The following is a 230686-nucleotide window of genomic DNA, read 5'->3' on the forward strand; positions in this document are numbered from 1 at the left end:
AACCCCGACAGCGTGATCAGCCGCCAGATCGAGCACTGGCGGCAGGCGCTGAGCGGACTGCCCGAACGGCTCGCCCTGCCCACCGACCGTCCGCGCCCGGCCACCCTGTCCTACCGCGGCGCCGCCCTCAACGACCACCTGCCCGCCGAGCTGCACCGCGGGATCGCCGTCCTGGCACGGCAATCGGGCTCCAGCGTCTTCATCGTCATGCAGGCCGCCGTCGCCGCGCTGCTCACCGCGCTCGGCGCGGGCACCGACATCCCACTCGGCTCGCCCATCGCCGGACGCACCGACGAGAAGCTGGACGAGCTCGTCGGCTACTTCGTCAACACCCTCGTGCTGCGCACCGACACCTCCGGCGACCCGACGTTCCGGACGCTGGTCGACCGGGTCCGGAACGCGAGCCTGGACGCCTACGCGAACCAGGACGTGCCGTTCGAACACCTCGTGGACGCCCTCAAGCCCACCCGGTCGCTGTCCCACCACCCGCTGTTCCAGGTGATGCTCTCGTTCGAGAACAACGCCGAACCGGATCTCACCCTGCCCGGCGTCACCGTCAGCCCGGCCGGTACCGAACTGGCGATCGCCAAGTTCGACCTGACCGTCAACATCAGCGAGAACCGCACCACCGAGGGCGAACCCGACGGGCTGGCGCTCTACGTCGAGTACAGCACCGACCTGTTCGACGCGGCCACCATCCGGTCACTGGTCGACCGGCTGGCCCGGCTCACCGCGAGCGCCGTCGCCGAACCGGACCGCAGGATCGGCGGCATCGACCTGGTCACCCCCGCCGAGCGCGAGTACCTGCTGCGCGCCGCCGAGGGAACACAACGGACCACCGGCCCGGCAACCCTGCCGGACCTGCTCCGGGCGCAGGCCCTGCACACCCCGGACGCGCCCGCCCTCGTGCACGCGGGCGAGACGACCTCGTACCGGGAACTGGACGCCGCCGCGTCCCGGCTCGCGCACCTGCTCGTCGAACACGGCGCCGGCCCCGAACAGGTCGTCGGGATCCTGCACGAACGATCGCCCCAGGCCGTCGTCGCCGTACTCGCCGCGCTCAAGGCGGGCGCCGCCTACCTGACCGTGGAACCCGAGCACCCCGACGAGCGAATCGCCTACGTCCTCGACGACGCCCGGCCGCTGTGCGTGCTCACCGACGAGACCGGCCGCGAACGGCTGGCCGGTCTGCCGGTGAACACCATCGTCCCGGATCCCGCGGCCCTGTCCCGGTACCCGGACACCGGCCCCGCGCATCGCCTCGACCCGGCCAGCCCGGCGTACCTGATCTACACCTCCGGCTCGACCGGGCGGCCCAAGGGCACCGTCCTGCCGCACAGCGCCGTCGCGGACTACCTGCGATGGGCCGCCGACGCCTACCCGAGCACCACCGGCAGCACACTGCTGCACTCGTCGCTGTCCTTCGACCTCACCGTCACCGCCCTGCTCGTCCCGCTCGCCGTCGGCGGCACCCTGGTCATCGCCGATCTCGGTGACGAGACCGTCGACCAGCCCGCCACCTTCCTCAAGGCCACCCCCGGTCACCTCGCCATGCTCAACGCCCTGCCGGAGCGGTTCTCGCCGACCCGCGAGATCGTCATCGGCGGCGAGCAGCTCACCGCCGAACTCGTCGAGTCCTGGCGACGGCACCACCCGGACGTCACCATCGTCAACGAGTACGGACCCACCGAGGCCACCGTCGGCTGTGTGGCGCACCGGATCGCACCGGGCGACACGCTCGCGCCGGGTGCCGTTCCGATCGGCGTCCCCGTCTGGAACACCCGCGTCCACGTGCTCGACGCGGCGCTGCGGCTGGTCCCTCCCGGCGTGGTGGGAGAGCTCTACGTCGCAGGCGACGGGCTCGCCCGCGGCTACCTGAACCGGAGCGCGCTCACCGCCCACAGGTTCGTGGCCGACCCGTACGCCCGCACGGCAGGCACCCGCATGTACCGCACCGGCGACCTGGTCCGGCGGCGCACCGACGGAAATCTGGAGTACCTCGGCCGCGCGGACGCCCAGGTCAAGGTCCGCGGCTTCCGCATCGAACCCGGCGAGATCGAGGCCGTGCTCGGCGCCGACCCCTCGGTCGCCGCCGTCGTCGTGATCGTCCGCGAGGACCGTCCCGGCGACCCCCGCCTGGTCGGCTACGTCGTGCCTGCCGAGGGCGAGACCGCAGACCCGGAACGACTGCGCCGGCTCGCCGCCACGCAGCTTCCCGACTACATGGTGCCCACGGCGATCATGCCGATCACCACGTTTCCCTTGACCACCAACGGAAAACTCAATCGGGCGGCGCTGCCGGCACCCGAGGCGCCCACCGCCACCGCCGCGCGCGGCCCCGAGACACCGCAACAGGAAGTCCTCTGTGGACTGTTCGCCGAGGTGCTCGGCACGGACCGGGTCGGCATCGACGACAACTTCTTCGACCTCGGCGGCGACAGCATCGTCTCCATCCAGCTCGTCAGCCGGGCCCGTACCCGCGGCCTGGTGATCACGGCGCGGGACGTGTTCCGGCACCGCACCGTCGCCGCGCTCGCCGCCGCCGCCCGCCCCGTGGACGATGTCGCGGCACCGGTGCTGGACGGCACCGGCGACCTCCCGCTGACCCCCATCATGCGCTGGCTCCAGGACCGCGGCGGCGACACCGAGGGCTTCCACCAGAGCATACTGCTGCGGACCCCACCGGACGCCGATGCCGACCGGCTGACCGCGACCGTGCAGACACTGCTCGACCACCACGACATGCTCCGCGCCACCCTCCTCGGCGAGGGCACCCGGCTGCACGTCCCCGCCCCCGGCTCCGTGCCCGCCGACACGGTCCTGCGCCACGTGCCGGCGGCGGGCCTCGACGAGGCATCCCTGCGCGAGCTCGTCACCGGCGAGTTCACCGCCGCCATCGCCGCGCTGTCCCCGGCCGAGGGCAGCATGCTGCGAGCCGTCTGGTTCGACACCGGCGCGGGCGAGGCCGGCCGCCTGCTGCTCACCGTCCACCACCTCGCCGTCGACGGTGTCTCCTGGCGAATACTGCTCGCCGACCTGGCCACCGCCTGGACCCACGGGCCGGCCACGACGCTGGAACCGGTCACCACACCGTTCCGGCACTGGGCACACCAGCTCGCCCGGGCCGCGCACGAGGGTGACTTCCGCGACACCCTGCCCTTCTGGACCGCGACCCTGTGCGCGCCCGACCCGCTGCTCTCCACCCGTCCACTGGACCCGGACCGCGACACCACCGCCACCACCCGGTCGCTGACGACCACGCTGACCCGGCAGTGGGCCGAACCCCTGCTCGGGCGCCTACCCGCCGCGTTCCACGGTGGCGCCAACGACGTGCTGCTGACCGGTCTCGCCCTCGCGTTCGCCCGCTGGCGCCGCCGCCGCGACCTCGGCACGACGACCCCGGTACTGGTGGACGTGGAAGGACACGGCCGCGAGGAGATCACCGAAACCGCAGGGCATGTCCCGGACCTGTCCCGCACGGTCGGCTGGTTCACCAGCATCTACCCGGTCCGGCTCGACCCCGGCCCGGACGGCGACCCGGCCGTCGCGATCAAACGGGTCAAGGAACAGCTCCGCGCCCTGCGGCACAACGGCATCGACTACGGCGTGCTGCGCCACCTCGACCCCGAAGCCGGCCCGCACCTCGCCGGACTCGCCCGCCCGCAGATCGCCTTCAACTATCTCGGCCGCTTCGGTACCGGCACCCGGGAGACGCAGGACTTCGGCCCGGCCGCCGACGCGATCGACCTCGACCACGCCGGGGGAGCGCTGCCGCTCACCCACGGGCTCGAGATCAACGCCGTCACCGAGGACGGTTCCGGCGGGCCCGACCTGACCGCGACCTGGACATGGGCCGAGGGCCTCTACGACGAGCACGAGGTGGCCGAGCTCGCCGACCTGTGGTCCCACGCCCTCAGGGAACTGGTCGAGGCACCGCTCACCGGCGGGCGCACGCCGTCCGACCTCCCGCTGGCCGGACTCGTCCAGGCCGAGGTCGAACAGGTGGAGGCGGCCTGGCCGGACCTGGCCGACGTACTCCCGTTGTCACCGCTGCAGGAGGGACTGCTCTTCCACGCCCACGAGGCGGACGCGGGCGAGGACGTGTACGTGGTGCAGCTCGCCGTCGACCTCGACGGCGCACTCGACACCGAACGGCTCCGGCGCGCGGCGCAGTCCCTGCTGAACCGCCACCAGGGACTGCGGGTCGGCTTCCACCCGCTCGGCACCGGCGCCTGGGTACAGGTCGTCACCGACGCGATCAGCGCACCGTGGCGGGAACATGACCTGTCCGATGTGGACGATGACGCCCGCCCGGCGGCACTCGAGGAACTGGCCCGCCGGGAACGCGCACTACCCTTCGACCCGCGCCGGGCCCCGCTGCTGCGTTTCGCGCTGGCCCGCGGCTCCGACGACCGGTACCGGCTTATCCTCACCGCCCACCACGTCGTCCTCGACGGCTGGTCCATGTCCATCGTGCTCGGCGAGCTGATCCGGATCCTCGCCGGGGACGAACGCTCACTGCCCCCCGCCGCGTCCTACCGCGACTACCTCGCCTGGATCGCCGGGCGCGACCGGGAACAGGCCCGGACCGCGTGGCGGCACGTACTGGACGGGGTACCGGGACCCACACTCCTCGCGCCCGCCGCACAGCGGGAGGACCCGGTCACGCCCGCGGAGTTCACCGTCGAACTGCCCACCGCGCTCGGCGAGGCACTCACCGCCACCAACCGCGCACACGGATGGACCCTGAACACCGTCCTGCAGGGAGCCTGGGCGGTGCTGCTGTCCCGGCTCACCGGACGGGAGGACGTGGTCTTCGGCGGCGTCGTATCCGGACGGCCACCGGAGGTCGCGCACATCGAGACGGCGGTGGGCCTGTTCATCAACACCCTCCCGGTACGCGTCCGCCCCGACTCCGCCAAGCCGCTGCGCGAGGTGCTGGACGACCTGCAGGACCAGCAGTCCACGCTGACCGAACACCAGCATCTCGGCCTGGCCGAAATACAGGGCCTCGCCGGACACGGCGAACTCTTCGACACGCTCCTGGTGTTCGAGAACTACCCCACCGACGGCGACGGCCTGAACCTGCCGGGGCAGGACGTGCGCGTGACCGGACTCGCCGGCCACGACGCCACCCACTACCCGCTGGCGATCGCCGCCGCGCCGGGGGAGCGAATCGCACTGCGGTTCGTGTACCGGCCGGACCAGTTCACCGAGACCGGCGTACGGGACATCTGTGCCCGGCTGACCCGCGTGCTCCATCTCGCCGCCACCGACCCCGGCCTGCTCATCGGCCGGATCGACGTCCTCGACCCGGCCGAGCGCCGGACCCTGCTCGCCGAACGCAACGACACCACCCACACGGTCACCGGCGGCACCGTGCCCAAGGTGTTCGCCGGCCACGCACACGCCACCCCGGACGCCCCCGCCGTGTCCGACGGCACCCGCACGCTTACCTACCGGCAACTCGACGAGCGGTCCAACCGGCTGGCCAACCACCTGCGCGCACTCGGCGTCCGGGCCGAGACCAGGGTCGCACTGCTCCAGCAGCGCTCCGCCGACCTCGTCGTGTCGGCGCTCGCCGTACTCAAGGCGGGCGGAACCTACGTACCGCTGGACGAACGCCACCCGGACGACAGGCTGAGCTGGGTGCTGCGGGAAACCGCGACCCGGGTCCTGCTCACCGACCGGACCTCGCGCCGCCCGTTCCCGCACACCGCGCACGTCGTGTGCGTCGACGACGACATCTGGCTCACCGCCGGCCCTACGCCGCCCACCGCGGCCATCCACCCCGACTCGCTGGCCCAGATCATCCACACCTCCGGATCGTCCGGCACCCCGAAGGGCGTCGGCATCGTCCACCGCAGCATCCGGGACCTCGCCGCGGACCGGAACTGGGCAGCAGGCCCGCCACGCCAGGTGCTCATGCACTCCGCGCCCGCGTTCGACGCCTCCACCTTCGAACTGTGGATGCCCCTGCTCAACGGCGGCCACATCGTCCTCGCCCCACCCGGGCCGTCCGATGTGGACACCCTCGCGGACCTCATCCGCCACGCAGGCGTCGACTCCGCCCTGTTCACCCCCGTCCTGTTCGACCTGTTCGCCGCCGAACACCCGGACGCCCTCGGCAGGTTGCGGGACGTGTGGACCGGGGGAGAGGCCGCCTCACCCGCCGCCTTCCGGCTGGCCCTCGACGCCTGCCCGGACACCACCGTCGTCAACGCCTACGGGCCCGCGGAGAACACCGTCATCGCGGCCACCCTGCCGCTGCGCACCGGCGACCCGGTCGGCGACGGGGTGCCGATCGGCACCCCGTCGGACAACACCGCCCTCTACGTCCTCGACACCGCGCTCAACCCCGTACCGGACGGAGTGACCGGCGAGCTCTACATCGCGGGCACCGGACTCGCCCGCGGCTACCTCAACCGTCCCATGTGGACAGCGGAACGATTCGTCGCCGACCCGTTCCGGCCCGGCGCCGGGCGCATGTACCGCACCGGCGATCTCGCCCGCTGGAACACCGAGGGGACGCTGGAGTTCGCCGGCCGTGCCGACGACCAGGTCAAGATCCGCGGCTTCCGCATCGAACCGGGCGAGGTCCGGTCCGTGCTCGGCACCCACCCCGAGGTCGGCCGCTCCGCCGTCGTCGTCCGCGAGGACGCGCCGGGCGAGCGAAGGCTGGTCGCCTACGTGGTACCCGTCGCGGGCACCGCACCCGACCCCGGTTCGCTGCGCGAACACGTGCGGCGAACCTGCCCGGAACACCTCGTCCCGGCGGCGGTGGTGCTGCTCGAGGACCTGCCGACGACGATCAACGGCAAGCTCGACCACGCCGCGCTGCGTCCCCCCGAATACGCGACGGCCACGGCACGACCGGCGCGAACGCCCCGGGAGCAGGTACTGAGCGGGCTGTTCGCCGAGGTACTCGGCACCGGCCCCGTCGGTATCGACGACGGGTTCTTCGAGCTGGGCGGACACTCACTGCTGGCGAGCAGGCTCGCCGCCAGGGTCCGCGCCGAGTTCGGAATCGGACTGGCCGTGCGCGACGTCTTCGAGGCCCCGACCGTCGCGGGGCTGGCCCGCCGTCTCGACCGGACGGTCACCGTGCCCGAGTTCGACGCGGTCCTGCCGATCCGCGCCACCGGCTCCCGTCCGCCGCTGTTCTGCGTCGCCGCCGTCAGCGGGCTGGCGTGGAGCTACTTCGGTCTCGCCGCACGCCTCGATCCCGGCCTGCCGATCCACGGCCTCCAGTCGCCCGGCCTCACCGGAGACCAGGCCATCCCCACCGGCATCGCCGAACTGGCCTCCGCGCACGTCCGCCACATCCGCGAAGTCCAACCAGAGGGGCCGTTCCACCTGCTCGGCTGGTCGTTCGGCGGGATCGTCGCGCACGCCATCGCCACCGAACTCCGGGCACAGGGTGCCGAGGTCGCCATGCTCGCGATGCTCGACTCGTACCCGCCCGCCGAGCTGACGGCGCAACGGCCACCGACCGAGCACGAGGTGCTGCTCGGCCTGCTCGAACACCTCGGCTGCGACACCAGCGCCATCGGCGACACGGCACTGCGCCCGGCCGAGGCGGCCAGGATCGTCGGCGACGAGCTCGGCGCCCCGGGCCACTTCGGCGAATCCGTCATGGCCGCGCTCGTCGAAGCGAGCATCGCGAACGTGGCCGCCCTGCACTCGCACACCCCCGGCCACTTCGACGGCGATCTCCTGTTCGTCACCGCCGACCCGGACGGCACCGGCGCGGCACCCGCGGAGCACTGGCGGGCGCACATCGGCGGCGAGATCACCGACCACCGGCTCGCCTTCGACCACAACGACCTGCTGAGCCCGGGCGCGGTCACCGAGATCGCACCGCTGCTGCCCACCCACCACGACCCGAGTAACCGATCAGGAGCCGCATCATGACCACAGGCCTCTACGCGCATGCCGGCGCCGCGGGGGACACCCGCCCGGCCGGGGACGGCACGACAGCGGGATACACCATCACCGACATCCGGCAGACCCCTTCGCTCCGCTCCCGGATCGAGGGCCTCGTCGGGGACAGTTTCGCCGAGTACATGTTCTGGGAGTCGCCGGGCAACTGGCGCTGGGCCAAGCTCTACGACCTGTTCCCCGAATGGCAGCTCGCCGTACTGGACACGAACGGCGAACTCGTCGCCACGCTCGACTCCGTACCGGCGCTCTGGGACGGCACCGTGTCCGGCCTGCCCGGCGGTTTCGACGACCTCATCGTCAACGCCGTCGACGCCCCCCGCGACACCGTGTGGACGGCGAGCAGCGCACTGTCGCTGACCGTCGGCAAGGAACACCGCAAGGCCGGCCTGCCCGAACTCCTGCTGACCGAGTTGCGGCGCCGCAGCGGCAACGCGGGCCACCGCGGTGTACTCGCACCGGTACGCCCCACCGCGAAGGTGCACTACCCGCTGGTGCCGATGAGCGAGTACATGACCTGGACCGACGCCAACGGACGCCTGTTCGACCCCTGGCTGCGGACCCACCGCGAACTCGGCGCGGACGTGGTGGCCGTCGCCGAACGGTCACTGGTGATCCGCCAGCCGGTGTCCCGCTGGGAAGGCGTGTACGGGCGTCCCATGCCGGGCCCCGGCGGATACCTGATGCCCGGCTGTCTGACCCCCGTGCAGGTCGGCACCGACCGGATGGGCACCTACGCCGAACCGAACGTCTGGGCCATCCACCCCTGCCGGCCGGAGGCGGGCCGATGACCACCGCCGAGGCGAACCCGTTGCCACGCGCCCGGCTGGAGGACTGGCTGCGCGACCGCTACTTCGACACCTCCGTCGACATCAGCGGCAGCGGTGTGCAGGACTACACCCTCGGCGAGGTGCTCGACCTGGCAGGCGCACCCACCGCCGATCTACGCGAACTCGTGTTCCGCGACAGCCACTCCCTCGGCGGGCCCGAACTGCGCGAGGCGATCGCGCGGCGCTTCGCCGGGGGGCGCACCGACCTGGTGATGGCGACGCAGGGCTCCAGTGAGGGGATCTACCTCGCCGCCAGAACCCTGCTCCGGCCGGGCGACGAGATCGTCGTCCCCGGCCCCGGCTACCACTCGCCGAGTCTGCTCGCCGAGTCGATCGGCTGCCGGGTCCGCACCTGGGAACTCGGCCACCGCGACGGAGCCGTGTCCAATGTGGACGAACTGGTGGCGATGATCGGCCCCGGTACCCGGGCCGTGGCCGTCAACTTCCCGCACAACCCGACCGGCGCGACGATCACCCCCGAGGAACAGCGAGCACTCGTCGACGCCTGCGACAGCGTGGGTGCGTACCTGTTCTGGGACGGCGCTTTCACACACCTGACCTACGACCGGCCACCACTGCCGGACCCGGCCCTGGCCTACCCCAGGGCACTGTCGTTCGGCACCCTGTCCAAGGGGTACGGGCTGCCCGGCCTCCGGGTGGGCTGGTGCCTCGCGCATCCCGAGGTCCTCGCCGAGTGCGTGCGGCTGCGCGACTACGTCAGCCTCGCGCTCTCGCCGCTCACCGAACTGGTCGCCCGCCACGCGATCGAGCACGCCGACGCCCTGCTCGCGCCCCGGCTGGCACAGGCCACCCGCAATCGCGCACTGGTCGGCGACTGGGTCGCCGAGCACACGCCGCTGGTGCGCTGGGAACGCCCGGCGGGCGGTGTCGCCGCTCTGCCCGAGCTGACCGCCATCCCGGACACCGAACCCTTCGCCGAGGAACTGCTGCGCACGCACGGGGTCCTCGTCGTACCGGGCACCTGTTTCGGCCGCCCCGGCCATATCCGGCTCGGCTTCGGCGGCCCCACCAACGATCTCCGGCAGGGGTTGCAGCGACTCGCCGACCTCCTGTCCACCCGAGGAGGAAGACATGTTTGACCTGACGATCGACGACCGGGAGGCCCGCGAGGTCGGGGCCCTGCTCGACGACCTCGCCGGCACCTACAGCACCGTGGAGGACCCGGCGTTCCAGCGGCGCCTGCCCGTCCACGCGCACGAACTACCGGTGCGGGTCCGCGAGCACCTCACCACCTTCCGGCTGGGGGAGCCCGCCGGGGTCTGCGTGATCTCCGGATGCCAGGTCGACCAGGACCGTGTCGGGCCGACCCCCGCGCACTGGCGCGACCAGGGGCCGGTGTCGCCCGCGCTGCGCGAGGAGATCTTCATCCTGCTCTGCGGGTCCCTGCTCGGTGACCCGATCGGCTGGTCCACCCAGCACGATGGCCGGTTCGTCCACGACGTCCTCCCGGTGCCCGGCGACGAGAACGAGCAGATCGGCACCGGCAGCGCCCAGACGATCACCTGGCACGTCGAGGACGCTTTCCACCCGTTCCGCGGCGACTACGTCGGCCTCATGTGCCTGCGCAATCCGGACAAGGTCGCCACCACCTACGCCGACATGGCCGACCTGGAGATCGACGAGGAAACGGCCGAGGTGCTCGCCGAGCCCAGGTTCTACATCCGCCCGGACAACTCCCATCTCAACGGGGCGTCCGCGAACGGCACCGTCCCGTCACCGGGCGCGGCAAGGCTCATGGCCGCTTCGCGGGAACGGATCCTGGGAATGCACAACGATCCCGAACCGGTACCGGTGCTCTTCGGCGCGGACCACGCCCCGTACCTGCGGCTGGATCCGTACTTCATGGACTTCGACCGGATGGACCAGGAAGCGGCGGTCGCACTGAAGCGCCTGTCCGCGGAGATCGACCGCAACCTGCGTGAGGCGACCCTCGCACCCGGCGACGTCTGCTTCGTCGACAACTTCCGGGCGGTGCACGGACGCAACGAGTTCACCGCCCGCTACGACGGCACCGACCGGTGGCTCAAACGCGTCAACGTCGCACGGGACCTCCGCAAGTCCAGGGAAGCCCGCCTACACGCGGAGTCCCGGATCATCTTCTGACCGCTGCCCTGTGCGTCCGCCGGCATCTCCCCTCACGGACGGCGCAGGGCGGGCCCGGCCGCGGCACGGCCGAGGACAACGGAACCTGCACCATCGGGGAGGACCACTGGACGGCCCGGACGCTAATCCGCGTCCGGGCGGGGCTCAGGGGGCGACTCGGGCACGCCGAGGGCGGCCGCCAGCCGTGGTCGCAGCTCCATGGTGCCCGCGTCGGCGACCGTCGCCCGCAGGTCGTCCAGCAGACGACGGGAATCGGCGGCCTCCTCCGCCGCCTGCTCCGCGCGCAGCCGTGCCGCCCCGAGTTCCTCCCGGACACGTCCCAGTTCCTCGTGGTGACTGCCGTTGAGCTCGTCGAGCTGTTTCCGTGCCGCGGCCAGTCGTTCGCGGTCGGCCCGCGCGTCGGCGCCGGCCCGGCCGGTCTCCTCCCGTGCCCGTTCGGCCGCCTCGGCCGCGGCGGTCCGCGCTTGTTCGGCCGCGGCCGAACTCCGCCGCTCGGTGCGTTCCACGGCCTCGCGCGCCTCGGTCAGAGACTCCCGCAGGGCCACCGTCTCGGCGACGGTCGTCGCCATCCGCTCGCGTAGCGCCGCCAGCTCCTCCCGAACCCGTTCGGCCGTCTCCCGGTCGCCGCGAGCCCGGTTCTCCGCCTCCTCGGCACGTTCCCGTTCCGTCGCGGCGACCACCTCCTGCCGGGTGCGGCCCAGTTCCGCCTCCCGAGCCGCCGAGACCGCTTCATCTGCCTCCCGGCGCGCTTCGTCACGGTGACGGAACGCGGCCTCCGCATCGGCAACGGCGTCGACTCGTGCCGCTTCGGCGGTCTGTGCGGCCTGTTCGGCCTGTTCCCGCAACCCCCGGTCGTGCGCCGCCCCGGTCTCCGCGCCGTCCACCGCCGCGGCCGCCGCCGACAGCTCCACGTCCACCCGTTCCCGCACCTCGCGCAGGGCGGCGGCGAGGGCGGTGACCGGTTCCAGAAGCTGATCCGCCCTGGCGACGAACTCCGAGGTGGTTCCCGCTAGCGCGACCGCGTCGGTGGTGGCCCCGAGCGCATCGCGCAGCGCGTCCTCGGCGGCTGCGAGTTGCTTGCACGTCTTCCCGCCCGGCCAGGAGCGGGCCGGGCAGAACTCGAAGGGTCGCCCTCCGCGTGGACCGGGCGGGGGGAGCGGGGCCCGGCAGCGGGAGAAGCCGCAGAGCTGCGCGTCTGCGGGGGTACGTGGGGTTTCCATGGCCTCGGTCACCTCGGAATCGTACGTGTCGTAGTTATATAACCCATAACCAAGGTTGGTATTTTATATGTCATAACTTAGGTTACCTGCAAAAGTGAGCTTTTGTAGGTAAGGTCAGTCCAGTGAGGCTCACTGACATATCGCATCCAAGTAGCCACGATGAGTGACCAGATGGCCGAGCGCGGCACGCTGACGACACCACCGAAAACTGGGCACCCCCGCGCGGTACCCCAGGAAGAACCATGGCCGGGCGTGACCGATCCCGCCCGGCTGCTCGCCGAGATCGCGAGCTGGCTGCGCGGCTACGGCAACCACGGCACGCGCCGCACCTACGCCGAGGGACTCGGCCTGCCCACCGGAGCCACCGGGCTCCGCGACTGGCTGGAGGCACCGGACACCACCGGCCCCTGGGCGGCCGCCGTAGGGGAGTACGCAGCCACCCTCGGACTGGCCGGCAACGTCGCCCGGCACGGCACCGACCGGTCGACACCCCGGCCGCCGCCCGGAACGCCGGGCAGGCTGCGCGGACTCCACTGGTTCCGCTGGTGCGCCGAGCGCGGTACCGACCCGCTCACCGCCCGCTCCGACGACGTCAAACGCTGGCTCGACGCGCTCGACGACGCGGACGCCGCCATCGCCACCCGGGACCGTTTCCTCGGCACCCTCAAAGCCCTCTACGGCCACCTCGCCGACGCCGGACTGGTCGCCGCCAACCCGGCCGCACTCAACCGCCGCCGCCTCGGCCTGCGAACCTCGGGCCACACATCCAGCACGGTCACCCTCACCACCGCACAGGTGCGCGCCCTCTACGACACCGCCGCCCACCGCCGTCGCGGCGTGAGCCTGCTCGCCGCCCGCAGGACCCAGGCGATCGTCGGACTGTTCACCCTCGGCCTGCGCGTCTCGGAACTGTGCGCCCTCGACCGCGCCGATACCCACGTCACCCGCGGGCGCCGCGCCCTGCGCGTCACCGGCAAGGGAGACAAACCGCGCATCGTCTACCTCTCCGACCCCGCGGAATCCGCACTCACCGCGTACCTCCGGGAACGCGACGCCACCACCGGGTCCGCCTCCGTCGCGATCACCCCCGCGGGCCGCCGTGCCGCCGGAACCGGCCCGCTCATCGCCAACCTGCGCGGCGGCCGATCGGACCGCACCGGAGTCTGGGACACCCTGCGCCGCCTCGCCCGGGCCGCCGGAGACCCGCTGGCCGACGTCGCCGACCGCATGCATCCCCACGCGCTGCGCCACTTCTACGTCACCACCGCGGTGGAGGCAGGCGCCCAGGTGGTGCACGTACAGGCCGATGTCGGCCACACGAGCGTGGACACCACCGAGCAGGTCTACAACTCGGCCGCACGCGACCCCTCCCGAAGCGCGGTCGACCTCGTCGCCGACGCCTTCCTGCCCCCACCGTCGGCCGGCTGAGCTGCTTGCGAACACCTGCCCGGCCTGCTGTGATTCCGCTGTGACGGCAACCGAGACACACCGTGCCATCGAAGGGGTGTGGCGGATCGAGTCCGCCCGGGTCATCGCCGGGCTCGCCCGGATGGTGAACGACATCGGCCTCGCGGAGGAACTCGCCCAGGACGCGCTCGTCGCCGCCCTCGAACAGTGGCCGGAAGCGGGCGTGCCGAACAACCCCGGCGCCTGGCTCATGTCCACCGCGAAGCACCGCGCCGTGGACTCCATCCGGCGGAACCAGGCCCTGCAGCGCAAGGTCCAGCAACTCGGACAGGACCTCGGCACAGGGGGAGAGGACTTCACCGAGGAGGTTGACGCCGCCCTGGACGACGACATCGGTGACGACCTGCTGCGCCTGGTGTTCACCGCCTGTCACCCCGTGCTGAGCACCGAGGCGCGCGTCGCACTCACCCTCAGACTGCTCGGCGGACTGCGGACCGACGAGATCGCCAGGGCGTTCCTGGCACCGGAATCCACTGTCGCGCAACGGATCGTGCGCGCGAAGAAGAATCTCGCCAAAGCCGGGGTGCCGTTCGAGGTGCCCCGCGCCGGCGAGCTCGCACCCCGGCTGTCCTCGGTACTCGAAGTGATCTACCTGATCTACAACGAGGGATACTCCGCCACGGCGGGGGACGACTGGATGCGTCCGGCGCTGAGCGAGGAGGCGCTGCGACTCGGCCGGATCGTCGCGGAACTGATGCCGGGGGAGACGGAGGTCCACGGGCTCGTCGCGCTCATGGAGATCCAGTCCTCACGGGCCGCCGCCCGGATCGCCGCGGACGGAACACCGGTGCTGCTCGCCGACCAGGACCGCACCCGCTGGGACCAACTGCTGATCCGCCGCGGCCTGGCCGCGCTGGACCGGGCCGAGAACCTCGGCACCCCGATCGGCCCGTACACACTGCAGGCCGCCATCGCTGCCTGCCACGCCCGCGCCCGGACGCCGGGGGAGACCGACTGGCAGCGGATCGCCGGCCTCTACTCCCTGCTCGCCGAACTCACCCCGTCCCCGGTGATCGAACTGAACCGCGCCGTCGCGCTCTCGATGGCCGAGGGCCCGGAAACCGGACTGAAGCTCGTGGACAAGCTCAGCGGCGAACCCGCCCTCGCCGGATACCACCTGCTGCCGACCGTCCGGGGCGACCTGCTCGACCGGCTGGGACGCTACCGCGAGGCGCGGGAGGAGTTCGAACGCGCGGCCGCGCTCACCCGCAACGAACGGGAACGTGCGCTCCTGCTCGACCGGGCGGCCGCCAGCGAGATCGCGGCGGCACAGGCGTAGTACGCACGTGCCGCCGCGACCGGGCCGCGCCGAATCCCGTCAGCAGTACAGGTTCTCGCCAGGCGTGGTGCCGAGCAGGGCGGTGAAACGCTGATAGGCGTCGACCCTGGCCTGGACCTGGTCCGGATTGCCGCCGTTGCACTCGAGGCTGCCGTTGATGCTGCGGATGGTCTCGCCGAATCCGCGACCGTTGACCATCGCGTCGTGCGGCGTCATCGTGCCCGCTCCGGTCTGGGTGTTCCAGAACCACAGTCCGGTCTTCCATGCGACGGCCGCGTCGTTCTCCACCCGGAAGGGGTCGTTGAGCAGGTCGATACCCAGCGCGTCACCCGCCGCCTTGTAGTTGTAGTTCCAGCTGAGCTGAACGGGACCGCGACCGTAGTACGCGGCCTGTCCCGCGGGGCAGCCGAACGACTGACCGGGATCGCAGTAGTGCGGGTAGTTGTCGGTGTTCTGTTCCACGACGTGCACCAGGCCACCGGTCTCGTGGTTGACGTTCGCGAGCATCGCCGCGGCCTCACGCTTGCGGGTCGTCTCGTCGCCGGTGTTGGCGAAACCGGGATAGGCGCCGAGGGCGTCGGTGAGTCCCGAGTACGTGTAGAACGGGTTCCGGCTCGGGAACATCTCCTCGAACTGCGGCTGGCTGACGACGAACTCGGCGCTGGGCGCGCCGGTCGCGTCACCCGCGGATGCGGGGGACTGGGCCACGATCGTCACGGTACCGGCGGCGGCGATGGCGGCGAGTGCGGTCAGGATTCGTCTGATCGACATCGGATCACTCCTTCGTTGCGGACGAGGCGTGCGTGATCTGCTGCGGAGCGCCCGCCGTCGAACGCGATGCTGGAGAAGACCTGAGCAGGCGAGCGTCCCTCAAGGACAACCCGGGTGGTCTAGACCAGTCAAGGTTTCTGTCCGGTGCTGTCAGAGAATCACCCGACCGCCGACCGCGTTCCGGAACCTCGATCGACACCCCTCACCCTCCGTACCGCGCGAACAGCTCACGACCGATCCGGCCCAGCTCCACCCGGACCGTCTCCGGTTCCACCACCTCGACCCTGTCGCCCCAGCCCGCGAGCTGCTCCGCGATCGACGCCGCATTCGGCGCCGCGACCCGCACCCGCGACCGGCCGGCCCCGACGTCACCGAGCGGTTCACAGTGCCGTCCGAACTGCGCGCGCAGCACCGGAACCAGACCGGTATCCAGCAGGACCGTCGCCGACAGCGGCGAACGCCGGTCCTCCACCAGTTCGACCACCCCCGCCCACGCCCGCGCCAGTTCGAAGCCGGCGGGCCGGTCGGCGGGAAGCCCGGTCACCTCGACGTTCACCATCCGCTCCACCCGGAACGTCCGCCTGCCCTCGTCGGTACCGGCGAGCAGATACCAGACCTCGTCCTTGTCCACGAGCCCCCACGGCGCGACCAGCCTCCGGCTCAGTTCCCCGGCACGGTCGCGGTAGTCCAGCAGCACCTTCCGGCGGCGCACCACGGCACCCTGCAGCACGTCCACCAACTCCGGCCGTGTCCGCCCACGCTCGCCCCAGCCGACCGGATCGACGACCGTCGCCGACGCGGCCGCCTCGGCATCGGCGCGGAACGTCCCCGGCAACGCCCGGACCAGCTTCCGCAAGGCCGACCTCAACTCCGGAGTGGTCGCCGCCGGACCCGCCAGCAGGAACAGCGCCTGCGCCTCGGCCGAACTGAGGCCACTGAGGTCCGTCCGCGCACCACCCACCAGGGCCCAGCCGCCACCTCGCCCGCGCACCGGATACACCGGCACCCCCGCCGTCGACAGGGCCTCCAGGTCTCGGCGTGCCGTCGCCACCGACACCTCCAGCTCGCGGGCGAGCTCGCCGGCCGTCACCCGGCCCCGTGCCTGCATCAGCAGCAAGGTGGCCACCAGCCGGTCAGCACGCATACGGAACAGTCTGGCAAACAAAGCGATCAGAAGATGAGTACTTTCCCGATGCACGATGAGGTCCAGTCAGCCGCCGACCGGGACACCAACCCGCCAGAGGAGCACCAGATGCTACGAGGACTCGCCACCATCAGCCTGTTCGCCGACAACCTGCCCGCCGCGGTGACCTGGTACTCCGAGCTACTCGGCATCGAGCCCTACTTCGTACGCCCGGTGGAGGGGCCCACGGCGTACGCGGAGTTCCGCATCGGTGACCACCAGCACGAACTGGGCATCATCGACAGCCGGTACCGCCCGCACCCGGCGGCGTCCGGAGCGTCCGGAGCCGTCGTCTACTGGCACGTCGACGACGCGCACGCCGCGTACGCGGACCTACTGGCCAGGGGAGCGCGGGAACACGAGGCGCCGGTGGACCGCGAGGCCGGCTTCGTCACCGCCTCCGTACTGGATCCGTTCGGCAACATCCTCGGCGTCATGTACAACCCGCACTATCTCGACATGCTCGGCACGAGAAACCCGGCCCTCCGGTCGCGCGCAGACGATTAGGCTCGGCTGGTACTCCCAGTCGCCTCAGAAAGGTTCACATGACCGGCTCGGTGCCGCGTTTTGCCGTCGAGGAGATCGTCGCCCGGCTCCGGGGCGCGGGCTGCGTCTTCGCCGAGAACGAGGCGGACCTTCTCGTCCGCGCGGCGAGCGGCCCAGCCGAACTCGACGCGATGGTCGCCGAGCGCGCCGACGGCCTTCCACTGGAACAGGTGCTCGGCTGGGCGGAGTTCCACGGCCTGCGCATCGCGATGGCACCGGGGGTGTTCGTGCCACGACGGCGCACCGGGTTCCTCGTCGAGCAGGCCGTCGCGCTCGCCGGGCGGCGTGCCGTCGTGGTCGACCTGTGCTGCGGCTCGGGTGCCGTCGCCGCCGCGCTCGCGGCCGTCCTGGACGAACCCGAGGTGCACGCCGCCGACATCGACCCGGTAGCCGTGGCCTGCGCCCGCCGCAACCTTCCCGCCGGCGGCGCGGCCCACGAGGGAGACCTGTTCGACGCGCTGCCCGGCACCCTGCGCGGCCGGATCGCCATCCTGGCCGTCAACGCGCCCTACGTACCCACGGACGCGATCGCCACCATGCCTCCGGAAGCCCGCCTGCACGAACCGCGCGTGGCGCTCGACGGCGGTTCCGATGGGCTCGACGTCCAGCGGCGGGTCATCGCGGCGGCAGGGCAGTGGCTGGCACCGGGTGGCCACCTGCTGATCGAGACCGGACGGAGCCAGGCGCCGCACACCGCCGAGGCCTGCGCCCGGCACGGCCTGGTGCCGCGGGTGCGGACCTCGGAAGAACTCGACGCCACCGTCGTCATCGGTACCCGCGCGGGCCAGGGGACCCAGCCATAGGTGACCACTCGTCGTCGGAACATTGCGATCGTCGGCACAGGGGCGAACCGGACCGGCCAACCGATCGGGTTCACAGCGTCGTACTTGACATAATGTAGCTTATCGGCGTTTCGAGAAAGTAGAGAGAGCGGTGGTTTTACCTGGCCAGCGAGCCGGTGAGCGACTGACGACCCGAGCGCCCGCGGTGACATCCGGGAGCTTGCCATGAGTAGCCGATCGCGCGCCGTCGACGTTCTCCACCAGGGCCGGACTTGCCCCCGAGCCGGCCGCGAGACCTCACCGGCAAGCCTGCCGGATGCTCCCCTGGGCGCCGACCCCTGTCTACACTGAACCGTCACCGTGACGTTTTACGGTAGACAGGCTGGACATCGGATCAGCGGAGTTGCTCGAGGCTCCGGGCGGCGTCGGCGATCCCTGCCGCCAGGCCGCGGAGTTCGTCGAGGCCGGCGCCATCGTCCGCCGCCGTGACGACGTCCTCCGCGGCACACCGGAGCTGGAACAACCGGTCCTGGAGTTCGGCGATTTCACCGGCAGACAGCACGACGGCATCTTCGGGCAGGCCGGTGCGCTGGACGGCCGCACGACGTTCGTAAGCACGCTGACGACATGACTGGCCGCAGTAACGACGCCTGCGCCCCATCGCCGCGCCGTCCGGCAGCCGACGCCCGCACCAGCCACAGTGCTTCGGTGCGGACCTGCGCGACGGCGCCATTTCATCACGTGACGATTCGCTCGTACCGCCTCGCTCCGCTACCTCGCTCACCAGCCAGACGATAGCCGTCCATCTTCCGATTACGTGCGGGGCCTGCCGGGCGGGCACACTGAGCGGGTGGCCGTCGATCACCCGTACCTCGCCTCCTCACTCCCCCGTGCTTTCGCTCACCGGGGCTGGCATATCGGCGAACTCGACGGACTGGAGAACTCACTGCCGGCTTTTCGTCGCGCGGTGGCCGAGGGGTACCGCTACGTCGAGACCGACGTGCACGTCACCTCGGACGACGTGGTGGTCGTTCTCCACGATCCGACGCTGAACCGCACCACCGACGGGTCGGGGCTCATCCGCCGGCAGACCTGGGCGCGGGTGTCGAAAGTGCGCATCGACGGCCGGGAACCGTTGTCTCGCCTGGAAGACGTACTCGAGGAGTTGCCGGAGACGCTGTTCAACATCGACGTCAAATGCGATGCCGCCGCTGAACCGTTCATCCGGGTGCTCCAGCGCCTCGGCGCGGTCGAACGGGTCGCCGCGGCCGCGTTCTCCGACGCCCGGCTGCGCCGTCTTCGGCGGCTGGCCGGATCCCGGCTGATCACCTCGATGGGCCCGCGTTCCACCGCCGTGTTGTGGGGCAGCGGCTGGGTGCCGTGGGTTCGGCTCGGCCGGTTCAGTCGCGGCACCTTGGCCCAGGTTCCCGCCCGGCAGGGCGCGCTGACCGTGGTGGACCGTTCGTTCCTGCGTTCGGCGGCCCGAGTCGGCGCGGAGGTGCACGTGTGGACGGTCGACGATCCGGTGCAGATGCGGGCGCTGCTCGATCTCGGCGTGCACGGGCTCATCACCGACCGCCCGGACTTGTTGCGGGACGTGCTTGTGGAACGTGGCGAGTGGGAGGCAGCGGCTTAGCGCCTGCCTGGTCGGATCACTGTCAGCGGGGCGCCTTGCCGTCCCAGGCCGCCTTCCAGGTCTTCGGCCCGAGTCGCCCGGAGTCGTTGATTCCGTTGGCGCGCTGCAGATCCAGTACCGCCTGCTTCGTCTTGTCGTAGTAGCAACCGGTGCCGGCGAAGCCGTAGCCGAACGCGTTCATCCTGAGCTGGAACGCCTTCAGCGCGGGTGCGCAGTCACCGTAGGCGTAGACCACCTGCGGCCACGCCGGCTGACCGCCCGGTGACGGAGCGGGAGCGGGTGGCGGCTTCGGTGCGGGCGCCGGTGCTCCCCCGCCACCGATGTACGCCGACTGCTCGTAGGTAGGCTTGCGCTTGCTGCGGGCGTCGGCGTCGTTGCGCAGGCCGAGCTTGCCCGCGCACTCCCAGGGCTGCCAGCCGCGCATGCGGTACAGGTACAGCGCCCGGTAGTCCTGTTCGGCCGGTGCGGCCTGGTCTGGACGGCCTGTTCCGCCGACGCTCTGCCACGTCGGCAGGTCGAACTGGTAGGCACCGTAGTAGCCGGTACCGGTGTTGACGGCGTACCGGCCGCTCGACTCGCACATACGCAGCTTGGACCACGCGCCGGCGGACGGGTCGGCCGAGGCGGCCGTGGTGGTGATGGCCTGCGTGCCGAGCACCGCGGCCGCGACCACCAGAACCCTCGTCACCAGCCGTTTCGCCGCGCCGAGGTGCGATGTCGTCATGAATGGGACAGTATGGAGTAACCACACGAACCACAAGAGTCACAGCAAAACCACCAGTCTCACATAACCCAACCGGGCGATGTGGAGCGACACGCACGCTGTCTCAGTCTTGGGCGTAGTGGGCGTCCCGGGGAACAGCAGGCGGCGAATGGAACACGATCATCGCGGCCGGTGTCCGCCCGGACGGACCGCCGGATAGTCTCCGCTCACCGATTCCTGGGGCGCCTTCGATTCCGGCTTGTTCCGGCACTGGATCGCACCGTCCTGAACCACCTCTGCGCGGAGATCCGATGACGACTACGAGTGACGGCCCGGCTTCGGCCGCGGACCGGGACAGCCGCAGGCGAGAACAGCGCGGATGGTATTTCTACGACTGGGCCAATTCTGCGTTCTACACCTCGGTCATCACCGTGTTCGGTGCGCTCTACATGAGTTCCGTCGCGGCGACCGACGCCCGTGCCGACCTGATCACCAACGGACCCACCCCGTGCATCGGTGACGACGGCGTCGCGAACACCCTGCAGAACTGCGACATCAGCCTGTTCGGGCTTCAGTTCCCCGCCGGTTCCCTGTGGGGTTACCTGCTGTCGGCGGCGACGATCATCCAGGTCCTCGTCCTGCCGATCACCGGAGCGATCGCCGACCGGAGTCTGCGCAAGAAGCGCATTCTCGGCGGTTTCGCGTTCCTGGGCGCGACGGCGTCCGCGCTGTTGTTCTTCGTCGCCGACGACAACTGGGGCCTCGGCGTCGCGCTGTACATGGTCGCCAATATCGGTTACGGCGCCTCGATCGTCGTCTATTACTCGTTCCTGCCACAGATCTCCACGCCGGACGAGCGGGACTCGGTTTCGGCGCGGGGCTGGGCTTTCGGCTACCTCGGCGGTGGTATCGCGCTCGCTGTGCAGCTCGCGTTCTATCTGAACTACGAGGCGCTTGGCCTGACCGAGGGTCTGGCCGTGCGGATCTGTTTCCTCGCGTCCGGGGTCTGGTGGGCGGCGTTCACCATCATCCCGTTGCGGCGGCTGCGCGAACGGCAGGAACCCGACCAGCGGGCGGAGGGCGTGTCGGTACTGCGGGCCGGTTTCGCAGAATTGCGGCAGACCTTGAAATCCGCCCGAGCGTATCCGCTGACGCTGGCGTTCCTCGGGTCGTACCTGATCTACACCGACGGGATCGCCACCGTGGTCGGTGTCTCGGCGCAGTACGGCAAGGAGGAGCTGAAGTTCGCGAACGAGGTACTGATCACGACGATTCTGGTGATCCAGTTCGTCGCGTACTTCGGTGGGGTGGCTCACGGCGTGCTGGCGCGTCGTTTCGGAGCCAAGCGGACGATTCTCGGCAGCCTGGCCGTGTGGGTGCTGGTGATCGCGGCCGCGTACTTCGTGGAGGCGGGGCAGCCGCTGCAGTTCTACGCGCTCGCGGTCGGGATCGGGCTGGTGCTGGGCGGGACGAACGCGTTGTCGCGTTCGCTGTACAGCCAGATGATCCCGGCGGGCAAGGAGGCGCAGTACTACTCGCTGTACGAGATCGGTGAGCGTGGCACGTCGTGGCTCGGTCCGCTGCTGTTCGCGGCGGTGGGCCAGGCGACGGGGTCGTTCCGGTACGCGATCATCGCGTTGACGGTGTTCTTCGCGGTGGGTTTCGTGTTGATCGCGCTCGTGCCGGTGCGGCGGGCGATCGCGGCCGCGGGTAACCGGGAGCCGTCGGTGGTGTGAGGCCCGTGCGGGGCCTGAGTGCGTCTGGCGTGGCGCCAGATAGGGTTCCCCGTCGTGACTGTGCTGGGCGATAGTGAGCTGGATCCGACCGACGCGCTGTCGTCGGTACCCGCTGCCGGTTCCCGGCGTGGGACGCCGGCCGTGGGCAGGCTCAAGTTCTGTTATGGCCCGATGGATTGCGGGAAGTCGACGCTGGCGTTGCAGATCGACCACAATCACGCCCGGCAGGGCAGGCAGGGTCTGCTGCTGGTTCGGCACGACCGGTCCGGCAGTGCGCAGATCAGCAGCCGGATCGGCATCACGCGGGGAGCGGTGGAGCTGGCGGGTGACACCGACGTCCGGGGGCTCGTGCGCGAGATGTGGTCGCGTGGGCAGCACGTGGACTACCTGATCGTCGACGAGGCGCAGTTCCTCTCCCCCGCGCAGGTCGAACAGCTCGCGGAACTGGCTGACGACGTGCAGGTGGACGTCTACTGCTTCGGGATCGCGACGGACTTCCGCAGCGAGCTGTTCCCGGGAGCGCGGCGGTTGTTCGAGCTGGCGGACGAGTTGCAGCCGGTCCAGGTGGAGGTGCTCTGCTGGTGCGGTCTGCCGGGCAGGTTCAACGCGCGGGTACGGGACGGTGTGGTGCTACGGGCCGGCGACACGGTCGTCGTCGCCGACACGGTCACCTCGAGCACTCCCCTTGTTGAAGTGTCAACAGAGGCGACCGATTCGACTACGGTGCGTTACCAGGTGCTGTGCCGGCTCCATTATCGCCGCGGTGACCTGGGGCCATCGTCTCCACAGGAAGGCCAGCTACGTCTTACCTGAGATCAATCGGCAATCCCTCATGTGGGTGAGATTCGACGCGATGACCGCCGTTGGCGTCACGTCAGAGCGCCGATTCTCTCTCAGTACGAGAAGCTGACGCACCAGGCGGCCGAGGCCGCCAGGGTCATCGTGAGCGACGACATTCCCGGCCGGGAATCCTGGGCCCGGGTTGTTCGTTGCAGTGAGTGAGCATCACCGAGGCTCCCGGCGGAGCCGAACGAAAGGACTGCATCATGGCCGACCGTGTTTTGCGAGGAAGCCGGCTAGGAGCGGTCAGCTACGAGACCGACCGCAACCACGACCTGGCACCGCGGCGCACCGTGCGCTACGCCTGCCCGAAGGATCACGAGTTCGAGGTTCCCTTCTCCGACGACGCCGAGATCCCGTCGATGTGGGAGTGCCGTCTGCACGGCAGCGAGTCCGAGATCGTCGAGGGTGGCCAGCCCGAGCAGAAGAAGACCAAGCCGCCCAGGACGCACTGGGACATGCTGCTGGAGCGACGCTCCATCCCGGAGCTCGAGGATCTGCTCAACGAGCGCCTCGCCGAGCTGAAGGGCAAGCGCACGAGATCCGCCTGATTCGTCTTCGCACCGCCGAGTAACCCCCGTGGCCTTCCGCCACGGGGGTTACTCGTGTGTCCGGTCCGCGATACCGCCCGCGCGATACAGCCCGCGCGATACCGCGGACGGCGATCGCGCTAGCGGCGGATGAGACCGCGGATCTGCTCGGCGCGCCTGCGCAGCCCCCACAGGCCGACGCGCACGAACGCCTCCCACATGATCGAGCCGTTCATCTTCGACTCGCCGATTTCGCGCTCGGTGAAGGTGATGGGCACTTCGACGACCTGGAAACCGGAGCGGACGGTGCGCCAGGCGAGGTCGATCTGGAAGCAGTAGCCGCGGGAGACGATCTCGTCCAGCGGCAGTTTCTCCAGTACTTCGCGCCGGTACGCGCGGAAGCCCGCGGTGATGTCGTTGATTCCGACGCCGAGGGCGAGCTTCGAGTAGAGGTTGGCTCCGCGGGAGAGGACCTCCCGGCGTTTCGGCCAGTTGACCACGCTGCCACCGGGTACGTAACGGGATCCGATGGTGAGGTCCGAGTCGGTGAGGGCGTCGAGCAGCCGGGGCAGATCCTCCGGGGCGTGGGAGCCGTCGGCGTCCATCTCGATGATCGTCGCGTAGTCGCGGGCGAGACCCCAGCGGAAACCGGCGACGTAGGCGGCGCCAAGGCCCGCCTTCTCGGTCCGGTGCATCACGTGGACCCGTTCGTCCTCGGCGGCGAGTTCGTCCGCCAGTTCCCCCGTGCCGTCCGGGCTGCCGTCGTCGACCACCAGTGCGTGCGCGCCGGGCAGCGCGGAGTGCAACCGCTGCAGGATCCGGCCGAGGTTGTCCCGTTCCTCGTAGGTCGGGATCACCACCAGTACCGGTTCGATGTCGTCCCTGCCGGGTGTGCTCTCGGCCTGGGGCGGCTGCTCCATCCGTTCCCTCCTCTGCGACGGTACCTAGTCCGTCGCGGTCTGTGGTGCCTGTCCGGCGCGGGTGCGCCGAGTGCGCAGCCGCAGGCCGATTCCGGTCAGCAACGCCGCCAGCGCGCCCCCGACCAGCACGTACTCGGTCCACGCACCGAGTCGATCCGACAGCGTAGTCTGCTCGCGCAGCGGGACGGTGCCGACCAGCGTCGCCGCGGTGTAGAGCTGTGTGGGACGGTCCACGGTGCCGTCCGGCGCGACGAGGGCGCTGACGCCGCTGGTGGCGGGCACGACCACCGCGCGCCCGTGCTCGACGGCGCGTAGTCGTGACATGGCGAGCTGCTGGTAGCTCATCTCCCCCGGGCCGTACCAGGCGTTGTTGGTGGGGACGGTGAGCAGTCGCGCCCCGGCGGCGGTCGCCTCCCTGGAGACGTAGTCGTAGGCGGCCTCGTAGCAGATGGCGACGCCGACGGAGGTATCCGCGACGTCGAGGTTCGCCGGTCCGGTGCCCTCCTGCATGTCACCGGTGTCGTCGACGAAGGGCGTGAACAGCCGGGCGAGCGAGCGCAGCGGTACGTACTCGGCGAACGGGACCAGCTCCTGCTTGGCGTACCGCCCGTCCTGGCCGGTGCCGGGTTCCCAGGCGACGACGGTGTTCTGGGTGCGTCCGGTCGGCAGCCGGTACTTGGCGCCGATCAGGGCCGGGGTGTCGAGTTCGTCGACCAGGCGGTCGATTACGGGATCGTCGCCACGTACGTCGGTCGCGGTCTCGGGCCAGACGACGAGGTCGGGCTTCGGCACGGCGCCCGAGCGGATGTCGGCGATCAGCCGTTCGGTCTGCGCGATGTGGTTGGCGCGGATGGTGCGGGTCTGGCCGAGAAGCCCGAGGCCGGCATCGGGCGCGTTGCCCTGGACGATGGCGACGGTGCGGCTGCCCGACTCGGCGTCGGTGCCGATGGTGGGCCAGAGGGCGAGGCCCGCACCCGCCGGGAGCAGGGCGCACAGTACGGGGACGGCCAGTGCTCGCGGGCGGGGTCCGCCGTGGGCGGCGAGGCGGACGACGAGGGCGCCGAGGCCGAAGCCGGTCACCACTACGGCGAAACCGACCAGCGGGGCGCCGCCGATCGCCGCGAGTGGCAGGTAGGCGCCTTCGGGCTGGGAGAACGCGGTACGGCCCCAGGGGAAGCCGTTGATCGGGAACCGGCCGCGCACGGTCTCGTGCAGCAGGAACACCAGCGCCATCCACACGGGCGCGGCGGGCAGCGTGGCGACGAGAGTCATCAGGCCGCAGGCGAGCGCGAGGAACAGGGCCATCAGCGCGGACAGCGCCAGCCAGGGTGCGGCGCCGAAGTCGTCGCCGAGGAAGTCCTGGATCCAGCGGAGGTGGGTGAGGAAGAACGTGAGCCCGAACGCGAAGCCCACGCCGAGGCCGGACCAGAACCGCCTGCCGTGCAGGGCCACGGCCAGACCGGCGAAGGCGAACGGAGCGAGCCACCACAGGGGGCGCGGGGCGAAGCTGAGGTAGAGGACGAGGCCGGCCGCGACGGCGAGCGCTATCCGGCCGAGCCGGGCGGGCCACGGGTTCGCGCGGGGCGGCGTGCCGGAGGTGGGCGTCTCCGGCTGCGTGGCGGTGGCGGACACCCGTTCAGCCTAGGCCCTGTCGGTGACTCTCGGTCGATGGGATTCGGGATCGAGGCGGCTCTCCTGCCCGGGGACGGGAAGCCCAGCATCGGTGCCGTGCCCCGGGCTTCCGCCGGCACCACAGTGAACCTCTGCGGCGCGAACACGCCGGCCACGAATCGCCGGACAGGGTCTAGGCGTGTCCCCGCGGGGTGGAGGTGTCGCGGTCGTGGATCACGGTGCCCGAGCGCACCGTGCGGACACACACGGGCAGCGGGGCGTCCGGGGCGAGGGAGGGCAGGGGGGCGACGCCGGAGCGCGGGTCGGTGGACCAGCGGCGTACCCGCGAGTCGGTGCCCGCCGCGACGAGTTCGCCGGTCTCCCACACGGCGTAGTGGGCGGGTGCTCCGGGACGGAGGGTGCCGGTGACGCCGTCGTGCACGCCTGCGGCGCGGTGCCCGCCGCGAGTGTGGGCGGTGAAGGCGCCCCGGGCGCTCAGGCCGGAGCCTGGCGTGCGGTGGTGCACGGCCGCACGGATCGCAGCCCAGGGGTCGAGGGCGGTCACCGGGCTGTCGGACCCGAACGCGAGCGCGACGCCGGCCGAGGCGAGGGTGGCGAAGGGGTTGAGCCCGGCGGCGCGGTTCGTGCCGAGCCGGGTGGCGTACATGCCGCCGGTGCCGCCCCAGAGCGCGTCGAACAACGGTTGCATGGACGCGGTGACTCCCCAGCGGGCGAGTTCGCTCGCCTGCTCGGAGGTGACCATTTCGAGGTGTTCGAGCCGGTGCCTGCCGGCGACGAGCGCGCGGTGGCCGAGGGTCTGCTCGGCGAGGCGGAATCCGTCGACGACGGCGGTGACGGCGGCGTCGCCGATCACGTGGAATCCGGCCTGCAGTCCGTGTCCCGCACAGTCGGTGAGGTGGGCGGCGACGCCGTCGGGGTCGAGGTAGGCGGCGCCGGAGGTGTCGGGCCGGTCGTCGTAGGGGGCGTGCAGGGCGGCGGTGTGCGAGCCGAGGGAGCCGTCGGCGAACAGGTCGCCTGCCAGTCCGGGGACGCCGAGCCTGCGTGCGGTGGCCGCTCCCCCTCGTTCGCCCCAGTAGCCGACGACCTCGGGCAGTGCCGGGTCGCGGGCGAGGTCGAGCAGGTCGGCGAGGTCCTGTTCGCCGGAGATGTCGGGGCCGGCGCATTCGTGTACCGAGACGATGCCGCGTGCGGCGGCCGTACGGAGGAAGGCTTCCTGCGCGTGCCGGCGTTGCGCCGTGGGCAGGCCGTCCCGCATGGCGCCGCGGGCGAGGTGGTGGGCGGTGCGGGTGAGCGGGCCGTCGTCGGACCAGCCTTCGGCGTCCCGGATGCCGGGGGCGAGTTCGGCCAGTGCGCTGGAGATCAGGGCGGAGTGGACGTCGACGCGGCTGAGGTAGACGGGGACGCCGCCGGTGGCGGAGTCGATCTCGGCGCGGCTGGGCACGCGCGGATCGGTCCATGCCGAGGAGTCCCAGCCGTGGGCGACGAGCAGGTGACCGGGTTGTGCGGCGGTCCGCAGCGCGGCGAGTAGTTCGGTGCCGTCGCGCAGTCCGGTGAGGTCGAGTCCGGTGAGGTGCAGGCCGGTCGAGGTGGCGTGCACGTGGGCGTCGACGAAGGCGGGGGCGACGAACGCGCCGTCGAGGTCGACGGTCTCGGCAGCGGGGTGCAGGGCGCGGCCGGGGCCGTCCTGTCCGATCCAGACGATGGTGCCGTTCTCGACGGCCATCGCGGTGGCCTCGGGTGAGCCGTGGGCGTGGATGCGCCCGCCGAGCAGCAGTGTCTGGTGTGGCCTGCCGTGCGGGGTGCGGTCGGTGCTGTGGTCGGTCACGTCCGGAGAGTCTGCCCCGCCGGTACCGGGGCGCGGGCCGGGGGCGGCCGTGTGGCGTAACGCTCAGCCGAACCGACCTTCGTACCGAAAGAATTTACGTATGAACGACGATGTGACAGCATAATTTAACGAGTTCCCGACGACTAGGAGCACAAGTGACTGCGATCCAGGAACCTGTCTCGCGAGCCGCCGACGCTGATGTCGTGGTTTCCCCGGCCGAACAGCCGTACAACTACGTGCGCAACGAGCTGGTCGAGCCGGATTGGCGCCGGTTCCCCGGTTGGAAGGACGTCACCGAGGTCCAGTGGCGGGACGCGCAGTGGCAGCGCGTCAACTGCGTGCGCAACATCAAGCAGTTACGCAAGCTGATGGGTGACACGCTGGAGGACCGCTTCTACGAGGATCTCGAGGCCGACCAGCGCGACATGGCGACGATGTCGATGCTGCTGCCGCCGCAGATGCTGAACACGATGGCCACCGACAGCGGAACGGACGCGGCGGCGACGACCGAGGCGTTCTACGCCGACCCGATCCGCCGGTACATGATGCCGGTGAAGAGCGACCGGGACGCCGAATGGCCCTCGCACCCGCACTCGGAGCGCGACTCGCTGCACGAGGCGGAGATGTGGGTGGCCGAGGGCCTGACCCACCGCTACCCCACCAAGGTCCTCGCCGAGTTGCTTTCCACCTGCCCCCAGTACTGCGGCCACTGCACGCGGATGGACCTGGTGGGCAACTCGACGCCGCTGATCGACAAGCACAAGCTGACCCTCAAGCCGGTCGACCGCCAGGACGCGATGATCGACTACCTCAAGCGCACCCCCGGTGTGCGGGACGTGGTCGTCTCCGGCGGGGACGTCGCGAACGTGCCGTGGCATCAGCTCGAGTCGTTCCTGATGCGCCTGATGGACATCGAGACGGTGCGTGACATCCGGCTGGCCACCAAGGCGCTGGCCGGCCTGCCGCAGCACTGGCTGCAGCCGAAGGTCGTCGAAGGGTTGGAGCGGGTCGCCCGCACCGCGCACCGGCGGGGCGTCAACCTGGCGATCCACACGCACGTCAACCACGTGCAGTCGGTGACGCCGCTGGTCGCCGAGGCGGCGAGGACGGCGCTGGATGTCGGCGTGCGCGACGTGCGCAACCAGGGGGTGCTGATGAAGGGGGTCAACGACACCCCGGAGCAGCTCCTGGACCTGTGCTTCGCGCTGCAGGGCGAGGCGAACATCCTGCCGTACTACTTCTACATGTGCGACATGATCCCGAACTCGGAGCACTGGCGGGTCTCGGTGCACGAGGCGCAGGAGTTGCAGCACGGGATCATGGGCTACCTGCCGGGGTACGCGACGCCCCGGATCATCTGCGACGTGCCCTACGTCGGCAAGCGCTGGGTGCACCAGCTCGCGGAGTACGACCGGGAGAAGGGCATCTCGTACTGGACGAAGAACTACCGGACCGGCATCGAGCTGGAGGACCCGGAAGCGCTGCTGCGCCGTTACCCGTACTACGACCCGATCGCCACGCTGCCGGAGGCCGGTCGCGAGTGGTGGGCCGCGAACGGCAAGTAGCGAACACGTGACGACGGTGGCGCGGGGGCGGACGGCTTCCGCGCCACCGTCGTCACGCGGATCGTCGCGCGCTGCGGGATCGGGCGCATCCGGATCGGTTTCGGCGAGGACGTCTGCCGCCGCGAGGAGATCCGGCCAAGGTGATCGTGAAGGTGCGGCGCGGCTGGGCGATGCGGGTGATCCCCGGGCACCCCGGGCCACGTGAGCGTCACGTGGCCCGGCCGCGCGGGCAGGCGGCCGCCAGTCCCGCCGCGGTGCGATACTCGAAGACCTCGCGCACGGTCACCGGAAACCCGGCGCGCCGGGCCAGTGCGGCCAGGCGCAGCGCCAGCACGCTGTCCCCGCCGAGACCGAAGAAGCTCTCCTCCGCACCGACGTCCTGTCGTGCCAGCAGAGTGCCGAACAGCGCGCACAGCGTCCTCTCCTCCTCGTCGTGCGCGGGGCGCGATGACGACCGGGACGGCGGTGGAGGGGCGAGGGCAGCGAGGTCGGTCTTGCCGCTCGGCAGCAGGGGCAGTGCGTCGATGGCGGTGACCGTGTCCGGGACGTGGTGCGCGGGGAGCCGTTCGGCGAGCCAGTCCCGCAGTCCCGACGGTAACCGGGCACCGGGTGGGCCGGTCACCACGTGGGCGGCCAGCCGGGGGGCGCCGTCCGGTCCGGGGTGGTTGGTGACCGCGCAACCCCGGACGTCCGGGTGGGTGCCCAGTACCGCTTCGATCCCGCCGGGTTCGACGCGCACGCCGCGGATCTGGGTCTGACGGTCGGCGCGGCCGAGGTATTCCAGCACGCCGTCCTCGCGACGACGGGCCAGGTCGCCGGTGCGGTACATCCGGGTGCCCGGCGGGCCGTACGGGTCGGCGAGGAAGCGTTCCGCGGTGAGACCGGGCCGGTTCAGGTAACCGCGGGCCAGACCCCGCCCGCAGACGTGCAGTTCACCCGGCACCCCGGGCGGCACCGGGTGCAGCGCGGAATCCAGCAGGCGGACGCTGGTGCCCGCGATCGGCTCGCCAAGCCCGGGAGCTTGCTTCTCGCAGTGGGCGACGAGGCTGTCCCCCGCTGTTTCCGTCGTGCCGTAGAGGTTGACCAGCCGGGCACCGGGCAGTACCCGGGCGAGATGCGCGGGAAAGGCCGGTGGCATCGCTTCCCCGCTGGAGATCCACAGGGAGCAGGAGGCGAGCAGGTTCGGATCGTCGTCGAGAAGGGCGCCGAGCAGACTGGGCGTGCTGACCATCCGGCTCGGCCGGTACCGCGTGAGCAGCTCGACGAGCTGGTCGCCGCCCTCGGCTGGTACGACGGTGGCGCCGTTGAGCAGCGCGCCGAGCACCTCGTTGACGGTGTCCACGAACGCCGGGGAACCATGCGCCAGCACCGTTTCCCCGTCCCGGAACGGGAACTCCGCCGCGTACCAGGCGTGCCGTGCCAGCAGTGCGGCATGCGTGCCGACGACGGCCTTCGGGGCCGCGGTGGAACCGGAGGTGTGGACGACGCAGGCGGGGGTCTCGCCGTGCGGGTGGGCCAGCGGCACGGGCACCGGCCGGTCTCCGGGATCGTCCGGGCTCAGCACCGGGACGGCCCCGGCCACGCTGCCGTCCCGGTCGGTCAGCAGCAGCACCGGGCGTGCGTCCTCGATCTGCCGGTCGAGCCGGTCCGCCGGATGGCCCGGGTCCAGCAGCAGGTACGCCGCGCCGGATTTGAGCACCGCCAGCAGGGCCACCACCAGGTTCGCCGACCACGGCAGCAGTACCGCGACACACCGTTCCGGCGCCGCTCCCCCGGCCGCGAGGGCCGCGGCCAGCCGATCCGCCCGGACGTCCAGTTCCGCGTAGGTGAGGGAGCCGGCAGGCGTGGAGACCGCCTCCCGGTGCGGATGCCGCCGCGCCCGGTGCTCGAACCATCGCGCCACCGTGGTGGCGGGAGCCGGTGCCACAGGCCCCGCGGGACGGGGTGCCTCGCCGGGGATGGGTACGGCCAGGCTGCCGATCGGATCGCCTGGGGCGGCGAGCAGCAGGCCGAGGTGCCCGCGGAAACGTTCGAGGTGGGCGCGGGGCCCGTCCGGCCCGTAACGCGCGGCAGGCGCCTCGAACTCCAGCCGGATCGCGTCCTCGCCGGTCGTGCCGCCGTACACGCTCACCGCGAGGCCCCGCACAACGCCCTTGGTCAACTGCCGCATCGTCACCCGGCACGGGCCCAGCGTCAGTGTCCGGTCGAAGGCCAGCACGTTCACCGTCGGCCGGTCGTACCCCTCGGCGCGGCCGGCGAGGCCGAGGTCCCGGTGCAGGTCCTCGCCGCGGTACCGCTGGTGCTTGCCCATGGCACCGGTTCGCTCCGCCGTGCGCGCCACGAGTTCGGCGAACGTCGTGGCCGGCATGACCGGCAGGCGCAGCGGCAGGTGGTTCGACAGCATCGCCGGGGTGCGCAGTGCGGCGCCGGTGGCGCGGGCGGTCACCGGCATGCCCAGCACCAGGTCGTCGGTGCCGGTCACGGTCCGCAGGTATGCGGCGAGTGCGGCGAGCAGGACGGTCGGCCAGCGGGTGCCGGTGTCCCGCGCGCAGGCGAGCAGGGCGGCTCGTTGCTCCTCGGCGAGGTCGTCCTCGTACTGGCACACCTCCGTCCCCGCGGCCGCCGTGGCGACTGCGGCGGGGCCGCCCTGCGCGGGTGGTTCGGCGAACACCCCGGCCCAGTACTCGCGGTCCCGGGTGCGGCGCGGCGAAACCTGGTACGCGGCGTCCTCCGCGAGGAGGTCGGCCAGTGGCCGGGCGTTCGAGGGACGTGGTTCCCGTCCGTCCGCCAGCGCGGTGTACACCTCGGCGATGCGGCGCAGGTGCAGCGCCTGGCCGTACCCGTCGAGCACGATGTGGTGGTAGCGCAGGAACAGCAGGTGCCGTCGCGGGCTCAGCCGTAACAGCGCGTGGCTGGCGGGAGGCCCCTCCGCCAGGTCGATCGGCGCCGAGGTCGCCCGGCGCATCCAGGTGTCCGCGGCCGCGTCCGGATCGGGATCGTCGGCGAGGTCGACGACGGGCAGTTCCACCGATCCCGCCGCCAGTACGTATTGCCCGGGTCCGTCGTCGCCCTCGGCGAAGCGCACCCGGAGCGTCTCGGCGTCGGCGACGGCCCGGGTCACCGAGCGCCCGATCAGCTCGGTGTCGAGTGGCCCGTGGATGTCGAGGAAGGCGCCACAATTGTAGATCGGCGTGTCCGGCCGCAATTGCTGTGCTATCCAGACATCGCGCTGGGCGGCGGTGACGGGAAGCCGTTCCGGGAATTCGTCGGTATTCGGGGAACTCCCGTCTCGGCCGGTCGTGCATTGCGGTGGCGGGTCATTCTCCCCGTTGTTCGCGGACTCGTTTCCCACTTCCACCACCCTGGATTCAGGCACGGGGCGGCAGGTGCCCGGAGACGAACTCGGCGAACGTGTCGATGGTCGGGTGGTCCCACAACGCGGTCGGCTCGATGCTCACGCCGAACCGGTCCTCGATGTCGGTGCAGACCGTGAGCGCCGATACGGAATCCAGGCCGTACTCGCTGAGCTCCACGTCGTGCCGGATCTGCTCCGCGGGCAGCTCCACGTAGTCGGCGACACGTTCCACGAGCCAGCCGCGCAGTTCGGTCGCGGTGTTCTCCATCGATGCTCCTCAGGTCGTTTCGGAGGGTCAGGGGCCGGCTAGCCGGCCACCGGGGCGCCGGTGACACCGAAGCCGAGATTCCGGTCGTGCCGGTGGAACAGTTCGGTCAGCAGCGTGTCCTCGATGCCGGGTGGAAGGAGCAGCGGGTCGCGGACGGTCCGGGCGGACAACCTGCTCAGCACGGCAACCAGCCACGCGGGGTCGGCGAGGAAACCCTCGCCGTGTGCGCGCCGATGCCGCCACACGCCGAAGCAGGCCGCGGCGGCCAGCACCGCGACGTAGCGGTCGGTGAGCGCGTAGACGGACGGGGCGGCGGTGATGGTCAGTTCCCGCGGCCGTAGCGAGGCGCACACCTGCGTCAGATCCCGGAGTTCGCCGGCGAACCGGGCGGCGAGTTCGCGTACCTGTGGCGGATCGTCGGCGGTGCTGTCCAGTGCGGCGGGCAGCGAGGACGCGAGATGGTCCCGGCCGCCCGCGGAGACCGTCAGCAGGTCGAAACGGAGCGGAGCGAGGTGCCCGTCCAGATCGAACAGGCCCTCGGGCGCGGCTTCACCGGAGGACCAGGACCTGCGGGCGGCGGCGGGCAACTGGGGCAGGACGGTGGTCTGGCAGGTCGCCCTGGCGACGTGGGCGAAGGCGACCGGTTTGATGTCGCGCAACAGTTTCTGGAAGATCCCGTACTCGCCCGTACGCAGATACGACTGGGCACCGAGGACGGTACCGAGCCGGGACATCGCGGCGATCAGCGGCCGCGAGACGCCGTACTTCACCGCGGGGGCGTACACGCTCGCCTCGCCGGGCAGCAGGTGCAGCGCGCGTGCCGCCACTCCGGTGAACACCTCGCACATCAGCAGGTCGGCGAACGCGCCCGCGAGCACCGCGCGCACGTGCGGGATCCCGGCGACCGTGCCGCCGTAGAGGGTGCGCTGCCGGACGTGACGCAGGGTCGTGCGCAGGCCGGTGTCCAGAATGGACGTTGCCATCGCGGGTAACGCGGTGCGGGTGAGCTGGAAGGCGCGGATCGCGGTCTCCAGGCCGTGCCCCCGTTCCCCCAGCAGCGCCCCGGCGGGCACCGGGCAGTCGTCGAAGCGCATCCCGCCGAGCTGGACGCCGCGCATCCCGGTGCTGGCGAAACGCGGCAGGTAGCCGTATCTGTCCCCGGGCAGCGCCGATTTCTCCACCAGGAGCTGCGAATGCTGCCGGGGTCCGCTGCCGCTGCCGGTACGGGCGAACAGCACGAGCGCGTCCGAGCGTTCGATGTTGGTGACGACCTCCTTGCGGCCGTCGAGGCGGAAACCGTCACCGTCCGCGGAGGCGGCGAGTTCGGTACCCGCCATGTCGTTGCCGTGGGCCAGTTCGTGGTAGGCGCAGGCGACCTTTCGGTTGGCCAGCAACAGCTCCGCGACGCGGGCGCGTGGCTCTCCGTCCGGTCCCGCCCAGGCGTTGACCCCGGCGATGAAGGAGCTCGCCCCGTACCCGAGGCCGAGGCACGGATCGCGGCGATAGACCGTGCGCATCACCTCGATCAGGTCGTCCAGCCGGTGGAACCGGCCGCCGTCGGCGACCGGGACGAACTCGGCGTTGAGTCCGAAGTCGTCGAGCGCTCGCTCTCCGTCGGCGAACATCTCCTCACGTTCGTCGGCGGCGAGGACCGCGTCGAAGCCCAGTGGGTTCGCCGGCTCCCACGGCGCACCGAGGCGTGCCTCCAGCTCGGCGACGCGGGCGCGGCCCTGTTCACCCGGCATGGCCGCCCCCTCCCCATGGTCGCGGCCCGCCGATCGTGCTCGTTTCCAGTACCGCGGCGGCGATCACCTCGTAGCCGGTGCTGTCGCTGACGTCGGTGTTGTCGGCGAGGTTCACCTCGAGCGCGAGTTCCTCGGCGACGAAGCTCAGGCAGGCCCGCGCCCATTCCGGTTCGGTGGACTCGGGGTTGTGCCACCAGAGCAGAAGGCAGGCCGAGGCGGCGTAGCACAGCTCGTAGCGCTCCGCGGCGAGGAACGCGGCGGCCGGCACCTCGCGGGTGGCGCCCATTCCGGCCGCGATCTCGGTGTGCAGCTCGGCTGCCTCGTCCTCGATGGCCGTGGCCAGTGCGGCCACCGCGGCGAGGTTCCGGTCGGCGGGGTCGGCGGCGGCCCGGTCGCGGGCGTGGCGCGCGGCGTCCGGCAGTGCACGGACGATCCCGCATCCGGTGCCGGACACCAGTTTCAGTGCTTTCGGATCCAGCGGTGGCAACGGCGTGCCCAGGTTCGCGGCGGCAGCGGCTCCGTCGAGTGCGTCCGGTCGGCGGTAGGTGCGGGCCAGGCGGGGGAACTGGGCGATGAGGGCGCTGCGGTTGACCGGGGTGCTGCCGTCGAAGATGCCGACCACGCGATGGTCTCGTTCCAGTTTGGCGAACATGCCGTCCGCGTGCGCTCCGGTCAGGAAGCCGCGGGCGCCGAGGAGTTCGCCGAGCTGCTCCAGTGCCCCGTCGACGACGGTGGGGACGAACGCCTTGGTGACCGCGGAGCCGACGCTGAGCTCACCGGGCAGGGTGTGCACTCCGCGTGCGGTGACGGTCATGACCGCCTCGGCGACCAGCGTGCCCGCCGCCGCACGGCCGAGCAGATGCCGCACGTTCGGCAGCTCGGCGAGGGTCTGCCCATACACCTGCCGTTCGCGCAGGAAATCCGCGGTCAGCCGTAAGGCGTGGTCCGCGGCGCCCAGCGAGAGCGCGCCGCAGACGGTACGGGTCAGTTGCAGGGCCGTGAGCACGGTCTCCAGGCCGGTCCCCTCGGCGCCGACGAGCGCGGTCGCCGGTACCGGTGCCGCGGTGAACGAGATGCCGCTGATGTCGGCGCCCCGGATCCCGTGGGTGCGTTCCCGTGGCAGGCAGCGGAACGTGTCCTCGGGCAGCGTGCGCTTGTCGACGAGGAACAGGCTGAACCCGCGGGGGCCACCCGCCGGGTCGGTGCGCGCGAGCACGCAGATCAGGTCGGCGCGGGTGGCGTTGTTGATCAGCCACTTCTCCCCGTCGAGGCGCCATCGGCCGCCGTCGCGGGTGGCGCTGAGCGCTCCGGCGAGCAGGTCGCTGCCGTGGCCGCGTTCGGTCAGGCCCCAGGAGATCTCCGTGCCGCCGGCGAGTTGTGCGCCGAGCCAGGCGGCCTGCTCGTCGTTGCCGCCGACCCATACCGAGGCCGAGCCGAGGAAGCTTTTGCCGTGGGCGATCGCGACGGTGAGGTCATGCCCGGCCACCAGCCGCATCAGGTCGACGAGTTCGGCGGCGGCACCGAACCTGCCCCCGTGCCGGTCCGGGACGTAGTGCTCGGCCAGTCCGAACTCGCGCAGAACGGCGTGTGCGGCGGCCGGGAACCGCTCGCCGCGGTCGGCCGCTGCCAGTTCCGCGGGTGCGAAGGCGCCGCCGGGGCCGCAGGCGCCGTCGAGAACCGCGGCGAGCAGGACGACCGGATCGGCGCGGGTGGCCGTCACGAGCTCTCCCCGCCGGGCGCGGCGGCGTGGTGCAACGCGGGCAGGGTGCCCGCCAGGTAGAGCTCCCGCATCCCCGCGCGCTGGATCTTGCCGCTCGTGGTGCGCCGCACGGTGCCCTGGCGCAGCACGAACACCTCCGAGGGCCAGGCACCGAACTGACGGGTGACGGTCTTGCGCATGCCGACGGCGAGCGCCGCCAGGTCGTCCGGCGGCAGCCGGCGACGTACCTCGTGGGTGACGATCAGGCGCTCGGCCTCGGCTCCGGTGTCGCGGACGGTGAACACGGCACCCACCGAGGCCGCGAGCTCCCGGTGCGCGGTGCGCAGTTCGTGTTCCACGTCCTGCGGGTAGATGTTGCGGCCGCGGATAACCAGGGTCTCCTTGAGCCGTCCGGTGACATAGAGCTCGCCCCCGTCGACCATGCCGAAGTCCCCGGTACGCAGGAAGCCTCCTTCCCCGTCGGCGGTGCGGCGGTCGAAGGTCGTCTCGGTCGCCTCGGCGTTGCGCCAGTACCCGTGCGCGACGCTCGGGCCGCGCAGCCACACCTCGCCCACCCTCGCCTCCGGCAACACCGCCCCGGTGCCGGGATCCACGATGCGCACGTCGAGGTCGTGCACGGCCCCGCAGCTCACCAGATCGCGATAGGGCTCCCCCGCGCCTGCCGGGACGACGAGGTGCCGTTCCAGCTCGGCGGCCGACGCGCGGCGCACCACCGGCTCCCGGTCACAGGTGCCGGAGACGAACAGGGTGGCCTCGGCCATCCCGAAACACGGCGTCATCGTCTCGGGCCGGAAACCGGCCCCGGCGAACCGTTCAGCGAAGGTGCGCAGCACCGAGGCGCGTACCGGTTCGGAACCGTTCACCGCCACCCGCCAGCGCGACAGGTCGAGACCGGTGAGCTGCTCCTCGGTGACCCTGCGCGCACAGAGTTCGAATGCGAAGTTCGGCGCGGCCGAGACGGTGACGTCGAACCGGTCGATCAGGCGCAGCCAGGACACCGGACGGCGGAGGAATCCGGACGGGCTCATCAGTACGGCCGCCGTGCCGGCGAACAGCGGCGGCAGCAGATGCCCCATCAGGCCCATGTCGTGGTAGTTCGGGATCCAGCCGCCGAACCGGGTGCCCTCGGCCTCGCTGACCTTCAGCGCCTCGGCGGCGGTCGCGGCGTTGTGCAGCAGGTTCCCGTGGGTGACGACGACGCCCTTCGGGGCGGCGGTCGAACCGGAGGTGTACTGCAGGACGGCCGTCGCGGCCTGCCCGGCGGCCACGGGTGACCAGTCCCCGGGATCGCCCAGCGGGTCGCGGTCGGTGACCAGCAGCGAGGCCGCGGGTGCCGCCTCGGCCGCCCACGCCGTCACCGGCGGTGCCACCGCCGACTCGGTGAGGACGAAGGACACGTCCGCGTCCGCGGCGATGCCCTCCAGCCTGCGCCGGGAATGGCTGTACTGCTCGGGCACCGGGGCAGGCACGGCGACCATGCCGGCGTAGAGGCAACCGAAGAAGGCGCCGGTGAAGTCGAGTCCGTTGGGAAACAGCAACATGACCCTGGCGCCCGGTTCGGCTCGCTCGCGCAGCCAGACGGCGATCGCGCGGGCCCGCTCGTCGAGTTCACGGTAGGTCCACCAGACCGCGTCATCGGTGGCACCAGGATCAGCGGGGTCACCGGGGTCGCCGACCATGGCCACCGCCCGCCGGTCGCCTGCCCGTTCGACCAGGGAGCGCATCAACGCGGTCACATCGGCGGCGTCTCGCGTGTTCACCGTCATCCCCGGCCCTCTCTCCGCGTCCAGCAGACCCGTACCCGTGCGCGCCGGACCCACCCGGCCGGATCATGCGAATCGACCGGGCCGCCCCGGCGTGCGACACATTCGCGCGGAATACCGCGTTCGCATTCCCCCATGCAGCCAGGAATCGAACCTGGATATATCGGCACAATATCGGTCGAATCACGTGTATTCGCCGATCGAATTCAGAAACACAGGCTATTCACGAGTTCCGGCGGGGTCAAGTCGGAAGTTAACCGGACGGCTTTCGTGATCGCGCGGTCACGTGCGGGCGCAGTACCCTGCGTCGCGAATTGTGCACGGATCCGGCGGCAAAGGGACCCGGCTCGCGTTTCGCCCCCCATTCCACCGGAAAACCACCGTGGACGTGCGACCCGCAACGAGACGGGTCCACGATCCGGGAAACCGCTCCGCCGGATCGGACAACAAAAGTGACACATGCCACCATGGGCGACCGGGCAACCGGTAGCGTGCGCTGCCATGCGACAACTGCCGTGGCGCACGGCGCCCCGTGCTGCGCTGTCCAGCCCGCTGACGCTCGTCGTCGCCGCCGTCACCGCGCTGCTGTCCTGTTTCCTCGGCGCCGCCGCCGTCCTGCACGCGTCCGCGGCCGGAGCGGCGACCGTCGACTACCAGGCCGAGCAGGTCTGCCCGGACGCAGCGGCCCCGATGTTCAGCCAGTCCCGGATCGACCCGGCCGCCGTGGAGCCTACCCTGTGGACCATGCGCGAGCAGGCGCGAGCGCACGGCTTCGCCGAACCCCGGCTGGCCGTCTACACCGCCGAGATGCGCGGCAACGAGTTCAACGGCGACACCTACCGGACCCGCATCGGTTACACCGACGGCGGCGTCGACAACCTGGAACTGGTCAGCGGCAGCCGCGCCCCCGGCCTGTGGATCGGTGACGACCTCTCCCGCAACCAGGGCATCGGGCTCGGCACGGTCGGCAGGCAGGTCGGCGGTGGAGCGCTGCCGCCGGTCACCGGCACCTACACCGCGCTGGTGCCGCCCGCACCCCGCTGGTGGTGCTCACAGCAGGACCTCGCCGTCCAACAGCGGATCGTCGACCCGCCCAGCGGGGCGGTGCTCTTCGCGACCGACCGGTCCAGCTTCGACCAGGTCGTCGCGGCCACGGGCACGATCGTGGACCGGATGATCGTCACCTTCCCCGGACCGCCGCCGCGCACGGTGGACGACGCCACCGACGCGCTGGAGCGCTCCGAGGAGATGATCGCCGCCGTCCGCTCCGACCTGGACGGCCGCGGCCTCGGCTCGCTGCTCAACGCCGCCACCCCCGGCGAACGGTCGGTGGAGATCGCCGGGCAGGCCCAGGCCAACGTGGCGTTCTCCATCGCGCCGCTGGCCGCGATCAGCGTGCTGATCGGCTGCGCCGGGGTCGGCACCGTGGCGCTGCAGTGGTACCAGCGCCGCTACGCCCAGCTCCGGCTGCTCGCCGCCCGCGGCAGTGGTCCGCTCCCCCTCGGCGGGTTGGCGCTGGCCGAACTCGGCGCGCCGGTGCTGGCAGGCGGAATCGCGGGCACCCTGCTCGCCCGGCTGCTGCTGCCCGTCTACGGGCCGCCGGGAGCGGTCAGCACTCCGGCGCTGTTGCTCGCGACCGCCGTGGCGGCCGCGATCCTGCTGGTGTCGCTCGCCCTGCTCGGTGCGGTGGTCGCGCTGCGCGCCCACCGCGAGTTCCAGCTCGCCCGGGTCTCCGCCCGCAGGCGGGCGTGGCGGCTGCTCGGCGCGTTTCCGTGGGAACTGGTCACCGGCGCGCTCGCCGTGGTCGGCTGGATACAGCTCCGAGACTTCGGCGGCGGGAGCCGTTCGCTGAACCCGCTGCCACAGGTGAATCCGGTGGCGCTGACCTACCCGGTGTTCGTCGTGCTGACCGTGGGGCTGCTCGCAGCCCGGGCGGGATGGCTGCTGCTGCGCCTGTCGCACCGGGCCCGGTTCTGGTCACGGCCCGCCCTGCAGCTCGCGATCCGCAGGCTCGCCAGCTCGCGCGCACCGGTCGTCGGCGTCCTGGTGATCGGCGTGCTCGCCATCGGCACCCTCGCCGCGGGCAACGGCATCGCGACGGCTCAGAACGCCGCACTGGAGACCAAGTCGAGCATCTTCGTCGGAGCCGACTCCCGCGCCGACACCGAAAGCCCGGTCGGCCGGGGCGAACGGCCACTTCCCGGGCCGCTGCGCGATTCCAGCACCATCGTCGGCGAGCTGACCGGTACCGGCAGCGTCGTACTCGTCGTCGACCCGGCCACGTTCGCCCGTTCGGCGCGCCTGGGGGCGCTGCCCGCCGAGGAGGTCGAACCGCTGCTGCGGCAGATCGACCGCCCTCCCGGCGAGACCGTGCCCGCCGTCCGTGTCGGCCACCGCGAGGGGCAGTCCGCCGCGCTCCCGGGAATGCCGGACGCCGCGCCGATCGCCGACCTGCCGGTGTTCCCGATCATCGGCACCCAGCCGGGCTACGTGATCTCCCGCAACGCGCTCACCCCCGACCAACTCGGCGCCGTACCGCGCTGGTCGGTGCTGTCGCAGACCCCGCTGGGCACGCTGACCTCGGCACTGGCCGCCGCCGGCCTCGCCCAGCCCAACGCCGTCGACCGGGTCACCGCACTCGACGCGCTGCCCTTCTACCTGGTGGAGTGGACGTTCTCCTTCGTCGTGGTCCTCGGCGCGGTACTCGCCGCGGTGGCCATCCTCGCGTTGCTCGCGGCCGTGGAGGTACGGCGCAGGCAGAACGCACTCGCCGGGGCCCTCGTGCTGCGCATGGGCATGCGCCCACGCGCGTTGCTCGGCAGCCACCTGATCGAACTCGGCACGCTCGCCGGGCTGGCGGTGGCGACCGGCGTCGCCTGCGGACTGACCGTGGCCGGCATATCGGTGCCCCGCTTCGACCCGGCGAGCTGGCTGGCGCCCCGTTCCGAACTGCCCGACCTGACGCCGTTCGTGTCCGCCGTGGCCGGTACGGGCGTGCTGGTCGTACTGGCGGCGGGCTGGATCGCGATGCGCTCGGTGCGCACCGCCCGGACCGCGGAGTTGCTGCGTGCCTGATCCCACCGGCCACCCGACCTTCACCCTGCGCGACGTCGGCGTGGACTACACCACCCCGGCGGGCACCGTCACCGGCGTCGACGGCATCGAACTGACGGTGCCCGCGCACGGAGTCACCGTCCTGGCCGGGCCGTCCGGATCGGGGAAGTCGACCCTGCTGCGGGTGCTGGGCCTGTTCGAACGTCCCACCCGCGGCGCCGTCTCGTTCCGCGGCACCGACACCGGCACGCTCGGCCACCGCGCCCGCCGCGCGCTGCGCCGCGACCACCTCGGCCTGGTGTTCCAGAACCCGCCGGAGAACCTGATCGACCATCTCGGCGTCGGGAAGAACCTCCTCGCGGCCGCCCAGTCGACCGGGAACCAGGCCGATCCCGAGGCCATCCTGGACCGCCTCGGCCTCGGCGGCACCGCCGACTGGCGCGTCACCGCGCTCTCCGGCGGCCAGCAACAGCGGCTGGCCTTCGGTTGCGCGCTGGCACGGGGTTCGGCGGTGATCCTCGCCGACGAACCGACCTCCCAGCTCGACGAGGCCTCGGCCGATCTGGTCCTGGACACGCTGCGGCTACTCGCCGGTGAGGGCCACGCGATCGTCGTCGCCTCACACGACGACCGGCTGATCCGGCTCGGCGACCGGGTCGCCTGGATGCATGACGGCAGGCTCACCGCACTCGACGAACACACCGGGCCGCACACCGAGAGGGCGAAGCCGTGAACGTTCCCGCACTGCACGCCAAGGCGCTCCGGCGCCGGTTCAGCCACCCCGGCGGCGACGTGGAAGTGTTGCGGGGCTTGGAACTGCGAGTCGAGGCCGGGGAACTGGTCACCGTGTCCGGACGCTCCGGATCGGGCAAGAGCGCGCTGCTGGCACTTCTCGGGGGCTTCGACTCCCCCGACTCCGGTTGCGTGCTTCTCGACGGAGAGTCGATCGCGGGCGCACCGCCCTGGCACACCTGCGCGGTACTGCCGCAGGCGCTCGGGCTCGCGCTGGAGCTGACCGTCGGCGAGAACGTCGCGCTGCCGTTGCGGCTGCGCGCGGGCGAAGGACGGCCCGGCCCGGCCGCCATCCGGTCGCGGGTGAGCGAACTGCTCGACGGCCTCGGCGTCGGTACCCTCGCCGACCGTTACCCGCACGAACTCTCCTTCGGGCAGCAGCAACGGGTCGCGCTCGCCCGCGCCGTCAGCGGCAGGCCGAAGATCCTGCTCACCGACGAACCCACCGCCCATCTCGACGCTGGCAGCGTCCCCGCCGTGCTCGGCCTGTTGCGCCGTTGCGCCGAGGAGGGCACCGCGGTCGTCGTCGCCACGCACGACGAGGAAGTGCACCGCATCGCCGATCGCAGGGTCCGCATGGCCGACGGGCTGCTCGCCGGCATCTGATCGCCGCCGGGCCCGCCGGACTCCGTAGACTGGGCGGTGATGCGACGGTATCGGTGGTGGTTCGGCGGCCTCGCGCTCGCCGCGGTGACAGCTCTGGTCGCGGTGTTCGCCCTGTCCGGCACCGAATCCCCCGGACCCGTCGACCGGCCGGGCCCTCCCGGCGACGGACCGCTGACCATCGTCACCCTCGGCGACAGCACGCTGTCCGGGGAGGGAGCGGGCGAATACACCCCGGACACCGACGGCACGAACGGCAACTGGTGCCACCGTTCCCCGAAGGCCACCGTGCACGTCACGCAGGTACCGGGCATCACCGAACGGGTCAACCTCGCCTGCTCCGGCGCACCGGCCGCGCAGGTCGCCCTCGGCGACGTCGAGCAGTGGACCGAACCCTCGCAGGCACGGCAACTCGCGGAGCTGACCCGCACCAAGCGGGTGTCGGCCGTGGTGGTCGCGGTCGGCGCCAACGACGATCCGCACTTCTCCCGCCTGATCAGCGAATGCTTCCAGGCCTGGTTCGACAGCAAGGGCGCACCGTGCAGCGAACGGATCGCCCAGGACTGGCAGAACCGGGTGGACGCGATGGTGCCGAAGGTGAGCGACGCGCTCGCCGACGTCCGGCAGGTGCTGCAGAACGCCGGGTACTCCCGCGAGGACTACCAGCTCGTCCTGCAGTCCTACGCCGCCCCGATCGGCCCCGGCATCCCCGAGGCGCTGCGCAGCCTCGACGGCTGCCCGTTCCGCGCCGAAGACCTGCAATGGGTTGCCACACAAGGGATGCCGGTACTCACCGGCGGTCTCCGCAAGGCAGCCGGAGAGGTCGACGCCCGCTTCCTCGACCTGTCCCGTGCCGGCACCGGGCACGAGGCGTGCAGCGGCGGCGAGGACCCGGCAGACGAGTGGTTCAGCAGGCTGACCATCCGCTGGCAGGACCTCACCGACACCGAACGGGCCGGACACGCGATCCAGGAATCCTTCCACCCCAACGCGAACGGCCACGCACAGTTCGGGCGCTGCCTGACCGAGTTCCTCGGCACGGCGGACCGGGCAGCCGCGTGCCTGGCCGGCGAGGACGGTGCCCTGCGCGCCGCCACCACCGTCACCGCCCAATAGGCACCCTCGCGCGAGAAGGACGCCGGGTTCAGAGCTGCGGCGAGCGCCCCTCGAACGGCGTCGACAGCACGACCGTGGTCCTCGTGGACACCTTCGCCGACTCACGGATCCGGCGCAGCAGGTCCTCCAGGCCCAGCGGCGACACCACCCGGACCAGCAGGATGTACGACTCGTCACCGGCGACCGAGTAGCACGACTCGATCTCCGGGATGTGCTCGAGCCGCTGCGGGTAGTCGTCGGGCGCACCGGGGTCGTTCGGCGTCAGCGAGATCAACGCGGTGAGCGGCAAGCCGATCTGCTCACCGTCCAGCCGGGCGGTGTAACCACGGATGACGCCACGCTGCTCCAGCCGCCGCACCCGCTGATGCACGGCCGACACCGACAAGCCCACGCGCTCCGCGAGATCGGTGAAACTGCGCCTGCCGTCAGCCGCCAGCTCCCGGGCGATGGCGCGGTCGAGGGGCTCCATCGGCCCGGTCGCGGTCATCGGCCCTCCCCCCGCGGACAGGATCCGGGCCCGCTCATGCGTCCAGCACGGCGAGCTCGTGCGGGCGATTGTTGAACGACTCCACGCCGTCCTCGGTGACGGCCACGATGTCCTCGATCCGGGCGCCCCACCGGCCCGCGTGGTAGATGCCGGGCTCGACACTGAACGCGATGCCCGGCCGCAGCGGCAGATCGTTGCCCGCGACCACGTACGGCTCCTCGTGCACGTCGAGACCGATGCCGTGCCCGGTGCGGTGGATGAAGCGGTCTCCGTAGCCCGCGTCGGCGATGATCCGGCGCGCGGTCGCGTCGATCTCGCCCGCGGGCACACCGGGACGCACCGCCTCGACGGCTGCCCGCTGCGCCGCCAGCAGAACCGCGTACACCTCGGTCACCTCGGGGTCGCGCGGGGCGCCCACGGAGTAGGTGCGGGTGCAGTCGGAGTTGTATCCCTCCGGCACCGGTCCGCCGATGTCGACGACCACCACGTCGCCCTTCTCGATGACACGGTCCGACACGTCGTGGTGCGGGCTGGCGCCGTTCGGGCCGGAGCCGACGATGATGAAGTCGGCGTGACTGTGCCCCTCCTCGACCATGGCGGCCCGGATGTCGGCGCCAACCTCGGCCTCGGTGCGGCCCGGCCGCAGCCAGTCGCCGACCCTGGCATGCACGCGGTCGATGGCGGCACCGGCCTTGCGCAGCGCGGCGAGCTCGGTGGCGTCCTTGCGCATCCGGACCTCCCGCAGCACCGGACCGGCGAGCGTCTGCTCCGCCGTACCGCAGGCCGCGCGCAGCCCGAGCACGTGCAGGGCGAGCGTGTTGTCACCGACCGCGACCCTGCGCGGAGCGCCGAGCCGATCGGCCACGAGCCGGTACGGGTCCTCGCCGTCGACCCAGGTGAGAAGTTCGATGCCCAGTTCGTCGGTGGGGACGTCGGTGAAGCCCGGCGCCTCCAGCTTGGGCAACACCAGTGCCGGGGTGCCCTCGGCGGGCAGCACCAGGGTGGTGAGCCGCTCGAACGATCCGCCCGCCTGGCCGATCAGGTAGCGCAGGTCCGACCCGGGCGCGATGAGCAGCGCGTCCGTGCCGGCCGACGCCGCCGCCTCACGGGCACGGTCGAGGCGGGAACGCAGGGCGGCGGGGGCCGGGGCAGTGGCATGCAGGGATCGACGCGACATGCCGTCGAGCGTAGCCGGACCTAGCGCGCGCGGCGCCTCCCGCCCGCCGCCGTGCCCTCCTCGAAACGGGGCCGCCGCGACGGATCAGACCGCGACCGGAGCGTGCTCCGGGGTCGCCGGACGATGGTCGAGTTCGCGCCACACCGGGAAGATCAACGGGAACGTCGTGGCGACCAGGTAGATCACCGCGAACGTCACCAGCGCCCCGGTCAGACCCGTCCAGTCCAGCAGCACGCCGGCCAGCATCGTGCCCAGCGGCATGGCCGCGATGGCACCACCGGAGGCGAGGCTCAGCACCCGCCCGCGCAACATCGCGGGCACCCGTTCGTGCACCACCGCCAGCAGGATCGGGTTCAGCGCGCCCGATCCCAGCCCGGAGACCGCCAGCAACGGCAGCAGTACCGGCGCGGGTGGCTCCAGGGCCAGCAGCACGAACCGGGGCATTCCGAGCAGCAGGAAGCAGGCGGTGAACACGGCCCAGCGGGACAACCGGTGACCGATCCAGCCGTACAGGGCCGCCCCGCCGAGCCCGCCGATCCCCAGCGCGGTCACCATCAGCCCGACCAGGGCGCTGCTGTCGAAGACCTGCGAACCGTATGCGGGGTAGAGCACGCCGCTGAGGCCGACGTCGAGCGCGTTGGTCACCATCAGCATCGGCAGCGCGGCCCGCAACAGCCGGTCGCCGCGCAGGTAGCGGACCCCGCCGAGGAGCCTGCGCAGGTAGCTGTCGGCACGGTCCCCGGCGTCGTCCCCGTCCCGAGCGGGGGTGCGGCCGCGGACGAACACGGCGACGAGTCCGGCCGAGGCGAGCAGGGTGGCCGTGTCGACGACCAGGACGGGTACCGGGCCCAGCACGGCGACCAGCCCGCCGGCCACCGGGGCGCCCACCATCCGGCCCAGCCGCATCGCGGCGTCGACGGCGCTGCTCGCGCGTTCCAGCCGGATCCCCGCCGGTTCCGCGACCTGTGCCAGCAGGACCTGTTTCGCCGTGTCGGACGGTGCACGGGTGGCACCCGCCGTGAACGCCAGTACCGCCAGCAAGGGCACCGGCAGCCCGACCGTCAGCTCCGCCAGCGGGATCAGCGCGATGGCGGCGGCCGTGATCGCGTCCGCGGTGATGCTCAGCCGCCGCGGGCCGGCCCTGTCCACCAGCGGCCCCGCGAGCACGATCGACAGCAGCAGGCCGAGGGTCTCCGCGGCCGTCACCGCACCGGTCTGGGTTCCGCTGCCGGTGGAGTGCAGGACGTACCAGGGGATCGCGATCAGCGTCATCGCCAGGCCGAACGAGGACAGCCCCGCGGCGACGGCCAACCCGGCTAGCGGGAGACGGGTTCTCATGACCGCTCGCCGTCGTGGCGGCGGGGGAACGCGGCCCAGTGCGCCACGACCGTCTCGTCTCCGGCGCGCGGTTCCCGGCGGTAGCGGTCCACGACCCGCAGGACGTCCTCGCTCAGGGCACGCGTCTCCTCCGGTGTCAGCGACAGCCGCGCGTCGTCGAAGAGGACGGTGCGTTCCCAGCTTTCCCGCCAATGGTCGAGCTCGGCGATGAACTGAGACTCGGCGGCGTAGCGGAGTTGAACGCTCGCGTGCAGGTAGGAGTTCAGTGCTCCGGCGGAGTCCGGGTCGTCCAGGAAGTCCTCGGCGTCCATGCGGTGACCGTCGTGCACCGAGCGCCACCAGCGTTCCCGCCTGTTGCCCCGGTCGGTGTCCTCCGCCACGAAGCCGTACTCCGCGAGCTGCCGCAGGTGCCAGCTCGTCGTCCCGGAGCTCTCGCCCAGCCGCTCCCCCAGCCCCGACGCCGTCGCGGGGCCGTCCGCGCGCAGGAGTTCGAGTAGCTGGATCCGTAAGGGGTGGGCCAGGGCGCGCAGGGTGCGGCGATTCAGCCTCGCCACATGGTCGGTCATGCCCGGCACATTATCTGACAAGGGTTCTCTGCAGACGAGTGTTCGCAAAGAACACTCTGTTATTTCCGGCGTCCGCGCGCCCGGCATCGGATCGCCGCGGGTGTCGGGCGTTCGTGGCAGGCTGTCCGCGTGACCGCTCCCCTCGCGCTGCTCGACGCCGCAGGCCTGTACTTCCGCTCGTTCTACGCGCTGCCCGAATCGATGACGGCACCGGACGGCACACCGGTGAACGCCGTCCGCGGGTTCGCCGACACCGTCGCGCGCATTCTCACCGACCGGAAACCGGGCAGGCTCGTCGCCTGCCTCGACGCGGACTGGCGCCCCCAGTTCCGCGTCGACCTGCTGCCCAGCTACAAGGCGCACCGGGTCGCCGACACCGCAGAGGACGGCTCCGAGGAAGTCCCCGACACGCTCAGCCCCCAGGTGCCCATCATCATCGATCTGCTCGACGCGGTCGGTCTCGCCACCGCCGAGGCCGAGGGCTTCGAGGCCGACGACGTCATCGGCACCCTCACCGCCCGCGAGAGCACCGACCCGGTGGAGGTCGTCACCGGCGACCGTGACCTGTTCCAGCTCGTCCGCACCGAACCCACCCGGGCCTCGGTCATCTACGTCGGCAAGGGCTGGGCGAAGGCGGAGGTCCTCGGCAGGACCGAGATCGCCGCCCGCTACGGCGTCCCCGAACCGATCGCGGGACGGGCCTACGCGGAGATGTCCATGCTGCGCGGCGATCCCTCCGACGGGCTCCCCGGCGTGCCCGGGATCGGCGACAAGACCGCCGCCAAGCTGATCACCCAGTTCGGCTCGCTCGACGCGCTCATCGCCGCCGCCCGCGACGAGGACCCCGCGCTGCCGGCCAAGACCCGCACCCGCATCCTGGACTCCGCCGGATACCTCGCAGTGGCCCCCACGGTCGTCACCGTCGCCCCGGACGCGCCGGTACGGATGTCCCGGGACGACCGGGTGCCCGCCGCGCCCGCCGACCCGGACCGCGTCGCCGAACTCGCCGAGCGGTGGAACCTCGGCGCCTCCGTCCAGCGGCTCCTCGCGGCGCTGCCGGGATGACCGCGCAGGTCAGAAGAACGTGCCGCACCACGGTGGACGCGTGGTCCCGAACAGCGCGTCCGCCGCGGCAGGCGCCGCCGGGTCACCGACCTCGATACGTCCCAGCTCCGCCAGCGTGCTCGGCGCCCGGTCACCGAGATAGAGCATCGCGAGCACGTCCACCCCCAGCCGCAGCCCAGCGGTCCCGGCCGAGTCCGGCACCCGCTCCGCCCCCTCCCGGCTGATCCGGTACCGCCCGGAGTTGGCCGCCAGCAACGGATCCACCACGTCCACGAGCACCGGGGGCCCGGCGCCGTAAGCGCGTGCGGCCAGTGCCGCGGGCACATCCACCAGCCGCAGCCACAGATCGTCCTGCCGCCCGGTCACCGCGCACCGGCGTGGATCGGCCAGCATGAGCTCCACCTCGTCGTCGAGCGGCAGCGCGGGCGCGATCACCTCGGCGACCAGGTCCATCCCCAGCAGATACCGCCACAACTCCGCCGCCACCACCGGGCTCGCCGCATGCAGGTCGCGCACCCGGACCGTGGCACCTCGCTCCGGTTCGGCGTCCGTCCGCGCGTCCTCGGTCTTGTAGACCACGTAGCCGTCATCCGTGCCCGAGGCCGAGCTGTGCACGGCGACCAGGTGACCGTCCCGACCGACCAACCGGTCGTGATCGGCGGGCCACCAGTGATCGGGCCGGTCGATCATGCCGGGACGATGGGGGGCGATCGACCGGTACAGCCCCGGCACGAGTGACACCGCCTCTTCGGCGTCGAGCAGGCGCATCCGGCCGGAGGCGGGCAGGTCCGGGCGCACCGTGCCGCGGCCCGCGCGCACACGCACGGAGACGCGGCGGGTGGCCGCGCCGTAACCAGCACGGCCGTAGATGACGGTCTCGCTGGCGTGCAGAGCGGCGGCGACGTCGCCGCGTGCCGCACAGTCCTCGAGCTGGACACGCATGAGCCGGGTGAACAGCCCGCGCCGGGTGTGGTCGGCGCGCACGCCGACACCGTCGACCATTGCCGTCGGTATCCGTCCGCCGCCGGGCACGAGCATGTGCGTGCCCATCGAACTGGTGATACCAACGATCGCGTCCCCGTCGAACGCGCCGAACTTGCGGTCCGCCCGCCACGAGCGACCGACCAGTTCCCACACCTCGTCGGAGGCGGCAGTGCCGTGCAGGGTCAGGGACAGCAGGGCACGCGCGGGACGGCGTTCGGCCTCGGTGATCGGTCGCACCACGTAGGACGTCATGGCCGCCGATACTGCCCGCGACCGGCACGGCGAGCCAGTGACTTACCCCGGCTCGGCCGGGCGCCCGACCTCGTACTCGCCGTTGCCGCCGCGAACCCGGATGGGTACCTGACGCTGTTGCCCGTCCACCGTGGCAGCGCAGTCGAACTCACGGGTCTCGTCGGCGATCTGGTCGGCGGGGCAGCTCACCTCGCCGACCTCGCCGACCGTGTACACCTCGCGCAGAATGCGCTCGACGTCGGCTTCCATCCGGTCCCGGTCGAACACCGGCGGATCGGTACTCGCACCGGTCGCGGTCGTCCGCTCGGCACCGGCTCCGGACGGCGGTGCCGGTGCGGGCTCGGCGGGCGGCCTGTCACATCCGGCGAACAGCGCGACTCCGGCGAGAACGGCACCCGGAAGCAGGATGCGCACACGCACGCGGCCACCTCGACAGTCGTTCACCGGTTTGAGCGCTGGTGAACCTACCCCATGACTGCCACCGCCGACCAGCGTCGACGATCACACCCCGCCGTTGCGGCCACCGGCCTCAGAAGAAGGTGCCGCACCAGGCGGCCCGGTCGGCGCCGATGCCGAACAGCCGGTCGGCGATCGCCGGAGCCTCCGGGTCCAGCACGCCGACGCGTCCGGTACCGGCGAGCACGGACGGGCGCCACGTGCCGAGGTAGATCATCGCCAGCGCGTCCACGCCCATCCGCAACTGGGCGGGCTCGCCGGTACGGATCACCTCGTCCGGCGTGATCAGGTAACGGCCCGAGTTCGACGGCAACACCGGATCATCGACCTCGATCACCAGCCGCCCACACGCGCGCACACGGGCCGCCAGCGCGGCGGGCACGTCCACCAGCCGCAGCCAGGCCTCGTCCTCGACACCGGTCGACCGGCACACCCGCGGGTCGGTGAACAGCAGTTCGGTCGGTTCGTCCAGCGGACGCATCCAGGCCTTCACCCGGTCGACCAGGTCCACACCGAGCAGGTACCGCCACAGCCCGGCGAACGCGGCATCGGACGCCGTGTCCAGCATGTCCACCCGCATGGTCGCGGAGTCGGCCCCGGAATCGCGGTCGACGGCGTACTGGGCGATCCCGTCGACGCCGCCCGCACCATGGTGCAGGACGGTGACCGGCGGGACATCGGCCTTACGCAACCGGTTGCCCAGCCCCGCCCACCAGTACGACGGCCGCGCCATCGTCGCGGGGCGCGATGCGGCGAGACCCGAGTAGATCTCCGGCAGCCGCGCCATCGCGGCGTCCACGTCGAGCAGTTCAACCTCACCACCGCGGGGCGCCTCCGGCCGGAACACCGCCCGCCGCCGGTCCACCGTGTACGACAGTCCCCTGGTGCCGACGCCGTAACCGAACCGGCCGTAGATCGGGCCCTCGGTGGCGTACAACAGCGCCGCCACCGTGCCCCGGGCGCTGAGGTCCTCGAACTGGGCGCGCATCAGTTCCCGCAGCACGCCCCGGCGCGTCCGGTCCGGCCGGACGCCGACGCCGGTCACCGCGGCGAGCGGTACCGCCGCACCGCCCGGGACGACCACCGTGGAGTCGAACGAACGGGCCGTACCGATCAGCTCGCGGTCGAACACGCCGAGGGTACGGTCCGGCTGGAACGCGAACCGGGTCCGCTCCCACTCCTCGTCCGACGGCGGCGCCGCGTGCAGCGTGCTGCGGAACAAGCTGCTCGCCGCACGCTGCTCGTCATCGCGGAGAGTCCGGGTGGTGTGATCGCTCATGGCATCAGTGGATCACGCCGCACCGTCACTTCGGCTGACTGACCTCGTAGTTGCCGCTGTCGCTCTTGACGGTGAGGGTGACCTTCTGCTGCTTGCCGCCGACCGTGACGTCACAGTCGAAGGAGCTGTCGACGGTGACTTCCTGGCCCGCAGGGCAGCTCACACTCTCGACGCCCTCGATCTTGTACTTGTCCACGAGCACGCCCTGCACGTCACGGCTCACGGCCGCCTCGTCGAACGTCTTGGTGACCAGGAACCCCGGCGCCAGGAAACCGGTGACCGCGAACGCCGCCACCAGGACCACGGCCACGGCGACCCCGATCCAGATCGGGGTCTTCGACTTCTTGGCGCCGGCGGGAGCCGCGCCCCCGGGGAATCCGCCCGGCTGCTGGCCGTACTGGGGTTGCTGCCCATAGCCGGGCTGCTGCCCGTAACCCTGACCCGGCTGCGGCTGACCCGGCTGCCCGTACTGCGGCTGCTGCCCGTAACCCGGCTGCTGCCCGTACTGGGGCTGACCTTGCGGCTGCTGCCCGTACTGGGGTTGCTGCCCGTAGCCGGGCTGCTGCCCGTAACCCTGACCCGGCTGCGGCTGACCCGGCTGCCCGTACTGCGGCTGCTGGCCATAACCCGGCTGCTGCCCGTAGGCGCCCTGTCCCTGGTCGGGGATACCGCCCGAGGGGGTGCCCGGAAGCTGTCCCGCACCGTAGGGTTGCTGCCCCCACTGCTGCGGATCGTTGCCTCCGTACGGCGTGCTCATCCGTGTCGCCTCCGCCAGGTCGAGAATGTCGCTGCGACCGGTGGTTCCGGCCCCGTCGTGGGGCCGATCAAACCACAGAGCCACCACGCACACACCCGACGGGCATCACGTCGAGCCGGCCGCCACCACACCGCGGCGGAGGGCTCGTACGGCGTCGGAGGCCGCGGCACCCACCGGGTCGGCCTTGCCGAGTACGTCCCGGATCTGGTCGAGCAGGTCGATGACCTGCCGTGACCAGCGCACGAAGTCGCCGGCGGACAGTTCCTGGCCGTTCGCCTCGGCCGCGGTGAGCACCTTCTCCAGCGACTCGCCCCGTGCCCACCGGTACACCGGCCAGGCGAACCCGGCGTCCGGCTCACGGGTGCGGTCCAGCCGGTGCCTGCGCTCGTCCTCGGCCAGCTCGCTCCACAGTCGCGCCGTCTCCTGCCACGCCTTCGGTACCGCGCCCTGTGGCAACCGCGGCTCACCCGGTGAGTCGCGGCGCGCCTCGAACACCAGCACCGACACCACGGCCGCCAGTTCCGGCGGAGTCAGTCCCTCCCACACGCCGTGCCGGATGCACTCGGCGGCGAGCAGATCGGACTCGCTGTAGAGCCGGGCCAGTCGCCTGCCGTGCTCGGTGGCCCGTTCCTCGTCGTTCTCGGCGAGGTAGCCCCGCTCGGTCAGCAGCGCACGGATCCGGTCGAACGCGCGCGCCAGGGAGTGCGTGGTCGCGGCGACCTTCCGTTCGAGCTGCTCGGTCTCCGCCGTCAGCCGGTGGTGGCGCTCGACCCAGCGCAGGTTCGCGTCCCGTTCGGCGAGACCATGGCTCGGGTGCGAGCGCAGGGCACGCCGCAGCGACAGCAGTTCCGGGTCGTCGTTCGCACCGGACCGCCGCTTCTGCCGCGAGGGCAGCGCGATGCCCGTGTTCCGCAGCGTCGAGGCGATGTCCCGCCGGGTCCGCGGCGAGCGCAGTTCGACGTGCTTGGGCAACCGGATATGACCCAGCGCCTCGACCGGGCTCGGGAAGTCCGACACCGACAGCGGTCCCGACCAGCGGTCCTCGGTGACGACCACCGGGCGCGGCTCGCGGATCGGGTCCAGTCCCGGATCGACGACCACGGCCAGCCCCGCGCGCCGCCCGGCGGGCACGGCGATCACATCGCCCTTGCGCAGTGTCTCCAGCGACGCGGCCGTGTCCGCTCTGCGCGAGGCCGTGTTCTGCTTGGACAGCGCCTTCTCCCGCGCGGAGATCTTCTGCCGGATGTCCACATAGGACTGCATATCGCCGAAGTCGCCGGTGATCGCCTCGGCGTACCCCTGGAGGGCCTCGCGGTTGCGTTCGATCCTGCGGGCGGTGCCCACCACCGAACGGTCCGCCTGGAACTGGGCGAACGACTGCTCGAGCAGATCCCGGGCCGCGTCGGCACCGAGCTGTGCGACCAGGTTGATGGCCATGTTGTATCCAGGCCGGAACGAGGACCGCAGCGGGTAGGTGCGCGTCGAGGCCAGGCCGGCGACCTGTTTCGGATCGACACCCGGCTGCCACACCACGACGGCGTGCCCCTCGATGTCGATGCCGCGCCTGCCCGCACGGCCGGTGAGCTGCGTGTACTCCCCCGGTGTCAGGTCGACGTGCGCCTCGCCGTTGTACTTGACCAGCCGCTCCAGCACGACGGTGCGAGCGGGCATGTTGATGCCCAGCGCCAGCGTCTCCGTCGCGAACACGGCCTTCACCAGGCCGCGGACGAACAGCTCCTCCACCGTCTCCTTGAACGCGGGCAGCAGCCCCGCGTGGTGACCGGCGACCCCCCGTTCCAGCGCCTCACGCCACTCCCAGTAACCGAGGACACCGAGATCACCCTCGGGCAGGTCCTTGGTCCGCTCGTCGACGATGCGACGGACCGCCTCGACCTCTTCCGGGCCGTTGAGCCGCAGGTCGGCTCGCACGCACTGGTCCACCGCCGCCTGGCAGCCCGCCCGGGAGAAGATGAACACGATCGCCGGGAGCAACGCGGCCGCGTCGAGGCGTTCGAGCACGTCCACCCGGGACGGTGGCCGGAAACGGGGACCACGCGGCGGCGGCCCCCTGCGTCTGCCCCGCGGACCACGCGCGGCGGCGGGGGCGTGCATGCGCCCGACCTCCTCGGCGCGGCGCAGCAACTGCGGGTTGATCGTGTTCTCGTCGCTGTCCGCACGGTCCCCGGCGAACAGGTCCAGCAGCCGGTTGCCGACGATCATGTGCTGCCACAACGGAACCGGGCGGTGTTCGTCCACCACGACCGTCGTGTCGCCGCGGACCTCCACCAGCCACTCACCGAACTCCTCGGCGTTGCTCACCGTCGCCGACAGGCCCACCACGCGCACGTGCTCGGGCAGGTGCAGGATCACTTCCTCCCACACCGCCCCGCGGAACCGGTCGGCCAGGTAGTGCACCTCGTCCATCACGACGTACGCCAGTTCGTCCACAGTGGACGAACCCGCGTAGAGCATGTTGCGCAGCACCTCGGTGGTCATCACGACGATCTGCGCGTTGCCGTTGACCGAGGTGTCGCCGGTGAGCAGCCCGACCGCGCCGGAACCGTAGCGCTCGGTCAGGTCCGCGAACTTCTGGTTGGACAGTGCCTTGATCGGCGTGGTGTAGAAGCACTTGCGGCCTTCGGCGAGGGCGAGGTGGACGGCGAACTCGCCGACCACGGTCTTGCCCGCGCCGGTCGGGGCGCACAGCAGCACCCCGTGCCCGTCCTCCAGCGCCTCGCAGCCGCGGCGCTGGAAGTCGTCGAACTCGAACAGCACCTCGGCGGCGAAGCGGGTGAGCTGCGGGTACGCCGCGCGCCTGCGGGAGGCCGCGTAGGCCTCGGCCGGGGTCCGGGAATCGGTGGAGGCCACGAGGTCAGGGTTTCACACGCGACGGGTGGTTCGCAGGCGGCGGGCCGTGACCGAGGTGGTCGGCTACGGTCGGAGCGTGGCAATCGGCGGCGCCCACGCGTCCGGAACGGAACCGGTGCTCCCGGCGAGCCCCCACCCGCTGCGAGCCGTGCTGTTCAGCCAGCGATGGCTCGACCTGACGTTCGTGCACTGGCCGCTGCCGCCGGACGTGGTGGCGCCCCTGCTGCCCGCCGGGACCGAGCCGGACTGCCTGGACGGGCTGACCTATGTCGGCCTGGTGCCCTTCCGGATGGCGGACACCAGCGTGCTCGGCTCCCCGCCGGTCCCCTACGCCGGGAACTTCCTGGAAACCAACGTGCGGCTCTATTCGGTGGACCGGCAGGGACGACGCGGAGTCGTGTTCCGCTCCCTCGAGGCCTCCAGGCTGCTCGCCGTGCTCACCGCCCGCGGCGGCCTTGGCCTGCCGTACATGTGGGCGAGAATGCGCTGCGTCCGCGACGGAGACGAGCTCACCTACACCAGCGATCGACGGTGGCCCCGCGTTCCGGCATCCGCCACGATGGGCGTCCGGCTCGGCGAGGACGTGGCGACGACCACCGAACTGGAGCGGTTCCTCACCAACCGGTGGGCCCTGCACACCCGGTTCGCCGGACGGACCTGGCTACTGCCCAACGCGCACGGCCCGTGGACGTTCCGGCGGGCCACCATCACACATCTCGCGGAGAACCTCGTGCGGACGGCCGGACTGCCCGCGCCCGCCGGGCCGCCCGTCAGCGTGCTCCACTCGCCCGGGGTGAAGGTCCACTTCGGGCTGCCGAGACCTGTCTGACCCAACGACACGACCCGGCTCACCGCCGCCGTGCCGCCGGGTGTCAGCCGACGAACGAGAGTGCCCCGGGAACGCAGCGCACGCTCGCGGGCAAGCGCCCGAGCGGTTCACCGTCCGCGTACACCGGGTCGCCGTCACCGGCGATGTGCAGTTCCGCCGCGCGGAACGTCCGCACCGCGGGATGATCCACGTGCGCGCCGGTCCGCAGGGTCGGCAGCATCCGCAGCAGCTCGTGCCGCGGCAGCCTGCCCACCACCGTCACGTCGAACATCCCGTCGTCCGGCTCGGCCCCCGGGCAGACCGGGATTCCACCGCCGTACCAGGCGGTGTTGCCGACGGCGAGCAGCGTCGCGTCGATGTCGACACTGTCGTCGTCCGCGCGCACGGCGAACCGGCGGGGCCGGAGCGCGGCCAGTTCGGCCAGGATCGCCAGGTCGTACCTGCGCGGCCCGGACGGCCACCGCATCCGGTTCACCCGCTCGCTCACCGAGGCGTCGAAACCGGTGCAGAGCACCGTGCCGAACCAGGTGCCGTCGGCGGTGCCCAGGTCCAGCGATCGGCTGCGTCCGGCCTCGACCGCCGCGACGAGCGCGTCCACCGCGTCGAGCGGGTCGGCCGGAACGTTCAGGGCCCGTGCGAGGTCGTTGCCCGTGCCGGAGGGGACCAGCCCGAGCGCGACACCGGTGCTCGCACAGAACTGCACGCCCTGGTGTGCGGCGCCGTCGCCGCCGAGCACGACCAGCAGGTCCAGACCCTCGCCGTGCGAGCCGCGCATGAGCTCCCGCGACTGCTCGACGGTGTCGGCCACGAGCAGATCCAGCCGGTCCACCGCCTCCCGTAACCGGGCGGCGACACTACCGGCGATACGCGCGGCGGTGCCGTGCCCGGATGCGGGATGAACGGCCAGCGCCGCGTGCAGCCCCATCGCGGATCAGGTGATGTCGTCGGTGTTCTTCGACCCGCCGAATCGCGAGGGCTGTGCCGGCTCGGGCTCGTCGGCACTGCTCGGCGTGTACTCGAACGGTGCCGCCTCGTCGTCGTCGAGGCCCTCGAGTCCCTCGGCCTTGCGCTGCTTGGCGAGCTTGCGATCGTGGAAGCGGGCGAGCTGGATGGCGAGTTCGAACAGCACCACCAGCGCACCGGCCAACGCCAGCATCGAGAACGGGTCGTTGCCGGGAGTGGCGAAGGCCGCGAAGACGAACAGCCCGAAGATCATGCCGCGCCGCCAGCGCTTGAGCTGGTCGTAACTGACCACGCCGACCCGGTTGAGCATCACCACGAGCAGTGGCAGTTCGAAACTGACACCGAAGATCAACAACAGCGACAGCACGAACGACACGTACTTCTCACCGGCGAGCGCGGTGACGAACTGGTCCGCGCCGAAGCTCACCAGCAGCGCCAGAGCACCCGGCACCAGCACGTAGGCAAGCACAGCGCCCGCGGCAAACAGGATGCTGGCGAAGCCGACGAAGCTGAGCGCGTACTTGCGTTCCTTCGAGTACAGGCCCGGGGCGATGAAAGCCCAGAGCTGGTACAACCACAGCGGCCCGACCACGACCATGCCGGCGGCGATCCCGACCTTCAACTGGATCAGGAACGCCTCGAACGGCACGGTCTGCAGGAGCTGGCACTTCCCGCCGTTGCGGGCGGTCAGCAGATCGGCCTGCGGCAGATCGCAGTACGGCCCCGTCAGCAGGTCGCCGAGAGACGGGATCGGGCCCAGCTTCGTCTGGAACCAGATGAAGCCGAAGACGCCACCGAGCAGAATCGCCAGCAGCGCGTAGCCGAGCCTGCGCCGGAATTCGTAGATGTGCTCGATGAGCGACATCGTCCCGTCGGGATTGTGCCTGCGCCTACGGCGCTTCTTGGCACCCCGTCGTTCAGTTTTCTCCGCAGCAGGGTCGGCCACTGGACGTCGTTTCCGTTCCGGCTCAGCTGACGTTCTTCTGCGCGGGATCGGCCGCCTGCTGCTTCTTCAGCTCGTCGAGCTGGCGCTGCAACTCGTCGACCTGCTTGTCCGATCCGGTCGGCGTGGCACCGGCCTGGGCCTGCGGCAGGGCCTTCGTCTCGACGTCGGTGCTGTCGGCACCGTCGGTGGCGGAGTCCTCGGACTTGTCCTTCATGTCCTTGGTCTCGGCCTTGAAGATCTTCATGGACTTGCCGATGGAGCGGGCGGCGTCCGGCAGCCTCTTGGCGCCGAACAGCAGCACGACCACCAGAACCAGGATGATCAAGTGCCACGGCTGGAGTGCGTTCACCGTGTGGCCTCCTTACTCGTTCACGTCCGAATCCTACGTTGCCTGACGACGGCGCCGCCCGTCCAGGGCGACGCGCAGCGCGGCCGACCGTGCGCGCAACAACCCCGCGCGGTCGCCCGTGTCCCTGGTGACCATGCTCGCGGTCCGGGAGAAACGGCGCAAGAGCCGTACGATCCGGACGACAAGGATGATCAGGACGACGAGTCCGACGACGGCGAGCACAACACTCGGCAGGTAGAGCACCTACGCACAGTACTGCGTCTAGACGGCCGGGACATGACGCGCCCTCGCCAGCGCCTCGGCGGCACGCCGCCGCACGGCATCCGCCAGCGCCGCCGGGCGCTCCACCCGGACCTCGCCGCCGAGGCCCAGCACCAGCCGCACCATCCACGACTCGTCGCCGTAACGCATCCGCACCCGCAACCGGCCGCCCGGCAGCTCCGCCAGTTCCTCACACGGGTAGTACTCCGCCACCCAGCGCCCGTCCGGCTCCAGCACCAGCTCCGCCTCCGCCTGGTCCGGGCGCACCGAGAACACCCCGTCCGACAGGTCCGTCGGCCGCGCCTCCGCCGGCGGCCGGGCCGGCTCGTCCAGCACGCTCAGCTCGTCGATCCGGTCCAGCCGGAACAACCGCACTCCCTCGGCGCTGCGGCACCACGCCTCCAGGTACCCGATCGCCTCGACGATCAGCAGCCGCATCGGATCCACCGTGCGCTCACTGATCCGATCCTTGGACGCCGTGTAGTACCGGATCCGCAGCGCCTTCCCGGCCTGCATCGCACCCCGCACCGTCTCCCGGGTACGCGCCGTCGTCTCCGCCTCCCGCACGCCCATGCCGACCACCACGCCGGAGGGCTGCGCCTCCCCCGCGGCGGTCTCGATCTTCGCGATGGCCCGGTGCACGGCCTCGGTGTCCAGCACCCCCGGGGTCTCCGCCAGCGCCCGCAACGCCACCAGCAGCGCCGTCGCCTCCCCGCCGGTCAGCCGCAACGGGCGCTGCAGCCCGGCGTCGTAGGTGACCGTCACGGTGTCCCCGTCGAAGGAAAGGTCGATCAGGTCACCGGGCCCGTACCCCGGCAACCCGCACATCCACAGCAACTCGAGATCCTTGCGCAACTGCTTCGGCGTGACCCCGAAATCGCGCGCCGCCTCGTCGATCCGGATACCCGGACGCGCCAGCAGGTACGGCACCAGCGCGAGCAGTCTCGGCATCCGCTCCGTCGACCCGCTCATGCCCGCGCCGCCAGTTCCAGCCGCTCCCGCACGGCCTTCGCCAGCACATCCGGTTCGAGCACGACGACATCCGCACCATGGCCGGCGATCCAGTCCGCCGCGCCCTCGGGGAAGTACAGGTCGATCTCCGCCAGATCGCCGGGCTCCCCGCCGAGTTCCATGCTGCCGGTGATCGTCGCCCGTCTGCGCACCCCGGCGGCCCGGCCCCGCGCCACCCACAGCCGTGCCCGTGCGACCGGCGAGGTGTCCCGGGGCCCGGTGACCGAGACGAACTCCAGCAGGTTCACCCCCTCCGGACGCCGCACCACCCCGCGCTCACCGACCACCCGCACCGCACCGGTGATCCGGGACAGCCGGAAGCACCGCGGCGCGTTCCGGTCCCGGTCGTGCCCCACGACGTACCACCGGGCCCGCCAGGACACCACGCCCCACGGCTCCAGCACCCGCGCCAGCCGCTCCGGCGAACCCGACCTGCGGTACTCGAAACGCACCGCCTGCCGCGCCTGCACCGCCGCCAGCAGGGGCGCGAACGCCGGCTCGGCCCGCACCCTCGGCTCGACGATCGTCTGCGCGTTCTGGTCCACCTCGACGCCGGCCGCGCGCAGTTTCACCAGCGCGCCCTGCGCCTGACCGGTCAGTTCCGGTGAATCCCACAGTCGCACCGCCAGGCCCACGGCCGTCGCCTCGTCCGGCGCCAGTTCGATCTCGCCGAGTTCGTAGTCGCGGCGCGCGATGCGGTAGCCCTCGATGGAGTCGAAGGCCGAGTTCCGCCCCGTCTCCAACGGGATCCCCAGTTCCCGCAACTCGTTCTTGTCGCGCTCGAACATGCGGGAGAACGCCTCGTCGGACGCCGCGTCGGCGTAACCGGAGACAATGCCGCGGATTCGTTCCGCGGTGAGATACTGCCGAGTCGAGAGAAGGGCCAGCACCAGGTTGACCAGCCGTTCGGCGCGTGCGGTGGACACCGCCACACAGTAACCGCCCGCCGCGCGCCCGTTCATCAGGTCGCCCGTGCGCGTCGCGGCGGGACGCCAACGGCGCGGGTACGGTCGGCGGACATGACCGACCGTGTCCTGCTCATCACCGGCGCGTCCCGCGGTATCGGCGCCGCCACCGCCCGGCTCGCCGCCCGGGACGGCTACCGGCTGGCGCTGCTGTCCCGCCACCGCGACTCCCTCGCCCCGCTCGTCGACGAAATCGGCCAGGACCGGGCGCTGGCGCTGGCCGCCGACGTCACCGACTGGGACGGGCTCAGCGCCGCGATCGCGACCGCCGAGAACCACTACGGACGCCTCGACGCCGTGTTCGGCAACGCCGGTGTCATGCACCCCTCGACGTTCCTCGGCGGCGACAGCGACGACGACTCCGGTGACGGCGACTCGGGCGGCGGCGTCCCGGAGAAGTGGCGGGACATGGTGCTCACCAACGTCTACGGCGCCGCCATCACCGCCAGAGCGGCGCTGCCCGCGCTCACCCGCACCGAGGGCCACCTGCTGCTCACCGGCTCCGTCGCCGGACGGGGCATCCGCCCGGGAAACCTCTACTCCGCCACCAAATGGGCCGTCACCGGGCTCGCCGGGGCCATCCGCGCCGAGGCCGTCGGCACCGGCGTGCGCGTCACGCTCATCCAGCCCGGACTGGTGGACACCGAACTCATCACCGCCGAGCAACGGGCCAAGCCCACCCTCGAACCCGAGGACATCGGCAACGCCGTGCTCTACGCGCTCGCCCAGCCCGCCCGCGTCGACGTCAACGAAATCGTCGTCCGCCCCACCGGCCAGGACCCCGAACGCTGACCGGTGACCTCACGGCGCGACGGCATCGCAGGGCAGCTCCCGAGGCGCGGAACCCAGGTTGAACAGGATCGGCCGTGGGTCGTCGAAGTGGCGGTTGAGGTGGCGGTCGAGACCGCCGAGGGCGGGAACGAACCGCCCGGCGAGAGAGTGTGCGTCCGGTCCGGTCGGGTAGCGGAGGCCCGTCCCCTTCAGCAGGGCCGCCCGCCGCCCGGTGACGGCCGGATCGGCGGTCAGTTCGGCCATCAGGGCCCGAAGAGCGGTGACCCCGGCGCCAGCGACAGCGTCTGGGCATGGGTGTGCGTCGCGACGCGTTCGGCGGCGGGCCGCCGCTCGGGCTCGTAGTCGTCGAGCAGGGCCGGTGCCCCGTGCACCGCTCCGGCGAGTCGCCAGGCGAGACAGGCCGCGTCCTGCAGTCCGACATTGAGCCCCGGGGCCCCGACCGCGTTGTGCACATGCGCGGCGTCACCCGCCAGCAGCACCCGGCCACGCCGATAGGTCTGCGCGATCCGGGTGTTGCGGCCCGACCAGCGTCGAAACTGGTGCGGCCCCGGCCCGGGCGGTGCGGTCATCGAGACGGCCGCACCGACAACCCGCTCGAACGCCGCGGCCATCCCGGATATCGACACCGGGGGCGCCTCCGAATCGGCCGAGTCCTCCGGTTCGTCCCATTCCATGGCGCTGACCAGAACCGCGCCGGACGACCGCGGCAGCATCGCCCAGGCACCACGTGGGGGCGGTTCCACCCGTAGAGCCCGAGCGATCCGAGGCCCGGAACGTCGACCTCTGCCGTCGAGGGGCGCACCACGCTGCCCGGAAGGCCGACCTCCGCCGAACGACAGACAACGGTGCTGCCGGTGACCCCGGGGAATCCGATGCCGGCGAACTCGCGAACCCGGCTGTGGGCACCATCGCAACCGACGACGTACTCCGCGCTCAGATCGCGCTCATCGCGACCGTGACGCACCCGAAGGCAGACCCCGTCCTCGGTCGCGGTCAGGCCGACCACCTCGTGCGAGCGGCGTACCTCGACACCCAGGTCGCCGAGACGTCCGGCGAGGGCACGTTCGAGTTCCTGTTGCGAGGTACCCACCCCGTGCAGCGGGCTCGCGGGGACGGCGGTGAGATCGAGCCCGACGCCGCCGAAACTGGAACGCCGGGGTCGCGGGCGACCCCTCGGGGTGCCCCAGCCGGGCAAGCACACCACGATGGTGGAGCAGCCGTACAACCTGCCCGACGACGCCGTTCGCCTTCGGTTCCCTGCTCGGCACGGCAAGGCGGTCGAGCACCGTCACCGCGACACCGGCCCGGGCGAGATCACCGGCGAGCAACAGCCCCGTCGGTCCGGAGCCGACGACGACCAACTCGGAGGAATCCATCAGCCCATGCTGGCCGCTCCCCAAGCACTTCCGGACACGAGGGCGTACCAGGCACCATCCAGCCCGGCGGTGAAATCACCGCTGCAGGCCCCGCGGACGCAGTCAGCGCCACTCGGTGGAACACCGGCGGATCACCCGGCAAGCAGAGCGAGTTGCCTGGCCTGAGCCACCAGGATCCCGGTGGAGTCCCAGACCTCGAAGTCCTCCTCGTGGTAGCCGTCGATCACGTGCCGCGTGGACACCCGGCAGGCCAGCCATCCCGGGGCCGGCCGGGCGCGCAGATGCACCGTCAGCTCGACCGTCAGCGAACCCGCCGCCCCCAGCTCCATCACCGCCGGGGCCGCGGCGTCCACCAGCATCGTCAGCCCCGGAAGGTCCGCGTCCCGGCCGTCCCGGAACCGCATCCAGAACTCCGCGGACGGTTCCCCGCTGGGCACGCCACGCCACCAGCCGGTCACCTCCGGCACCCGATATTCGACCCGGTGCGCCACCGACCCCTCCGGCAGTCCCATGCCCGCCACCGGATCCACACACACCTCCGGCACCGGTAGCGCGGGCGGCGCGTTGCGGAGCACCGTCGGCCCGCGTGCGGCGTCGAAGTCGGTGAAGGTCGCCACCGCCCGCAGGACCTCCCGGCCGTCCTGGCGCAGACCGCCCTGCACGGTCGCCAGCCGCCGTCCCGCCCGCACCAGCTCGGTGCCGATCCGCGCCGGGCCCGCGACCCCCGCGCGCAGGAAGAACGCCGACACGACCAGCGGATCCGGCAGCGGACTGACCCGGCACAACGCCCGGACGGTCACGCCCAGCAGATAACCGCCGTTCGCCGTCCCGCCGATCGCCTGCCAGCGATCCGCGACCGTCGCGGTGAAACCACCACCGCCGGCAGGCCGCACGCCGGTGTCGGTGTCGAACTCGAAGCCGCCTCGCGCGGTCGTCTCACTGGTCATGCGATCAGCTTCCGCCGCGCATCCCGCGACGTCGACTACCTCGGGGGTAAGGCCGCTACAGCGAACCGATCAGGCGCTCCACCCGCTCGTCCACCGCGCGGAACGGGTCCTTGCACAACACCGTCCGCTGCGCCTGGTCGTTCAGCTTCAGGTGCACCCAGTCGACGGTGAAGTCCCGGCCCGCCTGCTGCGCCGCCGCGATGAAGTCGCCGCGCAGCTTCGCCCGCGTCGTCTGCGGCGGGGTGTCCTTGGCGAGCTCGATCTCCCCGTCGTCGGTCACCCGCTTGATCAATCCCTTGCGCTGCAACAGATCGAAGATGCCACGGCCGCGGCGGATGTCGTGGTAGGCGAGATCGAGCTGAGCGATCCGCGGGCTGGACAGGTCCAGGTCGTGCTTCGTCCGGTACCGCTCCACCAGACGGTGCTTGATCGCCCAGTCGATCTCGGTGTCGATCTTGCTGAAGTCCTGCTGCTCCACCGCGTCCAGCGCCCGGCCCCACAACTCCACGACCCGCTCCGCCGTCGGCCCGGAACCGTTCTCCGCCACGTGCGCCACGGCCTTCGCGTGGTACTCACGCTGGATGTCCAGCGCCGAGGCCTCCCTGCCCCCCGCCAGCCGCACCTGCCGCTTACCGGTCAGGTCGTGGCTGATCTCCCGAATCGCCCGGATCGGGTTGTCCAGCGTGAAATCCCGGAACTGCACACCGTGCTCGATCATCTCCAGCACAAGGTGCGCCGCGCCGACCTTCAGCAGCGTCGTCGGCTCGGCCATGTTCGAATCGCCGACGATCACGTGCAGCCGCCGGTAACGCTCCGCGTCCGCGTGCGGCTCGTCGCGGGTGTTGATGATCGGCCTCGACCGCGTTGTGGCGCTCGACACACCTTCCCAGATGTGTTCCGCCCGCTGGGAAAGGCAGTACACCGCGCCCCTGGGCGTCTGCAGCACCTTGCCCGCACCGCACACGAGCTGGCGCGTCACCAGGAACGGCAGCAGCACGTCCGCGATCCGGGAGAACTCCCCCGCCCGCGTCACCAGATAGTTCTCGTGACAGCCGTACGAGTTGCCCGCCGAGTCGGTGTTGTTCTTGAACAGGAAGATGTCACCACCGATGCCCTCGTCCGCCAGCCGCCGCTCCGCGTCGACCAGCAGGTCCTCCAGGATCCGCTCACCCGCCTTGTCGTGCGTCACGAGCTGGGTCAGATCGTCACACTCCGCCGTCGCGTACTCGGGATGCGAACCCACGTCCAAGTAGAGACGCGAGCCGTTGGACAGGAAGACGTTCGAGGACCGGCCCCACGACACCACTCGCCGGAACAGGTACCTGGCCACCTCGTCAGGCGAGAGCCGTCGCTGTCCGTGGAACGTGCAGGTGACCCCGAACTCGGTTTCGATGCCAAAGATCCGCCGCTGCATCTCACAAGAGTAGGCGCTACCCCCACCCGGCCGGTGCGCCGTTCGGGCGGCGACACGCCGTGGGCTACGTTGCGCAGTGTGTTGACCCACTTGAAGCGCCCCCTGCGTCAGGTCGGCCGCACGGACCGTGACCTGGTCCGTCGCAGCGCCGCACTGCCCCGCACCCGGGCCGACGATGTGCTGACCGCGCTCTCCCGCTCGGCCAACAAGTCGCGCCTCTGGTGGGGTGTCGCCGCCGTCCTCGCCGTGCGCAAGGGAACCCCCCGCCGCGCCGCCCTCCGCGGCGTCGCCGCCATCGCCGGTGCCAGTGCCGTCGCCAACCTCGCCGGCAAACCGCTGTTCCCCCGCCGCAGGCCCGCCGCCGAGGAAGTACCCGAGCACCGCAGGCTGGTCCGCAGGCCCACCTCCTCGTCCTTCCCCTCCGGCCACTCCGCCTCCGCCGCCGCGTTCACCACCGCCGTCGCGATGGAGTTCCCGGCCGCCGGGCTGGCCATCGCCCCGCTGGCCGCCGCGGTCGCCTACTCCCGTGTGCACACCGGCGTCCACTGGCCAAGCGACGTCGGCGCCGGAGCACTCATCGGTATCGGTATCGCCGGCGCCACCCGCCACTGGTGGCCGCTGCAGACCGGTCAGCCCGCCGAGACCGCCCACCGGGCCGAGGCGCCACTGATGCACGACGGCGAGGACATGCTCGCACTGGTCAACCCCAAATCCGGCGTCGACGGCCAGGACCCCACCGAGGACGTCCGCTACGCCTGGCCCAAGGCCACGATCGTCTACCCGGACCCGAGCACCGACATCCGCACCCAGCTCGCCGACGAGATCCGTGTGCGGCAGGGCAGTGTGCGGGCACTGGGCGTCGCGGGGGGCGACGGCACCGTCGCCGCCGTCGCCTCCGTCGCCGCCGAACACGAACTCCCGCTCGCCCTGATCCCCGCCGGCACGCTCAACCACTTCGCCCGCGACGTCGGGGTGCGCTCCGTGGAGGACGCCGACGAAGCCACCGAGGACGGCAAGGCCGTCGGCATCGACCTCGGCGAGGTCGAGGTCAGCGGCGGAGCGGGCGACGCCCGTCGTTGGTTCGTCAACACGGCCAGTCTCGGCGGCTACCCGGAGATGGTGCGTATCCGGGAGAGGCTCCAGCAGCGGCACCCGAAGTGGCCGTCGGCGGCGCTCGCGATGGCCCGCTCCCTGCGCCATGCCCGTCCGCTGCCGGTGCGCCTCAACGGCAGTGAGACTTCCGTCTGGCTCATCTTCGTCGGCAACGGCACGTACTCCCCCAAGGGTTTCGCGCCGTCCAGCAGGCCCGCGCTGGACACCGGCATGCTCGACGTCCGATACCTGCGCGCCGACCTGCCGTACTCACGCGCCCGGTTCATCCTCGCGGTCGTCACCAACTCTCTGCACGCCAGCCACGTGTACCGCCAGTACGACCTGCCGGAGCTGGACGTGGAACTGCTCGACGGCAACCGCCGTGTCGCCACCGACGGTGAGGTCGGCCCGCTGGGCAACCGGTTCGTGTTCCGCTCCCGTCCCAGCGCGCTGGCGATCTACCGGCGCTGAGCGGGCGGCGGCTCAGGCCCGGTCCGCCGCCCCTTCGGCGGTGCTCTCGCCGGGCCGCAGCGTGCCGAAGCTCCATTCGTAGCCCTCCGGATCGAGTACTCGGCAGCGGTACACCCCCACTCGGTCGCCTCCGGCTTCCACACGACCGTCGCGCCGGCGTCCACCGCGGCCTCGTGGATCGCGTGCACCTCGGTCTCGGTCGCCACGCTCAGGTACACGCCGTGGCCGACCGTCTCGCCCCGGCGGGTGCAGCGCTCGTAGTCGTTGTCGTCGCTGAACACGATGGTCCCGGCACCCTCGCGCCGCAGCTCCGCGTGCACGACGCCGCCGTGCTCGTCGGCGAACTCGACGGTGGTGGTGAAGCCGAAGACCCGCTCCAGCCAGCGCAGCGCAGCGGGTGCGTCCCGGTTGAAGTAGGCGTGCAGCGTGAGGCGGCGGTTGGCGGTCTCAGTCATGCCGGGCGGATCTGACGATGGGGATCACGACACCGCAATTGTCATCGTGAAGTCACGGCCGAGTAGCCCGGAGAGTCGCTCGACTTCGTCGTCGAGCTCCTCGCGGGACGGGCGTTCCACTTCGGCGAACCAGGACACGGCCACTACTCCTCGGTCGATGTTCCATGTGGCCGAGACTTGTCCGGCTTGCAATGCCACGTTCGCACCTCGGGTCACGGCCGGACGGCGCGCGGCGGGGACGATGCGGTGGTCAGCGGTGCCCGCTCCGAGCATCCACTGATCGTATCCTGGTAGCAGGATTACTCCTTCCGGCTTCGGGGCGGCCGCGGTCAGGGAGGCGAGGTGCTCGCGCAGGTGCAGCATGGGGCTGCCGTCGACCTGAATCTCGGCAATATGGTCCTGGATGAGATCACCGATCCAACCGTCCAGCCGTCGGCGGCCGGCACTGAGACCTGCGACCAGCCAATAGCGCAAGTTGTCCCGTGTCGCCGGCCCGTAAGCGGCCAGGTAGGCCAGGATTGCTCGCCTTCCGGCCTCGTGGAGGTCGGGAATGCCTGTCCATCGGGGACTTGCTGCCGGCGACTGGAAGGTGATTTGTCCGTCCTGGACTGGGCCGAAGCACAGGTCCCCTTGCCATGCCAGCGGCTTGAGCAGAGTGTGACTGGGATCAGCGAGTGCGGCCCGCAGATGCCGGAATCGAGGGTAGTTCGCAACCCTCTCGATCAGTTCGGCGTGGCGAACAGGCCTGTGCGCGACAACGTCGCGCACCACCTCTCGGAGGGCTGGCCAGTCCCGCGGACTCAGCTTGTAGTGGGCCTGCCAGCTCGGCAGTTCCCATTGGCGATTCGCACAGCGAACCGCCAGATAAACGCCGGCGTCATCGGCGGCGAGCAGATGCGTGGCGCCGCGGAAGGCGTAGGTCCGGATCAGGTCGCCGTCACTCAACGCGCCCGCGAGCGCGTCGGACGAGGGCCGGGCCGACCGCCGCCCTGTGGCCAGGCCGGGGTCGCCCGACCACGCAGGAACGGCCCCGAGCCGGCGAACCACCTCAGTGACCGACCTCGCCCCCGCGACGAGAAAGTGCCGTTCCAGACGCCAGGCCAGCGCTTGCGCCAGTGACACGTCCATGCAACAAGACTAGTACTCCCAGCCATAGCTCATGATCTTGCGGCGTGACGGCCACTACCGGCGACAAAGCAGCGCCAACGAAGAGATACAACGATCTACGACTGAAGTACTAGGCCGGTCGTTTCCGCGTTTCGACGAGGAAACGCTTCGTGTAGGCCTGAAACGATCCCCCCTCCCGGATCCGCTCGTGCATCGCGCGCAGCCGATCGCGGTACCGGTCCACCTCGAACCCGGGGACCGTCCAGACCACCTTGCGCAGGAAATAGACGACGGCGCCGACGTCGTGGAACTCGGCGAGCAGCGACTCCGAGCGCAGGTCGACCACGTCCATCCCGGCCCGCTCCGCTGCCGCCACCGCCCGGCCGGTGCTTCGCGAGTCATCCACGGGCTGCGGTCCGAGGAAGAACTCGGTCAGTTCCGCCATGGTCGCCTGCCCGACCTGCTGGGAAAGGAAGGTCCCACCGGGGCGCAACACCCGGCCGATCTCGTCCCACCACGTCGTCACCGGGTGCCGGGCCGACACCAGATCGACAGTGCCCGCACGCAAGGGCAGGCGCGGCACGTCACCGGCCGCGACAACGTGCACTCCCAGCGGACGCAGGTTCACCGAGGCACGCGCCAGGTTCGGCGGCCACGACTCGACGGCGACCGTCAACGGGGCCCGTCGTCCCACACCGGCAAGCACCTCGCCCCCGCCGGTCTGCACGTCGAGCGCCACCCCGGCCTCGGCCATCCGGGCGGCCAGCAACCGCGCGTAACCCCAGGACGGTCGTTCCTCGGTAGCCCGGCCGTCCAGCCAGGCGAAGTCCCAGCCGTCCACCGGGACGGCGGCGGCCTCGGCGACCAGGTCCTCGAACTCGCGATCCATCCGGCAACCGTGCCATGTGGACGAATGGGCGGCCACCGGATTCCCGGCGACCGCCCACTCCTGCCTGCGATGTCCTATGTGGACTGCCCGGAGCCGGACTCTCCCTCGTCACCGGAATCCTTGTCTCCCTTGGCATCCGGGTCGGCCTTCTCCGGTTCGGCAGGCAGCAGCGCCTCCAGCGCGGCACCCTCGATCCGGCGGAACTTGCGCAACGGACGCTCCCGGTCGAGCACGGCGACCTCGAGCTTCACCGGATCCGTCTCGTTGGTTCCGTTGTTCGTCGATCCCGGTGTGTTCGCCCGCGGAGCCCGCAGCGCACCCACCGCGATACCGACCGCGCCCTGCAGGTCCAGCCCTGCCTCGAAGGTGTCCTTCAACGTCCCGCTGATCGCGTCGGCCTGTCCGCCCATCACCACGAAACGCGGCTCGTCCCCGATCGACCCGTCGTAGGTGAGCCGGTAAAGCTGGTCGTCCTCCGAGGACGCGCCCACCTCCGCCACGCAGATCTCGACCTCGAACGGCTTGAGCTGCTCGGTGAAGATCGAACCCAGTGTCTGGGCGTAGACGTTCGCGAGCTGCCGCGCGGACACGTCCCGCCGGTCGTAGGCGTACCCCCACAGATCGACGTGCTTGATCCCGGCACGGCGGAGACTCTCGAACTCGCTGTACCGGCCGACCGCGGCGAAGCCGATCCGGTCGTAGATCTCGGAAACCTTGTGCAGGGTCGTCGACGGGTTCTCCGCGACGAACAGCACCCCACCGGCGTACTTCAGCACGACGACGCTCCGGCCCCGCGCAATTCCCTTGCGCGCGAGCTCGGACCGCTCTCGCATCAGTTGTTCCGGCGAGGCGTACAGCGGCATCGTCACGGCATTTGCTCCGCTCTGTTCATGGCTATCTCAAACACTGGCTTCAGGAAGAAAGGACCCGGTTCCGGGCGGAGACGTCAGCCCGCCGCCGCCGAACGGTCACGCACCACGGCCTCGGCCACCGCCGCGGTCCGCTCCGCCGAAACCGCCACGGCACCCTCGGCGGCGGTGATCGTCACGACGTTCGGGAAAATCCGGCGCACCAGATCCGGACCACCGGTCGCGGTGTCGTCGTCCGCGGCGTCGTAGAGGGCCTCGACGGCCGCGCGCACGGCCGCGTCGGCATCCGCCCGCGGATCGTGCAACTTCTTCAGCGCGGACTTCGCGAACAGCGAGCCCGAACCGATCGCGTGGTAACCGGCGTTCTCCTCGTACCGCCCACCGGTGACGTCGTAGGAGACGATCCGCCCGGCACGATCCGGGTCGCCGGCCTCGGTGTCGTAGCCGACGAACAGCGGCAGCACGGCGAGGCCCGCCATCGCGATGTCCAGGTTCCCCTTCACCATCGTCGACAGCTTGTTCGTCTTGCCGTCCAGCGAGAGCCGCACGCCCTCGATCTTCTCGTAGTGGGCGAGCTCGACCGCGTACAGCCGGACGAGCTCCAGCGCGATCCCGGCGGTACCGGCGATCCCGACCGCCGAGTAGTCGTCGGTGACGTACACCTTCTCAAGGTCCCGCGAGGCGATCAGGTTCCCCGAGGTGGCGCGCCGGTCACCCGCGATCAGCACACCGCCCCGGAACGTCGCCGCGACGATCGTGGTGCCGTGCGGGGCGTCCAGGCCCCCACCTCCGGCCTGCACCGACCGGGCGCCCGGCAGCAGCTCGGGTGCCTGCGCCCGCAGGAAGTCGGTGAACGAGGAGGACGTGGCCGCCAGGTAGGCGGGCGGAAGCGCTCCGCCGGAGAGGGCGGACGAGGTGTTTTCCATGCGTGCTCGTGATTCCCATCGAACTGAGGTCGGGCGTGTCTGTGGTGCCGGAGCGAACCGGTAGCCGTCGGCCGGCTACTACTCGCCGCCCTTCTGCACGTAAGCGCGGACGAAGTCCTCGGCGTTCTCCTCGAGAACGTCGTCGATCTCGTCGAGGATCGTGTCCACGTCCTCGCCGAGCTTCTCCCGGCGTTCCTGGCCTGCGGCACCGCCGTCCTCGATCTCCTCGTCGGAGTCGCCGCCGCCATGACGCTCGATCTTTTCCTGAGCCATCTCGCCTCCCGGTGTGGCCGTTGCCCCTAAGCGTACCCAGCCGGGGCGTCGGATTGTGGATCCGCGGGCCCCGGCCCGCTAGTCCGTTACGGTCCGTCCGGTTAGTCCGATCCAGTGAGCGCCTCGACCAGTTCCTCCGCCGTGGCCGAGTCGTCCAGCAGCTTGCCCACGTGCGCCTTGGTACCCCGCAAGGGCTCCAGCGTAGGAATACGCACCAGTGACTCGCGCCCCACGTCGAAGATCACCGAATCCCAGGAGGCCGCCGCGATCGACGCCGCGTACTTCTCCAGCGTCCGGCCGCGGAAGTAGGCCCGGGTGTCCGAGGGTGGCGTGGTGATGGCCGCCTGCACCTCCTCCTCGGTGACCAGGCGCTTCATCGAGCCGCGGGTCACCAGGCGGTTGTACAGGCCCTTGTCCAGCCGGACGTCCGAGTACTGCAGGTCGACCAGGTGCAGCCGAGGAGCGCCCCAGCCGAGCTGGTCCCGCTGCCGGTACCCCTCGAGCAGACGCAGCTTCGCGGGCCAGTCCAACCGGTCCGCGCACTCGGCCGGGTCCCTGGCCAGCGCGTCCAGCGTCTCGCCCCAGATCCGCAGGACCTCGAGTGCGTCGTCCTCGGCACCGGTGCGCCGCAGATGCGCGGCGGCCAGCTCGTGGTAGGCGAACTGCAGGTCGAGGCCGGTGTACTTGCGCCCGTTCGCCAGCTCGACCTTCGCCCTCAACGTCGGATCGTGGCTGATCTGGTGAACCGCCCGCACCGGCTCGTTGAGCTTCAGTTCGTCGAAGCGCACACCCGCCTCGATCATGTCCAGCACCAGAGCCGACGTACCCAGCTTCAGGTAGGTGGAGTACTCGGCGAGGTTCGCGTCACCGACGATGACGTGCAGTCTGCGGTACTTGTCCGCGTCCGCGTGCGGCTCGTCGCGGGTGTTGATGATGCCGCGCTTCAGCGTCGTCTCCAGGCCGACCTCGACCTCGATGTAGTCGGCGCGCTGGGAGAGCTGGAAGCCCGCCTCCTCACCCTGCTGGCCGATGCCCACCCGGCCGGAGCCCGTCATCACCTGCCGGGACGCGAAGAACGGCGTCAGCCCGCCGATCACCGCGGTGAACGGCGTCGACCGCGCCATCAGGTAGTTCTCGTGCGTGCCGTAGCTCGCGCCCTTGCCGTCGACGTTGTTCTTGTACAACTGCAGGGGCGGCTGACCGGGCACCGTCGCGGCCTTCATGGCCGCCAGTTCCATCACCCGCTCACCCGCCTTGTCCCAGATGACCCCGTCCCGCGGGTTCGTCACCTCCGGCGCGGAGTACTCGGGGTGCGCGTGGTCGACGTAGAGCCGCGCCCCGTTGGTCAGGATGACGTTCGCCGCGCCCAGGTCCTCGACGTCCGGGTCGGGTGCCGGGCCACTGGGACCGCTGAGGTCGAAGCCCCGCGCATCCCGCAGCGGGGATTCCACCTCGTAGTCCCACCGCGCCCTGCGCGCCCGCGGAATGTCCGCGGCCGCCGCGTACGCCAGCACGACCTGTGTCGAGGTCAGTACCGGGTTCGCGGTGGCGTCTCCCGGCACCGCGATGCCGTACTCCACCTCGGTTCCCATGATCCGCCGCATGCGCCCACCCTACGGGGGATGCGAGGATGACGCGGTGTCGGTCGGTGACGAATCAGTGGCCCGTTACGACGAGGCGGGCAGGGTGATCGGCAGTGCCCGGCGGGCGGACGTGCGCGCTCACGGCCTGTGGCACGCGTCCGGCGTGGTGCTGGTCCGTTCGGTGGACGGCGGCAGCGTCTACCTTCACCGGCGGTCACCGGACAAGGATGTGTTCCCCGGCACCTACGACTGCTGGGCGGGAGGCGTCGTCGCGGCCGGTGAGGATCCCGCCGACTGCGCCCGCCGCGAACTCGGTGAGGAACTCGGGATCCACGGCGTCACACCGGTCTTCCTGTACACACTGACCTTCGACGAACCGCCGGTCCGCTGCCACAACCACGCGTACGAGGTGCGCTGGGACGGGCCGATCGCGCACCAGCCGGAGGAGATCGTCGACGGGCGCTGGATTCCGCTCGGCGAACTGCGTTCCATGGCGGAGGACCCGGCCAGCCCGTTCATCCCCGACGGCCGCGCCGGGATTCTCGAGTGGTTCCGCCGCTACTGCTGACGCTGCAGTGCCTTCGCGGTCACCGGTGCGAGCCGCTGCGCGGCCTCGGCGGCACGCTCCGGGGTACTGGCCACCACGTGCAGGGCGGAGAGCAGCGGCCCACGGGCGAGCACGACCGTGCACTCGGTGTCGGCACACCAGCCGCGCGCCGAGTCCGCGCCGACCGGCACGTCCACGGTCAGCTCCTCACCCGGGCAGCCGAGTTCGGTGAGCACCTGGGAAGCAGGCCTGTCCGTGTAGGCGTTGACCTCCTGGCTCAGCCGCGACCCGCTCGGGTACTGCCAGGTCATGCTGCCCGGAGGCGTCGCGCCGGAGGGAATGGCGTCGATACACGCCGATGCGGGCGGCGTGGGCAGGGCCGGCGTGACACCTTCCTCGGCGACGTCGGCGTCGGTCAGTTGCGCCGCGGTCACCTGCCCCGCCGGGTCGGCGTCCCCACGGGGAGCGCTCGGCGACGGTGGCGCGGCGCTCGGTGCGGTACTCGCCCGATCCGCCTCCTGCGCCGCGGCGCCGTAGTAGGTGTCCAGGTCGTTCGCCCGGTCGGCGCAGCCCGACAGGCAGGCGACCACGCCTGCCGCCGCGGCGAGCACTAGCGCTTGACGCACCGTCTTGTCCCCTTCGATCCCCGTCACGTCCGTGCACTCACCCCGTCACGGTGAGCGGTCGCACGACAGTAATGCACCGCCTTCTCAGACCCACCGCAGGGCGGAACGCCGGTTCCAGTACTCCTCCGGGGGCTCGGCCAGCTCGGCCACCCTCGCCAGATCCTCGTCCCCGATGTCCACTGTGGACGCCAGGAGATTCGAGGAGAGCTGTCCCGCGCCGGAGGGCCCGAGGAGGACCCCGTCCGCCCACGGCTGCGCCAGTGCGACGGCCACGGCGATCGCGTCGGGTGTCACGCCGCGATCCCCGGCGAGCTCGACGAGCAGCTCCGGGGCGTCGACAGCCAGTCTTCCGTTGGCGAGGGTTTCCTTCAGCAGCACCAGGTTCCCGGCCGCACGCGCCTGGTCCAGCGCCGCTCCCGCGGAGGGCTCCAGTGCGTTCCACGTCGACTGCACGGCGGTGAACACCCGCTGCCCGGACACTTCCAGTGCCAGGCCGCGCTCGATGGCCTCGTGCTGCCGCGGGCCGGAGGTGGAGAAGCCGGTGCGCACCCCGCTCGCCGCCAGCTCGGCCAGCGCGGCGAGCAGCGCGTGGTCGGCGAACAACGGGCTGTCCGAAGTCAGCGAATGCACCTGGTACAACGACACCCCACTGCCGAGCAAGCCCTGAGTTTCGCTCCATTGGGTGGAAAATCTCGCCAGCGAGTGCTCCTTCGCCTCGTGCTGATCGGCATCCAGCCGCCAGTCCCCGACATAGGCGTAACCCCACTTGCTCGACACCGTGACGTCGGCGTGCCCGCGATCGCGGAGCCATCCCGCGAGGAATTCCTCCGCGAGTCCGTACGAACGAGCCGTGTCGACCCACCGGATCCCGGCCGCGTACGCGGCATCGAGCACGTCGTGGGTGAACGTCCGCATGGCCTCGACGCCGCGGCCCTCCGGCAGTGCGCCGACCCGGCCGAGATTGATGTAGGCCGGCCTGCCCAGTGCGGCGAGACCCAGTCCGATTCTTCCGCCGATGGTCATGTCCGGCACGGTATCGACCCTCCGCGCGTCGTTGCTGATTTTGGTTCGCGGGTCCAAGTTTTTGGACAAAGCGTCAGTGTATATATCGTTATACACCTATTTGGAACGCAGGATCGCCAGCCACTGATCCGAGGTGAGCGCCTGGCGATGCAGCTTCTCCAGCCGGGCGGCGGGCGCCCGCACGTACCCCTTGCCGAAGACCGGGGCGATCTGCCGCAGGCTCGCCCCCTCCTCCCTGGCCGCCAGCAACACCCAGTCGGACGCGTCCGCACAGGCGGCGGACGCCGCACGCAGCTCCCCCAGCACCTCGATCAGTTCCGTGGCGTGCACCTCCCCCGCACGGACCCGGTCGGAGGTCTCCCCGATCCAGGCGAGGACATCCGCGGCCGTGATCGGCGCGCGCGGACGTGGGCGTTCCGGCTCATCCATGCGGCGAAGTATAGAACGTTATACGGAACAACGGGGCCGGACACTCCGGACGCGACTGTGCCGCCGGCGAAGGTTTCGCCGGCGGCACAGTCGCGTGCGAACCGCTACAGGTACTGGCCCGTATTGGTCGCGGTGTCGATCGCCCGGCCGGAATCCTGGTTCTTACCGGTGACGAGGGTGCGGATGTAGACGATCCGCTCCCCCTTCTTGCCGGAGATCCGGGCCCAGTCGTCGGGATTGGTGGTGTTCGGCAGATCCTCGTTCTCGGCGAACTCGTCGACGATGGCGTCGAGCAGGTGCTGCACGCGCAGACCTGGCTGCTTCGTCTCCAGAACCGACTTGATGGCCGCCTTCTTGGACCGGTCGACGATGTTCTGGATCATCGCACCCGAGTTGAAGTCCCGGAAGTACAGGACTTCCTTGTCTCCGTTGGCATAGGTGACCTCGAGGAAGCGGTTCTCGTCGCTCTCCTCGTACATCCGCTCGACGGTGTGCTGGATCATCGCGTCGAACGTCGCCTTGTGGTCGCCGCCGAACTCGGCCAGATCGTCCGCGTGCACCGGGAGACCGCCCGCGAGGTACTTGGAGAAGATGTCCTTCGCGCCCTCGGCGTCCGGCCGCTCGATCTTGATCTTCACGTCGAGCCTGCCGGGTCGCAGGATCGCCGGGTCGATCATGTCCTCGCGGTTGGAGGCACCGATGACGATGACGTTCTCCAGGCCCTCGACACCGTCGATCTCCGAGAGGAGCTGCGGGACGATCGTCGTCTCGACATCGGAGGACACACCACTGCCGCGGGTGCGGAAGATCGAGTCCATCTCATCGAAGAACACGATCACCGGAGTACCCTCGGAAGCCTTCTCCCTGGCCCGCTGGAAGATCAGCCGGATGTGCCGCTCCGTCTCACCGACGAACTTGTTCAGCAGCTCCGGGCCCTTGATGTTGAGGAAGTACGACTTCGCCTCGGACCCGTCGCCCGGATCGTCGCCCCGTGCCAGCGCCACCTTCTTCGCCAGCGAATTGGCCACGGCCTTGGCGATCAGCGTCTTGCCGCAGCCGGGCGGGCCGTAGAGCAACACACCCTTCGGCGGCCGGAGCTGGTACTCCAGGTACAGGTCCGAGTGCAGGAAGGGCAGCTCCACCGCGTCGCGGATCTGCTCGATCTGCCTGCCGAGACCACCGATGTCCTCGTAGCTGACGTCGGGCACCTCCTCCAGCACGAGGTCCTCGACCTCCGCCTTCGGCACCCGCTCGTAAGCGTAGCCCGCCTTCGAGTCCACCAGCAGCGAATCACCCGGCTTCAGCGCGTGTTCCGCGAGCGGGTCGGACAGGAACACCACGCGCTCCTCGTCGGCATGGCCGACGACCAGCGCGCGCGAGCTGCCACCTTCCGTCTCGGGCAGCAGGACCTCGCGCAGAGCGCACACCTCGCCGGTGCGCTCGAAGTCACCACCCTCGACGACCGTGAGCGCCTCGTTCAGCCGCAGTGCCTGGCCGCGCTGGAGAGAGTCGATCTCGACCGCGGGTGACACCGACACCCGCATCTTCCGGCCGGAGGTGTAGACGTCGACCGTGCTGTCCTCGTACGCCGCCACGAACACGCCGTAACCGCTGGGTGGCTGTGCGAGCCGGTCGACCTCCTCCCGCAGCGCCAGGAGCTGACCTCTCGCCTCACGCAGCGTCTCGATCAGCTTGTTGTTCCGCTCGGTGAGCTGCTCCACCCGCTCAGTGGCTTCCGTGAGGCGCTGTTCGAGCACCTTGTTCTGCCGGGGGGAATCGGTGAGCTTGCGCCGCAGCAGCACCACTTCCTCTTCGAGGAAGCGAATCTGCCTTGCCTGTTCGGGTGTTGCCGTACCGGACTCCGACGTATCTGAAGGGTCGGCCTCCTCGTGCCGACCTCCGGGAAGGTCATCGTGCATTTCGGCACCTCCTCGGAATGCATTTCCTTACACGGTACCGGCGAACACCGACATTCGAAGAACAATCCACATCACAGGATCGGCGCGTCGCGGCCGGAACACGAACCGTCGGGCCGCACAAGGTCCAACTCGGTGGCAAAGCACGCCCCCGCCTGGCTACCGTGCGTTCACTCGCCGTCCACGCCTCGTCGTGATCACGCACGGTGAGCGAGATCGAGCCGGTCGGACGAGAGTGATCCACGTCGCATTCGGCCCCTCGAATTTCGCACGCCACCACCCCGGCAGACACCGAACCTCCGGTAAGCGACGAATCGGACGCGGGCCGGTCTGACCCACCCGTTCCACCTCGGCCCGTCCCGATCACCGACCCGCCGGAAAGACGCCGGGACCCCGCCTGGAACGATCGCGGGCACAGGCGGACGCCGGCGGAGGACCTGCCGGCTGTCGAGCACGGGAAGGCCGCTACACCGCCTGGCATCCAGCCGGGCCACACAGCGAGGCCGCGGGGAGAACGGACCCGGCGGCACCGATCGGGCCGACCGCACGTCCTACGCCTGTCCCGTCATGCGTCACCGTCCGGAGGCGCCGACAATTCGGGGGAGCCGGACCTACTTGGAGAGAACGCGATGACTTATCCGCCGCAGCAGCCCGGCCCGCAGGGACAACCGGATCCCTACGGGCAGCAGGGGCCGTACGGCCAGCAGCCACCCGGCGGTTACTACCCGCCCAGCGGCCCGCAACCGCAACAGCCCCAGCAGGGCGGATATCCCACTCAGCAATTCGGCAACCAGGACCCGTACGGCCAGGCCGATCCGTACGGACAGCAGCCCCAGGCGCCGTACGGCCAGCAGGATCCCTACGGACAGGCGCAGCCGACCCAGCAGTTCGGCACACCGCAGTACGGCCAGCCCGCCCCCTACGGTCAGCAGCCCCAGGATCCGTACGGCCAGCAGGGCGTCTACCCGGCCGGCCCCGGCGGGCCCGGCGGGCCGCCGCCGAAAAAGAAGAAGACCGGCCTCATCGTCGCGATCGCGATCGCCGCGGTCCTGCTCATCGGCGGCGGGGTCACCGCCTTCCTCCTGCTGAACAAGGACGAGGAGGCACCCCAGGCGCAGCCGCCGGCCTCCTCGGAGCAGAGCAGCGCCCCGCAGGAGCCGTCGCCGAGCGAGGACAGCGGATCGGCGGAGCCCTCGGAATCGGAGTCGGAGTCGACCGAGAGCCCGGCCCCGGACAGCGGCGAACCCAACCCGAACGGCAAGGCCACCGCCAAGGAGGCCGCCGACGCCGTCGCGGCCGCCTACACAACCGGCGACAAGCAGGCCGTGCAGGAACTGGTCTGCGCCAGCAAGGGCGACCAGGTGCCGGAGCTGCCGCCCGGCCTGAAGGTCGAGATCACCGGGGAACCCGTGGAGAACGGGGACACCGCGGAGGTGCCGACGAAGGCGACCGGCCCCGGCGGGGAGAACGAGTTCCAGCTCATCGTCAAGAACGAGGGCGGGAGCTGGTGCTACTTCGGTGACCGCACCTGAGGCGCCGATGCCGAGCGGACATGGCCCGGCTCCCGGAGAGATCCGGGAGCCGGGCCATTTCCTTCTGTGACGGCATTTCCGGGGACGGGCGCGGCGTACCGCTCAGCCCTTGCTGGGCCTGCGACGGGGACGCGGCGGCACGACACCGTCGGCGAGCCTGCGGGCGATGATCAGGAACGCGGTGTGCGCGACCATCCGGTGCTCCGGCCGGACGGCCAGTCCCACCGAATGCCACGGCCGCATCAGGGTCTCGAACGACTCCGGCTCCGTCCAGCACTGCTGCTCACGCAACGCCTCGGTGACCGCGGAGAGTTGTGTGACGGTGGCGACGTAGACGACCAGCACCCCGCCGGGCACCAGGTTGCCCGCCACGGTCGGCAGCATCTCCCACGGCGAGAGCATGTCCAGCACCACCCGGTCCACCTCGCCCTCGTGGGTCGCGAGATCGGCCTGGTGCAGGGTCCAGTTCGGCGGGCGCTCACCGAAGAACCGCTCCACGTTGCGCACCGCGTACTCGGCGTGGTCCTCCCGTACCTCGTAGGAGGTGACGGTGCCCTCCGGCCCGGCGGCACGCAGCAGAGAGCAGGTCAGTGCCCCCGACCCGGCGCCGGCCTCCAGCACCCTCGCGCCGGGGAACACGTCGCCCCACATCACGATCTGCGCCGCGTCCTTCGGGTAGATCACCTGCGCGCCGCGCGGCATGGACAGCACGTAGTCCGGCAGCAGCGGGCGCAGCGCCAGGTAACCGGTGCCCGCGGCGGAACTGACCACGGAGCCCTCCGGCTCGCCGATCACGTCGTCGTGCGAGAGCACCCCCCGGTGGGTGTGGTACTGACCGCCGTCCTCCAGGACGATCGTGTAATGCCGTCCCTTGGGATCAGTCAACTGGACACGGTCACCAGCACGGAACGGCCCCCCTGCGGACACCCGGACCTCCACTCTCGTCTGCGGAAAAGAAGCGACTGATCCTCGCAGACGAGCGGCCGAACGGATCAGGCGGGACGACGGCCGGACATCGCGGCGCGCAGATCCTCCCGCCGCAGCACGCCCGCCGGCCTGCCCTCCTCGTCCACGACGAGGAACTGCCAGGCCGCGGCCTCCCGCACACGGTCGGCGATCTCCTCCCCGGGATCGGAGGACAGCAGCACCGTCTCCGCGCGGATCGGTTCCGCCGCCAGCTCCGCGGGCGAGTGCGGCGACCGCGCGGCCAGTTGCTCCGCGGCGGCCCGGTCGAGCAGGCCGGCCGCCACTCCGTCGGCGCGGACCAGCACCACTCCCCTGCCCGCCGAGGCGGCCAGGGCGTCCGAGACCGGACTCTCCGCGGGAAGCTGCAGCACGGGCCGAACCAGATCGGCGACGTTCAGCCCGTCCGGCCAGCTCCGCCTGCCCTCCGCGGCCAGTTCCCCGCTCGCACCCATCGCCACGAACCAGGCGGTCACCACACACACGCCGAGCCGCAGCCAGCGATCGTCGCTGCCGGAGGCCAGTCCCCACAGCGCCCAGACCAGCAGGCCGACGGCCACCAGCCCGCCCCCGAACACGGCGGCCCTGGTTCCCGTCGTGCGGGTCCCGGTCAGCGACCACACCCCCGCCCGCAACAGTCTGCCGCCGTCCAGGGGCAGGCCGGGCAGCAGGTTGAACAGGCCGACCGCGAAGTTGGCGACCGCGCACTGGGCGACCAGTAGCCAGGTGGCACCGTCCGGCGGCACGGCCAGGAGCAACAGCCAGCACAAGCCGCCGAGCAGCAGCGACACGACCGGGCCCGCGACCGCGATCATGCCCTCCTGCCCGGGCTTGCGGGGCGCGCGTGCGACCTCGGACAGCCCGCCCAGCAGGAACAGCCGCAGTCGCCGGACCGGGATGCCCAGACGCAGCGCCACCACACAGTGCCCCAGTTCGTGCGCCAGCACGGACAATCCGAGCAGCACCGCGAACGCCGCGGCAAGCGCCCAGGAGGTGCCGGCTCCCGCACCAGGCAGCAGCCTGGCGACCAGTGGGGCGTAGAGCACCACTACCGCGAGGGACCCGATCCACCACGATGGCGCGAGCACCACCGGCACGCCACCGACCCGGAACAGCAGCAGGCCACCGTCGACCACCGATTCCCGGCGGCCGATCCCGCGGGGCCGGCCCTGGGGCCGCTCACTGGTCGCCGACATGCGGTGAAGCCTAGAGCCCGCCGTGTGGGACCGCAGTGACCCGAACGCCGGGACCGCACGCCGGCACCGCCTCCTTCTCCTCCCGCCAAGCACCGCCGTACCGTGCCTGCCGCGCGAGACGCCCCGGGCGGCGTCGGGCGGCGTGTCGGTGGGCTGGCCTAGGGTGCCTGCCATGTCAGTGAACGCGACCGAGGAGTCCCCGCCGGAGAACCGGCCGGGCCCGCGCCGGCCCGCGTTGTCGCCCTCGCGCGCCAGCGACTTCAAGCAGTGCCCGCTGCTCTACCGTTTCCGCGCGGTGGACCGGATCCAGGAGGCGCCCTCGAAGGCCCAGCTCCGCGGCACCCTGGTGCACTCGGTGCTGGAGAAGCTGTTCGCGCTGCCGCGGGAGGAACGTGTCACCGAGCGGGCACACGAGCTGCTGCGGCCCGCGTGGACGGAGCTGTCCACCGACCGTCCGGAGTGGACGGAACTGTTCCCGGACGACGACCCGGCGGCGGTGGACGCCTGGGTCGGCTCCGCCGGTGAGCTGCTGGACAACTACTTCGGCATGGAGGACCCGGCCCGGCTGGACCCGGAGGCGTGTGAGCTGCACGTCGAGACCGAGCTCGGCTCGGGCGTCCGGCTGCGCGGGTACGTCGACCGGGTCGACGTGGCACCCACCGGTGAGATCCGGGTGGTCGACTACAAGACCGGTGCCGCCCCGCGTGAGATCGGCGAGGCGAAGGCGATGTTCCAGATGAAGTTCTACGCGGTCGTCCTGTGGCGACTGCGCGGCATCGTCCCCCACCAGCTCAAACTGATGTACCTGACCGACGGTCAGTCGCTCGCCTACACCCCGGACGAACCGGAGCTCCGGCGCTTCGAGCGCACCCTGGAAGCCATCTGGCAGGCCATTCTCCGCGCCGGGCGCACCGGGGACTTCCGGCCGAACCGCAGCAAGCTGTGCGGCTGGTGCGACCATCAGTCCCGGTGCCCGGAGTTCGGCGGTACCCCGCCGGAGTACCCGGGGTGGCCGGAACCCGACCCGGGCGAGGAGACTGCCCTCGATCGCGCCGACTGACGGCGGCACCGCGGACCACCTCCAGCACCACATCCGGCGAAACATCCCAGCGAGCACGGGAGTTGCTTTGACCGAGGCGTTCTTCGTCCCCGCCGGGGACGGCCGGTTCACCGCCACCCCGCACGCGGCGGGCCCCTGGACGCCGGAGGCGCAGCACTTCGGGCCGCCGTCGGCCCTGCTGGTGCGCGCTCTGGAACAACAGCCCGCCGACCGGCCGACGCTGCTCGCCAGGGTGACCATCGAGATCCTCGGTCCCGCTCCGGTGGGCACCGAACTGACCGTGCGCTCCGCGCTCGACCGGCCCGGCCGCTCGGTCGAGCTGCTCTCCGCCGAACTCGCGGCGGCCGGGCGCACCATCGCGCGTGCCTCGGCCTGGCGGTTCACCACCTCCGACTCCGGCGAGGTCGCCGTGGGAGGCGCCGCGCCGCTGCCCCCGGTCGCCGACGCCGAGCCGACCGGCTGGCCGGAGGGGTGGGGCGGCGGCTACCTGGAGGCGATGGAGTGGCTCGCCGTGCGTGGCGCCCCGGACCAGCCCGGGCCGGCGAGCGCCTGGGTCCGCCAGCGGGTCGCGCTCGTCGACGGAGAGGACCCGACTCCCCTGCAGCGCCTGTTCACCGTCGCCGACTCCGGCAACGGGGTGTCGAACCGGCTCGACCCGCGCGCGTGGTGGTTCATCAACTCCGAGCTGACAGTGCACATCCAGCGTCCGCCGGAGGGCGAGTGGATCGGCCTCGACGCGGCGACCGTGGTCGGGCCGCACGGGGTGGGGACCGCGCACAGCGTCCTGCACGACACCGCCGGACAGGTCGGATTCGGGGCACAGACACTTCTGGTACGGCCGCGCTGAGCCACTTCTGCGCGCGAACGTGACATGATCGTCCACCCCTGCCCGCAACGACGAGCCCATGGAGCCCGGTGGCATGCAGATCACCTCGGTGGTCAACCAGAAAGGCGGGGTCGGCAAGACCTCGCTCAGTGTCGGCGTCTCGGCGGCACTGGCCGAACGCGGCCGCCGTGTCCTGTTGATCGACCTCGATCCGCAGGGCCACGCGACCACGGAGATGCTCGGCCTGCCCGAACCGCCTCCCGAGGCGCCCAGCCTGGCGAAGGCCCTGACGAAGATGTGGCGGGGCCCGGTCGAGGAACTGATCGTCGCGCACCCGCGCAGCAACGTCGGACGGGGCGGGGCGTTCGACGTCATTCCCACCTCCCCCGGCATGTTCGACCTGGTGCGCAGGCTGGACCAGTTCCGGGTGCCCGGCTGGCAGCTCGCCAGGGTCCTGCAGTTCGCCAACTACGACCACGTCGTGATCGACTGCCCGCCCGCGCTGGACCTGTTGACCAACAACGCGCTCGCGGCGACACACGGGGTGCTGGTCCCGGTGCAGCCGGACCGGACGAGTATCCGGGCCCTGCGGTTGCTCAAGGAGCAGATCGACTACGTGGAGACGATGATCAAGCGGCCCCCGGTGGCCTACTTCGGGATCGTCCCGGGGCTCTACCGCAGGCCGATCTCGTCCTACGCGGTGGCGGCGATGAACGAGCTGCACGCCTTCGGAATCCCGGTACTGCCGCACGTCCCGCTGGGCGTGGTGATGAACGAGGCGGCGGCACGCGGGATGCCGGTGACCACGTTCGCGCCGGAGACCGTGCAGGCCGTGGCATTCCGGCAGATCGCCGAGGCGATCGATCACCCGGGCACACACCATCCGCCGCCGGAGATCACGCCCGATCAGGACTTCGTGTTCGAGGACTTCATCAGTGAGGTCTCCAGCACCCGGGACGCCAAGGACAACGGCTCCCGCCGCAAGCTCTACGACCTGATGCCCAAGCGCAACCGCCCGCCGCGCTGACCGTGCCGGGACCCGGCGCCCCCGTCACAGGGTGGCGCCGGTGGACGTTCCGGTGGATGTCACAGCCGGCAGGAGCGGATGTCCGAGGCGAGCACGGCCTTGGCGCCGACCTCGGCGAGCGCGTCCATCACGCGGTTGACCTCCCTGCGCGCCACCATTGCCCGCACCGCCACCCAGGACTCGACGGCCAGCGGGGCCACCGTCGGCGACTCGAGCCCGGGGGTGATCGCGATCGCCGCGTCGAGCAGCTCACGGGGGCAGTCGTAGTCGAGCATCATGTACTGCTGGGCGAACACGACGCCCTGCAGCCGGGCGGCGAGCTGTGCCTTGGCCCGTGATTCCGCACTGTCCGAGCGGTGGACCAGGACGGCTTCGGAGGTACAGATCGGGTCGCCGAAGGCCACCAGGCTGTGCTGGCGCAGGGTCCGGCCGGAGCCGACGACGTCCGCGACCGCGTCGGCCACACCGAGCTGGATCGAGATCTCCACGGCACCGTCGAGCCGGATCACCTCGGCCTCGACGCCCTGTCGTGCCAGATCGTCGCGCACCAGTCTCGGGTAGGAGGTGGCCAGGCGCTTGCCCTGCAGGTCGGCGACGGTCCAGTCGTGGCCCGCCGGGGCGGCGTAGCGGAAGGTGGAGCCACCGAAGCCGAGGGCGAGCGTCTCGGTGACCGGCGCTCCGGAGTCGAGCGCCAGATCGCGTCCGGTGATGCCCAGGTCCAGTTCGCCGGAGCCGACGTAGATCGGAATGTCCTTGGGGCGCAGGAAGAAGAACTCGACCTCGTTGGCCGGGTCGAGCACCGTCAGGTCCCGCTGCTCGTGCCGCTGGCGGTAGCCGGCCTCACCGAGCATCTCGGACGCGGCCGAGGCCAGCGCTCCCTTGTTGGGCACGGCGACACGCAGCACGTCGGATCTCCCTCGTGATCGGTACCGGGCCGCTCCGGCCCGGGGTCCGCTACAGGTAGCGGTAGACGTCCTCAGTGGACAGTCCGCGGCCGAGCATCATCACCTGGACCCGGTACAGGAGCTGGGATATCTCCTCGGCCAGCTTCTCGTCCGACTCGTACTCGGCGGCGATCCACACCTCGCCGGCCTCCTCGAGCACCTTCTTGCCCTGCGCGTGCACGCCCGCGTCCAGTGCCGTCACGGTGCCCGAGCCCTCGGGCCTGGTCCTCGCCCGGTCGGCCAGCTCGGCGAACAGCTCATCGAAGGTCTTCACGGCACGGATCTTCGCATCCGCGGCGGCCGTCTGGCCTGCCGACCCGCCCTGGCGTGACCCCCGCCTCCCCGGGCGTGGCGGGTGAATCAGCCGATCGGGAGCGCAGCCGGTGGCGGAGGCCGGACGAAGCGTTCCCGCCCGCGCGCCCCGGCGACACGGCGGTCGCGATACCCCGGGTGATCTGCTCGGCCGGAGTGGCCACCGGTGGTGTGACGTGACCGGTCCGAACGGCCAGGTCACGTTGACGAATCGACGGAACTGCAGTGTGATCGAGTAAAGGATCGATTCGGCCACACCTACAGAGAGATTGGTAATGGAGAGTCAGGAATCGTTTTCCGATGCCGCCCGCAGCGTCCGCCTGGACGTCCGCCTGCCCCGGCACAACGGGGATTTCGATCAGGATCGAGAGTTCTGCTCCGTTCTCGTCGACGGCACCTGGCGCGATATCCGGTTCCACGACTATGCCGGTATCTACCGAATTCCCGGCCTGTACGAGAAATTGTTCCACGACATTCTGGACTGCCGTTCGCCCGATGTCGTCGGAAAGCTGCTGAAGGAACAGATCCAGCGGGACGGGGTGGCGCCGTCGAGCCTGCGGGTCCTCGACCTCGGCGCGGGCAACGGCCTGGTCGGCGAGCAGATGCGGACGGTCGGCGCCGATCACCTGGTCGGCGTGGACATCACGCCGGAAGCCGGGACCGCGGTCGAACGCGACCGGCCGGGGACCTACGACGCCTACTACGTGACGGACGTGACCGACCCACCGCGGGAGGTGGCGGACGCGCTGGCGGGCGCCCGGCTGAACACCATGTCCTGCGTCGCGGCGCTGGGCTACGACGACATCCCGCCCTCGGCGTTCCGGGCCGCCTTCAACCTCATCGGCGACGGCGGCTGGATCGCTTTCACCATCAAGGACCGGTTCCTCTCCGCGGACGACACCTCCGGGTTCGCGGCCCTGATCAGCGCCTGCGAACGGGAGCATGTGCTGACCGTCCGCTCGTCGGAGCACTACCGGCACCGGCTCGACGTCGCGGGCAACCCGCTGCACTACGTCGCGATCGTCGGCACCAAGGAACGGGACATCCCGATCGATCTGCTGCCCTGAGTCGCGGGGGTCGCCTGGGACCCGGGACGTGCCGGACGGGTCCCTCGCCCGGCACGTCCCGCCCGGCGGGCGGTCAGGACCGGTCCAGGGCCCGTTCGATCGCGCGGCGGGCCCGGCCCTGGGCCACCCGGTCGTGCTGGAGCTGCATGGCCGCGTTCAGGCACTACGAGGCCGAACAGCCGGGCAAGATCGCGGGCTACGTCGAGGGCGCCGACCCGGAGAGGGAGTTCCGCGCGTCGCGGGGCGACGGTCACACGTGCCGGCCCTCGGGGAATGGCTGGACCCGGCCACCTGACCGGAAACCCCGATCGCCGGTCACCGGCTCGTCGAGTCGTCTCCGCGTGATCTTTCCCGTCCTCCGCAGCGGACCGGGTCACGTCAGCAGCGCCGCCAGCGTCTCCGCGCCGACACCGCTGAGCGTGGTCCGGAAGACCCTGCGCTCCCCCGCCTCCACCTCCACGTCGTTGGGCACGACGAGCACCGTGCAGCCCGCGGCCTCCGCCGAGGCCGCACCCGGCGGCGAGTCCTCGACCGCGACGCAGCGGCCGGGGTCGACCGCCAGCAGTTCCGCGGCGCGCAGGTAGGGGCGGGGGTGTGGCTTGTTGTGCCCGCTCACCTCGTCCCCGCACACGCTGAGTTCGAAGAACTCCCGGCCGATGGTGTCCAGCGCGAGTTCGGTCAGCGCGCGGTCGGTGGAGGTCACCAGCGCGGAGCGGACGCCGGCGTCGCGGACCGACGCCAGCGCATCCCGTGCACCGGGCCGCCACGGCAGCTCGTCGGTGAACAGTTCCGCCGTCCGGCCGCTGATCCACCTGCCCACCTCGGCGATCGCCGCGGCCTCGGGTTCCCGTCCGGCGACCTCGAGCAGATAGCGGGATGTGTTGTCCATATTGGACCCGACCAGGGTCGCCCGCTGGGTCTCGGTGAGCGTGCCACCGAGCCGGGACACCGCCTCGTAGAGGGCGACATCCCACAGTTTCTCGGAATCCACCAGCGTGCCGTCCATGTCCCACAGGACAGCGGCCAGTCCGTCCACATCGGACGGTGCAGTCACGGTGCGCTCCTCAGGTGTTGAAGTACTTGGCTTCGGGGTGGTGGCAGACGATCGCGTCGGTCGACTGCTCGGGGTGGAGCTGGAACTCCTCGGAGAGCTTGACCCCGATCCGCCCGGTCTCCAGCAGGTCGACGATCTTCGCGCGGTCCTCCAGCTCGGGACAGGCCCCGTAACCGAGGGAGAACCGGGCACCGCGGTAACCGAGCTTGAAGTACTCCTCGACCTCGGCCGGATCCTCGTCGGCCAGTGCCGCCCCGGAGGAGAAGTGCAGTTCCTCGCGCACCCGGCGGTGCCAGTACTCGGCCAGTGCCTCGGTGAGCTGAACGCCGAGACCGTGCACCTCCAGGTAGTCCCGGTAGGCGTTCGCGGCGAACAGCTCGTTGGCGTAGTCGGCGATCGGCTGGCCCATCGTGACGAGCGTGAACGGGACGACGTCCACCTCGCCCGCGGCGAGCGCCGCCTCGCGGGGACGGTAGAAGTCCGCCAGGCACAACCGCCGGTCCCGTTTCTGCCGGGGGAAGGTGAAACGGGTGCGCTCCGGCGCGTCCGGCCGGGGTTCGGTGAGCACCACCAGCGAATCGCCCTCGGCGACGCAGGGGAAGTAGCCGTAGACGACGGCCGAGTGCGCCAGGACCCCGTCGGCGGTGAGCCGGTCCAGCCAGTACCGCAGCCGCGGCCTGCCCTCACTCTCGACCAGCTCCTCGTAGGTCGGCCCGTTGCCGCCCTTGACCCCGCGCAGTCCCCACTGCCCCATGAACGTGGCCCGCTCGTCGAGCATCGAGGCGTAGTCCGCCAGCGCGATGCCCTTGATCACCCGGTTTCCCCAGAACGGCGGGGTGGGCAGGGCGATGTCGGCGGCGACGTCCGAGCGACCGCCGACCAGCGGCTCCGGCTCGGGCTCAGCGGCCTTGCGCTGTTCGGCGATACGGAGGGACCGTTCCCGCCGGGCCTTGCGCTCGGCCCGCTTCGCCTCGGCATCGGGATCGACCATCGGCGACTCGCCACGTTTGGCGCCCATGATCGCGTCCATCAGCCGCAGTCCCTCGAAGGCGTCCCGCGCGTAGCGGACCTCGCCCAGGTAGGTCTCGGTGAGGTCGTTCTCCACGTACGAGCGGGTCAGCGCGGCGCCGCCGAGCAGCACCGGCCAGCGGGCGGAGACCCCGCGGGAGTTCATCTCCTCCAGGTTCTCCTTCATGATCACCGTGGACTTCACCAGCAGCCCGGACATCCCGATGGCGTCCGCGGAGTTCTCCTCGGCGGCGTCCAGGATCGTGGTGATGGGCTGTTTGATGCCGAGGTTGACGACCTCGTAGCCGTTGTTGGACAGGATGATGTCGACGAGGTTCTTGCCGATGTCGTGGACGTCGCCCTTCACCGTGGCCAGCACGATCCGGCCCTTGCCGCCGGAGTCGTCCTTCTCCATGTACGGCTCCAGGTGCGCCACGGCCGTCTTCATCACCTCGGCCGACTGGAGCACGAACGGCAACTGCATCTGCCCGGACCCGAACAGCTCACCGACCACCTTCATGCCGGCCAGCAGCGTGTCGTTGATGATCTGCAGGGCGGGCCGCTCGGTCAGCGCCTCGTCGAGGTCCTCGCCGAGGCCGTTGCGCTCGCCGTCCACGATGCGCCGTTCCAGGCGCTCGAACAGCGGCAGCCGCGCCAGTTCCTCCGCCCGGGACTCCTTCGACGAGGAGGCGGTGACCCCCTCGAACAGGGCCATGAACTCCTGCAGCGGGTCGTAGCCCTCACGCCGGCGGTCATAGATCAGATCGAGCGCGACGCTGCGCCGGTCGTCCGGGATGCGGGCCATCGGCAGGATCTTCGAGGCGTGCACGATCGCCGTGTCCAGGCCGGCCTGGGTGCACTCGTGCAGGAACACGCTGTTGAGCACCTGGCGGGCCGCGGCGTTGAGACCGAAGGAGACGTTCGACAGGCCGAGGGTCGTCTGCACCTGGGGGCGGCGCTGCTTGAGCAGCTTGATGGCCTCGATGGTCTCCACCGCGTCCCGACGGGATTCCTCCTGCCCGGTGGCAATGGTGAAGGTGAGGGTGTCCACGATGATGTCCGAGGTGGCCAGCCCGTAGGTGCCGGTGATGTCGTCGATCAGCCGCTCGGCGATGGCGACCTTGGCCTCGGCGGTCCGGGCCTGCCCCTCCTCGTCGATGGTCAGCGCCACCACGGCGGCACCGAACTCGGCCACCATCTCCATCACCTTGACGAAGCGGGACTCGGGGCCGTCGCCGTCCTCGTAGTTCACCGAGTTGACCGCGCAGCGGCCGCCCAGGTGTTCCAGGCCGGTGCGGATCACGTCGATCTCGGTCGAGTCGAGCATGATCGGCAGGGTCGAGGCGGTGGCGAACCGGGACGCCACCTCCGCCATGTCGCGGGCGCCGTCGCGCCCGACGTAGTCCACGCACACGTCGAGCATGTGGGCACCGTCGCGGGTCTGGTCCCTGGCGATCGCGACGCAGTCCTCCCAGCGCTGCTCCAGCATCGCCTCGCGGAACGCCTTCGAACCGTTGGCATTGGTGCGCTCGCCGATCATCAGCACGGAGGCGTCCTGGGCGAAGGGCACCGACTGGTACAGCGAGGACACGCCGGGCTCGGGTCGTGGCCTGCGGGGTTCGGCCCGCACCTCGGCGACGGCGGCGGCGAGCTGCCGGATGTGCTCGTCGGTGGTGCCGCAGCAGCCGCCGACGAGGCCGACACCGAACTCCCGTACGAAGCCCACCAGTGCCTCGGCGAGCGCCTCCGGCCCCAGCGGGTACACGGCGCCGTTCGGGCCGAGTTCGGGCAGGCCCGCGTTCGGCATGACCGACAACGGGATGCGCGCGTGCTTGGACAGCACCCGCAGGTGCTCGCTCATCTCGGCGGGCCCGGTCGCGCAGTTCAGTCCGATGACGTCGACGCCGAGCGGCTCCAGCGCCTGCAGCGCGGCGCCCACCTCGGTACCGAGCAGCATGGTGCCGGTGGTCTCGACGGTGATCGAGGCGATGATCGGCACCACCCTGCCCTCGGCGCTCATCGCGCGATGGGCACCGATGATCGAGGCCTTCGTCTGCAGGATGTCCTGGGTCGTCTCCACCAGCACCGCGTCGGCCCCGCCGACGAGCAGCCCGCGCACCTCCTCGGCGTAGGCATCACGCAGACGGGCGAACGGTGCGTGGCCAAGCGTCGGCAGCTTCGTCCCCGGGCCGACGGAACCGAGTACGAACCTCGGCCTGCCGGGTTCGGCGAACTCGTCCGCCACCTCGCGCGCCAACCGGGCTCCCACCTCGGACAACTCGAAGATGCGGTCCTCGATGTCGTACTCGGCGAGGTTCGCGAAGTTGCACCCGAAGGTGTTGGTCTCGACGGCGTCGGCACCTGCCGCGAAGTACCCGCGATGGATACCGCGTACGACATCCGGACGAGTGACGTTGAGGATCTCGTTGCATCCCTCGAGCCCATCGAAGTCGTCGAGGCTCAGGTCATGCCCCTGCAGGGCAGTACCCATGGCTCCGTCGGCGACCACGACGCGGGCCGAGAGTGCGTCCAGCAGCGGGGACCGTGAGGGTTCAGACATGCCCATCAGCCTACGGTCTCCGGGTCCCGGACCCGGGTCGTAGGCTGATGCGCGTGAGCGAGGCCCCCGAAGAAGATGACGAGTCCATGCCGCGCGCCGACACCGGGGCGCGGTCCGACGACGGCGATCCGGTCATGGTCGTCGCGTTCGAAGGCTGGAACGACGCAGGTGACGCGGCCAGCACGGCCCTCGAGCACCTCCAGCTCAACTGGGACAGCACGCCCCTGGCCGAACTCGACTCGGACACCTACTACGACTACCAGGTGAGCCGCCCGACCGTCCGCATGGTGGACGGGGTGACCCGCAGGGTCGAGTGGCCGACCACCAGGCTGGTGGTGTGCCACCCGCAGGGCTTCGACCGTGACGTTGTGCTGGTGCAGGGACCGGAGCCGAACATGCGCTGGCGGTCGTTCTGCGACGAGTTGCTGAGCCACATCCAGCAGCTCCGGGTGTCCACGGTGGTCACTCTCGGCGCACTGCTGGCCGACACTCCGCACACGCGGCCGGTCCCGGTGACCGGCACGGCGTACGACGCCGAGGCCGCGAACCGGTACGGACTGGAGCGCAGCCGGTACGAGGGGCCGACCGGCATCGTCGGCATCCTGCAGGACGCCTGTGTGCAGGCCGGCATCCCGGCCGTGTCGATCTGGGCGGCCGTGCCGCACTACGTCTCCCACGCGCCCTCGCCGAAGGCCACCCTGGCGCTGCTGCAGAAGCTGGAGGACGTGCTGGACGTGGAGATCCCGCTGGGTGCGCTGCCGGAACAGTCCGACGAGTGGCAGCGCAACGTCAGCGAGATGGCCGACGAGGACGAGGAGATCAGCGACTACGTGCGCTCGCTGGAGGAACGGGGCGACGCCGACGCGGAGATCAGCGTCGACGAGGCCAGTGGCGACAAGATCGCCGCCGAGTTCGAGCGCTATCTGCGCAGGCGCCGCCCCGGCGGGCAGGACGGCCCCGGCTAGGCACTCGGTCAGCGGTGGCGGCGGGCCTGGTCCGTCGCCACCGCGACCGTCACAGCAGCTTGCGCAGCGGCACGGCGCCGCGGGCGCGTTTGCGCCACTCCCGCGGGTAGCCCAGGGAGACCTCCTCGAAGCGGACGCCGTCACGGTAGGTGGTGCGCGGAATGTGCAGATGCCCGTACACAGCGATCTCGGCGCGGTAGCGCAGGTGCCAGTCCTCGGTTCGCTCGGTACCGCACCACATGGCGAACTCCGGGTACCAGAGCGGTTCGGTCGGGTGCCGGTGCAGCGGCCAGTGCGACATCAGGATGGTCCCGTGCGTCTCCGGGATCGCGTCGAGTCTCGCCGTACTGGCCGCCAGGCGTTCCCGGCACCAGGCGATCCGGCTGGGGTACGGGTCTGGGTGCAGGAAGTACTCGTCGGTGCAGACGACGCCCGCCTCCCGTGCCTGCTCCATCGCGACCTCCAGCGTCGCGCCCTCCGCCGAGGGGGTGCGCCAGCTGTAGTCGTAGAGCAGGAACAGCGGCGCGATCGTCAGCGGCCGGGGCCCGTGCTCCCAGACCGGGAACTCGTCCTCCGGGGTCAGTACGCCGATGTCGCGGCAGCGGCGGACCAATTCCTCGTAACGTGCCTGCCCACGCGCCTGCGCGGGATCCTTCGCTGTGGTCCACAGTTCGTGGTTGCCGGGCACCCAGACGACGGTCGCGAACCGGCTCCGCAGCACCTCCAGGGTCTCGACGGTCGCGGACACGCGCTCGGCCACGTCACCCGCGACCAGCAGCCAGTCCTCCGGGCTCTCGGGTACGACCTCGTCCACGATCGGGCCGTTACCGTCATGGGTGACGTGCAGATCGCTGGTGGCAAACAGGTTGGGCACAGAGTCACCGTAACCACCCGACGGGGCGACTGCCCGCCCGACCGTCAACCCGTTCCGGTGAGCGGAGCGCGCAACCGCACGCTGACCCGCAGCACCAGCCCGAACAGCGCCAGCAGCCCCGCGAGCACGTACAGCAGGGCCTGCGCGGTGAGCAGTACGGGCAGGCCGGCGCGGTCGGCGAGGGCACCCGCCGCCAGCATCCCGGTCGCCGTGCCCGCCGCGACTCCGGCGAACGCCGTGCCGAGCACCCGGCCGGTCATCCGCGGCTCGGTGGCGTTCTGCAGCACACCGGTCAGCCCGGCCATGCTCAGCACGGCCGGCGCCCCGACCAGTGCGAACAGCACCACGTACACGCTGGTCGCGCTGGTGAAAGCGGGTGTGTGCCAGATGAGCAGCGAGACGAGCCCGACGAGCACCGTACCGGTACCGAGCAGGACGGGTGGGGCGGTCCGGCGGGCGACCGTGGCGAGCGCGACGCCCGCGGCGATCCCGCCGATCGCCTGCACTCCCCGCAGCAGGCCGACATCGGCCTCGTCCCCGCCGATGCCGCGCAGCACGAACAGGACGAACAGCACCAGGAACATGCCCTGTGCCACTGACATGACCAGCAGGACAGCGCCGGCCACCCGCAGGGTGCGGTCGCGGCGGAACTCGGCCAGGCCGTCCAGCCACTGCCGCCAGGCCGATCCGGCGGGCGCCGGTTGCGCCACCACCGGGGCCCGCGCGAAGCGGGGCGCCAGCAGCGCGACGCTCAGGGCGAGCGCGCCGCCGTACCCGGCGAGTACCGCCGGGAGACCGCCGGCGGCCAGCAGGACGCCGCCGGCCCAGGCACCGGTCAGTCTGGCGACGCTCGCGCCGACGCCGATCAGCCCGTTGCCGGGGACGACCCGGTCCGGCCCGAGCAAGTCGGGCACGAGTGCGTTACGGGCCGGCTCGAACACCGCCGCGCTCGCCGCCTGCCCGGCCATCACCGCATAGACGATCGGCAGGTTCCCGGCGGCGGCGAGCAGCGGCAACGCGACCAGCAGTTGCGCCACCGCGGTGCCGCAGAGCAGCAGGCGCCGGTCCCAGCGATCGGCGAGCACCCCGGCCAACGGGCTCAGCAGTACGGCCGGCAGCAGTCCCAGCACCATTCCGGCAGCGGTCAGCGAGGCCGAGCCGGTGGCCTGGAAGACGAGGACCGGCAGCGCGACCTGGAGCATCCATTCGGCGCTCTCGGAGAGGAACGAGGCCAGGCACAGGCGGGCGAAGGCCGGTTCCCGCAGCAGCCGGACGCCGCTCACCGGGCAGGATTCCCGTCGGCCTCGATCCGTGGGAATCCGCGCACGCTCGCGTGGACGGGCCTGGCCGCGGCGGGCGCGTCGATGCGGATTCCCACCACGTAGGGCCGGATCAACGTGTCCACCGCCTCGCGCAGTGCCGCCAGTTCGTCCGGGGTGACGCGCAGTGCGTAGGAGGTGAGTGCCGCCGCGTCCCGCCAGGCCGGGTCGAGGCGATCGGCGGTGTCCAGGAATCGTTGCGTCAGCAAGCGGTCCTCGGCGAGCTGGGCGCCCGCGACGCCGATCTGGGCGCCGTGCAGGGCACCGTCGCCGCTGCCCAGCGTGCCGAGGTCCAGGCCGACCTGCGCGGCCTGCCACGGGCGTTCCCGTCCGTCCCCCGTCTCGCTGCGCTCGACGAGCCCGTACTGCGCGAGCTGCCGCAGATGCCAGCTGCAGTTCGACGGGGAGGAGTCGACGGCGGCGGCGCACTCGCTGGCCGTGTGCGCACCAGTGGCCATCAGGTAGCCGAGCAGCGCGAAGCGGGTCGGGTGCGACAGGGCGCGCATCAGTTCGACGTCACGGACGCGCTTGCGCGGTGGCAGCTTGGCCATATCGCTCCTCGTGAGGTCTGAAAGATTCATTTCGGAATACTTCTTTCAGATTTGCACGAGCGAGTTCGCTCGTCAAACGAAAACGCGGTTGACAGACGCGACAGCCGTCGCATTAGACTGGCGCCATCATGAGGAACTGAGCACCGATCCACCCGCGTCCGAGGCCGTTCCGGTCGAGCACACTCCCGGAACACGCTCCCAGAGCGATCATGCCCGGCGGGTTCCTCCCAGCTCCGGGACCGGTGATGCTCATGTCGTCCACGCTGACCCTCCGCGCCGACGATCTCGCCTTCAGCTACGGCGACCGTGTGGTGTTCGACGGGCTCGACCTCGTCGCGAGTGCCGGTCGCAGGCTCGGCCTCGTCGGCGAGAACGGCGTCGGAAAGACCACCCTGCTCAGGCTGCTGGCGGGAACCGAGACCCCGGTGGCGGGCACGGTGTCCGGCGGCGGCGACATCGGCCTGCTGTCGCAGGAGCTGCCGTTCCCGTCGAGCGCCCGCGTCGGCGACGTCGTCGAGGACGCGCTCGCCGAAAGCCGGGCCGCCACCACGAGACTGGACCGGCTGGCCTGGCGGCTCGCCGCCACGCCGGGCGACGAGTCACTGCTGGCCGACTACGGTCGCGCGCTGGAATGGGCCCAGGCGCACGAGGTCTGGGACGCCGACCGGCGGGCCGGCCTCGTCCGCGACGGGCTCGGGCTGGCCGGCATCGACCCGGGCCGCGAGCTCGGCACGCTCTCCGGTGGTCAGCGGTCCCGGCTCGGCCTGGCCGCGCTGCTCGTCCGGCAGCCGCAGACCCTGCTCCTGGACGAGCCGACCAACCACCTCGACGACGCGGCCATGGAGTTCCTCGAACAGCATCTCGCGGCGCTGCCGGGAATCGTCGTGCTGTCCTCGCACGACCGGGTGTTCCTGGACGCGGTGTGCACCGACATCGTCGACCTGGACCCGGCGCTCGGCGGCCCGGTCCGTTACGGCGGCGGCTACACGGACTACCTGGGGCACAAGCGTGCCGAACGCGCTCGCTGGGAGCAGCGGCACGGCGCGGAGCAGGAGGAGCTGGACCGGCTGCGGGAGTCCGTCGCGGTGACCTCGCGCGACATCAACCACAACCGGGGCCCCCGGGACAACGCGAAGATGGCCTACGACTTCAAGGCGGGCCGGGTCCAGCGGCAGATCTCCCGGCGGGTGCGCAACGCCCGGCTCCGGCTGGCGGAACTGGAACGGGACCAGGTGCGCAAACCCCGCCCGCCACTGCGCTTCGCCGCGGCACTGACCGGGGACACCGGCAGCGCCGACCCGGCGATCGCCGTGCGGGACCTGGACGTGCCGGGACGAGTCCACATCGGACGGCTGGAGATCGCGGCGGGCGCGCGACTACTCCTCACCGGAGGCAACGGGGCCGGGAAGTCCTCACTGCTGCTCGCGCTCGCCGGACGGCTCCCGGGCACCGGGCACACTGTCCACATCGGACCGGATGTCCGGGTGGGCATGCTGGAACAGGACGTGGCGTTCGCCGATCCTGCGCTCACCCCGCACGCCGTGTACGCGGCGGCGGCGGGCGAGGACGCACCCGGGCTGTCCGCACTGGGACTGCTCCCGCGCCGTGACCTCGGCCGCCCGGTCGGCGCGCTGTCGGTGGGCCAGCGGCGCAGGCTGGCGCTGGCCACCCTGCTCGCGAACCCGCCGCAGGTGCTCCTGCTCGACGAGCCCACCAACCACATCTCGCTGACGCTCGCCGAAGAGCTCACGCAGGCGCTCGACCGCGCACCGGGAGCCGTGGTGATCGCCACCCACGACCGGTGGCTGCGCCGCCGGTGGACCGGGGAGCACCTGCGGCTGCACGAAGGCAGCCCGGTGACCGCACCGTGATCACCGAGCAGGCCCGCGGGTGCGGCGCTCGATTCGCTACAGCCCCACACCGAGCAGCGAGTCGACCGCCGCGCGGACCAGCGCCGGCGCGGTCTCGTCCCGGCCGCCCCGCTCCAGTGCGGCGCCGGCCCAGGCGTCCACCGCGGCGAGCGCGTTCGGTGTGTCCAGATCGTCGGCGAGGTGGTCGCGCAGGCGGGCGACCGTCTCCTCGGCGGGCGGGCCCGCCGGTAGCGCGACGGCCTCGCGCCAGCGGGCGAGCCTGGCCCCGGCCTCGTCGAGCAGTGTGTCCGTCCACGCGCGGTCACCGCGGTAGTGGCCGGCGAACAGCGCGAGCCGCACCCCCGCCGAGTCCACGCCGTCGGCCCGCAGCCGCGAGACGAACACCAGGTTGCCCTTGGACTTCGACATCTTCTCGCCGTCCAGGCCGATCATCCCGGCATGCACGTAGTGGCGGGCGAACCTCTCCGCACCCGCCAGCGCCTCCGCGTGCGCCGCGCTGTACTCGTGGTGCGGGAAGATGAGGTCGGAACCGCCGCCCTGGACGTCGAAACCGATGCTGAGGCGGTTCACCGCGATGGCACTGCACTCGATGTGCCAGCCAGGCCTGCCGCGTCCCAGCTCGGAGTCCCAGGCCGGTTCGCCCGGACGCTCGGCCCGCCACAGCAGCGCGTCCAGCGGATCGCGCTTGCCCGGCCGCTCGGGGTCGCCGCCGCGCTCGGCGAAGAACCGCGCCATCGTCGCGGCGTCGTAGTTCGACTCGTAGCCGAAGCGCCCGGTCGCGTCCCGGTCGAAGTACACGTCCGGGTACACGGCATCGTCCACCCGGTAGGCGGCGCCCCCGGCGAGCAGCTTGGCGATCACCTCGACGATCTCCGGAACACTCTCCACCGCCCCGACGAACTCCCGCGGCGGCAGCACCCGCAGCGCCTCCATGTCCTCGCGGAACAGCGCCGTCTCCCGCAGGCCCAGCACCACCCAGTCGTCCTGGTCGCGCTGGGCCCGCTCCAGCAGGGGCTCGTCGATGTCGGTCACGTTCTGCACGTAGTGCACCTCGTGGCCCGCGTCCAGCCACAGCCGGTGCACCAGGTCGAATGCCAGATAGGTGGCGGCGTGCCCGAGGTGGGTGGCGTCGTACGGGGTGATCCCGCAGACGTACATACGCGCCACACGGCCCGGCGAGGTCGGCCGGATCCGGCCGGTCGAGGTGTCGTGCAGGCGCAGGGGGCGTGGCGTGCCGGGCACGCGCGGGACGGCGACCGTGGACCAAGTCTGCATCCCCCCAGCCTATTGGTGCCCGCCCACGGATTCCCGCCCTCCGGGATGTGATCCGGAACGGGCCAGGTCAGGATCGGCGGGTACGCAGGTAGTCGGAGACGACGGCCGCGCCGAGGCCGTCGGTGTCCGGGGCGAGCACCCGCCCGCCCGCGCGGCGCGCCAGCAGGTCCACGAACGCGGTGAGCCGCGGCTCGTCACCGAGCCGGAAGACGGTCAGCGCGGCACCCATCCGAGCCATCGCGTCGACCTCGGCCAGCGTCTTGCCGAGGGTGCGCGGGCTCGGCGGGTAGTCGAACTCCGCGTGGCCGTCCGGTTCCAGGTGCGCGGTGGGCTCGCCGTCGGTGACCATCAGGACGACCGGCTGGGCCCCGGGATGCCTGCGCAGGTGCCGTCCGGCCAGCAACAGCGCGTGGTGGGCGTTGGTGCCCTGCTCCCAGGTGCCGTCGAGGCCGATCAGCTCACCGATCTCGACGGTCGCCGCGTGCCTGCCGAACGTGATGAGCTGCAGCGCGTCGTTGCGGTACCGGGTGGAGATGAGCTGGTGCAGAGCCAGTGCGGTGCGCTTCATCGGCAGCCAGCGGCCCTCGGCCACCATGGACCAGGAGGTGTCGACGCACAGCGCCACCGCGGCCCGGGATCGGTGCTCGGTCTCGGCGATCTCCACGTCGGCGACGTCGAGTCGTACCGCGCCGCCGCCGTGCGAGGCGGTGCGCAGCACAGCGTTGCGCACGGTCCGGGACACCGCCCAGGGCTGGGTGTCACCGAACTCCCACGGCCTGCTGGACCCGCTCGGCTCCCCCGCCGTCCCGGCCGCCGTGGTGTCCCGCTCGCCGGTCCGCCCGCGCAGCGAGTGCACGGCGTCGGCGAGCGCCGCCTCGCCCAGCCTGCGCACGGCCTTGGGCGAGAGCCGCAGCGATCCGTCCGGGGCACGTTCGAACAGGCCCTGCGCGCGCAGTTCGCGCTCCAGTTCGGCGAGCCTGCGCGCGTCGACCCCGGCGTCGGCGCCCAGTTCCCGTTCCAGTGCTTCGAGGTCGATGTCCTCCAGCCGCGCCCCCGGGTACGACTGGCCGAGCTGTTCGGCGACCGCGTCCAGCTCTGCCAGCCGGGTCATCGCCGCGGCGCCCTCGCCGAGCCCGAGCGGGTCCTGGCCGCGGAACCGGCCCGCCGACGTCCAGTCCTCCCCCGGCCGCATCGACCGGAGCCGCGAGTCCAGAGTGGACAACTGGTCGGCCAGCCGGGGGTCGCCGAACGCCTGCTGGGACAGCTCGGCGAGTTCGCCGCGCTGCTCCGGCGTCATCGAGTTCAGCATCCGCTGGGCGGCGGCGGAGCGGGCGGCCAGAGCGTCGACGAGTTCCTCGACGCTGGACGGGTTCTCCGGGAAGAAGTCGCCGTGCCTGCGCATGAACTCGGCGAAGCGCTCGTCGACGTCGCCGAACCCCTGGGCATGGGCGGCCAGCAGCGCGTTGAGGTCGGTGAGCATCTGGTTGACGCGCTCGACATCCTGCGGCGTGGTGTCGCGCAGGGCGTCCTTCATACCCTCGAATCGCGACTCGAGAAGTTCCCGCCCGAGCAGGTCTCGGATGCGCTCGTAGTTCCTCCCTGCCTCCTCGGACACCCACTCGTAGCCCGCCAGTTCACGCACCGCCGCGGCGGTGCCCGGGGGCAGCGCATCGAGCTGCGCCTCGCGAAAACGGGCGTCGTCGTCCGGGTCCGGGAAGAGGGCCCGGCGTTCCTCCGCCAGCGCCTCGTCGAGCAGCCCCCTGACCTCGTTCAGGGTGCCGTCGAGGTTGTGCCTGCGCTGGAGTGCCGCGCGTTCCTGCCAGACCCGGCGGGTCAGCTCGTCGAGCCCGGCGGTGCCCCGGGTGCCGCGGCGCAGGATCTCCTCCAAAGCCGAGCGCGGCGAGGCACCGTCCAGCACCTCGCGGCCGATCTCGTCCATGGCCTCACGCAGATCGGCCGGTGGCGCGAGCGGGTCGGGCCCGTCGTGCCACGGCCCGTAGGAGTATCCCTCGGGAATCCCGGTCACACCGCTCTCCTCGCCGCCGTTGGTCTCGTGGCCGTGCCCGTCCGGTCAGGGGCCGTAGACCGTGGTGGTGCCGTCCGCGTCCTTCGCGAGTTTCCGCGCCAGGTACAGCGATTCGAGTGCGAGTTCGACGGCGGCGGCGATCCGGCCGGGCGAGTCGTCCTCGGCGGCACCGGCCCGGTGGGCGACCTCGTGCAGCACCGGCAGTTCCGGCAGCGACTCCAGCAGTTCGCGCCCCCGCACACGCTCGCCGGTTGCCACCAGGTGCCCGTCGGCGACGGCGTTGGCCAGCGGCGCCAGGTCCACCCCGGCGAACCGGTCGCGTGCGGTCTCGGCGACGGCGCGGCGCAGGAGGTGCACCAGGTGCTCGGTCTCCCTGCCATCCTCCCCCGGTTCGAACTCGATCTTCCCGCGCAGTACCGCCGGCACGGCGTCGAGGTCCACCGGGCGGGCGACGGCCGGCTCCTCACCGGTGATCGCCGACCGGCGCAGCGCCGCGGCCGCGACGGTTTCCGCCGCCGCCACCGCGAACCGGGCGGAGACGCCGGAGCGCTGGTCCACCACCTGCGACTCGCGCAGGTTGCGCACGAACCGGGCCAGCACCTCCAGCAGCGGCTCCCCCACCTCGGCCACGAGATCGGCCTCCTGGCGGACGACGTCGACCTCCGCGGCCACATCGAGCGGGTAGTGGGTGCGGATCTCCGCCCCGAACCGGTCCTTGAGCGGGGTGATGATGCGGCCGCGGTTGGTGTAGTCCTCCGGGTTCGCGGTGGCGACCAGCAGCACGTCCAGCGGCAGCCGAAGGGTGTAGCCGCGCACCTGGATGTCGCGCTCCTCCATCACGTTGAGCAGGGCCACCTGGATCCGCTCGGCCAGGTCGGGCAGCTCGTTGACCGCCACGATGCCGCGGTGCGCCCGCGGGACCAGTCCGAAATGGATGGTCTCCGGGTCGCCGAGACTGCGCCCCTCGGCGACCTTCACCGGGTCGACGTCGCCGATCAGATCGCCGACGGAGGTGTCCGGGGTGGCGAGTTTCTCGGTGTAGCGCTGATCCCGGTGCAGCCAGGCGACCGGCAGGTCGTCGCCGAGTTCGGCGGCCCGGCGGATCGACGCGGGCGTGATCGGCTCCAGTGGATGCTCGGCCAGCTCGGCGCCCTCGATCACCGGTGCCCACTCGTCGAGCAGTCCGGCAAGGGTGCGCAGCAACCGGGTCTTGCCCTGCCCGCGCTCGCCGAGCAGGACGACGTCGTGCCCGGCCAGCAGCGCACGTTCGAGCTGGGGCAGGACGGTGCGGGAGAACCCGACGATGCCCGGCCAGGGATCACGGCCCGACCGCAGGGCGGCGAGGAGGTTCTCGTGCAGTTCGGTCTTCACGCCACGCGGTGTGTGGCCTGCCTCGCGCAACGCGCCGGCGGTGCGGGGCAGGTGTGCTGGTGCGGAGTTCACCTCACCGACGCTACTGACCGATCCGGGAAGCGTCGACGTGGAGTGGCTCCAGCACCGGGTAATGTGGATCGCCGTGTGCTGTCCCAGTGCGACTTTCGCCGTCTGGTCCTCCGCGTGGCTGCATGGTGCCGCGGCCTCCGACGACGCCCTCGACGCCCTGCTCCCCTGGGGCGAGGCGCACGACGTCGTGGCCGGCGACCCCGCCACCGCCGAGGCGACCGGCCTGCCGGCCGACGGCACGGGCGTGGTGCCGGTCGCCGAACTGCTGGCGGTGCTGCGCGGGCTGGGCGCGAGCGGCGGCCACCTGGTGCTGCCCGTCCCCGGCGACGTGCGCGGGCTCGGCACCGGACCGTTCGCCACGCAGGCGCTCGGCGCGGGTGAGGCCGTGCTGTTCACCGGCACCGTGTTCGCCGCCGTGCCCAGCCCGGTCGCCGAGGGGCTGGTGCGCTGGACGGTGCATTCGCGGGCCGGGTCCGCGCTGACCGCACCGCAGCCGGAGTACGTCGGACTCGGTGAGGCCGAGCACGGTCTCACCGCGGCGGTACGGGAGAGCGCGGGCGCCCTGCAGGCCATGGACGTCGCGCGGGAGCGGTCCGGGGTACGGGAGGAACTGTCGGCGCGACTGCGGTCCGCCCCGGAACCGGCGTGGCCGCCACAGATGCCTGCCAGGGCGCTGCGGGTCCTGGCTCGCGCGCACGAGGTCGGCGCGATCCTCGCCATGGCACAGGCCGACGATCCGGGCGGTGCCGTGTCGGCCACGTCCGCCCAGCAGCGCTCCGCGGCACTGCGCCCGCTGGCCGACGCCGTGCGCGCGGCCCGGCGAGCTGCCGTCAACGAGGCGGTACGGACCTTCGCGGATCGCGCCGACCGGCACTGACCGCGGCGCGTACCGGGACTGCAGGTCAGCCGCGCGGGCGGGTCGCCGGTGCGCAGCAGCCGACCGCGCAGGGTGCGCCGTTGACGGTGCAGCCCGCCGAGGGGAACGCTGAGCACTTGCGGGCCGGGGAGCCCTCGGTGTGTTCGCGCACCAGTTCGACGACGAGCCGCGCGAACCGCGGGTCGGCGTTGGGGGTGGCGGCGCGGGCGAAGCCCATTCCCAGTTCCTCCGCTCGCTCGCGCGCCTCGTTGTCCAGGTCCCAGAGCACCTCGAGGTGGTCGGAGACGAAACCGACCGGGCACACCACCACGGCGGGCACGCCCTTGCCGTGCAGGGCGTCGATGTGGTCGACGATGTCCGGTTCCAGCCAGGGCACCGACGGCGGGCCGGAGCGGGACTGCCACACCACGTCGTACTCGGCCACGCCCGCCTCGGTCGCGACCAGCCGGGCCGCCTCGGCGATCTGCCGGGAGTAGCGGTGCCCGCCCTCCTCGGGCGGTCCCGCCGCCGCGTCGGCGCTCGCCGGCACCGAGTGCGCGACGAACACCACCCGCGCGCCCGCCGGGTCGTCCAGTTCGGCGAGCGCGGCACGGACGGCATCGGCAAAGGCGGCGACGAACAGCGGGTGGTCGAAGAACTGGCGCAGCTTCGTCAGTTCCGGCGCGCCGTCGCCGACGGACGTGCGGGCGCGGGCGATGTCCTCGTCGTACTGACGGCAAGCGGAGTAGCCGCCGTAGGCGCTCGTCGGGAAGACCAGCGCCCGCCGCACGCCGTCGGCGGTCATCCGTGCCAGTGTCACCTCGACCATCGGGTCCCAGTTGCGGTTGCCGAAGTACACGGGGAGGTCGATGTCCACGGCGGCGAGTTCCGCCTCGACGGCGGCGATGGCCTCGCGGTTGAGCCGGTTGATGGGCGAGACGCCGCCGAAGTGCCGGTAGTGCACGGCCACCTCTTCGAGGCGTTCGCGCGGCACACCGCGGCCTCGGGTGACGTTCTCCAGGAACGGCATGACCTCGTCCGGTCCCTCGGGACCGCCGAAGGACAACCAGAGCAGCGCGTCGTAACCCACGGCGACCATCCTGCCGCTGTGCCCGGCAGCACGCTGATCGGGGGTGCGCGAGGAGGCGGCGGGCGTCGCCCCGGCGGCGCGGTGGCGGACAGGGAGATCACGCCCGCCGCGCCCGATGTCCCGGTGCCCGCGGTGTCGAGGTGTCCACAGTGTCCACAGTGGACGCAGTGGACGCAGTGGACGCGGTGGACGCGGTGGACGCGGTGGACGCGGTGGACGCGGTGGACGCGGCGCATCTGTTGGACCCGGTGGAGACCGTGGTGGGCGTGGGTCCAGTGGCGCGGGTCAGGCCTCGTCCTCCAGCATGTCGGCGGTGACGGCCGACTCGGTGTCCGGGATGCCCTGGTCCTTGGCCCGCTTGTCGGCCATCGCCAGCAACCGCCGGATCCGTCCGGCGACCGCGTCCTTCGTCATCGCCGGATCGGAGAGCTGACCCAGCTCCTCCAGTGACGCCTGCCGGTTGGACAGGCGCAGCTTCCCGGCGGTGAGCAGGTGGTCCGGCGCGGAGTCGCTGAGGATCTCCATCGCCCGCTCGACCCGCGCCGCGGCGGCGACAGCGGCGCGGGCGGAGCGGCGCAGGTTTGCGTCGTCGAAGTTGGCGAGGCGGTTCGCGGTCGCCCGTACCTCGCGGCGCATCCGGCGCTCCTCCCACGCCAGCACGCTTTTGTGCGCGCCGAGCCGGGTGAGCAGCGCGCCGATCGCGTCCCCGTCGCGCACCACGACCCGGTCGGCTCCGCGCACCTCGCGCGACTTCGCCTGGATGCCCATCCGCCGGGCCGCGCCGACCAGCGCGAGCGCCGCCTCGGGTCCGGGGCAGGTCACCTCCAGTGAGGAGGACCGGCCCGGTTCGGTCAGCGAGCCGTGCGCAAGGAAGGCGCCGCGCCAGGCCGCCTCGGCATCGGCGACGCCGCCGGAGACGACGGCGGCGGGCAGCCCGCGCACCGGACGGCCCCGCTGGTCGATCAGCCCGGTCTGCCGGGCGAGACCGTCGCCGTCCTTGACCACCCGCACCACGTACCGCGTCCCCTTGCGCAGCCCGCTCGACGAGATGACGTGCACGTCCGACTGGTGACCGTAGAGGTCGTGGATCTCCTTGCGCAGCCTGCGCGCGACCGAGCCGGTGTCCAGTTCGGCTTCCACCACGACCCGGCCACCCACGATGTGCAGTCCCCCCGCGAACCGCAGCATCGACGCGACCTCGGCGCGCCGTGGCGCGGTCTTGGTGATCTCCAGGCGGCTCAGTTCGTCCTTCACCGCGGCGGTCATCGCCATGTCCCCTCCTCTCCGCTCTCGGACCCGAGAGCCTCTCGCACACAGCCCGCCAGGGCGTCGGGATCATGCCGACCCGCCACGTCCGGATCGGCGATGTCCGCCAGATACGCCCTGCCGCCCAGCTCCGCCGCGGCGCGGCGCAGCCCCGCCGGGGTGGGCACCGAGTCCCGGTCGGCGATCACCGCGTCGACCCGGAGCCGAGGAGCGTGCTCGAAGAGTACGTCCAGGTGCCGTTCGGGTGAGAAGCCCGCCGTCTCGCCGGGCTGCGGAACGAGATTCAGGATGACCACGCGGGTGGCGCTGGTGCGGATCAGCGCGTCGTGCAGTTCCGGAACCAGCAGGTGCGGCAGGACGCTGGTGAACCAGGATCCCGGCCCGAGTACGACGACGTCCGCGTCGAGTACCGCCTGCACGGCCTCCTCGCACGCTCTGGGCCCGGCGCCCGGGTGCCCGGGATTGCGCAGGGTGATGCGCAGGACCTGACCCGGGGTGCTGGCGACGGCGACCTGGCCGCGGATCCGGCTCAGTTCACCGTTCTCCAGCCCGGTCACCTCGGCCTCGATGTCCAGCGGTTCCGGGGACATCGGCAGCACCCGCCCGCGCGCGCCGACCAGGCCGCACGCCTCGTCGAGTGCCCGCACCGGATCGCCGAGCACCTCGAACAGCCCGGCCAGCAACAGGTTTCCGACGGCGTGCCCGGCAAGCGCGCCGCTGCCGCCGAAGCGGTGCTGGAAGACGTCCGCCCAGAGCGAGCCGTCGTCGCCGTCCGCGGCGAGCGCGGCGAGCGCCTGCCGGAGGTCTCCCGGTGGCAGCAGGCCGAGTTCACGGCGCAGGCGGCCCGAGGAGCCGCCGTCGTCGGCGACGGTGACCACGGCGGTCAGTTCGTCGGTGAGCCTGCGCAGGGCGGTCAGGGTCGCGTGCAGACCGTGGCCGCCGCCCAGCGCGACGGCACGCAGCGGGCTCACTCGCGGCCCAGGTCCCGATGCACCACCTTGACCGCCATTCCGTCCTCTGTGGACAGTCGCCGGGCCAGCTCCTCCGAGATCGCGACGCTGCGGTGCTTTCCACCGGTGCAGCCGACCGCCAGGGTCAGGTAGCGCTTGCCCTCCCGCTTGTACCCGGCGCCGATCAGGCCCAGAAGCTGGTGGTAGCGCTCCAGGAACTCGTCCGCGCCCTCCTGGGTGAGCACGTAGTTGCGGACGTCGCCGTCGAGGCCGGTGTGGTCGCGCAGTTCCGGGATCCAGAAGGGATTCGGCAGGAAGCGCACGTCCATCACCAGATCGGCGTCCATCGGCAGGCCGTACTTGTAGCCGAAGGAGAGCACCGTGACCCTGGTGCGGGTGCTGGCCTCGGAGCCGAACGCGTCCTCGATCTTGGCGCGCAGGTCGTGCACCGACAGCGAGGACGTGTCGACGACCAGGTCAGCCTCCTCACGCAGCGGCGAGAGCAGGGCGCGCTCGGCGGTGATGCCGTCGGAGAGCCTGCCGTCGGCCTGCATCGGGTGGCCGCGGCGGACCTGTTCGAACCGGCGGACCAGCACCGCGTCGGTGGCCTCCAGGAACAGGACCCTGGGCTTGTAGCCGCGCGCGTCGAGATCCTTGATGACGGAGGCGAGGTCGTCGGTGAACGCGCGGGAGCGGACGTCCATCACCACGGCGACCTTGGTGATCGCGCCGCTGGCCTGGGCGCCGAGTTCGACCATCGTCGAGATCAGTTCCGGCGGCAGGTTGTCCACCACGAACCAGCCCAGGTCCTCCAGACATTTCGCGGCGGTGCTCCGGCCCGCGCCGGACAGCCCGCTCACGACGGCCACCTCCATGCCCGAACCCCGCGTGTCGGCCGGTGCCGTCTCTGCGCTCGTCACGAACTCTTCTCCCCTTCCGGACCCGCGCTGCCCGGGTCTGCTGTGCCGCCTGTGCCGTTGTCCTGCCCGCCCGCGAGCGCCGCGTGCACGGCTTCCGCCGTGCGCCTGCCCACTCCCGGGACGCCCGCGATCTCGTCCACACCCGCCTGTCGCAGCTTCTTCACCGAGCCGAAGTGCTTGATCAACGCGGTTCGCCGTGCCTGCCCGAGTCCGGGCACGCTGTCCAGCGCGGACACCTGGATCCGCTTGGACCGCTTCTCCCGGTGGTAGCGGATCGCGAAGCGGTGCGCCTCGTCGCGGACGCGTTGCAGAAGGTACAGCGCATCCGAGGTTCTCGGCAGGATGACCGGGTCAGGGTCGGCGGGCAGCCACACCTCCTCCAGGCGTTTGGCCAGCCCCACCACGGCGACGTCGGTGATGCCGAGTTCGGCCAGGACGTCCGCGGCGGCCGTGGCCTGAGGGCCCGCGCCGTCGACGACGAGCAGGTTCGGCGGGTAGGCGAACTTGCGCGGACGCCCGGTGTCCGGGTCGATCCCGGGCCGTTCCCCCTCGGCGGTGTCCCCGACGGTCTCCTTGAGATAGCGGGAGAAACGGCGGCGCACGACCTCGGCTATCGATGCCACGTCGCCCTCCTCCGCGGCCTCGCGCAGCGCGAAGCGGCGGTACTCGGACTTGCGCGCCACCCCGTCCTCGAAGACGACCAGCGAGGCCACCACGTCGCTGCCCGCGATGTGGCTGATGTCGACGCACTCGATGCGCAGGGGTGCGGTGTCCAGCCCCAGATTGTCCTGGAGTTCGGCGAGCGCGGCCGAGCGCGCGGTGAGGTCCCCGGCACGGCGGAGCTTGTGCTGGGCGAAGGCCTCCGCGGCGTTGCGCCGCACCGTCTCGGCGAGCGCGCGCTTGTCGCCTCGCTGCGGCACGCGCAGCCGTACCCGCGCGCCGCGCAGTCCGCTCAGCCATTCGGTGACGGCCTCGGCGTCGGCGGGCAGTTCGGGAACCAGCACCTCGCGGGGTACCGGGGAGCCCGCCCCGGGTGTCTCGTCGGCGAGTTCGGCCTGCTCGCCGTAGAACTGCGCGACGAACTGCCCGACGAGCGCGGGAACGTCCATCTCCTCGGCCTTGTCCACGACCCAGCCGCGCTGACCGCGAACCCGGCCGCCCCGGACGTGGAAGACCTGCACGGCGGCCTCCAGGTCGTCGTGCGCGAAGTTCACCACATCGGCGTCGGTGCCGTCGCCGAGCACGACGGCCTGCTTCTCCATCGCGCGCCGCAGGGCCCCCAGGTCGTCGCGCAGCCGCGCGGCGCGCTCGAACTCCAGGCCCTCCGAGGCCTCGGCCATGTCCTTCTCCAGCCTGCGCACCATGGAGTCGGTGCGGCCGGCGAGAAAGTCGCAGAAGTCCTCGACGATCCGGCGGTGCTGCTCGGCGGAGACCTTGCCGACGCAGGGCGCCGAGCACTTGTCGATGTAGCCGAGCAGGCAGGGGCGGCCGATCTGGCCGTGCCTGCGGAACACACCGGCCGAGCAGGTGCGCATCGGGAAGACGCGCAGCAGCAGGTCCAGCGTCTCGCGGATGGCCCAGGCGTGGGCGTACGGGCCGAAGTAGCGCACGCCCTTCTTGCGCGGGCCCCGGTAGACGTGGGCGCGCGGGAACTCCTCGCCCAGGGTCACCGCCAGCACCGGGTAGGTCTTGTCGTCGCGGTAGCGGACGTTGAACCGCGGGTCGAATTCCTTGATCCAGTTGTACTCGAGCTGCAGCGCCTCGACCTCGGTGCCGACCACCGTCCACTCCACGCCCGCGGCCGTGGTCACCATCTGCCGGGTACGCGGATGCAGTCCGGACAGGTCGGCGAAGTAGGAGTTCAGCCGGGAGCGCAGGCTTTTCGCCTTGCCCACGTAGATGACACGTCCGGTCGTGTCGCGGAACTTGTACACGCCGGGTGCGTCCGGGATGCTCCCCGGCGAGGGACGGTAGGTGGACGGGTCAGCCACACCTCCAGCCTATGGCTCCCCTCCGACGACATCCCGCGCACCCGTCGGCCCGCGGGACCCGGTCACCGCGATACGCCGGCGGATCGCGGTCCGTGACCCGGCATTTTCTGGCGGGGCGGCGCACGGTTCCGGGAGGCGTCGGGTGTTCTCCGGCGCTGTCGGTGCCGTGTGCCATTCTCGGAACCGATCCCGCCACCGTACGAAGGGCACCGAGGACACCGATGCGCATCGCCACCTGGAACGTCAACTCCGTCGGCGCCCGGCTGCCGCGGTTGCTCGGCTGGCTGGAGACCACCCGCCCGGACGTGCTGTGCCTGCAGGAACTCAAGTGCGCCACGGACGCCTTCCCCGCGGCGGAGGTGGCCGAGCTCGGTTACCGGACCGCGGCGCACGGCCTCGGCCGGTGGAACGGGGTCGCGGTGCTGTCCCGGGTCGGCATCGAGGACGTCACCCGGGATCTGACCGGGCAGCCCGCCTACGAGAGCGAGACGAAGGCGCGCGCGATCGGCGCGACCTGCGGCGGCGTCCGCGTGTGGTCGGTGTACGTGCCCAACGGCCGCGAGCCCGCGCACGCCCACTACGACTACAAGCTGAACTGGCTCGGCGCGCTGAACGACACGGTCGGCGCGGAACTGACGGGTGACCGGCCGTTCGCGGTGCTGGGCGACTTCAACATCGCTCCGGCGGACGAGGACGTCTGGGACATCTCGCTGTTCGCCGAGTCAACGCACGTCACCGATCCGGAGCGCAAGGCGCTGGCGGTGCTGCGGGACACCGGGCTCACCGATGTGGTTCCCCGGCCGCTGAAGTACGACCACCCCTACACCTACTGGGACTACCGGCAGCTCGCGTTCCCGAAGAACCGCGGCATGCGGATCGACCTGGTGTACGGCGACGCGCGGTTCGCCGCCGCCGTCACGGACGCCTACGTGGACCGCGAGGAGCGCAAGGGCAAGGGCGGTTCCGACCACGCCCCGGTGGTGGTGGACCTCGACATCTGACCGCCGCGGGCTCATGGCCCGGCTCCGTGGCCTGCGGGCCGGGCAGGGCCGGGCCGGGCAAGCGGGCCGGTGACGCCGGGGCAGCGGCGGTCGGCAGGAGTCAGGTCGGCAGGAGTCAGGTCGGCAGGAGTCAGGTCGGCAGGAGTCAGGTCGGCAGGGCCGGACTCCGGCGGGCCGGGGTCAGCGGGGCCGGTGCACGGAGACGGCGTAGGGGCCGCCGTCGAAGGGTTCGCGGTCCCAGGTAGCGAAGCGCTCGGCGAGAACGAGGCCGGCCTCGGCGGCGTGGGCGTCGTAGTCGGCGGCGGTGTAACCGCGATCGAGGCTGAAGCCGGCGATCAGCACGCCGTCCGGGCGCACGTGCCGGGCCACGCCCGCGAGGAGCGCGCCCTCGGTGCCCGCCGTGGTGAACAGCGGGACATTGCCGGCCATCAGGACGACGTCGAAGGTCCGGCCCAGATCGAGCGCGGCGAGATCGGACTCGATCCAGGTGACGGCGGGTGCCCGGCGGCGTGCCGTGTCGAGCATCGAGGCGTCCAGGTCGGCGCCGGTCACCTCGATGCCGTGCCGGGCGAGTTCGATGCCCACCCTGCCGGTGCCGCAACCCGCGTCGAGCACGGTCGCGGGCGTGTAGGCCCGCACGAACGCCGCCTCACCGTGGACGTCCTGTCCCGTCGCGGCGAGCGCGTCGAAGCGCCGCTGGTAGTCGTCGCCGTCCCAGGAGATCGCTCCCCGCCCCGCCGGTTCACCCATCCCCCGATCCTGCCCCAGCAGGCCGTGTCGTGCGCCCCAGCACGCCGTGTCGTGCGCCCCAGCACGCCGTGTCGTGCGCCCCAGCACGCCGTGTCGTGCGCCCCAGCACGCCGTGTCGTGCGCCCCAGCACGCCGTGTCGTGCGCCCCAGCACGCCGTGTCGTGCGCCCCAGCACGCCGTGTCGTGCGCCCCAGCACGCCGTGTCGTGCGCCCCAGCACGCCGTGTCGTGCGCCCCAGCACGCCGTGTCGTGCGCCCCAGCACGCCGTGTCGTGCGTCTTCGACGCCGACACGGTGGGTCGGGGTCAGCCGGTGATCTCGCGGAGCAAGGCGGCGAAGGCAGCGCCGGGCAGGGTGAGCGCGCCGCCGCCGGGGTCCTTGGAGTCGCGGACCGCCCGGCCCGCCGGGACCGCCGCGATCTCCACGCAGTCGCCGTTGTCGGTGGAGTGGCTGGACCTGTGCCAGCCGGGCGCCAGCGCGGCCACCTCCACGCACTCGCCGTTGTCCTGCGAGTGGCTGGACCTGCGCCAGCCGGGCGGCAGCGTGGCCACTTCCACACAGCTACCGTTGTCGGTGGAGTGGCTGGACTTGCGCCAGGTGAGAGCGGCCTGGCTGGTGCCGGTCATGACGACCTCCGGTCAAGGACTAGTACTCCTCGACCAGTGACGTGATCAAGGAGCGGGACTCCTCCGGCCCCAGGGCCAGAGCGCGAAGGCTCGCGGCGGCCAGTCTATAAGACCGGACCTGCAGGTCGTGCTGCACGTAGACCGCCCCTTCGTGCAGCTCGACGTAGACGATGTCCTGGAACTCGGCGAAGTCCAGCAACGTGAACTGCCCCGTCGCACCCACATGAACACCGACCGAGGTCGAAATCACCTGCAGCTCCACATTGTCCAAAGAGGACAGTTCCAGCAGATGGTCGAGTTGCGCCCGCATGGTCTTGTCGCCACCAACCGGCCGGTGCAGCGTGGACTCCTCGACCACGGCACTGAAGCGCAGCGGAGCGGCCGAGTCGGTCAGCCTGCGCTGGCGTTCCAGCCGGAACTCCGCGACCCGCTCGGCATGGTCCGGCCGCACACGCGGGGAGGCCGAGGTCAGCGCGGCGGCGTACGCCTCGGTCTGCAGCATCGCGTGCAATGCGACCGGCTCGTAGGTGAACTCCGCCTCCGCCAGCCCTTCCAGGCCGACGAAGGTCTTCAGCCAGTCCGGAACGAGGTCGCTCCACGGCGCCCACCACGTCTCCTGGTCGCTCTGCCCGGCCAGCGAGACGACGCGATCGATGTCGGAGGGCTCGACGCCGTAGAACTCCAGCAGCCGCGCCACCTCGGTGGCGTCCTGCCGGTACTTGCCGGTCTCCATGGTGTGCACCTTCGGCCCGGTGCGCTTGAGCCGCTTGCCCGCGGCGTCGAGGCTCGTGCGCGATCGCTCGCGGTGCCTGCGCAGTTCGTTGCCGATCAGCCAGCGCAATGCCGTGGGGTCGTGCCGCGAGGTCATCGGGACCACCTTTCGAAGTCGTAAGCGACGCTGTTGCCAGCAGCCTCCCAGAAGCGGAACGCGAACCACAATCACCCGATAGAGACAGTGCTTAAACTTAAGCTCTGCTCTAGCGTAGCGATGCGCCCGAAGCCGTGAGGTGAGGCGCAGCCGGCCGGGTGGTGGTCGTCGGCACCGTGCGACGTGATCCCCGCACGGCACACGGTGGCGTTCCCAGGCGACGACACGAGACGAGCGGGTGACGCCGTCACGTCTCCCACCCGGCCGGCCCGGCACCGACGCGCACCCGGAGGAGGAGACCGTGCGCCCCCAGTTCCTGCCCCCGGACGTCACCGCCCGCGCCGTCACCGGCCGCGACGGCGGCACGCACACGATCTACACCGCGCCGATCCGCAGCGAGGCCCCCGTGCGCATCACCGGGCGGGACGGCAGAGCCGACGCGCTCGCCTGCATGTACGACCACTTCGTCTTCCACTGGCGCAGGCACAGCCGCCACGTGACGGTCAGCCACGGCACGCTCGCCGGCCCGCGAATGGCGTTGTGGGACGACATCGCCATCGAACACGAGTGGTCCCCGGAGAACCTGGCCACGTTCGCGCGGACGTGGACCCGTGAGCACACCGGGCGATTCCGCCGCCCCTGACCCGCGCGCCGGCACCGCACGGTGGCACGCTGGCGTCATGGGACTGTTCACGCTGCCCGAAGCCGACGCCGAACTCGCCCGGCTGCTGCCGATCCTGGACGAACTGGTGGCCGTCCGGGCCGACGCGACCGAACTGTCGGCGACCCTGAAGCGGCACGAGGACCCGGGCTCGCTCGGCGGGCTGCCCGAACTGAAAGGCATGCAGGCACGCCTCGACGAACTGATGAGCGAGGTCCAGGAGACCGGCGCCGAGCTGATGGGCTTCGCGCCGCTGCTGATCGACTTCCCGGCCGAACTCGACGGCGTCGACATCCGGCTGTGCTGGCTGGAAGGCGACCGAGAGCTCGCCTGGTACCACCGCGGCGACCTCGGATTCCCCGCCCGCAGGCCACTGGACCGCGCGGCCATCGCGGACGCCTGACCCGGTCCGCGTCACGCAACCGGTGCACGCGAGCCGGATAACGCGACCCGGATCACGCGCTGCGGGTCAGGCGCGCCGGGATCAGCCCTCGTGGGCGGCGCGGTGCAGCCTGCGCAGCTCGCGCACGGCCACGACGGCACGCTCCCGGTCCACCGACTGCACGGCGAGCACCGAGAAGTACTCGTCGTACGGCAGTTCGAGCCGGGCGAAAGAAGCGCCGTCCGGGAAACTCACCGACAACACCTCCGTCCACGCGAAACGCTTGCGCGTCAGCACATTGCGCACGGTCAGGCCCTCGGCGTCGGCGGCCACGCGGGGCAGCGCGAACAACATGGTGCCCGCTCCGAGTAGCAGGCCGATGCCGATCATCGCCACCTGGTCGGCCACCTGGAAGATCACGCCGGTGTCCGACCCGCGCAGCAGCACCGCCACCGTGGTGAACACCCCGACGAGCAACAACGCCAGCGCACCCGACATCCACTGCGCCCGGTAGGGCCGGATCCGCACCTGCTCCGCGCTCGTGCCGGACCCCGCAGGGCCCGCCGTCGCCGGACTGGTCTCGCCACCGTTGGTCACCACACCGCTCATCCTCAGGAAAATCCTCGTTCGGTCCACGGCTGGCGCAGGCCGCGCAGCGCGCGGGCGGCGTCCAGCGCCGCGACCGTCGCCTCGAAACCCTTGTCCTCCACCGATCCCGGCGCGCCGGAACGGTCCACCGCCTGCTGTTCGGTCTCACACGTCAGCACGCCGTTGCCGACCGGTGTGCTCTCGTCCAGCGCGACACGGGTCAGCCCGGAGGTGACCGCGTCGCAGACGTACTCGAAGTGCGGGGTACCGCCGCGGATCACCACGCCCAGCGCCACCACCGCGTCGTGGTTGCGCGCCAATTCCTGCGCCACCACCGGCAGCTCCACCGCGCCCGCCACGCGTACCACCGTCGGCTCGTCCTCCAGGCCCGCCGTGCGGGCGGCGTGCAGCGCCCGCTCCAGCAGCGAGCCCGTGATGCCTGCGTGCCAGCGGGTGACCACAACGCCCAGGCTGAGATTCGCGCAGCCGGACAGGTCCGGCTCCGCCTCCGGCCGTCCCTCACCGCTCACGTGCGCCCCCGTTCCTCAGGTCGCCGAGCTCGGCACCGACCTCGTCGTAGTGTTCGAGCTGCGACAGGTCGTGGCCCATCCGGTCCCGCTTCGTGCGCAGGTAGCGCAGGTTCTCCGGGTTCGGCGAGATCGGCAGCGCCTGACGGCCGGTCACGGTCAGCCCGTACCCCTCAAGGCCCACGCGCTTGGCCGGGTTGTTGGTCAGCAGCCGCATCGAGCGGACACCGAGATCGCAGAGGATCTGTGCGCCCGTGCCGTAGTCGCGGGCGTCGGCCGGGACGCCGAGCGCCAGGTTCGCGTCCACCGTGTCGGCACCGGCGTCCTGGAGCTGATACGCCTGCAGCTTGTGCAGCAGGCCGATCCCGCGGCCCTCGTGCCCGCGCACGTAGAGCACCACACCCCGGCCCTCCGCGGCGACCGCGGCCAGCGCGGCGTCGAGCTGCGGCCCGCAGTCGCAGCGCAGCGAGCCGAAGACGTCGCCGGTGAGGCATTCCGAGTGCACCCGCACCAGAATGTCCTCGCCGTCGCCGACGTCGCCGTAGACGAACGCCACGTGCTCGATCCCGTCCAGCAGGCTGTCGTAGCCGACCGCGCGGAACGTGCCCGCGGCCAGCGGGATGCGCGCCTCGGCGACCCGTTCCACCTGCTTCTCGGTGCGGCGCCGGTAGGCGATCAGGTCGGCGATGGTGATGATCCGCAGATCGTGGTCGGCGGCGAAGACCTCCAGCTCGTCGCGGCGGGCCATGTCGCCCTCGTCCTTCTGCGAGACGATCTCGCAGAGCACGCCCACCGGGGCGAGACCGGCCAGCCGGGCGAGGTCGACACCCGCCTCGGTGTGGCCGGGACGGCGCAGCACGCCGCCCGCCTTGGCGCGCAGCGGCACCACGTGGCCGGGACGGCGGAAGTGCTGCGGCGTGGAGGACGGCTCGGCCAGCAGGCGGATCGTGCGGCAGCGATCGGCGGCCGAGATGCCGGTGGAGATGCCCTCCGCCGCGTCGACCGTGACCGTGTACGCGGTACCGCGCTGATCCTGGTTGGTGTGGTACATCGGCGGCAGGTTCAGCCGCTCGCAGTCCTGTTCGGTCAGCGAGACGCAGACGTATCCCGAGGTGTAGCGGACCATGAAGGCCAGCAGCTCCGGCGTCGCCTTCTCCGCCGCGAAGATCAGGTCACCCTCGTTCTCCCGGTCCTCGTCGTCCACCACGACGACCGGCCTGCCCGCCGCGATGTCGGCGATGGCCCGCTCGATCCCGGCCGGATCGCCCCCGGGACGCGGCGCGGCCGTACCCGCTTCGGCCGTACCCGTTCGCGCTGTACCCAACTCGCTCGCCGGCTCGCTCACGACGCCTCCTCGCACTCGCCACGCGACGCGGCCGTGTCCATCGGTGCGTTCACGTGTCCTCCTCTGCCGGCCCGGCGGCCCCGCCGGGTCCATTCTCCCCCGCGCCGCGGTGCAAGTGCGGAGAGGCCAGTCTCTCCACATACTTGGCCAGCACGTCGACCTCCAGATTGACCGGATCACCGGGTTGCCGCGCGCCGAGCGTGGTCAGCTCCAGTGTGGTCGGGATCAGCGCGACGCCGAACTGCTCGGCGGTCACCGCCGCGACGGTCAGCGACACGCCGTCCACCGCGATGGACCCCTTCTCCACGACGTAGCGCGCCAGCTCCGGCGGCAGCGCGAACCGGGTCATGCCTCGCTCGTCGCGCGCCAGGTAGGTGCCCGTGCCGTCGACGTGACCCTGCATGATGTGCCCGCCCAGCCTGCCGCCCGCGGGGGTGGCCCGCTCCAGGTTGACCCGGTCACCCTCGCGCACCTTCGCCAGGCTCGACCGGCTCAGCGTCTCGTGCACGACGTCCACGGTGAACTCGCCGCCCGCTACGTCGACCACGGTGAGGCAGACGCCGCTGACCGCGATCGAGTCACCGTGCGCGGCGTCGGTGGTCACCAGCGGACCGCGCACGGTCAGCCGCGCCGCGTCCGGGACCTGGTCGATCGCGACGACGTCACCGATCTCCTCGACAATGCCCGTGAACACTGGTTCTCCTCCTGTCTCAGGCACCCGTCGCGGCCGGCACGGCCGCGATGCGCACGTCGTCTCCACTCATGGTGACCTCTTCGACCGTCCAGCGGTGCGCCCCGGTGATGGTCGACACGCCCGCGGCGCCCAGCGCGACCGGCCCCGCGCCGAGCAGCATCGGCGCGAGGTAGGCGAGGATCCGGTCGATCCGGCCCGCCGCGGCGAACGCCCCCGCCACCGTGGGCCCGCCCTCCAGCAGCACGTCCACCACGCCACGGCCGCCGAGCACGTCGAGGACCTCGCCGGGATCCCGGGTGCGCAGGTGGATGGTCTCCGCGCTGTCATCCAACACCCGGGCGCCGGGAGGAAGATCACCGGTGCCCACCACCACCCGCAGCGGTTGCCGCCCGGCGAGACCGCCGTCCGGGTCGCGGGCGGTCAGCCACGGGTCGTCGACGCGAACCGTGCCGGTGCCCGCGACGATCGCGTCGGCCGTCCGGCGCAGAGCATGCACCTCGGCGCGGGACCGTTCGCCGGAGATCCACCGGCTCGTCCCGTCCGCCGCGGCCACCCGGCCGTCCAGAGTGGACGCGTACTTCCAGGTGACGTGCGGGCGGCCGGTACGGGTGCGGTGCAACCAGGCGCGCAGTACGCCGCTCCGGACCTCCTCGGCCAGCAGGCCGCCGCGCACCTCGATCCCGTTGGCGCGCAACACCTCCGCGCCACCCGCGGCGAGCGGGTTCGGGTCGGCGACCGCGTAGTGCACGGCCGCGACACCGGCGTCGGCCAGCGCCGCCGTGCAGGGCGGTGTACGGCCCTGGTGGGCACAGGGTTCGAGGGTGACGAACGCGGTCCCCCCGCGCGCCCGCTCCCCCGCCGCGCGCAGGGCGAGCACTTCGGCGTGCGAACCGCCCGGCGGGGCGGTGGCACCGGTGCCGGCGACGCGGCCGTCCGGTGCGGTGATCACCGCACCGACCGGCGGGTTCGGGCTGGTGCGGCCGTGCGCGCCGGATGCGGCCGCGATCGCGGCCCGCATCGCCCGCTCCGCCGCCTGCCCGTCCATGTCCTAGCGGCCGGCGCCCGCGCGCGCTGCCTGTTCCCGCAGCGCGGCGAGGGCACGTCCCGGGTCGGCGGCCCCGTAGACGGCCGAGCCCGCGACGAAGCAGTCCACCCCGGCCTCGGCTGCCTGCTCGATGGTGTCCGCGTTGATCCCGCCGTCGATCTCCACGACCACGTTCAGGTGCCCGGTGTCCACCAGCCGCCGCGCCGTGCGGACCTTCGCCAGCACGTCGGCGATGAACGACTGGCCGCCGAAACCCGGTTCCACCGACATCACCAGCAGCGTGTCGTAGTGCTTGAGCACCTCGGCGTAGTCCTCGAACGGCGTGCCCGGCTTGAGCGAAAGGCCCGCCTTCGCCCCGGCGGCCCGCAGGTTCTTCGCCAGCATCACCGGATCGGCGGCGGCCTCGGCGTGCACGGTGACGTTGTAGGCACCGGCCTCGGCGTAACCGGGCGCCCAGCGATCCGGGTCCTCGATCATCAGATGGCAGTCGATCGGCACCTCGGACACCTTCAACAGCGACTGCACCACCGGCAGGCCCAGCGTCAGATTCGGCACGAAGTGGGCATCCATCACGTCGACGTGCACCCAGTCCGCGCGGGTGTCCCCGGAACCGGCGACGGCGGCGATCTCCTCGCCGAGACGGGCGAAGTCGGCGGACAGGATGCTCGGGGCGATGAGGGGTCGGTTCGGCACGGGCGCAGTGTAGAAGGTGCGCCCGGACCCACGAGCGGGGTACGCCCGCGGAGGGTGACTCAGCCGACGAGCCGCACCACCTCGCGGGCACAGCCCCAGGACAGGCTCACCCCGCTGCCGCCGTGGCCGTAACAGTGCACGATCCGGCCACTCGCGTACGTCTCCACGTCCAGGCGCACGGCCGGGCGCGCGGGGCGCAACCCGACCTGGTGGGCCAGCACCTCGGCCCCGGCCAGCCTCGGCTCCGCCCTGGCGCAGCGGTCGAGGATTCCTCGTGCCACCACCGGATCGGGCTCCGGGTTCCGGTCGCCCAGATGTGAGGTGCCAGCCAGGACGAGGCGGTCACCGTGCGGGAAGAAGCCGGTCCAGTCCGCGTCCGCCACCGCCTCGATGTAGAAGTGCCCGATACCCGGGTTGCGCACCACCACGTGCTGTCCGCGCACGGGCACCACGTCCGGGTCGCCCGCCAGTCCGCCCGCGGCGAGGCCCGCGCAGTGCACCACCACCTCGGCCTCGGCGACCGCGGCGCGGAGATCGCGCACCACCGCACGTTCGATCTCCGTCCCGGCCGTGGCCAGTCGCCGGGTCAGATACCGCAGGTAAGGAGGCAGGTCGATCATCGGCGCCCGCGTCCACAGGCCCGTCCGCATGCCCGGCGGCAACTCGGCGGCCGTCAGCAGGCGGTACTCGGGCAGATCGGCCGCCCACTCCAGCGGCCCGTCGGTCAGGTCGGAGACCTCCAGGCCCGCCTCGACGTGCACACCCGTCCCCGCCACGCCGTCGAGCCGCATCAATTCGTCGTAGGTCACGCGGCTCCACGCCAGTTCGCGGACGTCCGCGCCCGGAGTCCACAGGCCGCTCGCCACGGCGGAGGTCGTCTCCTCCGGCAGAAGCTCCGCGCGCACCCGGACGTCGTGTCCCGCCTCCGCAAGGCACACGGCCGCCGTCAGGCCGATCACCCCGGCCCCCACCACCAGCACGTCGCTCATCCACACACGCTAACGGCCGCACCCGGCCTGTCGCGGGGTTTCCGCGGCCACCCATCCGAGCGAACGCCCCGACCTGGCGAAGGGAATCTCGCCGACGAGGTTCCCGGGTGCCGGGCCGCTCGCGCGATGATCAGGGGTCCGGGTGCCCCGAACGAGGGGCTCGACCATCGGCGGTCCGGCCGGTTGCTCGGTGGCATGACGCGAACGGGGTCAGTCGTCGGTGAGCCAGTCCTCGGCGAGCAGGTCGAGGACGCCGGTCCAGGGTTGGTCGAGACGCAGCCGCCGGAGCAGCACGCCCGCCGAGGTCAGCGCGTCCAGGTGCCCCTGCCACGCCGGGTGGGCGGACCGGCTGTCCCGCACCTGGTACCCGGCGACGATGCGTACCCCGGGCTCCCCCAGCGCGTCCCCGAGCACGGTGAGCGCCTGGTTGTCCGCGAGCCCCAGTGCGAACTTCGCGATCGAACCGGCCGAGGCGGGCGCGAACAGGAACACCTCGGGGGCCGGGTGCGGCCGCGGCTCGCCGGGGAGCCGGGAGGTGCTGCGCACTTCGAGGTCGGTCAGCGCCCGCAACCTGTCCAGCTCGCCGTTGGTGGCGAGCCAGCGGGCCGCGGTCGGAGTGAGCGTCACGGCCAGCCGCCAGCCGCGGCGCGCCGCGGGTGCGGCGAGCTCGGCACACAACCGGGTCTCGACGCCCCCGCAGGAACTGACGACGAGACCGAGGACCCGGCCGCGGCCGGTGCTCACTCGGGCTTGCGCAGCACTGCGCAGAACATCGCGTCCGTGCCGTGCCGGTGCGGCCAGAGCTGGACGAACCGGCCGTCACCGAGGTCCGGGACGCCGGGGAACAACTCCCTCGCGTCCAGCACCTCCGCCTTCGCCCGGCGGACCGCCTCGCCGACGACCCCCTCGGTCTCGGCCAGATGCGGCGAGCAGACGACGTAGGTGACGACTCCGCCCGGCCGCACCAGCTCGAACGCGGCCGTCAGCAACTGCCCCTGCAGCTTGGTCAGGTCGGCGACGTCGGAAGGCTGGCGGCGCCAGCGTGCCTCCGGCCTGCGCCGCAGTGAGCCGAGACCACTGCACGGCGCGTCGACGAGAACCCGGTCGTATCCGCCGGGCAGTTCGCTCTCCCGGCCGTCCACGACGTGCACGGTGACCGGCAACCCGGCGGTGGCCTTCTCGACCAGGCGCGCCCGGTGCGGGGCCTTCTCCACGGCGTCCACCCGGGCACCCGAGGTCGCGGCCAGCGCGCCGAGGAGCGCCGCCTTGCCACCGGGGCCGGCGCAGAGATCGAGCCAGCGTTCGTCGGTGCCCTCGACCGGGGCGGCCACGGCCGCGATCGCGCAGAGCTGGCTGCCCTCGTCCTGCACCGCGGCCAGCCGCTCGCGGATCGGTTCCGAATCGCCCGGGTCGCCGGAGCCCGCCGGCAGGTGCACGCCGTACGGCGAGTAGGGGGCCGGGTCACCACCGGTGATAGCGGCCAGTTCGTCGGCGCTGATCTCGCCCGGCTTGGCGACCAGGTGCACCTCGGGACGCGCGTCATCGGCGGCCAGCGCCGCGGCCAGCTCGGTTCCCTTGTCCCCCAGCGCTTCCGCGAACGAGCGCGCCACCCAGCGAGGGTGCGAGGTGCGGATCGCGAGGTTGCCGATCGGGTCCTTGTCCGGATCCGGGGCGAGCTGGTCCACCCAGGCCGCCTCGTCCTTCTCCGACACCGTCCGCAGTACGGCGTTGACGAACCCGGCGACGTGCGAGCCCGCGTCCTCCCGCACCAGGTCCACTGTGGACGTCACCGCGGCGTGCTGCGGGATCCTGGTGCGCAGCAACTGGTACGCACCGAGGCGGAGACCGTCCAGCACAACAGGGTCCACTTTGGACAATGGCCGGTCGAGGCAGGCGGTGATGATCTCGTCCAGCAGGCCCTGCGCGCGACACGACCCATAGGTGAGTTCGGTGGCCAGTGCGGCGTCGCGGCCGGTGATACGGCGCTCACGCAACATCTCGGGCAGCACCAGGTTGGCGTAGGCGTCCCGCTCACGGACGGCGTGCAGCACGTCCAGCGCCGTCCGGCGGGCCGGGTCCTCCGGCGGCGGACGGCGGGGTCCGTCCTTGCGCGGCGCCGGACGGCCCCTGCCCGGCCTCGAAGGCCTGCGTTCGCGGTCCGCGCTCATGTCAGCCGTTCTCCCTGTTCGATCCGTGTGCCGCGCGCCCAGTCGGTGGCCGCCATCCGTTTCCTGCCCTGCGCCTGTACCTCGTCGAGCCGCACCGGCACCGTCGCCGTGCCCACCAGTACCCGCTTGCGCTCCAGCACGATCTCGCCGGGCGCGGGCGAGGGCGTGCCGTCCCCGGACACCGGGACGACCGGCCCCAGCTTCAACCGCTCGCCGCGGAACTCCGCCCAGGCACCGGGCTCCGGGGTCACCGCGCGAGCCAGCCGGTCCACCGCCGCGGCAGGTGCGCCGAAATCCAGCCGCGCGTCGGCGACGGCGATCTTGGGCGCGTAAGCGAGACCGTCCGCCGACTGCTCGACAGCGCGCAGGGAACCGTCCTCGATACCGTCCATTGTGGACGAGAGGAGCCCGGCGCCGGAGACGGCCAGCCTGCCCAGCAGTTCGCCCGCCGTGTCCCGCGCGCCGATCCGCTCGGTCACCACGCCGAACACCGGCCCGGCGTCCAGCTCCTCGACGATGCGGAAGGTGGAGGCCCCGGTGTACTCCTCACCCGCCCGGACGGCCGCCTGCACCGGAGCCGCCCCGCGCCATGCGGGCAGCAGCGAGAAGTGCAGGTTGACCCAGCCGTGCCGGGGAATGTCCAGCGCGGCCCGCGGCAGCAGCGCCCCGTAGGCGACCACCGGGCAGGCGTCCGGCGCGATCTCGGAGAGCCGGGCCAGGAAGTCCGGGTCCTTCGCACGCGCGGGCGTGAGCACCTCGATGCCGTGCTCGTCGGCCAGCGCGCCGACCGGCGAGCGGACGAGCCTGCGTCCCCGTCCCGACTGGGCGTCCGGGCGGGTCACGACGGCGACCACCTCGTGCCGCGGCGAGTCGAGCAGGGCCCGCAGGGACGGGACGGCGGGTTCCGGGGTTCCGGCGAACACGAGACGCATCAACGGACCTCGTCCTGCTGCCGGGGTGACTGGGCGATCATCGCCGCTCAGTCTAGAGCCGGGCCGTCACCGTCCCGCGCGCCACGGTCCCCGCGGCTGCGCCGTGCCTGTGTCCCTGTCCGCCACCAGGCCCCCGGTTCGTGTCCCTGTCAATGCCCGTGCCCGTGCCCGGGCTCCGGCGAGGGCCGGACGACCCGCGCCGAGCCGCCACCGCGACGGTCCGGCTCGGCCGCCGCCAGCCAGCGTCCGTCCGGCAGCCGCTCCACCCCGGTCGCCGAGCCGATCGGCGCGGCATCCTCGGCGAGGCCCTGGCCCAGTTCCCGCAACCGCTGCGCCTCCGGCAGGTCGAGGAACTCCTGTTCCACCTGCGCGGTCGCGGCGTTGCGCTGCGAGGCGCGCGGCCGTTCGATCGCCTCGACCAGACTCAGGTCGCGATCCACCCTGCCCAGCAGCACCTGCAGGACCGTGGTGATGATCGAGGCGCCGCCCGGCGATCCCGTGGCCAGCAGCGGCTTCCCGTCCTGCAGGACGATCGTCGGCGCCATGGACGAGCGCGGCCGCTTGCCGGGGCCGGGCAGGTTCGGATCCGGCACGCCGGGGGTCACCGGGGTGAACGAGAAGTCCGTCAGCTCGTTGTTGAGCAGGAAGCCCCGGCCCGGCACCACCATGCCGCTGCCGCCCTCCTGCTCGATGGTCAGCGTGTACGAGACGACGTTGCCCCACCGGTCCGCGGTGGTGAGATGCGTCGTCGTCTCACCCTCGTACGGCGTCGGCGCGGCGGGCCCCGCGGTGCCACACGGAGCCGGATCGCGCGGGTCGCCCGGTGCCACCGGGCTCGGCAAGGTGCTCGCCGGATCGATCAGGCAGGCCCTGCTGTCGGCGTAGGACTGGCTCAGCAGCTCCCGCGCGGGCACGTCGGTGAACGCCGGGTCGCCGATCCAGCGGTTCCGGTCGGCGAAGCCGATCCGGCTCGCCTCCAGGAAGCGGTGCAGATAGTCCACCTCGCCGAGAGCGGCGACGTCGGTGCCCTCCAGCATGTTCAACGCCTGCGACACCGTCAGGCCGCCGGAGGACGGTGCGGGCATGCCGTAGATGTCCAGCCCTCGGTACCCGGAGTGGGTCGGTTCCCGCTCGACGGCGCGGTACGCGGCGAGGTCCCCGGCCGTCATGCCGCCCGGGCGGACGTTCGCCCCGGCCTCCGGATCCACCGGCGGCGCCTGCACGGTGCCGACGATGTCGGTGCCGATCGCTCCGCCGTAAAACGCCTCCGTACCCGACTTCGCGACCGCGGCGTAGGTCTCGGCCAGGTCCGGGTTGCGGAAGGTGCTGCCCACCTCCGGCGGCGCCCCGCCGGGCAGGTACAGGTCCCGGGTGGCGGGGAAGGTGCCGAACCGCTCGGCGTTGCCCGCGATCTGCTCGTGGAAGGTCTCGTCCACGACGAAGCCCGAGCGGGCCAGCTTCTCCGCGGGCCGCAGCAGGGAACGCAACGGCTGGGTGCCCCAGCGGGCGGCCGCGTCCTCCCAGGTGCGCGGCGTGCCGGGAACACCGACCGACAGTCCGCTGGTGACAGCCTCGTCGAAGGGCAGTGGCTCGCCGTTCTTGACGAACAGGTCCTCACCCGCGGCCGCCGGGGCCGTCTCCCGGCCGTCCAGGGTGTGCACCTGTCCCGTCGCCGCCTCGTAGTGCACCAGGAACCCGCCACCGCCGATCCCGGCGGAGAACGGATCGGTGACGCCGAGAGCCGCCGCCGTGGCGACGGCGGCGTCCACCGCGTTGCCGCCTCGGCGCAGGACCTCGATGCCCGCCGCGCTCGCGTCGGCGTCGACGCTGGACACCGCTCCCCCGTGGCCGATCGCCTCGGGGACCTTGTCCGCGGACGGCGCCGGGTGCTCCGGAGTGCCCGCCGAGGCCGTCGCGCCGCCGGCGAGAAGCGTGGCCGTCACGGCGAGGACACCGGTGCGGGACAGAGCGTGTCTGATCTGCGGTGCTGGCATCGACGCAGTCTGCACGGCCGCACCCCGGTCAACAAGCGCGGAACGGACCTCCGGGGTGAATCGGTGCCCTGCGGATCAGATGAGTGCGAGCGGATCGAGCTGCATCCGGATCGGCTCGGTGGCCTTGCGCGCGTCCCGGCGGACGGCCGCGGCCCGCATCGCCACGGCCAGCGCCTGCCCGTCCCCGCGTGCGACACGGACCAGCGCCCGTTCACGTTCGGCACGGCCCTCGTCGTCGATCTCACCCAGCGGAACGGGGCCCAGCACCTCTCCCGACCCCGGCAGGCGGAGGTCGTCGAGCACCCCCGTGACCGCCTCGGGAGTGCCCTCGACGCTGGCCATCCGCACGGCCGGCGGGAAACCCAACTCGGTCCGTTCGGCCAGTTCCAGTTCGGCGTGCCAGCCGGGATCCCAGCGGACGAGGGCCTGCACGGCGCTCAGCGAGGCGTCCGCACCGACGATCACCCGGCCACCGTCCGACCCCGGGCGTACCAGCGCGGCCGCGGCCATCCAGCGGCGCAGGGTCTCCTCGGCCGCCCGCAGATCCTGACGGCCCAGCAACGCCCAGCCGTCGAGCAGCAGGGCCGCGCCGTAGCCGCCCCGCGCGACCGGCTCCGCCCCGGGAGTCGTCACCACCAGCGCGGGCGTGTCGGGCACCGCGTCCAGCACCTCGTTCGCCCCCGAGGTGCGCACCGGCACCCCGGCGAACGCCCTGCCCAGTTCCTCCGCGGTCCGCTTGGCGCCGACGACCAGCGCCCGCAATCGAGCGGAACCGCAAGCCTGGCAACGAAAGTTGGCGTCCGCGACACCGCACCAGCGACAGGAGGGAGGTCGTGGGACACCGCCCTCGGCGCCGCCCGGCAACAGCAGAGGGCCCGCGCAGCGGCGGCAGCGCGCAGGCGTCCGGCAGTGTCCGCAAGCCAGCCCCGGCACGTAACCGCGGCGCGGCACCTGCACCAGAACCGGCGCGCCCGCCGCCAAACCTGCCCTGGCCGCCTCGAAGGCGACGGCGGGCAACCGGGCCGCGCGGGCGGCCTCGTCCCGGGCGACGTCGAAGTCCTCGCCGACCGGTGTCACCCTCGGCGCGCGGGCCCGCAACTCCGTCCGGCCGGCGAGGACCGGATGCGCCCAGCCCGACTCCAGCAGCAACTGCGCCTCCGCGGTACGGGCGAACCCGGCGACGACCATCGGCACCTGCGCCGCGTGCGCCCGCTGGATGAGCACGTCCCGGACGTGTGGATAGGGGGCGTGCGGATCGAGGTGCAGATCGTCGCCGTCGTCCCAGACCACGAACAGGCCCGGGTCGGCCACCGGGGCGAACATGGCCGCCCTGGTGCCCACCACGACCCGGACCGCGCCCCGGGACACGGCCAGCCAGCGCCGGTACCGCTCCGCGGGGCCGAGGCCGGCGGTCAGCGACACCACCCCGTCCGCACCCACGACCGTCGCGCAGGCCGCGTGCAGCCGGTCGAGATCACGGTGGTCCGGGACGACCAGCACGGCCCCCCGTCCCGTCGAGGCAACGGTGGCGGCGAGTTCCGCGAGCCGCACCGGCCAGTCCTCCCCCGGCAGTGCCTGCCACACGGCGTTGGCCTGCCGTCCGGCCGCGACCGCACCGAGGAACGACTCGCCGCGCGGATAGCGCGTCCAGCCCGCGGCGTCCGGGCGCTCGGGTACCGGCGCCGGCCGACGGGGTTCCTCCGCCTCAGCCTTCGCGTGCCGGGGCGGGATGGCCAGCCGGAGCACGTCGATCAGCGTCCCGCCGTAACGGTCGGCGACGGTCCGGCAGAGCGTGGCCAGCGCGGGCCCCATGACCGGCTCGGGCGAGGTGACCCGGTCCAGGAACGCCAGCGTGCCCTTGTGCTCGGTGGTCGCGGCGCGCTCGGCCACGAAGCCGTCGACGAGCTGGCCGGCGAAGCGCACCCGGACACGCGCACCCGGCACGGCGCGCTCGGCCATCGTGGCCGGGACCCGGTAGTCGAAGGTCCGGTCCAGGTGGGCAAGGGGGACGTCGACGACGACCCGCGCGACCGGGTCGTGCTCGGCGGGCTCCGGCTTGCCCTTCGCGGCGGCCGCCCTGCCCTTGCCCGCGCCGCCCTTTCCGGTGGCCCTTCCTCTGCCGGTGGACGTGCCCTTGCCCGCGTCCTTCCCCCGGCCCGCTCGGGCGGGGGAAACGGGCTTCACCGGTTCCGGTTCGGGAAGCTCCCACAGCGGGGTCGGTTCGGGCTGCTGCACGCCGTGATCTCTACCAGACGCGCGGACGGCGGCCGGTTCCGGTGACCGGTGCGGTCCAGCTCGCCCGGACGCGGCCGGACCCCGGCGGACACGATGGCCCGCCGGGGTCCGATGACGCGTGCACTGCCCGGGTGCCGCCTCAGGCCCCGGCGGCCGACTTCAGGTCCGCGGCACGTTCGGTCCGCTCCCACGGCAGGTCCAGGTCCGGACGGCCGAAGTGACCGTAGGCGGAGGTGGGCGCGTAGATCGGGCGGAGCAGGTCGAGGTCGCGGATGATCGCGGCGGGACGCAGGTCGAACACCTCGTTGATGGCCGACTGGATCTTCGTCGGATCCACCGTCTCGGTGCCGAAGGTCTCCACGAACAGGCCGACCGGCGAGGCCTTGCCGATCGCGTAGGCGACCTGCACCTCGACCCGGGAGGCGAGCCCGGCGGCGACCACGTTCTTCGCGACCCAGCGCATCGCGTACGCCGCCGAGCGGTCCACCTTCGACGGGTCCTTGCCGGAGAAGGCGCCACCGCCGTGCCTGGCCATGCCGCCGTAGGTGTCGACGATGATCTTCCGGCCGGTGAGCCCGGCGTCGCCCATCGGCCCGCCGATGACGAACCGGCCGGTCGGGTTCACCAGGAGCCGCACGTCGCCCGCGCCCTCGAGCCCCAGGTCCTCCAGCTCGGGAGCCACGACGTGGTCACGCACGTCGACGCCCAGCATCTTCTCCAGGTCGATACCGTCGGCGTGCTGGCTGGAGACGACCACGGTGTCCAGCCGGACGGCCTGCTCGCCCGCGTACTCGATGGTGACCTGTGTCTTGCCGTCCGGGCGCAGGTACGGCAGCACGCCCTCCTTGCGGACGCGGGTGAGGCGCTGGGAGAGCCGGTGCGCCAGCGCGATCGGCAGCGGCATCAGCTCGGGGGTGTCCGAGCAGGCGTACCCGAACATCAGGCCCTGGTCGCCCGCACCCTGCTTGTCGATGTCGTCGAGGGCGTTCTCCAGCCGCGACTCGTAGGCGGTGTCCACGCCCTGCGCGATGTCCGGGGACTGGGAACCGATCGCCACGTTCACGCCGCACGAGTTGCCGTCGAAGCTCTTCGCCGAGGAGTCGTACCCGATGTCGAGGATGACCTCCCGGACGATCGTCGGGATGTCGGCGTAGGCCTCGGTGGTCACCTCGCCCGCCACGTGCACCTGGCCCGTGGTGATCATGGTCTCCACCGCGACCCGGCTGCGCGGGTCCTTGCTCAGCAGGGCGTCCAGAATGGAGTCGCTGATCGCATCGCAGATCTTGTCCGGATGCCCCTCCGTCACCGACTCAGAGGTGAACAGCCTGCGGTTCGACGCGGTCACTGGTCTCGTCACATCCCTTGCTTCGGCGACGGTGTGTCACTGGGAGCCGGCCTCCGTCATGGCGGACGTCATGGCGGACGTCATGGCGGAGTCGGCGCGTTGGTGCGGATCACCTTACTGAGTAGCGAGGGGTAGCGGTCAGCGCGCGCGCAATTCGGCGACCGCGTCCCACACAGCGATCGCGAGCTGCGACTTCGAGCCCAACGGGATAGGCCGTTCGGCTCCGTCCGCACGGAGCAACCAGCCCGCGTTGTCCTCGGTCTCGAAGGCCCTGCCCTCGCCGACGGCGTTCACCACGAGCAGATCGCAGCCCTTGCGGCGCAGCTTGGCTCGGGCGTGATCGAGCACGCTGCCCGAGGCATCGCCGGTCTCGGCGGCGAAACCGACGACCACCTGCCCGGGCCGCCGGTCGCGCACGAGCCCGGCGAGGATGTCGGGGTTACGGTCCAGCGTGATGGTGGGGTCCGGGGTGTCGTCGGACTTCTTGATCTTCGCCTCGGCGGTGGTGGCCGGGCGGAAGTCGGCCACGGCGGCGGCCATCACGACCACGTCCGCCCCGGCAGCGGCGGAGCGCACCGCCTCGCCGAGCTGGCGGGCGGTGGACACGTGCACCTCGTGCACTCCCGCGGGCGGGGGCAGCGCGACCGTGTGCGCGGCGACCATGGTGACCTCGGCACCCCGCTGGGCGGCGATCCGCGCCAGCGCGTAGCCCTGCTTGCCCGAGGAACGGTTGCCCAGGTAGCGGACGGGGTCCAGCGGTTCCCGGGTTCCGCCCGCCGAGACGACCACCCGGACACCCTCCAGGTCGCGCGGCGGCACCGTACCGGTGGCGAGCAGCACCCTGGCCAGGTCGACGATCTCCCGCGGGTCGGCCAGTCTGCCCTTGCCGGTGTCGGCGCCGGTCAGCCTGCCCGAGGCGGGTTCGGCCACGAAGATCCCGCGCGAGCGCAGCAGCGCGACGTTGTCCCGGGTGGCCGGGTGCTCCCACATCTCGGTGTGCATCGCGGGGAAGAAGGCGATCGGACACCGGGCGGTGAGCAGGGTGTTGGTGAGCAGATCGTCGGCGAGACCGTGCGCGGCCCTGGCCAGCAGGTCGGCGGTGGCCGGAGCGACCACGACGAGGTCGGCCTCCTTGCCCACCCGCACGTGCTGGACCTCGGGAACCGCGGTGAACACGCCCGTGTGCACGGGCTGCCCGGACAGCGCCTCGAAGGTCGCGGCGCCGACGAAGCTCAGTGCCGAGGCGGTCGGTACGACCCGGACCTCGTGGCCGGACTCGGTCAGCCCGCGCAGCACCTCGCAGGCCTTGTAGGCGGCAATCCCGCCGCCTACCCCGAGGACGACCCTCGGACGGCCGGATGGAACGGCGCCGCTCATGCGGCACCTCCGCGCCCGGACCACGCCGGGCGGGAACCTGCCCCGGCTCCGCGGATGGAGCCGGGGTGGGTCACTCGCCCTCGGTGTGCTCGAGCAGCCCGCCGTGGATCTCGCGCAGCGCGATCGACAGCGGCTTCTCGCGCGGGCCCGGCTCGACGAGCGGGCCGACGTACTCCAGCAGGCCCTCGCCGAGCTGCGCGTAGTAGTCGTTGATCTGGCGGGCACGCTTGGCCGAGTAGACGACCAGCGCGTACTTGGAGCTGACCTTCTCGAGCAGGTCGTCGATCGGCGGGTTGGTGATGCCTTCGAGGGCTTCACCGTGGGAACTCAGCGTGATGGTCACTCGCACTGCTCCAGAATCGTCGCGTCGGTACTCGTTCCCGGGAGATCGAGTCTTCGGAAAAATCGGGGGTCGGCGGGCCTGCTCAGCCCCCTCCGACCACCAAGGTTAGCAACTCGGCCGCGGCGGTCCGCACATCGGCGTTCACCACGCGCGCGTCGAACTCCCCGGCCGCGGCCAGTTCACGCTCCGCTTCGGCCAGCCGGGCCCGGACGGCCGCCTCCTGTTCGGTGCCGCGTCCGGTCAGCCTGCCGACCAGTTCGTCCCAGGACGGCGGCATCAGCATCACCAGCCTGGCCTCCGGCATGGCGGTGCGCACCTGGCGTGCGCCCTGGAGTTCGATCTCCAGGACCGCGGGCCGTCCGGCGGCGAGGGCCTGCTCGACCGGGCCGCGCGGAGTGCCGTAGCAGTTGCCCGCGAACTCGGCGTGCTCCAGCAGGTCACCGTGGGCGACCATCTCGTCGAACGCCTGCCGGTCGACGAAGTGGTAGTGCGTCCCGTCCACCTCGCCGGGGCGCGGGGCCCGGGTGGTCACCGAGACGCTGAAGTAGACATCGGGGCGCAGCGTGCGCAGCTCCCCGACGACACTGGACTTGCCGACACCGGACGGGCCCGAAACGACGGTGAGCCGGTGCCGGACTGCCGGCACCGGCTCACCATTCGCCTGCAGGCCGGTCAGCTCACCGGCCGTCGCAGCACCGTCGTCGTTGCTGCTGCTCACTCGCCACTGAACTCGGCGAGCAGCGCCTTGCGCTGCCGGTCGCCGAGGCCACGGAGCCTGCGGCTCGCGGCGATCTCGAGCTTCTCCATCGTCTGCTGGGCGCGGACCTTGCCGACGCCGGGAAGGGCTTCCAGCAGAGCCGAGACCTTCATCTTGCCGAGGACCTCGTCCTCATCCGCCTGCTTCAGCACCTCGGTCAGGGTGGTGCCGCCGCGCTTGAGCCGCTCCTTGAGCTCCGCGCGAGCGCGGCGAGCGGCAGCGGCCTTCTCCAGCGCTGCAGCACGCTGTTCCTCGGTGAGCTGGGGAAGTGCCACGTTTTCCTCCGGTAGTACTCAAAATCTGGGTGGGTGGGGCGACCGTACCGACCCACGATGCCGCCCACAATGCGGGGGTGTCCCTCCGAACGCGGATGGTGACGGTGGTACCCGCGGTGGGCGACCGTCATTCCATCAGCGAATCCTGTGCCCGGGCAACGGCTTCGGCCAGTGCGGCGATGTCCGGGCCGTACCGCAGGATGTCCCGGGAGGAGGCCGGCAGGACCCCGGGAAGACCCTCGCCGAAGACCCGACGAAGGTCGTGCGCCGTGGCCCCCTGGGCACCGAAACCCGGCGCGAGAACGGGGCCGTTGAGCGCCGTCAGGTCCAGTTCGCCCGCCGGAACGGTGGCGCCGACGACCACGCCCACGTCGCCCCCCGGCGCCATCCCGGCGTTGCGCCCGGCCGCATCATCCACAATGGACTGAGCCACCGTCCTGCCGTCCGCGAGGCGGGCGTTCTGCAGCGCGGCCGCCTCCGGGTTCGAGGTACGCGCCAGCACGAACACGCCACGCCCTTCGGCCCGAGCGGTGTCCAGTGCCTCGCCGAGAGAACCGAAGCCGAGGTACGGCGAGAGCGTCACCGCGTCGGCCGCGAGCGGACCGGTGCCTGCCAGGTAGGCCGAGGTGTAGGCGGCCATCGTCGAACCGATGTCGCCACGCTTGACGTCCAGCAGCACCAGGGCGCCCGCCTGCCTGCCCAGCTCGACCACCCGGCGCAGCACCTCCACCCCGGCCGGGCCGTGTGCCTCGAAGAACGCCGACTGCGGTTTGAGCACCGACACGCGGGGCGCGAGCGCCTCCGTCGCGGTGAGCGCGAAGCGCTCCAGCCCGGCGGCGTCGACGGACAGGCCCCAGGAACGCAGCAGCGCCGGATGCGGGTCGACGCCCGCGCACAGCGGGCCCCGGGCCGCCACCGCCGCCGCCAGGCGGGCCCCGAAGCCCGCCGCCGTCACGAGCTCGCCCGCAGCGCCGCCTGCAGCTCCTGCAGGGACCGCACCCCGATGTCGCCGCGGATCAGTGCCTCGATACCGTGCACCGCCGCCGCGGCGCCCTGGATCGTGGTGACGCAGGGGATGTCCCGCGCGACCGCGGCGGTGCGGATCTCGTACCCGTCGATCCGCGGACCGCTGTTGCCGTAAGGAGTGTTGATCACCATCTGGACATCGCCGGCGAGAATCATGTCGACGATGTTCGGCTCGCCCTCACCCGCACCGTCCGGCGGGCTCGGCGCGGTGTACTTGCGTACCACCGAACAGCCGATCCCGTTGCGCCGCAACACTTCTGCCGTACCGGAGGTGGCCAGTACCTCGAAGCCGAGATCGGCAAGCCGCTTCACCGGGAACACCAGCGAGCGCTTGTCCCTGTTCGCCACCGACACGAACACCCGGCCCGCCGTGGGCAGCGAGCCGTAGGCGGCGCTCTGCGACTTCGCGAACGCCTTGCCGAAGGACATGTCCACGCCCATGACCTCGCCGGTGGACTTCATCTCCGGCCCCAGCAGCGAGTCGACGCCGAGCCCCTCGGGGGTGCGGAACCGGTGGAACGGCAGCACGGCCTCCTTGACGGCCACCGGGGAGTCCTCAGGCAACCGGCCGCCGTCACCGTGCGCGGGCAGCACGCCGGAGACGCGCAGTTCGGCGATCGACGAGCCGGTCATGATCAGCGAGGCGGCCTTCGCCAGCGGCACGGCCGTCGCCTTGGACACGAAGGGCACGGTGCGCGAGGCACGCGGATTGGCCTCCAGCACGTACAACACGTCGTCCTTGAGGGCGTACTGCACGTTGAGCAGCCCGCGCACCCCCACTCCCCTGGCAATGGACTCGGTGGACCGGCGCACGGTCTCCAGATCGGTCTGGCCCAGCGTGATCGGCGGCAGCGCGCAGGACGAGTCACCGGAGTGGATCCCGGCCTCCTCGATGTGCTCCATCACCCCGCCGAGGAACAGCTCCTCGCCGTCGAACAGGGCGTCGACGTCGATCTCGATGGCGTCGTCGAGGAAGCGGTCGACCAGCACCGGGTGCTCCGGGGTGACCTCGGTGGCCCTGGCGATGTAGCCGGCCAGCGTCGCCTCGTCGTAGACGATCTCCATGCCGCGCCCGCCGAGCACGTAGGAAGGGCGCACCAGCACCGGGTAGCCGATCTCGTCGGCGATGCGCTTCGCCCCGTCGAACGAGGTGGCCGTGCCGTAGCGCGGCGCGGGCAGCCCGGCGTCGCGCAGGACGTCACCGAACGCGCCCCGGTCCTCGGCGAGGTTGATCGCCTCCGGCGGGGTTCCGACCACCGGCACGCCCGCGTCGGCGAGCCGCTGCGCCAGGCCCAGCGGCGTCTGCCCGCCGAGCTGGACGATCACGCCGGCGACCGTGCCGGACGCCCGCTCGGCGTGCACCACCTCCAACACGTCCTCGAACGCCAGCGGCTCGAAGTACAGCCGGTCCGAGGTGTCGTAGTCGGTGGACACCGTCTCCGGGTTGCAGTTCACCATCACCGCCTCGAACCCGGCACCGCGCAACGCGATCGCCGCGTGCACGCAGGAGTAGTCGAACTCGATGCCCTGGCCGATGCGGTTCGGCCCGGAACCCAGGATCAGCACCTTCGGCCGGTCCCGCTGGGCGGTCACCTCGGACTCGGCCGCGGGATCGGACTCGTAGGCGGAGTAGTGGTACGGCGTCCGCGCGGCGAACTCGGCCGCGCAGGTGTCCACGGTCTTGAAGACCGGCCGCACGCCCAGCCGGTGCCGCAGCGCGCGCACTCCGTTCTCCCCGGCCAGTTCGGGACGCAGCGCGGCCACCTGCCGGTCGGAGAGGCCGGTGCGCTTGGCCCTGCGCAGCAGCTCGCCGTCGAGCACCGGGGCGTCCCTGACCTCGGCGCCGACCTCGCCGATCAGTGCGATCTGGTCGACGAACCACGGGTCGATCCCGCTCGCCTCGTGCACCTGTGCCACGGTCGCTCCCAGGCGCAGCGCGCGTTCCACCGCGTACAGCCTGCCGTCGTGCGGGGTCCGCAGGTCGTCCAAAGTGGACTCCAGCGTCGTGTCCACCGGGTCCGGCGTGGTCCAGAACCCGGTCGCCTTCGTCTCGATCGAGCGCATCGCCTTGCCCAGTGCCTCAGGGAAACTGCGGCCGATCGACATGGCCTCGCCGACGCTCTTCATCGTCGTGGTCAGCATCGGATCCGCGCCGGGGAACTTCTCGAAGGCGAACCGCGGCACCTTGACCACCACGTAGTCCAGCGTCGGCTCGAACGAGGCCGGGGTCTCGCCGGTGATGTCGTTGCGGATCTCGTCGAGCGTGTAGCCGATCGCCAGCCGCGCGGCGATCTTGGCGATCGGGAACCCGGTCGCCTTCGACGCCAGCGCCGAGGACCGGGACACCCGCGGGTTCATCTCGATCACGATCATCCGGCCGTCGGCGGGGTTGATCGCGAACTGGATGTTGCAGCCGCCGGTGTCCACGCCGACCTCGCGCAGCACCGCGATCCCGACGTCGCGCATGTGCTGGTACTCGCGGTCGGTCAGCGTCATCGCCGGCGCCACCGTCACCGAGTCGCCGGTGTGCACGCCCATCGCGTCCACGTTCTCGATCGAGCAGATCACCACCACGTTGTCGTGGCGGTCGCGCATCAGCTCGAGCTCGTACTCCTTCCAGCCGAGCACGCTCTCCTCGATCAGCACCTCGGTCACCGGGCTCTCGTCGAGCCCCAGCGAGGCCAGCCGCTCCAGCTCCTCGGAGGTGTGCGCCATCCCGGAGCCGAGCCCGCCCATCGTGAACGACGGCCGGATCACCACCGGCAGGCCCAGTTCCGCCACCGTCTCCCGGACCTCGTCCATCGAGTGGCAGACCGCGCTGCGCGGTACGTCGCCGCCGACCGTGCGGACGATGTCCTTGAACTTCTGCCGGTCCTCGCCGCGCTGGATGGCGTCGATGTCGGCGCCGATCAGCTCGCAGCCGTACTTCTCCAGCACGCCGCGCTCGTGCAGGGCCACCGCACAGTTCAGTGCCGTCTGGCCGCCCAGCGTCGCCAGCACCGAGTCGACCGGCCGGCCGGCCGCCTGTTCGTGGGCGATCACCTTCTCCACGAAGTCCGCCGTCACCGGCTCGATGTAGGTGGCGTCGGCGAACTCGGGGTCGGTCATGATCGTCGCCGGGTTCGAGTTGACCAGGCTGACGCGCAGACCCTCCTCACGCAGCACGCGGCACGCCTGGGTGCCGGAATAGTCGAACTCCGCGGCCTGACCGATCACGATCGGGCCGGAACCGATGACGAGCACGTGCTCGATGTCAGTGCGTTTGGGCATTACAGGGACGTCTCCAGAGTCGTGACGGGCATCCGTGCCGCCGGGTCTGCCGGGGCAGCGGGAGAAGTGGCCGCAACTGCGGGGGCGGAAGTCATCCGGCCTTCCTCATCAGCTCGGCGAACTCGTCGAACAGGGGGGCCGCGTCGTGCGGCCCGGCCGCGGCCTCCGGGTGGTACTGCACCGAGAAGGCCGGGACGTCCGCGCAGCGGACGCCCTCGACCGTGTCGTCGTTCGGGCAGTAGTGGCTCACCCTGGCGGCACCGAACGGCGAGTCGAAACGCTGTCCCGGTTCGCCCTCCAGCGCGAAGCCGTGGTTCTGCGCGGTGATCGCGACCCGGCCCGTCTCCACGTCGATCACCGGGATGTTGATGCCGCGGTGGCCGTAGCGCATCTTGTAGGTGCCGAGCCCGAGTGCGCGGCCGAGGATCTGGTTGCCGAAGCAGATCCCGAACAGCGGGATCTCCCGCCGCAGCACCGAGGTCGTCAGCTCCACGGCGTGCGCCGCGGTGGCCGGGTCGCCAGGGCCGTTGGACAGGAAGACCCCGTCCGGCTCCACCGCGAGCAGGTCGTCCGCGGTGGAGGACACCGGCAGCACGTGCACCTCTACGCCCCGGGCGGCCAGCATCCGGGGCGTGTTCGACTTGATGCCCAGATCCAGCGCGGCCACGCGGAAACGGCGCTCCCCCACAGCGGGCACGACATAGGACTTCGCCGTGCTCACCTCGCCCGCCAGGTCGGCACCGGCCATCCGCGGGGCCGCCAGTACCTCGTCGACGAGCTCGGCCTCTGCCCGCACCGCGCCGGTCGGCGTGACGAGCGCGTCACCGGAGAAGACCCCGGCGCGCATCGCGCCCCGCTCCCGCAGGTGCCGGGTGAGCGTGCGGGTGTCCACCTCGGAGATGCCGACCACGCCCTGCTCGGCCAGCTCGCCGTCGAGCGAGCGCAGCGAGCGCCAGTTCGACGGCGCCCTGGCGGGATCGCGCACCACATAACCCGACACCCAGATGCGCGCGGACTCGTCGTCCTCGTCGTTCCAGCCGGTGTTGCCGATCTGCGGCGCGGTCTGCACCACGATCTGCCGGTGGTAGGACGGGTCGGTGAGCGTCTCCTGGTACCCGGTCATCCCGGTGCAGAAGACCACTTCCCCGAGGGTGCGCCCCCGGGCTCCGTAGGCCGCACCGGGGAAGACGCGGCCGTCTTCCAGCACCAGTGCCGCCGGCGTCCGCCTGCCTGTCATCGCTGACCCTCTCCGCTGTTCTCGTCTCCACTGCTGCCGGTGCCCTCGCCCGCCTCGCCGGTGCCGCCCGCCTCGCGGGTGTGTGCGGCCACCGGGCCCGGCACGGGCACCGCGTCGATCCATGCCCGGTAGCGGCCGATGTCGTCGGCCCGGAAACCGGTGTCCACCTCGACCGGTCCCGCCGTTCCCTCGCCCGGACGCCAGGTGATCACCAGCAGCGCGTCCGTGCCCATGACCTTGCCCGCCATACCCCGGCCGGTGGCCACCGCGACCACCGCCGACCGCGGGATCCAGAAGCCCGGAGCGCCGATCCGCTCGACCTCGATGCCATCCGGGTGCAGCCGCAGGGTGCCGCTGGTCCGGAGTCCGGCCCCGCGGGTCACGATGCGCTCCTGCCAGTGCCCCGCGCGGGTGGACGCCACGTACAGACCCGGCAGCTCCAGCGAGACCGGGCCGGGCTCGGTGGGCACCTCCGGGAACGGCGGGAACTCGACGCTCTGCGCGCGGGCCTGGCGACGCCAGCCGCGCCACATGCCGAACACGCACAACGCGAAGAAGGCCAGCACGGCCAGCGAGAGCAGGAACCTGTCCATCAGCCGATCCTCCCCGCCGCCGCCGTGACCCGCCCGCGCAACAGTGTCGCCGTGACGACGCCGGGCAGCCGCATTCCCTCGTACGGGGTGTTCCCGGCGATGCTCGCCAGTTCCCCACCACGCACGGTCCACTCCGCGTCCGGGTCCACCAGGACCAGGTTCGCCGGCTCGCCCACCGCGATCGGCCTGCCGTGGTCCGGCAGGCCGCCGATCTCGGCGGGCCGCTCGCTCATCACCCTGGCCACCCCGCGCCAGTCCAGCAGGCCCGTGCGCACCATCGTGGCGACCACAATGGACAGAGCGGTCTGCAGGCCGAGCATCCCGGGCTTCGCCGCCGCCCACTCGCAGTCCTTGTCCTGCACCGCGTGCGGCGCGTGGTCCGTCGCGACGCAGTCGATCACGCCCTCGGCAAGCGCGGTACGCAGCGCCTCGGCGTCCGGCGCCGTGCGCAACGGCGGGTTGACCTTGTTCACCGGGTCGTAGCTGCCCAGTCGTTCGTCGGTGAGCAGCAGGTGATGCGGCGTCACCTCCGCGGAAACCCGGGTGCCCCGCCCCTTCGCCCAGGCGAGCACCTCGGCCGTGCCCGCGGTCGAGACGTGACAGACGTGCAGCCTGGCACCCGCGTGCGCGGCCAGGATGCAGTCCCTGGCGACGATCGACTCCTCGGCCGAGGCGGGCCAGCCGGGGTATCCCAGCCGTGCCGCCTGCTCACCCTCGTGCGCCTGCGCACCGACCGTCAGGCGCGGTTCCTCGGCGTGCTGGGCGATCACCACGTCCAGCGAGGTCGAGTACTCCAGCGCACGGCGCATGATCAGCGGATCGTGCACGCACTTTCCGTCGTCGGAGAACACCCGCACGTTCGCCGCCGAGGCCGCCATCGTGCCCAGCTCGGCGAGGCGCTCCCCGCCGAGGCCAACCGTGACCGCGCCGACCGGGTGCACGTCCACCAGTCCGGCCTCGCGGCCCCGGCGCCACACGTGCTCCACCACGAGAGCGTTGTCGGCGACCGGATCGGTGTTGGCCATGGCGAACACCGCCGTGTAGCCACCACGGGCCGCGGCACGGGAACCCGAGGCGATCGTCTCGGTGTCCTCCCGGCCGGGCTCCCGCAGATGCGTGTGCAGATCGACGAGACCCGGCAGCAGGACGAGGCCCGCCGCGTCGATCACCTCGGCACCGCCGGGCAGGTCGCCGTCGGGGAGCTCGCCGCCGGCGAGGACGCGGGCGATCACCCCGTCCGACACCAGCACGTCGCACGGCTCCCCCTCGCCGTAGGGGCGCGCGCCCCGGATCAGGACATCGGTCATCGGCTTTCCTTCGTCGGTCGCGGGACGTCCGGGGCCTTCCGGCCGGACGCGGGTACGGGGCGGGCAGGAACTCGAGGAACGGGAACGGGGCGCGCCGCCGAGGCGCGGTGCGTTCGCTCAGGCACCGTCGCCCCCGTCGCCCGCCAACAGGTGGTACAGCACCGCCATCCGGACGTGCACACCGTTGCGGACCTGCGCGGTGATCGCCGACGCCGGAGAGTCCGCCACCGCCGAGGCGATCTCCATGCCACGCAGCATCGGGCCGGGGTGCAGCACCACCGCGTGCGCGGGCAGCAGCCGCTGTCGCGCCTCGCTCAGCCCGTACCGGATCGAGTACTCCCGAGAGGAGGGGAAGAAGCCGCCGTGCATCCGTTCCGCCTGGACCCGCAGCATCATCACCGCGTCCACGGCCGGAAGCTCGGCGTCCAGATCGTGCGAGACCGTGACCGGCAGGCCCCCCACCCCGGCGGGCAGCAGCGTCGGCGGCGCCACGAGCACCACCTCGGCGCCCAGGGTGGACAGCAGGTGGATGTTCGAGCGGGCCACCCGGCTGTGCACCACGTCGCCGACGATCGCGATCCGCCTGCCGGCCAGCGATCCCAACCGTTCGCGCAGGGTGGCGGCGTCCAGCAGGGCCTGGGTCGGGTGCTCGTGCGTGCCGTCGCCCGCGTTCACCACGGCGGTGCCCGCCTCGGCCAGCCAGCGGGACAGGCGGTGCGCCGCGCCGGAGGCCGGGTGCCGGACGATCACACAGTCCGCGCCTGCGGCGGCGAGCGTCAGCGCGGTGTCGCGCAGGGACTCGCCCTTGTTCACCGAGGAGCTGCTCGCCGACACGTTGATCACGTCGGCGCTCATCCACTTGCCCGCGATCTCGAAGGACACCCGGGTGCGGGTGGAGTTCTCGTAGAACATCGAGACCACCGTGCGGCCGCGCAGGGTCGGCAGCTTCTTCACCTGACGGCCCAGCAGGGTGCGCTTGAGTTCGTCCGCCGTGTCCAGGATCGCGGTCGCCTCGTCGGCGGCCAGGCCGTCCGTCGCCAGCAGGTGCCTCACTCGCGTTCCCCCGCGTCCCCGCCGCGCAGCAGCACGGCGTCCCGGTCGTCGGTCTCCGACAGCAGTACCGCGACGTCCTCGGAGCGCGAGGTGGGCACGTTCTTCCCCACGTAGTCGGCCCGGATCGGCAGCTCCCGGTGCCCGCGGTCGACCAGTACGGCGAGCTGGACAGCACTCGGCCTGCCGTGGTCGCGCAGGGCGTCGAGGGCCGCGCGGATGGTCCGGCCGGAGAACAGCACGTCGTCGACGAGGACGACGACGCGGCCGTCGATCCCGGACTCGGGCAGCGCGGTCTGCTCCAGTGGACGCGGCGGACGGCTGCGGAGGTCGTCCCGGTAGAGGGTGACGTCGAGCGCACCCGTGGGCACCCGCACGTCGGCGAACTCGGCGATGCGCTCGGCCAGCCGGATCGCCAGTGGTGTCCCCCTGGTGGGGATACCCAGCAACACGGGTGGGGCGACGGAACTCGCACCCAGCGCGGTCTTCTCGATGACCTGATGGGCCATCCGGGCGATGGTTCGCGCGACATCACCGGCGGACAGGAGCTCGCGCTCCCCCGCCGGTTCCGCCGCGCCACGTGGGCGTGACGCCACGGCGGACCTCCTTCCCCGCCTCACTGGACGGGTCCTTAAAGGACGTCGATTTCCCCTGGTGGAATGGAAATCTGCGGCGACAGTAGCAGCAGCGACGGCCCGCGGGCGCATCCGGTGCGGGTGGCTTCCGCCACGCCCACCAACCGTGATCCGCTTGACCTGGTGACGACAACGCGTAACCATTACTCTGAGTGTTCGACTCAGGAGTTCCCCGTCGGTCGTGCGACCGAACGGGACGAGGAAACGGAGAACAACCAGATGGGCGATTACGCCAAGGCGCTCGGGGCCAAGCTCCGCGGTATCCGCCAGCAGCAGGGCCTGTCCCTGCACGGAGTCGAGCAGAAGTCCGGCGGACGGTGGAAGGCGGTCGTCGTCGGCTCCTACGAGCGCGGTGACCGTGCCGTGACCGTGCAGAAGCTCGCCGAGCTGGCCGACTTCTACGGCGTTCCGGTGGTCGAACTGCTCCCCGAAGGCCGGGTTCCCTCCGGCGCGGAGCCCGCGACGAAGATCGTGATAAATCTGGAACGCTTGCAGCAACTGCCCGCCGAGAAGGTCGGCCCGCTCGCGCGCTACGCGGCGACCATTCAGAGCCAGCGCGGCGACTACAACGGCAAGGTGCTCTCGATTCGCACCGAGGACCTGCGTTCCCTGGCGATCATCTACGACATGACGCCCGGCGAGCTGACCGAGCAGCTCATCGACTGGGGAGTGCTGCCTCCCGAGGCTCGCCCGTCCAAAGAGGACTGACGACCGGCGTGGACAGCGGGACTCCCGCCCCCTGTCCGCGCACCGTTTCCTCGCCGCTGTGGGCCCGCGCGCGGGCCCACAGCGGGACCGGTGTCAGAGGACGGCGCGAAGCCGGTCGGCGATGTTGCCGATCCGGCCCAGCACGCCGTTGACGAACCGCGGGGAGTCGTCCGTCGACAGTTCCCTGGCCAGGCCGACGGCCTCGTCGATGGCGACCGGATCGGGCACGTCGGCCGACCACAGCAGCTCGTAGACGCCGGTGCGCAGCACCGCGAGGTCCACCGGGGGCATCCGGTCGAGGGTCCAGCCCTGCGCGTGCTCGGCGAGCAGCTCGTCGATCCGCTCCCGCTGCGTCGTCACGCCCTCGACCAGGCTGATCGTGTAGTCGGCGATCAGGTCGACCTCGACCGCGCCGACCCGGTCGGCGATCAGCGTGATCGCGTCCGTCTTGCGCTGCGCCGCCTCGTACAGGATCTCGACGGCGCGGCGGCGGGCCGCCCGGCGACCGATCGGGCCGCCGCGTTTCGGTGAGTGTCCGGAGGTCACCAGGCGCTCAGCCGGACACACGGCCGAGGTACCGGCCATCGCGGGTGTCGACCTTGACCTTCTCGCCGGTGCTCAGGAACAGCGGCACCTGGATCTCGGCGCCGGTCTCCAGCGTCGCCGGCTTGGTGCCACCGGTGGACCGGTCACCCTGCAGGCCGGGGTCGGTGTGCTGGACGACCAGCTCGACCGAGGTGGGCAGCTCCACGTACAGCGGGACGCCCTCGTGCACCGCGACCTGGACCTCGGTGTTCTCCAGCATGAAACCCGCCTGCTCGCCGATCGTCTCCGGCGGGACGGTGATCTGGTCGAAGGTGTCGCCGTCCATGAAGACGAAGTCGGAACCGTCGTTGTACAGGTAGGTCATGTTCCGGCGGTCCACGGTCGCGGTGTCGACCTTCGTGCCCGCGTTGAACGTCTTGTCCACGACCTTGCCCGTGAGGACGTGCTTGAGCGTGGTCCGGACGAACGCGCCGCCCTTGCCCGGCTTCACGTGCTGGAAGTTCACGACGTTCCAGAGCTGGCCGTCCAGGTTCAGGACCAGGCCGTTCTTCAGGTCGTTGGTGGTGGCCACGAGTTCGGTGTCTCCTGTTGTCTCAGTCCGGTTGTCTTGGTCCGGGCGTGGCCTACAGGGCCACGAGTTCCTTGCTGGTCAGGGTGAGGAGTTCGGGAGTACCGTCCCGCACGATCAGCGTGTCCTCGATGCGCACCCCGCCACGGCCGGCGAGATACACGCCAGGCTCGACGGTGACCGCCATGCCGGCGGCCAGTGTACCGAGGCCGGTCTTGGCGAGGCTGGGTGCCTCGTGGACCTGCAGGCCGATGCCGTGGCCGAGACCGTGCGCGAAGTGCTCGGCGTGCCCGGCCCCGGCGATCACCGCCCGCGCGGTGCCGTCCACCCCGGCCACTTCGGCACCGGGGCGGACCGCCTCGGTGCCCGCCCGCTGCGCCCGGGCCACCAGTTCGTACAGCTCGCGCTGCCAGTGCGCGGGCTCGCCGAGCACGAAGGTGCGCGTCATGTCCGAGTGGTAGCCGTCCACCGTGGCACCGAAGTCCAGTTTCACCAGGTCTCCCGCCGCGAGCACCGTGGAGGTCGGCCGGTGGTGCGGGATCGCCGAATGCGCGCCCGCAGCGACGATGGAGGTGAAGGCGGCGCCGGTGGAACCGTGGTCGAGCATCCTGTTCTCCAGGTCCCTGGCCACCTCCAGCTCGGTGCGGCCGGGCCGGATGCCGCCCGCACCGATCAGATCGGCGAGGGCCCGGTCGGCCGCGGCGCAGGCCGTCCGGATGGCCTCGACCTCGGAGGCGTCCTTCACCAGGCGGAGCCGTTCGACGATCCCCGGGGCCCGGCGCAGCTCGACCCCCGCCGCCGCGGCGCCGAGCGAGTCGTGCTGCTCGACGCTGACGTGCTGGCTCTCGAACCCGGTCGTCCGGTAGCGCTCCGCCGCGGCACCGGCACGCCGGGCCAGGTCCGGCGCGCTCGCCCGTTCCACCACCAGTTCCAGGTCCGGCACCTGGGTGCCCGCCTGGGCGGTGTAGCGGCCGTCGGTGCAGAAGAGGGTTCCCTCGTCGCCACCGGCGTGCACGAGCAGCGCGGCGTTGGATCCGGTGAACCCGGTGAGGTAGCGGATATTGAGCAGGTCGGTCACGAGGTGCGCGTCGAGGCCGGCTTCCTGGAGCTCGTGGCGCAGGGCGGAGCGACGCGTGGCATGGATGTCGGGCACGGGGACCAGCTTAGAGGTCGGCCTTCCGGGACCGTCGCCTACAGTGAGCCGATGCCATCGTGGTTGCTCCGCGGATTCGGACTGGCCGTGCTGCACGCCGCGGCCGAGGTCGCACTCGCCAAGATCGCCGTGCAGGCGCCGTCGGACGCCGACGTGATCACCGCTCTCGTCATCGCCCTGCTGGTCGGCGCGGCGGCTCTGTGGAGCGCGCTGGACGGCTGGCTGCGCCGCGGCGACCGCGGCCGGACCTGGTTCGTCGCGGCGCTGCTCGCCGGGCCGGTCGCCGGCATCCTCGGCGTCATCGGCAGGTCGCTGCTGGTCGATCAGACCGGACTCCGGGAGCTGTTGCCCGCGCTGACCGGCGGGGCCGCGTTCACGGCGCTGCTGGTGCTGGTGCCCGCCGGACTCGGGCTCTTTGTCGGCGGCAGGCTCCGCGCCCCCGCCGGTCGCCGGGACGAGGACGAACCTGAGCCGGAGGACGACCGGCCCACGCCGGCGCCGGCGGCCGTGCCCGGTGGGTTCGCCGGTCCGGCGGCGGACCGTGCCGGACATGGCTCCGGGCGGCGCCGCCCCCGGCCGCGGGCCGAGTGAGCATCGCAGGGCGCGCGGGCAGCCACCGGCCGGTCCCCGGCAGCCGACGCCCCGGGTAGCCGCGCGCCCCGGTTAGCGGAGCGGCCCGGGTAGCCGCGCGGCCGATTGTGCGCGGGCGGGAACGGCGGTCAGGGTCCGAGGACGGGACCGACCGGGTAGGCGTTCCACCGCTGGTCGTCGACCGCCTCGAGCGCCGAGTCGTTCAGTTCGGCGATCTCGTCCGAAGCGATCGGCCAGAGCGCGCCGTCGTCGAGCAGCAGGCCGGTCCCGGAGCCCGGCGCCCGTAGCGCCGGCGCCCCGGCCCGCAGGCGGGTCGCGACCGGGAAGGTGTCGAGCACGGGCAGCCGGCGATCCAGCACGCGGCCGGCGAGCGCCTCCGCCACCGAACGACGGTCCACCCGCACGACCTTCCCCTCGACGACCACGTCCATGGTGCGCACCGGGGAGGGCATCGCGACACCGTCGAGTACGCGCAGGGTGCGCGCCGGATCCGTGCAGGCACCGACGCCCTGCAGGTCGATGCCGTAGTGCCGGAGATCCGTCGGCGCCCCTGCCGCGCCGGTGACGGTCGCACGGACCACGTCGACCGGCACCCGGTCACAGGGGTCCCTGGTGGAGATCCTGGCGTGCCCCTCCGGTTCCCGGAGCAGGCCGGGACCCTCCCGCCACGGGCCCGGGATGATCACCGGTTCGAAGGGGTTCGCGGTGAACTCCCGGTCCCAGAAGGTCAGGGTGGTGCCGTCCCGGGTCTCGTGCGCGATGGCGAAGGCGTCGAGAGCGTCCACCCACATCAGGTCGGCGCTGAACGCGTCGACCAGTGAGTCCGTGCGCGGCGCACCCGTCCCCGGCGCGGGACGGAAACCGTCCGCCTTCAGCGCCTGCACCTCGGTCGTGAACGCGGGATCCTTGGCGCGCACGACGAACTGTCCTGCGCCGTTCCAGCCGGCCTCGCGGCCGGTGGTGTCGGTGAACATCAGGTAGAACCAGCCGTCCAGGTGGACGGCGGCGGGCTGGCCCGCTCCGTAGGTGTTGTCCCGGTGTGTGTCGTGCGCCGGGTCGACGACGGGCTCACCGCCGTTGGCACGCGCCCACGAGATGCCGTCGGTGCTCGTGGCCAGGCCGATCGAGTTGCCGAGCGCGTGGTCACCCGCGGCGCCGGTGTAGTACATGTAGTACGTGCCGTTCACGCGGATCACCGACGGATCGCAGGTGTGCACCCCGTCGAAACCACCGGGATTGCCGGACAGCACCGGCACCGGCACCGGTGCGGCACCGTCGGGTCCGGTGAACGGCTCCTCGATGTCCGCGGCCTCCGCGTGCAGGATGTCGTCACCCGCCGGCGGAGCGGCGCCGTACTGACTGCACCACCACATCCGGGTGCGCCCCTCGTCCCGCATCACCGCGGGCGCGTAGTTGTACGGCGCGTCGGCCCCGCCCGCGGCGATCACCGCGTCGCTCTCCCGGGAACTGTCGGTGGCCAGTGCGACGGCCGGCCGGTCCGGTGGCGGATTCTGCCCCTCCGTGGTCCCGCCCACCGTCCGCTCGCCAGGGCGGGGTTGCGCGTCGCTGGGCGAGCAGCCCGCGACGACCACGGCCGCGAGGACGAGCGCGACGGGCAGGACGGCAGGCCGCCGTCTCCGGTGCGAAGCACGCATGCCGAAGCCCTACCTCCATCCCTCGCACCCGCGAGCCGATCCGTCCGAGACGGGACCGACCCGGCCCGCGTATGCGGCCAGTCTACGGAGCCATCACCCGTTCGGGCGCCAGGGCGTCGACGGATCCGGCGAGGGCGAGCCGGCGGGCATGGTGACGGGCGTCGTGGCGACCAGCTCCACCTCGAATCCGTCCTCGTTCTCCAGGTACGCGGCGTAGTGCTCGGGCCCGCCGGCATGCGGGTGGCGATCGGCGAACATGAGCGACCAACCGTGTCCGGCGGACGCGGCGGTGAGGGCCCGGACCCGGGCGCGGGTCCCGGCGTGCAGCGCGAGGTGGTTGAGTCCCGGACGCAGGCGTTCGTGCCTCCCGTCCGACATCGCGGGCGACTGCTCGACGACCAGGTACGTCGGGCCGAGCTGCCAACTCACGCCCGCGGACCAGCGCTGGAACTCCCGCCACCCCAGTTCGCCGAGCAGCCAGCCCAGGCTGGCCTCGGCGCGCCGCAGGTCCGGCACCCAGAGCTCGATGTGGTGCGGCCTGCCCTCCGGGACCGGCAGCGCGACGCACACCCGATGCGCGGCACCGCGGTGGAATCCGCCGCCGACGTCGAGGAAACCCAGTCGCCGGGCCAGGTTCCGGCCCACGGTGTCCGACTCGTGCAGCAGCGTCCACACCGCGGGGAGGGCGAGGGTGCGCAGTCCGTGGTCCACCAGTTCGCGGACCGCCTCGATGGCCGGCCCCCGGTCGGCGAGGACCGGATCGAGGAACCAGCGGAGCTCGGTCACCCCGCCCGGGAGTTCTCCGGACGGTCGCAGCGACGCCAGGCCGACGACCTGGCCGTCGAGATCCAGCAGCCAGTCACCGAGCCCCTCCTGGCCGGCCTGGGCGGCCCGCTCCAGCACACCGCGCCGGACCGCTTCCCGGCCGCCCACCTCTTCCGCGGGCTGCCGGGCGCCGCCGGTGGTTGCGAGCAGGCGCACGGCGGCGTCGACATCGTCCGGGGCGGAGGTGAGGCCGCGCAGCACCAGGCGCCCGGCGCGCAGTTCCGGAACCTCGTCGGCCATGCCCACCGGGTTCCGGTCAGCCTGGCCGCGTGGCCAGCCAGCGCAGGGCCAGCGGATAACCGTCCACGCCGAGTCCGGCGACCACGCCCGTCGCGATGTCGGAAAGCACGCTGTGGTGCCGGAAACCCTCCCGCTTGTGCACGTTGGATATGTGCAGCTCGATCAGCGGCGCGGTGAGCTGAGCGGCGGCGTCGCGCACGGCGATCGAGTAGTGCGTCCAGGCTCCCGCGTTGAGTACCACCGGATACCCGCCGTCGGCGGCCTCGTGCAACCAGCCCACCAGCTCGCCCTCGTGATCGGTCTGCCGGACCTCGACCTCGACACCGAGCTCCCGCCCGGCGCTCACGCAGAGCGTGACCAGGTCGGCGTAGGTGGTGGCGCCGTAGACCCCTGGCTCCCGGGTGCCGAGCCGTCCGAGGTTGGGGCCGTTGAGTACCAGCGCTTTCACAGCAGCATTCCCCCGGTCCCGGTGTTCTCCGCCGCGATCGCGGAGTACGCGCCCGCGATCAGCGCGGGATCGGGTCCCTCCAGCCGTCCAGGTCTGCCGAGACCGTCCAGCACCACGAACCGCAGCACACCGGAGCGCGTCTTCTTGTCGCCGCGCATGCCCTCCATGAGCTGCGGCAGAGCGTCGGCGTCGTAGGTGACCGGCAGCCCCAGCGAGCGCAGCACGGTGGCATGCCGGTCGGCGGTGGCGTCGTCCAGCCTGCCCGCGAGCCGGGCCAGTTCGGCGGCGAAGACGAGGCCCACGCTCACAGCGGCGCCGTGCCGCCAGCGGTACCGTTCGCGGCGCTCGATGGCGTGCCCCAGCGTGTGCCCGTAGTTCAGGATCTCGCGCAGCCCGGACTCACGCAGGTCGCTGGCGACGACGTCCGCCTTGACCTGGATCGATCGCCGGACCAGTTCGCCCAGCGCCTCCCCCCGGCTGTCGACCGCGGCGGCGGAGTCCCGTTCGATCAGCTCGAGGATCGCCGGGTCGGCGATGAACCCGGCCTTGACGATCTCGGCCATCCCGGCCACGAGTTCGTTGGGGGGCAGGGTTTCCAGCGTCGCCAGGTCGACCAGGACCGCGCTCGGCTCGTGGAAGGCGCCGACCAGGTTCTTGCCCGCGTCGGTGTTGATGCCCGTCTTGCCGCCCACCGCCGCGTCGACCATCCCGAGCAGCGTCGTCGGCACGTTGACCAGGCGGACGCCGCGCATCCAGGTGGCCGCGACGAACCCCGCGAGGTCGGTGACCGCACCGCCACCGAGTCCGACGACGACGCCCTGGCGGTCGAGGCCGATCCGGCCGAGCACCTCCCAGCAGAATCCGGCGACCGACAGCGCCTTGCCGTCCTCGGCGTCCGGGATCTCCACCCGGTGCGCGTCCAGGCCCGCGGTGGCGAGTTCCTCGCGGATCGCCTCGGCGGTGGTGGTCAGTGTGGGCGGGTGGATCAGGGCCACCTTCGACGCCTCGCGCAGCACCTCCGTCAGCTCGGCCAGCAGGCCGCGGCCCACCACGACCTCGTACGGCCTCGCGGTGGAGACCTCGATGCGGACCGGATCGGTCATCCCGCACTCCGTTTCGGTTGGTCGGCTTGCCGTGCACCGGGCGGTCACGGCGGCGGATCGGGCCGGGAGCACCGTCACGGACCCGGTTCCGGTGCGGCGGCGTCGTCGGCGAGGTCGGCCAGCCTGCGCGCGATCTCGGCGGCGACCGCGGGCGGGTCCGAACCGTCCGTGTCCACCTCCAGCGTCGCGACCTCCCGGTAGATCGGCAACCGGGCGTCGAGCAGTGCCTTGTAGGTGGCGCGCGGATTGAACCCGGCCAGCAGTGGCCGGGCGCTGGACATGCCGGTGCGCCGGACTCCCTCCGCCATGCCCACCGCGAGGAACACCACCGGATGCCCGGCGAGTAGGGCACGGGTCGTCTCGGAGAGGACCGCGCCGCCGCCGAGCGCCAGTACACCCTCGTGTTCGGCCAGGGCGACGGCGACCGATTCCTCTTCCATGGCACGAAAAGCCGCCTCGCCGTGGGCGGAAAAGATGTCCGATACCGAGGTCCCGGCCCTGGTCTCGACGTCCGCGTCGGTGTCCCGGAACCCGACGGAGAGCGCCTCGGCCAGCAATCTCCCCACTGTCGTCTTGCCCGAGCCGGGGGGTCCGACGATCACCGCGCGCGGGGCCACCACTGCTCCAGTTCTCGAAGGTAGGACTCGGCGTTGCGCCTGCTCTCGACGAGCGAGTCGCCGCCGAACTTCTCCAGCGCGGCGTCGGCGAGGACGAGCGCCACCACCGACTCCAGCACCACGCCGGCCCTGGGCACGGCGCACACGTCGGAACGCTGGTGGATCGCCACGGCGGGCTCACCGGTGGCGACGTCCACAGTGGACAGTGCGCGGGGAACGGTGGAGATCGGCTTCATCGCCACCCGCACCCGCAGGGGTTCGCCGTTGGTGATGCCGCCCTCGAGCCCACCGGCCCGGTTGGACCGCCGGGTCACCCCGGCCGGGCCCTCACCTCCGGCGTCGATCTCGTCGTGCGCGGCGCTGCCCCAGCGGCGCGCGGTGGTGAAACCGTCGCCGACCTCCACGCCCTTCATCGCCTGTACGCCCATCAGCACACCCGCGAGGCGCGCGTCGAGCCTGCGGTCCCAGTGCACGTGTGAGCCGAGACCGGGTGGCAGGCCGTAGACGATCACCTCGATCACGCCGCCGACCGTGTCTCCGGCTTTCCGCACGGCATCGACCTCGGCGACCATGGCATCGGTGGCCTCGGCGCCGAACGCGCGCACCGGACTCTCGTCGATGGCCGTCAGATCCGCCGCCAGTGGCAGTGGCCCCTCCGGCGCCTGGGCCTCGCCGATCGACACGACGTGACTGATCACCTCCGCACCCAGAAGCTGCCGCAGGTACGCACGCGCGACGGTGCCGAGCGCGGTACGCGAGGCTGTCTCCCGCGCGCTGGCCCGTTCCAGCACCGGCCGGGCGTCGTCGAAACCGTACTTCTGCATGCCGGGCAGGTCGGCGTGCCCGGGACGGGGCCGGGTGAGCTTCTCGTTGCGGGCAAGGCCATCGAGTTCGGCGGCGTCCACCGGGTCGGCGGACATCACCTTCTCCCACTTCGGCCACTCGGCGTTCTCGATCTGGACGGCGACCGGCCCGCCCTGCGTGCGTCCGTGCCGGACTCCGCCGACGAACTCGATCCGGTCGGTCTCGAACCCCATCCGCGGGCTCCGGCCGAAGCCGAGCCGCCTGCGGGCGAGTTGCCGGGTCACATCGTCGGAGGTGACCTCTACCCCGGCGACCATTCCCTCGAGGATGGCGGCCAGAGCGGGCCCATGCGATTCACCTGCGGTAATCCAGCGCAACACGTCACGATCCTTCCACGTCGTCCGCATGCGGCACGCACAACCCCGTGCTGGGGTCCCGCGGCCCACGATCAGGTCTGTCCGGCCCGCTCACCCGGCGGGACGCACCGCCTGGAACACCGTCAGCAGCCAGGCCGCGGCCAGCATCCCGGGCCCGTGCGGGACACCCGAACGCCACGAGTCCGACCGCCGTAGCGCACCCGCCGCGGCGAACAGCACCGTCACGATCGCCGCCAGCACCGCGGCGAGGACGAGCGCGGTCCAGCCGAGGGCACCGAGCACCGCTCCCAGGGCGAACGCCAGCTTGACGTCGCCGGCGCCCAGCGAACCGGGCGACACCGCGCGCACCGCCGCGTGCACGCCTCCGAACAACAGCGCCCCGGTGAGGGCGCGCACGGCGAGGGGGCTGCCCGGGCCGCACCACGCGGCGATCGCCAGCCCCATGGTGAATAACGGCCATGCGCCCAGCGTCAGCACATCGGGCAGCCTGCGGTGGCGCAGGTCCGCCGCCACGAGCGGCACCGCCATGAACGCGACGCCCAGCGCCGTGGGCAGCCACCAGCCCGGCAGCGCACCCGCCTGCCAGCGCAGACCGGTGACCGCCCACAGAAACGCGGTGACACAGGCGCACGGCCAGGCGGGCACCACGGCGGGATGCACGCCGGTACGCAACAACCGGGCGCCCAGCAGCCCGGCGGTGGCTCCGGCCACGAGGAGAACGATGATCGACACGGTCACGGCGACCACTGTCGGCCTGCCGCCGCGAGCGGGCAAGCTCGTTCGGCCACGACTGGACCGCTCGTTCGGAAATCCGGCGAACCTCACCCGGACGAGGGCACCCGGCCCGCCGAGCTCCGGCACCGAGGCCACCCCGGTCACGATCACGACGCGCCCGATTCGGTGCATTTCGCCCGTCGAGCGAACCTGATCACGCGCTGACTCGTATCCGGTGTATGGCAATCCATCACGGGCACACCCGCCGCACCGTCCTGACCACCGGAGCCGCCGCCGCGCTCGGCGTGACCGCGCTGACCGCCTGCGGGCCCGAGGAGCCCGCCGCTCCGGCCGCCGCCGCACCGGGCAGCCCGCTCGCGGCGCTCGCCGACATCCCGGTGGGCGAGGCGAAGCTGGTCGCCGGCCCGGACGAGGAGGAGATCGTGCTGGCGCGGCCCACCGAGACGACGGCGGCCGCGTTCAGCGCGAGCTGCACCCACCAGGGCTGCAAGGTCAAGGCTGAGGGCAAGGACCTGACCTGCCCGTGTCACGGTTCGGTGTTCGACGCGCTGACCGGGGCCGTGCGCACCGGGCCGGCGACCGAACCGCTGCCGCCGATCGCGGTGTCGGTACGGGAGGGCCAGATCGTCTCCGGCGCCTGAGTCGTCAGGCGCGCCAGGTGAACAGCGGGTCTCCCGGCCGTACCGGGAGGCCCTCCGGGTCGTTCCCGGCCGGGCCGTTCCCGGCCGGGCCGTCCGGGCGCAGGCCGTCGAGCGCCCCGGTGACGGCGTCCAGCGCGATCACCGGAACGTGCAAGTCGTAGCCGTCGGCGCGCAGCGCTTCGGGTTCCCAGGTAAGCATCGGCTGTCCCGCACGCACCGCCTCCCCGCGCACGACGTGCGGGACGAAACCGGCGCCGCGCCGCCGCACCGTGCCCAGACCGAGATGGACGAGCACGGCACGCCCGTCGTCGGTCACCACCACGAAGGCGTGCGGGTGCAGGGTCGCGACAGTGCCGTCGACGGGGGCCACCACGGTGATCGCGGCGCCCGGCCCGCCGTCTTCCCGGGCCGTGATCGCCGGATCGACCGCCACGCCGGGGCCGACGGAGCCGCCGGCGAACACCGGATCCGGCAGGGCCGCCAGTGGGACCACCCGCCCCGCCACCGGACTGCCGACCGCGAGGTCCGTCGTGCTCACGCCGTCCGCCCTCCGTCCTCCGTCACGGCCCGTTCCACCTTCCCCGGGTGCCGGCATCGACACCGGGATCCGCCAGTCTGCCGCCCGTGCCGCCCGAACGCACAACGGCGATCGCGGGCCGCGCGAGGAGGTCACCGTGGCCGTCTCCCCCGGGGCTCACCCGCGTCGTGGTCACCTACCCTGAGCGCCATGGAAAGCCTGCAGTCGATCCGGCAGTGGCCGGTGGACAACGCCGCCGCCTCCGTGATCAGCGCCGACGGCACCGTCCTCGCCACCGCCGGGGACGCCGGGCACCGGTACGCGCTCGCCTCGGTCACCAAGCTGCTGACCGCCTACACGGCGTTGATCGCGATCGAGGAGGGCGTGGTCGAACTGGACAGCCCCGCCGGGCCGGAGGGCGCGACCGTGCGGCACCTGCTGGCACACACCGCCGGGCTCGGCTTCGACTCCCGCGCGGTGATGGCCGCGCCCGGTGACCGGAGGCTGTACTCGAACGCCGGTTTCGAGGTGCTCGCCGAGACCCTGGAGGCACACTCCGGGATCGCGTTCGCCGACTACCAGGCGGAGGCTCTGTTCTCCCCGCTCGGCATGCGCCACACCGTGTTGGACGGCTCGCCCGCGGCGGGCGCGGTGTCCACGGCGGCCGATCTCGGCCTGTTCGCGGCCGAACTGCAGAGCCCGTCCCTGCTGAACGAGCGGACGGTCACCGAGGCGACCGCGGTCGCGTTTCCCGGCCGCACCGGCGTCCTGCCCGGGTACGGCCACCAGAAGCCGAACGACTGGGGTCTGGGCTTCGAGATCCGCGACCACAAAAGTCCACATTGGACAGGCTCGGCGAGTTCTCCGCGCACGTTCGGCCATTTCGGCCAGGCCGGCACGTTTCTCTGGGTCGATCCGGATGCCGGGCTGGCCTGCGTGAGCCTGGCGGACCGGGCGTTCGGGCCGTGGGCGGTGCGGGCGTGGCCGATGTTCACCGACGCGGTGCTCGCCGAGCTCGCCTGAACAGCCCCGGCGTCCGACCTCGTCACTCTTCCAGCAGGCGCACCGGTTTCCCTGCGCTGAACGCGGCGATCTCGGCCACGGCGTCGGTGAAGAAGACCTCGTACACCTCTTCGGTGACATAGCCGATGTGCGGACTGAGCACCGTGTTGGGCTGTCCCCGCAGCGGATGGTCGACGGGCAGCGGCTCGGTGTCGTAGACGTCGAGCGCCGCGCCCGCGATCGTGCGCCCGCGCAGTGCCCGCAGCAGCGCGTCCTCGTCGACGATCGGCCCGCGCGAGGTGTTCACCAGCCACGCGGTCGGCTTCATCAACGCCAGTTCCGCGGCGCCGATCAGCCCGCGACTGCGGTCACCGAGGACAAGGTGCACCGAGAGCACGTCCGACCGGCGCAGCAGATCGTCCTTCGACACCGCCGTCACGCCGTGCTCGGCGGCCCGCTCGGAGGTCAGGTTCGGGCTCCACGCGATCGTCTCCATGCCGAAGGCCTGCCCCACCCTGGCCACCGCCGAGCCGAGCTTGCCCAGCCCGAGCAGGCCCAGGGTGCGGCCGTGCAGCCCGATGCCGACACCGATCTGCCAGCCGCCGTCACGCACGGAGCGCTCCTCCGCGGGCAGCCCGCGCGCGGCGGCCAGGATGAGCGCCCAGGTGTGCTCGGCGGTCGGGTGCGGGATGTATCCGGTGGCCGCGACCACGATGCCCTGTTCCCGGGCGGCGGCCACGTCGATCGCGGCGTTGCGGTATCCGGTGCTGACGAGCAGCCGCAGATCGGTCAGCCGCCGCAGCAGTTCCGCCGGGAAGCGGGTGCGTTCGCGCATGGCGACCACGACCTCGTGCCCGGCCAGCCGGCGCACCAGCTCGTCCTGGTCGCCGATGTGCTCGGTGAACACGCTGATCTCGGCGCCGAGGGCGTCCCAGTCCGCGAAGCGCAGTGCGACGTCCTGGTAGTCGTCGAGGATGGCGATCTTCATGCCGCCATGCTAAGCGATGCCCCACACCCTGTATCGGTGACTTTTCCGCGTGGTCCGCCTTCGGGCCCGGTACCGCTGCGACGGGAACAGGAGAAACCCGAGCGGCACATTCCCCGGTGGATACCCCGAGACCTGGCCGACAGCGTCCGTCGGCGGGAACCACGCTCCTCGGGAGCGGCGGGGACAGGAATTCTCACTTCTCGCCGACGGTGATTCATACGCCGCTTCGGCACCGAAGATGGATTGCCTCGTGATTTCATTTATTCTCGACCACAATTTCATGGTTACTCCACCGCTTTTCCATCTTCTTTTTCCAACCGTTGTTCACGGTCACGAAATTGCCACGCGGTGGGCGCGGGTCCTGATAATCTCGGCCATGCAACACCTTTCCAAGGGCCAAGCCCTACTCATAACCCCGAACAAGGCATGGCGGCATTTCCGGCATGCCAATAGAAAGGGAAGTGACTCCGATGATCGAAGAGACCACCGTGTACGAGCCGCCGACTCTGGTCGAACTCGGCGACTTCGCCGACGTCACCCACGCGGCCGTACTGGGCATCTGGATCGACACGCCCTCCATCAATGGCCAGTGGACCCCGTAGGTCGGCCGATCGCGGTTTCTGACGGCCCGGCCGGCGTGGCTGTCACACCGTCCGGCTGATTCACGAACGCGCGGGGTCGCCGCGGACGCCGTTCCGCCGTGGCGACCCCGCGTGCCGTCCACCGGGGCCGAGGACGGATGACCCCCGGACCGGACGAGACACGAAACGGGAGCAGAGATGGACTTCGTGATCCTCGCCGATCACCCGGCGAGCGAGACGATCGCGCGCAGGCTCCCCGCGGACGGGGCCGTGCGGACGCTTCGTCACCATTCCGGACGGCCGTGGCTGATCGGGCGGTGGAACGAGGACGAGGTCGTTTCCGTGGCCGTGGGGCCGAACAGGATCGTGTTGTTCGGGCCGACGACGACCACTCCCGAGTCCCTGACCTCGACAGCCCGCGGCCTGCGCGACGCCCGCGACCTGGACCGGCTCGCAGGCAGCCTGAGCGGCTGCGTACATCTGCTGTCCTCGATCGACGGCGAGGTGCGCGCCCAGGGCAGCCTCTCGGGGGCCCGGCAGGTGTTCTACACGTCGACCGACGGCGTCACCGTTGGCAGTGACCGGCCCGCGGTGCTGGCCCGGCTGGCCGGCGTCTCGATCGACGAGGAACTCCTGCCGCTGCACCTGCTCGCGCCCTACGGCCCGCCGTGGCCGCTGAACACGCACACCCTCTGGCGCGAGGTCTCTTCCCTGCCGATGGGGCACTACCTGCACCTGGATACGCGCGGCGGCGGACGGACGACGCGATGGTGGACACCGCCGGAACCCGAGGTCCCGCTGAGCACCGGAGCCTCGGTACTGGGCGCGGCGATCCGGGAGGCGGTCGAGGCACGGACCTCGCGGGGCGGCACCGTGACCGCGGATCTCTCCGGCGGCCTCGACTCGTCGAACCTGTGCTTTGTCGCCGCCACGGGGAAAGCGCGGCTGGTGACCACGCACTACGCCTCTCCGGACGCCGCGAACGACGATCTGGCATGGGCGGAGCGGTTGAGCGGAATACTCTCCCCCGCGCGGCACGTCGTGTTTCCCGGTGAGCAGGCGCCCGGTCTCTACGACGAACCCTCCACCGGGTCGTCCGAACTCGAAGGACCGCAGTCGCTCCTGCACGTGCCGAGGATCGAGCACCAGGCGGAACTGATCGCCGGTCTCGGATCCAGCACACACCTTCGCGGTGACGGCGGTGACGAACTGTTCCAGCCCAACGAGATGGCCCTGCACGCACTCGCCCGCACGGACCCGCTCCGAGCCGTGCCGCACATCCGAGCCCTCCGGGTCCGGCGCCGGTGGAGTTGGGCGACGATGGTGCGCAACCTCGCGGACGTCGGACCGTACTCCCGGTGGCTGTCGGACTGCGCGGCCGGTCTCGGCGCCCCCCGCGTGCCCGGCGAGAACGTGATGGGCTGGGACATCGTCCCGATGATGCCGCCGTGGGTGAGCGCCGAGGCACTGGCGATCGCCCGCGACCAGGTGGCCGGCGCCGCCGCGGACGAGCCGGCGCCGCTGGCACCGAGCCCCGTCGCGCACCAGATGGCCCGGCAGGTTCACCTCAACGGGGTGATCAACCGGCAGATGGCGGAGATCGGTGCCCGCTACGGCGTCAGGTTCGAAGCCCCGTACCTGGACGACCGGGTGGTCGAGGCCGCGATGTCCGTCCGGCTCGCCGACCGGGTGTCGGCGGACCGGGCAAAGCCGGTGCTGTCCGCCGCGCTGGACGGGGTGACCCCCGCCGAACTCGCCCAGCGGACGACCAAGGGGCACGCCACCGCCGAGGTGTACGAGGGACTGCGTCGCGGCAGGCGGGCGCTGCTCGGGCTGTGCGAGGACTCCCGGCTCGCGCGCCTCGGCCTGGTCGACACCGAGGCGCTTCGCGATGTCCTGATCCGGACACACGCCGACATCAGGCAGTTGATCGGCCTCAATCCGACCTTGGCCGCCGAACGCTGGCTGCGGAGCCAGGCGGCGGACCCACGGCCCGCGGTGCACCCGGCTGATCCCGTCCACAGTGGAGGAACGTCATGAGCTATCACCTTGCCCCGGACGTGACCGTGACCGAGACCGGTAGTGGCCTGGTCCTGCTCAACGAGCGCGACGGTGGCTACTGGCAGATGAACGAGACCGGGGCGACCGTCCTGCGGGCGGTGCTCGCCGGTGAGACCGCCGAGTCCGCCGCCGCGACGCTACGCGCGGCGCATCCCGGCGCGGCCGAACGGATCACCACCGACGTCGAGGCCACTCTCGACGCGCTGATCGCGGCGAAGCTGGTGACCGCATGAGCGCGCCGATCACGGTGGAAGCGGCCACCCGGGCGCCCGCGCATCTGCGTCTCGGTGCCCTTGTCGCGGTGGGAATCGCCCGTGTCCTCGCCCGGCAGTCGCCTCGGCGGCTGCGTCGTGCGCTGGAACGGGCGTCCCGTGGTGGCAGACCGGCGACCGCCGACGAGGCACTGCGCGCCCGCAACGCGGTGGTCAGCGTCAGCATGCGCTGCCGGGGGCACTGGTGTCTGCAGCGATCGATCGCCACAGCGCTGCTGTGCCGGTCCGGAGGTTCCTGGCCGCAGTGGTGCAGCGGGGTACGGGTCCAGCCGTTCCTGGCGCACGCCTGGGTCGCGGTCGACGGCGTGCCGGTCGGCGAGCGGCACGTCGACCTGCAGGACTTCCACCTCACCCTCGCCGTCCCCCGGCGGCAAGCCCGGCCGCGGGCCGGTGATCGCGACCTGTGAACCCCGGCCCGGTGGCCGCCACCGGCGGCGGCCACCGGGCACCCCGGTGTGACCGGGCCGTCGCGCGCGTCCCGCCACGGCGGCGAGTGGGTGCGAAGTCCTTCGCTGCGGCGGCGCGCCCGCATGGTTGCCCGGGTGGCAGGGCCCCGGGCAACCATGCCTGGCAGCCGCTCAGCCCTGCTCGGCCTGGCCGGCCGGCGCGCCGCCGATCGGCTGCGCGGGCACATGCGGTGTCCCCGGCGGCAACGGCCGGGTGGGCTGGCAACCGATCGGCTCGGCCGGCACCTCGGGCGTACCGGGCTCGGCATGGCCGGCCGGCGCGCCGTCGATCGGCTGCGCGGGCACATGCGGTGTCCCCGGCGGCAACGGCCGGGCCGGCTCGCAACCGATCGGCGTGACGGGACCGTCCCCTCCTGCCCGCTCGTCCATGGAATCGGCGAGGGCTGCGCCGCCGGTGCCGACCATGATTGCCAGGCCGGTGACGACGGTGGCGATCTTCCGGGAGAACAAGGGCATGGGTACTTCCCTTCGTGGATGTTCACTTCAGGACGGTGGATTCGCCCTGGGCCGCGGCGGCGTGCCGTGGCTCGCCCCATGTAGCCAGGCCACGGTTATCGCCGGGGTCTGGTGAACTCCATACGGTGACCATATGTGGTTGCGCGAACCATGTTTCCGGACCGGGTGAACGAATGCGAGAAGCCGAAGGGCGAGGGTATGCGGGTGCTGGTGGTGGAGGACGAGGCGTTTCTCGCCGAGGCTCTGGAGTCCGGGCTACGCAGCGAGGGCATGGCGGTCGACATCGCGGGTGACGGGGCGACCGCGCTGGAGAGCCTGGCGGTCAACGACTACGACGCGGTGGTGCTGGATCGCGACCTGCCCGGGGTGCACGGCGACGACGTGTGCAGGCACCTGGTCGCCACCCGGCCGGAATGTCGCATCCTGATGCTGACCGCGGCGGGACGACTGGCCGACAAGGTCGACGGACTGCGACTCGGTTCGGACGACTACCTCGTCAAACCGTTCGACTTCCCCGAATTGGTCGCCCGGCTGCGTGCGCTGTCGCGCCGCGCCGGTGCGGCGCATCCACCCGCGCTGGCCTGCGCGGGCCTCTGGCTGGATCCAGCCCGCCGTGACGCCCGCCGCGGCGACCACGGTCTGCGGCTCACCCGCAAGGAGTTCGCCGTCCTGGAGTTGCTGATGCGTGCCGACGGCGCGGTGCTGAGTGCGGAACACCTGCTGGAGAAGGGATGGGACGCACACGCCGACCCCTTCACCAACGCGGTGCGCATCACCGTATCCACGCTGCGCCGCAAGCTCGGCGACCCGCCGGTCCTGCACACCGCCATCGGAGTCGGCTACTACCTGGCCACCGCCCCGTGAGCGTCCACGCCACGCTCCGGGGCAGGCGGCTGTCCATCCGCCTGCGGCTCACGTTGCTCTACGGCGCAATGGTGCTGGCCTGCGGCATCGTCCTGCTGGTCACCGTGTACCTCCTGATGCGCTACATCCCGACCTACGACCTGCCGCCTCCGGTGGGCCGGCGTGTGGTGGTTCCGGCCATCCCGATCGACGCCGCGGACTCCACGATGGTGACGATCGCCAGCAAGGACGACATTCTGGCGGTCCTGCTGGAACTGTCCGGTGTGGCGCTGCTCGGACTGGTTCTGGTCGCGTTCCTGGCCGGCTGGGTCATCGCCGGTCGCATCCTGGCCCCCGTCCACCGCATCACGCGGACCGCTCGCACGGTCGCGGGCGACACCCTGGACGAACGCATCCACCTCGACGGCGCCCGCGACGAGTTCACCGAGCTGGCCGACACCATCGACACGATGCTGGACCGTCTGCACGCGAGTTTCGAGGCCCAGCAACGCTTCGCCGCCAACGCCTCGCACGAGTTGCGCACTCCGCTGGCGACCATGCGCACGATGCTGCAGGTCGCCTCGGCCCGTCCAGGCGACCACGACCTGGCCACTCTGGCACCGAAACTCCTGGCCACCAACGATCGCAGCATCGCGACCGTGGAGTCGTTGCTCGCGCTGTCGCGGGCCGAACACGGCAGCATCGACGCCGAGTCCGCAGACCTCGCCTCGATCGCGGCGCGCACCCTGGACCAGGTACGGGAGGAAGCGGCCGCCCGTGGGATCGATGTGCACGGCGAGCTGCGGCCGGCCCGCGTGCACGGAGACACGGATCTGCTGCACCATCTGTTGATCAACCTGCTGCACAACGCGATCCGGCACAATCACGCCGGCGGGTCCGCACGGCTGATGACCACCGTCCGGGACGGCGAGGCGGTGGTCACGGTGGCCAACACCGGCGACACCGTGAGCCCGGACGAGGCCGCCCGGCTCTTCGAGTTGTTCCAGCGCGGGAACAGCCGGGCCCGCGCCGAGGGACACGGCATCGGCCTGGCGCTGGTCCGCGCGATCGCCCACAGCCACCACGGCACCGTCACCGCCACCGCCAATCCCGGTGGCGGGCTGATCGTCGTGGTCCTGCTGCGCGCCGCGCCCGCGAGTGCGGCCGGGCTCGCGCCGGTGGGTCAGCGGCGCTCCCCGTCCCGGGGTTCTGATCCTCGCGGCGATGGACTCACCCGCGTCCTGTAGACCAGGACGGGAACTCAGGGTGGGCGCGGGGTTCAGTCGATCGGCAAGGTGCGGATGCCACCGGTCGCCGTCCGCAGCGCGTCGCGCATCGCCGCCCGCGGCGCGGCCCGTCCGGTGAATTGCGCCACCTGCCCGAAAGCCTGGTGCAGCAACATGTCCAGTCCTGTCGCCAGTGCGCCGCCGCGGGCCGCCACGACCTCGGCCAGCGGAGTGGGCCAGGGGTGATAGATCACGTCGAGCAGGGCCCGGACCGTCGCCAGCGTGTCCAGGTGCGGCTGCACCGCCGCGGGGGGCACGGTACTCACCAGCACGGCGGAATCCCGTGCCAGTGCGTGGAAGTCCACCTCGGACCAGCGCAGCACCTCGACGCCGAGGCCGGCCCGGTCCGCCGCCCGCACGGTCTCCGCTGCCCGTGCCGGTTCCCGCACGACCAGCCGGACGCCGTCGAGGCCGAGTGCGGCGTACGCGGCCACCGCCGCCGCCGCGGTACCCCCCGCGCCCAGCACCACTCCGACGTCACCGGGGGCCGGGACGTAACCACCCGCGTGCCGCAGGGCGCCGAGGACGCCGTCGACGTCGGTGCAGTCGGCGTGCCAGCCACCGTCGTCCTGCCGCACCAGCGTGTTCGCCGCCCCGACCGCGAGAGCTCTGGGCGTGGCCGTACCGGCGAACTCCAGGGCCGCCCGCTTGCCGGGCATCGTCACCGACAGACCCGCCCATTCCGGGCCGAGCCCGGCGACGAGCGAGGGCAGGGCGTCCGCCCCGACCTCGACCCTGTCGTAGGTCCAGTGGGCGAGGCCGAGCGCCGTGTAGGCGGCACCGTGCAGAACCGGGGAGAGCGAGTGTCCCACCGGGGAGCCGAGAATCGCCGCACGCCGTGGCGCGGGCCGGTCAGTAGGCACCGCGGGCCTGCGCGTCGCGACGGTTCTGGTTGTGCTCCTCGTTCGTCGCGGCGAAGCAGGACAACCCGTTCTTCTCGCACTTCACGAAGAACAGCCACTCCCCCTGGGCCGGTTTCTCGGCGGCCGTGATGGCCTCCTTGCTCGGCGCCGAGATCGGTGTCGGGGGCAGCCCGCCGGTGGCGTAGGTGTTGTACGGCCCGGCCCGTTCCCGGTCCTCCGGGTTGGTCCGCACCACGGGACGATCGAGCGCGTAGTTGACCGTGGAGTCCAGTTCGAGCTTCATATCCTGGGCGATGCGGTTGTAGATCACCCGGGACACCTTGTCGAAGTCCTGCTTCACGGCCTCGCGTTCGATCAGCGAGGCGATCACCAGCACCTGGTACGGAGTCTGGCCGGTCGCGCCCGCCTCGTCGGGCAGGCCCGCGGTCTGCAGGCGCAACGCCGAGGCGCCGAGCACGTCACCGAGGATGGTCTTCGCGTCCGAGCCCGGTTTGACGTCGTACACACCGGGTGCGACCAGTCCCTCGATCCGCCGTGCCGGATCGGCCCTGCCCGCGGCCTCCACCGCCCACTGCGGGGCCCCGAGCGCGGCCAGGTCGGCCTCAGCGATCGCCGAGCGCAGGTCCTCGGGTGAGACACAGGTGCTCTGGCCGTTGAGCTCGGCGCAGGAGGCCTTCGACAGCAGGGCGATCACACCGGGCGTCACGGTGCCGTCCGGCTGGGTGATGTCGTCGAGCTGGGTGCCGCCGCGGACCTGCATCTGACCGACCCGGGCGGTCGGATCGACGAGGCGGTTGACCGCACCGGTGCCGGACATCTTCGTCTTGAGGACGTAGTAGCCGGGCTGCACGCTGCGTACCTTCTGGTCGTCCTCGCTGGCCTCGACGAAGGCCTTGGCGCTGGCGACGACGTCGGCCTCGTCGAGCTTCGCGGCGATGGCGTTGGTGGAGTCGCCGTCGGTCACCTGGACGAGAATGTCGGACTCCCCGGCTCCCTCGTAGTCCTCGAATCCGAAGCCGAGGAGTTCGCGGGCACCGAACCAGGCACCTCCGGCGAGCAGCACGATCACCGCCACGGCGGCGAACCAGCCGAGGGCGCGTTTGCCGCGCTTTCCCCGGCGCGGCGGCCCTTCCCGTTTCTCCGGCCGTTCGTCCTCGAAGTACTCGGGCTCCGCCTTCTCCTCGTCGTCGTACTCCTCGTCGTAGAACTCGTCCTCGTAGAAGTCGTCCTCGTAGTACCCGTCGTCTTCGTACCCGTCGTCCTGGTAACGGTCGTCCTGGTAACGGCCGGCCGGGCCTTCGTCGTGGAAGCCGTCGTCGTGCTGCGGACCGGCCTGGGGGCCGCGATCGTCGAGCGCGTCGCCGATGGACCGGCCGTGCTCGACGAACAGCACCTCGGTGGGCGTCTCGTCCGGTGGCGGTCCCGGCTCCCGTCCGTGGGCGGGCGGACGCCGTCCCAGGATGCCGAGGCCGTCCTCCCCCGGTTCGGCCGGCGAGGGTGGCCTGTGGTGCCGGTTGGGACGCGCACCGGGTGGCGGTCCCTGGGGCATGCCCTGTGGCGGTGTCGGTGCGTTCGGAGGGATGGCGGTCGGAGGGATGGCGTTCGGAGGCGGGACGGGGGGCGGCCCGTGCGGGGTCGGTGACTCGAACATCCCCCGCGACCGCGATGCCGGAGGCGGTGGTGGCGGCGGTGGTGCCTGGCCGGGACGACCAGGCGGCGGGGGTGGCGGTCCGGGCTGCACCGGCGGCGGCGGCGGTGGCGGCTGTGCGGGGCGCTCACCGCGCCGCGGGTGCTCCGGCGGGCGTCGCCGGTCGCGGCCACCCCGTCCGTCGACGGGCTCGCTCACGAATCCTTCCCTTCCCTGCGCGCGGCGGCGAGGCCGGACGCACGTCCGTCCAGCCACGCCTGCAGGATCTCGACGGCGGCGGCCTGGTCGACGACCGCCCGCTGCTTCCGTCCCTTCACTCCGCGCTGCGAGAGCATCCGGGCGGCGGTGACCGTGGTCAGCCGCTCGTCGGCGAGCCGCACGGGCACCGGCGCGATCCGGTGCTCCAGCCGCTGCGCGTAGTCGATCGCGATCTCGGCCGCGCTGCCCTGGCGGTCCGCCAGCGTTCTCGGCAGACCCACGATCACCTCGACCACCCCGTGTTCGGAGACCAGGTGATCGAGCTGAGTGAGGTCGCTGTCGTCGTCGGCATCACGGGACAGCGTAACCAGCGGACTGGCGAGGAACGGGGAGGGATCCGAGAGCGCCACGCCGACCCGGACGGATCCGACATCGACGCCGAGCCGCCGGCCGGCCCCGGGATCCTCCTCCCCGGGCCGGTCGGGGCGACGTGCTCTCACGCCCCGGCGACCGCGTCGCGCAGTGCGGCGATCGCCTGGTCGACACCCGAGGGGTCGCTGCCGCCGCCCTGCGCCATGTCGGGCTTGCCGCCGCCGCGCGCACCGATGGCCCCGGCGAAGGCGGGTACCAGCGCACCGGCGGCAAGTCCCGCCTCGCGTGCGGCCGCCGTGGTGGCCACGACGAAACTCACCTTGTCCGCGCCGGGCGCGAACAGCGCCACCACGCCGGGACGGCTTCCGAGGCGGTTGCGGATCTCGCCCGCGAGGGCGCGGACACCACCCGCGTCGACACCCTCCGGGAGCCGTTCGGCGACCACGGCGACCCCGCCCGCGTCGACCGCGCGGTCGGCCAGCGAGCCCGCCGAGCCGAGGACCTGCTGGGTCTTGAGCTGTTCGATCTCCTTCTCGGCGTTGCGCAGCCGGGTCAGGACGTCGGAGATCCGCGAGGGCAGCTCCTCGGTCGGCACCTTCAACGTGCCGGCGAGCTGGGAGACCAGAAGCTGCTCCTTGCGGACGTGGCGCAGGGCGTCCGTGCCGACGAGTGCCTCCACCCGGTGCACCCCGGAGCCGATGGAGGAGTCGGCGACCAGCTTCACCAGGCCGAGTTCGCCGATCCGGCCGACGTGGGTACCGCCGCACAGCTCACGGGAGTAGTCGCCCATGTCGACGACGCGGACGTCGTTGCCGTACTTCTCACCGAACAGCGCGACGGCACCGAGTTCCAGCGCCTTGTCCTTGGTCGTGGTGTAGCTGCGCACCTCGACGTCGGTCTGGAGGTAGTCATTGACCTCCTCCTCGACCTCGGTCAGTACATCGGCCGAGACGGCGCCACCGGTGGTGAAGTCGAAACGCATCCGGCCGGGCGAGTTCAGCGAACCGGCCTGCGCGGCGCGCGAGCCGTAGGCGCCACGTACGGCGGCGTGCACGAGGTGGGTCGCCGAGTGCGAACGCTCGATCGCGGACCTGCGGGTGGCGTCCACCGAGGCGGTGAGTTCGGTGTCGATCCCGACCTCGCCGGCGAGCACCTCGACGCGGTGCACGAACAGCCCGGGTACGAGCTTCTGCACGTCCCCGACCGTCAGCTCGACGCCGGGACCGACCAGTACGCCGGTGTCGGCGACCTGGCCACCGCTCTCCGCGTAGAACGGGGTGCTGTCCAGGATCAGTTCGGCTTTCGTCCCCGCCGCGGCACTGGCCACCGGCGCACCGTCGACGAGCAGGCCGATCACCCGAGCGGTCGCCTGCAGGTCGGTGTAGCCGAGGAAGCGGGTCTCGCCGTGCCGCTCCAGCACCTGCCGGTACACCGAGAGGTCGCCGTGGCCGCTCTTGCGGGAGGCCGCGTCCGCCTTCGCCCGGTCGCGCTGCTCCTGCATGAGCGTGCGGAAGCCGTCCTCGTCAACCCGCAGGCCCTGCTCGGAGGCCATCTCCAGGGTCAGGTCGATCGGGAAGCCGTAGGTGTCGTGGAGCTGGAAGGCCTTGTCCCCGGCCAGAATCGCCCCGCCACCGGCCTTGGTCTGCTCGGCGGCCAGGTCGAAGATGCGCGATCCGGACGTGAGCGTGGTCAGGAACGCTTCCTCCTCGGCCCGCATGATGTCGGCGATACGGTCGAAACCAGTGACCAGTTCGGGATACGACGGTCCCATCGCGTCCCGGACCACGGCGGCAAACTCCGGCAGCACCGGCTCGTGCACGCCGAGCAGCCGCATCGAGCGGACGATGCGGCGCAGCAGCCTGCGCAGCACATAACCGCGTCCGTCGTTGCCGGGGGTCACGCCGTCGCCGATGAGCATGACCCCGGAGCGGGCGTGGTCGGCGATGACGCGGAAGCGGACGTCGTCGGTGTGGTCGGCGCCGTAGCGGTGTCCGGAGAACTCCTCGGCCCTGCCGATGACCGGGCGGACCAGGTCCGTCTCGTAGACGTTCTCCACGCCCTGCAGCAGGTAGGCGACGCGCTCGATGCCCATGCCCGTGTCGATGTTCTTCGTCGGCAGCTCGCCGAGGACCGGCCCGCCCTTCTTCGGGCTCACCTCGCCCCGGATCTCCTGCATGAAGACCAGGTTCCAGATCTCGAGGTAGCGGTCCTCGTCGACGACCGGTCCGCCCTCACGGCCGTATTCCGGGCCGCGGTCGTAGTAGATCTCCGAGCACGGGCCGCCGGGTCCCGGGACGCCCATGTCCCAGTAGTTGTCGTCGGCGCCGCGGTACTGGACGCGCTCGGCCGGGATGCCGGTGATCTTGTGCCACAGCGCGGCGGACTCCGCGTCGTGCTCGTAGACGGTGGCCCACAACCTTGCCGGGTCCAGACCGAAGCCACCGCCGGACACCGGCGCGGTGATCAGCTCCCAGGCGTGCTCGATGGCACCTTCCTTGAAGTAGTCGCCGAAGGAGAAGTTCCCGGCCATCTGAAAGAACGTGTTGTGCCGGGTGGTCTTGCCGACCTCGTCGATGTCGCCGGTGCGCACGCACTTCTGGATGCTGGTCGCGCGCGGGTAGGGCGGCGGCACGTCCCCGAGGAAGTACGGCTTGAACTGGACCATGCCGGCGTTGACGAAGAGCAGGTTCGGATCGTCGAAGATCAGCGACGCGCTCGGCACCTGAGTGTGTCCGCGTTCGGTGAAATGGTCCAGGAACCGCTTGTTGATCTCGTGTGTTTCCACTTGTCGTTCCTCGGTGCAGGCGGAGCGGCGGCACGTGGAGGTGCGCCGCGCCGGGTCGGATGACGGCTACGGCGGCGGAGGGTCGCGAATCGGCACTCGGGAGGCGGGTGCGCGGGGGTTGGCGTCAGCCCTCCGCCCGGCGCGCTCGCCGGGAGGCCGCGTGCCTGCCGTCGACCGCGGGCACGTCGGCGCGTGCCGGTGCGGCGGACCGCTCGTGCACGATGTCGTTCAACTCCTGCTCCCGCTCGCTCATCCCGGCGCGCACGTCCGCGCCGAACGATCCGACGGCACCCGCCAGTTCGCGGAAGGCGTCGCCCACGTTCGAGGCTATCCCCGCCGGGGACGCCTGGCGAGCGGTTTCGGTGGCTTTGCGTGACATGGCCACGCCGGCGGCGGCGCCGAGTGAGAACCAGAAGATCCGCTTCACTTGTTCTTCCTGCCCCTCGAACGCCGCGAGCGCCTGACGTCGTCGATCGCCTTGCTCTTGCGGCGTCCGCGCACCGCCTTGCTGACGCCGTAGGACAGCGCGGCCGTCTTCACCAGCGGCCCGCCCAGCGTCGCGGTGAACACCGAGGACAGGGCGGACACGTTGCTGGTGACCGTCTGCGCGCCCGCGGTGATGCCGTCCACGCGCTCGAGCTGGGCATTCACGTGGGTCAGGGTGTCGTTCGCCCCGTGCAGCAGGGGATCGGTGTTCTCGTGTGCCTTGCGGATCGCGATCGTCGCCTCGTCGAGCGTGCGCCCGAGCTTCATCAGCGGAATCGCCAGCAGCAACACCAGCAGCACGAATGCACCCGCGGCGATCAGCGCTGCGATCTGTCCTGCCGACACATGCCCTCCTCGGAAATCTCGCGGCGACGGAATTGCGGGTCAGGTTACCGCGCGCCACGGCACCCGGCCGGATTGGGCCGTACGGGGAGGCACACGGGGTGTCGCGGCCGGGCCGGTCAGCGCTCGCGAATGGTCCGGCGCAGCTTCGGCACCCGCTCGGCGAGCGTGCGCTCGGCTCCCCGCTGGGTGGGGTGGTAGTAGTCGGTGCCGACCAGCTCATCCGGTGGGTACTGCTGCGCCAGCACTCCCTCCGGCACGCCGTGCGGATAGGCGTACCCCTGTGCGTTGCCGAGCTTCGCCGCGCCCGCGTAGTGGCCGTCGCGCAGATGCGGCGGGACGGTGCCGATCTTGCCCGCGCGAATGTCGGCGAGCGCCGCGTCGATCCCGGCTATCACGGCGTTCGACTTCGGCGCGGTCGCCAGATGCACGGTCGCCTGTGCCAGTGCCAGCCTGCCCTCGGGCATACCGATGAACTGGACGGCGTGCGCCGCGGCGACCGCGGACTGCAGCGCCGTCGGGTCCGCCATGCCGATGTCCTCGCTGGCGTGCACGACGAGCCTGCGGGCGAGGAAACGGGGATCCTCACCCGCCTCGATCATCCGCGCCAGGTAATGCAGTGCCGCGTCGACGTCCGAACCGCGGATCGACTTGATGAAGGCGCTGATGACGTCGTAGTGCTGATCACCGTCCCGATCGTAACGGACGGCCGCTTTGTCCACTGTGGACTCGACGGTGGCCAGCCCGATCTCCCCGTTCTCGGTCGCCCCCGCGGCGTCCGCGGCGGCCTCCAGCGCGGTGAGCGCGCGGCGCGCGTCCCCGGAGGCCAACCGGACGAGGTGGTCCTCCGCCTCGTCGGTGAGTGTCAGCTCGCCGCCGAGTCCGCGTTCGTCGGCGAGGGCGCGGCGCAGCAGCCCGCGCACGTCCTCGTCGGTCAGCGGGCGCAGTTGCAGCACCAGCGAACGGGACAGCAGCGGTGACACCACGGAGAACGAGGGGTTCTCGGTGGTCGCGGCGACCAGCAGCACGGTCCGGTCTTCGACGGCACCGAGCAGAGCGTCCTGCTGGGTCTTGGAGAACCGGTGGACCTCGTCGATGAACAGGACGGTGTTCTCGGCGTTGTAGTTGCGGCGGCGGCGGGCCTCCTCGATCACACCGCGCACCTCCTTCACCCCGGCCGAGAGTGCCGACAGTGCCACGAAACGGCGGCCGGTCGCGGTGGACACCAGGTTGGCGAGGGTGGTCTTGCCGGTACCGGGCGGGCCGTAGAGCAGGACCGACGCGGGGGCCGCGCCCTCCACCAGCCTGCGCAGCGGCGCCCCCTCCCCCAGCAGGTGCTGCTGCCCGACGACCTCGTCGAGCGTGGCCGGCCGCATCCGCACGGCCAGCGGGGACCCGGCCGGCACGCTCACCGGCGGCGCGACCGTGCCCGGGCCGGCGGGTTCGGGTGGATCCGCGGCATCGGGGTTCACCGTGAAGAGTTCGTCCTGCACGCCACGACGGTAGCCCGCCGGACGCCCGATGGTTGCGCTGGCCGTGAACACCCTGGCCCGGCTCGGGTGCGAGGGGCCACCCTGGGCGGATGACCGGGACCGTGGCCGTACTCGCCGACATCCACGGCGTGCTGCCCGCGCTGCCTGCCGTGCCGGGCGAACCCGAGGTGGCCGCCGCCGGGCGGGTGGTGCTCGCCAGTGATGTCGCGGCGGGGCTCGCCGGTGATGTCGCGGCGGGCCCGCAACCCGCCGAAACCATGGACCTGCTGGAGTCGCTCGGCGACCGGGCGGTATGGGTGCGCGTCAGCGCCGACCGGGAACTGGCTTCGCCGGCTCGCGGTGACGGTGGCGGTCCCCATCCCATCGCCGCCCGGGCGGCGGGCAGGCTCGATCCGGGCCGGCTCGCCCGACTCGCTGCGCTGCCGCTGACGGCACGCCGGGAGATCGACGGGCTGGGTTCCGTGCTGCTCTGTCACACGACCCGGCGCGACCACGACGAGGAGTCACGCTCGTGGACAGCTCCCCCGCCCGTTGGGCGGACGTGCCGGTCGGCGTGCCGTCCGAAGTGGACACCGTGGTGTGCGGGCACACGCACATGCCGTTCGCCCGGCCGGCCGCAGGCTGGTGGTCAACCCGGGCGGCGTCGGCTTGGGCGTACGGATCAGCCGGGGCACACCGGGCCCTGCTCGGCGGCAGCACCGGTGCGGCGGTGCACCCGCGCCGCACGCTGTTCGACACCGAGACCACCGCACAGTCCATTGTGGATCCCAACGGATATCCGGGGGTCGTCCGCTGGGTGGACGACTCCGTCCGCGGCACCGTCTCCGACGTCGAGGCGCACGTGGTGTTCGCACCCCGCGACGGCCGCCGCCAGGCGTAACGGCACGGCCCGGACCGTCACTAACGGAACGCCGGGTACAGCGCGAGCCGAAGTCCCGGGCCGAACCGTTCGTCCACGGCGGCACCGACCTCCGCCGCGTGTCCGGCGAGGACGTCCGCACCGGCCCGCTCGGCCTGGCGAGCGAGTTCCTGCCAATAGGTGACCAGTGCCGCGGCCCGGCCCGACGCGCCTGCGGGCGCGCCCGGGCGCAGCCTGCGCAGGAGCTCCCAGGTGGTGATCCACACCCAGAGAAGCTGACCGTCCAGCAGGTACCGGGAGAGTTCGTCCTCCTCGGCCAGCACCGGCCAGATCGGCGTGACCTCCGACCGCCAGGCCGCGATCATCGCCTCGCTCATGCCCGCGGGCAGGGCCAGCGCATGCGGGCTGGAGGCGAACGGGACCCGCAGGTACGCCGCGTCCACCAGCGCGTTGCGCACCCGCCCGCGCTCGAAGTCCAGGAACCGGACGCCGTCGCCGGTCACCAGGTTGTTGTCCGGCCAGAGATCCACCGGGCTGAACGCACGGAAGGACATGGAGCGGGCGTCCTCGGCCGCCCGCTCGGCGCGACGGCCGACCTCCTCGGGAACGACGAGTCCCAGGGTGTCCTCGATCAGCGCCGGAAGCTGGGCACAGGCCAGCACCGGGGTGGTGTCCTCGCCGTGCACAGGGCCGCCAAGCCTGCGCAGCAGCGCGTTGAAATCGGCCTCGCGGCTGGCGGTTCCGGCGTGCAGCCTGCCGAGGGACCGGGCCCAGGACAGCAGGGCGCGCTCGGCGCCACGGGCGTCGCTACCGGCGAGCTTGTCCTGCAGGGTGGGCGCGCGGCCCAGGTCCTCGACCACCAGGACGCGGTGCTCGCCGTCGTGGGCGAGGAGTTCCGGGCACATCCGGTCCTCTTTCGCCAGCGCGGTGAAGAGCTGGTAACTGACCGCCTCCTGGGCGAACGGATCCGGGACGTCACCGCCGGGCGCCGCCGGGTAGTGCTTGATCACCAGCGTGCGGGGAAGAGCGAACGGCGAGGAGGCGATCCGGGCGCGGACCACGGTGGCCGGGCCACTTCCGGCGAGGTCCTCGGGTTCGATCAGCGGGATGGCGCTGCCGAAGCGATGCGCCAGAACGGCCTCGCCGGCAGCGACCGCGGCCTCGATCGCGAGGTACTCCGCACCACCTCCGACTGTCGTCGAGTCGTCGGCGGGCGAGGTATCCACTGTCATTGACTCCGACCCTACTAGTCCGTATGCGTCCACAACCCACCATGCCCGCATTCGCCTGCCCCGTCACCCCCGCGGGAACGGCCGCGGTGACCGGGCAGGCTCCGCATCCGCGGCGAGGGACACGGGCAGGCGGCTGCCGCACCTCGGCCCCTCGACGCCCGGAAGGGGTGCCGGGCCCGGGCGCGGAGGGTGACCGTCCGGCTACTTCGCGGGCGCGGGCTTCGCGTCGACGCCCGCCTCCTTACGCTGTTCGGCGGTGATCGGCGCCGGCGCGGCGGTCAGCGGGTCGTAGCCGCCGCCGGTCTTCGGGAAGGCGATCACGTCGCGCAGCGAGTCGGCACCGGCCAGCAGCATGACGATGCGGTCCCAGCCGAACGCGACGCCGCCGTGCGGGGGCGGGCCGAACTGGAACGCGTCGAGCAGGAAGCCGAACTTCTCCTGCGCCTCCTCCTCGCCGATACCCATCAGCTCGAACACGCGCTTCTGCACGTCCCCACGGTGGATACGGATCGACCCGCCGCCGATCTCGTTGCCGTTGCAGACGATGTCGTAGGCGTAGGCGAGCGCGTTGCCGGGGTCCTTCTCGAAGGAGTCGATCCACTCCGGCGTCGGGGAGGTGAAGGCGTGATGCAGCGCGGTCCACGAGCCGCTGCCCACGGCCACGTCGTCGGCATCCGCCGTGGCCTGGAACAGCGGGAAGTCCACCACCCAGACGAACGACCAGGCGTTCTCGTCGATCAGACCCAGACGGTGGCCGATCTCGACGCGGGCGGCACCGAGCAGCGCGCGGGCGTCGTTCGGCTTGCCCGCGGCGAAGAACACGCAGTCGCCGGGCTCGGCGCCCGCGGCGGCGGCCAGGCCCTCGCGCTCCGTCTCCGACAGGTTCTTGGCGACCGGGCCGCCGAGGGTGCCATCCTCGCCGACGAGGACGTAGGCCAGACCCTTGGCTCCACGCTGCTTTGCCCAGTCCTGCCAGGCGTCCAGGGTGCGGCGCGGCTGGTCGGCGCCGCCCTTCATCACCACGGAACCGACGTAGGGCGCCTGGAACACGCGGAACGGCGTGTCGGCGAAGTACTCGGTGTGCTCGGTGATCTCCAGGTCCAGGCGCAGGTCCGGCTTGTCCGAGCCGTAGCGGGCCATGGCCTCGGCGTAGGTGATGCGCCGGAACGGCTTCGGGATGTCGGCGCCGACGAGCTTCCACAGCGCCACCACGATGTCCTCGCCGAGGGCGATCACGTCGTCCTGCTCGACGAAGCTCATCTCGATGTCGAGCTGGGTGAACTCGGGCTGACGGTCGGCGCGGAAGTCCTCGTCCCGGTAGCAGCGGGCGATCTGGTAGTACCGCTCCAGTCCGCCGACCATCAGCAACTGCTTGAAAAGCTGCGGCGACTGCGGCAGGGCGTACCAGGAGCCGGGACGCAGGCGCGCCGGGATGACGAAGTCGCGGGCACCCTCGGGGGTGGAACGGGTCATGGTGGGCGTCTCGACCTCGACGAAGTCCTGCGCGTGCAGCACCTCGCGGGCGGCGCGGTTGACCTCGCTGCGCAGGCGCATCGCCTTGGCCGGGCCGCTGCGGCGCAAGTCGAGGTAGCGGTGCTTGAGGCGGACCTCCTCACCCACGTCGACCCGCTCGTCGATCGGGAACGGCAGTACGGCGGCCTCGGACAGCACCTCGAGCTCGGTCACGTACACCTCGACCGCACCGGTGTCGATCTCGGTGTTCTCGTTGCCCTCCGGGCGAGCCGAGACCTCACCGGTGACGCGCAGGCAGTACTCGGAGCGGAGCTGGTGGGCGCGCTCGGCCATCTCGCCCTCGCGGAAGACGATCTGGGCGACCCCGCTGGCGTCGCGCAGGTCGATGAAGATGACCCCGCCGTGATCACGGCGCCGCGCAACCCAGCCGGTGAGAGTGACGGTCTGTCCGGCGTGGTCGGCACGCAAGGTGCCGACGTTGTGGCTGCGAAGCACTGCTGCTGTTCTCCTCGGGAAGTGTGCGGGCTCGGCGGACGGTGAGACGTGGCGGCGCCGTCCGCTGGTACGCGGCATACGAACGCGTATCCGGACGCACACGCTGCCGACCACACACGTTAGCCAACGGCCCCGGGCAGGGCGCCACCAGGTTTCGCCGCGGACGGCCGGGCGGTGCGGCCCGCCCCGGCGGTCAGCCGCCGTTCACAGCAGGGACAGTTGCTCGGGCCGGGCGGGTTCGCTGTCCCCGCGTGCCCGCCGTGCGGCCGGCAGGACGCCCGCGGGCCATTGCCCGCCGCCGTCGCCGGGAACGCCGCGTTCCGCGGCGCCGGTGCGCGGTTCGAGACCGTGCCTGCGCACCAGCCGCGCGATCCGCTCGGACAGGAAACGGCGGTAGGGGGCGCAGGCATAGGTGCCGTCGCCGTAGATATCCCGGTACCGGCCGATCAGGCCCGGGTACTCGGCGGCCAGCCAGGACGCGAACCACTCGCGCGCGCCGGGTCGCAGGTGCAGCGGGAGCGCGGTCACGCCGGTCGCCCCCGCCTCGGCGACGGCGGCCAGCAGCGCGTCCAGCGCCTCCTCGGAGTCGGTGAGGCCCGGCAGGACCGGTGCGACGAAGACGCCGCAGGAGAGTCCGGCGTCGCGTGCCCGGCGGACGAGATCGAGACGGGCCCTGGGGCTGGGCGTGCCGGGCTCGAGCCTGCGCTGCAGGTCCCGGTCGAGCAGCGCGATCGAGACGCCGACCCCGATGCCCACCTCGGCGGCGGCGGAACGCAGCAGCGGCAGGTCGCGGGTCAGCACCGTGCCCTTCGTCAGGATCGAGAACCCCGTACCCGAACGGGCCAGCGCGCGGATGATCCCCGGCATCAGCCGGTACCTGCCCTCGGCTCGCTGGTACGGGTCGGTGTTGGTGCCCATCGCGACGTGCTCCCGCGCCCAGCCCGGTTTCGCCAGTTCGGTCGCGAGCACCTCGGCCACGTTGGTCTTCACCACCACCTGCGTGTCGAAGTCGCGGCCGGAGTCGAAGTCGAGATAGGTGTGGGTCCGCCGGGCGAAACAGTAGGTACACGCGTGTGAACAACCGCGGTACGGGTTCACCGTCCACCGGAAGGGCATCGCCGACCCGCCGACCTTGTTGAGCGCGGAACGGGCGCGGATCTCGTGGAAGGTGACGCCGTCGAACTCCGGCGAGGTCACCGACCGCACGAGCCCCGTCAGCCCGAGCAGCGCCTGCTCACCGGAGCGGTCGAGCCGCTGGCCGTCCCATCGCATCGCCCGAGTCGAACATACGTTCGATGCGAATTCAACCTCTGATCTCGCCCGGATCGGACGGATGTTCACCGTCCGCGTGGTCCCGGGCGACGTCCCGGACGGACAACAGGAAGCGCCGGACGGTGGCGATCCCGACGTCGTCGAGTTCGCCCGCGGCCGCGATGACGCCGTCGATCAGTGAGCCGAAGAACGCCTCCCCGAGCGCGATCGCGTTCTCGTCGACAGTCAACAGCACCCGCCTGCGATCGCCGGGATCCCGTTCCCGCCGGATGTGCCCGAGGCCTTCGAGTCGGTCCAGCAGCGCCGTCGTGGACGCCGAGCGAAGTCCGAGCTCGCGTCCGAGCCTGCCCGGCGTGGCGGGAACACCTGCGCGGCCCGCGTCCAGCAGCGCGATCAGGGCACGCAGGTCCGTGGCATGCAGCCCGTTGCGCGCAGCAAACCTCCCCGCGGCGAGGTCGAAGTCGACGGTCACCGCCCGCAGCAGGTGCACGAGTTCGAGTTGCCGCTCCCGCGCCATCAGTTGCCCTCCTCGCTGTATTATCTCGTTTATCGAGATTATCGATGAACGAGGTACTGTGTGAACAGGAGAGCCAGAATGCCTGCCACCCCATCCGCGGGCTTCGCCTCGCCCGACCGGGAGTCCGCGTTTCGGGCGGCCTACGAACGTGTGCTGTCCCGGTGGGGGGTGACGGTGGAACGAGCCGATCTGCGCTCGGAGTTCGGCACCACCCGAGTCAACACCTGCGGACCTGCCGACGCCCCTCCCCTGCTGCTCCTGCACGGCGGAGGCGCGACCTCCACCGTGTGGCACGCCAACGCCGCGGCACTCGCCGCCCGGCACCGGGTCTACGCCGTGGACCAGCTCGGGGACGCCGGACTCGGCAAGGCCGACGGCCGTCCGATCGCGCACCGCGCGGACCTGGCGCATTGGCTCGAATCCGTGCTCGACGGCCTCGGCGTGGCGTCCGCCGCGTTCGCCGGGCACTCACACGGAGCGTGGACCGCCCTGATGTACGCACTCGCCGAACCGAATCGCGTCGACCGGCTGGTCCTGCTCGACCCGACGCGCTGTTTCGCCGGATTCGCCGCCCGCTACCTCCTGCACGCCGTTCCGGTGCTCGCCCGGCCGACGCCGGCGCGGTTCGCCGCGTTCCTCCGCTGGGAGACCCGTGGTGCCGCATTGCCCGCCGACTGGGTACACCTCGCGACCCTCGCCGCCACGGAGTTCCGGCGCGGCCCGGTGGTGGCTGCCAAACGTCCTGGCGTGGCCGCGCTGCGCGGGCTGGCCATGCCGACCACGGTGGTCGTCGCCGGGCACAGCCGGTGCCACGATGCCGACCGGGTCGCCGCGGTCGCGGCCGGGCTGTCATCCGTGCGCGTCGAGACCGTCGCCGGCGTGTCCCATCACGAACTCCCGGCCGGTCACGCCACCGAGGTGAACCGCCTGATCCTGGACGCGCTCGCCTGATCCCGGCGTTCAGTCGAGCGCGGGGAGAAGGTCCGCGAACTCGGCGAGGAAGCGGTCGACCATCCGCACCTCCTCCGCGTCGAGCCGATGGCACGGTTCGCGGCAGCAGGCGCTGGCGAACAGTCCCCGCCGCACGGACACCAGCTTCTCGGCGGCGACGATCAGTTCGGTGTCGAGCATCCAGTACGAGATGAAGGGCAGCAGCCTGCGGTGCAGTTCCTCGCCACCTTCGTCGTCACCGGCGGCGAACCGGCGCCACAGCTCGACGTAGATCTCGGTGAACGAGCACCCGGGCTGGGTACCGACGGCACCCCGGCGCACCGCGTCCGGGAGCTGCACCCCGGCGTACCCCTCGACCGCGGGCAGCGGCGGCTCGGCCGCGGCCAGCTCGGCGATCAACGCCCCCGGCGGGCTCGACTCCACCTTGATCAGCGCGAGGTTCGGATGCTCGGCCGCGATCACCCTGATCGTGGCCCCGTCGAGGCTGGTGCCCGTCTCCGCCGGGGCGTACTGGAGTACCACCGGCGTCGGGGCGATCGCCGCGAGGACGGCGCGCACGTGCGCAACCACCGCCCGCCGGGTCGGTGCGAGGAAATGCGGGGGGAGCAGGTTGATCATGTCCGCACCGGCCGCGACCGCCGCCCGGGCACGGCTCACCGCCAGCCGGGTGGCGTGATCCTGGACGGCGACGATGGCCGCCACGTCCTCGCGCGGCCCCGTCTCGGCGAGCAGCACCCCGGTGAGTTCGGTGCGCTCCCGCTCGTCCAGCTTGTGGAACTCCGAAGCGAAACCGGGGAACATCACGCTGGTGACGCCGGTGGCGAGCACGTACCGGACCACACGGCGGAATCCGGCCACATCCACGGCACCGTCCTCGGTGAACGGGACCTCGAGCACCGGGGACACCCCGCGCACGGCGGGCACGGGAGGCCCGCCCGGACGAGCGGTGGCCAACGTTCTGACGGCGGTCATACGATCACCCTTTCGCTGCCGGAGGACACGCTGGCTCGGACGGCCAGGTGCGGGAGAACGTGCCCGGGCGACCGCCCGGCGCGAGCGGATCAGGGCGGAGCGGCCCTCAGCAGGCCCAGTACGGTTCCGCCGAGTACCGCGGCGCGTGGCCCGTCGCCGATCGGCCAGTCGAGCACTCTGCGCAACTCCGCCGCCGGCACCGTGTACGGCGCGTCGGTGCTGAAGAAGACCCGGCCCGTGCCGATCTCCGGGTCCCTTGCGAACTCCGCCAGCACGGTGTCCCAGGGCGCGTAGCAGGTGTCGGCGTAGAGGTTGCGCGCGTACCGCAGCGCCGGAGCGGCGTCGATCCAGAAGTCGGTGGCGCCGCTGCGACCCATCAGGAAGGCGATGTCCGGCCAGCGCCGGGCCAGCGAGGCGAGCGGCAGCGGCAGTGCGGACGGCGGGGTGCCGGTGCGCACGTACACCGGCCAGCCGTGCGCGGACGCGAAGCGCAGCAACGGATCCACCAGGCCGTCGAGCAGATCGAAACCCTGCAGCACCGGGTCGACGGCGAGCGCGACCGCCCCGTCGGCACGCGCCCGTTCCAGCGAGGCCAGCGCGTCCGCACCGCGCCACGGGCTGGCCACCGCGTACGGGAGCAGCCTGCCGTCCGAACCGGACGCGGCCGCGGCGGTGCGGGCATTGCCCTCGTCGTTGGCGTAGGCGGTGCAACGCTCGTCCGGGGCGACCAGCGCCCTGTCTATCCCCAGTTCGTCCATTGTGGACATCAGGGTCGCGGTGCCCAGTGCGGTCTCCCGCCCGGTGCCCAGCCGGACGTGCGCGTCCACCACCTGGCCGGTCATGCGGGCACCGGAAGGCTCAGCCCGAGAGCGCCCAGCGCGTCGGCGTGAATGATGCGCTCGATGTCCTCGCCGGGCACTCTCGGCAGTTTGGTGCCCTCCAGCATGTCGTTCACCGAACGCAGTCCGGCGATCGCCTCGCCGGTGTTGGCGATCGGGAAATCGCTGCCCAGCAGCAACTTGTGCGTGCATCCCCATTCCACCGCGGCCAGCAGCGACTGGTAGCAGACCCAGGGGCGCAGGTAGATCGAGGACACGTCCGCGTAGACGTGCGGGTGCTTGCGAATGGTCACCACCGTCTCGGTCCCCCACGGATGCCCCATGTGCGCCATCACGATCCGCAGTTCCGGGAAGCGCAACGCCACCTCGTCGGTCACCAGCGGGTAGGTGTAGCGCAGCGGTGCGTGCCGCATCGGCGAAGCACCCTGGTGGAACAGGATCGGCAACCCCTCGCGTTCGCAGTAGGCGTAGAAGTCCAGCGCCCGCGCGCACAACGGATCGAAGTCCTGGTAGTTCGGTCCCAGCTTGACGCCGACGAGCCCGAGGTCCCGGCATCGCTCGGTTTCCGCCATGACGTCGTCCCAGAGCGGGTTCACCGACAGGAAACCGATCCGCCGGGAGGGCGCCGCCGCCACGAACTCGGCCGTCGCGTCGTTGGTGCGCTCCGGCAGGTAGGGCAGGCCGGTCATCGGTTCCGGGTCGTCCACGGCGATGTTGAACGCGATCGTCACGTCGGCGTCCCGCATGGCCTCGTCGAAGTCCGCCCACGAGTTCGCCGTCGCCACCGGCCGGTCGGTACGCCAGTTCTGGTAGACCCGCCGCTCGGATTCGGGCACCGCGGCGACATGGGTCGGGGTGTGCGCGTGCACGTCGACGATCACCGGAACCGCCTCCTCAGGTCGTCTCTCGGCCGTACCCCCAGGCCCGGTCCGGCATCCAGCCGGGCCCGGACACCGTTGCTGTCCAAGGGTTTCTCCAGCACGTCCTCCAGGTAGTAGTGGGCGCCGATGATGTCCGAGGGCAGTACCTCGCTCAGTCCGGGAATCGCGCAGGCGGCGTGCACCTGGGCGGCGGCGCCGAGCCCGAGTTCGCCGTTCGAGCCGAGCAGCACGTCCAGACCGAACGCCTGTGCCAGCGCCGCCATCTCCACCACCCGGCCGGGTCCGCCCGCCTTCCCGACGTACAGACTCACCACGTCGGCGGCCTCGGCGCGGATCACCCGCACCAGGTCGGCGACACCGAACACGGACTCGTCGGCGACGACCGGCAGCCCCGCAGAGCGCAACTCCCGCATCCCGTCCAGATCCCCCGGTGCCAGCGGCTGCTCGACGAAGGACACCGTGCCGTCCAGTTCCCGCACCGCCTCCCGGGCGGCCGGGCGTGCCCATCCCCCGTTGGCGTCCATCCCGAGAAACGCCGCGGGACCGGCCAGTGAACGCGCGTGCCGCACCCGTCCCAGATCGGCGGCCACCCCGTCCGGCAGGCCGACCTTGACCTTGAACGCGCCGAACCCGGCGGCCACCGCGGCCGCGTACGCCCGCTCCAGCCGGTCCCCGTCCCCGGACAGTGACAGCTTGATCGGCACCTCCTCGCGGTACGGGCCACCCAGTGCCACCGTCAGTGGCACCCCCAGCGTCCGCGCGTGCGCGTCCCACAGGGCCGTCGACACACCCGCCTTGGTGAACGGGTTCCCGGCCAGCGCCAGGTCCATCGCCGACTCCAGCGCGCCCACCGGTGCCAGTGGCCTGCCCAGCAGCACCGGTGCCAGCACCCGGGACACGAAATGCCGGGCGCTGACCGCGTCCTCACCGCTCCACAACGGTGTCGCGCTGACCTCGCCGAAGCCCTCGGCGCCGTCGGTCGTGGTGATCCGGACCAGCAGGAAGTCGGACCGGTCGTGCGGTCCCTTCGCGCCGTGGACCACCAGGTCCGGCCGCGCGGGAAGGCTCACCGCCAGGGTGTGCACGGCGGCCACCTGCGCGATCACCGCAACCACCCCCCGAGCAGCCGGCGCGGCGCGGTCTCCAGCAGCGCCTCGCGCCGGACGGCGGACACGCCCCAGCCGTCGACCTCGGCGACCCGCGCGACCGCGTAGTCCTGGCTCGCGCGGTCGGAGAGGCCGGCGTCGGTGCCGAACAGCACCTTGTCCTCGGGCGCCTGTTCGAGGATGTACCGGGCTGCGTACGGCGGCGTCCCGCACAGGCACAGATACAGATTGTCCGTCTCCAGCGTCACAGCCAGCGCCTCACGCCAGCAGTCGTGCAGCCCACCGTGGCCGAGCACCACCGGCAGCCGCGGGTGCCGCCGGGCGAGCGCGGCGATCTGCGCGGGCGTCGAGTACGGCGGCGTCCCGTCGTGGCAAAGAAGGATCCCGCCCGCCGCGACGACCTCCTCACAGATCGGGTCCAGTGACCGTTCGTGCAGGCTGAAACCCTGGAGCCACGGGTGCAGCTTCAGCCCGCCGAGGCCCAGTTCGGTCATGCAGCGCCGCACCTCCCCGGCCGCGCCGGCGTGCCGGGGATTCACCGTGCAGTAGCCGATCATCCGGCCCGGTGCCGCGGCGACGAACTCTGCCAGCTCGTCGTTCGCCCTCGGCTCTGCGTGGAACAGCCCGTCGTGGGACAGGACGACGGCTGCCTCGATGCCCGCGCCGTCCATGAACTCCAGGAACTCGGCCGGGCCGAACTCGGCACCGCCGAGCCAGGTTCCGGTGCGCCAGGCGGGGGTGTGCGTGTGAAAGTCGATCACGGCAGCCTCGCCAGCCGGACCAGCCGGTCGGCGAGTGCGTGCACGCACTCCTCCAGCCAGCGTGCTCCCCGCTCCGCCGTCGCGGCCGCCGGTTCGTCGGTGTATCCGTCGATCCGCAGCCATGCCTTCGGGTCGTGCATGTCGCAACCCTCCACTGTGGACTCTTCGGGCAGTGGTGGCCGCGGGGACCGATCCGCGACCAGCTCCGGCGCCGTCGCCAGCATCATCGCCGTCTCGAACTCGCCCGCGTGCCCGGGAACCGGTGCCCCCGCGGGAGCGAGCAGTTCCCAGTAGTGCACGACGGTCACGGTCAGACCGTGCCGGGACGACACCGCCGACGCCGCCGCGTGGCACACACCCCGGTTGCCCCCGTGCCCGTTGACCAGAACCAGCCTGCGTCCCGCCGACTCGACCACCGAGCGGGCCAGATCCGACACCACGGCCAGCGCGGTGGGCACCGAGAGCGAAAGCGTCCCGCCGAACGGAAGATGGTGGTCCGAAGCGCCGAACGGCAGCACCGGTGCCAGCACCAGGTCGCGGTCGGCCCGGTCCGCCGCCCGTCCGGCGGCCCGCTCGGCGACCGTGCCCGCGAGCACCGTGTCGGTCCCGGTGCCGAGGTGCGGGCCGTGCTGCTCGATCGCGCCCATCGGCAGGATCACCAGCCCGTCCGGCAGCACCTCGCGCAACCGGGCCCTGGTGCTGTCCTGCCATCGCAGCATCGTCACGGCGTCCTCCCGCGGGCTCCCGGACGGCCTGCGCCCGTGTACTTCCGCGCGGGCGACACGGTGCCCTCTCCCCGGGCCCCCTCCTCGGCGATACCGGCGACCCGCTCGCTCAGCTCCAGCGCGCCGAGCCCGTCGTCCAGATCGGGCTCCGGAGCCTCGCGTACCCCGGTGACCAACTCGACGAACCGGGTGAGCTGCCGGTCGAAACAGCGTGTCGCCCGGTCCGGTTCGAAGTCCACCCGCTCGACACCGTCCGCCGTGTGCAACTCCATCGCGAAGGTCCTCCCGTCCAGCAGCACGTGCCCCCGGTCGCCGAGGAAGCTCAGCTCACACCGCGGCAGCGCACCGGTGAGCCAGCCGAACTCCACCAGCGCCACCGCACCCCGCGGGTAGCGCAGTCGGGCGCCGCACTGGTTCGGCGCCGCCAGGTCTCGCCGGGTCCGCAGGGACCACCCGTCCTCCACCGACAGCGGCGGGCCACCGAGCAGGAACGCGAGCCAGTCGAAGACGTGCGCGCCCTCGTGCAGCACCGGCATCCCGTGCGCCAGGGTGGTTTCGATCCGGCGGGTGTGCTCCGGCAGCGCCGCGTCCCGCCGTTCGTCGTGGATGTGCGCGCGGACCAGCAGCGGCTCCCCCAGCACGCCGTCGGCTATCCACTCGCGCAGCAGTTCCAGTGCCGGATCGTGCCGGTAGGTGAGGCCGACCTGCACGCGGCGCCGGTGCGCCGGGGGCAGGTCGCGCAACACCGAGGCGGCCCGGGTCGAAGTGGCGACCGGCTTCTCGGCGAGCACGAAACGCCCGGTGCCGGTCACCGTCGCGATGAGCTCCGAGGTGACCCACGGCGGCGTCGCCAGCACCACTCCGTGCACGGTGCGGTCGTCCAGCAGCGCCGCGAGGTCCGCGTACGCCGGTCCGTTCGCCGCGGCCAGCGCCCGGCGATCCGGATCGGGGTCGACCAGCCCGGCCACCCGTACCGCCGGATTGCGCAACAACGCGGGCAGGTGGGCGTGCAGGCCGATGTCGCCCAGCCCGGCCAGCGCCAGCGCAGCCGTCATGACGCCGGCTTCCCGCGACCGGGTGCCGCCGGGATGTCCAGGGACGGGATCGCCGCGATCAGCGAGCGCGTGTACTCGTGCTCCGGCGCGTCGAAGATCCGCTCCCGCGAACCCATCTCGACGATGCGCCCCCCGTGCATCACCGCCAGGCGTGGTGCCATGTACCGGACCACCGCCAGATCGTGCGAGACGAACAGGTAGGTGAGCCCCAGCCGCGCCTGCAACTCCGCCAGCAGGTCCAGGATCTGCGCCTGGATCACCACGTCGACCGCCGAGACCGCCTCGTCCAGCACCAGGAACGAGGGCCGCAGCACGATGGCCCTGGCGATGTTCACCCGCTGGCACTGTCCGCCGGACAGCTCACGCGGATACCGGCCCGCCAGCCCCGCGGGCAGGCCGACCTGATCCAGCGCCTCGGCCACCCGTGCCCGCCGGGCGGCCCTGCCGAGCCGCTCGTGCACCACCAGCGGAACGCCGACGATCTGCTCCACGGTCTTGCGGCGGTTGAGCGAGCCGATCGGATCCTGCAGCACCACCTGCATGTCCCGGCGGGACCGCCGTAGTTCCCTGGCGCCGAGACCGGCGAGCTCGGTGCCGCCGTAGCGCACCGAACCCGAGGTCGGGGTGTCCAGCCCGAGCAGAAGCTGACTCAGCGTGGACTTTCCCGAACCGGACTCCCCCACCAGGCCGACCGTCTCGCCCCGGTGGATCCGCAGGGACACACCGTCGACGGCACGGACGTCGCCGTCGAAGCAGCGAACCAGATCGGCCGCCTCGACCAGCACCGGCCGGTCCGGCACGTCCCGCGCGGGTTGTCCCGCCGGTTCCGCGTCCAGCGTCACCACCGCGTCGAGGAGCTGCCGGGTGTAGTCGTCGCCCGGTACGGACAGCACCTCCCGCAACGGCCCGGCCTCCACCACCCGGCCCTCCCGCATCACGTGGATCCGGGTGCAGAAGGCGGCGGCGACCGCGAGATCGTGGGTGATGAACAGGACCGCCATGCCGCGCTCCTCGGCGAGCCGGTCCAGCAGTGCCAGGATGCGCGCCTGTGTCGTGACGTCCAGCGCGGTCGTCGGCTCGTCGGCGATCAGCACCTCGGGCTCACAGGAGATCGCCATCGCGATCATCACCCGCTGCCGCATGCCGCCGGAGAACTCGTGCGGGTAGGCCCGGAATCGTCGGTCCGCGGCCGGAACGCCCACCTCCTCCAGCAGACCGATCGCGTGTGCCCGCGCCTCGGCGAACGACAGGTCCCGGTGCGCCCGGATCGCCTCGACGAGCTGGTTGCCGATCGTGCGCACCGGATTGAGGCAGGACAACGGATCCTGGTAGATCATCGCCACCCGGTCGCCGCGCACGCGTTCCAGTTCCGGCTCCGCCGCGGAGGTCAGATCGGTGCCGCCGAGTTCCACGCGACCACCGCTGATCACCGTCGCCGGCGGATTGAGCCGCAGCACAGACAGCGCCACCATCGTCTTGCCGCTGCCCGATTCGCCCACCAGGGCCGCCCGTTCCCCCCGGCCCAGGGTCAGGCTGACGCCGTGCACCAGCGAGGTCCCGGACCGCAGGGCGACCCGCAGATCGGTCAGCCGCAACACCGCCTCCCCGGTCATCCGCCACTCCGGTGCAAAACGCGCTGCAACTGATCGCCGACGGTGTTCAGCGCGCCGATGGCGGCCACGATCACCAGTACCGGCATCAGCGGGTACCAGAGGGACTCGAACAGGCGGTCGTAGCCGACTTTGAGCAGGGTGCCCCACGAGGCGTCCGGTGGTTGCACGCCCAGGCCCACGAAGCTCAGCGTGGCCTCCAGCATCAGCGAGGTGGCGACGTTCAGCGAGGCCTGCGCCAGCAGCGCGGGCAGCGCGTTGGGCAGCACCTCGGAGAACAACACCCGGATCCGTGGCATCCCGACGGCACGGAGTCCGTGCACGTACTCGGACTTCAGTTCGGCCAGCACGGCCGAGCGCGCGATACGCGCCGTCAGCGGCGACATCAGCAGCCCGGCCACCACGGTCATCGCCACCAGGTCGGAACCGAAGGCCGCGACGAACACGAGCGCGAACAGGATGATCGGGATCGCCAGTGCCGCCTCGGCGATCCGCATCAACACCTCGTCCAGCCAGCCTGGCGAGGCGGCGGCGATCATGCCCCAGGCCGTACCGAGCACCATCGCGATCACCGTCGCGCCGGCCGCGAAACCCAGCGAGAGCTGCCCCGCGTGCGCCACCCGGGAGAACAGGTCGCGGCCCAGCTCGTCGGTACCGAACAAGTGCCCGAACGACGGGTCCGCGAACTTGTTCCCCGCGTGGATCTCCGTCGGGGACGGCAGCACGAACGGGGCGAGGACCGCGAGAAGCACCAGCAGACCCACGATCGCCAATGCGGCCACGGCGGCCGGGCGGCGGAGGAATCGCCGCGATAGTCCCGGTCCGTCCTGCCCGTCCGCCCGCGGTGCGCCGGGTTCCGGGGGGTCACCGAGCGGCGAGACCGCGCCGGGGTCGACGGCGGTCATTCCGGCACCCGGGCCGGTTCGGCGCGGCCGCCGACCCGCAGGCGCGGGTCGAGCACCCCGTACAGCAGGTCGACGAACAGGTTCACCAGCACGAAAACGGCGGCCAGTAGCAACACGGTGCTCTGGATGACGGCGTAGTCACGTTTGTAGACCGAGTCGACGATCAGCGAGCCGAGTCCCGGCCAGCGGAACACGTACTCGACCACCACGGCCCCGGACAGCACGGCACCGACCGTGATCCCCAGCGAGGTAAGCGCGGGCAGCATCGCGTTCGGCAGGACGTGCCGGACGACCACCAGCCTGCGCCGGATGCCCTTCCCGGTGGCGGTGCGGACATGCTGCGACTGCTCCACCTCGGCCAGCGAGGCACGCAGGTAACGGATCAGCGGCGCGGACAGGCAGATGCCGAGCGTCAGCGCCGGCATGAGCAACGTTCGCAGGTTCGCCGCCAGGTCCTCCGAGGGCGCCACGTAACCCTCGTTCGGCAGGAGGTCGAGCTGCACGGTGAAGATCGCGATCAGGACGATGCCGAAGACGAACGGCGGGGAGGCCATCCCCAGCGTCGTGTAGCCGCCCACGATCCGGCCGAGCCACCGGCCGCGAATCACCGTCGGCAGCACGGCCAGCACGACGGCGAACAGCACCGCGAGCAGCAGGCCCGCCACCGACAACTCCAGGGTCGGCACCAGCCGCTGCCCGATCAGGACCTCGACGTCGAACTGGCTGAAGTACGAGCGACCGAGATCGCCGCCGAAGATGCCGGTGACCCACGCCCAGTACTGGACGGGAATCGGATCGTCGAGGCCGAGTTCCCGCCGGAGCGCGGCCAGCGCACTCGGGTCGATGTTCTGCGCGGCGCCGACCCGCGCGATCGTCGGGTCGCCGGGCAGCAGCCGCAGCACCACGAAGATGAGCACGGACACCAGCACCAGCATCAGGACACTGGCGCCCAGCCTGCGAAGCACGTACCTACCCACGAACACCCCCGATCCACCTCGCCGCCCGGTCATCGCACCACCGTCCGCGCAGGCCTCGATCAGGCCGCGAAACCCGCCTCCTCGAGGTGCAGGGTGCCCTCGGACTGCACCCACAGCCCGCGGATGTCCGGCTGCGCCACCGAGAGGAACGCCGCGCTGCCGACCACGACGATCGGGTTCTCCCGGTTCAGCACCTCCTGGGCGGTCGCGAAGGCCTCGTCGCGGACCGGGCCGGGCCCGGTCGACTCGATCGTCGCGATCGCCTCGTCGTACTCCGGCGGAGCCGCCCAGTTGCATTCGCAGGTGCCCTTGTCCGCGGCGAACCAGGACAGCGCATAGCTGTCCGGCAACGGAGTGAACGACACGTAGTTCGCGACGATCATGTTGCCGAACTGCTTGCCCTTCGGATAGAAGCGCGTCGACCAGGTGCTCACCTCGTTGCCCTGGATGTCGAGGTTGATCCCGATCTTCTTCAGGTCCTCCTGCAGGATCTGCCCGGCCGTCGTCCACTCCGGGTAGTTGCCCGCCACGGTCCAGAAGGTGAGCGTGCTGCCCTCGGTCACCCCGGCCTCGGCGAAGAGCTGCTTCGCCTTGTCCAGGTTGTACTCCTGCGCGGGCAGCGTGGTGTTGTAGTGCGGGTTCCCCGGATTGACCGCGACGTTGCCCGGCGTCGCCTGCCCGTAGCCCGCATAGGCGGCGTCCATGATGGACTGCCGGTTCGCCGCGTACGACAAGGCTTCGCGCGCCTTCGGGTTGTCGAACGGCGCGCTCGTGGTGTCCAGTTCCCACACGACGTAACTCGCCGGTTCCGCCGCCGTCAGGAGCTGCCTACCGTCTGCGGCGAGGTTGCCCACGGAGTCCGGCGCGACGCTCCACAGCACGTCCACGTCACCGGAGCGCATCGCCGTCTGCGCGGCGGTCGCGTCCGCGTACCGGACGATCTTCAGCCCGTCCAGTTTCGGCCGTTCGCCCCAGTAGGCGTCGTTGCGGGCCAGCTCGACCGTCTGGTCGGGGACGAACGAGGTCAGCCGGTAGGGCCCGGTGCCGTTGCCGTTCGCGTCCACCGAGGCGATGTCGTCGACATCGCTCATCTTGACGTCGATGATCGAGCTGGGTAGCTGGGGATTCGGTGTGTCCAGATCGAAGACCAGCGTCCGCTCGTCCGGGGCGGTGACCTCACGGACCATGTCGATCTTGGTGGCCACCTGAGCCGGGACGTTCGGGTCGCGGACCCGGTCGAAGTTCTTCTTCGCCTCGGCGGCGGTGAACGGTTTTCCGTTGTGGTACTTGACTCCCGCGCGCAGCGTGAACGTCCATTGCCGGAAGTCCGGTGAGTTCGCCCAGTTCTCGGCCAGGTCGGGCTGCGCGGTGTTGTCCGGCGCCCATTTGGTGAGCCCGTTCCACAACAACGTCTGCAACTGGGTCTGTGCGCCACTGGCGATGGTGTTCGGATCGAGCTGGGAGACGCCCGCGGTCTGCCCGTAGACGAGCGTTCCGCCCTCCTTGACCGGGCCGTCACCGCTGGAGGCCGAGGCCTCCACCTCAGGGCCCGCGCTGTCCTCGCCGTCTCCCCCGCACGCGGCGGTGACCGTGATCAGTGCGATCGCGATGCTCAGGGCCCCCAGGCCACGTCGCCGTGCTCCCACGTCTACCTCCTCCGGGCCGTGCGCGGACGACCACGGGCGGACCCGGGCCCACGCCAACGGCAGGTGACGCGATCGATTCACACCTCATCGATCGTTATTTCGAAAATAACTTCTTCAAACCGAAGAAGCTAGACCTGTCACCTCGGTGGCGCAAGGATGTGACCGGGCGTGATCGATCCGCTAGAAGCCGAGCTTCGCGGAGATCTCCTTTGCTTGCCGCACAACCAGTTCCGTCGCCGACACCAGCTTCCGGCCGCCGAGTTCCCTGGCGAATCCGGTCACGCCGATCGAGCCCGCGACGGCACCCTCGGAGTCGAAGAACGCCGCGGCGACGCACGCGATCTCGGCCGTCTCCTCCTCGTCCTCCACCGCGTACCCGAGCTGGCGGACCTTGGCGAGCTGGGTGCGCACGCCGCGTGCGGTCGCCTTGCGCGCCTTGGGCCCGGTGCCCTGCACCAGGTGGTCCAGCAGCGGTTCGAGTTCGGCGTCCGGGAGATACGCGGCGATCGCCTTGCCCAGCGCGGTGAGGTTGAACGGCGACACCTTGCCCGGGTAGGTGTCGAACTGGATGAACCCTGGAGTGGCGGCCTTCGCCACGTAGACCACCGAGGCACCGTCGAGCACCCCGACGTGCGCGGGCATCCGCAGCGCGTCCGCCAGCTCTCGCAACTGCGGCTGTGCCACCTCGGACAGGTCCTCGCGGCGGATCAGCGGAGCCGCCAGATCGTACAGCCGCAGCGTGGGACGCCAGAAATGACTGCGCCCCACCACCCTGCGAGTCGCGTAGCCGCGCTGTTCCAGCGTGTAGACGATCGAGGCGCAGGTCGCCAGCGGGATGGAGGTCGCCTTGGCGAGCGCGGTGAGAGTGAGCCCCTCCTCGGCCCCGACCAGGGTCTCCAGCACCGTGAGAGCGCGGTCCACCGAGGGTGAGGCCGGCTTCTCCGGCTCGGGCACGGCGGTTTTCGGCGCGGGTCGCTGTGCGGCCGTTCGAGCGGTCATCGTGCGTCACCTCAGTGGTCCGGCCGGATCGCTCCCGGCCTGACGGGTTATCCCACGCGGCACCCGGTCACGGCAAGGCCGCCGCCCGATCGGCGGTGACGGACGGGCCCGGTCCGACGCAGGGCAGAGCAGGGTGACGGCGGTGTCACCGCTTCGGGCCTATCCCGTGAGCGACCGTCGAGGGGATCATTTGATTCTTCAGGTACTCGTACTCATCTTCGATATACGGAGAATACTATGCGAGGTCGCTACTGGAGAGCTTCGGTCACCACGTTCATCACATCCTGTGTCCTCGCCGCACTCACGGCGGGCGCACCGATCGCAGCCGCGCAACCCGAACCACCCCCACCGGCGCCCGCACGGGCGAAAGACGCGCCGGCACAGGAGATCCAGGACGCCGTATCACCCCAGGACGGGATCAAGGCGGCGATGACCGGCGGCAACACCGTCTACGCCGACGTCCGTGAGAACGAACCCCGTGCGGACGGCTACCGGCACATCGACACCCCCGCGCTGGTGGGAAAACTGAAGGCGCTGGGCCTGAACACCTACGTCTACGGCATCTGGGACTCCCCCACCGACTGGGACGACCTGCGTACCGAGTTCGCACCGGCCGCGGCCGCGGCGGGCATCCGGATCTGGGTGTACGTGGTTCCGCCGTCGGAGTGCCTGGACAGCCCGATACCGCACGAAAGCGGACGCTGTTCCCGGCCGTACAAGCTCGACTTCGTCACCTGGGCACGGGAGATCGCCGCGCTGTCCCTGCAGTACCCCAACATCGTCGCCTGGGCGATCGACGACTTCATCATCGGCGCCAACGGCGACCTGTTCACCCAGGACTACATGCAGCAGATCGTCGACAGTCAGGACGCGGTGAACCGCAGGCTCGGGTTCTACACGACCGCCTACTTCCCTGAGGCCACCAATCCCGAGTTCTACGAACGGTTCGCGCCCTACATCGACGGGATCGTTTATCCGTACCTCGGCCGCAGCGGCAACACCCAGGACCCGGACGCGGTCCGGGCCAATGTGGAGGAGATCCTGCGGCACACCGAACCACGCGGTCTCGGGGTGCTGCTGCTGCTCTACACCGGCCGCTTCCTCGATGCCTCGCTGCCACCGACGGAAACCTATGTGGCGCAGACGATCCACAACGCACTGCCCTACGTGCGGAACAAACGGATCCTGGGAATCGACGCCTACGGGCTGCCGATGGCCGACCGGCCGAGCATCACCGCGGACAACCGGGCCGCCCATGGCATCGGCCGGTTCAACGTCTCGCTGTCACCGTTCGTCACCACCGAACCCGGTCAGTATGCCCAGGCGGAGCAACGGGTGGCCGTCGATCCCCGCGCTCGCAAGCACGTACTGTCGTTCGCTGATTTCGACTGGTACTACGGCAATCTCGGCAACTCCGGTACCCACGTCAAGCAGGTTCTGGTGAACGGGGAGGTGGCCTGGGAGTCGGACGTGGCCGACGCCGGCGGGCACAGTTATGCGCAACGGTCGGTGGATCTGACCGACGCGCTGCGCGGCACGCACTCGGCCACCATCGCCCTGCGTGTGCTGGAGCGCCAGGGGGCCACCGACTTCCCGCTGGACATCGGGTTCGACGACGTCCGTGCCGAGGGTTTCTCGATCCGCAACGGTGGCTTCGAACACGAGACGGACTGGCGGATCACCGCGAACAACGATCGTCTGCTGCCCTCGATCGACCTCTACGCACCGGACCGGCCCGCCCGCATCCGCGAGGCGGTGGCGGTGTCGATGCGCGGCCTGCCGTACATCGGCGGACCGATGCCACCCGAGCCGCCGACGGACGGGTACCGCACGGACAACCGGGCGATGTACGGCGACGGACGGCTGAGCATCTCGGTCCCCGAGCGCACCGCGGTCGACGCCGGACGGTGCGCCTCGGCGACGCAGACCGTCCGGGCCGATCCGGCCGCACCGCGGTACGAACTGTCCTTCTGGGACTACGACCAGTACGCGAAATCCGAGGCGGCGTCCGGAAAACTCGTCAAACGGGTCCTCGTCGACGGGTTCGAGGCGTACCGCCACGATGTGGGCGACCTCTGGGAGTACACCTGGATGAACGGCGAGTCCGGGCAGGGGCCCATCGACGTGAGCCGGTTCCTGGACGGCAAGACCTCCGCGACGCTGACGTTCCAGCTCTGCACCACGGCGCCGATCACCGACCTCGCGGTCGACGTCGGCTTCGACACGGTGGAGACGATCGGGTTCACCGTCGAGGAACCCGGGTTCGAGGCACCGGGGCCGTGGACCACCTCGTCCACCGATCCGGCGCTGAGCGCCGCGGTCCGAACGGCAGGGTGACTCCACCCCGGGCGGAGCCTGCGCCCGGGGCACCGCCGACGCGGGCACACCGCCGCCACGATGTGCCCGCGCCCGGCCTGCCCGGGACCCACAGCATGCTAGGTTTTTCCTTGTGAACAGGGGAAAGCGCGCATGATCGGGGAACTGCTTCCGGCCACGGTGGCGGCGGTGGAGACCACCGTGGATCCGGCAGGGGCGACGCTGTTCCCGGAAGAGAGCGCCCTGCTGACCAGGGCCGTCGACAAGCGCAAGCGGGAGTTCACCACGGTGCGGCACTGCGCGCGCCAGGCGATGGCCGCACTCGGCGTCCCCGCGGCCCCGATCCTGCCCGGTGAGCGGCGGGCACCGATCTGGCCGGACGGCATCGCGGGCAGCATGACCCACACCGCCGGTTACCGAGCCGCGGCGCTCGCCCGCACCTCCGACATCGTCAGCCTCGGAATCGACGCGGAACCACACGGCCCACTGCCCGAGGGCGTGCTCGACACCGTCTCGCTCCCGGCCGAGCGCGCCTGGATCGCGGCCAGCCGGGCCGAGTCGCCGGACGTGCACTGGGACCGGCTGCTGTTCTGTGCGAAGGAAGCCGTCTACAAGACCTGGTTCCCGCTGACGCTCCGGTGGCTCGGCTTCGAGGACGCCGAGATCGGCGTCGATGTCGACGCCGGTGCCGGGGCGGGGGGCGCGAGTGGCGCGAGTGGCGCGAGTGGCGCGTTCCACGCCCGCATCCTGGTCGAACCCGGCGTGTCCGGCGACCGCGTGTTCCACGCCTTCGACGGTCGCTGGCTGGTACGCGACGGTTTCGTTCTGGCGGCGATCGCGGTGCCCGCCTCCCATCCGCCGCGCTGACCCGCGCGCTACCGGCGTCCCCGGTCGGCACAACGAACGCACCTGTCCGCGGTCGGCAGCGCCTCCAGCCTCCCGGCTGACAATGTGCGGCCGCAGAGCGAACAGCTGCCGTAGGTGCCCGCCTCCAGCCGCGCGTACGCCCGGTCCAGACTGACCAGGTCCTCACGGGCGGCCGCGAGCAGAGACTGCGCCTGCGCGCGCTCGAAGGCGATGGTGGCTCCCTCGGGGTCGTGCTCGTCGTCGCCGGATTCCCAGACCGCGCCCTCGACGATGTCCGCCACCCGCGCCGTCATCGCGTCGATCCGGCGCAGCGTTTCCACGCGGGCCTGGTCGAGCAGTCCGCGGGCGGTCGCCGGATCGGGATCGGTCATCGCCAGGCACAACACCGTCACCCGCGCGGTCATTCCGGGGTGTTCACGTCCTTGGCGGTTCCGGTGTGGCCGCCGAGGGCCGAATGGGGGCGCCGCCACCGCGCTGAGCCGCTGAACAGAGCCAAAGCGTATATGTCGTTATACGCGATGTGGACGATTAACCGTACGCACATGCGTCCGGTATGATTCCCACTTCGGAAGCGCCTGACCTGGGGTCCGGGCCGGTAGTACCTACTGGCGGGCTGCCGATTCCGGCGAGATGAGATTGTGTAACTCGCTCGTCTCAGTGAACGTGGACCGCGCCCTGGAGGAACGCCCGATGGCCAAGCCCACCTCGGACTCGGCCGTCGGCCGCTTCGCCGCCACCGGCCCGGTGAACACCCCGGAGCCGCGCAAGTACCGGCCGGAACTTCAGGGACTGCGGGCGCTCGCCGCTCTGCTCGTGGTCGCCTACCACGTCTGGCTCGGCCGCATCTCCGGCGGAGTCGACGTGTTCTTCCTCGTCTCCGGGTTCCTGATCACCGGCCAGCTCGTCAGGGCGAGCGCCCGCGGCGGGATCCGGTTCCGCCCGATGTGGGGCCGGATGATCAAGCGCCTGTTCCCCGCGGCGCTCACGGTCCTGCTGGTGACGGCCGCGGCGAGCACGCTGCTGCTCCCGGAGAACCGCTGGTTCCAGACGATCAAGGAGATCGTCGCCTCGGCGCTGTACGTGGAGAACTGGCGCCTCGCCGCCGACTCCGTGGACTACTTCACCCAGCACGACTCCGCCAGCGTCGTTCAGCACTTCTGGTCACTGTCCATCCAGGGCCAGTTCTACATCGTGTGGCCACTGCTGATCGCGGCCGTGGCGCTGGTGGCCCACCGGTTCCGCCGCGACCTGCGCCGCGGTGTGGCCGTGGTGCTCGGCGCCGCGTTCGCCGGCTCACTGGCGTACTCGATCGTGCTCACCATCATCGACCAGCCCTTCGCCTACTTCCACTCGCTGACCCGCGTCTGGGAGTTCGCCCTCGGCGGCCTGGTCGCGCTCGCCGTCGACACCCTCGTGCTGCCCAGGACGGCACGGATCGTGCTGGGCTGGCTCGGTGTCGTCGGGCTCGTCTCCTGCGGCCTGGTGCTCCAGGTGGGCACCATGTTTCCCGGCTACCTCGCGTTGTGGCCCACCCTGTCCGCGGTGTTCGTGATCATGGCGGGGGCGACCGGGAGCCGTTTCGGCGCCGACCGGCTGCTCAGTTCGGCGCCACTGGAGTATCTCGGCAACCTCAGCTACGCCCTGTACCTGTGGCACTGGCCGGTCCTGGTGTTCTACCTCGTCGCACGGGAGCGCAGCGAGGTCGGGCTGCTCGGCGGCCTGTTCATCGTGGGCCTGTCCGGGGTGCTCGCCGCGATCACGTACCACCTGATCGAGCAGCCGGTGCGCGACTCCAGGATCGGTGTCGCCAACCGCTGGGGCTCCTACCGGTTCGCCGCACTGGCCATGGCTCCGGTGCTGCTGCTGGCCGGGGGATGGCAGGCGGTCAGCCTCGCGCGCTCCGACTCGTCCGCGGCGGCCGTCGGCAACGACGACCACCCCGGTGCCCTCGCCCGCTCCCCCGGCTTCGAGTACCGCGGTTCCGCACAGGCCGACCTCGTCCCCTCGTTCCTGTCGGTGACCGACGACTACGCGACCATCGACGAGGAGGACTGCTTCACGGCCGAGCGCAGCGAGGAACTCGTCATCTGCGCCACCCAATACGCCGAACAGCCGACCCGTCGCATCGTGGTCGCCGGTGACTCGCACGCACAGCAGCTCATCGGTGCCCTCAAACCGATCGCGGAGAGCCGCAACTGGCAGATCATCTCGATGCTGCGCGGCGGCTGCCCCTTCTCCACCGAGTCGGAGACCGTGCCGGGAGACCAGCCGTGCATGGACTGGAACGCCTCGGTGGTGGACGAGATCGTCGACCTGCGGCCGGACGCGGTGCTCTCGATCGCCACCAGGGACGCGAAACCGGGTGTCACCGAGTACACCCCACCCGGGTACGTGAACCAGTGGCGCAAGGTCGACGAGGCCGGGATCCCCATCGTCGCCGTGCGGGACAATCCGCGCTACGACTTCGCACCCTCGATCTGCGTGGAACTCAACGGGGCGGCGGCCCCGGAGTGCGCGACGCCGAGGTCCGAGGTGCTGGAACCCGAGCCGCCGTACCTGTTCGCCGCGGACGTGCCGCAGAACGTGTCGTTCCTGGACTTCAGCGACTACTACTGCGAGGTCGATCTCTGCCCGCCGACCATCGGCAACGTCCTGGTGTACCTGGACGACAACCACATCAACGCGACCTACATGACGACGATGTCGCCGATCGTGGAGCAGAGCCTCGACGGCGCGCTGGGCTGGAATCCCGCGGACATCCCGTCCTGACCGCACACCGGTTCAGGGTGCACCAGCGGACCCGTCCGGCCCCTCCCCCGCGTCCGGGCGATACGGCCGGGCAGCGCCGCCTGCCGGCTCCTCGGCCGGATCCCCGGGGCCGAGGTGTACCTGCTCGGTGCGCAGCCGGTGCGGCAGCCAGAACCACAGGACGCCGAACAGCACGGCGGGCAGCAGCGCGGTGGCGATCATGGCGACCGGTCCGAAGACGACTTTGCCGATCAGCGCGACCGTGGTGGTGACCGCGGCGGCCAGGCACACCACGCCGGCCAGCACGGAGGTGTTGCCCGCGCGCAGGATGTCGTCCCGCCTCCCGGTACGGAAGAGGATGCGGTGCCACACCACCGGCGCGGTCAGCAGCGCGGTCGCCGCCACCGTGAGCAGGACGGCGACCAGGTGCAGCGACTTCTCGAACGCCGAGGCGTCCCGGAAGGTGTCGGTGAAGGCGACGGACAACAGGAAGCCGAACAGGATCTGCACGGCCGCCTGCGCCACTCGCAGCTCGGCCAGCAGCTCGCTGACGTTGCGGGTGAGACGCTGGCTGTGGTTCTCCATCGCCCTGAGGCTGGTGTTCACGCCTCACCGGGTACCCGCTCACGCGCTCCGGTAACCCCGTCGAGTGACCGACGAGGTGCGTCGGTCGCGTCGTCGCGGCGCCCGGTCACCTCGCGCGTCCGGCCCACCGCGCGGCGTGCCGGCGGATGTCCGCGCGCAGGCTCTCCACCGCCGCGCCGAATCCGGTTGGCGCGGACCGGCGGCCCCGGCACGATGGGACGATGGACGTGTTCCTGACGACCCTCAGGCTGCTGCTCCGCCGGTTCACCGAGTCCGATGTGGACGATCTGGTCGCGCTGGACGGCGATCCCACCGTGATGCGGTACCTGACCGGCGGTGCGCCGACCCCACGTGAGGTGGTCGAACAGCGGATCCTGCCCGCGATCCTGCGCGGGTACGAGACCGGCTCGCGGTTCGGCACCTGGGCCGCGCTGGAACGGACGACCGGCGCCGCGCTCGGCTGGTTCGCCCTGCACCCGCCCGGCGGCGGCCGCGCGGAGGAACCCGAACTCGGCTACCGGCTGCGAAGTACGGCCTGGGGGGCGGGGTTTCGCCACGGAGGGCGCCAGGGCGCTGATCGACTACGGATTCGCCGACCCCGCCGTACGCCGGATCTTCGGGACCACGATGGCCGTCAATCTGGCCTCCCGCCGGGTGATGGAGAAGGCGGGGATGCGGCACGCCCGTACCTTCCACGTGGAGTTCGACGACCCCATCGCGGGCACCGAGTTCGGCGAGGTGGAGTACGCGCTGACCCGAACGGAGTGGCTCGGCGCGGCGAACGGCGTCACCACGCGGACGGAACCAGACCTTCGGCCGTAGCAAGGGGTTCGGGCCGGGCCGATACTCGTGGACAGACGATCCGCACGCCGCTTCCGCCGGCAGCGCGCGGTTCCTCCCCGAAACCGGGCCGTCGATCCGTTGTGCTGTCACGGATCGGCGGCCCCGTCCACTCGCACGGCCGAGTCCGCCCGTGCGTGTCCGCCGGTACTCAGCCCGCGAGGGTGGACGCCGGGACGAGGTCGGCGACATCGTCCGGATAACTTCCGCCGAACGCGGCGAGTACCTGCGCGGTCGCGGCCGGGTCCGCGGCCAGGGCACGCAACCGGTCCAGATCCTCGGGCACCTCGAGGGACGCGAGGTGCAGGGTCGTCGGGAAGTTCCGCTCGGCCAGCGCGTCCCGGGCGGCCGCGTACCCGTCCAGCGCCGCGTCCAGGCCGTCCTCGTCGGACACGTCACGGCCCACGCATCCGGCCAGGATCCGGGCCTGATGGAAGGCGTCGGTGATGCCCTGTGCGGTGATCGAGTCCTTGTGGTGACCAGCATCGCCGACCAGCGCCCACCCCGGGCCCGCGGCCCGCCGAAGGTAGTTGGGCTGCCATCCGGTGCCGTAGAGGCGGTCCCGCTGCCTGCCCGCGCACATGCGCCGGAACAGGTCCGGCGCCGTGGCGCGCACGTTCGCGAGGTACGCCTCCATGGGGTCCTCCCGCACCCTCGCGAACGCCTCGTGCGGGAAATAGGTGACGACCAGCGTCTGGTCCGCGTGGGTCGGGAAGCAGCCGACCGCCCGGCCCGGCCCGCTGTAGGTCTCGAACTGCGCCGGAACACCGCTCCAGTACGTGTAGTAAGCGCAGGTCAGAACCGGGTGCTCGACCTGGGTTCTGGCACCGGTGGCCCGCGCCACCCTGGACCGCACCCCGTCCGCGCCGACGACCAGCCGCGCCCGTACGTCCCGGTCACCGTCCGGCGTCCGGCAGCGCACGCCGGTGACGCGATCACCGTCGCGGAGCACGTCACGCACCGCCCAGCCCGGCCGGAACTCCGCACCCGCGCCGACGGCCGCACCGGCCAGCGCCTGGTCCAGGATCCGCCGTCGCGGGGCGTAGGCCGTCTCGGCCGCGCCGGCCAGCGTGACCTCGCCGATGCCGAACGTACGGTGGGTGATCGGCGGGCAACCCGTGGCGGCGAGTTCACCGAGCAGGCCCCACTGATCCAGCAGGCGGACGCCCGCCGGCTGGATGTACAGCGTGGACAAGGTGTCGCCGAGAGCACGCGAACGGTCCAGCAGGAGCACCCGGTGACCGGCTCGGGCCAGCAGCATGGCGGCCGGGGCACCGCCACAGCGGGCCCCCACGACCACTACGTCGAACATGTCGCCCCCGTTCGCCCCCGGCGGGCAGTACGCCGCCCGCCGACTTCCCCGCCGACGCGAAAAAGCCGCCGGGGCGCTCTCCTCGAGCGCTCCGGCGGCTTTTCAGCACATCAGTTCATCGTGTTCGTCAGCGATTCTCGGTGTTCGAACCACCTGTCGGAACAGCGCAGGTCGAAGGACTGGTGACCGTGGTACCGGCCAGCATCCGAGCGGGTTCTTCGATGTCGATGACCTCGAAAGCCTCCGCTTCCAATGCCCCCAGCTCGTCGGATAGCATGCACAATCTCCAATCGATTTAAGGTCGATCTGTTTCATAACGGTATCGTGACCCGGTAACAGTGTCAATGTCCCGCAACAACGGTGAAGCCCGCGCGAACGTTCCTTCCCGCTGCCAATAGCGACATGGCCTGCGATTCGTCACAGCGTGTTTCACCTGAATGCGTTTCGTCACCGGATCATCATTACCATGTGTCGTCGCCGCGCCCCGACTACCAGTATTTTCCTTATAGGACAAGACGTCCGAGGAGATTCTTCAGGTCGGCGAGTGCTGCCACATGCCCTTCGCTCAGGCACACGCCAGTCGAATTCAGCACGATTTCATCAACTCCCGCTTCGGTGAATTCCGTTAACCGGTCGATTACTTCCGTGCTGTCCCCGCTCAGAAACGCCCCGCCATCCATAAGCGCGGACGCCGCCCGTCGCGGATCGTCGAGGTCCGGGTCGATTCCCGCCTCCCGCAACATACCCGCGTAGTGCGGAAGTCCGAGATGCACGCGGCTGGACGCCAGCGCGAGGTCGAGCGGATCGCGCGATTCCGCCGTCAGGGCGACCGGCACCATCGCCACGACCCGGGGGGCCGGGCGGTCCGCAGCGGCGGCGCCCGCACGCAACTCCGGCAGCAGTACCTCGCCGATGTACGAGGCGGGGGCGAGCCAGGTGATGGCCACGTCCGCCACCTCCCCCGCCAGCCGTGCCATCCGCGGCCGGAGAACACCGAGTCCGAGTTCGACCGGTGGGCGCACGACCGAGGGAAGCACCGCACGGCAGTGGAAGTACTCGCCGTCGAACTCGCACTCCCCCGTCTCGGTCAACCGCCGCACGATCGTCAGGTACTCGCGTACCGCCGTCAGCGGGCTCCGATACGCGGCCCCGAGAACGGCGCGCTGAACATCGGCGGGCCCCGGGCCGAAACCCGCCACCACGGGGTGCCCGAGCAGGACGGCGGCCGACTGCGCCTGCAGGGCGGCGTCGTAGGGATGCCGGTAGGGCATCACCGAGACGCCGGTGCCCACCGGCGTGCGGAAACCGCTGGCGGAGGCGAACACGAACGCCTGGTACGGATCGCCGACCGGGGTCTGTCCCAGCCAGAGCCGCCCACCGGTCCGCTCAGCGAGCGCCGCGTAGGGCAGCACCTGGTTCGGCCGAAGCGGCCACTGCGGTACCAGGACCGAGTAGGGGCTCACGTCAGGAAGCAATCCGTGATCGCCCGCCGCAGCACGAAGCTGAGGTAGTTCTCGGCCGACACCGAGATGCCCAGCCGGTTGTTCGTCATGTGCAGGTGGCTCCGGGCGAGGTACGACAGCGCACGCTCCCAGCTCGCACCGGAGGAACCCGGCACCGGGTCTCCGGTCTCCGGGCTGTCCAGCAGCCCCCGATCGGCCGCGTCGGCCAGATCCTTCCGCAGGTCCGCACACCGCGACGCCCACCCGGGAACGAACGCGGGGCCCGCACCGGCGCCACCCTCGGCGACCGCACCGTGGATCGTCCGCACCCTGGCCCGCAGGCTCTCGGCCATCTGCTGGTAGGCACGCTCGTACCGCTCGTACTCGGTGCCGAACATGCCCTCCCAGGACGCCAGGTACTCCCCGAAGAAACCGGCGGTGCGCTGGTGGTCGCCCATGAACGCGTAGGCCGTGGCCAGCATGACCTGGCTGCCGAGCCCGAGCAGCACACTGCGGACGTGCACGTTCTCCGCCGCCAGCACGTCGAAGGCGAGGTCGCTGGAGTGCTCGGCGTGCCGCTCCGCGAGCTCAAGGCCTCTGGCCCCGCCGTAACGCCCCACCTCGGGCGCGTACTCGAAGTAGCCGAGCGTGTTGTACTCGTGCTGCGGCATCCGGCCGTCCTCGCCGTAACGCCGTGCCCACTGCTCGGCCGAGAACTCCAGCAGGAACCGTTCCCGGTACTGCTCCTGGCTCAGGTCGCGGCCGGGGTCGTAGACCGAGGGCTCCCGGTCGAGGAAGCCGGTCACCTCCGCTTCCAGGAGCTGCCGTACCTCGCCGGCCCGCCCGTCCTCGGGACGCAGCCGCAGTCGCAGGTGCGAACCCTCCAGCCAGTGCCGGACGAAGAAGTGACCGGAGATCAGTTCCTCCTCGCGCAGCCGGGCGATCAGCGGACCGACGCACCGGGTGAGCAACGGCGTGCGGTCGTAGGCGTAGTAGATGTGCGCGGAGAGCCAGTCGCCGGGCAGCAATGCGCCGGGGTCGACGCGATCGCCGCTCAGCGGAGTCGTGGGCGTCATGGTCTTCCCTTTCGCACGCCGGTGATCTCGATACACAGTTCGCTGGTGTGGCCCTCCCCGTTGCGGCCGGGCCACGCCTCGTCCGGGCCGGGGACCATCTCGGTCAGCCGGATCGGCCCGGTCGCGGAACGCGCGTCGTGCTCGAAGGCGAGCATGGACATCGCGCTGTCCGGGCTGACGTAGCGGGGTTTCCCGGCGACCCGTGGCCGCGTGCCACCCGCCCGGCCCGGCACGGTGCAGAACAGGTGTGCGGGCAACCGGCGGTCGCGCCACCAGCGTCGCCAGCCGAGCAGCCAACCGGCCGACTCCCGGGCGTGCTCCACGCGGGGCAGGGACTCCGGGGTCACCGACCACTGCCGCCGCCGCAGGACCAGGTCGCGATAGCGGATACGGGGGTGCTCCTCCACGCCGTCGATCCGGCGGCCCGCCACCCACTCGCCGAAGTTCAGGTTCGGCATCACCGTGCAGGACAGCGCCAGCAGCGTGCGCTGTATCTCGGGCAGCGCCACGGGCATCAGCGAGCCGAGGTACACCGGGATGACGCGCACGCCGAGGCGGACCGAGCGCAGCGTCAGCTCGCCGGAGTCCGGGTCGTGCGCCAGGACCAGGTCGTCCACCGGCAGTCGTTCCTGCGGCGGGCGGAAACAGATCTCCGCTGGACCGACGATCTCGTACGGCGTGAGCGGTGCGTGCCAGCCCAGGTTCGACGCGTCGTAGCCGCCGGTGAGCTCCGCGTAGACCGCCGAATCCGGCCGGGTGCGGCCCGCGTGGTCCCGCAGGGTGGCCGCGACCGGCAGTCCGGTCGCGTGCTCGAGCGGATAGCCGAACCTGCCGATCGGCATACCCAGCCCGGTGTAGGCGAAGTTGAGCGCGGCGACGGGGTCGCGGTCCCGCCGGGCGAGCTGCAGGAAGAACGCCGCGGGCAGCACCTCCGGGGTCACCTCGGCCAGCGGGGCACGCACCCGTTCGAGCAGTTCGTCGTCCAGGCACAGCTCGGCGGCCCCCTCGGGCAGATCCCGGCCGCGCGCACCCAGTTCCTCCGCCAGCACGTCCCGGGCGCGGCGCAGAGCGGCCAGCTCAGCGCCGACCGGCGAGCCGGCGGCCCGGTCACCGGTGTCGCCGGCCTCGCGCCGGTCGTAGGCCGTCAGCCTGCCCGAGCTCCGTCGCTGGAACTCGTGGGCGAACCCGGCGATGTCGGCGCACCGCCCGCCGTGGCCCTGCCGTTCGAGGAAGTACTCCTTGGCCAGGACGCGGTCCACGACCAGCGGGTCGAACGCGGGCAGCACGGCGGCGAGGCGTTCGAGCTGTGGCAGCAGAGCGGATTCCCACTGTCCGCGGTGCACGGTGGCGACCCGTTCGGAGACGCTGTCCTCGTAGAACACCGTGCGCGGGCCGTCCGCCTCCGGCCTGCCCAGCTCGCGCTGCGCCTCGATCACCTGTGCACCGGCCTCGGCCGCGAGCTCCGCCCGGCGCGCAGGTCCCGCCGAGGCGTACCGCTCGGCGCAGGCGGCCATGCGCCCGACCCGTCCGGCGGCGGCGACGGCCGGCGCCGAGGGCAATTCCGCGAGGCGACGGCCGAAGTCCGCCGCCGGATCGGCGGCGCGCGGGTCCATCCTCAGGTACGGCGAGACGAGCAGGCCGAGGTCGAGCAGCTTGCCGACGTAGGCGTGCAGGCGATCCCGGGGCCGCCCGTCCGGGTCCCGCTCGTGCAGTCTGGTCACCAGCTCCTCGACGCGCAGATCAGGGCCGTCGCCGAGGAGGCCGACGATCTCGTCGACGACCTGGCCTCGTGGCACCGAGAAGTCGACCTCCTCGAGCAGGCCGGCGGTCGGTGCCGTGGGGTCGGGGTTGTAGCCGTACTGCCTCCGGACGTACCGGATCCGGTCGTCCTCGTGCCGGCGGCCGGAAGTCAGCCGCACCGGGAGCACCCGGCGGACGTCCTCCGACAGCGCCAGCGCGTCGACCACCGGCCCGAGAGCCGCGAAGTTGACCCTCACGTTGTTCCGGAACGCGCCGGCGTCGGAGTTCAGGTCGAGCAGGGGGCCGTCCTCGGCCACGCGGCCGAGACAGACTCCGGTGAAGCTGCTGAACGGGCTGGTCTTGAACGCCGAGCGGAACGCGTAGTTGACCAGCGAGCGCTCCACACCCCGCAACCGTTTCGGCAGCGGCCCGGACCCGGGCGCGTCGAGATATCGGGGAAGTTCACTGTCGAGCAGCGGAGCACCGAGCTGGATGCCTTGGCGCAGACGGGAATCCCGGCCGAGTTCGCGCAGCCGCAGCCGCGCGCCACGCAGCTCCTCCCGCACGGTGGTGGCCGCCTCCTCCAGACCATCCCGGTAGGCGCGGTACACCGAGAGCCAGGCGTGCAGCAGGTCCCCGGCACCGGCGGGTGCGACGTCCGCGGCGTTCTCCGCGAGCGGGCGCAGGTTGTGCACGTCGCGGCGCAGGGCCAGCAGCCGCCGTCGCGCAGCCGGGTCGCCGGTGGCCGCGACCGCGGCACCGAGGGCGACCGTCACCTCCGCCGCGTCCGTCCGCAGTCGTTCCTCCAAGTCGAGCAGCCGGTCCAGGGTCGCGGCCGACCGGGGCGCGTGCAGCCCTGCCACGTCCTGAACGGACAGTCCCGCCACCCGGACCAGGAAGTACGGCGAGGGCGTGAACAGGTGGGACGGCGCGTTGTCCGGCATCAGTCCTCCACCGCCGCAGCGGGCTCCACAATGGACAGTGCACTGGCCAGGTCGGCCTCGCCCTCGCGTTCCCCGCCCACCATGAGCAGCAGCATCGGCCACTGGTCCGTTCCGGACAGTCCGAGCCGCGGTGCCAGCGCCGCGTTGTCGAATCCGAGCACGGCACCGCAGCCGACACCGAGCGCCGCCGCGGTCAGATAGAGGTTCTGCGCGATCGCGCCGACCTCGGCGTTGAGCAGCCGGTACCCGCGGGCTCCCGCCACGCCGAGGAACCGGTGCGGGCGGGCCACGATCGCCACCAGCGCGGCGGCCTGTTCGAGGTTGTAGTTGGAGAGGGCGTAGTACTGCTGCAATCCGGACACGTCCTCGCACCCGGCCACGGCTCGCAGCCCGTGCTCCTCCGGGGCGTAGTCGTACACGCCCCGCGGCACCGCGTCCACGTGCTGGACGAGGGCGACCACCCTGGTCGTGCGGACCCCCGGGGACCGCAGCTCCGGGTGCACGATGGGATGCCTGGCGGTCGCCGCGAGCAGGGTGGCGAGATCGACGGCGGGCAGCGGCGGGTTCGCGCTGAACCTGCCGAAGCTGGACTTCCTGTTCCGCAGTACCTCGGCCGGGGCGGCACCGAGGCGGCCGTGTTCGGCCGCGGGCAGGGCACGGACGCCGTCGCCCGCGCCGTCCGGTAGAGCTGCCGGGTCGAGGGCCCGCGCCCGCGGCGCACGCTCCTCGACGAACGCGGCGTGGTGCACCCGTTCCACCCTCGGCCAGCGGGTCACCCGTGCGGAACGTTCCACTTCGGACACTCGTACCGGCGGTGCGGCCGCGGCGGGCGGCGGCTCGTGCGGGGCGGGCGGGGCGCCAGGCAGCGGAACAACCGCGAACACGCTCTCCGCCAACGGATCCACGTTCAGCAGGCGGTCGAGCGCCGCCTCCGCGAACCACATCCGCGGTGCCAGCGAGACACCGCCGGACCGCGCGATCGCGTGCCAGGTGGCCAGCAGGCAGCCGACATCCATCGTGACACAGTGGTAGGCGAAGTCCGCGTACTTGAACGAGTTCTTCCACAGCTTGACGGTCACGAGCAGGTAGCCGCCGCCCGCGTCCTCTCCGGACGGGGCCGCGGGGCCGGTGATGTCCCCGAGGGCCTCCCGCACCCGGGTCGCGGCCTCGCCCAGCGCGATCCGGTTCATCGCGTGGTGGGGCGCCGAGTAGTGGTAGATCCCCGGTAACCCCCGATCGCCGGCACCGGGCACCCAGTAGATCTCGCAGGGGTACAGCCCGCCGCCCGCGGCACTGCCCCGGGCCCACACCGCGCCCGGGTACGGAATCTGTCCCTCCTGCTGGGGATTTCCGGTGATGCGCGTGCGCCGCCCGATCAGGCCGTACGAGTACAGCAGCAGGCTCGACATGAGCCCGGCACTCCACTGCCCATGGCCGGCGGGCGCGTCACCGAACAGCACACCGTCCAGTGACCCGGCCCCAGCCGCGGGAGGAGGCAGGGCGAGCCGGTCGGCGTGCTCGTACACCTTGTACTGCCACGGGTGGTCCGCCCAGTCCGGCTCGTACCCCTCCGGCGACATCGGCGCCCGGCGCAGCACGTCGTCCAGGTACCGGGCGACCTCGTCCACGACGTCCTCCTCGCTCTCGCGCATCACGTCCGGCTCGTTCCTCTACATGAAGGGGTGCGGCACACGGTGCAACTCCCCCGGCGTCAGGTCGGTCCCGCGCCACCCGGCCCTGCGGAAGGCCGAGAACATCCGCGGCATCCGGAGCGCGCGCTGCTTCGACCAGCCGAAGTCGATGGGGATCATGCCGGGCGCGAGCACGCGCACGGTGTGGATGCCGAGCGCTCGACCCTCCGGGGTGGTCTGGTCGACGATCACCACGTCGAAGCCCGCCCCGGCCAGATGGTCACGGCAGAACCGGAGGTCGCCGGTGAGGTCCGGGCCGGACGGACGGACGGCCTGCCAGGCCGCGTACACCTCGTCGAACGGACATGGCGGCGCATCGTCGGGACGGACCCCGGCGTGCCGGGACATCTCCGGCAGGCCGAAGAGCGCGGCGTGGTCGGCCAGGCCGTTGACCTCGGAGTAGTCCCGTGCCATCGCGCGGATCCGCTCCTGCTCGGCTTCGGTCCGTTCGGTGAGATCTGCGACGGACGAGGCCACCTCGCGCAGGGCCGAGGCGAGCGCACGCCCCGGATCCAGGTGGGCGGCGGCGGACACGCTCAGCGCACCCAGCCGTTCCGGATCGCGGTGCAGCGCCATGACCACGACCACCGGAATGTCCAGATCGATCCGCGCGTCCAGCACCCGGACCCGGTAGCCGCGGCGGCGAACCCGCTCCAGCAGCCGCCGGGTGGACACGTCCGGGCAGGTGTCCGCGTCGATCTCCGGCAACCGCGCCGCCCCGTACCAGGCGAGCAGGAAGGCGTCCCGCTCGACGAGCTCGAACAGTCCGTGCAGCACCGCCTCCTCGACGCAACTCCCGCTCGCGCACCCGTTCGACGACTCCTTCACGAAGACCGCGTCCGTGGCCTCGGTTCGGTAGTAGGCGAGTTGTCTCGGAACCAGCACCGGCCGCTCGCGCACCGCCGAATACCCCCACACCCAGTGGATCTCCAGGTCAGGATGGTAGGGGGCGAACACCTCGCCGGTCGGGTGCCGCACGCCGTCCTCGTACAACCCGCACAGCTCCGGGTCGACCGCGCGCTCCGCCAGTTCGGCGTAACGGCCGTGCACCGCCGTCGGCACCCGCGCACAGGCCAGTCCCGCGTAGCGCTCCATCGCCTCGCACAGTGCGAACGCGGCGCTGTCCGCGTAGCTGTCGGCGTGCCCGCTCCAGTGCACCGGGAACAGGTCCCGCGTGTCCCGGACCAGGAAGTGCCCGGTGGCGGGCGCGGTGGTGGTGTGCGCGAGTTCGTGCCGCACGGCGCCGCCGAGCATCCCGCACGCCGGGTTGGCCAGCACGTCCTCGCGGGGCAGCAGGTCCGTGGCGGACCGCAGCCGGTCGACGCCGGCCGCGGGTCTGGGCCGTGGCCGCAGGGTGATCACAGGCGGTTCGGACGGCGCCGCGGGCGAACACCGGGTGCATGCCGGGTCGGCCAGCAGCCAGTGCCGCCGGACCAGCAGCGTGCGCGCCTCTACACGGTAGACCTCGGACATTCCGGCTCCCGGCCGGTGGGCCCGCTCCCGGTGGGCGGCCCCTGCGCTCAGCGCGGCGACCGTGTCCACCAAAAACGGTGTCAGGTAAGGGATCGGGCCGGCGGCGTGGACGTCGGCCCCAGCGTCGAGCACGTCCCGCTGCTCCGCGCCGCGGCGCTTGTGCCAGCGGAGAGCGAAGCAGTGGACGCAGGGCCCGCCGTCACCGTCCGGGCTGTGCGGCGGGCCCACGAACACCTCGGCCGGTGCCAGCGACACCGGTAACCCCGCCTCGGATCCGGGCTCGGACGTGTCCGGGGGCCGGGCGTAGCCGAGCAGGCCGACACGGGGACGGAACTCCGCCGGTACACCGGGCAGCGCGTCGAGCAGTGCCGCCTCCAGCCAGTCCCGGTCCCGCTCGGGCGCGGTCAGCATCCGGCCTCGTTTTCGCGCAGCAGCACCCGGACCGTCACCAGACCGGCGGACCGCAGGTCCCCCGGAGTCGTGTCCACGACCAGGGCATCCTGTCCGCGCCCGCGCAGCGCCGCCACGATCTCGCGGTGGCAGGCAGGACCGCGGTCGGCCGCCGCGCCGTCCCCGACGGGCAGTACACGCGGATCGAGGCCGGGCAGGACCGGGTCGCCGAGATCGGCGGGTTCGCCGGCCCCGGCCAGCCCGAGCGTGCCGACCAGGTCGCGCAGTCCCGCGACGAGGGCCTGCTCACGCGTGTGGCCGGTGCCGAGTGTCCACATCGGATGGTCGGTCTCGTCGTCGATCGTGACGACGCAGGCGAAGCCGGGCTCCGCGCCGGGCAGATCCAGCAGCCGGAGCGTGCCCGGGAATCCGTTCGCGGCGCGCAGCAGGAAGTCCAGGTCCCCGGTCGCGCCGGCCGCGTCGAGGTTGCGCGCAGGCAGCTCGCCGCGCAGGGCGGCACGCAGACCGGTGAAACCCAGTGCGGACAACAGGCCCGCTGACACCGCCGCCTCGATGGAATCCCCGCAGGCCGCTCCCGCGCAGGTCCGCTCCATCGTCATCCCGTGGTTGTCCTCGCCCCCCGGGTATGCCGCCACGGCGGGGACCCGCCACCACCGGTCGTCGACGATCGAATACGCGGGCACCCACGCCCCGGCGACCTCCGACGGCAGTCCCTCCGACGACAGTCCACTGTGGATGGACAGGGACTCGGGCGGCACCGGATCGCCGTCATCGCCGTGCGCTCGGCGCGCCGAGGTGGCCGTTCCGCGGCCGGCGACGTCCTCCGCGTAACAGACGGCGGCGGCCCGCACGGCTCTTCCGCGCGCGTTCTTTAGTGTGTCCAGGTCGAAGGCGGCGATCTCCCGGCTCGCCGTGCCGGGCCCGTCCACCGGATACAGCAGGACGCGTCCCGCCCGGAGCGGGGACTGCGTGAGCGTCAGGTCCCGGTAGCCGCCCAGCACGCCGCCGTTCTTCCCGAACAGCACGGCCTCGCCCGCCGGGGCACCCGCCCCCTCGTGCCGCACGCACGGTTCGCAGAGCGGGTGCGGCAGCAGGGTCTCGCGTCCGGATTCGGCCGTGTCGAGGTCCTGGGTGACGATGGCGCCCTCGGTCTCCGGTGCCAGTACGCCGGTGCGCAGGCGGAACGCCTCGAACGCCAGCAGGGTGCCGAGCATGCGGGCGAGGTGTGGCGGGCAGGAGTCGGCGGCGCACCGGCCGCCGAGGGCCGCCGCCCGCCACAGTCGCACGCCGTCCGCCGCCGAACGCGCTCCCGCCTGCCGCAGCACCGCGCACTGCCAGCAGGGTCCCGCGGCGGGCCGGACCATCGGGCCGATCACGGCCCGGCCGCCCAGCACCAGCGAGGGCAGCAGAGCGGGGCCATCGCCGGAGCGGGCGAGCGCGTTCCATCGCAGCAGTTCGGCGACATCGCCTCCGGCGCCGATGACCAGGTCGTACTCCGCGAGCGCGGCGCCGTGCGGCCCCGCCTCCGTCTCGTGCACGGTGCACGGTGCGCCTTCGGCCCGCAACCGGCCGGCCTCCGCGGTGAGCGCCTCCGGCGCCGGGCCGGTGACGGTCACCTCGGCCGCGCCGTTGCGCAGCAGTCCGGTCGCCGTCGCGGCGACCAGTTCCGGTGCGCCGAGCAGGAGGAAACGCGACTCCCGGAACGCCATGAACCGGGCCTCGCCCGGATGCGCGAAGTGCGCCACGTAGCCGATCTGGCGACCGAACACGGCGCGCACCCCGGCCGGGATCCGCGCGGGCTCGGCGTCCCGCTCGTCGTGCAGGTAACCCCGCTCGGCGAGCAGGCCGATCAGGTTCACCAGGGTTCGCCGATGCTCCTCGGGAAGGCCGGAGGACAACTGCTCGACCGTGTGCTCACCGTTCATCCGCGGCGCGAGGAGCGTGATCCAGCGGTAGGTCGACCGGCCCTTGAGCACGAACTGATCACCCGGACGTTGCAGGTAGACCCCGTCGTCGGACTCGGCGAAGATGACGTCCTGGCGCAGCCTCGGCCGGTATCCGGCCGCCGCGCCTCCGGAACGCTCCGCGCCGCCTGCGGGCTCCGTGGTATCGGTGCCCGATGTCGATGTCTCCTCCACGCCGACGAACCCCCAGTTGATCTTGACACCGCTCGGCGAAGTCTAACGTCGGGCCCGACCGGCACGCCACACTCGACGAGTCCACCGCGCCCCGCCGGATGCCGTGGTCGCCGGGGCGCCCCGGTGGCGGTGTGCGGGCCGGCCGAGGTGCCCGGCGAAGTGCTCCGGACCGTCCCGGCATGGCCGCGACGGTGCACGCCGCATACGCTGACCGGCGATGAGACGCAAGCTGCGGTCCCCGTTGCCGCAACGGCACGGCCTCGACGCGGCGCGGCTGAAGATGCCGGCCGAGGGGCACTGGGAGACCATGCGCGACCATCTCGTTGAGCGACTTTCGATGGTCGCCCCGGAGCGCATCGACGCGATGTTCGCCGAGGACCGGTTCGTCGGCATGGAGGGACCGGTCCGCCGGGACGCACCGTTCGCCCCCGACTCGTTCGTCTGGTTCCATCGCGACCTTCCGGTGGAGCATCCGGTGCCGTTCGACATCGACGTGGTGCATCGGGACGAGCACCTGCTGGTCGTGCACAAACCGCATTTCCTCTCCACCATCCCGCGGGGCAAGCACATCCTGGAGACGGCGCTGGTACGACTGCGCCGCGAACTGGACCTGCCGGCCCTGGTCCCGGCCCACCGCCTCGACCGGGTGACGGCCGGGTTGCTGATGTTCGTGATCACCCCCGAGCGGCGCGGCGCCTACCAGACGTTGTTCCGGGATCGCTTGGTGCACAAGGAGTACGAGGCGATCGCCCGGCACGATCCGCACCTGGACCTGCCCCGGACGGTGCGCAGCAGGATCGTCAAGGAGCGGGGGGTGATCACGGCGTACGAGGTGCCGGGAGAACCGAACGCCGAGACCCGGATCGAACTGGCCGAACGGCGCGCGGGACTGGGCCGGTACCGGCTGCTGCCCGCGACCGGGCGCACGCACCAGCTCCGGCTGCACATGAGCGGCCTCGGCCTGCCGATCCTGGGTGACGACTTCTACCCGGCGCTGACCGAGACCCCGCTGCACGACTTCAGCAGGCCCCTGCAGCTGCTCGCCCGGGTGCTGGAGTTCACCGATCCCTGCACCGGCCTGCGGCGCCGGTTCGAGAGCGCGGCGACGCTGCTGGCCTGGGAGTCCTACGAAGACTGGGACACCGGGTGGACAGGGTGAGCACCCCGGCGGAGCGGCTGGCAGAGCTGGCGGAGGGCACTCGGGTCGTGGTGCGGCACCGGATCGAGGGCGGGTTCACCGACGCGCTCGGCTACCTGCGGGAGCACGACGCCACCGGATGCACCGTGCAGACGCGGCGTGGCCTGGTCCGGGTCGCGCTCGCCGACGTGGTGGCCGCCAAACCGGTGCCCGAGCCGCCTGCGCGCCGCAGAGCCTGACGGTCGCCGGGCGGCCGCGGATCGGGCTACGGTGAACCGATGAGCCCGGCGGAGCGCGGAACCGGTTCCGCGCTCGTGACCGACATTCTCGCCCGGCACCTCCCGGGCACCGCGATCGGCGAGGTCGTGCCGCTCGGGGAGGGTATGGAGAACGTGGCGTTCCTGGTCGACGGCGAGCTGGTCGTCCGCCTGCGGAAGGAGCCGGATCCGGAGCGGCGGGCCGTGCTGGTCGGCACCGAGGCACACGTGCTGGCCACGGTGGCGGCGGTGTCGCCGCTGCCGGTACCGGTGCCGGTGTTCAGCGCCCCGGAACTGGGCTGTCTGGCCTACCGAGCCGTGCCGGGCACCCCGCTGCTCGCGCTCCCCCGTCCGCGCTGGGAACCGCACACGTCCAGGATCGCCGAGCTGCTCGGCGGGCTGCACGCGGCCGTGCACGGCATCCCGGTGGACCGGATGGCGGACACGGTGCCCTGTGACGTCGAGCCGCTGCCGGGTTGGCTGGAAGACGCCGCCGGGGACTTCGCGTGCGTCTCCACGACGGTGCCGCGCCTGTTCCACCGTTCGGTCGAGGCGTTCCTCGGCGCGTCACCGCCCGCGGAGCCGGACCACCTGGTGTTCGCGCACAACGATCTCGGCATCGAGCACGTGCTGGCCGCAGCGGACGGCTACCCGGTCACCGGGGTGATCGACTGGGGTGACGCCGCGATCACCGATCCCGCCTACGACCTGGGCCTGCTGTACCGCGACCTCGGACCCGCCGCGCTGGACTCGGCACTGGGCGAGTACCACACCGGCCCGCCCGATCCCGCGCTGATCGAACGAGCGGTGTTCTACGCGCGCTGCGGCGTGTTCGAGGACCTCGCGCACGGCCTGCGCACCGGCACGCCCGGGTACGTGGACAAGTCCCTGACGGCCCTGCCGTGGTTATTCCCCGCGACATGACCACCCGGAAACGTAAGAGGCGCCGTTCTCGACCAGCCTGGGGGTCACTGGGAGAACGGCGCCTCCTTCAGGCTACCGCACAGTAATGCCGAACGGGGAGTCCCCGGCGAAATCGCAGTTCAGAAGGGCGTGGCGAGCACTCCCACCCTCGCGCCGGACGCGGCGCCCGCATTCGCCGAAGCGGACGGATCCGATGGTGTACACGAGCGTTCCCTGCGTACGTTCGCCTGGCGTAAGGTGAGCGTCGACAACGGTTCCCGCGATACGAACCGCCTCAGCGGACAGCCGGCCGGCCCGGGGCGGCGGGCGCGCCGACCCGTCGAGCGTGAGGAAGCCGAGATGGACCCGGACCGCGGCGAGCGGGATTCCGCCGAGTTTCCGCTCGGGGCGAAGATCAACCACCTCATCGGCACCCTGTATCCCGACCGGGCAACCCGGCCGGGGTACGCACGCCTCGCCGCGGAGATCCGCGAGCAGACCGGCGAGCCGATGTCGAGCACGTATCTGTGGGAGCTCGCCACCGGCCGCAAGAGCAACCTGACCCAGGGCACACTGGCGACGCTCGCCCGGTTCTTCGGGGTGCCGGCCGAGTACTTCCTCGACGACGACGTCACCACGCGGGTGAACGCCCAGCTCGACCTCGCCCTGGCGCTGCGCAACGAGAAGGTCCGTTCGATCGCGTTGCGCGCCGAAGGCCTCTCCGACGACACCCTCAGCGCGATCCTGGCCATGCTCGCCGAGGCACGCAAGATCGAACGGCTGGCCCCGCTCGAGGAAGGGGCGGCGGACGAGCCCGGCGCGGGGCCGGTACCGGGCTCCCGCTGATTCCCGGGCTCGCCGGGCCTCCCATTGTGGAGTGTCCTCGTGCCAGGGCCGGTCAGCCGGCGGCCGGCCACCGTCGGTGCATGTCGTCGATGACGTACGTGTGCCGGTGCCGCCACGCACCCGGTGCGACCTCCACGGCGTCCAGCAGATGACCGGGATCCCCGACGGGGGCGCGGTGCACGTGCTCGATCGCCTCCGGATCGGGCCGTGGCCAGGCCCGGGCGGCGACCAGAAGCCCCCCGGCCGCCAGGAGGGTGAGAACGCTCCAGGCCACGGTGAAGCCCGCCGCGCTGCCCAGAAAACCCGCGATCGCGTAGGCCGGCACCCAGCAGGCGTGCGACAGCGAGAACTGCGCGGCGAAGATCGCCGGCCGGTCGGCGGCACCGGTGGACCGGCGCAGCACCCGTCCCACCGGGGTGAGCACCAGCCCCGCCCCCACACCGAGCAGCGACCACACCACCATCGCTGCCGGCATACGACCGCTACCCGAGTCCACTGTAGACAGAACAACGGCGCACACGGCGCCTCCGGTGAGCACGGCGCCTCCGGCGAGCATCACCGGCCGCTCCGACAGTCGCGCGAGCAATGCGGGCAGGGCGGCCGCGGCCAGTGCGGTACCGACGCCATTGGCCGCCAGCAGCAAAGCGACGTCCACGGGTGAGCGGCCGAGGGTGTCGCGCACATAGTTGACGGTGCTCACCACGACCATCGCCCCGGCGGAGGCGACCGCGAGATTGAGTCCGAGCAACCCGCGCAGACGCGGGGTCGCACCGTGGATCCACAGGCCGGCGGTCAGCCGCTCCCGGACACCGGCGCGACCCACCGGAGCGGCCGCCGGGATCGACGCCGTCACCACGAGCAGTGCCGACCCGGCGAAACAGACCGAAGTCGCGGTGAACAACCATGGGAAACTCACCACCGTCAGCGCGGCGGCGGCCGCAGCGGGCGAGAGCAGGCTCTCCATGGTCGATGCGAACTGGGCGGCGGACAGCGCCCGGGTGTACTCCCGTTCGGTGGGCAGGATGTCCGGCAGGACGGCCTGAAACGCCGGGGTGAACGCGGCCGACGCCGCCTGGAGCACCACGATCAGTACGTACACCTGCCACACAGCGCTGACGAAGGGCAGCGCGAGCACCACCAGCGCACGAATGAGATCGAGTGCGACCAAGGTGGCACGCCTCGGCAGTCGATCCGCGTAGGCACCCGCGACCGGCGCGATGACCACGTAGGTGACCATCTTCAGCACCAACGCCGATCCGAGGACCATGCCCGCGTTCCCGCCCGCCAGCCGATAGGCGAGCAGGCCGAGCGCGACAGTGGCGAGGCCGGTTCCGAGCAGCGCGATGACCTGGGCGGCGAACAGGTGGCGGTAGTCGCGCAACGCGAACAACGACACGCAGGCCTCGATTCCAGTTCTGGGCGGCGGTTCCCGCGAAGACCGCCTGACCATGGCAGCATAAGTGCACATGTACGCACATGAAAACACTGGTGGCGGGCGATCCGACTCCGGAGTACGGGCACTACCACCTGCCGAACAGGTGGAGGCAGCCGCGACAGCGTTGCGAATGCTGGCCGATCCCACGCGGATGCGCATGCTGTGGCTTCTCTGCGCGGACGAATACGATGTGGCCTCTCTGTCGGCCGCCGTCGGTGTCGCCCGGCCCGCCGTGTCCCAGCACCTCGCGAAGCTACGGCTGGCCGGGCTCGTCAGTCTGCGCCGCGACGGCAGGCACACGCGCTACTCGGCGCGGGGCGGCCACGTCCGCAGACTTCTCGCGGAGGCACTCAGCGCCGCGGAGCACCACCTCCACGGCCTCCCCGATCATGACTGAGATCGTTCCGCCCGGATCGCCCCGCCTACTTTAAGTCCCTTGTGGACGGTCGGCCGGCGACGGCCTTCGCGTTCCGGCCGGAGCGGGGACGAGGCCACGGTCAGCGGGTGTCGTCGCGCTCCCTGGACGAACGGGCAGGCAGGGACCGAGCAGGGCCCCGGCATTCGTGTGACCCTCGCCCGCCCGCGCCATCGCCCGTTTACCGGACCGTCCCCGTGGGTACTTCGCAACCAAGACGCCCGGACGCGCACACGGAAGATCGCGATCGGGCCCACATCAGCGGGTGTTCGCCCCGGCGACCCCGGCTCCCAGATCCCCACTGGAGGAATCGTGTCGAAGAAGGACAAGAAGAAGGACAAGCTGAAGAAGCTGCAGTCCAAGGGCCGCGGCTACGCGGAGCGTGCGGAGGCCGCAGCCGAACGCGCGGAGCGCGCCGCCGCGCAGGCGCTGGCCGCGGCGACGGCGAGCGGTGCTCAGGTTCCGGCAGAGCCCGACCCCGACCACCATTCCCCGGCCTACACCAGTCCGCGGGGTCGCGACGCGACCCCGGCGGCCGCAGCCGTGCAGCACTCCTGACCCACGGGTCTTCGCGGCCCCGTCGCGATCGCACTCGTGACGGCCGACCGCGCGGCCCGCGAACACGACCGACCTGGCCCGGCCACGCGATCCGACCTGTGTGGACGGCCGGCTAGTTCAGCACGACCGGCAGGGCGTCGACACCGTAGACGATCGAGGTACCGCGGAACGACAGCCCGGCGGGGTCGATGGCCAGCCTCATCTCCGGGAACCGCCGCATCAGCGCCGGGTAGGCGGCGCGCAGCTCCATCCTGGCCAGTTCGGCGCCGATGCAGCGGTGGATCCCGTGGCCGAACGCGAGGTGCGGCGCGGGAGCCCGGGACGGATCGAAACGCTCCATGTGCGGACCGAGGGTCTCGTCCCGGTTCGCCCCACTGAGTGAGCACACCACGATGTCGCCACGGGCGATGGACACCCCGGCGATCTCCATGTCCTCGGTGGCGAAGCGCGGAAACGCCACCTGCACCACGGTCAGGTACCGCAACAGCTCCTCGACGAAGCGGTGGACGCCGTCCTGCTCCCCCAGCACCTGCTCGGCCGAATCGGGGTTCTCCAGCAGCACGAGCGCGCCGAGGGCGAGCATGCTCGCCGTGGTCTCCAGGCCGCCGGTGAGGACGCCGTCGGCCAGTCCGGCCAGTTCACGGTCGTCGATCTCGTCGCCGTGCTCCTTGATCAACATGCCGAGCAGTCCGTCGCCAGGGTCCCGGCGCTGTTTCTCCACGATGCCCAGCAAGTAGGTGAGCGACTCGGAGATCGCCCCGAGCGACGCGCTCGCCCCGGCGAACAGGTCGAACCGGGCGGTGCTCAGGCGCTGGAACTCGGCCCGGTCCTCGTACGGGACGCCGAGCAGTTCGCAGATCGTCAACGACGGGATGGGCAGGGCGAACTCCTGCCAGAGGTCGACCGGTCCGGTCGACTTCTCCATGGTGTCGAGCTGCTCAGTGATGATGGCGTCGATCCGCGGCGCGAGCCTGCCGATGCGCCGCATGGTGAACTCGGGGGTCAGCAGCCGCCGGAGCCGGGTGTGCACGGGCGGGTCGGCGAATCCGAGCCCGCCGGGGTTCTGCTCCACCGCGGCCTTTCCGTCCCGCATCAGGTTGGTGAAGTCGCTGCTGAAGCCCGAGACCTTGCTCAGCACGGCCTTCGCCTCGTCATGACCGGTGACCAGCCAGGCGGTCACCCCCAGTGGCAACGGCAGCGTGCTGATCGGCTGGTCGGCGCGCACCCTGGCGAGTTCCGGTACCGGATCGAGTCCGTCCCGCTTCAGCGCCATCAGCGCCTCGTCCGGGATCAGTGAGATCTTGGACAGGTCGAGACCGTGCTTCTGCGTGCGAGCGAAGTATCTGCGTCCCAGCCACGCGATGACGCGTGCGCGTGCTCGGCCGAAATCGGGAATCACCATGATCTATCGCTACCCTCGTGCCCCTCGTTGGTTCCACTCACCGGAACGGCACCATTGCCACCGATACCGCCGGAACGGCGCTCGGCCTGTTCCGCTTCGCCGATCACCGCCACCGGCCAGGACCGCGGTGGCGGGCCACTACCCGCCCCCGAGGGACGGCCGGACGATCAGGCCCGGCCACCCGCGTCGCGTTCGCGGGTGTCCCCGGACCGGGGTTCTGCCTGCTCCCGTACGTCCAGGGTAGCGGCTCCGCCGGGCTGATCCCGGTGGACGTCACCCCGGCGGCCCGATCGGGCGCCGACCACGGGATCGGACGAACCGGACGCGCGATGTCCCCGGCCGGGCCGGGCGGGGGCTCACGCCGCACGGTGTCGTCCGGCCGGACGGGGGAACGGCCCGCGTCCGCGCGGGCGTCCCTCGGACGTGGGCGGGTGGTCCGGCACACCGGCCCCCGTTCCGGCGTCCCCGCCACCGGCCCGCGCCCTCGCCGGCCCTGGCCGGTGCAGTTCGCGATGACCGCGGTGCACGACGTAGAGCAGGATCAGCCCGGCCAGCACCACGCCGTGGGACAGCACGCGGTCGGCACCGACGCGGTCGCCGATCAGGTCGCCCGCCGAGACGAACGCGAGGACCAGCACGAAGCCGCCGATGACCGGGAGCTGACCGGCCGCGGCGGTCGTGCGCAGTGCCGCCCACAGCAGTCCGACACCGATCGCGAGGTTCCAGGCGGCGCTCTCGTTGCCCAGGTGACCGGCCGTCAGCGCCCCGTGTGCCCCGTGCGCGAGGTCAGGGACACCGAGGAGCTGGGCGAAGGCCAGCCCGCACTGCGCCAGCGCCACCACGGCGAGCGCGACCCGCGGTCCCCACCGATCCCGGCGCGGCGGCGGCGCGTTCTCCAGGATGGCGGCGGTGAGGTCCGGCACCGGCGGTGCGGCGCGGACGACCATCGACCGCCGCAGCCGCGTGCCCTCCGCGTACCAGGACCGGCAGGCGGCACACTCGTCGACGTGCGCGTCCACCTCGGCGTCCGGCAGCGGCCCGGTCTCACCATCCAGCCTCGCCGACAGTGCCTCTCGGAACGTCTCGCAACTCACCCGCAGATAGTCGCCCGAACGGCCCGGCCGGTTCCCACCGGCCGTGCATTACGGTGATACGGGTGACCAGGGACCCCGCCGACGACGAGCGGACCACCGAGCTCGCGCTCGCCGCGGGCCGCGGCGACCAAGCGGCACTGGAGGCGTGGGTCCGGGCCACGCAGGCCGACGTGTGGCGGTTCGTCGCCCATCTCACCGGTGTCGCGGTGGCCGACGATCTGACGCAGGAGACCTACCTGCGTGCGTTCGGCTCGCTCCCCCGGTTCGCTGGCCGGTCCTCCTCGCGCACCTGGCTGCTCTCCATCGCACGCCGGGTGACGATCGATCAGATCCGCTCGGCGTCGGTACGCCCCCGGGTGGCCGGGAACGTCGACTGGGAGCCCGCCGCCGAACAGAACGACGCCCGCCGCCACCGCTCCGGCGCCGGCTTCGAGGACACCGTGGAACTCGGTGTGCTGCTCGACGGGCTGGACGCCCAGCGCCGGGAGGCTCTGGTGCTGACGCAGCTTCTCGGGATGTCCTACGCCGAGGCCGCCGAGGTGTGCGGGTGCCCGGTCGGCACCGTGCGCTCGCGGGTGGCCCGCGCTCGTGAGGACCTGCTGTCGGCACGCGACGAACGGGACAACGCGGTCTGACGGCCACGCGTCCGGGCAACGGACGGGGCCCAAGATCGCGGCAGTCCCTTCCGGGACGCCATCGAGCGGATTCACGTCAATCCATTGTGGACAGAGGCGGCCGGCCCGGGAGCCGGCGAGGACGCCGGACCGCGGTGAGCGGTCCGCGGACGATGTCGGTGTCGGTGTCCGTCCGCGGACCGGCCCACGGCATGCGTCGGCAACCGCACCGTCCACACCGGACGGCACCGGCCCTACCGGTCGCGCATGCCCGCCTCGATCACATCGATGATGCGGGGACGCAGTTCGGCGGCCCGCACGATCGCGTCGACCGAACCCACCCGCACGGCGCGCTCGATGCTGTGCACCCGGTCGAACTCGGCGGCGACCTCGCCGAGCTTCTCGGCACGGACGGACGCCCGCGTCTCGGCGAGCTCGGCGGCCACCGCGCCGCGTTCGGCCGCGTCGGCCTCGCCGACCCGCTTCTCCAGCTCACGTACCCGGGAGTCCTTGACGGTCCGGCCGTTCACCTCGCCCGCGAAGACGACCGCCGCGGCCGGGGCTCCGCCGAGCACCGAGGCGAACGACCCCTCGACGGCGAGCACCGTCATGTTCGGGTTCAGCGCCTTGGAGAACACGACGAAGGCCCCACCGTGGTAGCGGGAGATCACGCAGAACACGATCGGGCCCTCGAAGTTCACGATCGCCCTGCCGATCTCGGCACCGTACTCGAGCTGCAGCTTGCGCATCGACTCCGGCGAGCCGTCGAAACCGGACAGGTTCGCCAGCACCACCAGCGGCCGGTTGCCGCTGGCCCCGTTGATCGCCCTGGCCGCCTTCTTCGAGGAACGCGGGAACAGAGTGCCCGCGGTGTAGGTGTCCGGGCCGTCGGTGGGCGGGAAACCACGGCGGGGCACCGACCGCGACTCGACGCCGAGCAGGCAGACCGGCCACCCGCCCAAGTGCACGTCCTGCACGGCGACGGTGTCGGCGTCGGCCATGCCCGCCCAGCGCTCCAGCACCGGGTGGTCCTGGTCCGAGACCGCCCGCATCACCGTGCGGATGTCGAAGGCCTTCTTGCGGTCCGGGTTCGACCCGGCGGAGAAGATCTCCCCCACCGTGGTGAAGTCGCTGCCGACCACCGCGTGCGGGTAGCCGGAGATGTCCCGGTCGTGCGGGTCGCCGGTCGGCGCGCGGCGCGGCGTGGTCTCCCCGGACGCGACGTAGGTGTGGTCGTAGTGCGACATCAGCACTTCGCGCGCCGCACCGAGGTCACGCGCCCAGTACTGCGCCTGACCGTTCGGGCCCATCACCCGGTCGTAACCGCCGATGCCGTAGTTGTCCTCGGCGGAGACACCACCCGAGAAGTCGAGGGACTGCTTGCCGGTCAGCACCATCGCCGAATCCGGGGTCATCACCAGGATTCCCTTGGTGTGCATGAGCATCGTCGCCTCGGCGTTCCAGTACGGCTGGGCGCCGACGTTGATCCCGGCGACGACCACGTTGATCTCGCCGCCGTCCTGGGTGAAGTGCACGATCCGCTTCAGCGCGGCGGCGATCCAGTCCATGTTCTCCGTGCCGGACTCCATCGAGATCCGCGCACCCGCCGAGAGCGCGAACCACTCCAGCGGCACACCCTTCGACTCGGCCAGGTCCAACGCGGCGATGATCCGAGCGCATTCCGGCTCGGACAGCGCGCCGAGTGCCTTCGTCGGATCGCCGAGCAGCGCGACGCGGGTGACCCCGCCGGGGTGCCGCTCAGTCGGCGTGGTGACCACGCCCGCGACGATCGCGGCCGAGTTACACCCCTTCGGACGGTCTACCGGGACCAGCGCACCCGACTCGTCGAGGTCGTACTCGACGAACTCGCCCCGGGGCCCGGCGAGCATCCCGGTCAGTTCGTACGGGTAGACGGTGCCGCGACGGCTGGCGCTCAGCACCTTCTGCCGGTAGCCGTCCAGCGGTTCGATGACCGCCTGCGAGGGCACCTCGATGGCCAGCCGGATGCCGGACCCGCCGTCGTACCCTGCTCGCAGGGCCACGTCGTGCAACTCCCCGGTGGCCGGATCGCGCCTGCGGGCGAGGAACAGCACCTCTTCGAGTCCCGTGTCGGCCGTGGTGGGCAGGACCCGGCGAGCCACCGAGTTCAGCTCGCCCATGCCGAGTTCGGTCGGCGGCCACACATAGATGAGGATTCTGTTGGTGTCGAAGCGCTTCCGCGCCGGGCGCTGTGCCTGCTCCTTGCGGATCGCGTCCAGGCAGCTCGCGAGCGTGTCCTCCACGGCGGGCAGCGCGATCAGCTTGCCGTTGTTGTCGCGCAGCGGAGTCATGTCGCGGACCTGAGCGAGAACCACCAGCCGCTCGTCCGAGGCGTTCTCCGGGGCCACGCACCTGAACAGGTAGATGTCCTCGTCGGTCGAGGGCATCCTGGTCAGGTCGAACTTGCGCAGCCGTTCGAGCTGCATCCGCTGGGCGATGAGCGGGTGCAGACCGCGGATGAGACGCCGCTCGGTGAAGTTCCCGCCGTCGGACGGCCGGAAGGTGAAGTGGTGGTGCATCACCGCGCCGCTCGCTCCGGCGACGGTCGTGGTGATCCGCCGTACCCGCTCCGGCGGACTCTGCGCGGCGAGCACCTCGTGCAGACTGGCCGCCATGGCATCGATCTCCTCGGGCTGGTCGGCCCAGCCGAGGTAGACGTCGGCGACCACCGCGACCTCGTCGCCCTCGGGGACGAGGTCACCGATCGCGCGGATGGCGGCGGGCAGCGCGGGAAAGTCGACCGCGGTGGTGACCACCCGGGTGCGCGCGGTGCCGTCGTCGTACTCGGCGACGACGAAGGGGCAGCCCGCGACGTGGACGGCGCGCACCTCGGACAGGGCCCGGTTGCCGTAGTAGCGGCGGCTGAGCACTTCCAGCAGCGGGACCGGGTCCGCACCGCTGCGGCCGATGCGCTGGCCGAGGAGCCGGACCAGCGGCTGCTCGTTGGCGACCATCGCGGAGATCCGCTCGCCGCGGTCCGGGGCGTCCGGGTGCGCGTCCAGGTGCCGCAGGTGCTTGCGGACGCCGGCGTACGCCTCGGCCCTGCTGCGTCGCAGCAGGGGCTGGGCGAACCAGCGGAAGACCACCCCCCGGGCCAGGTCCGCGACGGCCGGGAAGCGGAGCTGGGTGGCGGCCACCAGGTGCTTGAGCACCCGGCCCGCGGTGTTGCGCAGCGCCTCGCCCGGCGGCCCTTCGGTGAGCCACTGGCGCAGCAGCGTGGTCACCACCGCCACGTCGGCGGAGGCACGCTGCTGCGCGAGGAAGATCCGGAAGACGGCCTCCTCCAGTTCACCGGTGCGCTCCAGGTCGTCGATGCCGTAGTGGGCGAGTACGCGCGCGAGTCCCTGCTGGAAGGTGTCGGACACGCCTGCCCGGTCCACGTCGAGACTCTGCAGGTAGGCGTGGAAGTACTCCCGCGGGCTGTGCACGTGTCCCTCGGCGGCGATCTCCTCGCCGACCGGCCGGTTCCGGCTCAGGTCGGACAGATCCGCGAACACGCCCAGCAGCGCGAACTCGTCGTCGAGCGGACGCCTGCCGGTCTTCGCGAGTTCCGCCCGCGCCGCGAAGTAGGCGGTCAGCACCCGTTGCTCGTCGTACGGGTCCGCGTCGTACCCGAGCAGCAGGCTGCGCAGGTCCTCCAGGCCGCGGGCGACCCGGCTGGCGGCGGTGGTTCCGTCCCGTTCACCGGGCAGTTCGAGTTCGACGTCGCCGCCGGGCTCCTCGGCGGCCTCCGCCGGGTCCTCGTCGCCGAGGGGCTCCAGTCGCAGCAGCGGTGCGCCGGTCTCGACCTGGCTGCCGACGGTGACCATGCATTCACGGAGGCGGGCTCGGAACGGCGCTCGCAGCACCGTCTCCATCTTCATGCTCTCCAGCACGAGCACCGGAGCGTCAGCCTCGACCTCCGTGCCGACCCCGACCGGGGTGGCCACCACGAGCGCCGGGGCGGGCGAACGCACCACGCCGCCCTCGTCCCGGCTGACCCGGTGGGTGACACCGTCCACCTCGATCAGGTGCACCGGGCCGTGGGTCCCGGTGACCAGCCGGAACCGCCTGCCGTTGACGATGATCTGGCCGCTGTGCCGGTCGAAGCGCTCGATCTCGACGTCGGCGGCGTGTGCCTCGGCGCCGTTGGCCGTGCCGAGACCGACCCGGAAGCGGCCGTGGCCGACGCGGGCCACCCGCACCCGGTATCCGGCGCCGCGCAGTTTGAGGTCCAGCGGCCTGCCGCTCTCGAGCTGCACCTGCGGGCGGCCACCGTGCGCGGTCGACAGGAGCTGCTGCAGCGCGACACGCTCGGACTCCTCGTAGGCCTCGATCGCCGCGGCGGCCAGTGCGACAGCGGAGTGCCGGTGCGAGACGAGCCTGCCCTCACCGCGGACCCGGTCGATCCAGCCGGTGTCCGCACTGGCGTCGATCACCTCGGCCTGGGCCAGCAGGTCGAGCACGAAGCTCTTGTTGGTCGCGCCGCCCTCGATGATCACGGTGGTCTGGGCCATCGCGCGGCGGAGCCTGCCCAGCGCCTCCTCGCGATCGCGGCCGTAGGCGATGATCTTGGCGATCATAGAGTCGAAGTCGGCGGGGATGGTGTCGCCCTCGCTGACGCCGGTGTCGACCCGGATTCCCGGGCCCGCGGGCAGGCTGAGCCGGGCGATCCGGCCGGGCGAGGGTGCGAAGTCACGGTCCGGGTCCTCCGCGTTGAGCCGCGCCTCGATAGCGTGGCCGGTTTCGGCCGGCGGCTCTCCTTCGAGCCTGCCCCCGCTCGCGACGTGCAACTGGGCCTTCACCAGGTCCATTCCGGTGGTGGCCTCGGTGATCGGGTGCTCGACCTGGAGGCGGGTGTTCACCTCGAGGAAGGCGAACAGCCGGTCACCCGGGTGGTACAGGAACTCGACGGTGCCGGCGCCGCGGTAGGCCACCGCGAGGGCCAGCCGCTCGGCGGCCGCCTTCAGCTCGCGTGTCTGCCCGGGGTCGAGGACCGGGGAGGCCGACTCCTCGATGACCTTCTGGTTGCGCCGCTGCACGGAGCAGTCCCGCACCCCCAGCGCCCAGGCGGTGCCCTGGCCGTCGGCGATGACCTGCACCTCGACGTGCCGCGCGCCGGTGACCAGCCGCTCCAGGAACACCACGCCGCTGCCGAACGCGCGCTCGGCCTCCAGCCGGGTGCGCTCGTAGGCGTCGGCGAGTTCGGCCTCGCCGGTGATCACCCGGATCCCGCGGCCGCCACCACCCGCGGTGGCCTTCAGCATCAGGGGATACCCGATCTCGCCGGCGGCGCGCACCGCGTCGTCGAGCGTGTCGACGGCACCCCGGCTCCACGGGGCCACCGGGACCCCGACCTCCTCGGCGATCAGCTTCGAGCCGATCTTGTCCCCCAGCTTGCGCATCGCGTCCGCGCTCGGCCCGACGAACGCGATGCCAAGCTTCTCGCAAAGCTCGGCGAACGCGGGGTCCTCGGCGACGAAGCCCCAGCCGACCCAGGCCGCGTCGGCGCCGGTCTCGGTCAGCGCCCGCTCCAGCACCCCGAGGTCGAGATACGGCCGGGCGGACGCCGGGCCGAGGTAGTGGGCGTGGTCGGCCTCACGGACGAAGGTGGCCGTGCGATCGGCGTCGGTGTAAAGGGCGACGGTCTCTATCCGCGTCCCGGTCTCCGCGGAGATCTCCCGGACGGCGTGGATGAGCCGCATCGCGGCCTCTCCACGGTTGACGATGGCGACACGACTGAACACCGAGCGAGCCCTCCCGCTTGAGGATTATGCGAGGCGGCTTCGCCCCACGACTGTGTACACACTCTCGTCTACCGCCGAGTATGGAAAGGACGAGACCCGGCGGCCCCCGGCGCGGACGGTGCGGAGCGACCACTCCGTCCCCGGTTCGGGCCGGACCAGGATATTCGCTGCCGATGACGGCGGCGCGCCACGGTCCCGGCGGCCGCGTGTCCGGTCTCGTGTACACCGGATCTCAGCTCAGGAACCCGCGCAGCAGGGCGGCCGTTCCCTCGAGGTGTTCGGCGGTGGCGCGCCGCGCGGCCGCGGGGTCGCCGGCGAGGATGGCGTCGACGATCGCCTCGTGCTGGGCGTTCGAGTGCTCGATGTTGCGCTCCAGCAAGGGGATCTCGTCGAGCAGGAGGTTCACCCGCATCCGGGCGCCGGCCAGCGCCGTGGTCAGCGAGCCGGAACCGGAGACCTCGGCGACGGCGAGATGCAGCCGGGAGTCCCTGCGCCGGTAGTCGGCCAGGTCGGCGGCCGCGGCCTCGGCAAGCACGCCGGTCAGGTGGCGCCGTTCGGCCGGGGTCAGCGACCGGGCGGCGGCGAGTTCGGCGGCACCGGTCTCCAGCACGTGGCGCAGGGCGAGCGCATCGTGGACGGCCGCGGCGTCCAGTCCCGTCCCGGCGGTACCGCCGCGGGCCGCGGGCAGGGTCGGCGTGACGAACGTGCCGCCGTACCGGCCCCGCCTCGATCGCACGTACCCGGCGTCGGCGAGCGCGCGGATCGCCTCCCGCAAGGTCACCCGGCTGACGCCGAGCCGCTCCGCCAGTTCGCGTTCCGCGGGCAGCCTGGCTCCCGCCGCGACGACACCGAGCCGGATCGCCTGCAGGAGCCGTTCCACGGTCTCCTCGAAGGCGTTACCGGTGCGGACCGGCCGGAACAGCGCGTCGTCCGCGCTGACCCCGGTGGACGCGGGTTCCGTCCCGCGCCCGGACCGCTCGTCCACGTCCTGCTCCCGGGTGCGGGACCGCCGCACCTGCTCGGTCATCGACGGCTCAGATCGGCGTGACGTAGGCGCCGGAGATCCCGCCGTCGACGAGGAACTGCGAGGCCGTGACGAAGGACGCGTCGTCACTGGCGAGGAAGGCGACCGCGGCCGCCAGTTCGTCCGGTTCGGCGAACCTGCCGACCGGAACGTGCACGAGGCGCCGTGCCGCCCGTTCGGGGTCCTTGGCGAACAGTTCCTTCAGCAGCGGGGTGTTCACCGGCCCCGGGCACAGGGCGTTCACCCGGATGCCCTCCCGGGCGAACTGCACGCCCAGTTCGCGGCTCATCGACAGCACCCCGCCTTTCGAAGCGGTGTAGGAGATCTGCGAGGTGGCCGCGCCCATCACGGCGACGAAGGAGGCGGTGTTGATGATCGAGCCGCGCCCTTGCCGCCGCATGTGCGGGATCGCGTGCCTGCAGCACAGGTAGACCGACGTGAGGTTGACCTGCTGGACGCGCTGCCACGCGTCGAGTCCGGTGGTCAGGATGGAGTCGTCGTCCGGCGGGGAGATGCCCGCGTTGTTGAACGCGACGTCGACGGAGCCGAACCGTTCGGCCGTGCTGCGGAACAGGTTCTCCACGTCCGGCTCACTGGTGACGTCGGTGCGCACGAACGCCCCGCCCACCTGCTCGGCCGCCGCCGTGCCCGCCTCGGTGTCCACGTCGGCGATCACCACGGTCGCTCCCTCGTCCGCGAGCCGTCGCGCGGAGGCCAGGCCGATACCGCTGCCGCCTCCAGTGATGACGGCGACGCGCCCCTCGAAACGCCGGCAGTTGCTCGACGATGCCATGCTCGCTCCTCTCCCGGGCCCGCGTCGCCCGGTCAGGCTTCGGTGCCGATGAAGACGTTCTTGGTCTCGGTGAACGCGTCGAGCGCGTCCGGGCCGAGTTCCCGGCCGAGGCCGGACTGCTTGAAGCCGCCGAACGGCGTGGAGTACCGCACGGAGGAATGCGAGTTGACCGAGAGGTTCCCGGCCTCCACGCCACGGGACACGCGCAGCGCCCTGCCCACGTCGCGGGTCCAGATCGAACCGGAGAGGCCATACTCGGTGTCGTTGGCCATCGCCACCGCCTCGGCCTCGTCGTGGAACCGCACGACCGCGACGACCGGGCCGAACACCTCGTCGGTGAGCAGCACGTCCGAACGGGAGGCCGGGGTGACGACCGTGGGCGGGAACCAGAATCCGGGGCCATCCGGGGCGTGGCCGCGAAAGGCGACCGGGCTGTCGCCGAGCAGGCCGGTGACCCGTTCCCGGTGCGCGGCCGAGATCAGCGGGCCCATCTCGGTGGACTCGGCCGCCGGATCGCCGACGACCACGCCGCGCACGGCCGGTTCGAACAGTTCCATGAAGCGGTCGTAGACCTCGGCCTGGACCAGGATGCGTGAGCGGGCGCAGCAGTCCTGACCGGCGTTGTCGAACACCCCGTAGGGCGCGGCCGCGGCGGCTCGTTCCAGGTCGGCGTCGGCGAAGACGATGTTCGCGTTCTTGCCGCCCAGTTCCAGGGTCAGCCGCTTCACCTGGTCGGCGCAGCCCGCCATGATCTGCTTGCCTACTTCGGTGGAGCCGGTGAACACCACCTTGCGGACGGCCGGGTGCGTGACGAAACGTTGCCCCACAACGGATCCCTTGCCGGCGATCACCTGGAACACGCCGTCCGGCAGGCCCGCCTCGCCGGCCAGCTCGGCCAGCCGCAAGGCGGTGAGCGGGGTCAGCTCGGCGGGCTTGAGCACGACGGTGTTCCCCGCGGCGAGGGCGGGTGCGAACGCCCACGCGGCGATCGGCATCGGGAAGTTCCACGGCACGATCACGCCGACGACGCCGAGTGGTTCGGCGAAGGTGATGTTCACCCCGCCCGCCACCGGGATCTGCTTGCCGGTGAGCCGTTCCGGCCCGGCCGAGTAGTAGTCGAGCAGGTCCCGGACGTTGCCCGCTTCCCAGCGCGCGTTGCCGATCGTGTGCCCGGAGTTGGCGACCTCGAGGCGTGCCAGGTTCTCCACGTCGGCGTCCACCGCCGCGGCGAACCGCCGCAGCAGCCTGGCCCGGTCGGCGGGGGCCACCGCGCGCCAGGCGGGCAGGGCCGCCTGGGCGCGGGCGATCGCGGCGTCGGTCTCGTTCGCGGAAGCGAGCGCGACGGTGCGTACCACCTCCTCCGTCGCCGGGTTGATGACCTCGATCGTTGTGCTCATGTCCGTACACCCCTGCTCGCGTCGACGAGTGCGGCGAACAGCCGCACGTCCTCCGGTTCCTGCTCGGGATGCCACTGCACCCCGAGCACGAACGTCTCGCCCCCCAGTTCCACGGCCTCGACGGTGCCGTCCGCGGCCCAGCCGGACGCCCGCAGGCCGGTGCCGAGCCGATCGACGGCCTGGTGGTGGTAGCACCGGCAGGCCGTTTCCGGGCCGAGGACGGCCGCGGCCAGGCTGCCCTCGGCGAGGGTGACGGTGCCGCTGCCGTACACGGCGACCTCCGGCTGGTGCGCCGTTCCGACCAGATCCGGCAGGTGCTGCACGAGAGTTCCGCCCAGCGCCACGTTGAGCACCTCCATCCCGCGGCAGACGCCCAGCACCGGAACTCCGCGGGCCAGCGCCAGGCCGAGCAGCGCGAACTCGAACTCGTCCCGGTCCGGGCGGGTCACCGTGCGCGGGTGCGGGGCGGCCCCGTACCTGGCCGGTTCCACGTCCGCGCCGCCGACCAGGACCAGAGCGTCCACAGTGGACAGCAGTTCCGCGTGCCCGGTGCCGATCGGCGGCAGCAGCACCGGCACCCCGCCCGCGCGGACGACGGCGTCGAGGTAGGGCCGGTGCAGCACGGCGGCCTCGGTCTGCCAGACGCCGAAGCGGGTGGATTCCAGGTAGGTGGTCAGTCCGATCCGCGGCCGCGGGGCCGGATCAGAGACGTTCGAAGCCACGTACCCGCTCCCAGTCGGTGACCGCGGCGCCGAACGCGGCGAGCTCGACCCTGGCCGCGTTGAGGTAGTGCTTCACCACGTCCTCGCCGAACGCCTCCCTGGCCCGCTCGCTGCCCTTCAGCAGCGCCGCGGCCTCGTGCAGTGTCGTCGGCACGGTGGGCTTGCCGGAGGTGTAGGCGTTCCCGGTGAACTCGGGCTCCAGCGTCAGCTCGTGCTCGATGCCGTGCAGACCGGAGGCGATGAGCGCGGCCACCGCCAGGTACGGATTGACATCGCCGCCGGGTACCCGGTTCTCCATCCGCAACGACTCGCCGTGGCCGACGACGCGCAGGGCGCAGGTGCGGTTGTCGATCCCCCACGCCGCGGCGGTCGGGGCGAAGCTGCCCGGGACGAAACGCTTGTACGAGTTGACGTTCGGGGCCAGGAAGTAGGTGAACTCGCGCAGGCAGGCGAGCTGCCCGGCGAGGAAATGCTCCATCAACGGGGAGAAGCCACCGGGCCCGTCGCCCGCCAGTACCGCCTCGCCGCCGACCGAGCGCACGCTCAGGTGGATGTGACAGGAGTTGCCCTCGCGTTCGTCGTACTTCGCCATGAAGGTGAGGCTCCTGCCCTCCTGCGCGGCGATCTCCTTGGCGCCGGACTTGTAGACGCTGTGGTTGTCGCAGGTGGTCATCGCATCGGCGTAGCGGAACGCGATCTCCTGCTGCCCGGGATTGCACTCGCCCTTCGCGGACTCGACGTACATGCCGGCGCCGGTCATCTCGTTGCGGATGCGGCGCAGCAAAGGTTCCAGTCGCGCGGTCCCGAGCATCGAATAGTCCACGTTGTACTGGTTCGCCGGGGTCAGCCCACGGTAACCGCGATTCCAGGCCTGCTCGTAGGTGTCGTCGAAGACGATGAACTCGAGCTCGGTCCCGGCGAACGCGGTGAGACCGTGCGCGGCGAGCCGGTCGAGCTGACGGCGCAGGATCTGCCGCGGCGACACCGGCACCTCACCACCGCCGACCCACTCGACGTCGGCGAGCACCAGCGCGGTGCCCTCCTGCCACGGGATCCGGCGCAGCGTCGCGAAGTCCGGGCGTAGCACGAAGTCGCCGTAGCCGCGGTCCCAGGAGGACACCTCGTAGCCACCGACGGTGTTCATCTCCACGTCGACGGCCAGCAGGTAATTGCAGGCCTCGGTGGCGTGCGGGACGACCTCGTTCAGGAAGTACTCGGCCGCGCAGCGTTTGCCCTGGAGCCTGCCCTGCATGTCGGTGATGGCCACCAGGACGGTGTCCACCTCCCCTGCGGCGACGAGCTCGCGCAGTCCGTCGAGGGTGAGCATGCCTCTCCTGGTTGCCATCGGTGGCAGTCCCTTCCCGCGACGCCGGACACCACCGCACGCCTCGACCCGGTAAAAGGATCAAATATGACCCATTGACTGAGTTGTACCGATCCGCCGCGATAGCTGTCAACCGCACACCAGCCCGCCCGATCCGCGATCTCCCGGCGGATTTCCTCGCTACCCGACCACGGAACAACGCCCATACGGACCTTGACAAAGACCTGGTGACAGCCGACTCTCGGTGGGCCCCAAAGGACTGTTGGCGCACCCATTGGAGTACCTGTGGCTGAGCGCAAGGCCGAACGCGGCGTGGAGTACACCGAGGTCGGGGACGACTACCTCGCGAAGCGGCAGCTCCGCCGCGGCGCGGCCGGATGGCTGCTGCTGGCCGGGCTCGGCGTCTCGTACGTGATCTCCGGCGATTTCGCGGGCTGGAACTTCGGCCTGGAGAAGGGCGGCTGGGGCGGACTGCTGATCGCCACCGTGCTGATGGCCGTGATGTACGGCTGCATGGTGTTCGGCCTGGCCGAGATGTCCTCGGCACTGCCGGTCGCCGGGGCGGGCTACGGATTCGCCCGCCGCGCCCTCGGACCACTGGGCGGATTCGCCACCGGTTTCGCCATCCTGATCGAGTACTCCATAGCGCCCGCGGCGATCTCGGTCTTCATCGGCGCGTACGTCGAGACGCTCGGGTTGTTCGGGCTCACCAACAGCTGGCCGGTCTACCTGGGCTGCTACCTGATCTTCATCGGCATCCACCTGCGCGGCGTCGGCGAGGCGCTGCGGGCCATGTTCGCGATCACCGCCGTGGCCGTGGTGGCACTGATCGCGTTCGTCGTGGGGATGATCCCCAAGTTCTCCGTCGACAAGCTCTTCGACATCGCCCCGACCGACGCCGCGGGGGCCAGTTCGTTCCTGCCCTTCGGCATCGCGGGCGCGGTGGCGGCACTGGTGTACGGCATCTGGTTCTTCCTCGCCGTCGAGGGCGTGCCACTGGCCGCGGAGGAAGCGCGCGACCCGCGAAGGGACATGCCCCGCGGGATCATCGCGGCGATCGCCGTGCTCGTCGTGTTCGCCGCCCTCATCCTGGTTCTCGCCCCGGGCGGCGCGGGAGCGCAGGCGATCGCCGGATCCGACAATCCACTGCCCGAAGCGGTACGGGCCGCCTACGGCGGGGACAACCTGCTCGCCCAGATCGTCAACTACGTCGGTCTCGCCGGGCTGGTCGCCAGCTTCTTCTCGATCATCTACGCCTATTCGCGTCAGCTCTTCGCGCTGTCCCGCGCCGGTTACCTACCCAAGTGGATGTCGCGCACCGGCAAGCGGAAGACGCCGTACCTGGCACTCATCGTCCCGGGCACGATCGGCTTCCTGCTCGCGACCATCACCAGGGACGGCGCGCTGCTGATCGACATCGCGGTCTTCGGTGCCACCGTCTCGTACGTCCTGCTGAACCTCTCGCACATCGTGCTACGGGTGCGCGAGCCGGGGCTGGAGCGGCCGTACCGCACGCCGGGCGGGGTCGTCACCACCGGCATCGCACTGGTGCTCGCCGTGGCCGCGGTGGTCGCCACCTTCCTCGTCGACATCGTCGCGGCCATGATCATGGCGTGCATCTTCGTCGCCGGGCTGGCGTACTTCTGGTTCTACAGCAGGCATCGGCTGGTCGCCTCGGCGCCGGAGGAGGAGTTCGCCGCCATCCACCGGGCCGAGGCCGAACTCACCGAGGGCTGAGCGGCACCGGCCGCCCGGCCCGCCGTCGCCCGCCCGAGCCGGGACCGGCGGTCAGTCCGCGCGCACCGCCAGCTCGGCCATCTCGCCCCAGCCCGTTCCCGGCGTCTCCACGTTGACGATCTTCGGTGTCTCGGCGATGACGTCCGGCATCCAGCTCATCGCAGTGGTGAAGTGCTCGGACTTCACGTGCCGCTCCCCCGCCTCGGGAGACTCGAACGCCTCGACGAGGACGAACTCGTTCGGATTCTCCACGCTCTTGGACCACTCGAAGAACACGTTGCCCGGTTCCCCACGGGTGGCCGTGGTGAACTCGTCGACGAGCGTCAGCCACTCGTCGGTCCGCTCGGGACGGACGGTGAACTTGACGACGATCAGGATCATGGGTGCTTCCTCCATCTGCGCGGCCCGCCCGGCGGTCGGCCACGGCGGCGATCGGAACGGCTCCAGTCTGCCCGAGTGGCCGGCCGCCCGCCCGGTCCGGAAAGCGTCCGGCTCAGTGCCCCGGGCGGGCGGGAACGGCGGCGCCCGCCGGAACGTGCGGCCTGCCCCCCGCCAGGACGAGGCGCAGGGCCCGCAGAGCCGCCAGGTCCGCCTCCGGGTCGCCGTCCGCGACGAGCAGGTCGGCCCGGTATCCCGGCGCCACCGTTCCCGTCTCCCCGGCGAGGCCGAGCGCCGCCGCCGCGTCCGTGGTCGCCATCGTGAGCACCCGCGCCGGCGGCAGCCCGAGGTGCTCGAAGAACTCCAGGCTGCCGGGGAAGTCGTCGAAGACCGCGCGCGGCACACCGGCGTCGGTGCCGGCGATCAGCCGGACGCCCTGATCGGCCATCCAGCGGACGCGGCCGAACATCTGCGCGGCGCGTTCCTCGCCGAAGACCGCGGGCAGCGCCCGCCAGCCGGGGCTCGCCCCCGGGCACACGAACACGCCGTTCGCGACGATCTCGGCCACGACGTCCTCGCGTACCTCGAACCCGCCCTCGGTCATCCAGGTGCAGTGCTCGATCGTGTCCACGCCCGCGGCGACCGCGGCGGCGATCCCCTCCGCGCCGTGCGCGTGGGCCGCGGTGCGCAGCCCCGCCCGCCGTGCTTCCTCGGTGACGATCCGCAGCGCGGCACCGTCGAACTGCGACTCCCAGGCGGCGGGACCACCGGGGGTGAGACCGCCGCCGGTGGCCATCACCTTCACCAGGTCGGCACCCGCGGCCACGTTGCGCCGCACCATGTCCCGGATTGATTCCTCGCTGCCGTCGACCTCACCGCCGAGGAACCAGCAGTGCCCGCCGGTGATCGTGATCGGCGCGCCCGCGGCCAGGATCCGGGGGCCGGGAACACCGCCGGAGGCGATCGCGTCACGCAGCCGTGCGGCGAGCCCGCCGCGGTCGCCGAGGTCGCGGACGGTCGTCACCCCGGTGTCCAGGAGTGCGCGCGCCCGCCCCGTCATGCCGAGCATCAGGCACGCGTCATCGGACTCGCGCACGGTGGCCGCCACCTCGGTGCCCGCGTCGAAGGCGAGGTGCACGTGGGCGTCGATGAGCCCGGGCAGGATGGTGGCGTCCGGGTAGTCCGCACGCGGCACACTCGCCTCGACCGCGGCGTCCACCTCGTCCCGCGTACCCACGGCGGCCACCACACCGTCCCGGACGTGCACCGCACCGCCGGGAATCCGTTCGGCGCCCGGGGCCGTCAGTACGCTTCCCGCCGAGATCACCAGCTCCACGCGAGCCCACTCCCCTTTCTCGTGTCGGCCGCGCCGGTCACGCGACCCTGGCCCGCAGCGCGTCGGAGAGCGCGACGAGCTGCCGCACGTCAGCGTCCAGCCCCTCCCCCTCCGGAGTCGCCACGAACACGGCCTTGGTCGCCACCGGTTCGCTGGCCCGGCTCGACCGCAGCGCGGCGGTCAGCGCGTCGGCCAGCGCGGGCGAGTCGGCCAGGTCGGCGCCCTCGTGCCCGGCGGCGAGATAGGGACTCACCCGCACCAGCCCGTCCCGGCACTCGATCACCCGCCGGTAGTAGAGACGGGTGACGCCGCGCAGGCGGACGGCGTCACGCCACCCGCCCGCGGGCACGCGATTCAGCGCGTCCTGCGGGAAGGCGTCGTGCAGCACAGTCCACAATGGACCGAGTCGGTGGTACATCCGGCGGTGGTGCGACCACACGCGCACCGCGGCGAAGCGGGTGGTCAGGCCCGGGTAGGTCAGGCCGATCACGAACAGCGGGATGGACAGGGCCAGCAGCAGCGACAGCGCCGACACCAGCCCGGGGATCGTCGCGGCGCCCGTCGCACGCACCACCACCAGGACGGCACGGATGCCGGAACCGACCACCATCCCCGCCAGCCCGGCCGCCACGATCCACAGCCCGGTCGACAGAGGCGGCTCGGAGACCCGGGCGTAGCGCCAGGTCCAGACGAGCGCGACGCAGAGAACGTAGGCGAGGTAGACACCGCCGCCGAGATAGAAGATCGCCAGCCCGGGCACGGTCATGTCGGCATCGGCGTAGGACGTGCCGCGCAGGCCCTCCGGGGTGAGCACGGTGGCCACCGTCATCAGCACCGCGGTCGCGACCAGCGGCACCAGCTCCCAGCGGGCACGCCTGCGGCCACCGCCCGCGTCGGCCGCGGAGAACAGGTAGAAGCACATGATCCAGTACACGGTGACCAGCAGGAAGACGTTCTGCACCAGCTTCGCCGTACCCGCGCCGACCGCGCCGTCCACGGCCTCGGCCACCGCCTGCAGGCCGAACGGGTACGCCACCGCCGCCGACACCAGGCAGAGCACGACGGCCCGCAGCGGGCGGTCGTGCGGCGCCTTGCCGAGCTGGTACAGCTTCCAGCCGACGGCCAGCAGGAGCAGCAGCCCGAACCCGCCGTTGAGTGCGCTCACTGCCACCCCTGGCGATCGCCCAGCGCCGTCTGGACCCGCTGCACGTGCGCGTCCCGGGCGACCCGGGGAGCGACCCGGTCGAGCACCGAGGCCCACTCCAGGATGATGGTCGCGACGAGTTCGGCCTCGCGTTCCCGTTCGTCGTCGTAGCTGGTGCGGCGCAGAGCCCGGCGCACGGCGTTGCGCATGATGTCGGGGGTGAGCAGCGGCGCGATGTCGTCGTCGGCGCCGTCGCTCTGGTGGTCGGCGAGGATGTGGCCGACCTCGTGCAGGATGATGTGGTCCTGATGGGTCTTGCTGGTCTCCTGCTGGTACAGCACGTAGTCCGTGGTGTCGGTGGCGATCCACAACCCGAACGGGCCGGGCACCGGCAGCGGGTACGGCACCAGGCGGATCGGGCGGCCACGTCGTTCACCGAGGCGGCCGCAGAGCACGTCCACACGCAGCGGCGGCTCGATGTCCAGCGCCTGGAGTTCACGCCTGCAGCGCCGCCGCAGCTCTCGTTCCTTCCGTGACTCCTTCACCGGTCACATTCTAAGCACGCGCCGTCACTCGTTCTCGTGACGCTCGGCACGCTCGAGCCGGTAGACCACATCGAGCAGGTCCATCACCTGCTTGCGGCGGTCCGGCGACAGCTCACCGGCCCGCATCGCCATCAGCCTGGCCTCGCTGCCCGCCTCGGCCTCCCGCGCCCTGGCCCGTTCGCCGGCGAGCCGTTCGATCTGCTCGTCGATCCGGCCCGCGACACCGTCGTCGAAGAAGTACGCGGGCGGGACGCCGAAGAACTCCCCCAGCGCCTGGAGGTGCTTCAGCGTCGGATTGCTCTTGCGGCCCTTGCGGAGCTGCCAGATGTAGCTCTGCGAGATCGTCACCCCCTGCTCGGCCGCCGCCTGCGCCACCTGCTCGTTGCTGTACTCCCGGCCGTCCGGCCGCCGTACCGCGGTGAACAGATGGTTCAGCCG

General features: G+C 71.6%; 204 protein-coding genes and 3 pseudogenes (2 of these 207 only partly in view). 58 read left to right on the forward strand and 149 right to left on the reverse strand.

Annotation, left to right across the window (positions count from 1 at the left end; translation table 11 throughout):
* The 4 genes in view from CFN78_RS11700 to gntD are tightly spaced (each overlapping or abutting the next) and all read left to right on the forward strand, a layout consistent with a single transcriptional unit that may run on beyond the window.
* Positions 1-7914, forward strand: the 3' end of a protein-coding gene (locus CFN78_RS11700) for a non-ribosomal peptide synthase/polyketide synthase (RefSeq protein ID WP_094862777.1). It extends 14535 nt beyond the left edge of the window; only the last 7914 of its 22449 coding nucleotides appear in the window; its start codon lies beyond the left edge, outside the window; it ends in the stop codon at positions 7912-7914.
* Positions 7911-8732 (forward strand): hypothetical protein, encoded by an 822-nt coding sequence (locus tag CFN78_RS11705; protein ID WP_205660494.1) that lies wholly within the window; start codon positions 7911-7913, stop codon positions 8730-8732. Before CFN78_RS11700 ends, CFN78_RS11705 begins: the two co-directional genes overlap by 4 nt.
* Positions 8729-9871 carry a capreomycidine synthase gene (vioD, locus tag CFN78_RS11710; RefSeq protein WP_094862778.1) on the forward strand — a complete coding sequence of 381 codons (1143 nt, stop codon included), beginning with the start codon at positions 8729-8731 and terminating at the stop codon, positions 9869-9871. The genes CFN78_RS11705 and vioD overlap by 4 nt, the downstream gene beginning before the upstream one ends.
* The gene (gntD, locus tag CFN78_RS11715) at positions 9864-10895 is read left to right on the forward strand and encodes a guanitoxin biosynthesis L-enduracididine beta-hydroxylase GntD (RefSeq protein ID WP_094862779.1); all 1032 of its coding nucleotides are present in this window, start codon (positions 9864-9866) and stop codon (positions 10893-10895) included. The genes vioD and gntD overlap by 8 nt, the downstream gene beginning before the upstream one ends.
* A 122-nt stretch (positions 10896-11017) precedes the next feature.
* Here the strand turns inward: gntD and CFN78_RS11720 are convergent, their stop codons facing one another.
* The gene (locus tag CFN78_RS11720) at positions 11018-12127 is read right to left on the reverse strand and encodes a coiled-coil domain-containing protein (RefSeq protein WP_094862780.1); all 1110 of its coding nucleotides are present in this window, start codon (positions 12125-12127) and stop codon (positions 11018-11020) included.
* A 147-nt stretch (positions 12128-12274) separates the two neighbouring features.
* On the opposite strand from CFN78_RS11720, the gene CFN78_RS11725 reads away from it, so the two are divergent.
* Positions 12275-13543: a tyrosine-type recombinase/integrase gene (locus tag CFN78_RS11725; protein ID WP_240519407.1), complete on the forward strand. Its 1269-nt coding sequence runs from the start codon at positions 12275-12277 to the stop codon at positions 13541-13543.
* 40 nt (positions 13544-13583) lie between these two features.
* The gene (locus CFN78_RS11730) at positions 13584-14861 is read left to right on the forward strand and encodes an RNA polymerase sigma factor (RefSeq protein WP_165777526.1); all 1278 of its coding nucleotides are present in this window, start codon (positions 13584-13586) and stop codon (positions 14859-14861) included.
* Positions 14862-14900: 39 nt separating this feature from the next.
* Here the strand turns inward: CFN78_RS11730 and CFN78_RS11735 are convergent, their stop codons facing one another.
* On the reverse strand, positions 14901-15632 hold the full coding sequence (locus tag CFN78_RS11735; protein WP_094862783.1) for a chitinase: 732 nt from the start codon (positions 15630-15632) through the stop codon (positions 14901-14903).
* 202 nt (positions 15633-15834) lie between these two features.
* On the reverse strand, positions 15835-16776 hold the full coding sequence (locus tag CFN78_RS11740; RefSeq protein ID WP_094862784.1) for a helix-turn-helix transcriptional regulator: 942 nt from the start codon (positions 16774-16776) through the stop codon (positions 15835-15837).
* A gap of 108 nt (positions 16777-16884) precedes the next feature.
* Between CFN78_RS11740 and CFN78_RS11745 the strand changes: the two genes are divergently transcribed.
* Together CFN78_RS11745 and CFN78_RS11750 are read left to right on the forward strand one after the other, a co-directional pair.
* Positions 16885-17322, forward strand: coding sequence for a VOC family protein (locus CFN78_RS11745; RefSeq protein ID WP_094862963.1), 438 nt, complete (start codon positions 16885-16887; stop codon positions 17320-17322).
* A 38-nt stretch (positions 17323-17360) separates the two neighbouring features.
* Complete coding sequence (locus CFN78_RS11750; RefSeq protein WP_094862785.1) at positions 17361-18164, forward strand: putative protein N(5)-glutamine methyltransferase; 804 nt, start codon at positions 17361-17363, stop codon at positions 18162-18164.
* A 373-nt stretch (positions 18165-18537) separates the two neighbouring features.
* Here CFN78_RS11750 and CFN78_RS29760 read toward each other — a convergent pair whose 3' ends face one another.
* Positions 18538-18876 carry a hypothetical protein gene (locus CFN78_RS29760; protein ID WP_094862786.1) on the reverse strand — a complete coding sequence of 113 codons (339 nt, stop codon included), beginning with the start codon at positions 18874-18876 and terminating at the stop codon, positions 18538-18540.
* 117 nt (positions 18877-18993) lie between these two features.
* Here CFN78_RS29760 and CFN78_RS11760 point away from each other — a divergent pair, with 117 nt between their 5' ends.
* Positions 18994-19779 (forward strand): glycerophosphodiester phosphodiesterase family protein, encoded by a 786-nt coding sequence (locus tag CFN78_RS11760; RefSeq protein ID WP_094862964.1) that lies wholly within the window; start codon positions 18994-18996, stop codon positions 19777-19779.
* A gap of 22 nt (positions 19780-19801) precedes the next feature.
* Here CFN78_RS11760 and CFN78_RS11765 read toward each other — a convergent pair whose 3' ends face one another.
* Positions 19802-20503, reverse strand: a complete 702-nt coding sequence (locus tag CFN78_RS11765) for a transglycosylase family protein (protein ID WP_094862787.1) — start codon at positions 20501-20503, stop codon at positions 19802-19804.
* A gap of 290 nt (positions 20504-20793) precedes the next feature.
* On the opposite strand from CFN78_RS11765, the gene CFN78_RS11770 reads away from it, so the two are divergent.
* The 3 genes from CFN78_RS11770 (at position 20794) to CFN78_RS11780 (ending at position 23609) form a co-directional block, all read left to right on the forward strand.
* On the forward strand, positions 20794-22218 hold the full coding sequence (locus CFN78_RS11770) for an MFS transporter (RefSeq protein ID WP_094862788.1): 1425 nt from the start codon (positions 20794-20796) through the stop codon (positions 22216-22218).
* A 54-nt stretch (positions 22219-22272) separates the two neighbouring features.
* Positions 22273-23031 carry a thymidine kinase gene (locus CFN78_RS11775; RefSeq protein ID WP_094862789.1) on the forward strand — a complete coding sequence of 253 codons (759 nt, stop codon included), beginning with the start codon at positions 22273-22275 and terminating at the stop codon, positions 23029-23031.
* A 233-nt stretch (positions 23032-23264) separates the two neighbouring features.
* Positions 23265-23609 (forward strand): RNA polymerase-binding protein RbpA, encoded by a 345-nt coding sequence (locus CFN78_RS11780; protein WP_094862965.1) that lies wholly within the window; start codon positions 23265-23267, stop codon positions 23607-23609.
* A 119-nt stretch (positions 23610-23728) separates the two neighbouring features.
* Here CFN78_RS11780 and CFN78_RS11785 read toward each other — a convergent pair whose 3' ends face one another.
* The 3 genes from CFN78_RS11785 to CFN78_RS11795 form a co-directional block, all read right to left on the reverse strand.
* Positions 23729-24508: a polyprenol monophosphomannose synthase gene (locus CFN78_RS11785; protein WP_094862790.1), complete on the reverse strand. Its 780-nt coding sequence runs from the start codon at positions 24506-24508 to the stop codon at positions 23729-23731.
* A gap of 24 nt (positions 24509-24532) precedes the next feature.
* Complete coding sequence (gene lnt / locus CFN78_RS11790) at positions 24533-26140, reverse strand: apolipoprotein N-acyltransferase (RefSeq protein ID WP_094862791.1); 1608 nt, start codon at positions 26138-26140, stop codon at positions 24533-24535.
* A gap of 172 nt (positions 26141-26312) precedes the next feature.
* Complete coding sequence (locus tag CFN78_RS11795) at positions 26313-27965, reverse strand: amidohydrolase (protein WP_240519408.1); 1653 nt, start codon at positions 27963-27965, stop codon at positions 26313-26315.
* A gap of 155 nt (positions 27966-28120) precedes the next feature.
* On the opposite strand from CFN78_RS11795, the gene CFN78_RS11800 reads away from it, so the two are divergent.
* Entirely contained in the window at positions 28121-29530 is a 1410-nt protein-coding gene (locus CFN78_RS11800; RefSeq protein ID WP_420807876.1) for a KamA family radical SAM protein, read from the forward strand.
* 208 nt (positions 29531-29738) lie between these two features.
* On the opposite strand, the gene CFN78_RS11805 is transcribed toward CFN78_RS11800, so the two are convergent.
* The 5 genes from CFN78_RS11805 to CFN78_RS11825 are packed head-to-tail and all read right to left on the reverse strand — an operon-like array spanning position 29739 to position 38378.
* Positions 29739-32906 carry a non-ribosomal peptide synthetase gene (locus tag CFN78_RS11805; protein ID WP_094862793.1) on the reverse strand — a complete coding sequence of 1056 codons (3168 nt, stop codon included), beginning with the start codon at positions 32904-32906 and terminating at the stop codon, positions 29739-29741.
* The gene (locus CFN78_RS11810) at positions 32899-33153 is read right to left on the reverse strand and encodes an acyl carrier protein (RefSeq protein WP_094862794.1); all 255 of its coding nucleotides are present in this window, start codon (positions 33151-33153) and stop codon (positions 32899-32901) included. Before CFN78_RS11810 ends, CFN78_RS11805 begins: the two co-directional genes overlap by 8 nt.
* A gap of 38 nt (positions 33154-33191) precedes the next feature.
* A complete protein-coding gene (locus tag CFN78_RS11815) occupies positions 33192-34898 on the reverse strand; it encodes an acyl-CoA dehydrogenase family protein (RefSeq protein WP_094862795.1) in 1707 nt (568 codons plus the stop codon).
* On the reverse strand, positions 34888-36618 hold the full coding sequence (locus CFN78_RS11820) for an acyl-CoA dehydrogenase family protein (RefSeq protein ID WP_205660496.1): 1731 nt from the start codon (positions 36616-36618) through the stop codon (positions 34888-34890). The genes CFN78_RS11815 and CFN78_RS11820 overlap by 11 nt, the downstream gene beginning before the upstream one ends.
* Positions 36615-38378, reverse strand: coding sequence for a fatty acyl-AMP ligase (locus CFN78_RS11825; protein ID WP_205660497.1), 1764 nt, complete (start codon positions 38376-38378; stop codon positions 36615-36617). The genes CFN78_RS11820 and CFN78_RS11825 overlap by 4 nt, the downstream gene beginning before the upstream one ends.
* A 504-nt stretch (positions 38379-38882) precedes the next feature.
* Between CFN78_RS11825 and CFN78_RS11830 the strand changes: the two genes are divergently transcribed.
* The 4 genes from CFN78_RS11830 to CFN78_RS11845 are packed head-to-tail and all read left to right on the forward strand — an operon-like array spanning position 38883 to position 43946.
* A complete protein-coding gene (locus CFN78_RS11830; protein WP_094862797.1) occupies positions 38883-41456 on the forward strand; it encodes a permease in 2574 nt (857 codons plus the stop codon).
* Positions 41449-42168 carry an ABC transporter ATP-binding protein gene (locus tag CFN78_RS11835; RefSeq protein ID WP_240519410.1) on the forward strand — a complete coding sequence of 240 codons (720 nt, stop codon included), beginning with the start codon at positions 41449-41451 and terminating at the stop codon, positions 42166-42168. The genes CFN78_RS11830 and CFN78_RS11835 overlap by 8 nt, the downstream gene beginning before the upstream one ends.
* Complete coding sequence (locus CFN78_RS11840) at positions 42165-42833, forward strand: ABC transporter ATP-binding protein (RefSeq protein WP_094862798.1); 669 nt, start codon at positions 42165-42167, stop codon at positions 42831-42833. Before CFN78_RS11835 ends, CFN78_RS11840 begins: the two co-directional genes overlap by 4 nt.
* 39 nt (positions 42834-42872) lie before the next feature.
* Complete coding sequence (locus CFN78_RS11845; RefSeq protein WP_094862799.1) at positions 42873-43946, forward strand: GDSL-type esterase/lipase family protein; 1074 nt, start codon at positions 42873-42875, stop codon at positions 43944-43946.
* A 28-nt stretch (positions 43947-43974) separates the two neighbouring features.
* Here CFN78_RS11845 and CFN78_RS11850 read toward each other — a convergent pair whose 3' ends face one another.
* The 4 genes from CFN78_RS11850 to CFN78_RS11865 form a co-directional block, all read right to left on the reverse strand.
* Entirely contained in the window at positions 43975-44433 is a 459-nt protein-coding gene (locus CFN78_RS11850) for an Lrp/AsnC family transcriptional regulator (RefSeq protein WP_094862800.1), read from the reverse strand.
* Positions 44434-44467: 34 nt separating this feature from the next.
* A complete protein-coding gene (locus CFN78_RS11855) occupies positions 44468-45610 on the reverse strand; it encodes a M24 family metallopeptidase (protein ID WP_094862801.1) in 1143 nt (380 codons plus the stop codon).
* Positions 45611-45694: 84 nt separating this feature from the next.
* A complete protein-coding gene (locus CFN78_RS11860) occupies positions 45695-46948 on the reverse strand; it encodes an MFS transporter (RefSeq protein WP_094862802.1) in 1254 nt (417 codons plus the stop codon).
* Positions 46945-47514, reverse strand: a complete 570-nt coding sequence (locus CFN78_RS11865) for a winged helix-turn-helix domain-containing protein (RefSeq protein ID WP_094862969.1) — start codon at positions 47512-47514, stop codon at positions 46945-46947. Before CFN78_RS11865 ends, CFN78_RS11860 begins: the two co-directional genes overlap by 4 nt.
* 129 nt (positions 47515-47643) lie before the next feature.
* Between CFN78_RS11865 and CFN78_RS11870 the strand changes: the two genes are divergently transcribed.
* On the forward strand, positions 47644-48579 hold the full coding sequence (locus CFN78_RS11870; RefSeq protein ID WP_094862803.1) for a 5'-3' exonuclease: 936 nt from the start codon (positions 47644-47646) through the stop codon (positions 48577-48579).
* Positions 48580-48588: 9 nt separating this feature from the next.
* On the opposite strand, the gene CFN78_RS11875 is transcribed toward CFN78_RS11870, so the two are convergent.
* The 5 genes from CFN78_RS11875 to CFN78_RS11895 form a co-directional block, all read right to left on the reverse strand.
* The gene (locus CFN78_RS11875; protein ID WP_094862804.1) at positions 48589-49815 is read right to left on the reverse strand and encodes a GNAT family N-acetyltransferase; all 1227 of its coding nucleotides are present in this window, start codon (positions 49813-49815) and stop codon (positions 48589-48591) included.
* A gap of 42 nt (positions 49816-49857) precedes the next feature.
* Positions 49858-50235, reverse strand: a complete 378-nt coding sequence (locus tag CFN78_RS11880; protein WP_094862805.1) for a DUF4333 domain-containing protein — start codon at positions 50233-50235, stop codon at positions 49858-49860.
* A gap of 109 nt (positions 50236-50344) precedes the next feature.
* Entirely contained in the window at positions 50345-51550 is a 1206-nt protein-coding gene (locus CFN78_RS11885; RefSeq protein WP_094862806.1) for a GNAT family N-acetyltransferase, read from the reverse strand.
* Between the two features lie 25 nt (positions 51551-51575).
* Positions 51576-52307 (reverse strand): DUF4333 domain-containing protein, encoded by a 732-nt coding sequence (locus CFN78_RS11890; protein ID WP_094862970.1) that lies wholly within the window; start codon positions 52305-52307, stop codon positions 51576-51578.
* A gap of 105 nt (positions 52308-52412) precedes the next feature.
* A complete protein-coding gene (locus CFN78_RS11895; RefSeq protein WP_094862807.1) occupies positions 52413-55175 on the reverse strand; it encodes a DEAD/DEAH box helicase in 2763 nt (920 codons plus the stop codon).
* Between the two features lie 76 nt (positions 55176-55251).
* Between CFN78_RS11895 and CFN78_RS11900 the strand changes: the two genes are divergently transcribed.
* Positions 55252-56004, forward strand: coding sequence for a YqjF family protein (locus tag CFN78_RS11900; protein ID WP_205660498.1), 753 nt, complete (start codon positions 55252-55254; stop codon positions 56002-56004).
* Positions 56005-56047: 43 nt separating this feature from the next.
* On the opposite strand, the gene CFN78_RS11905 is transcribed toward CFN78_RS11900, so the two are convergent.
* From CFN78_RS11905 to CFN78_RS11930, 6 genes are read right to left on the reverse strand one after another with little or no spacing between them, the layout of a single operon-like run.
* Positions 56048-56929: a diacylglycerol/lipid kinase family protein gene (locus tag CFN78_RS11905; RefSeq protein WP_094862808.1), complete on the reverse strand. Its 882-nt coding sequence runs from the start codon at positions 56927-56929 to the stop codon at positions 56048-56050.
* 6 nt (positions 56930-56935) lie between these two features.
* Entirely contained in the window at positions 56936-57913 is a 978-nt protein-coding gene (tatC, locus tag CFN78_RS11910; RefSeq protein ID WP_094862809.1) for a twin-arginine translocase subunit TatC, read from the reverse strand.
* A gap of 22 nt (positions 57914-57935) precedes the next feature.
* A complete protein-coding gene (tatA, locus tag CFN78_RS11915) occupies positions 57936-58262 on the reverse strand; it encodes a Sec-independent protein translocase subunit TatA (protein ID WP_094862810.1) in 327 nt (108 codons plus the stop codon).
* A 33-nt stretch (positions 58263-58295) separates the two neighbouring features.
* Entirely contained in the window at positions 58296-58505 is a 210-nt protein-coding gene (locus tag CFN78_RS11920) for a bacteriophage holin (RefSeq protein ID WP_094862811.1), read from the reverse strand.
* A gap of 18 nt (positions 58506-58523) precedes the next feature.
* A complete protein-coding gene (locus CFN78_RS11925; RefSeq protein ID WP_094862812.1) occupies positions 58524-59495 on the reverse strand; it encodes a helix-turn-helix transcriptional regulator in 972 nt (323 codons plus the stop codon).
* A complete protein-coding gene (locus tag CFN78_RS11930) occupies positions 59492-60460 on the reverse strand; it encodes a helix-turn-helix transcriptional regulator (RefSeq protein WP_094862972.1) in 969 nt (322 codons plus the stop codon). Before CFN78_RS11930 ends, CFN78_RS11925 begins: the two co-directional genes overlap by 4 nt.
* Positions 60461-60553: 93 nt before the next feature.
* On the opposite strand from CFN78_RS11930, the gene CFN78_RS11935 reads away from it, so the two are divergent.
* Positions 60554-61291, forward strand: a complete 738-nt coding sequence (locus tag CFN78_RS11935) for an SDR family oxidoreductase (protein ID WP_094862813.1) — start codon at positions 60554-60556, stop codon at positions 61289-61291.
* Between the two features lie 9 nt (positions 61292-61300).
* Here the strand turns inward: CFN78_RS11935 and CFN78_RS11940 are convergent, their stop codons facing one another.
* The 6 genes and pseudogenes from CFN78_RS11940 to pafA form a co-directional block, all read right to left on the reverse strand.
* A complete protein-coding gene (locus tag CFN78_RS11940) occupies positions 61301-61534 on the reverse strand; it encodes a hypothetical protein (RefSeq protein ID WP_094862814.1) in 234 nt (77 codons plus the stop codon).
* Complete coding sequence (locus CFN78_RS11945) at positions 61534-62004, reverse strand: FAD-dependent monooxygenase (protein WP_094862815.1); 471 nt, start codon at positions 62002-62004, stop codon at positions 61534-61536. The genes CFN78_RS11940 and CFN78_RS11945 overlap by 1 nt, the downstream gene beginning before the upstream one ends.
* 146 nt (positions 62005-62150) lie before the next feature.
* Positions 62151-62495 (reverse strand): annotated as a pseudogene (locus tag CFN78_RS30305) (FAD-dependent oxidoreductase); the annotation flags it as partial.
* Positions 62476-62667 (reverse strand): annotated as a pseudogene (locus CFN78_RS30310) (FAD-dependent monooxygenase); the annotation flags it as partial. The pseudogenes CFN78_RS30305 and CFN78_RS30310, both read right to left, overlap by 20 nt.
* Positions 62668-62798: 131 nt before the next feature.
* Entirely contained in the window at positions 62799-63614 is an 816-nt protein-coding gene (locus tag CFN78_RS11955; RefSeq protein ID WP_094862817.1) for a thioesterase family protein, read from the reverse strand.
* Positions 63615-63669: 55 nt separating this feature from the next.
* Entirely contained in the window at positions 63670-65028 is a 1359-nt protein-coding gene (gene pafA / locus CFN78_RS11960; protein WP_094862818.1) for a Pup--protein ligase, read from the reverse strand.
* Between the two features lie 78 nt (positions 65029-65106).
* Between pafA and CFN78_RS11965 the strand changes: the two genes are divergently transcribed.
* A complete protein-coding gene (locus CFN78_RS11965; RefSeq protein WP_165777532.1) occupies positions 65107-66591 on the forward strand; it encodes a bifunctional phosphatase PAP2/diacylglycerol kinase family protein in 1485 nt (494 codons plus the stop codon).
* Here the strand turns inward: CFN78_RS11965 and CFN78_RS11970 are convergent.
* From CFN78_RS11970 to dop, 7 genes are all read right to left on the reverse strand, one after another.
* Positions 66579-67046 (reverse strand): VOC family protein, encoded by a 468-nt coding sequence (locus CFN78_RS11970; RefSeq protein ID WP_240519411.1) that lies wholly within the window; start codon positions 67044-67046, stop codon positions 66579-66581. The two genes, CFN78_RS11965 and CFN78_RS11970, sit on opposite strands and share 13 nt — an antisense overlap.
* Before the next feature lie 24 nt (positions 67047-67070).
* The gene (locus CFN78_RS11975) at positions 67071-68174 is read right to left on the reverse strand and encodes a DNA glycosylase AlkZ-like family protein (protein WP_094862819.1); all 1104 of its coding nucleotides are present in this window, start codon (positions 68172-68174) and stop codon (positions 67071-67073) included.
* A gap of 109 nt (positions 68175-68283) precedes the next feature.
* Complete coding sequence (locus CFN78_RS11980) at positions 68284-69042, reverse strand: class I SAM-dependent methyltransferase (protein ID WP_094862820.1); 759 nt, start codon at positions 69040-69042, stop codon at positions 68284-68286.
* 74 nt (positions 69043-69116) lie between these two features.
* Positions 69117-69911: a proteasome subunit alpha gene (gene prcA, locus CFN78_RS11985; protein ID WP_094862821.1), complete on the reverse strand. Its 795-nt coding sequence runs from the start codon at positions 69909-69911 to the stop codon at positions 69117-69119.
* Positions 69912-69988: 77 nt separating this feature from the next.
* Complete coding sequence (gene prcB / locus CFN78_RS11990; RefSeq protein ID WP_094862822.1) at positions 69989-70837, reverse strand: proteasome subunit beta; 849 nt, start codon at positions 70835-70837, stop codon at positions 69989-69991.
* Between the two features lie 78 nt (positions 70838-70915).
* Positions 70916-71110 (reverse strand): ubiquitin-like protein Pup, encoded by a 195-nt coding sequence (locus CFN78_RS11995; RefSeq protein ID WP_094862823.1) that lies wholly within the window; start codon positions 71108-71110, stop codon positions 70916-70918.
* Positions 71111-71211: 101 nt separating this feature from the next.
* Positions 71212-72714: a depupylase/deamidase Dop gene (dop, locus tag CFN78_RS12000; protein WP_094862824.1), complete on the reverse strand. Its 1503-nt coding sequence runs from the start codon at positions 72712-72714 to the stop codon at positions 71212-71214.
* 34 nt (positions 72715-72748) lie between these two features.
* Here dop and CFN78_RS12005 point away from each other — a divergent pair, with 34 nt between their 5' ends.
* Positions 72749-73261 carry an NUDIX domain-containing protein gene (locus CFN78_RS12005; RefSeq protein WP_094862825.1) on the forward strand — a complete coding sequence of 171 codons (513 nt, stop codon included), beginning with the start codon at positions 72749-72751 and terminating at the stop codon, positions 73259-73261.
* On the opposite strand, the gene CFN78_RS12010 is transcribed toward CFN78_RS12005, so the two are convergent.
* From CFN78_RS12010 to arc, 4 genes are all read right to left on the reverse strand, one after another.
* Positions 73252-73893 (reverse strand): hypothetical protein, encoded by a 642-nt coding sequence (locus CFN78_RS12010; RefSeq protein ID WP_240519412.1) that lies wholly within the window; start codon positions 73891-73893, stop codon positions 73252-73254. The two genes, CFN78_RS12005 and CFN78_RS12010, sit on opposite strands and share 10 nt — an antisense overlap.
* Before the next feature lie 57 nt (positions 73894-73950).
* Positions 73951-74889 (reverse strand): aldo/keto reductase, encoded by a 939-nt coding sequence (locus CFN78_RS12015; protein WP_094862974.1) that lies wholly within the window; start codon positions 74887-74889, stop codon positions 73951-73953.
* Positions 74890-74985: 96 nt separating this feature from the next.
* The gene (locus CFN78_RS12020; RefSeq protein WP_094862827.1) at positions 74986-75318 is read right to left on the reverse strand and encodes a hypothetical protein; all 333 of its coding nucleotides are present in this window, start codon (positions 75316-75318) and stop codon (positions 74986-74988) included.
* 104 nt (positions 75319-75422) lie between these two features.
* Positions 75423-77237, reverse strand: a complete 1815-nt coding sequence (gene arc / locus CFN78_RS12025) for a proteasome ATPase (protein WP_094862828.1) — start codon at positions 77235-77237, stop codon at positions 75423-75425.
* Between the two features lie 626 nt (positions 77238-77863).
* On the opposite strand from arc, the gene CFN78_RS12030 reads away from it, so the two are divergent.
* Positions 77864-78766, forward strand: a complete 903-nt coding sequence (locus CFN78_RS12030; protein ID WP_094862829.1) for a flagellar basal body-associated FliL family protein — start codon at positions 77864-77866, stop codon at positions 78764-78766.
* Between the two features lie 102 nt (positions 78767-78868).
* Here the strand turns inward: CFN78_RS12030 and CFN78_RS12035 are convergent, their stop codons facing one another.
* Together CFN78_RS12035 and CFN78_RS12040 are read right to left on the reverse strand one after the other, a co-directional pair.
* Positions 78869-79693 (reverse strand): tRNA (adenine-N1)-methyltransferase, encoded by an 825-nt coding sequence (locus CFN78_RS12035; protein ID WP_094862975.1) that lies wholly within the window; start codon positions 79691-79693, stop codon positions 78869-78871.
* Between the two features lie 65 nt (positions 79694-79758).
* Positions 79759-80925 carry a M50 family metallopeptidase gene (locus tag CFN78_RS12040; RefSeq protein WP_094862830.1) on the reverse strand — a complete coding sequence of 389 codons (1167 nt, stop codon included), beginning with the start codon at positions 80923-80925 and terminating at the stop codon, positions 79759-79761.
* A gap of 172 nt (positions 80926-81097) precedes the next feature.
* Between CFN78_RS12040 and CFN78_RS12045 the strand changes: the two genes are divergently transcribed.
* The 3 genes from CFN78_RS12045 (at position 81098) to CFN78_RS12055 (ending at position 83838) form a co-directional block, all read left to right on the forward strand.
* Positions 81098-81985, forward strand: coding sequence for a RecB family exonuclease (locus CFN78_RS12045; RefSeq protein ID WP_094862831.1), 888 nt, complete (start codon positions 81098-81100; stop codon positions 81983-81985).
* Positions 81986-82052: 67 nt separating this feature from the next.
* A complete protein-coding gene (locus tag CFN78_RS12050) occupies positions 82053-82832 on the forward strand; it encodes a thioesterase family protein (RefSeq protein WP_094862832.1) in 780 nt (259 codons plus the stop codon).
* Positions 82833-82905: 73 nt separating this feature from the next.
* Positions 82906-83838, forward strand: a complete 933-nt coding sequence (locus tag CFN78_RS12055; protein ID WP_094862976.1) for a ParA family protein — start codon at positions 82906-82908, stop codon at positions 83836-83838.
* 59 nt (positions 83839-83897) lie between these two features.
* Here CFN78_RS12055 and hisG read toward each other — a convergent pair whose 3' ends face one another.
* Both hisG and CFN78_RS12065 read right to left on the reverse strand, forming a co-directional pair.
* Complete coding sequence (gene hisG, locus CFN78_RS12060; RefSeq protein WP_094862833.1) at positions 83898-84743, reverse strand: ATP phosphoribosyltransferase; 846 nt, start codon at positions 84741-84743, stop codon at positions 83898-83900.
* 49 nt (positions 84744-84792) lie between these two features.
* Positions 84793-85056 carry a phosphoribosyl-ATP diphosphatase gene (locus tag CFN78_RS12065; RefSeq protein WP_094862834.1) on the reverse strand — a complete coding sequence of 88 codons (264 nt, stop codon included), beginning with the start codon at positions 85054-85056 and terminating at the stop codon, positions 84793-84795.
* A gap of 313 nt (positions 85057-85369) precedes the next feature.
* Here CFN78_RS12065 and CFN78_RS12070 point away from each other — a divergent pair, with 313 nt between their 5' ends.
* A complete protein-coding gene (locus CFN78_RS12070; RefSeq protein WP_094862835.1) occupies positions 85370-86161 on the forward strand; it encodes a class I SAM-dependent DNA methyltransferase in 792 nt (263 codons plus the stop codon).
* Positions 86162-86534: 373 nt separating this feature from the next.
* Here CFN78_RS12070 and CFN78_RS12080 read toward each other — a convergent pair whose 3' ends face one another.
* A complete protein-coding gene (locus CFN78_RS12080; RefSeq protein ID WP_276307330.1) occupies positions 86535-87215 on the reverse strand; it encodes an HAD family hydrolase in 681 nt (226 codons plus the stop codon).
* A 10-nt stretch (positions 87216-87225) separates the two neighbouring features.
* The gene (gene metH, locus CFN78_RS12085) at positions 87226-90783 is read right to left on the reverse strand and encodes a methionine synthase (RefSeq protein WP_094862978.1); all 3558 of its coding nucleotides are present in this window, start codon (positions 90781-90783) and stop codon (positions 87226-87228) included.
* A gap of 86 nt (positions 90784-90869) precedes the next feature.
* On the opposite strand from metH, the gene CFN78_RS12090 reads away from it, so the two are divergent.
* Positions 90870-91748, forward strand: coding sequence for a PAC2 family protein (locus CFN78_RS12090; protein WP_094862979.1), 879 nt, complete (start codon positions 90870-90872; stop codon positions 91746-91748).
* Positions 91749-91797: 49 nt separating this feature from the next.
* Here CFN78_RS12090 and CFN78_RS12095 read toward each other — a convergent pair whose 3' ends face one another.
* Genes CFN78_RS12095 through CFN78_RS12105 form a run of 3 tightly spaced genes read right to left on the reverse strand, consistent with a single transcriptional unit; the run spans position 91798 to position 94492 of the window.
* Positions 91798-92622 (reverse strand): metallophosphoesterase family protein, encoded by an 825-nt coding sequence (locus tag CFN78_RS12095; RefSeq protein WP_094862836.1) that lies wholly within the window; start codon positions 92620-92622, stop codon positions 91798-91800.
* A 44-nt stretch (positions 92623-92666) separates the two neighbouring features.
* A complete protein-coding gene (locus CFN78_RS12100; protein ID WP_094862837.1) occupies positions 92667-93905 on the reverse strand; it encodes an MFS transporter in 1239 nt (412 codons plus the stop codon).
* Positions 93902-94492 (reverse strand): ArsR/SmtB family transcription factor, encoded by a 591-nt coding sequence (locus CFN78_RS12105; RefSeq protein ID WP_094862838.1) that lies wholly within the window; start codon positions 94490-94492, stop codon positions 93902-93904. The genes CFN78_RS12100 and CFN78_RS12105 overlap by 4 nt, the downstream gene beginning before the upstream one ends.
* Before the next feature lie 251 nt (positions 94493-94743).
* Here CFN78_RS12105 and CFN78_RS12110 point away from each other — a divergent pair, with 251 nt between their 5' ends.
* Positions 94744-96363 carry an ABC-F family ATP-binding cassette domain-containing protein gene (locus CFN78_RS12110; RefSeq protein ID WP_094862839.1) on the forward strand — a complete coding sequence of 540 codons (1620 nt, stop codon included), beginning with the start codon at positions 94744-94746 and terminating at the stop codon, positions 96361-96363.
* A gap of 36 nt (positions 96364-96399) precedes the next feature.
* On the opposite strand, the gene mshC is transcribed toward CFN78_RS12110, so the two are convergent.
* The 3 genes from mshC to CFN78_RS12125 form a co-directional block, all read right to left on the reverse strand.
* Positions 96400-97638, reverse strand: coding sequence for a cysteine--1-D-myo-inosityl 2-amino-2-deoxy-alpha-D-glucopyranoside ligase (mshC, locus tag CFN78_RS12115; protein WP_094862840.1), 1239 nt, complete (start codon positions 97636-97638; stop codon positions 96400-96402).
* 67 nt (positions 97639-97705) lie between these two features.
* Positions 97706-99664, reverse strand: coding sequence for a vWA domain-containing protein (locus CFN78_RS12120; RefSeq protein ID WP_094862841.1), 1959 nt, complete (start codon positions 99662-99664; stop codon positions 97706-97708).
* Positions 99665-99709: 45 nt separating this feature from the next.
* A complete protein-coding gene (locus CFN78_RS12125) occupies positions 99710-101107 on the reverse strand; it encodes an ATP-binding protein (RefSeq protein WP_094862842.1) in 1398 nt (465 codons plus the stop codon).
* Between the two features lie 73 nt (positions 101108-101180).
* Between CFN78_RS12125 and CFN78_RS12130 the strand changes: the two genes are divergently transcribed.
* A complete protein-coding gene (locus CFN78_RS12130; protein ID WP_094862980.1) occupies positions 101181-101984 on the forward strand; it encodes a hypothetical protein in 804 nt (267 codons plus the stop codon).
* 25 nt (positions 101985-102009) lie between these two features.
* On the opposite strand, the gene CFN78_RS12135 is transcribed toward CFN78_RS12130, so the two are convergent.
* The 5 genes from CFN78_RS12135 to uvrC all read right to left on the reverse strand — a co-directional run bounded on the left by CFN78_RS12135 (position 102010) and on the right by uvrC (position 108180).
* Positions 102010-103053: a ferrochelatase gene (locus CFN78_RS12135; protein ID WP_094862981.1), complete on the reverse strand. Its 1044-nt coding sequence runs from the start codon at positions 103051-103053 to the stop codon at positions 102010-102012.
* Positions 103054-103338: 285 nt separating this feature from the next.
* Entirely contained in the window at positions 103339-104325 is a 987-nt protein-coding gene (gene whiA, locus CFN78_RS12140) for a DNA-binding protein WhiA (protein WP_094862843.1), read from the reverse strand.
* Positions 104316-105281, reverse strand: coding sequence for a gluconeogenesis factor YvcK family protein (locus CFN78_RS12145; protein ID WP_094862983.1), 966 nt, complete (start codon positions 105279-105281; stop codon positions 104316-104318). Before CFN78_RS12145 ends, whiA begins: the two co-directional genes overlap by 10 nt.
* A gap of 5 nt (positions 105282-105286) precedes the next feature.
* Positions 105287-106144: an RNase adapter RapZ gene (gene rapZ / locus CFN78_RS12150; RefSeq protein ID WP_094862982.1), complete on the reverse strand. Its 858-nt coding sequence runs from the start codon at positions 106142-106144 to the stop codon at positions 105287-105289.
* A gap of 41 nt (positions 106145-106185) precedes the next feature.
* Positions 106186-108180, reverse strand: coding sequence for an excinuclease ABC subunit UvrC (gene uvrC, locus CFN78_RS12155; RefSeq protein ID WP_094862844.1), 1995 nt, complete (start codon positions 108178-108180; stop codon positions 106186-106188).
* 221 nt (positions 108181-108401) lie between these two features.
* Here uvrC and CFN78_RS12160 point away from each other — a divergent pair, with 221 nt between their 5' ends.
* Positions 108402-109181, forward strand: a complete 780-nt coding sequence (locus CFN78_RS12160; RefSeq protein WP_094862845.1) for an exodeoxyribonuclease III — start codon at positions 108402-108404, stop codon at positions 109179-109181.
* A gap of 180 nt (positions 109182-109361) precedes the next feature.
* Here the strand turns inward: CFN78_RS12160 and CFN78_RS12165 are convergent, their stop codons facing one another.
* From CFN78_RS12165 to CFN78_RS12175, 3 genes are all read right to left on the reverse strand, one after another.
* Complete coding sequence (locus CFN78_RS12165) at positions 109362-109931, reverse strand: class I SAM-dependent DNA methyltransferase (protein ID WP_205660500.1); 570 nt, start codon at positions 109929-109931, stop codon at positions 109362-109364.
* 304 nt (positions 109932-110235) lie between these two features.
* Positions 110236-110556 carry a DUF397 domain-containing protein gene (locus tag CFN78_RS12170; protein WP_094862846.1) on the reverse strand — a complete coding sequence of 107 codons (321 nt, stop codon included), beginning with the start codon at positions 110554-110556 and terminating at the stop codon, positions 110236-110238.
* 19 nt (positions 110557-110575) lie between these two features.
* Positions 110576-111424: a helix-turn-helix domain-containing protein gene (locus CFN78_RS12175; RefSeq protein WP_094862847.1), complete on the reverse strand. Its 849-nt coding sequence runs from the start codon at positions 111422-111424 to the stop codon at positions 110576-110578.
* Between the two features lie 238 nt (positions 111425-111662).
* On the opposite strand from CFN78_RS12175, the gene CFN78_RS29765 reads away from it, so the two are divergent.
* The gene (locus CFN78_RS29765) at positions 111663-112067 is read left to right on the forward strand and encodes a hypothetical protein (RefSeq protein ID WP_240519413.1); all 405 of its coding nucleotides are present in this window, start codon (positions 111663-111665) and stop codon (positions 112065-112067) included.
* Positions 112068-112104: 37 nt separating this feature from the next.
* Complete coding sequence (locus CFN78_RS12185; protein ID WP_094862848.1) at positions 112105-112488, forward strand: DUF2203 domain-containing protein; 384 nt, start codon at positions 112105-112107, stop codon at positions 112486-112488.
* 81 nt (positions 112489-112569) lie between these two features.
* Here CFN78_RS12185 and CFN78_RS12190 read toward each other — a convergent pair whose 3' ends face one another.
* From CFN78_RS12190 to pyrR, 24 genes are all read right to left on the reverse strand, one after another.
* Positions 112570-112965, reverse strand: a complete 396-nt coding sequence (locus CFN78_RS12190) for a PH domain-containing protein (RefSeq protein WP_240519425.1) — start codon at positions 112963-112965, stop codon at positions 112570-112572.
* Between the two features lie 113 nt (positions 112966-113078).
* A complete protein-coding gene (ribH, locus tag CFN78_RS12195) occupies positions 113079-113585 on the reverse strand; it encodes a 6,7-dimethyl-8-ribityllumazine synthase (RefSeq protein ID WP_094862850.1) in 507 nt (168 codons plus the stop codon).
* Positions 113575-114834, reverse strand: coding sequence for a bifunctional 3,4-dihydroxy-2-butanone-4-phosphate synthase/GTP cyclohydrolase II (locus CFN78_RS12200; RefSeq protein ID WP_094862986.1), 1260 nt, complete (start codon positions 114832-114834; stop codon positions 113575-113577). The genes ribH and CFN78_RS12200 overlap by 11 nt, the downstream gene beginning before the upstream one ends.
* Before the next feature lie 142 nt (positions 114835-114976).
* Positions 114977-115621, reverse strand: coding sequence for a riboflavin synthase (locus tag CFN78_RS12205; protein ID WP_094862851.1), 645 nt, complete (start codon positions 115619-115621; stop codon positions 114977-114979).
* Positions 115622-115637: 16 nt separating this feature from the next.
* Positions 115638-116666 carry a bifunctional diaminohydroxyphosphoribosylaminopyrimidine deaminase/5-amino-6-(5-phosphoribosylamino)uracil reductase RibD gene (ribD, locus tag CFN78_RS12210; protein WP_094862852.1) on the reverse strand — a complete coding sequence of 343 codons (1029 nt, stop codon included), beginning with the start codon at positions 116664-116666 and terminating at the stop codon, positions 115638-115640.
* A gap of 3 nt (positions 116667-116669) precedes the next feature.
* Positions 116670-117359 carry a ribulose-phosphate 3-epimerase gene (gene rpe / locus CFN78_RS12215; protein ID WP_094862853.1) on the reverse strand — a complete coding sequence of 230 codons (690 nt, stop codon included), beginning with the start codon at positions 117357-117359 and terminating at the stop codon, positions 116670-116672.
* Between the two features lie 59 nt (positions 117360-117418).
* Positions 117419-118348, reverse strand: a complete 930-nt coding sequence (locus CFN78_RS12220; protein ID WP_240519414.1) for an FAD-dependent oxidoreductase — start codon at positions 118346-118348, stop codon at positions 117419-117421.
* Between the two features lie 210 nt (positions 118349-118558).
* Entirely contained in the window at positions 118559-119092 is a 534-nt protein-coding gene (locus CFN78_RS12225) for a flavoprotein (RefSeq protein WP_094862854.1), read from the reverse strand.
* Positions 119089-120516, reverse strand: coding sequence for an RsmB/NOP family class I SAM-dependent RNA methyltransferase (locus CFN78_RS12230; protein ID WP_094862855.1), 1428 nt, complete (start codon positions 120514-120516; stop codon positions 119089-119091). Before CFN78_RS12230 ends, CFN78_RS12225 begins: the two co-directional genes overlap by 4 nt.
* On the reverse strand, positions 120513-121448 hold the full coding sequence (gene fmt / locus CFN78_RS12235) for a methionyl-tRNA formyltransferase (RefSeq protein WP_094862856.1): 936 nt from the start codon (positions 121446-121448) through the stop codon (positions 120513-120515). The genes CFN78_RS12230 and fmt overlap by 4 nt, the downstream gene beginning before the upstream one ends.
* A gap of 149 nt (positions 121449-121597) precedes the next feature.
* Positions 121598-123442, reverse strand: a complete 1845-nt coding sequence (gene ggt / locus CFN78_RS12240) for a gamma-glutamyltransferase (protein ID WP_094862988.1) — start codon at positions 123440-123442, stop codon at positions 121598-121600.
* A 75-nt stretch (positions 123443-123517) separates the two neighbouring features.
* On the reverse strand, positions 123518-125677 hold the full coding sequence (locus tag CFN78_RS12245; protein WP_094862857.1) for a primosomal protein N': 2160 nt from the start codon (positions 125675-125677) through the stop codon (positions 123518-123520).
* A gap of 139 nt (positions 125678-125816) precedes the next feature.
* Positions 125817-127022, reverse strand: a complete 1206-nt coding sequence (metK, locus tag CFN78_RS12250) for a methionine adenosyltransferase (RefSeq protein ID WP_165777533.1) — start codon at positions 127020-127022, stop codon at positions 125817-125819.
* 138 nt (positions 127023-127160) lie between these two features.
* The gene (coaBC, locus tag CFN78_RS12255; protein WP_094862858.1) at positions 127161-128399 is read right to left on the reverse strand and encodes a bifunctional phosphopantothenoylcysteine decarboxylase/phosphopantothenate--cysteine ligase CoaBC; all 1239 of its coding nucleotides are present in this window, start codon (positions 128397-128399) and stop codon (positions 127161-127163) included.
* A 70-nt stretch (positions 128400-128469) separates the two neighbouring features.
* Positions 128470-128742 (reverse strand): DNA-directed RNA polymerase subunit omega, encoded by a 273-nt coding sequence (gene rpoZ / locus CFN78_RS12260; RefSeq protein ID WP_094862859.1) that lies wholly within the window; start codon positions 128740-128742, stop codon positions 128470-128472.
* Positions 128743-128824: 82 nt separating this feature from the next.
* Positions 128825-129418: a guanylate kinase gene (gmk, locus tag CFN78_RS12265; RefSeq protein ID WP_094862990.1), complete on the reverse strand. Its 594-nt coding sequence runs from the start codon at positions 129416-129418 to the stop codon at positions 128825-128827.
* A gap of 38 nt (positions 129419-129456) precedes the next feature.
* On the reverse strand, positions 129457-129774 hold the full coding sequence (gene mihF, locus CFN78_RS12270; RefSeq protein WP_094862860.1) for an integration host factor, actinobacterial type: 318 nt from the start codon (positions 129772-129774) through the stop codon (positions 129457-129459).
* A gap of 127 nt (positions 129775-129901) precedes the next feature.
* Entirely contained in the window at positions 129902-130729 is an 828-nt protein-coding gene (gene pyrF, locus CFN78_RS12275) for an orotidine-5'-phosphate decarboxylase (protein WP_094862861.1), read from the reverse strand.
* Positions 130726-134070 (reverse strand): carbamoyl-phosphate synthase large subunit, encoded by a 3345-nt coding sequence (gene carB, locus CFN78_RS12280; protein ID WP_094862862.1) that lies wholly within the window; start codon positions 134068-134070, stop codon positions 130726-130728. Before carB ends, pyrF begins: the two co-directional genes overlap by 4 nt.
* 91 nt (positions 134071-134161) lie before the next feature.
* Positions 134162-135307 carry a glutamine-hydrolyzing carbamoyl-phosphate synthase small subunit gene (carA, locus tag CFN78_RS12285; protein WP_094862863.1) on the reverse strand — a complete coding sequence of 382 codons (1146 nt, stop codon included), beginning with the start codon at positions 135305-135307 and terminating at the stop codon, positions 134162-134164.
* Positions 135304-135900, reverse strand: coding sequence for a PH-like domain-containing protein (locus CFN78_RS12290; RefSeq protein WP_240519415.1), 597 nt, complete (start codon positions 135898-135900; stop codon positions 135304-135306). The genes carA and CFN78_RS12290 overlap by 4 nt, the downstream gene beginning before the upstream one ends.
* On the reverse strand, positions 135900-137207 hold the full coding sequence (locus CFN78_RS12295; RefSeq protein WP_094862864.1) for a dihydroorotase: 1308 nt from the start codon (positions 137205-137207) through the stop codon (positions 135900-135902). The genes CFN78_RS12290 and CFN78_RS12295 overlap by 1 nt, the downstream gene beginning before the upstream one ends.
* A gap of 117 nt (positions 137208-137324) precedes the next feature.
* Positions 137325-138260 (reverse strand): aspartate carbamoyltransferase catalytic subunit, encoded by a 936-nt coding sequence (locus tag CFN78_RS12300; RefSeq protein ID WP_094862865.1) that lies wholly within the window; start codon positions 138258-138260, stop codon positions 137325-137327.
* Positions 138257-138853, reverse strand: a complete 597-nt coding sequence (pyrR, locus tag CFN78_RS12305) for a bifunctional pyr operon transcriptional regulator/uracil phosphoribosyltransferase PyrR (RefSeq protein WP_094862866.1) — start codon at positions 138851-138853, stop codon at positions 138257-138259. Before pyrR ends, CFN78_RS12300 begins: the two co-directional genes overlap by 4 nt.
* A 258-nt stretch (positions 138854-139111) precedes the next feature.
* Here pyrR and bldD point away from each other — a divergent pair, with 258 nt between their 5' ends.
* Positions 139112-139600: a transcriptional regulator BldD gene (gene bldD / locus CFN78_RS12310; protein WP_003096372.1), complete on the forward strand. Its 489-nt coding sequence runs from the start codon at positions 139112-139114 to the stop codon at positions 139598-139600.
* Between the two features lie 93 nt (positions 139601-139693).
* On the opposite strand, the gene nusB is transcribed toward bldD, so the two are convergent.
* The 3 genes from nusB to CFN78_RS12325 are packed head-to-tail and all read right to left on the reverse strand — an operon-like array spanning position 139694 to position 141867.
* Complete coding sequence (gene nusB / locus CFN78_RS12315; RefSeq protein WP_094862867.1) at positions 139694-140185, reverse strand: transcription antitermination factor NusB; 492 nt, start codon at positions 140183-140185, stop codon at positions 139694-139696.
* On the reverse strand, positions 140154-140717 hold the full coding sequence (gene efp / locus CFN78_RS12320; protein WP_094862868.1) for an elongation factor P: 564 nt from the start codon (positions 140715-140717) through the stop codon (positions 140154-140156). The genes nusB and efp overlap by 32 nt, the downstream gene beginning before the upstream one ends.
* A 52-nt stretch (positions 140718-140769) precedes the next feature.
* Entirely contained in the window at positions 140770-141867 is a 1098-nt protein-coding gene (locus CFN78_RS12325) for a M24 family metallopeptidase (RefSeq protein ID WP_094862869.1), read from the reverse strand.
* A 51-nt stretch (positions 141868-141918) separates the two neighbouring features.
* Between CFN78_RS12325 and CFN78_RS12330 the strand changes: the two genes are divergently transcribed.
* Positions 141919-142458, forward strand: a complete 540-nt coding sequence (locus CFN78_RS12330; RefSeq protein WP_205660501.1) for a B-4DMT family transporter — start codon at positions 141919-141921, stop codon at positions 142456-142458.
* Positions 142459-142586: 128 nt separating this feature from the next.
* On the opposite strand, the gene CFN78_RS12335 is transcribed toward CFN78_RS12330, so the two are convergent.
* The 7 genes from CFN78_RS12335 to CFN78_RS12365 form a co-directional block, all read right to left on the reverse strand.
* Entirely contained in the window at positions 142587-144113 is a 1527-nt protein-coding gene (locus tag CFN78_RS12335; RefSeq protein ID WP_094862870.1) for a glycoside hydrolase family protein, read from the reverse strand.
* A 93-nt stretch (positions 144114-144206) separates the two neighbouring features.
* Positions 144207-145178 (reverse strand): GNAT family N-acetyltransferase, encoded by a 972-nt coding sequence (locus CFN78_RS12340; RefSeq protein ID WP_094862871.1) that lies wholly within the window; start codon positions 145176-145178, stop codon positions 144207-144209.
* Positions 145179-145194: 16 nt separating this feature from the next.
* On the reverse strand, positions 145195-145626 hold the full coding sequence (gene aroQ / locus CFN78_RS12345) for a type II 3-dehydroquinate dehydratase (RefSeq protein ID WP_094862872.1): 432 nt from the start codon (positions 145624-145626) through the stop codon (positions 145195-145197).
* A complete protein-coding gene (aroB, locus tag CFN78_RS12350; protein WP_094862873.1) occupies positions 145623-146729 on the reverse strand; it encodes a 3-dehydroquinate synthase in 1107 nt (368 codons plus the stop codon). Before aroB ends, aroQ begins: the two co-directional genes overlap by 4 nt.
* A gap of 74 nt (positions 146730-146803) precedes the next feature.
* The gene (locus CFN78_RS12355) at positions 146804-147346 is read right to left on the reverse strand and encodes a shikimate kinase (protein WP_094862991.1); all 543 of its coding nucleotides are present in this window, start codon (positions 147344-147346) and stop codon (positions 146804-146806) included.
* Positions 147328-148530 carry a chorismate synthase gene (aroC, locus tag CFN78_RS12360; protein ID WP_094862874.1) on the reverse strand — a complete coding sequence of 401 codons (1203 nt, stop codon included), beginning with the start codon at positions 148528-148530 and terminating at the stop codon, positions 147328-147330. Before aroC ends, CFN78_RS12355 begins: the two co-directional genes overlap by 19 nt.
* An 87-nt stretch (positions 148531-148617) precedes the next feature.
* On the reverse strand, positions 148618-149265 hold the full coding sequence (locus CFN78_RS12365; RefSeq protein WP_240519416.1) for a prepilin peptidase: 648 nt from the start codon (positions 149263-149265) through the stop codon (positions 148618-148620).
* 215 nt (positions 149266-149480) lie between these two features.
* On the opposite strand from CFN78_RS12365, the gene CFN78_RS12370 reads away from it, so the two are divergent.
* Complete coding sequence (locus CFN78_RS12370; protein WP_094862875.1) at positions 149481-149903, forward strand: Rieske (2Fe-2S) protein; 423 nt, start codon at positions 149481-149483, stop codon at positions 149901-149903.
* A gap of 4 nt (positions 149904-149907) precedes the next feature.
* Here CFN78_RS12370 and CFN78_RS12375 read toward each other — a convergent pair whose 3' ends face one another.
* Positions 149908-150441 carry a PTS sugar transporter subunit IIA gene (locus tag CFN78_RS12375; RefSeq protein WP_240519417.1) on the reverse strand — a complete coding sequence of 178 codons (534 nt, stop codon included), beginning with the start codon at positions 150439-150441 and terminating at the stop codon, positions 149908-149910.
* 189 nt (positions 150442-150630) lie between these two features.
* Here CFN78_RS12375 and CFN78_RS12380 point away from each other — a divergent pair, with 189 nt between their 5' ends.
* Positions 150631-151443: a serine hydrolase domain-containing protein gene (locus CFN78_RS12380; RefSeq protein ID WP_094862877.1), complete on the forward strand. Its 813-nt coding sequence runs from the start codon at positions 150631-150633 to the stop codon at positions 151441-151443.
* A gap of 22 nt (positions 151444-151465) precedes the next feature.
* On the opposite strand, the gene CFN78_RS12385 is transcribed toward CFN78_RS12380, so the two are convergent.
* On the reverse strand, positions 151466-152410 hold the full coding sequence (locus tag CFN78_RS12385) for a D-2-hydroxyacid dehydrogenase family protein (RefSeq protein WP_094862878.1): 945 nt from the start codon (positions 152408-152410) through the stop codon (positions 151466-151468).
* 470 nt (positions 152411-152880) lie between these two features.
* On the opposite strand from CFN78_RS12385, the gene CFN78_RS28530 reads away from it, so the two are divergent.
* The 4 genes from CFN78_RS28530 (at position 152881) to CFN78_RS12400 (ending at position 155731) form a co-directional block, all read left to right on the forward strand.
* Positions 152881-153012: a lasso RiPP family leader peptide-containing protein gene (locus tag CFN78_RS28530; RefSeq protein ID WP_110494997.1), complete on the forward strand. Its 132-nt coding sequence runs from the start codon at positions 152881-152883 to the stop codon at positions 153010-153012.
* A 177-nt stretch (positions 153013-153189) separates the two neighbouring features.
* Positions 153190-155031 (forward strand): asparagine synthase-related protein, encoded by a 1842-nt coding sequence (locus CFN78_RS12390; RefSeq protein ID WP_094862879.1) that lies wholly within the window; start codon positions 153190-153192, stop codon positions 155029-155031.
* A complete protein-coding gene (locus CFN78_RS12395; RefSeq protein WP_094862880.1) occupies positions 155028-155285 on the forward strand; it encodes a lasso peptide biosynthesis PqqD family chaperone in 258 nt (85 codons plus the stop codon). The genes CFN78_RS12390 and CFN78_RS12395 overlap by 4 nt, the downstream gene beginning before the upstream one ends.
* Complete coding sequence (locus tag CFN78_RS12400; protein WP_094862881.1) at positions 155282-155731, forward strand: lasso peptide biosynthesis B2 protein; 450 nt, start codon at positions 155282-155284, stop codon at positions 155729-155731. The genes CFN78_RS12395 and CFN78_RS12400 overlap by 4 nt, the downstream gene beginning before the upstream one ends.
* Positions 155732-155902: 171 nt before the next feature.
* Here CFN78_RS12400 and CFN78_RS12405 read toward each other — a convergent pair whose 3' ends face one another.
* Positions 155903-156247 carry a hypothetical protein gene (locus tag CFN78_RS12405; RefSeq protein ID WP_094862882.1) on the reverse strand — a complete coding sequence of 115 codons (345 nt, stop codon included), beginning with the start codon at positions 156245-156247 and terminating at the stop codon, positions 155903-155905.
* Positions 156248-156445: 198 nt separating this feature from the next.
* Between CFN78_RS12405 and CFN78_RS12410 the strand changes: the two genes are divergently transcribed.
* Together CFN78_RS12410 and CFN78_RS12415 are read left to right on the forward strand one after the other, a co-directional pair.
* The gene (locus CFN78_RS12410; protein ID WP_094862993.1) at positions 156446-157111 is read left to right on the forward strand and encodes a response regulator transcription factor; all 666 of its coding nucleotides are present in this window, start codon (positions 156446-156448) and stop codon (positions 157109-157111) included.
* Positions 157108-158337: a sensor histidine kinase gene (locus CFN78_RS12415; RefSeq protein ID WP_094862883.1), complete on the forward strand. Its 1230-nt coding sequence runs from the start codon at positions 157108-157110 to the stop codon at positions 158335-158337. Before CFN78_RS12410 ends, CFN78_RS12415 begins: the two co-directional genes overlap by 4 nt.
* 32 nt (positions 158338-158369) lie before the next feature.
* On the opposite strand, the gene CFN78_RS12420 is transcribed toward CFN78_RS12415, so the two are convergent.
* The 7 genes from CFN78_RS12420 to CFN78_RS12455 all read right to left on the reverse strand — a co-directional run bounded on the left by CFN78_RS12420 (position 158370) and on the right by CFN78_RS12455 (position 166563).
* Entirely contained in the window at positions 158370-159239 is an 870-nt protein-coding gene (locus CFN78_RS12420; protein ID WP_094862884.1) for a shikimate dehydrogenase, read from the reverse strand.
* The gene (gene mltG, locus CFN78_RS12425) at positions 159229-160788 is read right to left on the reverse strand and encodes an endolytic transglycosylase MltG (RefSeq protein WP_094862885.1); all 1560 of its coding nucleotides are present in this window, start codon (positions 160786-160788) and stop codon (positions 159229-159231) included. The genes CFN78_RS12420 and mltG overlap by 11 nt, the downstream gene beginning before the upstream one ends.
* Before the next feature lie 293 nt (positions 160789-161081).
* On the reverse strand, positions 161082-161585 hold the full coding sequence (gene ruvX, locus CFN78_RS12435) for a Holliday junction resolvase RuvX (RefSeq protein ID WP_094862886.1): 504 nt from the start codon (positions 161583-161585) through the stop codon (positions 161082-161084).
* Positions 161582-164242: an alanine--tRNA ligase gene (gene alaS / locus CFN78_RS12440; RefSeq protein WP_094862887.1), complete on the reverse strand. Its 2661-nt coding sequence runs from the start codon at positions 164240-164242 to the stop codon at positions 161582-161584. The genes ruvX and alaS overlap by 4 nt, the downstream gene beginning before the upstream one ends.
* A 124-nt stretch (positions 164243-164366) precedes the next feature.
* Entirely contained in the window at positions 164367-164669 is a 303-nt protein-coding gene (locus tag CFN78_RS12445) for a hypothetical protein (protein ID WP_094862888.1), read from the reverse strand.
* Positions 164666-165073: a DUF948 domain-containing protein gene (locus CFN78_RS12450; RefSeq protein WP_094862889.1), complete on the reverse strand. Its 408-nt coding sequence runs from the start codon at positions 165071-165073 to the stop codon at positions 164666-164668. Before CFN78_RS12450 ends, CFN78_RS12445 begins: the two co-directional genes overlap by 4 nt.
* 116 nt (positions 165074-165189) lie before the next feature.
* Positions 165190-166563, reverse strand: coding sequence for a replication-associated recombination protein A (locus CFN78_RS12455; protein WP_094862994.1), 1374 nt, complete (start codon positions 166561-166563; stop codon positions 165190-165192).
* 511 nt (positions 166564-167074) lie between these two features.
* On the opposite strand from CFN78_RS12455, the gene CFN78_RS29770 reads away from it, so the two are divergent.
* Complete coding sequence (locus CFN78_RS29770) at positions 167075-167443, forward strand: hypothetical protein (protein WP_240519418.1); 369 nt, start codon at positions 167075-167077, stop codon at positions 167441-167443.
* A 20-nt stretch (positions 167444-167463) separates the two neighbouring features.
* Here CFN78_RS29770 and CFN78_RS12465 read toward each other — a convergent pair whose 3' ends face one another.
* The 4 genes from CFN78_RS12465 to CFN78_RS12480 all read right to left on the reverse strand — a co-directional run bounded on the left by CFN78_RS12465 (position 167464) and on the right by CFN78_RS12480 (position 172411).
* Positions 167464-168654 (reverse strand): aminoglycoside phosphotransferase/kinase family protein, encoded by a 1191-nt coding sequence (locus CFN78_RS12465; RefSeq protein ID WP_094862890.1) that lies wholly within the window; start codon positions 168652-168654, stop codon positions 167464-167466.
* A gap of 201 nt (positions 168655-168855) precedes the next feature.
* Positions 168856-170622, reverse strand: coding sequence for an aspartate--tRNA ligase (gene aspS / locus CFN78_RS12470; protein WP_094862891.1), 1767 nt, complete (start codon positions 170620-170622; stop codon positions 168856-168858).
* A gap of 204 nt (positions 170623-170826) precedes the next feature.
* Positions 170827-171894 carry an Rv2578c family radical SAM protein gene (locus CFN78_RS12475; protein ID WP_094862892.1) on the reverse strand — a complete coding sequence of 356 codons (1068 nt, stop codon included), beginning with the start codon at positions 171892-171894 and terminating at the stop codon, positions 170827-170829.
* A gap of 31 nt (positions 171895-171925) precedes the next feature.
* Entirely contained in the window at positions 171926-172411 is a 486-nt protein-coding gene (locus CFN78_RS12480; protein WP_094862893.1) for a MarR family winged helix-turn-helix transcriptional regulator, read from the reverse strand.
* 78 nt (positions 172412-172489) lie between these two features.
* Between CFN78_RS12480 and CFN78_RS12485 the strand changes: the two genes are divergently transcribed.
* Positions 172490-173362 (forward strand): alpha/beta fold hydrolase, encoded by an 873-nt coding sequence (locus CFN78_RS12485; protein ID WP_094862894.1) that lies wholly within the window; start codon positions 172490-172492, stop codon positions 173360-173362.
* A gap of 9 nt (positions 173363-173371) precedes the next feature.
* Here the strand turns inward: CFN78_RS12485 and CFN78_RS12490 are convergent, their stop codons facing one another.
* The 12 genes from CFN78_RS12490 to CFN78_RS12545 form a co-directional block, all read right to left on the reverse strand.
* Positions 173372-174334, reverse strand: a complete 963-nt coding sequence (locus CFN78_RS12490; RefSeq protein ID WP_165777534.1) for a dihydrodipicolinate synthase family protein — start codon at positions 174332-174334, stop codon at positions 173372-173374.
* An 89-nt stretch (positions 174335-174423) separates the two neighbouring features.
* Positions 174424-175176, reverse strand: a complete 753-nt coding sequence (locus CFN78_RS12495) for an amidohydrolase family protein (protein ID WP_094862895.1) — start codon at positions 175174-175176, stop codon at positions 174424-174426.
* Positions 175173-176054 carry an amidohydrolase family protein gene (locus CFN78_RS12500; protein ID WP_094862896.1) on the reverse strand — a complete coding sequence of 294 codons (882 nt, stop codon included), beginning with the start codon at positions 176052-176054 and terminating at the stop codon, positions 175173-175175. Before CFN78_RS12500 ends, CFN78_RS12495 begins: the two co-directional genes overlap by 4 nt.
* Positions 176051-177160, reverse strand: coding sequence for a mandelate racemase/muconate lactonizing enzyme family protein (locus CFN78_RS12505; RefSeq protein ID WP_094862996.1), 1110 nt, complete (start codon positions 177158-177160; stop codon positions 176051-176053). Before CFN78_RS12505 ends, CFN78_RS12500 begins: the two co-directional genes overlap by 4 nt.
* Positions 177157-177921 (reverse strand): amidohydrolase family protein, encoded by a 765-nt coding sequence (locus tag CFN78_RS12510; protein ID WP_094862897.1) that lies wholly within the window; start codon positions 177919-177921, stop codon positions 177157-177159. The genes CFN78_RS12505 and CFN78_RS12510 overlap by 4 nt, the downstream gene beginning before the upstream one ends.
* Positions 177918-178640 carry a creatininase family protein gene (locus CFN78_RS12515; RefSeq protein WP_240519427.1) on the reverse strand — a complete coding sequence of 241 codons (723 nt, stop codon included), beginning with the start codon at positions 178638-178640 and terminating at the stop codon, positions 177918-177920. Before CFN78_RS12515 ends, CFN78_RS12510 begins: the two co-directional genes overlap by 4 nt.
* A 2-nt stretch (positions 178641-178642) precedes the next feature.
* A complete protein-coding gene (locus tag CFN78_RS12520) occupies positions 178643-179701 on the reverse strand; it encodes a Gfo/Idh/MocA family protein (protein WP_094862899.1) in 1059 nt (352 codons plus the stop codon).
* Positions 179698-181314: a dipeptide ABC transporter ATP-binding protein gene (locus tag CFN78_RS12525; protein WP_094862900.1), complete on the reverse strand. Its 1617-nt coding sequence runs from the start codon at positions 181312-181314 to the stop codon at positions 179698-179700. Before CFN78_RS12525 ends, CFN78_RS12520 begins: the two co-directional genes overlap by 4 nt.
* Positions 181311-182216 (reverse strand): ABC transporter permease, encoded by a 906-nt coding sequence (locus CFN78_RS12530; RefSeq protein WP_094862901.1) that lies wholly within the window; start codon positions 182214-182216, stop codon positions 181311-181313. The genes CFN78_RS12525 and CFN78_RS12530 overlap by 4 nt, the downstream gene beginning before the upstream one ends.
* On the reverse strand, positions 182213-183199 hold the full coding sequence (locus CFN78_RS12535; RefSeq protein ID WP_240519419.1) for an ABC transporter permease: 987 nt from the start codon (positions 183197-183199) through the stop codon (positions 182213-182215). Before CFN78_RS12535 ends, CFN78_RS12530 begins: the two co-directional genes overlap by 4 nt.
* Positions 183200-183252: 53 nt before the next feature.
* Positions 183253-184839: an ABC transporter substrate-binding protein gene (locus CFN78_RS12540; RefSeq protein ID WP_165777535.1), complete on the reverse strand. Its 1587-nt coding sequence runs from the start codon at positions 184837-184839 to the stop codon at positions 183253-183255.
* 180 nt (positions 184840-185019) lie between these two features.
* On the reverse strand, positions 185020-185838 hold the full coding sequence (locus CFN78_RS12545; RefSeq protein WP_094862903.1) for an IclR family transcriptional regulator: 819 nt from the start codon (positions 185836-185838) through the stop codon (positions 185020-185022).
* Between the two features lie 237 nt (positions 185839-186075).
* On the opposite strand from CFN78_RS12545, the gene CFN78_RS12550 reads away from it, so the two are divergent.
* Together CFN78_RS12550 and CFN78_RS12555 are read left to right on the forward strand one after the other, a co-directional pair.
* Entirely contained in the window at positions 186076-188175 is a 2100-nt protein-coding gene (locus CFN78_RS12550) for a hypothetical protein (RefSeq protein WP_133116334.1), read from the forward strand.
* A 132-nt stretch (positions 188176-188307) separates the two neighbouring features.
* A complete protein-coding gene (locus CFN78_RS12555) occupies positions 188308-189021 on the forward strand; it encodes a 4'-phosphopantetheinyl transferase family protein (RefSeq protein ID WP_094862905.1) in 714 nt (237 codons plus the stop codon).
* Positions 189022-189029: 8 nt separating this feature from the next.
* On the opposite strand, the gene CFN78_RS12560 is transcribed toward CFN78_RS12555, so the two are convergent.
* Entirely contained in the window at positions 189030-189425 is a 396-nt protein-coding gene (locus tag CFN78_RS12560) for a TraR/DksA family transcriptional regulator (protein WP_240519420.1), read from the reverse strand.
* A gap of 286 nt (positions 189426-189711) precedes the next feature.
* On the opposite strand from CFN78_RS12560, the gene CFN78_RS12565 reads away from it, so the two are divergent.
* A complete protein-coding gene (locus CFN78_RS12565; protein ID WP_094862999.1) occupies positions 189712-191790 on the forward strand; it encodes an acyltransferase family protein in 2079 nt (692 codons plus the stop codon).
* Between the two features lie 12 nt (positions 191791-191802).
* On the opposite strand, the gene CFN78_RS12570 is transcribed toward CFN78_RS12565, so the two are convergent.
* A complete protein-coding gene (locus tag CFN78_RS12570; RefSeq protein ID WP_240519428.1) occupies positions 191803-192354 on the reverse strand; it encodes a DUF6328 family protein in 552 nt (183 codons plus the stop codon).
* Positions 192355-192575: 221 nt separating this feature from the next.
* Here CFN78_RS12570 and CFN78_RS30205 point away from each other — a divergent pair.
* Together CFN78_RS30205 and CFN78_RS30210 are read left to right on the forward strand one after the other, a co-directional pair.
* Positions 192576-192833, forward strand: a pseudogene (locus CFN78_RS30205) (GNAT family N-acetyltransferase); the annotation flags it as partial.
* A 148-nt stretch (positions 192834-192981) separates the two neighbouring features.
* Positions 192982-193176: a GNAT family N-acetyltransferase gene (locus tag CFN78_RS30210; protein ID WP_338065529.1), complete on the forward strand. Its 195-nt coding sequence runs from the start codon at positions 192982-192984 to the stop codon at positions 193174-193176.
* A 169-nt stretch (positions 193177-193345) separates the two neighbouring features.
* On the opposite strand, the gene CFN78_RS12580 is transcribed toward CFN78_RS30210, so the two are convergent.
* The 8 genes from CFN78_RS12580 to CFN78_RS12610 all read right to left on the reverse strand — a co-directional run bounded on the left by CFN78_RS12580 (position 193346) and on the right by CFN78_RS12610 (position 205421).
* Positions 193346-194506 carry an NAD(P)/FAD-dependent oxidoreductase gene (locus CFN78_RS12580; protein ID WP_094862906.1) on the reverse strand — a complete coding sequence of 387 codons (1161 nt, stop codon included), beginning with the start codon at positions 194504-194506 and terminating at the stop codon, positions 193346-193348.
* Positions 194507-194633: 127 nt separating this feature from the next.
* Positions 194634-194783 (reverse strand): hypothetical protein, encoded by a 150-nt coding sequence (locus tag CFN78_RS29125; RefSeq protein WP_165777536.1) that lies wholly within the window; start codon positions 194781-194783, stop codon positions 194634-194636.
* Between the two features lie 226 nt (positions 194784-195009).
* Positions 195010-195969, reverse strand: coding sequence for an LLM class flavin-dependent oxidoreductase (locus CFN78_RS12585; RefSeq protein ID WP_094862907.1), 960 nt, complete (start codon positions 195967-195969; stop codon positions 195010-195012).
* Positions 195966-197024 (reverse strand): lantibiotic dehydratase C-terminal domain-containing protein, encoded by a 1059-nt coding sequence (locus CFN78_RS12590; protein WP_094862908.1) that lies wholly within the window; start codon positions 197022-197024, stop codon positions 195966-195968. The genes CFN78_RS12585 and CFN78_RS12590 overlap by 4 nt, the downstream gene beginning before the upstream one ends.
* A complete protein-coding gene (locus tag CFN78_RS12595; protein WP_094862909.1) occupies positions 197021-199708 on the reverse strand; it encodes a lantibiotic dehydratase in 2688 nt (895 codons plus the stop codon). Before CFN78_RS12595 ends, CFN78_RS12590 begins: the two co-directional genes overlap by 4 nt.
* Complete coding sequence (locus CFN78_RS12600; protein WP_094862910.1) at positions 199708-201360, reverse strand: nitroreductase family protein; 1653 nt, start codon at positions 201358-201360, stop codon at positions 199708-199710. Before CFN78_RS12600 ends, CFN78_RS12595 begins: the two co-directional genes overlap by 1 nt.
* A gap of 18 nt (positions 201361-201378) precedes the next feature.
* Positions 201379-203283 (reverse strand): TOMM precursor leader peptide-binding protein, encoded by a 1905-nt coding sequence (locus CFN78_RS12605; protein ID WP_094862911.1) that lies wholly within the window; start codon positions 203281-203283, stop codon positions 201379-201381.
* Positions 203277-205421 (reverse strand): TOMM precursor leader peptide-binding protein, encoded by a 2145-nt coding sequence (locus tag CFN78_RS12610; RefSeq protein WP_094862912.1) that lies wholly within the window; start codon positions 205419-205421, stop codon positions 203277-203279. Before CFN78_RS12610 ends, CFN78_RS12605 begins: the two co-directional genes overlap by 7 nt.
* Positions 205422-205638: 217 nt before the next feature.
* Here CFN78_RS12610 and CFN78_RS12615 point away from each other — a divergent pair, with 217 nt between their 5' ends.
* The 4 genes from CFN78_RS12615 (at position 205639) to CFN78_RS12630 (ending at position 208565) form a co-directional block, all read left to right on the forward strand.
* The gene (locus tag CFN78_RS12615; RefSeq protein WP_094862913.1) at positions 205639-206580 is read left to right on the forward strand and encodes a pseudouridine synthase; all 942 of its coding nucleotides are present in this window, start codon (positions 205639-205641) and stop codon (positions 206578-206580) included.
* Complete coding sequence (locus tag CFN78_RS12620; RefSeq protein ID WP_240519421.1) at positions 206577-206798, forward strand: putative acetyltransferase; 222 nt, start codon at positions 206577-206579, stop codon at positions 206796-206798. Before CFN78_RS12615 ends, CFN78_RS12620 begins: the two co-directional genes overlap by 4 nt.
* A 39-nt stretch (positions 206799-206837) precedes the next feature.
* A complete protein-coding gene (locus tag CFN78_RS12625; RefSeq protein ID WP_094862914.1) occupies positions 206838-207740 on the forward strand; it encodes a phosphotransferase family protein in 903 nt (300 codons plus the stop codon).
* 339 nt (positions 207741-208079) lie between these two features.
* Positions 208080-208565, forward strand: coding sequence for a hypothetical protein (locus CFN78_RS12630; RefSeq protein WP_094863001.1), 486 nt, complete (start codon positions 208080-208082; stop codon positions 208563-208565).
* A 52-nt stretch (positions 208566-208617) separates the two neighbouring features.
* On the opposite strand, the gene CFN78_RS12635 is transcribed toward CFN78_RS12630, so the two are convergent.
* A complete protein-coding gene (locus tag CFN78_RS12635; RefSeq protein WP_276307331.1) occupies positions 208618-209961 on the reverse strand; it encodes an MFS transporter in 1344 nt (447 codons plus the stop codon).
* A 70-nt stretch (positions 209962-210031) separates the two neighbouring features.
* On the opposite strand from CFN78_RS12635, the gene CFN78_RS12640 reads away from it, so the two are divergent.
* Both CFN78_RS12640 and CFN78_RS12645 read left to right on the forward strand, forming a co-directional pair.
* A complete protein-coding gene (locus CFN78_RS12640; protein ID WP_094862916.1) occupies positions 210032-210397 on the forward strand; it encodes an ArsR/SmtB family transcription factor in 366 nt (121 codons plus the stop codon).
* 330 nt (positions 210398-210727) lie between these two features.
* On the forward strand, positions 210728-210973 hold the full coding sequence (locus CFN78_RS12645) for a hypothetical protein (protein ID WP_094862917.1): 246 nt from the start codon (positions 210728-210730) through the stop codon (positions 210971-210973).
* A 112-nt stretch (positions 210974-211085) separates the two neighbouring features.
* Here the strand turns inward: CFN78_RS12645 and CFN78_RS12650 are convergent, their stop codons facing one another.
* Both CFN78_RS12650 and CFN78_RS12655 read right to left on the reverse strand, forming a co-directional pair.
* Entirely contained in the window at positions 211086-212375 is a 1290-nt protein-coding gene (locus CFN78_RS12650; protein ID WP_094862918.1) for a cytochrome P450, read from the reverse strand.
* Positions 212376-212731: 356 nt separating this feature from the next.
* Entirely contained in the window at positions 212732-213469 is a 738-nt protein-coding gene (locus CFN78_RS12655) for a zf-HC2 domain-containing protein (protein ID WP_094862919.1), read from the reverse strand.
* A gap of 62 nt (positions 213470-213531) precedes the next feature.
* Here CFN78_RS12655 and sigC point away from each other — a divergent pair, with 62 nt between their 5' ends.
* A complete protein-coding gene (sigC, locus tag CFN78_RS12660; RefSeq protein WP_420807878.1) occupies positions 213532-214104 on the forward strand; it encodes an RNA polymerase sigma factor SigC in 573 nt (190 codons plus the stop codon).
* A gap of 233 nt (positions 214105-214337) precedes the next feature.
* On the opposite strand, the gene CFN78_RS12665 is transcribed toward sigC, so the two are convergent.
* From CFN78_RS12665 to CFN78_RS12690, 6 genes are all read right to left on the reverse strand, one after another.
* A complete protein-coding gene (locus CFN78_RS12665) occupies positions 214338-219848 on the reverse strand; it encodes an ATP-binding protein (protein ID WP_094862920.1) in 5511 nt (1836 codons plus the stop codon).
* 232 nt (positions 219849-220080) lie between these two features.
* Positions 220081-220875 carry a FadR/GntR family transcriptional regulator gene (locus CFN78_RS12670; RefSeq protein WP_094862921.1) on the reverse strand — a complete coding sequence of 265 codons (795 nt, stop codon included), beginning with the start codon at positions 220873-220875 and terminating at the stop codon, positions 220081-220083.
* 7 nt (positions 220876-220882) lie between these two features.
* On the reverse strand, positions 220883-221665 hold the full coding sequence (locus CFN78_RS12675) for a 3-oxoacyl-ACP reductase (protein WP_094862922.1): 783 nt from the start codon (positions 221663-221665) through the stop codon (positions 220883-220885).
* Positions 221666-221697: 32 nt separating this feature from the next.
* Positions 221698-223062 (reverse strand): aldehyde dehydrogenase family protein, encoded by a 1365-nt coding sequence (locus tag CFN78_RS12680; RefSeq protein WP_094862923.1) that lies wholly within the window; start codon positions 223060-223062, stop codon positions 221698-221700.
* Positions 223059-223784 carry a gamma-glutamyl-gamma-aminobutyrate hydrolase family protein gene (locus CFN78_RS12685; protein ID WP_094862924.1) on the reverse strand — a complete coding sequence of 242 codons (726 nt, stop codon included), beginning with the start codon at positions 223782-223784 and terminating at the stop codon, positions 223059-223061. Before CFN78_RS12685 ends, CFN78_RS12680 begins: the two co-directional genes overlap by 4 nt.
* Complete coding sequence (locus CFN78_RS12690) at positions 223765-225129, reverse strand: glutamine synthetase family protein (RefSeq protein WP_205660503.1); 1365 nt, start codon at positions 225127-225129, stop codon at positions 223765-223767. The genes CFN78_RS12685 and CFN78_RS12690 overlap by 20 nt, the downstream gene beginning before the upstream one ends.
* A gap of 264 nt (positions 225130-225393) precedes the next feature.
* Here CFN78_RS12690 and eat point away from each other — a divergent pair, with 264 nt between their 5' ends.
* Positions 225394-226845 (forward strand): ethanolamine permease, encoded by a 1452-nt coding sequence (eat, locus tag CFN78_RS12695; RefSeq protein ID WP_165777537.1) that lies wholly within the window; start codon positions 225394-225396, stop codon positions 226843-226845.
* Positions 226846-226896: 51 nt separating this feature from the next.
* Here eat and CFN78_RS12700 read toward each other — a convergent pair whose 3' ends face one another.
* The 5 genes from CFN78_RS12700 to CFN78_RS12720 form a co-directional block, all read right to left on the reverse strand.
* Positions 226897-227226 carry a putative quinol monooxygenase gene (locus CFN78_RS12700; RefSeq protein WP_094862926.1) on the reverse strand — a complete coding sequence of 110 codons (330 nt, stop codon included), beginning with the start codon at positions 227224-227226 and terminating at the stop codon, positions 226897-226899.
* Between the two features lie 112 nt (positions 227227-227338).
* Positions 227339-228559: an amidohydrolase family protein gene (locus CFN78_RS12705; protein ID WP_094862927.1), complete on the reverse strand. Its 1221-nt coding sequence runs from the start codon at positions 228557-228559 to the stop codon at positions 227339-227341.
* A 37-nt stretch (positions 228560-228596) separates the two neighbouring features.
* Entirely contained in the window at positions 228597-229724 is a 1128-nt protein-coding gene (locus CFN78_RS12710; protein ID WP_094862928.1) for an MAB_1171c family putative transporter, read from the reverse strand.
* Positions 229721-230248, reverse strand: a complete 528-nt coding sequence (locus CFN78_RS12715; protein ID WP_094862929.1) for a hypothetical protein — start codon at positions 230246-230248, stop codon at positions 229721-229723. The genes CFN78_RS12710 and CFN78_RS12715 overlap by 4 nt, the downstream gene beginning before the upstream one ends.
* 24 nt (positions 230249-230272) lie before the next feature.
* On the reverse strand, positions 230273-230686 hold the 3' portion of the coding sequence (locus tag CFN78_RS12720; RefSeq protein WP_094862930.1) for a helix-turn-helix domain-containing protein. 33 nt of this gene lie beyond the right edge of the window; only the last 414 of its 447 coding nucleotides appear in the window; the start codon falls outside the window, past its right edge; the stop codon is at positions 230273-230275.

Origin of the sequence: Amycolatopsis antarctica, from assembly GCF_002262875.1 — a bacterium.
Classification (GTDB): Bacteria; Actinomycetota; Actinomycetes; order Mycobacteriales; family Pseudonocardiaceae; genus Amycolatopsis; species Amycolatopsis antarctica.

Bases quoted from the DNA above. Each gene is read 5' to 3' on its own strand.
- CFN78_RS11705 (WP_205660494.1), top strand. From the start codon at position 7,911: ATGACCACAGGCCTCTACGCGCATGCCGGCGCCGCGGGGGACACCCGC.
- vioD (WP_094862778.1), top strand. From the start codon at position 8,729: ATGACCACCGCCGAGGCGAACCCGTTGCCACGCGCCCGGCTGGAGGAC.
- gntD (WP_094862779.1), top strand. From the start codon at position 9,864: ATGTTTGACCTGACGATCGACGACCGGGAGGCCCGCGAGGTCGGGGCC.
- CFN78_RS11725 (WP_240519407.1), top strand. From the start codon at position 12,275: ATGAGTGACCAGATGGCCGAGCGCGGCACGCTGACGACACCACCGAAA.
- CFN78_RS11735 (WP_094862783.1), bottom strand. From the start codon at position 15,632: ATGTCGATCAGACGAATCCTGACCGCACTCGCCGCCATCGCCGCCGCC.
- CFN78_RS11740 (WP_094862784.1), bottom strand. From the start codon at position 16,776: ATGCGTGCTGACCGGCTGGTGGCCACCTTGCTGCTGATGCAGGCACGG.
- CFN78_RS11745 (WP_094862963.1), top strand. From the start codon at position 16,885: ATGCTACGAGGACTCGCCACCATCAGCCTGTTCGCCGACAACCTGCCC.
- CFN78_RS11750 (WP_094862785.1), top strand. From the start codon at position 17,361: ATGACCGGCTCGGTGCCGCGTTTTGCCGTCGAGGAGATCGTCGCCCGG.
- CFN78_RS29760 (WP_094862786.1), bottom strand. From the start codon at position 18,876: ATGGCGCCGTCGCGCAGGTCCGCACCGAAGCACTGTGGCTGGTGCGGG.
- CFN78_RS11765 (WP_094862787.1), bottom strand. From the start codon at position 20,503: ATGACGACATCGCACCTCGGCGCGGCGAAACGGCTGGTGACGAGGGTT.
- CFN78_RS11770 (WP_094862788.1), top strand. From the start codon at position 20,794: ATGACGACTACGAGTGACGGCCCGGCTTCGGCCGCGGACCGGGACAGC.
- CFN78_RS11780 (WP_094862965.1), top strand. From the start codon at position 23,265: ATGGCCGACCGTGTTTTGCGAGGAAGCCGGCTAGGAGCGGTCAGCTAC.
- CFN78_RS11785 (WP_094862790.1), bottom strand. From the start codon at position 24,508: ATGGAGCAGCCGCCCCAGGCCGAGAGCACACCCGGCAGGGACGACATC.
- CFN78_RS11810 (WP_094862794.1), bottom strand. From the start codon at position 33,153: ATGGAGAACACCGCGACCGAACTGCGCGGCTGGCTCGTGGAACGTGTC.
- CFN78_RS11815 (WP_094862795.1), bottom strand. From the start codon at position 34,898: ATGCCGGGTGAACAGGGCCGCGCCCGCGTCGCCGAGCTGGAGGCACGC.
- CFN78_RS11830 (WP_094862797.1), top strand. From the start codon at position 38,883: ATGCGACAACTGCCGTGGCGCACGGCGCCCCGTGCTGCGCTGTCCAGC.
- CFN78_RS11845 (WP_094862799.1), top strand. From the start codon at position 42,873: ATGCGACGGTATCGGTGGTGGTTCGGCGGCCTCGCGCTCGCCGCGGTG.
- CFN78_RS11850 (WP_094862800.1), bottom strand. From the start codon at position 44,433: ATGACCGCGACCGGGCCGATGGAGCCCCTCGACCGCGCCATCGCCCGG.
- CFN78_RS11855 (WP_094862801.1), bottom strand. From the start codon at position 45,610: ATGTCGCGTCGATCCCTGCATGCCACTGCCCCGGCCCCCGCCGCCCTG.
- CFN78_RS11860 (WP_094862802.1), bottom strand. From the start codon at position 46,948: ATGAGAACCCGTCTCCCGCTAGCCGGGTTGGCCGTCGCCGCGGGGCTG.
- CFN78_RS11865 (WP_094862969.1), bottom strand. From the start codon at position 47,514: ATGACCGACCATGTGGCGAGGCTGAATCGCCGCACCCTGCGCGCCCTG.
- CFN78_RS11875 (WP_094862804.1), bottom strand. From the start codon at position 49,815: ATGACGTCCTACGTGGTGCGACCGATCACCGAGGCCGAACGCCGTCCC.
- CFN78_RS11885 (WP_094862806.1), bottom strand. From the start codon at position 51,550: ATGAGCGATCACACCACCCGGACTCTCCGCGATGACGAGCAGCGTGCG.
- CFN78_RS11890 (WP_094862970.1), bottom strand. From the start codon at position 52,307: ATGAGCACGCCGTACGGAGGCAACGATCCGCAGCAGTGGGGGCAGCAA.
- CFN78_RS11905 (WP_094862808.1), bottom strand. From the start codon at position 56,929: ATGGGGCTGCACGCGGCGCTGGCCGTTCATCCCGCATCCGGGCACGGC.
- CFN78_RS11925 (WP_094862812.1), bottom strand. From the start codon at position 59,495: ATGAGCGGGTCGACGGAGCGGATGCCGAGACTGCTCGCGCTGGTGCCG.
- CFN78_RS11935 (WP_094862813.1), top strand. From the start codon at position 60,554: ATGACCGACCGTGTCCTGCTCATCACCGGCGCGTCCCGCGGTATCGGC.
- CFN78_RS11940 (WP_094862814.1), bottom strand. From the start codon at position 61,534: ATGGCCGAACTGACCGCCGATCCGGCCGTCACCGGGCGGCGGGCGGCC.
- CFN78_RS11945 (WP_094862815.1), bottom strand. From the start codon at position 62,004: ATGCTGCCGCGGTCGTCCGGCGCGGTTCTGGTCAGCGCCATGGAATGG.
- CFN78_RS11955 (WP_094862817.1), bottom strand. From the start codon at position 63,614: ATGACCAGTGAGACGACCGCGCGAGGCGGCTTCGAGTTCGACACCGAC.
- pafA (WP_094862818.1), bottom strand. From the start codon at position 65,028: ATGCAGCGGCGGATCTTTGGCATCGAAACCGAGTTCGGGGTCACCTGC.
- CFN78_RS11970 (WP_240519411.1), bottom strand. From the start codon at position 67,046: ATGACTGAGACCGCCAACCGCCGCCTCACGCTGCACGCCTACTTCAAC.
- CFN78_RS11975 (WP_094862819.1), bottom strand. From the start codon at position 68,174: ATGGACGTGTCACTGGCGCAAGCGCTGGCCTGGCGTCTGGAACGGCAC.
- CFN78_RS11980 (WP_094862820.1), bottom strand. From the start codon at position 69,042: ATGGATCGCGAGTTCGAGGACCTGGTCGCCGAGGCCGCCGCCGTCCCG.
- prcB (WP_094862822.1), bottom strand. From the start codon at position 70,837: ATGGAAAACACCTCGTCCGCCCTCTCCGGCGGAGCGCTTCCGCCCGCC.
- CFN78_RS11995 (WP_094862823.1), bottom strand. From the start codon at position 71,110: ATGGCTCAGGAAAAGATCGAGCGTCATGGCGGCGGCGACTCCGACGAG.
- dop (WP_094862824.1), bottom strand. From the start codon at position 72,714: ATGCGGCGGATCATGGGAACCGAGGTGGAGTACGGCATCGCGGTGCCG.
- CFN78_RS12015 (WP_094862974.1), bottom strand. From the start codon at position 74,889: ATGACCATCGGCGGAAGAATCGGACTGGGTCTCGCCGCACTGGGCAGG.
- CFN78_RS12020 (WP_094862827.1), bottom strand. From the start codon at position 75,318: ATGGATGAGCCGGAACGCCCACGTCCGCGCGCGCCGATCACGGCCGCG.
- arc (WP_094862828.1), bottom strand. From the start codon at position 77,237: ATGCACGATGACCTTCCCGGAGGTCGGCACGAGGAGGCCGACCCTTCA.
- CFN78_RS12030 (WP_094862829.1), top strand. From the start codon at position 77,864: ATGACTTATCCGCCGCAGCAGCCCGGCCCGCAGGGACAACCGGATCCC.
- CFN78_RS12040 (WP_094862830.1), bottom strand. From the start codon at position 80,925: ATGTCGGCGACCAGTGAGCGGCCCCAGGGCCGGCCCCGCGGGATCGGC.
- CFN78_RS12045 (WP_094862831.1), top strand. From the start codon at position 81,098: ATGTCAGTGAACGCGACCGAGGAGTCCCCGCCGGAGAACCGGCCGGGC.
- CFN78_RS12055 (WP_094862976.1), top strand. From the start codon at position 82,906: ATGCAGATCACCTCGGTGGTCAACCAGAAAGGCGGGGTCGGCAAGACC.
- CFN78_RS12070 (WP_094862835.1), top strand. From the start codon at position 85,370: ATGGAGAGTCAGGAATCGTTTTCCGATGCCGCCCGCAGCGTCCGCCTG.
- metH (WP_094862978.1), bottom strand. From the start codon at position 90,783: ATGTCTGAACCCTCACGGTCCCCGCTGCTGGACGCACTCTCGGCCCGC.
- CFN78_RS12090 (WP_094862979.1), top strand. From the start codon at position 90,870: ATGCCGCGCGCCGACACCGGGGCGCGGTCCGACGACGGCGATCCGGTC.
- CFN78_RS12105 (WP_094862838.1), bottom strand. From the start codon at position 94,492: ATGGCCAAGCTGCCACCGCGCAAGCGCGTCCGTGACGTCGAACTGATG.
- CFN78_RS12110 (WP_094862839.1), top strand. From the start codon at position 94,744: ATGTCGTCCACGCTGACCCTCCGCGCCGACGATCTCGCCTTCAGCTAC.
- mshC (WP_094862840.1), bottom strand. From the start codon at position 97,638: ATGCAGACTTGGTCCACGGTCGCCGTCCCGCGCGTGCCCGGCACGCCA.
- whiA (WP_094862843.1), bottom strand. From the start codon at position 104,325: ATGGCGATGACCGCCGCGGTGAAGGACGAACTGAGCCGCCTGGAGATC.
- rapZ (WP_094862982.1), bottom strand. From the start codon at position 106,144: ATGGAGGTGGCCGTCGTGAGCGGGCTGTCCGGCGCGGGCCGGAGCACC.
- CFN78_RS12160 (WP_094862845.1), top strand. From the start codon at position 108,402: ATGCGCATCGCCACCTGGAACGTCAACTCCGTCGGCGCCCGGCTGCCG.
- CFN78_RS12165 (WP_205660500.1), bottom strand. From the start codon at position 109,931: ATGGGTGAACCGGCGGGGCGGGGAGCGATCTCCTGGGACGGCGACGAC.
- CFN78_RS12170 (WP_094862846.1), bottom strand. From the start codon at position 110,556: ATGACCGGCACCAGCCAGGCCGCTCTCACCTGGCGCAAGTCCAGCCAC.
- CFN78_RS12175 (WP_094862847.1), bottom strand. From the start codon at position 111,424: ATGACCTCGCGGCACGACCCCACGGCATTGCGCTGGCTGATCGGCAAC.
- CFN78_RS12185 (WP_094862848.1), top strand. From the start codon at position 112,105: ATGGGACTGTTCACGCTGCCCGAAGCCGACGCCGAACTCGCCCGGCTG.
- CFN78_RS12190 (WP_240519425.1), bottom strand. From the start codon at position 112,965: ATGTCGGGTGCGCTGGCGTTGTTGCTCGTCGGGGTGTTCACCACGGTG.
- ribD (WP_094862852.1), bottom strand. From the start codon at position 116,666: ATGGACGGGCAGGCGGCGGAGCGGGCGATGCGGGCCGCGATCGCGGCC.
- CFN78_RS12220 (WP_240519414.1), bottom strand. From the start codon at position 118,348: ATGAGCGACGTGCTGGTGGTGGGGGCCGGGGTGATCGGCCTGACGGCG.
- CFN78_RS12230 (WP_094862855.1), bottom strand. From the start codon at position 120,516: ATGAGCGCGGACCGCGAACGCAGGCCTTCGAGGCCGGGCAGGGGCCGT.
- fmt (WP_094862856.1), bottom strand. From the start codon at position 121,448: ATGCGTCTCGTGTTCGCCGGAACCCCGGAACCCGCCGTCCCGTCCCTG.
- ggt (WP_094862988.1), bottom strand. From the start codon at position 123,442: ATGCCAGCACCGCAGATCAGACACGCTCTGTCCCGCACCGGTGTCCTC.
- coaBC (WP_094862858.1), bottom strand. From the start codon at position 128,399: ATGAGCGGCGCCGTTCCATCCGGCCGTCCGAGGGTCGTCCTCGGGGTA.
- carB (WP_094862862.1), bottom strand. From the start codon at position 134,070: ATGCCCAAACGCACTGACATCGAGCACGTGCTCGTCATCGGTTCCGGC.
- carA (WP_094862863.1), bottom strand. From the start codon at position 135,307: ATGACAGGCAGGCGGACGCCGGCGGCACTGGTGCTGGAAGACGGCCGC.
- CFN78_RS12290 (WP_240519415.1), bottom strand. From the start codon at position 135,900: ATGGACAGGTTCCTGCTCTCGCTGGCCGTGCTGGCCTTCTTCGCGTTG.
- CFN78_RS12295 (WP_094862864.1), bottom strand. From the start codon at position 137,207: ATGACCGATGTCCTGATCCGGGGCGCGCGCCCCTACGGCGAGGGGGAG.
- bldD (WP_003096372.1), top strand. From the start codon at position 139,112: ATGGGCGATTACGCCAAGGCGCTCGGGGCCAAGCTCCGCGGTATCCGC.
- nusB (WP_094862867.1), bottom strand. From the start codon at position 140,185: ATGGCCGGTACCTCGGCCGTGTGTCCGGCTGAGCGCCTGGTGACCTCC.
- CFN78_RS12330 (WP_205660501.1), top strand. From the start codon at position 141,919: ATGCCATCGTGGTTGCTCCGCGGATTCGGACTGGCCGTGCTGCACGCC.
- CFN78_RS12335 (WP_094862870.1), bottom strand. From the start codon at position 144,113: ATGCGTGCTTCGCACCGGAGACGGCGGCCTGCCGTCCTGCCCGTCGCG.
- CFN78_RS12340 (WP_094862871.1), bottom strand. From the start codon at position 145,178: ATGGCCGACGAGGTTCCGGAACTGCGCGCCGGGCGCCTGGTGCTGCGC.
- aroB (WP_094862873.1), bottom strand. From the start codon at position 146,729: ATGACCGATCCGGTCCGCATCGAGGTCTCCACCGCGAGGCCGTACGAG.
- CFN78_RS12370 (WP_094862875.1), top strand. From the start codon at position 149,481: ATGGCAATCCATCACGGGCACACCCGCCGCACCGTCCTGACCACCGGA.
- CFN78_RS12380 (WP_094862877.1), top strand. From the start codon at position 150,631: ATGGAAAGCCTGCAGTCGATCCGGCAGTGGCCGGTGGACAACGCCGCC.
- CFN78_RS12385 (WP_094862878.1), bottom strand. From the start codon at position 152,410: ATGAAGATCGCCATCCTCGACGACTACCAGGACGTCGCACTGCGCTTC.
- CFN78_RS28530 (WP_110494997.1), top strand. From the start codon at position 152,881: ATGATCGAAGAGACCACCGTGTACGAGCCGCCGACTCTGGTCGAACTC.
- CFN78_RS12390 (WP_094862879.1), top strand. From the start codon at position 153,190: ATGGACTTCGTGATCCTCGCCGATCACCCGGCGAGCGAGACGATCGCG.
- CFN78_RS12395 (WP_094862880.1), top strand. From the start codon at position 155,028: ATGAGCTATCACCTTGCCCCGGACGTGACCGTGACCGAGACCGGTAGT.
- CFN78_RS12400 (WP_094862881.1), top strand. From the start codon at position 155,282: ATGAGCGCGCCGATCACGGTGGAAGCGGCCACCCGGGCGCCCGCGCAT.
- CFN78_RS12405 (WP_094862882.1), bottom strand. From the start codon at position 156,247: ATGCCCTTGTTCTCCCGGAAGATCGCCACCGTCGTCACCGGCCTGGCA.
- CFN78_RS12410 (WP_094862993.1), top strand. From the start codon at position 156,446: ATGCGGGTGCTGGTGGTGGAGGACGAGGCGTTTCTCGCCGAGGCTCTG.
- mltG (WP_094862885.1), bottom strand. From the start codon at position 160,788: ATGCCCCAGGGACCGCCACCCGGTGCGCGTCCCAACCGGCACCACAGG.
- CFN78_RS12465 (WP_094862890.1), bottom strand. From the start codon at position 168,654: ATGACAGTGGATACCTCGCCCGCCGACGACTCGACGACAGTCGGAGGT.
- CFN78_RS12475 (WP_094862892.1), bottom strand. From the start codon at position 171,894: ATGCGATGGGACGGCCAGCGGCTCGACCGCTCCGGTGAGCAGGCGCTG.
- CFN78_RS12480 (WP_094862893.1), bottom strand. From the start codon at position 172,411: ATGGCGCGGGAGCGGCAACTCGAACTCGTGCACCTGCTGCGGGCGGTG.
- CFN78_RS12485 (WP_094862894.1), top strand. From the start codon at position 172,490: ATGCCTGCCACCCCATCCGCGGGCTTCGCCTCGCCCGACCGGGAGTCC.
- CFN78_RS12490 (WP_165777534.1), bottom strand. From the start codon at position 174,334: ATGACCGCCGTCAGAACGTTGGCCACCGCTCGTCCGGGCGGGCCTCCC.
- CFN78_RS12495 (WP_094862895.1), bottom strand. From the start codon at position 175,176: ATGACCGGCCAGGTGGTGGACGCGCACGTCCGGCTGGGCACCGGGCGG.
- CFN78_RS12515 (WP_240519427.1), bottom strand. From the start codon at position 178,640: ATGCTGCGATGGCAGGACAGCACCAGGGCCCGGTTGCGCGAGGTGCTG.
- CFN78_RS12520 (WP_094862899.1), bottom strand. From the start codon at position 179,701: ATGACGGCTGCGCTGGCGCTGGCCGGGCTGGGCGACATCGGCCTGCAC.
- CFN78_RS12525 (WP_094862900.1), bottom strand. From the start codon at position 181,314: ATGACCGGGGAGGCGGTGTTGCGGCTGACCGATCTGCGGGTCGCCCTG.
- CFN78_RS12530 (WP_094862901.1), bottom strand. From the start codon at position 182,216: ATGACCGCCGTCGACCCCGGCGCGGTCTCGCCGCTCGGTGACCCCCCG.
- CFN78_RS12545 (WP_094862903.1), bottom strand. From the start codon at position 185,838: ATGACCGCTCGAACGGCCGCACAGCGACCCGCGCCGAAAACCGCCGTG.
- CFN78_RS12550 (WP_133116334.1), top strand. From the start codon at position 186,076: ATGCGAGGTCGCTACTGGAGAGCTTCGGTCACCACGTTCATCACATCC.
- CFN78_RS12555 (WP_094862905.1), top strand. From the start codon at position 188,308: ATGATCGGGGAACTGCTTCCGGCCACGGTGGCGGCGGTGGAGACCACC.
- CFN78_RS12560 (WP_240519420.1), bottom strand. From the start codon at position 189,425: ATGACCGCGCGGGTGACGGTGTTGTGCCTGGCGATGACCGATCCCGAT.
- CFN78_RS12565 (WP_094862999.1), top strand. From the start codon at position 189,712: ATGGCCAAGCCCACCTCGGACTCGGCCGTCGGCCGCTTCGCCGCCACC.
- CFN78_RS12570 (WP_240519428.1), bottom strand. From the start codon at position 192,354: ATGGAGAACCACAGCCAGCGTCTCACCCGCAACGTCAGCGAGCTGCTG.
- CFN78_RS30210 (WP_338065529.1), top strand. From the start codon at position 192,982: ATGGCCGTCAATCTGGCCTCCCGCCGGGTGATGGAGAAGGCGGGGATG.
- CFN78_RS12580 (WP_094862906.1), bottom strand. From the start codon at position 194,506: ATGTTCGACGTAGTGGTCGTGGGGGCCCGCTGTGGCGGTGCCCCGGCC.
- CFN78_RS29125 (WP_165777536.1), bottom strand. From the start codon at position 194,783: ATGCTATCCGACGAGCTGGGGGCATTGGAAGCGGAGGCTTTCGAGGTC.
- CFN78_RS12590 (WP_094862908.1), bottom strand. From the start codon at position 197,024: ATGACGCCCACGACTCCGCTGAGCGGCGATCGCGTCGACCCCGGCGCA.
- CFN78_RS12595 (WP_094862909.1), bottom strand. From the start codon at position 199,708: ATGCCGGACAACGCGCCGTCCCACCTGTTCACGCCCTCGCCGTACTTC.
- CFN78_RS12600 (WP_094862910.1), bottom strand. From the start codon at position 201,360: ATGCGCGAGAGCGAGGAGGACGTCGTGGACGAGGTCGCCCGGTACCTG.
- CFN78_RS12605 (WP_094862911.1), bottom strand. From the start codon at position 203,283: ATGCTGACCGCGCCCGAGCGGGACCGGGACTGGCTGGAGGCGGCACTG.
- CFN78_RS12615 (WP_094862913.1), top strand. From the start codon at position 205,639: ATGAGACGCAAGCTGCGGTCCCCGTTGCCGCAACGGCACGGCCTCGAC.
- CFN78_RS12625 (WP_094862914.1), top strand. From the start codon at position 206,838: ATGAGCCCGGCGGAGCGCGGAACCGGTTCCGCGCTCGTGACCGACATT.
- CFN78_RS12630 (WP_094863001.1), top strand. From the start codon at position 208,080: ATGGACCCGGACCGCGGCGAGCGGGATTCCGCCGAGTTTCCGCTCGGG.
- CFN78_RS12640 (WP_094862916.1), top strand. From the start codon at position 210,032: ATGTACGCACATGAAAACACTGGTGGCGGGCGATCCGACTCCGGAGTA.
- CFN78_RS12650 (WP_094862918.1), bottom strand. From the start codon at position 212,375: ATGGTGATTCCCGATTTCGGCCGAGCACGCGCACGCGTCATCGCGTGG.
- CFN78_RS12670 (WP_094862921.1), bottom strand. From the start codon at position 220,875: ATGACCGAGCAGGTGCGGCGGTCCCGCACCCGGGAGCAGGACGTGGAC.
- CFN78_RS12675 (WP_094862922.1), bottom strand. From the start codon at position 221,665: ATGGCATCGTCGAGCAACTGCCGGCGTTTCGAGGGGCGCGTCGCCGTC.
- CFN78_RS12680 (WP_094862923.1), bottom strand. From the start codon at position 223,062: ATGAGCACAACGATCGAGGTCATCAACCCGGCGACGGAGGAGGTGGTA.
- CFN78_RS12690 (WP_205660503.1), bottom strand. From the start codon at position 225,129: ATGGCAACCAGGAGAGGCATGCTCACCCTCGACGGACTGCGCGAGCTC.
- CFN78_RS12700 (WP_094862926.1), bottom strand. From the start codon at position 227,226: ATGATCCTGATCGTCGTCAAGTTCACCGTCCGTCCCGAGCGGACCGAC.